The 230,686-nt window shown below is 42.0% G+C and carries 206 protein-coding genes, 3 tRNA genes and 33 pseudogenes (2 of these 242 cut by a window edge); 135 read left to right on the forward strand and 107 right to left on the reverse strand.

The features are described from left to right. A protein-coding gene (locus GQR42_RS05590) for a phosphopantothenoylcysteine decarboxylase domain-containing protein (protein ID WP_158199221.1) crosses the window boundary here: on the reverse strand, window positions 1-1,054 show its 5' portion. Its footprint begins 206 nt before the window's first position; only the first 1,054 of its 1,260 coding nucleotides appear in the window; it begins with the start codon at window positions 1,052-1,054; its stop codon lies off the left edge, out of view. Between the two features lie 26 nt (window positions 1,055-1,080). On the opposite strand from GQR42_RS05590, the gene GQR42_RS29415 reads away from it, so the two are divergent. After that, a complete protein-coding gene (locus tag GQR42_RS29415) occupies window positions 1,081-1,212 on the forward strand; it encodes a hypothetical protein (protein ID WP_257792618.1) in 132 nt (43 codons plus the stop codon). Between the two features lie 102 nt (window positions 1,213-1,314). Beyond that, the gene (locus GQR42_RS05595; protein ID WP_158199222.1) at window positions 1,315-2,256 is read left to right on the forward strand and encodes a DUF1517 domain-containing protein; all 942 of its coding nucleotides are present in this window, start codon (window positions 1,315-1,317) and stop codon (window positions 2,254-2,256) included. Between the two features lie 81 nt (window positions 2,257-2,337). On the opposite strand, the gene GQR42_RS05600 is transcribed toward GQR42_RS05595, so the two are convergent. Both GQR42_RS05600 and GQR42_RS05605 read right to left on the reverse strand, forming a co-directional pair. Next, window positions 2,338-3,288 carry an NAD-dependent epimerase/dehydratase family protein gene (locus tag GQR42_RS05600; protein ID WP_158199223.1) on the reverse strand — a complete coding sequence of 317 codons (951 nt, stop codon included), beginning with the start codon at window positions 3,286-3,288 and terminating at the stop codon, window positions 2,338-2,340. Window positions 3,289-3,499: 211 nt separating this feature from the next. Then, the gene (locus tag GQR42_RS05605) at window positions 3,500-4,651 is read right to left on the reverse strand and encodes a SpoIID/LytB domain-containing protein (RefSeq protein ID WP_158199224.1); all 1,152 of its coding nucleotides are present in this window, start codon (window positions 4,649-4,651) and stop codon (window positions 3,500-3,502) included. Window positions 4,652-5,322: 671 nt separating this feature from the next. Between GQR42_RS05605 and GQR42_RS05610 the strand changes: the two genes are divergently transcribed. The 6 genes and pseudogenes from GQR42_RS05610 (at window position 5,323) to GQR42_RS05635 (ending at window position 10,379) form a co-directional block, all read left to right on the forward strand. Next, entirely contained in the window at window positions 5,323-6,552 is a 1,230-nt protein-coding gene (locus tag GQR42_RS05610) for an RNA-guided endonuclease InsQ/TnpB family protein (RefSeq protein WP_233271281.1), read from the forward strand. Between the two features lie 177 nt (window positions 6,553-6,729). Then, window positions 6,730-7,113 (forward strand): annotated as a pseudogene (locus GQR42_RS05615) (photosystem II q(b) protein); the annotation flags it as partial. Between the two features lie 988 nt (window positions 7,114-8,101). Beyond that, a complete protein-coding gene (locus GQR42_RS05620; protein WP_158199225.1) occupies window positions 8,102-8,428 on the forward strand; it encodes a type II toxin-antitoxin system RelE/ParE family toxin in 327 nt (108 codons plus the stop codon). A 33-nt stretch (window positions 8,429-8,461) separates the two neighbouring features. After that, on the forward strand, window positions 8,462-9,649 hold the full coding sequence (locus GQR42_RS05625) for an RNA-guided endonuclease InsQ/TnpB family protein (protein ID WP_158199226.1): 1,188 nt from the start codon (window positions 8,462-8,464) through the stop codon (window positions 9,647-9,649). Between the two features lie 233 nt (window positions 9,650-9,882). Continuing rightward, the gene (locus tag GQR42_RS05630; RefSeq protein WP_081310248.1) at window positions 9,883-10,089 is read left to right on the forward strand and encodes a hypothetical protein; all 207 of its coding nucleotides are present in this window, start codon (window positions 9,883-9,885) and stop codon (window positions 10,087-10,089) included. A 2-nt stretch (window positions 10,090-10,091) separates the two neighbouring features. Beyond that, window positions 10,092-10,379 (forward strand): type II toxin-antitoxin system RelE/ParE family toxin, encoded by a 288-nt coding sequence (locus GQR42_RS05635; RefSeq protein WP_147074144.1) that lies wholly within the window; start codon window positions 10,092-10,094, stop codon window positions 10,377-10,379. Between the two features lie 72 nt (window positions 10,380-10,451). On the opposite strand, the gene GQR42_RS05640 is transcribed toward GQR42_RS05635, so the two are convergent. From GQR42_RS05640 to GQR42_RS05650, 3 genes and pseudogenes are all read right to left on the reverse strand, one after another. After that, window positions 10,452-11,822, reverse strand: a complete 1,371-nt coding sequence (locus tag GQR42_RS05640; protein ID WP_158199227.1) for an AAA family ATPase — start codon at window positions 11,820-11,822, stop codon at window positions 10,452-10,454. Window positions 11,823-12,068: 246 nt separating this feature from the next. Then, a pseudogene (locus GQR42_RS27455) lies at window positions 12,069-12,209 on the reverse strand (type II toxin-antitoxin system VapC family toxin); the annotation flags it as partial. Continuing rightward, window positions 12,196-12,432, reverse strand: a complete 237-nt coding sequence (locus GQR42_RS05650; RefSeq protein ID WP_199273380.1) for a hypothetical protein — start codon at window positions 12,430-12,432, stop codon at window positions 12,196-12,198. The gene GQR42_RS05650 and the pseudogene GQR42_RS27455, both read right to left, overlap by 14 nt. Before the next feature lie 70 nt (window positions 12,433-12,502). On the opposite strand from GQR42_RS05650, the gene GQR42_RS05655 reads away from it, so the two are divergent. After that, window positions 12,503-13,705, forward strand: a complete 1,203-nt coding sequence (locus tag GQR42_RS05655; protein ID WP_233271010.1) for an ISAs1 family transposase — start codon at window positions 12,503-12,505, stop codon at window positions 13,703-13,705. A 200-nt stretch (window positions 13,706-13,905) separates the two neighbouring features. Here GQR42_RS05655 and GQR42_RS29715 read toward each other — a convergent pair. After that, a pseudogene (locus GQR42_RS29715) lies at window positions 13,906-14,010 on the reverse strand (DUF2281 domain-containing protein); the annotation flags it as partial. A gap of 100 nt (window positions 14,011-14,110) precedes the next feature. After that, a pseudogene (locus GQR42_RS05665) lies at window positions 14,111-14,537 on the reverse strand (DUF29 family protein). 389 nt (window positions 14,538-14,926) lie between these two features. On the opposite strand from GQR42_RS05665, the gene GQR42_RS05670 reads away from it, so the two are divergent. Together GQR42_RS05670 and GQR42_RS05675 are read left to right on the forward strand one after the other, a co-directional pair. Next, window positions 14,927-16,609: an HAF repeat-containing PEP-CTERM protein gene (locus GQR42_RS05670; protein ID WP_158199229.1), complete on the forward strand. Its 1,683-nt coding sequence runs from the start codon at window positions 14,927-14,929 to the stop codon at window positions 16,607-16,609. 218 nt (window positions 16,610-16,827) lie between these two features. Beyond that, the gene (locus GQR42_RS05675; protein WP_158199230.1) at window positions 16,828-17,280 is read left to right on the forward strand and encodes a DUF29 domain-containing protein; all 453 of its coding nucleotides are present in this window, start codon (window positions 16,828-16,830) and stop codon (window positions 17,278-17,280) included. A gap of 465 nt (window positions 17,281-17,745) precedes the next feature. On the opposite strand, the gene GQR42_RS05680 is transcribed toward GQR42_RS05675, so the two are convergent. The 3 genes from GQR42_RS05680 to GQR42_RS05690 all read right to left on the reverse strand — a co-directional run bounded on the left by GQR42_RS05680 (window position 17,746) and on the right by GQR42_RS05690 (window position 19,756). Further along, window positions 17,746-18,660 (reverse strand): hypothetical protein, encoded by a 915-nt coding sequence (locus tag GQR42_RS05680; RefSeq protein ID WP_158199231.1) that lies wholly within the window; start codon window positions 18,658-18,660, stop codon window positions 17,746-17,748. An 8-nt stretch (window positions 18,661-18,668) separates the two neighbouring features. Next, a complete protein-coding gene (locus tag GQR42_RS05685) occupies window positions 18,669-18,959 on the reverse strand; it encodes a hypothetical protein (RefSeq protein WP_233271283.1) in 291 nt (96 codons plus the stop codon). A gap of 317 nt (window positions 18,960-19,276) precedes the next feature. After that, the gene (locus GQR42_RS05690; protein ID WP_233271284.1) at window positions 19,277-19,756 is read right to left on the reverse strand and encodes a hypothetical protein; all 480 of its coding nucleotides are present in this window, start codon (window positions 19,754-19,756) and stop codon (window positions 19,277-19,279) included. 215 nt (window positions 19,757-19,971) lie between these two features. Between GQR42_RS05690 and GQR42_RS05695 the strand changes: the two are divergent. Beyond that, window positions 19,972-20,760 (forward strand): annotated as a pseudogene (locus GQR42_RS05695) (ISKra4 family transposase); the annotation flags it as partial. Window positions 20,761-21,010: 250 nt separating this feature from the next. Here the strand turns inward: GQR42_RS05695 and GQR42_RS05700 are convergent. The 3 genes from GQR42_RS05700 to GQR42_RS05710 form a co-directional block, all read right to left on the reverse strand. Then, window positions 21,011-21,355 carry a DUF5615 family PIN-like protein gene (locus GQR42_RS05700; protein ID WP_233271285.1) on the reverse strand — a complete coding sequence of 115 codons (345 nt, stop codon included), beginning with the start codon at window positions 21,353-21,355 and terminating at the stop codon, window positions 21,011-21,013. An 11-nt stretch (window positions 21,356-21,366) separates the two neighbouring features. Continuing rightward, window positions 21,367-21,702 carry a DUF433 domain-containing protein gene (locus GQR42_RS05705; protein ID WP_158199233.1) on the reverse strand — a complete coding sequence of 112 codons (336 nt, stop codon included), beginning with the start codon at window positions 21,700-21,702 and terminating at the stop codon, window positions 21,367-21,369. Window positions 21,703-22,138: 436 nt separating this feature from the next. Continuing rightward, window positions 22,139-23,277 (reverse strand): IS630-like element ISMae29 family transposase gene (locus GQR42_RS05710; protein WP_158199234.1). Its coding sequence is split into 2 segments (ribosomal slippage): window positions 22,139-22,845 and window positions 22,845-23,277, totalling 1,140 coding nucleotides; the frame shifts between segments, so codons are not numbered across the junction. On the opposite strand from GQR42_RS05710, the pseudogene tnpC (GQR42_RS29845) reads away from it, so the two are divergent. Continuing rightward, window positions 23,262-24,717 (forward strand): annotated as a pseudogene (gene tnpC, locus GQR42_RS29845) (IS66 family transposase). The gene GQR42_RS05710 and the pseudogene tnpC (GQR42_RS29845) overlap by 16 nt on opposite strands. Before the next feature lie 107 nt (window positions 24,718-24,824). Here the strand turns inward: tnpC (GQR42_RS29845) and GQR42_RS05725 are convergent. Beyond that, window positions 24,825-25,979: pseudogene (locus tag GQR42_RS05725) on the reverse strand (ISL3 family transposase). A gap of 176 nt (window positions 25,980-26,155) precedes the next feature. Between GQR42_RS05725 and GQR42_RS05730 the strand changes: the two are divergent. From GQR42_RS05730 to GQR42_RS29855, 10 genes and pseudogenes are all read left to right on the forward strand, one after another. Continuing rightward, complete coding sequence (locus GQR42_RS05730; protein ID WP_305848824.1) at window positions 26,156-28,609, forward strand: arylsulfatase; 2,454 nt, start codon at window positions 26,156-26,158, stop codon at window positions 28,607-28,609. Between the two features lie 242 nt (window positions 28,610-28,851). Beyond that, entirely contained in the window at window positions 28,852-29,700 is an 849-nt protein-coding gene (locus tag GQR42_RS05740; RefSeq protein ID WP_158199237.1) for an IS630 family transposase, read from the forward strand. Window positions 29,701-29,724: 24 nt separating this feature from the next. Further along, window positions 29,725-29,892: pseudogene (locus GQR42_RS29850) on the forward strand (MarC family protein); the annotation flags it as partial. A 473-nt stretch (window positions 29,893-30,365) separates the two neighbouring features. Then, window positions 30,366-30,644 carry a transposase gene (locus GQR42_RS29420; protein ID WP_371731305.1) on the forward strand — a complete coding sequence of 93 codons (279 nt, stop codon included), beginning with the start codon at window positions 30,366-30,368 and terminating at the stop codon, window positions 30,642-30,644. Between the two features lie 7 nt (window positions 30,645-30,651). Beyond that, a complete protein-coding gene (locus tag GQR42_RS29425) occupies window positions 30,652-30,906 on the forward strand; it encodes a transposase (protein ID WP_371731306.1) in 255 nt (84 codons plus the stop codon). Between the two features lie 295 nt (window positions 30,907-31,201). Next, window positions 31,202-31,756: pseudogene (locus GQR42_RS05770) on the forward strand (transposase); the annotation flags it as partial. Between the two features lie 113 nt (window positions 31,757-31,869). Beyond that, window positions 31,870-32,283: pseudogene (locus GQR42_RS05775) on the forward strand (helix-turn-helix domain-containing protein); the annotation flags it as partial. Window positions 32,284-32,337: 54 nt separating this feature from the next. Further along, window positions 32,338-33,802, forward strand: a pseudogene (tnpC, locus tag GQR42_RS05780) (IS66 family transposase). Window positions 33,803-34,127: 325 nt separating this feature from the next. Beyond that, window positions 34,128-35,210: a photosystem II q(b) protein gene (gene psbA / locus GQR42_RS05785; RefSeq protein WP_158199239.1), complete on the forward strand. Its 1,083-nt coding sequence runs from the start codon at window positions 34,128-34,130 to the stop codon at window positions 35,208-35,210. 211 nt (window positions 35,211-35,421) lie between these two features. Further along, a pseudogene (locus tag GQR42_RS29855) lies at window positions 35,422-35,502 on the forward strand (Uma2 family endonuclease); the annotation flags it as partial. Between the two features lie 3 nt (window positions 35,503-35,505). Here the strand turns inward: GQR42_RS29855 and GQR42_RS05795 are convergent. Then, window positions 35,506-37,320 carry a proline--tRNA ligase gene (locus GQR42_RS05795; protein ID WP_158199240.1) on the reverse strand — a complete coding sequence of 605 codons (1,815 nt, stop codon included), beginning with the start codon at window positions 37,318-37,320 and terminating at the stop codon, window positions 35,506-35,508. Between the two features lie 1,081 nt (window positions 37,321-38,401). Here GQR42_RS05795 and GQR42_RS28380 point away from each other — a divergent pair. Next, a pseudogene (locus GQR42_RS28380) lies at window positions 38,402-38,548 on the forward strand (IS5/IS1182 family transposase); the annotation flags it as partial. Window positions 38,549-38,700: 152 nt separating this feature from the next. Here the strand turns inward: GQR42_RS28380 and GQR42_RS05805 are convergent. Together GQR42_RS05805 and GQR42_RS05810 are read right to left on the reverse strand one after the other, a co-directional pair. Further along, window positions 38,701-39,096 (reverse strand): helix-turn-helix domain-containing protein, encoded by a 396-nt coding sequence (locus GQR42_RS05805; protein ID WP_158199242.1) that lies wholly within the window; start codon window positions 39,094-39,096, stop codon window positions 38,701-38,703. Between the two features lie 647 nt (window positions 39,097-39,743). Next, window positions 39,744-41,249 carry a hypothetical protein gene (locus tag GQR42_RS05810; protein WP_158199243.1) on the reverse strand — a complete coding sequence of 502 codons (1,506 nt, stop codon included), beginning with the start codon at window positions 41,247-41,249 and terminating at the stop codon, window positions 39,744-39,746. Between the two features lie 128 nt (window positions 41,250-41,377). Here GQR42_RS05810 and GQR42_RS05815 point away from each other — a divergent pair. After that, window positions 41,378-41,450, forward strand: a tRNA-Glu gene (locus tag GQR42_RS05815). Between the two features lie 20 nt (window positions 41,451-41,470). Here the strand turns inward: GQR42_RS05815 and GQR42_RS05820 are convergent. After that, window positions 41,471-42,820, reverse strand: coding sequence for a sensor histidine kinase (locus GQR42_RS05820; RefSeq protein ID WP_158199244.1), 1,350 nt, complete (start codon window positions 42,818-42,820; stop codon window positions 41,471-41,473). Window positions 42,821-43,140: 320 nt separating this feature from the next. Here GQR42_RS05820 and GQR42_RS05825 point away from each other — a divergent pair, with 320 nt between their 5' ends. Both GQR42_RS05825 and GQR42_RS05830 read left to right on the forward strand, forming a co-directional pair. After that, window positions 43,141-43,614 carry an EVE domain-containing protein gene (locus GQR42_RS05825; protein WP_158199245.1) on the forward strand — a complete coding sequence of 158 codons (474 nt, stop codon included), beginning with the start codon at window positions 43,141-43,143 and terminating at the stop codon, window positions 43,612-43,614. Between the two features lie 3 nt (window positions 43,615-43,617). Continuing rightward, a complete protein-coding gene (locus GQR42_RS05830; RefSeq protein WP_158199246.1) occupies window positions 43,618-44,472 on the forward strand; it encodes a prohibitin family protein in 855 nt (284 codons plus the stop codon). Window positions 44,473-44,493: 21 nt separating this feature from the next. Here GQR42_RS05830 and GQR42_RS05835 read toward each other — a convergent pair whose 3' ends face one another. Beyond that, the gene (locus GQR42_RS05835; protein ID WP_158199247.1) at window positions 44,494-44,703 is read right to left on the reverse strand and encodes a hypothetical protein; all 210 of its coding nucleotides are present in this window, start codon (window positions 44,701-44,703) and stop codon (window positions 44,494-44,496) included. A 35-nt stretch (window positions 44,704-44,738) separates the two neighbouring features. Here GQR42_RS05835 and GQR42_RS05840 point away from each other — a divergent pair, with 35 nt between their 5' ends. The 4 genes from GQR42_RS05840 (at window position 44,739) to GQR42_RS05855 (ending at window position 48,220) form a co-directional block, all read left to right on the forward strand. Further along, window positions 44,739-44,924, forward strand: a complete 186-nt coding sequence (locus GQR42_RS05840; protein ID WP_002759041.1) for a hypothetical protein — start codon at window positions 44,739-44,741, stop codon at window positions 44,922-44,924. A gap of 398 nt (window positions 44,925-45,322) precedes the next feature. Beyond that, window positions 45,323-45,925 carry a J domain-containing protein gene (locus GQR42_RS29860; RefSeq protein ID WP_158199248.1) on the forward strand — a complete coding sequence of 201 codons (603 nt, stop codon included), beginning with the start codon at window positions 45,323-45,325 and terminating at the stop codon, window positions 45,923-45,925. Window positions 45,926-45,927: 2 nt separating this feature from the next. Continuing rightward, window positions 45,928-46,929, forward strand: coding sequence for a hypothetical protein (locus GQR42_RS05850; RefSeq protein ID WP_158199249.1), 1,002 nt, complete (start codon window positions 45,928-45,930; stop codon window positions 46,927-46,929). A gap of 232 nt (window positions 46,930-47,161) precedes the next feature. Next, window positions 47,162-48,220 carry a D-alanine--D-alanine ligase family protein gene (locus GQR42_RS05855; RefSeq protein ID WP_002796671.1) on the forward strand — a complete coding sequence of 353 codons (1,059 nt, stop codon included), beginning with the start codon at window positions 47,162-47,164 and terminating at the stop codon, window positions 48,218-48,220. 57 nt (window positions 48,221-48,277) lie between these two features. On the opposite strand, the gene GQR42_RS05860 is transcribed toward GQR42_RS05855, so the two are convergent. The 6 genes from GQR42_RS05860 to GQR42_RS05885 form a co-directional block, all read right to left on the reverse strand. After that, on the reverse strand, window positions 48,278-49,021 hold the full coding sequence (locus GQR42_RS05860; protein ID WP_158199250.1) for a Uma2 family endonuclease: 744 nt from the start codon (window positions 49,019-49,021) through the stop codon (window positions 48,278-48,280). A gap of 67 nt (window positions 49,022-49,088) precedes the next feature. Beyond that, window positions 49,089-50,765 (reverse strand): bifunctional 3,4-dihydroxy-2-butanone-4-phosphate synthase/GTP cyclohydrolase II, encoded by a 1,677-nt coding sequence (ribBA, locus tag GQR42_RS05865; RefSeq protein WP_158199251.1) that lies wholly within the window; start codon window positions 50,763-50,765, stop codon window positions 49,089-49,091. Window positions 50,766-50,902: 137 nt separating this feature from the next. Then, window positions 50,903-51,781: a phycobilisome linker polypeptide gene (locus GQR42_RS05870; RefSeq protein WP_045361079.1), complete on the reverse strand. Its 879-nt coding sequence runs from the start codon at window positions 51,779-51,781 to the stop codon at window positions 50,903-50,905. Between the two features lie 45 nt (window positions 51,782-51,826). Beyond that, window positions 51,827-52,642 (reverse strand): phycobilisome linker polypeptide, encoded by an 816-nt coding sequence (locus GQR42_RS05875; RefSeq protein WP_158199252.1) that lies wholly within the window; start codon window positions 52,640-52,642, stop codon window positions 51,827-51,829. Window positions 52,643-52,761: 119 nt separating this feature from the next. Further along, the gene (gene cpcA, locus GQR42_RS05880) at window positions 52,762-53,250 is read right to left on the reverse strand and encodes a phycocyanin subunit alpha (protein ID WP_158199253.1); all 489 of its coding nucleotides are present in this window, start codon (window positions 53,248-53,250) and stop codon (window positions 52,762-52,764) included. Window positions 53,251-53,316: 66 nt separating this feature from the next. After that, window positions 53,317-53,835 carry a phycocyanin subunit beta gene (locus GQR42_RS05885; RefSeq protein ID WP_004268967.1) on the reverse strand — a complete coding sequence of 173 codons (519 nt, stop codon included), beginning with the start codon at window positions 53,833-53,835 and terminating at the stop codon, window positions 53,317-53,319. A gap of 485 nt (window positions 53,836-54,320) precedes the next feature. On the opposite strand from GQR42_RS05885, the gene GQR42_RS27465 reads away from it, so the two are divergent. The 5 genes from GQR42_RS27465 to GQR42_RS05905 all read left to right on the forward strand — a co-directional run bounded on the left by GQR42_RS27465 (window position 54,321) and on the right by GQR42_RS05905 (window position 58,415). Beyond that, entirely contained in the window at window positions 54,321-54,497 is a 177-nt protein-coding gene (locus tag GQR42_RS27465) for a hypothetical protein (protein ID WP_199273274.1), read from the forward strand. A gap of 75 nt (window positions 54,498-54,572) precedes the next feature. After that, entirely contained in the window at window positions 54,573-55,796 is a 1,224-nt protein-coding gene (locus tag GQR42_RS05890; protein ID WP_158202399.1) for a M20 family metallopeptidase, read from the forward strand. 77 nt (window positions 55,797-55,873) lie between these two features. After that, window positions 55,874-56,761: an acetylglutamate kinase gene (argB, locus tag GQR42_RS05895; RefSeq protein WP_149988009.1), complete on the forward strand. Its 888-nt coding sequence runs from the start codon at window positions 55,874-55,876 to the stop codon at window positions 56,759-56,761. A 168-nt stretch (window positions 56,762-56,929) separates the two neighbouring features. Further along, entirely contained in the window at window positions 56,930-57,151 is a 222-nt protein-coding gene (locus tag GQR42_RS05900) for a DUF4327 family protein (protein WP_002771755.1), read from the forward strand. A gap of 43 nt (window positions 57,152-57,194) precedes the next feature. Then, window positions 57,195-58,415, forward strand: a complete 1,221-nt coding sequence (locus GQR42_RS05905) for an efflux RND transporter periplasmic adaptor subunit (RefSeq protein WP_158199254.1) — start codon at window positions 57,195-57,197, stop codon at window positions 58,413-58,415. A gap of 287 nt (window positions 58,416-58,702) precedes the next feature. Here GQR42_RS05905 and trpS read toward each other — a convergent pair whose 3' ends face one another. From trpS to GQR42_RS05940, 7 genes and pseudogenes are all read right to left on the reverse strand, one after another. Further along, window positions 58,703-59,713 (reverse strand): tryptophan--tRNA ligase, encoded by a 1,011-nt coding sequence (trpS, locus tag GQR42_RS05910; protein ID WP_158199255.1) that lies wholly within the window; start codon window positions 59,711-59,713, stop codon window positions 58,703-58,705. Window positions 59,714-59,774: 61 nt separating this feature from the next. Continuing rightward, complete coding sequence (locus GQR42_RS05915; RefSeq protein WP_158202400.1) at window positions 59,775-61,088, reverse strand: dolichyl-phosphate-mannose--protein mannosyltransferase; 1,314 nt, start codon at window positions 61,086-61,088, stop codon at window positions 59,775-59,777. Window positions 61,089-61,104: 16 nt separating this feature from the next. Continuing rightward, window positions 61,105-61,731, reverse strand: a complete 627-nt coding sequence (locus GQR42_RS05920) for a Uma2 family endonuclease (RefSeq protein ID WP_158199256.1) — start codon at window positions 61,729-61,731, stop codon at window positions 61,105-61,107. Window positions 61,732-61,765: 34 nt separating this feature from the next. Further along, entirely contained in the window at window positions 61,766-63,814 is a 2,049-nt protein-coding gene (locus tag GQR42_RS05925; protein WP_158199257.1) for a DNA phosphorothioation-associated putative methyltransferase, read from the reverse strand. Window positions 63,815-63,857: 43 nt separating this feature from the next. Beyond that, window positions 63,858-64,637 carry a photosystem II S4 domain protein gene (locus GQR42_RS05930; RefSeq protein ID WP_158199258.1) on the reverse strand — a complete coding sequence of 260 codons (780 nt, stop codon included), beginning with the start codon at window positions 64,635-64,637 and terminating at the stop codon, window positions 63,858-63,860. 71 nt (window positions 64,638-64,708) lie between these two features. Then, entirely contained in the window at window positions 64,709-65,218 is a 510-nt protein-coding gene (locus GQR42_RS05935) for a hypothetical protein (protein WP_004158154.1), read from the reverse strand. 556 nt (window positions 65,219-65,774) lie between these two features. After that, window positions 65,775-66,724 (reverse strand): annotated as a pseudogene (locus GQR42_RS05940) (IS630 family transposase). Between the two features lie 124 nt (window positions 66,725-66,848). On the opposite strand from GQR42_RS05940, the pseudogene GQR42_RS29865 reads away from it, so the two are divergent. Further along, window positions 66,849-67,867: pseudogene (locus GQR42_RS29865) on the forward strand (ATPase); the annotation flags it as partial. Window positions 67,868-68,052: 185 nt separating this feature from the next. Here GQR42_RS29865 and GQR42_RS05950 read toward each other — a convergent pair. After that, window positions 68,053-68,310, reverse strand: coding sequence for a hypothetical protein (locus tag GQR42_RS05950; RefSeq protein ID WP_158199260.1), 258 nt, complete (start codon window positions 68,308-68,310; stop codon window positions 68,053-68,055). Between the two features lie 63 nt (window positions 68,311-68,373). After that, window positions 68,374-68,808: a Uma2 family endonuclease gene (locus tag GQR42_RS05955; RefSeq protein ID WP_158199261.1), complete on the reverse strand. Its 435-nt coding sequence runs from the start codon at window positions 68,806-68,808 to the stop codon at window positions 68,374-68,376. Window positions 68,809-69,173: 365 nt separating this feature from the next. On the opposite strand from GQR42_RS05955, the gene GQR42_RS05960 reads away from it, so the two are divergent. The 3 genes from GQR42_RS05960 (at window position 69,174) to GQR42_RS05970 (ending at window position 70,711) form a co-directional block, all read left to right on the forward strand. Further along, a complete protein-coding gene (locus tag GQR42_RS05960) occupies window positions 69,174-69,299 on the forward strand; it encodes a transposase (RefSeq protein ID WP_158202401.1) in 126 nt (41 codons plus the stop codon). A gap of 27 nt (window positions 69,300-69,326) precedes the next feature. Then, window positions 69,327-69,743: a hypothetical protein gene (locus GQR42_RS05965; RefSeq protein ID WP_199273275.1), complete on the forward strand. Its 417-nt coding sequence runs from the start codon at window positions 69,327-69,329 to the stop codon at window positions 69,741-69,743. Window positions 69,744-69,865: 122 nt separating this feature from the next. Next, the gene (locus tag GQR42_RS05970; RefSeq protein WP_158199263.1) at window positions 69,866-70,711 is read left to right on the forward strand and encodes an IS5 family transposase; all 846 of its coding nucleotides are present in this window, start codon (window positions 69,866-69,868) and stop codon (window positions 70,709-70,711) included. Here GQR42_RS05970 and GQR42_RS05975 read toward each other — a convergent pair. Continuing rightward, entirely contained in the window at window positions 70,696-71,130 is a 435-nt protein-coding gene (locus tag GQR42_RS05975) for a hypothetical protein (RefSeq protein WP_233271287.1), read from the reverse strand. The genes GQR42_RS05970 and GQR42_RS05975 overlap by 16 nt on opposite strands. Before the next feature lie 275 nt (window positions 71,131-71,405). Continuing rightward, window positions 71,406-71,630 (reverse strand): annotated as a pseudogene (locus GQR42_RS05980) (hypothetical protein); the annotation flags it as partial. 91 nt (window positions 71,631-71,721) lie between these two features. Between GQR42_RS05980 and GQR42_RS05985 the strand changes: the two are divergent. Further along, window positions 71,722-73,101, forward strand: coding sequence for an NB-ARC domain-containing protein (locus GQR42_RS05985; protein WP_158199264.1), 1,380 nt, complete (start codon window positions 71,722-71,724; stop codon window positions 73,099-73,101). A gap of 183 nt (window positions 73,102-73,284) precedes the next feature. After that, complete coding sequence (locus GQR42_RS05990) at window positions 73,285-73,845, forward strand: hypothetical protein (RefSeq protein ID WP_158199265.1); 561 nt, start codon at window positions 73,285-73,287, stop codon at window positions 73,843-73,845. 162 nt (window positions 73,846-74,007) lie between these two features. Here the strand turns inward: GQR42_RS05990 and GQR42_RS05995 are convergent, their stop codons facing one another. From GQR42_RS05995 to GQR42_RS06020, 6 genes and pseudogenes are all read right to left on the reverse strand, one after another. Further along, window positions 74,008-74,607, reverse strand: coding sequence for a calcium-binding protein (locus GQR42_RS05995; protein ID WP_158199266.1), 600 nt, complete (start codon window positions 74,605-74,607; stop codon window positions 74,008-74,010). 228 nt (window positions 74,608-74,835) lie between these two features. Continuing rightward, on the reverse strand, window positions 74,836-75,042 hold the full coding sequence (locus GQR42_RS06000; RefSeq protein ID WP_158199267.1) for a hypothetical protein: 207 nt from the start codon (window positions 75,040-75,042) through the stop codon (window positions 74,836-74,838). Window positions 75,043-75,112: 70 nt separating this feature from the next. Then, window positions 75,113-75,682 carry a Uma2 family endonuclease gene (locus GQR42_RS06005; RefSeq protein ID WP_158199268.1) on the reverse strand — a complete coding sequence of 190 codons (570 nt, stop codon included), beginning with the start codon at window positions 75,680-75,682 and terminating at the stop codon, window positions 75,113-75,115. Between the two features lie 117 nt (window positions 75,683-75,799). Next, the gene (psbA, locus tag GQR42_RS06010) at window positions 75,800-76,882 is read right to left on the reverse strand and encodes a photosystem II q(b) protein (RefSeq protein ID WP_045358920.1); all 1,083 of its coding nucleotides are present in this window, start codon (window positions 76,880-76,882) and stop codon (window positions 75,800-75,802) included. Between the two features lie 499 nt (window positions 76,883-77,381). Further along, window positions 77,382-77,807, reverse strand: a pseudogene (locus GQR42_RS06015) (RNA-guided endonuclease InsQ/TnpB family protein); the annotation flags it as partial. 219 nt (window positions 77,808-78,026) lie between these two features. Beyond that, window positions 78,027-78,824: pseudogene (locus GQR42_RS06020) on the reverse strand (RNA-guided endonuclease InsQ/TnpB family protein); the annotation flags it as partial. 215 nt (window positions 78,825-79,039) lie between these two features. Here GQR42_RS06020 and GQR42_RS06025 point away from each other — a divergent pair. Further along, entirely contained in the window at window positions 79,040-80,200 is a 1,161-nt protein-coding gene (locus tag GQR42_RS06025) for a sugar phosphate nucleotidyltransferase (protein WP_158199269.1), read from the forward strand. A 222-nt stretch (window positions 80,201-80,422) separates the two neighbouring features. Next, the gene (locus tag GQR42_RS06030) at window positions 80,423-81,661 is read left to right on the forward strand and encodes a lipid-A-disaccharide synthase (protein WP_158199270.1); all 1,239 of its coding nucleotides are present in this window, start codon (window positions 80,423-80,425) and stop codon (window positions 81,659-81,661) included. A 12-nt stretch (window positions 81,662-81,673) separates the two neighbouring features. Here GQR42_RS06030 and dnaG read toward each other — a convergent pair whose 3' ends face one another. Together dnaG and trxA are read right to left on the reverse strand one after the other, a co-directional pair. Next, on the reverse strand, window positions 81,674-83,554 hold the full coding sequence (gene dnaG, locus GQR42_RS06035) for a DNA primase (protein WP_158199271.1): 1,881 nt from the start codon (window positions 83,552-83,554) through the stop codon (window positions 81,674-81,676). A 426-nt stretch (window positions 83,555-83,980) separates the two neighbouring features. Further along, complete coding sequence (gene trxA, locus GQR42_RS06040) at window positions 83,981-84,304, reverse strand: thioredoxin (protein ID WP_158199272.1); 324 nt, start codon at window positions 84,302-84,304, stop codon at window positions 83,981-83,983. Between the two features lie 224 nt (window positions 84,305-84,528). On the opposite strand from trxA, the gene GQR42_RS06045 reads away from it, so the two are divergent. The 4 genes from GQR42_RS06045 to GQR42_RS06060 are packed head-to-tail and all read left to right on the forward strand — an operon-like array spanning window position 84,529 to window position 90,848. Further along, on the forward strand, window positions 84,529-85,380 hold the full coding sequence (locus GQR42_RS06045) for a hypothetical protein (RefSeq protein WP_158199273.1): 852 nt from the start codon (window positions 84,529-84,531) through the stop codon (window positions 85,378-85,380). Then, window positions 85,380-87,230: a caspase family protein gene (locus GQR42_RS06050; protein WP_158199274.1), complete on the forward strand. Its 1,851-nt coding sequence runs from the start codon at window positions 85,380-85,382 to the stop codon at window positions 87,228-87,230. Before GQR42_RS06045 ends, GQR42_RS06050 begins: the two co-directional genes overlap by 1 nt. Next, window positions 87,220-88,320 carry an AAA family ATPase gene (locus GQR42_RS06055; protein ID WP_158199275.1) on the forward strand — a complete coding sequence of 367 codons (1,101 nt, stop codon included), beginning with the start codon at window positions 87,220-87,222 and terminating at the stop codon, window positions 88,318-88,320. The genes GQR42_RS06050 and GQR42_RS06055 overlap by 11 nt, the downstream gene beginning before the upstream one ends. A gap of 8 nt (window positions 88,321-88,328) precedes the next feature. Next, the gene (locus tag GQR42_RS06060) at window positions 88,329-90,848 is read left to right on the forward strand and encodes a formylglycine-generating enzyme family protein (RefSeq protein ID WP_158199276.1); all 2,520 of its coding nucleotides are present in this window, start codon (window positions 88,329-88,331) and stop codon (window positions 90,846-90,848) included. A 257-nt stretch (window positions 90,849-91,105) separates the two neighbouring features. On the opposite strand, the gene GQR42_RS06065 is transcribed toward GQR42_RS06060, so the two are convergent. Further along, window positions 91,106-91,336 (reverse strand): hypothetical protein, encoded by a 231-nt coding sequence (locus tag GQR42_RS06065; protein WP_158199277.1) that lies wholly within the window; start codon window positions 91,334-91,336, stop codon window positions 91,106-91,108. Next, window positions 91,333-91,599 (reverse strand): UPF0175 family protein, encoded by a 267-nt coding sequence (locus tag GQR42_RS06070; RefSeq protein ID WP_158199278.1) that lies wholly within the window; start codon window positions 91,597-91,599, stop codon window positions 91,333-91,335. The genes GQR42_RS06065 and GQR42_RS06070 overlap by 4 nt, the downstream gene beginning before the upstream one ends. A gap of 664 nt (window positions 91,600-92,263) precedes the next feature. On the opposite strand from GQR42_RS06070, the gene GQR42_RS06075 reads away from it, so the two are divergent. Both GQR42_RS06075 and GQR42_RS06080 read left to right on the forward strand, forming a co-directional pair. After that, window positions 92,264-92,737, forward strand: coding sequence for a CRR6 family NdhI maturation factor (locus GQR42_RS06075; protein ID WP_158199279.1), 474 nt, complete (start codon window positions 92,264-92,266; stop codon window positions 92,735-92,737). A 94-nt stretch (window positions 92,738-92,831) separates the two neighbouring features. Next, window positions 92,832-94,040 (forward strand): 4-hydroxy-3-methylbut-2-enyl diphosphate reductase, encoded by a 1,209-nt coding sequence (locus tag GQR42_RS06080; protein WP_158199280.1) that lies wholly within the window; start codon window positions 92,832-92,834, stop codon window positions 94,038-94,040. Window positions 94,041-94,215: 175 nt separating this feature from the next. Here GQR42_RS06080 and GQR42_RS06085 read toward each other — a convergent pair whose 3' ends face one another. Both GQR42_RS06085 and GQR42_RS06090 read right to left on the reverse strand, forming a co-directional pair. Then, on the reverse strand, window positions 94,216-94,401 hold the full coding sequence (locus GQR42_RS06085; protein ID WP_002766362.1) for a hypothetical protein: 186 nt from the start codon (window positions 94,399-94,401) through the stop codon (window positions 94,216-94,218). A 4-nt stretch (window positions 94,402-94,405) separates the two neighbouring features. Beyond that, on the reverse strand, window positions 94,406-95,251 hold the full coding sequence (locus tag GQR42_RS06090) for a hypothetical protein (RefSeq protein WP_158199281.1): 846 nt from the start codon (window positions 95,249-95,251) through the stop codon (window positions 94,406-94,408). A 460-nt stretch (window positions 95,252-95,711) separates the two neighbouring features. Between GQR42_RS06090 and bchL the strand changes: the two genes are divergently transcribed. From bchL to GQR42_RS06115, 5 genes are all read left to right on the forward strand, one after another. After that, the gene (gene bchL, locus GQR42_RS06095; RefSeq protein WP_002773281.1) at window positions 95,712-96,581 is read left to right on the forward strand and encodes a ferredoxin:protochlorophyllide reductase (ATP-dependent) iron-sulfur ATP-binding protein; all 870 of its coding nucleotides are present in this window, start codon (window positions 95,712-95,714) and stop codon (window positions 96,579-96,581) included. A gap of 377 nt (window positions 96,582-96,958) precedes the next feature. Next, on the forward strand, window positions 96,959-98,359 hold the full coding sequence (locus GQR42_RS06100; protein ID WP_158199282.1) for a ferredoxin:protochlorophyllide reductase (ATP-dependent) subunit N: 1,401 nt from the start codon (window positions 96,959-96,961) through the stop codon (window positions 98,357-98,359). Between the two features lie 171 nt (window positions 98,360-98,530). Beyond that, the gene (locus tag GQR42_RS06105) at window positions 98,531-99,823 is read left to right on the forward strand and encodes an AAA family ATPase (protein ID WP_158199283.1); all 1,293 of its coding nucleotides are present in this window, start codon (window positions 98,531-98,533) and stop codon (window positions 99,821-99,823) included. A gap of 1 nt (window position 99,824) precedes the next feature. Further along, window positions 99,825-100,469 carry an RloB family protein gene (locus tag GQR42_RS06110; RefSeq protein ID WP_158199284.1) on the forward strand — a complete coding sequence of 215 codons (645 nt, stop codon included), beginning with the start codon at window positions 99,825-99,827 and terminating at the stop codon, window positions 100,467-100,469. A gap of 111 nt (window positions 100,470-100,580) precedes the next feature. After that, complete coding sequence (locus GQR42_RS06115; RefSeq protein WP_158199285.1) at window positions 100,581-101,384, forward strand: nucleoside phosphorylase; 804 nt, start codon at window positions 100,581-100,583, stop codon at window positions 101,382-101,384. A gap of 77 nt (window positions 101,385-101,461) precedes the next feature. Here GQR42_RS06115 and GQR42_RS28390 read toward each other — a convergent pair whose 3' ends face one another. Both GQR42_RS28390 and GQR42_RS06125 read right to left on the reverse strand, forming a co-directional pair. Continuing rightward, window positions 101,462-101,608 (reverse strand): hypothetical protein, encoded by a 147-nt coding sequence (locus GQR42_RS28390; protein ID WP_233271289.1) that lies wholly within the window; start codon window positions 101,606-101,608, stop codon window positions 101,462-101,464. Window positions 101,609-101,734: 126 nt separating this feature from the next. Next, window positions 101,735-103,159 carry a Ni/Fe hydrogenase subunit alpha gene (locus GQR42_RS06125; RefSeq protein WP_158199286.1) on the reverse strand — a complete coding sequence of 475 codons (1,425 nt, stop codon included), beginning with the start codon at window positions 103,157-103,159 and terminating at the stop codon, window positions 101,735-101,737. A 702-nt stretch (window positions 103,160-103,861) separates the two neighbouring features. Between GQR42_RS06125 and GQR42_RS06130 the strand changes: the two genes are divergently transcribed. From GQR42_RS06130 to GQR42_RS06145, 4 genes and pseudogenes are all read left to right on the forward strand, one after another. After that, window positions 103,862-104,848 (forward strand): RNA polymerase sigma factor, RpoD/SigA family, encoded by a 987-nt coding sequence (locus tag GQR42_RS06130; RefSeq protein WP_158199287.1) that lies wholly within the window; start codon window positions 103,862-103,864, stop codon window positions 104,846-104,848. Window positions 104,849-104,948: 100 nt separating this feature from the next. Continuing rightward, window positions 104,949-105,162: pseudogene (locus GQR42_RS06135) on the forward strand (DUF29 domain-containing protein); the annotation flags it as partial. Between the two features lie 124 nt (window positions 105,163-105,286). Further along, window positions 105,287-106,493, forward strand: a pseudogene (locus tag GQR42_RS28395) (RNA-guided endonuclease InsQ/TnpB family protein). A 36-nt stretch (window positions 106,494-106,529) separates the two neighbouring features. Further along, window positions 106,530-106,802: pseudogene (locus tag GQR42_RS06145) on the forward strand (DUF29 domain-containing protein); the annotation flags it as partial. 296 nt (window positions 106,803-107,098) lie between these two features. On the opposite strand, the gene GQR42_RS06150 reads toward GQR42_RS06145, so the two are convergent. Together GQR42_RS06150 and nblB are read right to left on the reverse strand one after the other, a co-directional pair. After that, window positions 107,099-108,190 carry a tetratricopeptide repeat protein gene (locus GQR42_RS06150; protein WP_158199288.1) on the reverse strand — a complete coding sequence of 364 codons (1,092 nt, stop codon included), beginning with the start codon at window positions 108,188-108,190 and terminating at the stop codon, window positions 107,099-107,101. 66 nt (window positions 108,191-108,256) lie between these two features. Next, on the reverse strand, window positions 108,257-108,922 hold the full coding sequence (gene nblB, locus GQR42_RS06155) for a phycobilisome degradation protein NblB (protein ID WP_158199289.1): 666 nt from the start codon (window positions 108,920-108,922) through the stop codon (window positions 108,257-108,259). Window positions 108,923-108,966: 44 nt separating this feature from the next. On the opposite strand from nblB, the gene GQR42_RS06160 reads away from it, so the two are divergent. Further along, window positions 108,967-109,722, forward strand: coding sequence for a tetratricopeptide repeat protein (locus GQR42_RS06160; RefSeq protein ID WP_158199290.1), 756 nt, complete (start codon window positions 108,967-108,969; stop codon window positions 109,720-109,722). Window positions 109,723-109,738: 16 nt separating this feature from the next. On the opposite strand, the gene GQR42_RS06165 is transcribed toward GQR42_RS06160, so the two are convergent. Continuing rightward, window positions 109,739-110,692: an ABC transporter ATP-binding protein gene (locus tag GQR42_RS06165; RefSeq protein ID WP_158199291.1), complete on the reverse strand. Its 954-nt coding sequence runs from the start codon at window positions 110,690-110,692 to the stop codon at window positions 109,739-109,741. A gap of 245 nt (window positions 110,693-110,937) precedes the next feature. Between GQR42_RS06165 and GQR42_RS29870 the strand changes: the two are divergent. The 4 genes and pseudogenes from GQR42_RS29870 to GQR42_RS06185 all read left to right on the forward strand — a co-directional run. Next, window positions 110,938-111,628: pseudogene (locus tag GQR42_RS29870) on the forward strand (ABC transporter ATP-binding protein); the annotation flags it as partial. Window positions 111,629-112,283: 655 nt separating this feature from the next. Next, the gene (locus GQR42_RS06175; protein WP_158199293.1) at window positions 112,284-113,150 is read left to right on the forward strand and encodes a class I SAM-dependent methyltransferase; all 867 of its coding nucleotides are present in this window, start codon (window positions 112,284-112,286) and stop codon (window positions 113,148-113,150) included. Between the two features lie 463 nt (window positions 113,151-113,613). Next, complete coding sequence (locus GQR42_RS06180; RefSeq protein WP_233271291.1) at window positions 113,614-115,332, forward strand: glycosyltransferase family 2 protein; 1,719 nt, start codon at window positions 113,614-113,616, stop codon at window positions 115,330-115,332. Between the two features lie 17 nt (window positions 115,333-115,349). Then, entirely contained in the window at window positions 115,350-116,276 is a 927-nt protein-coding gene (locus tag GQR42_RS06185) for a glycosyltransferase family 2 protein (RefSeq protein ID WP_199273276.1), read from the forward strand. On the opposite strand, the gene GQR42_RS06190 is transcribed toward GQR42_RS06185, so the two are convergent. Then, the gene (locus GQR42_RS06190) at window positions 116,256-117,194 is read right to left on the reverse strand and encodes a glycosyltransferase family 2 protein (RefSeq protein ID WP_158199295.1); all 939 of its coding nucleotides are present in this window, start codon (window positions 117,192-117,194) and stop codon (window positions 116,256-116,258) included. The genes GQR42_RS06185 and GQR42_RS06190 overlap by 21 nt on opposite strands. Window positions 117,195-117,521: 327 nt before the next feature. On the opposite strand from GQR42_RS06190, the gene GQR42_RS06195 reads away from it, so the two are divergent. From GQR42_RS06195 to GQR42_RS29435, 8 genes are all read left to right on the forward strand, one after another. Then, window positions 117,522-117,788, forward strand: coding sequence for a DUF2281 domain-containing protein (locus GQR42_RS06195; protein ID WP_158199296.1), 267 nt, complete (start codon window positions 117,522-117,524; stop codon window positions 117,786-117,788). Continuing rightward, a complete protein-coding gene (locus GQR42_RS06200; RefSeq protein ID WP_199273277.1) occupies window positions 117,785-118,060 on the forward strand; it encodes a type II toxin-antitoxin system VapC family toxin in 276 nt (91 codons plus the stop codon). Before GQR42_RS06195 ends, GQR42_RS06200 begins: the two co-directional genes overlap by 4 nt. Window positions 118,061-118,249: 189 nt before the next feature. Beyond that, complete coding sequence (locus GQR42_RS06205; RefSeq protein WP_158199297.1) at window positions 118,250-119,215, forward strand: DUF4351 domain-containing protein; 966 nt, start codon at window positions 118,250-118,252, stop codon at window positions 119,213-119,215. Between the two features lie 128 nt (window positions 119,216-119,343). Further along, on the forward strand, window positions 119,344-120,285 hold the full coding sequence (locus GQR42_RS06210) for a DUF4351 domain-containing protein (protein WP_158199298.1): 942 nt from the start codon (window positions 119,344-119,346) through the stop codon (window positions 120,283-120,285). Window positions 120,286-120,303: 18 nt separating this feature from the next. Then, entirely contained in the window at window positions 120,304-120,912 is a 609-nt protein-coding gene (locus tag GQR42_RS06215) for a Uma2 family endonuclease (protein ID WP_158199299.1), read from the forward strand. A 28-nt stretch (window positions 120,913-120,940) separates the two neighbouring features. Continuing rightward, entirely contained in the window at window positions 120,941-121,768 is an 828-nt protein-coding gene (locus tag GQR42_RS06220; RefSeq protein ID WP_158199300.1) for a nucleotidyltransferase family protein, read from the forward strand. Between the two features lie 430 nt (window positions 121,769-122,198). Then, window positions 122,199-123,497, forward strand: coding sequence for a glycosyltransferase family 4 protein (locus tag GQR42_RS06225; protein ID WP_233271292.1), 1,299 nt, complete (start codon window positions 122,199-122,201; stop codon window positions 123,495-123,497). A 177-nt stretch (window positions 123,498-123,674) separates the two neighbouring features. Then, the gene (locus GQR42_RS29435; RefSeq protein ID WP_257792619.1) at window positions 123,675-123,920 is read left to right on the forward strand and encodes a transposase; all 246 of its coding nucleotides are present in this window, start codon (window positions 123,675-123,677) and stop codon (window positions 123,918-123,920) included. A gap of 828 nt (window positions 123,921-124,748) precedes the next feature. On the opposite strand, the gene GQR42_RS06235 is transcribed toward GQR42_RS29435, so the two are convergent. The 3 genes from GQR42_RS06235 to gpmI form a co-directional block, all read right to left on the reverse strand. Then, a complete protein-coding gene (locus GQR42_RS06235; protein WP_158199302.1) occupies window positions 124,749-125,492 on the reverse strand; it encodes a peptidase in 744 nt (247 codons plus the stop codon). After that, on the reverse strand, window positions 125,493-125,726 hold the full coding sequence (gene secG / locus GQR42_RS06240) for a preprotein translocase subunit SecG (RefSeq protein WP_158199303.1): 234 nt from the start codon (window positions 125,724-125,726) through the stop codon (window positions 125,493-125,495). It abuts the gene before it with no gap. Window positions 125,727-126,231: 505 nt separating this feature from the next. Further along, window positions 126,232-127,830: a 2,3-bisphosphoglycerate-independent phosphoglycerate mutase gene (gpmI, locus tag GQR42_RS06245; RefSeq protein ID WP_158199304.1), complete on the reverse strand. Its 1,599-nt coding sequence runs from the start codon at window positions 127,828-127,830 to the stop codon at window positions 126,232-126,234. Window positions 127,831-127,936: 106 nt separating this feature from the next. On the opposite strand from gpmI, the gene GQR42_RS06250 reads away from it, so the two are divergent. Further along, window positions 127,937-128,914, forward strand: coding sequence for a phosphate ABC transporter substrate-binding protein (locus GQR42_RS06250; protein WP_158199305.1), 978 nt, complete (start codon window positions 127,937-127,939; stop codon window positions 128,912-128,914). Between the two features lie 470 nt (window positions 128,915-129,384). Here the strand turns inward: GQR42_RS06250 and GQR42_RS06255 are convergent, their stop codons facing one another. Genes GQR42_RS06255 through GQR42_RS06265 form a run of 3 tightly spaced genes read right to left on the reverse strand, consistent with a single transcriptional unit; the run spans window position 129,385 to window position 130,125 of the window. Beyond that, entirely contained in the window at window positions 129,385-129,582 is a 198-nt protein-coding gene (locus GQR42_RS06255) for a hypothetical protein (RefSeq protein WP_158199306.1), read from the reverse strand. Continuing rightward, window positions 129,572-129,835, reverse strand: a complete 264-nt coding sequence (locus GQR42_RS06260) for a type II toxin-antitoxin system RelE family toxin (RefSeq protein ID WP_158199307.1) — start codon at window positions 129,833-129,835, stop codon at window positions 129,572-129,574. Before GQR42_RS06260 ends, GQR42_RS06255 begins: the two co-directional genes overlap by 11 nt. After that, entirely contained in the window at window positions 129,835-130,125 is a 291-nt protein-coding gene (locus GQR42_RS06265) for a hypothetical protein (protein WP_158199308.1), read from the reverse strand. Before GQR42_RS06265 ends, GQR42_RS06260 begins: the two co-directional genes overlap by 1 nt. A gap of 263 nt (window positions 130,126-130,388) precedes the next feature. Here GQR42_RS06265 and GQR42_RS06270 point away from each other — a divergent pair, with 263 nt between their 5' ends. The 11 genes from GQR42_RS06270 (at window position 130,389) to GQR42_RS06325 (ending at window position 138,464) form a co-directional block, all read left to right on the forward strand. Further along, window positions 130,389-130,868: a hypothetical protein gene (locus GQR42_RS06270; RefSeq protein ID WP_158199309.1), complete on the forward strand. Its 480-nt coding sequence runs from the start codon at window positions 130,389-130,391 to the stop codon at window positions 130,866-130,868. A gap of 110 nt (window positions 130,869-130,978) precedes the next feature. Then, complete coding sequence (locus GQR42_RS06275; RefSeq protein WP_158202406.1) at window positions 130,979-131,503, forward strand: GUN4 domain-containing protein; 525 nt, start codon at window positions 130,979-130,981, stop codon at window positions 131,501-131,503. A gap of 75 nt (window positions 131,504-131,578) precedes the next feature. Further along, window positions 131,579-134,128, forward strand: coding sequence for an SPFH domain-containing protein (locus GQR42_RS06280; protein WP_158199310.1), 2,550 nt, complete (start codon window positions 131,579-131,581; stop codon window positions 134,126-134,128). A 70-nt stretch (window positions 134,129-134,198) separates the two neighbouring features. Beyond that, window positions 134,199-135,410, forward strand: coding sequence for a DUF4407 domain-containing protein (locus GQR42_RS06285; RefSeq protein ID WP_158199311.1), 1,212 nt, complete (start codon window positions 134,199-134,201; stop codon window positions 135,408-135,410). A gap of 550 nt (window positions 135,411-135,960) precedes the next feature. Next, window positions 135,961-136,416 carry a GUN4 domain-containing protein gene (locus tag GQR42_RS06290; protein WP_158199312.1) on the forward strand — a complete coding sequence of 152 codons (456 nt, stop codon included), beginning with the start codon at window positions 135,961-135,963 and terminating at the stop codon, window positions 136,414-136,416. A gap of 185 nt (window positions 136,417-136,601) precedes the next feature. Then, entirely contained in the window at window positions 136,602-136,793 is a 192-nt protein-coding gene (locus GQR42_RS06295; protein WP_149107175.1) for a hypothetical protein, read from the forward strand. Between the two features lie 3 nt (window positions 136,794-136,796). Further along, complete coding sequence (locus GQR42_RS06300; protein WP_024969916.1) at window positions 136,797-137,045, forward strand: hypothetical protein; 249 nt, start codon at window positions 136,797-136,799, stop codon at window positions 137,043-137,045. Window positions 137,046-137,220: 175 nt separating this feature from the next. Then, entirely contained in the window at window positions 137,221-137,433 is a 213-nt protein-coding gene (locus tag GQR42_RS06305) for a type II toxin-antitoxin system HicB family antitoxin (protein ID WP_158199313.1), read from the forward strand. 169 nt (window positions 137,434-137,602) lie between these two features. Then, the gene (locus GQR42_RS06310; protein ID WP_158199314.1) at window positions 137,603-137,809 is read left to right on the forward strand and encodes a type II toxin-antitoxin system HicB family antitoxin; all 207 of its coding nucleotides are present in this window, start codon (window positions 137,603-137,605) and stop codon (window positions 137,807-137,809) included. Between the two features lies 1 nt (window position 137,810). Beyond that, window positions 137,811-138,023 (forward strand): type II toxin-antitoxin system HicA family toxin, encoded by a 213-nt coding sequence (locus GQR42_RS06315; RefSeq protein WP_158199315.1) that lies wholly within the window; start codon window positions 137,811-137,813, stop codon window positions 138,021-138,023. A gap of 150 nt (window positions 138,024-138,173) precedes the next feature. Next, on the forward strand, window positions 138,174-138,464 hold the full coding sequence (locus tag GQR42_RS06325; protein ID WP_158199316.1) for a helix-turn-helix domain-containing protein: 291 nt from the start codon (window positions 138,174-138,176) through the stop codon (window positions 138,462-138,464). Between the two features lie 92 nt (window positions 138,465-138,556). Here the strand turns inward: GQR42_RS06325 and GQR42_RS27480 are convergent, their stop codons facing one another. Beyond that, window positions 138,557-138,778: a hypothetical protein gene (locus GQR42_RS27480; protein ID WP_199273278.1), complete on the reverse strand. Its 222-nt coding sequence runs from the start codon at window positions 138,776-138,778 to the stop codon at window positions 138,557-138,559. A gap of 65 nt (window positions 138,779-138,843) precedes the next feature. Here GQR42_RS27480 and GQR42_RS06335 point away from each other — a divergent pair. Further along, window positions 138,844-139,110, forward strand: a pseudogene (locus tag GQR42_RS06335) (DUF29 domain-containing protein); the annotation flags it as partial. A 77-nt stretch (window positions 139,111-139,187) separates the two neighbouring features. Here GQR42_RS06335 and GQR42_RS06340 read toward each other — a convergent pair. After that, window positions 139,188-140,375: an RNA-guided endonuclease InsQ/TnpB family protein gene (locus GQR42_RS06340; RefSeq protein ID WP_158199318.1), complete on the reverse strand. Its 1,188-nt coding sequence runs from the start codon at window positions 140,373-140,375 to the stop codon at window positions 139,188-139,190. A 30-nt stretch (window positions 140,376-140,405) separates the two neighbouring features. Between GQR42_RS06340 and GQR42_RS06345 the strand changes: the two genes are divergently transcribed. Continuing rightward, on the forward strand, window positions 140,406-140,600 hold the full coding sequence (locus tag GQR42_RS06345) for a hypothetical protein (protein WP_158199319.1): 195 nt from the start codon (window positions 140,406-140,408) through the stop codon (window positions 140,598-140,600). A gap of 173 nt (window positions 140,601-140,773) precedes the next feature. Then, complete coding sequence (locus GQR42_RS06350; RefSeq protein ID WP_158199320.1) at window positions 140,774-141,580, forward strand: MlaE family lipid ABC transporter permease subunit; 807 nt, start codon at window positions 140,774-140,776, stop codon at window positions 141,578-141,580. Between the two features lie 6 nt (window positions 141,581-141,586). Here GQR42_RS06350 and GQR42_RS06355 read toward each other — a convergent pair. The 8 genes and pseudogenes from GQR42_RS06355 to GQR42_RS06390 form a co-directional block, all read right to left on the reverse strand. Then, a pseudogene (locus tag GQR42_RS06355) lies at window positions 141,587-141,745 on the reverse strand (DUF4351 domain-containing protein); the annotation flags it as partial. 17 nt (window positions 141,746-141,762) lie between these two features. Next, window positions 141,763-142,104 (reverse strand): hypothetical protein, encoded by a 342-nt coding sequence (locus GQR42_RS06360; RefSeq protein WP_158199321.1) that lies wholly within the window; start codon window positions 142,102-142,104, stop codon window positions 141,763-141,765. Window positions 142,105-142,153: 49 nt separating this feature from the next. Further along, window positions 142,154-142,585 (reverse strand): annotated as a pseudogene (locus GQR42_RS06365) (DUF4351 domain-containing protein); the annotation flags it as partial. A gap of 262 nt (window positions 142,586-142,847) precedes the next feature. Then, window positions 142,848-143,228: pseudogene (locus GQR42_RS06370) on the reverse strand (Rpn family recombination-promoting nuclease/putative transposase); the annotation flags it as partial. A 16-nt stretch (window positions 143,229-143,244) separates the two neighbouring features. Continuing rightward, window positions 143,245-143,817: a Uma2 family endonuclease gene (locus tag GQR42_RS06375; protein ID WP_158199322.1), complete on the reverse strand. Its 573-nt coding sequence runs from the start codon at window positions 143,815-143,817 to the stop codon at window positions 143,245-143,247. A 46-nt stretch (window positions 143,818-143,863) separates the two neighbouring features. Continuing rightward, complete coding sequence (locus GQR42_RS06380) at window positions 143,864-144,877, reverse strand: WD40 repeat domain-containing protein (protein ID WP_158199323.1); 1,014 nt, start codon at window positions 144,875-144,877, stop codon at window positions 143,864-143,866. A 36-nt stretch (window positions 144,878-144,913) separates the two neighbouring features. Continuing rightward, on the reverse strand, window positions 144,914-145,156 hold the full coding sequence (locus GQR42_RS06385; RefSeq protein WP_158199324.1) for a DUF5678 domain-containing protein: 243 nt from the start codon (window positions 145,154-145,156) through the stop codon (window positions 144,914-144,916). Window positions 145,157-145,163: 7 nt separating this feature from the next. Then, window positions 145,164-145,595 (reverse strand): DUF29 family protein, encoded by a 432-nt coding sequence (locus GQR42_RS06390; RefSeq protein ID WP_158199325.1) that lies wholly within the window; start codon window positions 145,593-145,595, stop codon window positions 145,164-145,166. A 298-nt stretch (window positions 145,596-145,893) separates the two neighbouring features. Here GQR42_RS06390 and GQR42_RS06395 point away from each other — a divergent pair, with 298 nt between their 5' ends. Together GQR42_RS06395 and GQR42_RS06400 are read left to right on the forward strand one after the other, a co-directional pair. Continuing rightward, window positions 145,894-146,151, forward strand: coding sequence for a type II toxin-antitoxin system HicA family toxin (locus tag GQR42_RS06395; protein WP_158199326.1), 258 nt, complete (start codon window positions 145,894-145,896; stop codon window positions 146,149-146,151). Beyond that, a complete protein-coding gene (locus GQR42_RS06400) occupies window positions 146,126-146,332 on the forward strand; it encodes a type II toxin-antitoxin system HicB family antitoxin (protein ID WP_158199327.1) in 207 nt (68 codons plus the stop codon). Before GQR42_RS06395 ends, GQR42_RS06400 begins: the two co-directional genes overlap by 26 nt. 64 nt (window positions 146,333-146,396) lie before the next feature. Here GQR42_RS06400 and GQR42_RS06405 read toward each other — a convergent pair whose 3' ends face one another. From GQR42_RS06405 to GQR42_RS06415, 3 genes are all read right to left on the reverse strand, one after another. Beyond that, the gene (locus tag GQR42_RS06405; protein ID WP_158199328.1) at window positions 146,397-147,773 is read right to left on the reverse strand and encodes an MlaD family protein; all 1,377 of its coding nucleotides are present in this window, start codon (window positions 147,771-147,773) and stop codon (window positions 146,397-146,399) included. 381 nt (window positions 147,774-148,154) lie between these two features. Further along, a complete protein-coding gene (locus GQR42_RS28405) occupies window positions 148,155-149,441 on the reverse strand; it encodes an IS110 family transposase (protein WP_233271293.1) in 1,287 nt (428 codons plus the stop codon). Window positions 149,442-149,943: 502 nt separating this feature from the next. Continuing rightward, on the reverse strand, window positions 149,944-150,168 hold the full coding sequence (locus tag GQR42_RS06415) for a hypothetical protein (RefSeq protein ID WP_158199329.1): 225 nt from the start codon (window positions 150,166-150,168) through the stop codon (window positions 149,944-149,946). Window positions 150,169-150,362: 194 nt separating this feature from the next. Here GQR42_RS06415 and GQR42_RS06420 point away from each other — a divergent pair. The 3 genes and pseudogenes from GQR42_RS06420 (at window position 150,363) to GQR42_RS06430 (ending at window position 152,750) form a co-directional block, all read left to right on the forward strand. Beyond that, window positions 150,363-151,760: pseudogene (locus GQR42_RS06420) on the forward strand (IS4 family transposase). Between the two features lie 335 nt (window positions 151,761-152,095). Then, a complete protein-coding gene (locus GQR42_RS06425) occupies window positions 152,096-152,314 on the forward strand; it encodes a helix-turn-helix domain-containing protein (protein WP_233271294.1) in 219 nt (72 codons plus the stop codon). A 67-nt stretch (window positions 152,315-152,381) separates the two neighbouring features. Beyond that, complete coding sequence (locus GQR42_RS06430; RefSeq protein ID WP_158199331.1) at window positions 152,382-152,750, forward strand: hypothetical protein; 369 nt, start codon at window positions 152,382-152,384, stop codon at window positions 152,748-152,750. Here the strand turns inward: GQR42_RS06430 and GQR42_RS06435 are convergent. Further along, window positions 152,739-152,879: pseudogene (locus GQR42_RS06435) on the reverse strand (IS630-like element ISMae27 family transposase); the annotation flags it as partial. The gene GQR42_RS06430 and the pseudogene GQR42_RS06435 overlap by 12 nt on opposite strands. A 79-nt stretch (window positions 152,880-152,958) precedes the next feature. Between GQR42_RS06435 and GQR42_RS06440 the strand changes: the two are divergent. The 7 genes from GQR42_RS06440 (at window position 152,959) to GQR42_RS27485 (ending at window position 157,296) form a co-directional block, all read left to right on the forward strand. After that, window positions 152,959-153,789, forward strand: coding sequence for a hypothetical protein (locus GQR42_RS06440; protein ID WP_158199332.1), 831 nt, complete (start codon window positions 152,959-152,961; stop codon window positions 153,787-153,789). A gap of 165 nt (window positions 153,790-153,954) precedes the next feature. Then, window positions 153,955-154,740 (forward strand): hypothetical protein, encoded by a 786-nt coding sequence (locus tag GQR42_RS06445; protein ID WP_233271295.1) that lies wholly within the window; start codon window positions 153,955-153,957, stop codon window positions 154,738-154,740. A 3-nt stretch (window positions 154,741-154,743) separates the two neighbouring features. After that, window positions 154,744-155,601, forward strand: coding sequence for a hypothetical protein (locus GQR42_RS06450; protein WP_158199334.1), 858 nt, complete (start codon window positions 154,744-154,746; stop codon window positions 155,599-155,601). A gap of 219 nt (window positions 155,602-155,820) precedes the next feature. Beyond that, on the forward strand, window positions 155,821-156,393 hold the full coding sequence (locus GQR42_RS06455; protein WP_158199335.1) for a hypothetical protein: 573 nt from the start codon (window positions 155,821-155,823) through the stop codon (window positions 156,391-156,393). After that, the gene (locus tag GQR42_RS06460) at window positions 156,365-156,619 is read left to right on the forward strand and encodes a hypothetical protein (RefSeq protein WP_233271179.1); all 255 of its coding nucleotides are present in this window, start codon (window positions 156,365-156,367) and stop codon (window positions 156,617-156,619) included. The genes GQR42_RS06455 and GQR42_RS06460 overlap by 29 nt, the downstream gene beginning before the upstream one ends. Then, on the forward strand, window positions 156,606-157,073 hold the full coding sequence (locus GQR42_RS06465; protein ID WP_158199336.1) for a hypothetical protein: 468 nt from the start codon (window positions 156,606-156,608) through the stop codon (window positions 157,071-157,073). Before GQR42_RS06460 ends, GQR42_RS06465 begins: the two co-directional genes overlap by 14 nt. Window positions 157,074-157,119: 46 nt before the next feature. Continuing rightward, entirely contained in the window at window positions 157,120-157,296 is a 177-nt protein-coding gene (locus GQR42_RS27485; RefSeq protein WP_199273279.1) for a hypothetical protein, read from the forward strand. Window positions 157,297-157,369: 73 nt separating this feature from the next. Here the strand turns inward: GQR42_RS27485 and GQR42_RS27490 are convergent, their stop codons facing one another. After that, on the reverse strand, window positions 157,370-157,510 hold the full coding sequence (locus GQR42_RS27490; protein ID WP_199273280.1) for a hypothetical protein: 141 nt from the start codon (window positions 157,508-157,510) through the stop codon (window positions 157,370-157,372). Between the two features lie 656 nt (window positions 157,511-158,166). On the opposite strand from GQR42_RS27490, the gene GQR42_RS06475 reads away from it, so the two are divergent. Next, window positions 158,167-159,264, forward strand: coding sequence for a glycosyl transferase (locus GQR42_RS06475; RefSeq protein WP_158199337.1), 1,098 nt, complete (start codon window positions 158,167-158,169; stop codon window positions 159,262-159,264). Between the two features lie 297 nt (window positions 159,265-159,561). After that, a complete protein-coding gene (locus GQR42_RS06480; protein WP_158199338.1) occupies window positions 159,562-161,553 on the forward strand; it encodes an ABC1 kinase family protein in 1,992 nt (663 codons plus the stop codon). A 125-nt stretch (window positions 161,554-161,678) separates the two neighbouring features. On the opposite strand, the gene GQR42_RS06485 is transcribed toward GQR42_RS06480, so the two are convergent. After that, a complete protein-coding gene (locus tag GQR42_RS06485) occupies window positions 161,679-162,983 on the reverse strand; it encodes a cytochrome P450 (RefSeq protein ID WP_158199339.1) in 1,305 nt (434 codons plus the stop codon). Window positions 162,984-163,196: 213 nt separating this feature from the next. Next, on the reverse strand, window positions 163,197-164,393 hold the full coding sequence (gene alr, locus GQR42_RS06490; RefSeq protein ID WP_158199340.1) for an alanine racemase: 1,197 nt from the start codon (window positions 164,391-164,393) through the stop codon (window positions 163,197-163,199). An 897-nt stretch (window positions 164,394-165,290) separates the two neighbouring features. Between alr and queG the strand changes: the two genes are divergently transcribed. Further along, window positions 165,291-166,238: a tRNA epoxyqueuosine(34) reductase QueG gene (gene queG / locus GQR42_RS06495; RefSeq protein ID WP_158199341.1), complete on the forward strand. Its 948-nt coding sequence runs from the start codon at window positions 165,291-165,293 to the stop codon at window positions 166,236-166,238. Further along, window positions 166,228-166,866 carry an HAD-IA family hydrolase gene (locus GQR42_RS06500; protein WP_158199342.1) on the forward strand — a complete coding sequence of 213 codons (639 nt, stop codon included), beginning with the start codon at window positions 166,228-166,230 and terminating at the stop codon, window positions 166,864-166,866. Before queG ends, GQR42_RS06500 begins: the two co-directional genes overlap by 11 nt. 42 nt (window positions 166,867-166,908) lie before the next feature. On the opposite strand, the gene GQR42_RS06505 is transcribed toward GQR42_RS06500, so the two are convergent. Next, a tRNA-Leu gene (locus GQR42_RS06505) sits at window positions 166,909-166,994 on the reverse strand. A gap of 172 nt (window positions 166,995-167,166) precedes the next feature. On the opposite strand from GQR42_RS06505, the gene ndhL reads away from it, so the two are divergent. The 7 genes from ndhL (at window position 167,167) to GQR42_RS06540 (ending at window position 171,308) form a co-directional block, all read left to right on the forward strand. Further along, window positions 167,167-167,406 (forward strand): NAD(P)H-quinone oxidoreductase subunit L, encoded by a 240-nt coding sequence (gene ndhL, locus GQR42_RS06510; RefSeq protein WP_002732218.1) that lies wholly within the window; start codon window positions 167,167-167,169, stop codon window positions 167,404-167,406. Window positions 167,407-167,425: 19 nt separating this feature from the next. Beyond that, window positions 167,426-167,731 carry a DUF3007 family protein gene (locus GQR42_RS06515; RefSeq protein ID WP_158199343.1) on the forward strand — a complete coding sequence of 102 codons (306 nt, stop codon included), beginning with the start codon at window positions 167,426-167,428 and terminating at the stop codon, window positions 167,729-167,731. A 223-nt stretch (window positions 167,732-167,954) separates the two neighbouring features. Further along, complete coding sequence (locus tag GQR42_RS06520; protein ID WP_158199344.1) at window positions 167,955-168,383, forward strand: ATP-dependent zinc protease family protein; 429 nt, start codon at window positions 167,955-167,957, stop codon at window positions 168,381-168,383. 231 nt (window positions 168,384-168,614) lie between these two features. After that, on the forward strand, window positions 168,615-169,538 hold the full coding sequence (locus GQR42_RS06525; protein ID WP_158199345.1) for a restriction endonuclease: 924 nt from the start codon (window positions 168,615-168,617) through the stop codon (window positions 169,536-169,538). Between the two features lie 75 nt (window positions 169,539-169,613). Next, window positions 169,614-170,195 carry a phycobiliprotein lyase gene (locus GQR42_RS06530; RefSeq protein ID WP_002770022.1) on the forward strand — a complete coding sequence of 194 codons (582 nt, stop codon included), beginning with the start codon at window positions 169,614-169,616 and terminating at the stop codon, window positions 170,193-170,195. 46 nt (window positions 170,196-170,241) lie between these two features. After that, a complete protein-coding gene (locus GQR42_RS06535; RefSeq protein WP_158199346.1) occupies window positions 170,242-170,379 on the forward strand; it encodes a hypothetical protein in 138 nt (45 codons plus the stop codon). A 176-nt stretch (window positions 170,380-170,555) separates the two neighbouring features. Continuing rightward, the gene (locus tag GQR42_RS06540; protein ID WP_002744197.1) at window positions 170,556-171,308 is read left to right on the forward strand and encodes a phycobilisome rod-core linker polypeptide; all 753 of its coding nucleotides are present in this window, start codon (window positions 170,556-170,558) and stop codon (window positions 171,306-171,308) included. A gap of 89 nt (window positions 171,309-171,397) precedes the next feature. Here GQR42_RS06540 and mnmA read toward each other — a convergent pair whose 3' ends face one another. Further along, window positions 171,398-172,456 (reverse strand): tRNA 2-thiouridine(34) synthase MnmA, encoded by a 1,059-nt coding sequence (mnmA, locus tag GQR42_RS06545; protein ID WP_158202409.1) that lies wholly within the window; start codon window positions 172,454-172,456, stop codon window positions 171,398-171,400. 102 nt (window positions 172,457-172,558) lie between these two features. Between mnmA and GQR42_RS06550 the strand changes: the two genes are divergently transcribed. After that, window positions 172,559-173,203 (forward strand): hypothetical protein, encoded by a 645-nt coding sequence (locus GQR42_RS06550; protein WP_199273281.1) that lies wholly within the window; start codon window positions 172,559-172,561, stop codon window positions 173,201-173,203. 1,494 nt (window positions 173,204-174,697) lie between these two features. Beyond that, entirely contained in the window at window positions 174,698-175,747 is a 1,050-nt protein-coding gene (locus tag GQR42_RS06560; protein ID WP_158199348.1) for an alpha/beta hydrolase, read from the forward strand. Between the two features lie 393 nt (window positions 175,748-176,140). Here the strand turns inward: GQR42_RS06560 and GQR42_RS06565 are convergent, their stop codons facing one another. From GQR42_RS06565 to GQR42_RS06575, 3 genes and pseudogenes are all read right to left on the reverse strand, one after another. Next, complete coding sequence (locus tag GQR42_RS06565) at window positions 176,141-177,118, reverse strand: alpha/beta fold hydrolase (protein ID WP_158199349.1); 978 nt, start codon at window positions 177,116-177,118, stop codon at window positions 176,141-176,143. Between the two features lie 273 nt (window positions 177,119-177,391). Then, window positions 177,392-177,835: pseudogene (locus GQR42_RS06570) on the reverse strand (transposase); the annotation flags it as partial. 708 nt (window positions 177,836-178,543) lie between these two features. Further along, window positions 178,544-179,398 carry a universal stress protein gene (locus GQR42_RS06575; RefSeq protein WP_158199350.1) on the reverse strand — a complete coding sequence of 285 codons (855 nt, stop codon included), beginning with the start codon at window positions 179,396-179,398 and terminating at the stop codon, window positions 178,544-178,546. A 394-nt stretch (window positions 179,399-179,792) separates the two neighbouring features. Between GQR42_RS06575 and GQR42_RS06580 the strand changes: the two are divergent. Both GQR42_RS06580 and GQR42_RS06585 read left to right on the forward strand, forming a co-directional pair. Next, window positions 179,793-179,978: pseudogene (locus GQR42_RS06580) on the forward strand (polyhydroxyalkanoate biosynthesis repressor PhaR); the annotation flags it as partial. A 131-nt stretch (window positions 179,979-180,109) separates the two neighbouring features. Further along, window positions 180,110-180,406, forward strand: a complete 297-nt coding sequence (locus GQR42_RS06585) for a polyhydroxyalkanoate biosynthesis repressor PhaR (protein ID WP_158199351.1) — start codon at window positions 180,110-180,112, stop codon at window positions 180,404-180,406. 84 nt (window positions 180,407-180,490) lie between these two features. Here the strand turns inward: GQR42_RS06585 and mnmE are convergent, their stop codons facing one another. Next, entirely contained in the window at window positions 180,491-181,864 is a 1,374-nt protein-coding gene (gene mnmE, locus GQR42_RS06590; RefSeq protein ID WP_158199352.1) for a tRNA uridine-5-carboxymethylaminomethyl(34) synthesis GTPase MnmE, read from the reverse strand. A 246-nt stretch (window positions 181,865-182,110) separates the two neighbouring features. Between mnmE and GQR42_RS06595 the strand changes: the two are divergent. Then, a pseudogene (locus GQR42_RS06595) lies at window positions 182,111-182,554 on the forward strand (DUF2062 domain-containing protein); the annotation flags it as partial. 76 nt (window positions 182,555-182,630) lie between these two features. On the opposite strand, the pseudogene GQR42_RS30275 reads toward GQR42_RS06595, so the two are convergent. Then, window positions 182,631-182,738: pseudogene (locus GQR42_RS30275) on the reverse strand (IS4 family transposase); the annotation flags it as partial. Between the two features lie 83 nt (window positions 182,739-182,821). On the opposite strand from GQR42_RS30275, the gene GQR42_RS06600 reads away from it, so the two are divergent. Next, a complete protein-coding gene (locus GQR42_RS06600) occupies window positions 182,822-183,520 on the forward strand; it encodes a DUF3782 domain-containing protein (RefSeq protein ID WP_158199353.1) in 699 nt (232 codons plus the stop codon). Window positions 183,521-183,673: 153 nt separating this feature from the next. On the opposite strand, the gene GQR42_RS06605 is transcribed toward GQR42_RS06600, so the two are convergent. The 4 genes from GQR42_RS06605 to GQR42_RS06620 form a co-directional block, all read right to left on the reverse strand. Further along, window positions 183,674-184,246, reverse strand: a complete 573-nt coding sequence (locus GQR42_RS06605) for a Uma2 family endonuclease (RefSeq protein WP_158199354.1) — start codon at window positions 184,244-184,246, stop codon at window positions 183,674-183,676. Between the two features lie 149 nt (window positions 184,247-184,395). Next, window positions 184,396-184,938: a PEP-CTERM sorting domain-containing protein gene (locus GQR42_RS28415; protein WP_233271297.1), complete on the reverse strand. Its 543-nt coding sequence runs from the start codon at window positions 184,936-184,938 to the stop codon at window positions 184,396-184,398. A 349-nt stretch (window positions 184,939-185,287) separates the two neighbouring features. Then, complete coding sequence (locus GQR42_RS06615) at window positions 185,288-186,124, reverse strand: Rpn family recombination-promoting nuclease/putative transposase (protein WP_158199355.1); 837 nt, start codon at window positions 186,122-186,124, stop codon at window positions 185,288-185,290. 10 nt (window positions 186,125-186,134) lie between these two features. Continuing rightward, window positions 186,135-187,001, reverse strand: coding sequence for a PD-(D/E)XK nuclease family protein (locus GQR42_RS06620; protein WP_158199356.1), 867 nt, complete (start codon window positions 186,999-187,001; stop codon window positions 186,135-186,137). 398 nt (window positions 187,002-187,399) lie between these two features. On the opposite strand from GQR42_RS06620, the gene GQR42_RS06625 reads away from it, so the two are divergent. The 3 genes from GQR42_RS06625 to tatA all read left to right on the forward strand — a co-directional run bounded on the left by GQR42_RS06625 (window position 187,400) and on the right by tatA (window position 190,146). Further along, a complete protein-coding gene (locus tag GQR42_RS06625) occupies window positions 187,400-188,011 on the forward strand; it encodes a DUF3782 domain-containing protein (protein ID WP_158199357.1) in 612 nt (203 codons plus the stop codon). Between the two features lie 422 nt (window positions 188,012-188,433). Next, window positions 188,434-189,864, forward strand: coding sequence for a dihydrolipoyl dehydrogenase (lpdA, locus tag GQR42_RS06630; protein ID WP_158199358.1), 1,431 nt, complete (start codon window positions 188,434-188,436; stop codon window positions 189,862-189,864). Between the two features lie 105 nt (window positions 189,865-189,969). After that, window positions 189,970-190,146 (forward strand): twin-arginine translocase TatA/TatE family subunit, encoded by a 177-nt coding sequence (tatA, locus tag GQR42_RS06635; RefSeq protein WP_158199359.1) that lies wholly within the window; start codon window positions 189,970-189,972, stop codon window positions 190,144-190,146. Window positions 190,147-190,460: 314 nt separating this feature from the next. On the opposite strand, the gene GQR42_RS06640 is transcribed toward tatA, so the two are convergent. The 3 genes from GQR42_RS06640 to carB all read right to left on the reverse strand — a co-directional run bounded on the left by GQR42_RS06640 (window position 190,461) and on the right by carB (window position 195,461). Beyond that, complete coding sequence (locus GQR42_RS06640; protein WP_158199360.1) at window positions 190,461-191,864, reverse strand: TldD/PmbA family protein; 1,404 nt, start codon at window positions 191,862-191,864, stop codon at window positions 190,461-190,463. Between the two features lie 12 nt (window positions 191,865-191,876). Beyond that, the gene (locus tag GQR42_RS06645; RefSeq protein WP_158199361.1) at window positions 191,877-192,062 is read right to left on the reverse strand and encodes a hypothetical protein; all 186 of its coding nucleotides are present in this window, start codon (window positions 192,060-192,062) and stop codon (window positions 191,877-191,879) included. Between the two features lie 153 nt (window positions 192,063-192,215). Beyond that, window positions 192,216-195,461, reverse strand: a complete 3,246-nt coding sequence (gene carB, locus GQR42_RS06650) for a carbamoyl-phosphate synthase large subunit (protein WP_158199362.1) — start codon at window positions 195,459-195,461, stop codon at window positions 192,216-192,218. Between the two features lie 303 nt (window positions 195,462-195,764). Between carB and GQR42_RS06655 the strand changes: the two genes are divergently transcribed. Continuing rightward, entirely contained in the window at window positions 195,765-196,001 is a 237-nt protein-coding gene (locus tag GQR42_RS06655) for a ferredoxin-thioredoxin reductase variable chain (protein WP_002783652.1), read from the forward strand. A 16-nt stretch (window positions 196,002-196,017) separates the two neighbouring features. Here GQR42_RS06655 and tyrS read toward each other — a convergent pair whose 3' ends face one another. Next, window positions 196,018-197,235, reverse strand: a complete 1,218-nt coding sequence (tyrS, locus tag GQR42_RS06660; protein WP_158199363.1) for a tyrosine--tRNA ligase — start codon at window positions 197,233-197,235, stop codon at window positions 196,018-196,020. A 197-nt stretch (window positions 197,236-197,432) separates the two neighbouring features. On the opposite strand from tyrS, the gene GQR42_RS06665 reads away from it, so the two are divergent. The 5 genes and pseudogenes from GQR42_RS06665 (at window position 197,433) to GQR42_RS29440 (ending at window position 200,970) form a co-directional block, all read left to right on the forward strand. After that, window positions 197,433-199,118, forward strand: a complete 1,686-nt coding sequence (locus tag GQR42_RS06665) for a glycosyltransferase (RefSeq protein WP_158199364.1) — start codon at window positions 197,433-197,435, stop codon at window positions 199,116-199,118. Between the two features lie 95 nt (window positions 199,119-199,213). Continuing rightward, a complete protein-coding gene (locus tag GQR42_RS06670; RefSeq protein ID WP_158199365.1) occupies window positions 199,214-199,438 on the forward strand; it encodes an indolepyruvate ferredoxin oxidoreductase subunit alpha in 225 nt (74 codons plus the stop codon). Window positions 199,439-199,635: 197 nt separating this feature from the next. Beyond that, window positions 199,636-199,959 (forward strand): annotated as a pseudogene (locus tag GQR42_RS06675) (ATP-binding cassette domain-containing protein); the annotation flags it as partial. Between the two features lie 164 nt (window positions 199,960-200,123). Then, window positions 200,124-200,861 carry an ABC transporter ATP-binding protein gene (locus GQR42_RS06680; RefSeq protein ID WP_158199366.1) on the forward strand — a complete coding sequence of 246 codons (738 nt, stop codon included), beginning with the start codon at window positions 200,124-200,126 and terminating at the stop codon, window positions 200,859-200,861. Beyond that, entirely contained in the window at window positions 200,839-200,970 is a 132-nt protein-coding gene (locus GQR42_RS29440) for a hypothetical protein (RefSeq protein WP_257792620.1), read from the forward strand. The genes GQR42_RS06680 and GQR42_RS29440 overlap by 23 nt, the downstream gene beginning before the upstream one ends. A 55-nt stretch (window positions 200,971-201,025) precedes the next feature. Here the strand turns inward: GQR42_RS29440 and GQR42_RS06685 are convergent, their stop codons facing one another. The 8 genes from GQR42_RS06685 to GQR42_RS06720 all read right to left on the reverse strand — a co-directional run bounded on the left by GQR42_RS06685 (window position 201,026) and on the right by GQR42_RS06720 (window position 212,230). Continuing rightward, complete coding sequence (locus GQR42_RS06685; RefSeq protein WP_002783667.1) at window positions 201,026-202,399, reverse strand: gluconeogenesis factor YvcK family protein; 1,374 nt, start codon at window positions 202,397-202,399, stop codon at window positions 201,026-201,028. A 73-nt stretch (window positions 202,400-202,472) separates the two neighbouring features. Then, complete coding sequence (locus GQR42_RS06690; protein WP_158199367.1) at window positions 202,473-202,958, reverse strand: Tic20 family protein; 486 nt, start codon at window positions 202,956-202,958, stop codon at window positions 202,473-202,475. Between the two features lie 350 nt (window positions 202,959-203,308). Continuing rightward, window positions 203,309-204,916: an NADH-quinone oxidoreductase subunit NuoF gene (nuoF, locus tag GQR42_RS06695; RefSeq protein ID WP_158199368.1), complete on the reverse strand. Its 1,608-nt coding sequence runs from the start codon at window positions 204,914-204,916 to the stop codon at window positions 203,309-203,311. A 28-nt stretch (window positions 204,917-204,944) separates the two neighbouring features. After that, the gene (hoxE, locus tag GQR42_RS06700; RefSeq protein WP_158202411.1) at window positions 204,945-205,454 is read right to left on the reverse strand and encodes a bidirectional hydrogenase complex protein HoxE; all 510 of its coding nucleotides are present in this window, start codon (window positions 205,452-205,454) and stop codon (window positions 204,945-204,947) included. Window positions 205,455-205,980: 526 nt separating this feature from the next. Beyond that, window positions 205,981-206,799 carry a prohibitin family protein gene (locus GQR42_RS06705; protein WP_158199369.1) on the reverse strand — a complete coding sequence of 273 codons (819 nt, stop codon included), beginning with the start codon at window positions 206,797-206,799 and terminating at the stop codon, window positions 205,981-205,983. 867 nt (window positions 206,800-207,666) lie between these two features. Beyond that, entirely contained in the window at window positions 207,667-209,229 is a 1,563-nt protein-coding gene (locus GQR42_RS06710; protein WP_158199370.1) for an iron uptake porin, read from the reverse strand. 380 nt (window positions 209,230-209,609) lie between these two features. Continuing rightward, window positions 209,610-210,467: a glycosyltransferase gene (locus tag GQR42_RS06715; protein ID WP_158199371.1), complete on the reverse strand. Its 858-nt coding sequence runs from the start codon at window positions 210,465-210,467 to the stop codon at window positions 209,610-209,612. A gap of 158 nt (window positions 210,468-210,625) precedes the next feature. Then, complete coding sequence (locus GQR42_RS06720; RefSeq protein WP_158199372.1) at window positions 210,626-212,230, reverse strand: glycosyltransferase 87 family protein; 1,605 nt, start codon at window positions 212,228-212,230, stop codon at window positions 210,626-210,628. A 240-nt stretch (window positions 212,231-212,470) separates the two neighbouring features. On the opposite strand from GQR42_RS06720, the gene GQR42_RS06725 reads away from it, so the two are divergent. After that, window positions 212,471-214,129, forward strand: coding sequence for a hypothetical protein (locus GQR42_RS06725; RefSeq protein WP_158199373.1), 1,659 nt, complete (start codon window positions 212,471-212,473; stop codon window positions 214,127-214,129). Beyond that, entirely contained in the window at window positions 214,126-215,091 is a 966-nt protein-coding gene (locus GQR42_RS06730) for a glycosyltransferase family 2 protein (protein ID WP_158199374.1), read from the forward strand. Before GQR42_RS06725 ends, GQR42_RS06730 begins: the two co-directional genes overlap by 4 nt. A 44-nt stretch (window positions 215,092-215,135) precedes the next feature. Here the strand turns inward: GQR42_RS06730 and GQR42_RS06735 are convergent, their stop codons facing one another. Then, the gene (locus GQR42_RS06735; RefSeq protein WP_158199375.1) at window positions 215,136-215,501 is read right to left on the reverse strand and encodes a DUF1815 family protein; all 366 of its coding nucleotides are present in this window, start codon (window positions 215,499-215,501) and stop codon (window positions 215,136-215,138) included. A gap of 468 nt (window positions 215,502-215,969) precedes the next feature. Here GQR42_RS06735 and rpe point away from each other — a divergent pair, with 468 nt between their 5' ends. After that, complete coding sequence (rpe, locus tag GQR42_RS06740; RefSeq protein ID WP_158199376.1) at window positions 215,970-216,677, forward strand: ribulose-phosphate 3-epimerase; 708 nt, start codon at window positions 215,970-215,972, stop codon at window positions 216,675-216,677. Window positions 216,678-216,706: 29 nt separating this feature from the next. Here rpe and hisN read toward each other — a convergent pair whose 3' ends face one another. After that, window positions 216,707-217,513 (reverse strand): histidinol-phosphatase, encoded by an 807-nt coding sequence (gene hisN / locus GQR42_RS06745; RefSeq protein ID WP_158199377.1) that lies wholly within the window; start codon window positions 217,511-217,513, stop codon window positions 216,707-216,709. Window positions 217,514-217,932: 419 nt separating this feature from the next. Between hisN and GQR42_RS06750 the strand changes: the two genes are divergently transcribed. The 3 genes from GQR42_RS06750 to hypF all read left to right on the forward strand — a co-directional run bounded on the left by GQR42_RS06750 (window position 217,933) and on the right by hypF (window position 221,584). Then, window positions 217,933-218,328, forward strand: a complete 396-nt coding sequence (locus GQR42_RS06750) for a hypothetical protein (protein WP_158199378.1) — start codon at window positions 217,933-217,935, stop codon at window positions 218,326-218,328. Between the two features lie 52 nt (window positions 218,329-218,380). After that, window positions 218,381-219,055 carry an ATP-dependent Zn protease gene (locus GQR42_RS06755; RefSeq protein WP_158199379.1) on the forward strand — a complete coding sequence of 225 codons (675 nt, stop codon included), beginning with the start codon at window positions 218,381-218,383 and terminating at the stop codon, window positions 219,053-219,055. Between the two features lie 270 nt (window positions 219,056-219,325). Further along, window positions 219,326-221,584 carry a carbamoyltransferase HypF gene (gene hypF, locus GQR42_RS06760; protein ID WP_158199380.1) on the forward strand — a complete coding sequence of 753 codons (2,259 nt, stop codon included), beginning with the start codon at window positions 219,326-219,328 and terminating at the stop codon, window positions 221,582-221,584. Window positions 221,585-221,714: 130 nt separating this feature from the next. Here hypF and GQR42_RS06765 read toward each other — a convergent pair whose 3' ends face one another. Continuing rightward, entirely contained in the window at window positions 221,715-222,005 is a 291-nt protein-coding gene (locus GQR42_RS06765) for a hypothetical protein (RefSeq protein ID WP_158199381.1), read from the reverse strand. 365 nt (window positions 222,006-222,370) lie between these two features. Here GQR42_RS06765 and GQR42_RS06770 point away from each other — a divergent pair, with 365 nt between their 5' ends. After that, the gene (locus GQR42_RS06770) at window positions 222,371-224,101 is read left to right on the forward strand and encodes a diflavin flavoprotein (RefSeq protein ID WP_158199382.1); all 1,731 of its coding nucleotides are present in this window, start codon (window positions 222,371-222,373) and stop codon (window positions 224,099-224,101) included. A 75-nt stretch (window positions 224,102-224,176) separates the two neighbouring features. After that, window positions 224,177-227,842, forward strand: coding sequence for a magnesium chelatase subunit H (bchH, locus tag GQR42_RS06775; RefSeq protein ID WP_158199383.1), 3,666 nt, complete (start codon window positions 224,177-224,179; stop codon window positions 227,840-227,842). 149 nt (window positions 227,843-227,991) lie between these two features. On the opposite strand, the gene moaC is transcribed toward bchH, so the two are convergent. Then, a complete protein-coding gene (moaC, locus tag GQR42_RS06780) occupies window positions 227,992-228,492 on the reverse strand; it encodes a cyclic pyranopterin monophosphate synthase MoaC (protein ID WP_158199384.1) in 501 nt (166 codons plus the stop codon). A gap of 43 nt (window positions 228,493-228,535) precedes the next feature. On the opposite strand from moaC, the gene GQR42_RS06785 reads away from it, so the two are divergent. Beyond that, window positions 228,536-228,609, forward strand: a tRNA-Arg gene (locus GQR42_RS06785). Between the two features lie 191 nt (window positions 228,610-228,800). Continuing rightward, entirely contained in the window at window positions 228,801-230,120 is a 1,320-nt protein-coding gene (locus GQR42_RS06790) for a tetratricopeptide repeat protein (protein WP_158202412.1), read from the forward strand. A 10-nt stretch (window positions 230,121-230,130) separates the two neighbouring features. On the opposite strand, the gene GQR42_RS06795 is transcribed toward GQR42_RS06790, so the two are convergent. Both GQR42_RS06795 and GQR42_RS06800 read right to left on the reverse strand, forming a co-directional pair. Continuing rightward, window positions 230,131-230,544: a type II toxin-antitoxin system VapC family toxin gene (locus GQR42_RS06795; protein WP_158199385.1), complete on the reverse strand. Its 414-nt coding sequence runs from the start codon at window positions 230,542-230,544 to the stop codon at window positions 230,131-230,133. Continuing rightward, window positions 230,541-230,686, reverse strand: the 3' portion of a protein-coding gene (locus tag GQR42_RS06800) for a hypothetical protein (protein ID WP_106908647.1). 106 nt of this gene lie beyond the right edge of the window; only the last 146 of its 252 coding nucleotides appear in the window; its start codon lies off the right edge, out of view — the gene reads right to left on this strand; its stop codon occupies window positions 230,541-230,543. Before GQR42_RS06800 ends, GQR42_RS06795 begins: the two co-directional genes overlap by 4 nt.

Consider the following 230,686-nt stretch of genomic DNA (forward strand, 5'->3'; position numbering starts at 1 on the left):
GTAACTCTTCCTGACTGACTCCCTCCTGATACTTGAAAGTCACCATCTCTAAATCGGGAAATTTTTCTCTCACCTTGTCAATCACTTTTTCCGTCGGCACAAAATTAAGATTTAACTGCCCTCCACTGGGAATCTTAGCAGAAAAAGGGCTTTCTAAGCGATAATCTGCCACTGCCGCCGAGAAAATCCCAAACTTATAATCTTTACTCCCTAATTCTCCCATCACCTTCCCTAGATACTCGTCATAAGTTTCGATAATTTCGTGGGGTAAATAAGCGGGGGGTGTATAGCTGCCCCGTCCGTGGATTAACTGCACCTTGGCCCCACGCAGGTATAACTCTTCTGCAATAGCGACCCCTAATTGTCCAGTAAAACGATTAGTTAAACGACGGATATTATCGATAATCACGGGGGTGGGTCCACCGGTGACTAAAATCGGCAGATTTTTCAGCACAGAATTACTGAGAATCCCACAGGCTGCCACGGTAATCTCTTTTTCCCCGGGGAGATTGTGCTTACCGTAATCATCCCGGGGTGGCATAATCTGGACTCCCAAGCGATCGAGAGTTTGCAAAGATTCGCTCAGAATAGCATTATGTAAACTGCCGTGCATGGTGGGGACAAGCAGAATTTTAGTTTTTCCCTTTTCCTGTCGTCCCAAGGCCGAGGCCAAGCATGAAGTGATCACTCCGTCAGCGATTCCGTAACGAAACTTATTAATCGTGTTATAGGTAGCGGGGGCGACTAAATAAAGATCAAAGGGAGATTGATCGCTTAAATGTTCTGCTTTTGCCGTTAATTGACTAATTACGGGATTAACCGTACTCCATTCCAAAGCTTCCTTAGTGACGTATCTTAAAGCTTCTTCCGAGACAAAAGCCACGACTGTAGCCCCGAATTTCCGCAAAGATCGGGCAATTAGTGGCGCTTTCATGGCCGCAATCCCTCCCGTTACCAGTAAAGCAATCCGTTTACCCCAGAGATGATGACTTTCTAAGGGTACTTCGCGATCGCTTAATGGCGAATCCGTCGGAGGGGAGAAATTCCAAGTCATAAATTTGGGGGTGGGGAAATGGGGGAATGGGGGAATGGGGGAATGGGGAAATGGGGGAATGGGGGAATGGGGGAATGGGGGAATGGGGAAATGGGGGAATTCAACTAAAAACCCCAAAACCCCAAAACCCTAAAATCTCAATACCCAACACCTTCTAACTGATCACTGATAACTGATTCGGTTATCCCTATTCAAGATTTGTCTATCCCTGAGGGAGAAACTGGTTATCCTAGTAAATAAAGGGTTGCTTCGGTGTTCTTATGATTGACAAAATTTTAACTAAAGTTCGATCGCTTGCCAAGCCGTTATTAGTTCTAGGATTAGTGACAACGTTGATTTTAGGCAGTATTCCCAATGCTTTAGCGGCATCGGGGGGTAGAATGGGGGGCGGTAGTTTTCGCGCCCCTAGTCGCAGTATTAGTCCTTCTAGAGGTGGTGGTTACAGTTCCCCGGGTTACGGTGGAGGTATTGGTTTTCCTTTCCTCTTACCCTTCTTTTGGGGTGGTGGTGGCGGTGGCTTAATTTCTCTGTTAATCTTTTTTGCTATTGCCAATTTCCTCGTTAATGCTTTCCGTAATGGTGGAGGTAGTGACGAAAACGGTATGGCTGTTGAACCGGGATATGAAACCGTCTCCGTGGCTAAAGTACAGGTGGGTTTGTTGGCTAATGCCCGTTATCTGCAACAAGAATTAAATCAAATCGCCCTAACTGTGGATACTAGCACCTCCGAGGGACGCGTCGAAGTCTTACAAGAATCGGCCCTCGCCCTGTTACGTCATCCGGAATACTGGGTTTATGGTAACGTCGATTGCCAACAAACCAGCCTCAGCAGTGCAGAAGCGAAGTTTAATCAGTGGTCCCTCAACGAACGCGGTAAATTAACGGCGGAAACCTTAACTAATTACAATAACCAACTGCGTCAAGGTTCTAGAGAAAATATTTTACCCGAATCGGCTGGAGAATTAGCTAAAACCGCACCGGAAGGCTATATTTTGGTGACTATTTTAGCCGGCATTGTTGGTAAATTTTCCCTAGCCAAAATTAATGATTCCCAAGACTTGAAACAGGCCCTGCAACAAATTGGTAGTATGGGAGGCGATCGACTTTTGGCGGTAGAAGTGATCTGGACTCCCCAAGCCGAGGGTGATATTCTCAGTCAAGATGACATTCTCGCTAATTATCCCGATCTGAAATTAGTGTAATTTTTCGGTGGATAACCCTAGATAGCGACCAAAATCTCCCCTTCAAAGGGAGATTTTTTGATTATTAAAGAATTGCTCCCATTAACAATATAATTCCTGAATCCACTGCCATTCTTGGGCTAATCCTTCGGCTAGGGAGACTTGGGGATTATAACCTAAGATTGTACGGGCTTTGGTGACATCGGCGGCGGTGTGACGGGCATCTCCTCGGGCCAATCCTTGATGCGATCGCAAAATCGGTTTACCGATGACTTTTTCCATGGTATCCAAGACATCCAACAATACCACGCGACTACCCCCACCAATATTAAACACCTCCCCCACCGCTTCCGGCACTAGGGCAGCGGCTAAATTAGCGGCTACAGCATCGCTAATAAAGGTAAAATCGCGGGTTTGTTTGCCATCTCCGTAGATGCCGATAGCTTTACCTGCGATCGCTGCTTGCAAAAACTTATGGAAAGCCATATCGGGACGTTGCCGCGGTCCATAAACGGTGAAATAACGCAAGGCAGTGACGGGAACGTTAAAATTCTGGTGATATAGCCAACAGAGTCTTTCTGCCGCTAATTTGGTGATGCCGTAGGGTGAAACTGGTTGGGGACAAAGGGTTTCGGGAGTCGGCATCGTTTCCGCATTGCCATACACCGAGGAAGTGGAAGCAAAAACCATCCTTTGTAAAGAAGGGGTTTCCTTAGCGGCCTCAAGAATAATTTGAGTGGCATTTATATTCCTTTCGGTATATTGACGAAATCCATCACCCCAGCTTGCTCTGACTCCTGCTTGGGCCGCCTGATGGAATAATACTTCTACTCCTTGCAACAGTTGTCGCCAGTCGAGGGCTTGTATATCCGCTTCAATTAACTTAAATTCGCGATATTTTGCTAGAATATGGGCATTTTTGCGCTTTAAACTGGGGTCGTAATAATCGTTAAATTGATCGATACCGATCACCTGATCTCCTTGTTCTAAAAGCTTTTGGGCCAAGTTAGAACCGATAAAACCTGCGACACCAGTAACAATATGAGTAGCCATTTAATCCTAGTCGTTGATATTTTGTCTCGATTGTAATCATTTTTGCGCTTTTTGCCGCAATCAATGTCCGCCGTCAGTTGTTAGCTTTTAGGGGTTAAAATCGATAGATTTCTTGAAAATATAGGAATTTTACTGGTTTTATCCAATTTTGCCGATCAGATAAAAAACCTACCAGATGCTGCTGATTCCGTCGCAGTTGATCCCATCCCTTTTAGCGAGGGACTTCTGGCGACATCTCAGTTAAACTGGCATTTTGATAATAATGGCTGAGAATGCGATCATAAGTCACCCCTTGATCGGCGAGGGAAAAAGCGCCCCATTGACTTAAACCGATCCCATGACCGAAACCGCGACCATTGATGGCAAAAGTACCGTTATTAGCTGAAATCGTGAATAGGGTACTACGCAGCTCCAGTATTCGCCGTAATTGGGTATCAGAGATTAATTTAGAGCCTTGAGCGCCCACTACACGCATTGTAATCACTCGTCCGTGGGGAGTGATCCTTTCGGGAGATAGCGATCGCACGCGACCGACACCACCGATTAAACGGCCTAATTCACTGGCACTAAAGTTTTTTGACCATTGAAATACCGGTGCGACCTGATCGTAATCGACGACACCGCGCAGGTAGGGTAAGGGGGAATTCCAAACATCTTCGACATTTTCTGTATGACCCCCAGAGGAGGAGTGAAACACCGCTAGAATCGGTTTGCCGTTGAAGATCATAATTTGTCCGGCGGTGCCATCAACGGCCTCGTGGGTGCTAGTAAACTCGCTTTCCAGACCCTTATAAACTTGGGTGCGGGTGGTGGTATCGAGATCGTAGATGCGATTGCCGGAAGTATTCATTTGGTAGAGAGCATAGGTACGCGCCGCCACGGATTGGGCTTTTAAGGCCTCTTGCGGCCAGGAGGGAATCGCTTCCGCACCGACGACACTATAGAGATATTCCTCTAAATCGACTAAATTTACGGCTGTCACCCCAGAACCTTGCCGAATGATCCGTATCCGTCCTCGATACCAGCGATCGTTAATCCAGACGTAACCATCATTCTCCGGTTCGATGAGCAATTGACTGGCCTGCCAATCGGCCAAACCCACCGCTTTTCCTCTGGGATTAGCATTGAGGGCATTCATGGCGGTCAATTCTCCTAAGACTCTGCCGGCCCCATCTTTTACCACAGCATCGGTGGAACTGCCCACGGAGACGGCACTAACACCTTTACTGATGGCAATGCGTAATTCGACAGCAGCCTGGACTGGAGCGATAATCAAAGCCCAAAAAACTAGGACGAGCCAACTATAGGCAGGAAGGCGCAGCAGGCAACTGCCCAGCAGCCTTGCTGTGTGTTTATTGGTCATGGGGATCGGACTCCTCACACAATCGATCGATAATCAATTTTAACCGGACTGGGATTTTTTTGCTACTCCAGTTCGGAAAAATTTTTCCGCTGCCACTTTTTCCCGATTGTCTGACAATTTTTCTCTCCTCTGGCCCCTGAATCGGCAAATTGCCTTATTTTGTCCGATTAATCGGGATTTATTCGGGTTAGTCGATTATTCTATAGCGGTATGCAGTCGAATGAGGTATACTGCAACAAGCTATAAGTCAGTCTAGGCAAGACGATGGTCTGTATCTCACTCAAGCGAATACCGCTATATCCGGTTAGAAGTCCACGAAAAAACAACCGAAGATATAAGGGTACGGAAAGAAGATATCGACCGGCAGTCGGCCGAGTTTAACCAATGGATGACCAGAATCAAAGCAAGGCTGGACGCAATCGCAGGCAAGCTCGAACGGGCCAAAAACAACACCAAGTAGAGCGAACGCAAAGCGCTCGCTACGCCAGATCGCATTCTCTCGCTCAAAGGAAAAGGTGCTTCATGAGTTTATCTAAAAATGTCGGGGTGAAGACCCTCGGTTTTACCGACGGGATGAAACCCCGACCAAAAGCAAACAGCGAAGCACGACTCAATTGACAATCTAGGCTTTGTGGGTTAGTATAAATATAGTTGTTTGAGGTCGATAAACAATGATTGTCTTAGAAATGAAAGCAGTATTAAAACCAAGTCAATGTACTGCCATTGACGATGCTATTCGGACAGTTCAGTTCATCAGAAACAAAGCTTTAAGACTTTGGATGGACGCGAAAAGAGAAGATAAAATAAATAAATATTCTCTCAATAAATACTGTGCAGTTTTAGCTAAAGAGTTTGAGTTCGCTAATGAACTAAATTCTACAGCTAGACAAGCATCGGCAGAACGGGCATGGTCTGCTATTTCTCGTTTCTATGACAATTGTAAAAAAGGTGTGAAGGGCCAGAAAGGTTATCCTAAGTTTCAGAAGAATAATCGTTCTGTAGAATATAAACACTCTGGCTGGAAACTATCTGACGACAGAAAGAAAATTACTTTCAGTGACGGAAAAAATATCGGAACAGTTAAACTGAAAGGAACTAGAGACCTGAATTTCTACCCCTTAGACCAAATTAAACGGGTAAGGATTGTCAGACGCGCCGACGGCTACTATATTCAATTCTGCCTGAATTTAGATGTTCGGGAATATGCAAAACCCCTTGAACCATCTAAGAAGTGTGTGGGATTAGATATGGGGCTAAAAGTATTCTATGCTAACAGCGATGGAGAAACGGTAGAAATACCGCAATACTATCGTAAAGCTGAGAAAACCTTAAATCGTCTCAATCGGAAAAAGTCTAAGAAGTTCCGTCGAGGACAACCCCAATCAAACAACTACCAAAAAGCGAGAAAGAGATATGCTAAAAAACATTTAAGAGTAAGTAGGCAACGTAAAGGCTTTGGCTCAAAAGAGGCATTGCGCGTAATTAAATCTAACGATTTCATCGCTCAGGTCGATTTAAATGTTAAAGGCATGGTAAAAAACTCAAAACTAGCTAAATCTATTAGTGATGTGGCTTGGTCAACTTTTCGACAATGGTTAGAGTATTTTGGTTTTAAATATGGTAAGGCTACAGTAGCAGTAGCTCCCCATAACACCAGTCAAAATTGCTCTAATTGTGGTCAAAAAGTCCCTAAATCTCTATCTACTAGAACCCATGTTTGTCCCGATTGTGGCTATGTAGAAGATAGAGATATTAACGCCGCTATCAATATTCTCAAAAAGGGACTAAGTACGGTAGGGCATACTGGAACTCACGCTTGGGGAGAGATTCCCTCTGGTGAATGTTGGATACGTCCTGCCAGATTAAGGAAACTCAGTGAACCAAGAATCCCTCGCTTTTAGCGATGGGAGTGTCAATGTCGGCAAATCGATCGCTTCGACCAACTAACTGAACATAAGCCCACCTTATCATTCCGACAAGTAATACTTTTGTCAAACCCCTTTACAAACCGTTACAAAATCTCTAAGATAGAGACATCATCAATCGTACCTCGATAACTTAATAGGAATCATCAACCAATGACCACCACTCTACAACAGCGCGAAAGCGCCTCCCTGTGGGAGCAGTTCTGTCAGTGGATCACCAGCACCAACAACCGCTTATACATCGGTTGGTTCGGTGTGATCATGATCCCCACCCTGCTCACCGCCACCACCTGCTTCATCATCGCCTTTATCGCCGCTCCTCCCGTAGATATCGACGGTATTCGCGAGCCTGTAGCTGGTTCCCTACTCTACGGAAACAACATCATCTCCGGTGCAGTTGTTCCCTCCTCCAACGCGATTGGACTCCACTTCTACCCCATCTGGGAAGCAGCTTCCTTAGATGAGTGGTTATACAACGGTGGTCCCTACCAGTTAGTCATTTTCCACTTCTTACTAGGTGTCTTCTGCTACCTCGGTCCGTACAGGGGGTAATGTAATTAAGTTTTGGTAGGAGTAGTGGTAGGGTGAATTATAAGAAAATGTGAAGAGAGTATGAGGTTGGATGTTGATTTACAATGAGAATATGGGTAAATATATGATGGTAGAAGTTAGTTTATAAGGGTTAGTATTAGTGGTGTTGGAGTGGTAATTGATGTATTTTATGAAGGTGGAAAAAATTAAATTGTGATGTTGATGGTGTGTTAGGAGGTTAATTGGTATGTGATTTGATAGGGGAAATTGGTATATTATTAGTGTTGCGGGTTTAATAGGTTTTAGTTTATAAATTTTTTAGTAGGTTTAATGTAGGATAGTGGTTGTTTAATTAATTTTAGTGAAGATATAGGGTGTATTAGGTAGTGTTTTTTATGCAATTTTAGATGAGTTATTATATTGACGGAATAGATAGTATTAGTTTGATTGGAGGTTTGAGGTATATGGGTGACGGATATGGGTGGTGATCAATGAGTTTATAATAAAAGTTTTAATTTTATAACTGTAGTGTAGAGTTGAGATTGGTAGTGGTTGAGTTATGAAGTTGTGGGTTTTAGAGATGGTTGCTGGTTGGGGATGTTTGATAGTAGGTATTGATATGTAATTCAAAGTTGTATTTGAGATGGTGTAATGGAGGAAAGTTCACGCTAGAGTGATAAAATTGATTGGGTATTGAATGGAATGTAAGATTGGGATAGAAAGAGTTGGGTGAGGGTTGGGGGTTTTTGTGTTGGGGTGTGTGGTTGGGTGTTGTTGTTATGGTGTTTTGTTAAGGTTTTGTAGGTTGTGATTATTGTATTTTGTTATTATGTTTTGTTTGGTGTTGTGTTATTTGAAGTTTTACTGATATTCGTCGTCAAGAAATTGCCAGAGATGCTAGGGAGTCAATTAATGCTTTTCATCAAGGAGAATTGAAACCTCAACCCCTAGAAATTATTCTGAGAGAATTGAGAGAAACTTTAGAATAGATATTATGAGAGAACTGGTTTTAACGCCTAAATTTAAGCGGACTTTCCGTAAGTTTGTTCTCAGAAATCCTCAACGACAGAAAGCCATTGAGAAGACATTGGCACAAATGAGGGAAGATATTTATTTTTTGAACTTGGGAACTCATTCATTAAAAGGGGAATTATCGGGACTTAAAGCTTGTTCTTGTGGTTTTGATTGCCGGATTATTTTTTCTATAGAAATTGAGCCAGACACCCAGGAGGAAGTTATCATTTTACTTGACATTGGTACTCATCGAAAATTTGGGTCTGAAACCCCGTCGTTCTACGACGGCTTTACCGTTAAATACTAGCGCATTTACCAAATATATGCCAGAATGTGAAATATGGAGAAAGCCTATTCTTACCGATTTTACCCCACACCCGAACAAGAGTCGCTATTGCGGCGCACTTTGGGCTGTGTAAGATTAGTTTACAATAAAGCTCTCCATGTCAGAACACAAGCTTGGTACGAAAGACAAGAAAGAGTAGGATATGCTCAAACGTCTTCAATGCTAACTGATTGGAAAAAGCAAGAAGAATTAGAGTTTTTAAACGAAGTTAGCTGTGTACCTTTACAACAAGGGTTAAGACACCTACAAACAGCTTTTACTAACTTCTTTGCTGGTCGTACTAAGTATCCTAACTTTAGGAAAAAACATCAAGGAGGAAGTGCCGAATTTACTAAGTCTGCTTTTAAATTTAAAGACAAACAAATCTATTTAGCTAAATGCACAGAACCTTTACCTATTCGATGGTCAAGACAAATACCAGAAGCTTGTGAACCAAGCACAGTAACAGTCAGATTACATCCTTCTGGACGCTGGCATATCTCAATAAGATTTGATGACCCAACAATTAAGCCATTACCAGTAACAGATAAAGCCATCGGAATTGACTTAGGAATTAGTAGCCTAGTAATTACCAGCGACGGCGATAAAGTGTCTAATCCTAAGCATTTTAAGAAACATTATCAGAGGTTGCGAAAGGCACAAAAAAATCTTTCTAGAAAGAAGAAAGACTCAAAGAATCGGGAAAAAGCGAGAATAAAAGTAGCCAGGATTCACGCTCAAATTACGGATAGTAGAAAAGACCATTTACACAAGCTAACCACTCAATTAGTTCGTGAAAACCAAACGATTGTGGTTGAGAATTTAGCCGTCAAGAATCTGGTCAAAAACCCGAAATTATCTCAGGCAATATCTGATGTAAGCTGGGGAGAAATAACTCGACAATTAGCCTATAAATGCCGTTGGTATGGGAGAAATTACATCGAAGTAGATAGATGGTTTCCTAGTTCTAAGCGGTGTAGTAATTGCGGGTATATTGCTGAGAAAATGCCGTTAAATGTTCGAGAGTGGGATTGTCCAGACTGTGGGACGCACCATGACCGAGATATTAACGCTAGTAAAAACATTTTGGCCGCAGGACTTGCGGTGTCAGTCTGTAGAGCGACCATAAGACCAGAACAGATTTACTCTGTTAAGGCAGGTGCGGAACCCCGCAAGGGAAAGAAGCAGAAACCCAAATCGTGAGGTTTGGGAATCACCGTCCGTTTACGGCGGTGAGGATGTCAAAATAAGATAAATTTGGCTCTCTTAGGTTTGGTGGGTAAAATGTATTCTAAGATACAGTCCTGGTGACGAGCGAGTGGAGCAAACCACAAAGACACAAAGGACACAAAGATTGATCGCTCCTATATAAGTTAAACTGATCACACAAAGAATAAGAGATCCCAGGTTTTTATCGAGACTTAAGAGGTAAAATGATGACTTTGCAAGAAATGATCAAATCTTTTGAGAATTTATCAGAGGATGAACAGGAGTCATTGTTAGAGATTTTGTGTCAATATAGAGCCAAAGCAAGAGAAAGAGAAATCTTAGCTAATTTTAAGGAATTGAAAGAGGCGATCGCTACTGGAACGGCCAGAAGGGGAACCGTAGAAGATTTGATTGCTGATTTGAATGAGGATTAACAATGGATTTAATATGGAGTGATGGGTTTAAGCGTTCGTTTAAGAAGCTAATCAAGAAAAATCCCCAGTTAAAACCTAAAATTTTCGATGTACTTAGAAAACTGGCAGAAGACCCATTTACACTGTCTTTAAAAACCCATAAGTTAAGTGGTAATTTAGAAGGGTTATGGTCTTGTACTGTAGCTTACGATTGTCGAATTATTTTTAGTTTTTCGGAAGATGGAGAATATTTAGAAGTTATCATCTTGTTAATTGATATTGGTAGTCACGATCAGGTGTATAGAAAATAGGATAGACTGGAAAGCGATCCTGCGGGTTTCTGCGTTGCGGTACACATATATTTATAATAAGATAAATTTTTCCTAATCGTTAGGATTTCTTTTAAGATAGGATTTAAACACAGGATTAATAGGAAAATAGGACGAGGTTTCTGATGGTAATTTATCCAGTAAACAGCGTCTCATTAATGACTGAATAGCTGCCCAAAATTGGGATTGACAAAGGTCAAGATTAGCAGTTTTGGGAAACTTTTCTACTGCTTCAGTTTGATTGGCTAACCAGTTTATCACCTTTTTTTCCGCTTCGGATAAACGCTGTAAATGACATTCGATCGAGTTTTCTATATCCCCTAAATAAATTTCATTGTTCATTTGTTCTAAAAATAAGGATACTTCTCCATCAAATAGTTCAATAATGGTTGAGGAGATGATATTTAACCAGTTAAGATTACCTTGATAAAGTTCGCTCAGTTCCGTCCATTTCTCCTCACTTTTTAAACCGTATTCTTTGAAAATTTCTTCAAATTCTGTTGTTAAACCTTGCAGGTATAAAGTTTTAATTTTATCGGATTTTAAGGTGACAAAATCTCTGGGAAGTTCCCAACTAATTAAAATCAAACAACTGTGATGAGATGTGGTAGCAATTTGGTGAAAAAATTTATGATAATCCTGACAGTCGCTTAAATATTTACCTGCTAATTCCCCCAGTTTAAAAATATTCTGCACATCATCAAGAATAACTAAACAACGATAGGAGCTTAGATAATCTATTATATCAGGTAAGGGGGTTGATAGAGATTGGGTGAAAAACTGTTTTAGATCATCTTTGAGAGCGATTAATTGAGGAATAGTTTCCAGACTGCGATAAATAATATAATCAAATTGTGGGGCAATTTCTGAAATTAATTTAAGGGTTAAAGCTGTTTTTCCGATTCCAGTTAACCCATAAATGGTAATTAATCGAGTTTTATTATCTAGCCATTCTTTTAAGGTTGATATTTCTAAGTTACGTCCATAGTTATACCTTAATTCCGGTGCTTTTGTTAGGTTAATTATGGGGGATTGATGATCATTATCTGGGAAATTTGAAGACTTTTTTAAGTTGTTTTCTGAATAGAGGTTATTTTCTCTACAGATACTAACATGATTATTTCTTATATTATTATGTGGAGAGTTAACAAAATTATAAATAGTAGATGAAGCTTTATTTTCTAAAATAGAACGAACATTAGACTTTTTTATATCTTCTTGAAAAACATCTGATAACAGTTGCCATAATTTCCATGCTTCTTTTTTGATATGATCATAACTGCGCTGATTATTTTTGGCAATTTCTTCATAATCTTGATGTTCCCAAATACCCTGTAAGATGGATTCTTGCAACGAATCAAGATGTTTACCGGTTTTCTCTAATACCTGTTTATCTGTCCATTCTAAAAGGTTTTGAATATCCATATAAGTAAGTGGTAGAACATTTGTATTTCTGGTTGGGATAAGGGAACAGATTTTAGTTTTCTCGTTTTTTTATCAGACTAATAATCATTTTACTTTCCTCTTGCAAGATATCAACTATGATTTTATCTCTTTTTGCTCACCTAATCCTATCCGTCCAGATAAGAGAAGATAAGTTTCTAATTTATGAATTGAACCCTGCGCTATGTTTAAAAATCTGACATATTCGCTACGGACTACTACGGACTGATGACAACTTTCTGTTAAAACACACCAAGTTGTAATTAGGGGTTGAGAAGAATACTGTGCTAAGGTTTGCTGTGCTATTAGATGATATTGATCTTTATTGTTAAATAAAGCCACCCAGAACCCAGTATCAACGATGATCATATTTAGCTTTTAATCCTTCTTTGAGAACGGATTTATAATTAGTAGAAAGGTCTGATTCTGCACTAATACAACCGATTAATCCAGATTCTTTTAAAATGTCTAGGGTACTTTGAGCTTCAGGGTTTATTTTTGCTGCAATCTCTGGCTTTTTTGCTAAAGAATAGCAGGGTAATCGCACGTCGTTTTGTAGAAAACGTAACAGACAGAGGTGACTGAATGTCATGCCTAGCAGGACGAGCTGATATAAGTTAATCTGAGAGGAAGCAAAAAGTTACATGGTGTAGCAGTTGAGCATGGCATCCGGTTTTGGTCTCCTAGTTTTAAACCCCAAGCAAGAGCGAGAGGCAAAGGTTTTAAGAAACAGTGTCTTGAAACATTTTCAGCATCTAGAAGACCCGAGGGCGGACAGGGGGCGCAATCATAGCCTAGTCTCGATAATTACCATAGCTATCTTGGCGGTATTAGCTGGTGCCGATGGGTTTGTCGCCATAGAAGCCTACGGACAAGCCAAGCAATCTTGGTTGGAAACATTTTTAGACCTACCGAATGGCATACCTTCCCACGATACCTTTGGCAGAGTGCTAGGGATGCTAGAACCCAAGCAATTACAGTCAGGATTCCTGGCTTGGATAGAGGAAATCACCGAGAAATTGAACATAGAACTAATCCACATAGATGGGAAAACGGCCAGAAATTCTTATGACCGAGAGGAAAAGCTGAAAGCTTTGCACACCGTCAGTGCTTGGAGTAGCGAACATGGGTTAGTCTTAGCCCAAGAAAAAGTGGACAGTAAATCCAATGAAATTACCGCCGTGCCGCACCTGCTGCAATTGCTCAATCTCAAGGGAGCGATAGTCACCTTGGATGCCATGGGAACCCAGACTGAAATTGCCCAACAAATCAAGTCTGGGGCTGGAGATTACGTCTTAGCCCTCAAAGGCAATCAGGGCAAGCTCTTTCAACAAGTAGAAGGCTGGTTTGACCAAGCTATAGCCGGGGATTGGCAAGGGATTGAATACAGCTACCACGAAAAGGTGGAGTCGGGGCATCACCGGCTCGAAACCCGTCAAATTTGGGTAGTGCCAGTGTCTCAATTACCGCCCCTGCATCGGCAGAGTCTCTGGCCTGGCCTAACCACCCTAGTCATGGTTCGCAGTGTCCGCCAATTATGGAATAAAACTACGACAGAAATTCGCTTCTTCATCAGTAGTTTAGCAGCCGATGCCCAAAAACAGGCCGAGGTGATTCGCAGGCATTGGAGTATCGAAAATAGTCTCCATTGGGTACTCGATGTTACCTTTAATGAAGATGCCAGTCGGATTCGTCTAGGCTATGGAGCGGAAAACCTAGGTCTGTTGCGCCGTTTAAGTGTGAATCTGTTAAAGCGAGAACCCTCAAAAATGAGCCTAAAGATGAAACGGTATAAGGCAGGCATGAACAATGATTTCATGGTGAAAATCTTAGCCGCCAGTGCCGTTGACAGAGAGGGGAGGTAGATGTTAATCTTGCAGTTGATCAGGAGTTTTGGGAATTTAAGGAACTGAGTAGATAAGCTCAGTTCGGGGTTTGTTAGGCCATAATGACTGGCAAAACCAGAGATTCGGTCGCCTTGTGCAGGTCAAAGCCTGAGTTGCCCATCGAATTTTAGACCTAACTCCTCGGAATTTGAGAACTCTATCAACATGCGATTACCCTGTAAAGAATAGCGTTTTTTTAATAACTCAATAAAATCAATCAGTAAGTTTTGTGCTTCTTCAGGTAATTGGTTAATATCTTGTTGAATTTGTTCTAAGTTAATCATTAATTTTCCTCCGTTAAGGTTTTTAAACAGGCTGCTAATCTTTAAGCGACTGTTTCTGACATTTAAACCTCCTGATTTGTTTCCGACTGTCACCTGTTACTTAATCGGTTAATATTAATGCCAATGCTTGATTAATAATTTTAGTTTTATCAATCATAGCTTCAATTTCTTCGGGTTTATATATACCCTCAAAAGCTTCTAATGATGCTTGTCTTAAAGCCGAAGAATAAGCATCATCTAAGGTTTCTTTTAATTCTTCTGGTGTCAGATAATTTCCTCCAGTTTTACGTCGTTGATTAATGCGTTGAATCTGTCGAACAGAATTAGAAATAGAGGTTTCCCATAAGCGGGTACTGCGTTTTTTCTGCTTGCCGTTTAATCAGATGTAATAGAACAATAATACTAAAGCTAAAAATCTTATTGAGCTTATCATCCTTACTCATTTCTGTCATTTCCTCTACCAAAATCAAGGCATCGGGAACATTGCCAGCTAGTAATAGATTTTTTAACTCTAATAATTCTTCCATTTTTTGCCTTTTTTTACTGATTAACCTCTTGATTTAGTAATTTGTTCTGCATTTAAATTAACCCAAGTTGCTAGTTATAAGCTTCGCTAGTTCGATCCCCCTAAATCCCCCTTAAAAAGGGAGACTTTGAGTCTGGTTCCCTCCTTAAAAAGGGAGACTTTGAGTCTGGTTCCCCCCTTAAAAAGGGGGGCTAGGGGGGATCGAACCTAGAAATCAAATTTAGGCTTGTTTTATGATCCTTGCCCTCCTTTTTGCCACTAAATCCCACTTTATCCCACAAAAATGATTTTATCAGAAAATCCAAAATGGCCACAAATTCCCACAGACAAAACCAAAGTGAACATCTAGTATTGTAAGAATCACTTAGTTTTTTGGACTTTTATTAGGTTATGAACAAGATACTAGCTAATTGTATCAGCTTAGGGATCGGATTGGGTGCGATCGGGGTAGCTTTCCAGGCACAGGCCGCCTCTTTTCAGGGGTTAGGGGGCTTACCAGGTAGTTTCTCTAGCAGTGCTAATGGAGTATCAGCCGATGGGTCTGTTGTGGTTGGTAGCAGCACCCGTGGTACTGGGTGGACAACAGAGGCATTCCGTTGGACACAGGCAACGGGGATGGTTGGACTAGGGGACGTACCTACGGAGGTGTTTTGTAACCCTGAGTCTAATACTTGCTTTGAGGACGTAGTATATAGCAAGGCTTATGGAGTATCAGCGGATGGATCTGTTGTCGTTGGTGGAGGCTCTTATTGGTCGTCCTATAGCTTAAATGAGGCATTCCGTTGGACGCAAGCAACGGGGATGGTAGGACTAGGGGGAGGAGTAGCCTATGGAGTATCAGCCGATGGGTCTGTTGTAGTTGGTCAAAGCGGTGGTGGTGGTTTTCAGGCATTCCGTTGGACACAAGCAACGGGGGTGGTCGGACTGGGGTCCTTACTAATAGGAGACTCTAGCAGTGCTTCAGGAGCATCAGCCGATGGGTCTGTTGTAGTTGGTAAAAGCGGTGACGAGGCATTCCGTTGGACACAAGGGACAGGTATGGTAGGACTAGGGTACTTACCGGGGGTTAATGGTTTCTTTGGCTTTAGCGAGGCTAATGGAGTATCAGCCGATGGGTCTGTTGTAGTTGGTTACAGCAATGGTGGTAATGGTTTTAATGGTAATCTTATTGAGGCATTCCGTTGGACACAAGCAGGGGGAATGGTCGGACTAGGGGTACTATCTGGAGGTATAGCTAGCTATGCTAATGGAGTATCAGCCGATGGGTCTGTCGTGGTTGGTTACAGCGCTACAGACCCTTTCACCGGCGCAGAGGCATTTATCTGGAATAGCACCCAAGGGATGCGGAGCTTACAACAGGTTTTAACGAATGATTATGGTTTAGATTTAACCGGTTGGTCTTTGAACGTAGCTAACGCAATTTCTGCTGATGGGTTAACGATTGTGGGTTCTGGAACTAACCCTAATGGTCTGACTGAAGCTTGGATTGCTAGTTTAGATGGAGAACCAGTTTCCCAACCCGGAACAACGCCTACCAATCCGCTTCTTCCTACTCCAAATCCAAGCAACCCCGACGGTTTTACTTTTCCTGGTGTTATCATCGGTAATAATGGATGGGGTATAATTGACCCCATCTTTTTTGATCCGATTGTGTCGGTAGGATACGATTATTCAGTGACAGGCGGACCCTTATTCGCCTCAGTTTTAATCCCTAATGCTCTCCCCCAAGGCGACAGTAACTTTATCCTGGAATTACCCGGATTTGGCAATTATTCTCTCCTAGCAGGAACGACTTTCAACTTGTTGGGTGTCAATCCCCTTGGCTTTAGTAACTTCCGCATTAGTGGCATTGATCCTGCGGAAATGCTCGATCCAACTAATCCTACTGCTTTTGTGACGGGGTTAACATTTACTAATCCTGGAACAGTAACAGTCACCCAAAACCCCATTATTCAAAATACTGGTGGCGTTAGTGTTCCTGAACCGTCCAATTTATTAGGTTTAGGATTACTTGGATTCGGTGCTTTCTTGACGGGAAAATTAAATAAAAAGCAAGCCAAAAAAGACTCCTAATAGCAATTGTTATTAATCTTCTTGTTGCTTATACAACTTGATGGCGATTTCCAGCTTCAGTCATCAACCTAACTTTGATGGTAAAGTCTATAAATCTCCTATTTTTGGCATTTCAATCAGTTAGCGTCTAAATCATTAGATAAAAGGGCATCCTCGAAAGGGGTGCTTTTTTGTTGGTGTATAATGGCGATATATTCTGAAGGATTGAGGAATAACCGATGAGTCATGCTAGACAAAGTTTGTCATCTATCTATGAAGAAGATTATCAGCAATGGCTAGATAAGACAGTTTTATTGTTAAAAAATCGTCAAGTTGATAGTTTAGATTATGAGCATTTGATTGAGGAGTTAGAAGCTTTGGGAAGGGAACAAAAAAATGCGGTTGAGAGTTTAGTAATTCAAATCATACAACATCTTTTATTCTATCAGTATTGGTCAAGCGAAAGAGAAGATAACGAGCGACATTGGCGAGGTGAATTAATTGGTTTTCGGACTCAATTGGAATTAAGATTAACGACCAATCTCAGAAACCATTTATCTAATCGTCTCGATTATCTTTATGGTAAAGCCAGAAAAATGGCAGAGGTGAAAACGGATTTAAAATTACCCTCGGCAAGTCCTTATACTTTAGCTGATATTTTAGACGAAGATTGGCTTCCTGAAATTAGGTAAAGAATTATTCAGATAATTTTAGCTAGGATGGAACCTAGTTTTTTAAGATAATTCTTAATTTAAAATCTTCACTTTTTGGATGCTTAGATCGTTGAGCCTATTCTAATTCATCTGTAGAGATTTAAGAGAATATAATCACCACAAAATAAACCCGATTGCTTGGTAAATAATCGCATTTTATCACAATTTCTGCTAATTCGTTGACCCCATATTTTCCTTTAAAAGCCTCTAAAGTAGATTGTCCTAAAGCTAAATCATAAGCATCTTTTCAGGTCTATCGCAATTCTTCATCTGTTAAATAATACCCTGCCGTTTTACGCCGTTTATTGCTTCTTTGAATCTGTTTAAGCTAAGACGTATTTTAACCTCTTATCCTTAGATTAGCTGAATCTCCCCCAATCCTTTTACTGTTGCCTCTTGCCTAATCTCAACAAGCAATTTAAATGCGCGGGCAGCTTAATTAATTTATTCAGAGAGGAATCGTCGGATTAAATCTTCCCGTGAAGACTCCAATAATAAACGACTAGACTCCATCGGTGATAACTTGAGCAAATCATCAATAACTTTTATCAAAGACTCATCCAATTCTCCAAACCTCACTTGCATTAAATTTTCAATAATTTGTCGTTGTCCTTGTTGAAGTCCTTGTTGAAGTCCTTGTTGAAGTCCTTCCCGTTTGGTCGCCTCTTTCCACTCTAAATAAGATTGAGATAAAGCCATAAATACCTCCCTATCTTCTGATTCTAAAAGATTGTTAACTTCAACACTCACACGCCAACTAATCAATAATTCCATGACATTTTGACGGAAGGAATCGCCAGAAGGCAACTCAAGCAACTCTCTCACCGCTTGGCTTTGGGTTTTCCCCCGTCCCAACAATCTTAACAGTAAAGTGTCCGGGGTAATAGGTAACTGATTAATCGCTATAATTGCCGTTCGGTGAGAGGGAGATAAAAAGTAAATCCCTTCTGTCCAGTTTTCTAGTTCTAATTTAGCATCAAAACCCTCTAGGATGTGCAAACTAATAGAAGTAGCCAAAATCCACAATTTAGGTAGGTTATCCTCGTTTAACTCAGTTTTTTCCCGTTTCCCTTTCCGTTGAAGTTCAGCGAAAATCGAAAACAGTTTTAAGATACAGTTGCGAATTTCCGTTCGATTGGGAGCATGGCGAAAAGGCTCAAGCAAAGTGCTTGTTGTCACCATTTGCCCTAAAAGACCCAAAGATTGAGCATTTCCCCCTGTATTAGGGTGAGGAGAGAAGAAAATATCCACCTGACGCGTTTCATCCGCCACTTCCTTGCTAACTTCCACCCTTCCCAGAGGAGAAAGCAATTCTTCTAGGTATTGTTTGGCAAATTGGTCGTGAGGTTGTCGAGTCATGTCTTCAATCACTTTACCAAATTGTCCGTTAAAAGCTGATACAAAAGTCTAGTCTCGTAAAACAGCAAGCGACACAGTCCATCCTTACCCAGTGCCTTAAAGCTGGGTAATTCTTTCCTTTTTTCGATTCTTTGACCATTTTCGTGGTCGTAATAGAGATGAATCCGGGGATTAAGCCAAGAATGCTTAAGCTTGCCAATAATCTCGGTTTTAGCTGGCTTATCTGGGCAAATAGTCACTAGCGCGTGAGCATACAAGTGAGAACGCATCAAGTCGGAACCCTTCCAAGACTTTTTCACCTTGTCTTGTTTTGCTGAGGTATCCCCTGAAATTTGATAGGAATACCCTAAGCCTAGATAGGGTTTGCTGAATAAAGCTAAAAACCTTGTTGGGTAAGACTTTTAGACCTTTTGGAACTTAAAAAGTACTGGATATGGGAGTGATCGGGGGGAAATTTAGGCACTTTTTCCCTGAAAATTAGGTAATTGGCCACCTCAAAACTGGTAAAACCCCACACCCCACACCCCACACCCCACACCCTGCCACCACCGAAAAACTTTTTGCCGCAAACCCTGGATAAGCCTGAAACTTTCTCAAACTAATATCGTGATCACCTCTAAAATAAGGTTTCCCACGAGTCATAGTCATAGTTGTTTAAAATCGGAGGATTACCCAGATCATCTAGTCCCGATTTGTCAAAATAAGTTAAGGCAATAGTTAAAGCGTCTAGATAGTCATCTTTGTTTTTAATCTTAAAATAGTGCTGACGATTTATCTTAGTTTGCTGATGAGAAATCCAGTAAATATCTAAACCTAGCTTCTTAGCACAATTAACCCAAAAACTAGCGTACCAATACCCAGTAGGCTCTAAAACAATCGCATCAGCTTCTAGGGATTTAATAATCTCGATCGCTTCGGCATTGCATTCGAGCTTATAGGCTATCTCGTTAAGTTGAATATTTCCCTTAAGTCGAGGATATCCTTTAGCCGGTTCCTTAATGCTTTTCGAGAATTGCAAAGGTGAAACCGGCGGAAATTCGCACAACAAAACCACGATAGCCCAATTACGGCTAACGTCTATCCCTAATATTTTCATCGGTTATAATGGGAGTGAATTGAGTTTAAAAAGAATTAGCCTTACGATACTCCCGTATCCCGTACTTCATCCTGGAACATCTAACTTATGCAATGAGTATTAATGCTTATAGCCGTCAAAAACTAGAACATCTTCAACTTGATCACAAAGAGAAATGAGATTATAATAGTTATAACTGGCAATTCAGAATATAGCTCGATGGGAGGAATAATGCAATGTTATCAGAAAATGAAAAAAGAATTCAAGAGTTATCCCGAGAGTTGGGAGCGTGTCTCTATGAGCAATCCCAAATTAAGAAATTTAATAACTTGGGAGAAATAGAGGAGACGGTCAGAGATTTAATGATTGGTGTATGTTAACCCAGAAATCGGTATTTTTTTATCAAAACAAGTACAGAAGAAACCGCCGGTCGGACGAGAAAAGTGAAAAGTATTTTGGGGGAATTACCAATTACAGAAAAACAAGCGAAGAAGTTAGAAGTAAAGCCTCGGACTCAGATGAGTCCAATGTTAGAGAAGAACTGTTTGCTATTAAGTGGCGATGAATCCTATGAGAAATCAGCCCAGAAAATCAAATCATTGACAGGAATTGCTGTTTCTCACAGTACCCAACAACGCCTCGTACATCGCTATCATTTTGAAGAATTACCGTCTAACCTAGAAGTCGAAGTCGAAGAAATGAGCATAGATGGCGGTAAGGTACGACTAAGAACTGACAAGGGAAAAGCCTTAATTTGGCGTGATTATAAAGCAGTGAGTTTTCATCAACTGGGGGTAGCGGCTTTTTTTCAAGATAACTCAGCTTGATTAGATTTGGTTAATTCTCAAGTTTTGGCCAAGCCTTTAATTTGTTGAGGAGATGGACATGATGGTATCTGGAATTTATTTCGTGAGATAGGAGAGAAACAGGAAAGAATTGAAATTTTGGACTGGTATCATTTAATCGAAAACCTCTATAAAGTTGGGGGGTCATTCCAGCGAATTGAGGAGGTAAAATGTTTTCTATAGAAGGGGGAAGTGGCCCTCTTCATCCGTCATACTACTTGAGTACATTTAGCTGACTCCTCCATTGATTTTTTGGGACGACTAGACGGTGACGCATTCACAAAACGGGGTTCAGACTAAAGTATTGCCGCTCGCGCAGGCTAGAGACTCTCTCCCCTGAAACCTATAATGGACAAGGTTTTCGCGTCCCCCTCTCAGCTGACATCTACATTATAAAAGATACCAAATGGATTCTATAAATAGCGAAGATTTAAAAGGGAATCCAATCAACTCGGTCAATCCATTCTTCTGCTTCAGATGCTTCCCAAATCAGATATAATTCTTCTACCCAGATTTCTAAATTAGCACTGGGGCGCAACCAGAGTAAACCCCAAATATGTCCCCCCTTATCCCAATGGTTTTTGAGGTGTCCAGGCATACTGCGACGATTATTGGTAACTAATAACCGTTGAAATGACGCAACATAATCTAGGATTTCTGGGTCTAAAGTTCCTAGGAGTGGTGCATCGGGTTCACCTACTCGCAAAATATCGAGATTAGGATTCAATCGTAACAGAGATATTTTGAGGTCTGGGGATAAGTTTTCATCTAACAAAAACCGGATTCTCATGCGGGGTTTAGTTCTTGCGGTTTCCGTTTTAGTTTCAGTTGTCTTAGGCGTTGAATCAGTGGCGATGGCTCGGTATTTAACCACTGTTGGTATTGTTCTTCCTGCCAGTCATGGAGGTGCTGAAGATAAGCATCTATCTGGGGCTTATTTTGGTAGTAATAGGTGAGAGTAGCGTAAATTTTCTCTAGGTTTAAGCTCGGTAACTCTTGGAGAATCTGCGGGGAAGTATAACCTTTTAAATGGTAGTTGATGACATCCTCAATCCCAATGCGATGTCCTTTAATGCGGATGTCATCTGGCTCAAAAACTTCAAAGTATTCTTCTAGTTGCATGGTTTTCTTGGAGCAAACTTTCTGCTTTAATTGTAGCACTGCTACCAGTTATCAGTGATCAGCCTGGCTCTTTGATAACTGTTCGCTGTTCACTGATAACTGAAAAGGCGTTTCTACTTCCAGTGACGAAGCGAAAGAAAGGCTGCCTTACCCGTGACATAGCTCCCCGTCCTCAAGAAATAGTATCATCTGTTGTCAATGCCAAAACTTCCCGATGAGCAAGGATTCTCTGTTTGTTCCCCTCTAATATCAGCCAAACTTATCGTTTCACGTAAGGATTCAGGTCAGGGGATTGACAAAAACAGAAAAAAGTGTAGATTGAGAGGATGAAGCAAAAAGAACCGCCTCCGCTACTAGACAGGGAAAGCCTGAAAAAACTGACACCAGAACAACTGGTGGAGATGGTGCTGAAATTACAGGAGTTAGTAGTAGTCTGTCAAGTTTGAATTGAGGGATAGAGTTTTTTTAACTTAATACGAGCATCAGCAGTAGTAAATCTCCAGTCAACTGAATTTGACTTTTCATTTCGATTTTCTTCCCATGCCTTAATTTCTTGTTTTAAACTATCCATGTCTGGGATACGACGATCGAGACATTGACGATTCAAAACGCTCAACTCAATTTCTGCCATATTTAACCAGCTGCCATGTTTGGGAGTGTAATGAAATTCGAGTTTATCTAAAATTCTCTTGGCCTCTTCCGGTTCAAAGGCTTTATATAATGAGGCTTTTACATGAGTATTTAAGTTGTCTTGAATTACTCTAATTTTCTGGGCATCGGGATAACGCTCATCAACTAAATATTTCATTTGGTGTGCATAATCGCTCGCCGTCCTTTGTTGTGTAACTTCTACATGTCGCCAACCTTGTAATGGTTCAAAAAACATAAACATATTGGCTACACCATTACGCTCATATTGATAGTCATACCTTTCTGGTTCTCTCGGTTCGGCTGGTATTTTCTCTTTTGTTTCTTTGACTAATTGTTTACAACTCTCATCAAAACACAGCCAAGGATTTTGCTGGTCATACTCACTATGATAAATATCCAAGACATCTTCCATCGCACAGACAAACTCCGCTGATTCTTTTGGGGGAATGACCCATGATTGATTCAGCCATGGTTTCAATTCATTTTTTTTAAGGTTTTTCTGATGGTTTCTCGTGATATTTTTTCCACATATTCAAGTTCGACCATTTTATCTGCCAGCATTTGAAGTGTCCATTTTGCTCGTCCCGTTGGTGTTTCACTACAAGCGATGGCAATCAGATATGCTTCCTTTTCCCCATCGATAATTTTGGCACGGCGATGTTCTTGCTTTTTTCGAGTTAATGATGATTCAATTCCTGACTCGACAAATCTTTGTCGTACTCTCTCAATGGTGGCTTGAGCAACATTTAAGGCTTCACTAATTTTCGAGTCAGTCCAACCACCTTCCTGTTGATTGATGTCTGCTAAAAGTAGTATTCTGGCATGGTTCATTTTGTAAGCTGCTATTTTTCCTTTCTTGGTTAGCTGCTCGAGTTCAGTTCTTTCGGAGTCTGTTAGATCTACAATATATTTTTTCTTCGGCATTTTTTTGTCTGAAGTTGGATAACTTCTTCCAGATTAGCTCTTTTTTTATCCCTCAAAACAAAATTGATGCTCTAGTAGTCAAACAAGGCGAAACCATCGAGAAGCTGAAAGGTAATCTAGATAAGGATAGCAAAACCTCATCGAAACCCCCCTCCACAGACTTGCTAAGAAAGCCAGAAAAAGCTAAAGAAGGGGAAAAGAAAGAGGGACGCGGCCCTGGAGGGCAAAAAGGGCATGAGGGAAAAACCCGCCAAGGATTTGGACGAATAGACCGCACTGAGAGTGTCAAAGCCGAAAATTGCCCTCATTGTGGCAGTACCCATCTCGCCCTGGGTGAACGCCGACAACGCACTTTGATAGTAGCCCAGCTAGTAGAAAGGCCAATAGAAATAGTAGAGTATAAGCAAGAATGTGCCTACTGTGCTGATTGTGGGGGGCAAGTTCTCGGGGTTTTGCCAGAAGACGTAGTACCCGGTCAAGATTTGGGAGCAAGCTTACAAGCCATGTTGGGGTGGATGAGTCATTATGGGCATCTATCCTAGGCCAAACAGCAAGAATGGCTCAGAGAAATTGGCAAAATAGAAGTAGGGATAGGGACATTACAAGCCACCATGCAACGTGGCCGCTTCTGCGGTAGAACCCTCAGTCAGAGAACGACAAGAGTGGGTAAGAGAACAACCCCAAGTCCACGTAGATGAATCGCCGTGGTCAGTTAAGGGCATCAAAGAATGGTGGTGGAATATTAGTGGACAAGGCTTTTCTCTCTTCCATGCGGGGGACACGCGCTCGCGACAAGAATTAGAGCAGCTGCTGGGGAAAAGTTTCGCTGGGGTGTTAATCTCGGATGATTTCAGCACTTACAATGGCTATGGGGCGGCCGCCCAGCAGAAATGTCTAGCCCATTTACTGCGGCATTTTAAGCAGGTAGAAAAACTGAAAACTCCTCATCAAACGGAGTTAGCCCAAGTCTTTTTGGATTTAATCACGGAAGCCTTTAGGCCACATCGGCAATATCGAGAAACTGGCGCTCGGTCTATCTATAACCATTGGGTCATAGATTTTCGACGGCGGTTAGAGCAAGCTTTAGCTGTGTGGCGACCCCTGGCGGGTTATGCTGCGGGTTTATTGCTGAAATCTTTAGTGGACAAGTCCCATCAGTGGTGGTATTTCCTTGAGCATCCTGAAGTCTCTCCCGATAATAACCGAGCCGAGCGTTCTCTGGGTTTGGGAGTAACTAAGCGCAAGATAGCTGGTGGTTCTCGCTCCTTGGGTGGCTTTGTCGATACTACTCGTTTGTTGACCGTGATTCAGTCTTGTCGCGCCCAAGGTCGTTCGGTTTTAACTTTCTTTCCTCAGGCTTTGGCCTCTGTCCATCACCCCTTGAATACGGTTGTCTCTCTTATCCCTACTGCTGATTTTTCTCTCTTTGTCAACCCCTAGACCTGAATATTTACAATACAAATTAGGTTCTTTCCTCAGTTTGTGAGAAATGCGGGTAATCCGCATTAAAAATCTTGGCTCTTCTGGTTTTCGTGTGTTAATTTTTGTTATGAATTAAAGCAAGCAAACAGCTTAAGTCGAAGATGTTCAAAATTGGTAAATCCATAACTCATTCTTTTAATAAGCTTTATTTTGGTATTCATTCCCTCAATTAATCCGTTGGTTGTATGATTTTCAAAGTAATTACAAATACCTGGCAAATGCTTCTGGATCATGCTGGCACTACTTTGATATAATATCCCGCCTATTCTGATCCATTTTTCCAATTTTCTCTCAGCACCTCTGAAGGTTCTACGACTTTGATAAATTTGTCTAATTTCTTCTTTCATTTCCCAGGCTATTCCCAAGCAGGGATGTTCTTTCAGGATAACTTCTAGTTGTTGTTTTTGCTCCTCCTTTAAGTCCTCTTTATTCTTCCATAATAAATGAGGTAATCCCTTTTCATGCACCCCCATTAACTTTCTCAATTTATTAAGCTCGTCATTGATGATAGCCATTACATGAAAACGGTCATAGATGATTTTAGCATTGGGAAATAATTCCTTGATCACTGCTGTAAATCCTGACCACATATCGACGCTCACTTCTTTCACTTTCTCCCGAACTGCGTCTGGCTGTGCCTTTAAGGCTTCCATTAATTCTTCTTGCTTATGTCCTTTAATCACATCTAGTCAAATTTTCTTGTCCAGAGCTACGACCGTTGTTATGAAATCTTTATGTCCTTTTAAGTTACTAAATTCATCCAAGCTTATTCGTTCTGGTGCTTCCCACTCTTCCTTTTCTAGTTCTTTAGCACAGTGATTAAATATTAACTCAACTTCTTCCCATCCTCACCCTTCTTCTCGACTTATTTCTTCGATACTACAATTTTTTACTCTCTCATAAATCATCGATTCATAGCGAATTGTGTGATGCTGTCTTAATCTCATAAAACTCAGTCTTTCGCTGATATACTTTTGGCATTTTTGACAATGAAACTGGCGGCGTGGTACTTTTAAATATACTCGATTGCCTAATCTTGACAAATCTCTGACTAGATTATACTCTGTTTGATTGATTCTGTCCAAGGTTTGATGGCAATTCGGACATTCAATTGTTTCATTTAAAAGAGCGAGCTTTAGGAAAATTGTCTGAGCAATTTTTTGATAATTGACCACTGTTACATTTGGTAAATCGAGGAGTTGCTCAAAATTTATCCACATAACCCACCTCCTGTTCTGTGTTACTATTATACCATGCTCACACAGAACCTAGAAGAGCCAAATCTTTTAATCAATTGGCTAAGAAAATCAAATTAGTGTGGTCTGCTAGGCTTCGCCGCTCTTCGAGAACGCAGCGCCTTCGGCAACGCCGTCATCTTATTGATTAAACTTTAAAAATGCGATCATGTATTGCCGTTGTCAACGAAATAGCCGATTTTTCCGATTTTCACCTCTCGATCGCACAATTTAAAAGGAGCCAGATGACCCAAGACAAACCGATCCAACGTCAAATTTTACCGATACCCGACTTGACCCCCTTCGGTCTAACCACCTACGATGCCAAGAATCCCGATACCCACTATCCCCCGATTCGAGATATCCGACCGCCAGCCGGCGCACCCAACGTGCTGATCGTGCTGCTCGATGACGTGGGTTTTGGAGCCGCCAGTGCCTTCGGTGGTCCCTGCAATACGCCCACTTTCGAGCGATTAGCGGCGGCTGGGTTAAAATACACCCGTTTTCATACCACTGCCCTCTGTTCTCCCAGTCGTGCGGCTTTGCTCTCCGGAAGGAATCATCACTCGGTTGGCATGGGCAACATCACCGAAACCGCCACCTCCGCCCCCGGACAGAGTTCCGTCCGTCCCAACACCAAAGCCCCCCTTGCCTTAACCCTGAAGCTAAACGGCTATTCCACGGCGCAATTCGGTAAGTGCCACGAAGTACCCGTCTGGCAAACCAGCCCGATCGGTCCGTTCGATGCTTGGCCCTCCGGCGGGGGTGGGTTCGAGTATTTCTACGGCTTTATCGGTGGCGAGAATAACCAGTGGGACCCGGCACTGTACGAGGGAACAACCCCGATCGAACCGCCGAAAACCCCGGAGGAAGGCTATCACCTGACCGAGGATCTGGCTGATCGAGCGATCGCTTGGATTAGTCAACAAAAAGCTCTCGCCCCCAATAAGCCTTTCTTTGCCTACTTCGCCCCCGGCGCAACCCACGCCCCCCACCACGTCCCGAAGGAGTGGATCGACAAGTATCGAGGCCAATTCGCTCACGGTTGGGATCGCCAGCGTGAGATCACCTTTGCCCGACAGAAAGAACTGGGCGTAATTCCCCAAAATGCCGAACTCACCCCCCGTCACGCCGAAATTCCCCCATGGGATGACATGGACGAGCGCCTGAAGCCGGTATTAGAGCGCCAGATGGAGGTGTACGCCGCCTTTCTGGAACATACCGATGATCAGGTGGGACGAGTGATTGAAGCCTTAGAAAAGCTAGAAATCCTCGACGATACGCTAATTTACGTCATCGTCGGTGATAACGGTGCCTCCGCTGAGGGAACGCTTCAGGGCGCGTTTAACGAGATGGCCAACTTTAACGGGTTAGCGGGTCTAGAAACCCCGGAATTTCTCCTCTCGAAACTAGATGACTTCGGTGCGCCCGATTCCTATAATCACTACGCGGTCGGTTGGGCCTGGGCGATGAGTAGCCCCTATAAGTGGACGAAACAGGTCGCTTCCCACTGGGGCGGCACCCGTAACGGTACGATTGTTCGTTACCCCAAACTCATCCAGGAAAAAGGTGGGATTCGTCACCAATTCTGTCACATCATTGATGTGGCTCCGACGGTGTTGGAAGTGGTAGGCATTCCCGAACCGACGATGGTTAACGGTGTCCTACAAAGTCCCTACGAGGGTACGAGTATGGTTTATACCTTTAACGACGCAGCCGCCCCCGAACGTCATGATGTGCAGTATTTCGAGATGTTTGGCAATCGGGGCATCTATTACAAGGGTTGGAGCGCGATTACCAAGCACCGCACCCCGTGGGTGATGACTGGACAGACGATGGTTCCTTTCGACGATGATATCTGGGAACTATACGACGGCAGTACGGATTGGACGCAAGCTCGGGATCTCTGCAAGGAAATGCCAGAGAAACTGCACGAACTACAGCGACAATTTCTGATCGAGGCGGTTAAGTATAATGTACTGCCCCTAGATGATCGCCAAGTGGAACGGATCGACCCCGCCACCGCCGGCCGACCCCCCCTCGCCGGGGGGAACTCGCAATTATTTTTCGCCGGAATGGGGCGTTTGTCCGAAAATAGCGTCATCAACATCAAAAATAAATCCTTCTCGGTAACGGCGGAACTGGAAATTCCCCCCGAAGGCGTGGACGGGGTGATTATCGCCCAAGGCGGCCGCTTCGGTGGTTGGAGTGTTTATAGCCACGATGGAAAAGCCAAGTTCGTCTATAACGTGCTGGGGATTGAAAGTTTTGTCACCGAGGCGACGGAGACAATCCCAGCTGGCAAGCATCAGGTACGGATGGAGTTTGCCTACGATGGTGGTGGTTTAGGACGGGGGGGAAATGTCACCCTCTACTACGACGGTCAACCAGTGGGTACGGGTCGGGTAGAACGAACTCAGGCTTTTATTTTCTCCGCCGACGAAACCACGGATATCGGCTACGAATCTGGTACCCCTGTAACGGCGGAATATACCTCGAAAACCAGTCGTTTCACCGGCAAGATCGGTTGGGTTCAACTCGATCTGGGTACGGACGATCATGACCACCTGATCGACCCGGAGGAACGTCTGAAAATTATCATGGCCCGGCAGTAGAAAAGGGGACTTGTGATACTGGTAGTTTTATCTAGACCATCCCTCGGTTAAAAGCAAAAAATTGAGCTTAAATTAGCAACTTTGTCCTATGGAATGGTCTTTTTTGAGAAACTTTGCCATCACTTTATTCGCCCTCTTAAATCCTCTGGGGATGCTGCCCATTTTTATAGTCATTTCAAATAAGTGTGAGACGAGGGAAAAATAAGGTAAAATAAAGAGAAACGAGCAACCCATACAGAAAAATGTCTTATAGCCTAGACTTGAGAAAAAAAGTAATTGATTATGTAGAGAATGGGGGAAGCATAACCAAAGCCGCCGCTCTATTTAATATAGGAAGAGCCACAATATATAGATGGCTAGGTAGGGAAAAACTGGAAGCGACAAAGGTAAAACACCGTCAAAGAAAGCTAGACTGGAAAGCATTGTCAAAAGATGTCCAAGAAAATCCCGAGGCAAGATTAAGAGACAGAGCCGAGAAGTTTGGAGTGAGACCAAGTGCCATTTGCTATGCCTTAAAAAAAATGAAAATTACCAGAAAAAAGAAGGAACTTCGTTATAGAGAAAGAAACCGAGAAGAAAGAATGAAATACTACAGAGTGCTGAGAGAATTGATTAAAATGTCTGGAAGTAAAAGCCTTGTATTTATTGATGAGTCAGGGTTTGAAGAATTTCAAGCCTGTTTTTATGCTTGGGCAAAAAAAGGGAAGAAAGTCTTGGGAGATAGACAAGGAAAACGAGGAAAAAGAGAGAACCTTGTGGCCGGGAGAAGAAAGGGAAAAAAAGACTTTATTGCCCCGATGGTATTTACAAGAAGCCTGAATGCCGAAGGTTTTGAAGGGTGGTTATCTTTATATTTATTGCCCTCTCTAGCCATAACATCAGTATTAATTATGGATAATGCACCAATTCATCGGAAGACAGTGATTAGACAACTGGTAGAGGAAGCAGGTCATCAGGTAGTGTTTTTGCCAAAATACTCTCCTGATTTAAATGATATCGAACATGATTTTAGTGCATTAAAGAGAGCCAGAATGTATGCTCCTGTGGGGACACCCCTTGATGAAATTATTCGTACTTATTGTGTTGCCTAGTGTCTCGTTCTTATTTGAAATAACTATATTAGTTACACCGCTCGCGAACGTAAAGAAGTACAACGACTCGTGGCTCTATTTGTCTCGTTAACTGTCTTGTGTTTGTTGTTGATTTTTATGTTTATCGGAACGGCAATGCTAAAATTCTTTGGTGTCACCTTAGACTCTTTTCGCCTGGCTGGTGGCGTGCTTTTCCCGCATTTCTCACAAAGAAAGAGAATGGAGTGTCTGAAAGCCCTACCCAGTATAGATTTGAACCCGATTTTAGCCCAGCTCCCCCAACGACAGTGTGTTGTGAGAATTTAACAAGACATCGTCATCAATTAGACTTGAGAAAAAAGGTTCTTCGGTTTGTGTTATGCAATGGACGGGAGTTATAAGGGATGAAACCCTTATATAGAAAGACATTGCTTCGATTTTTGCCAATTGTTTTCAATCTAGAACGAGCTAATCAATTAAGTCTCTTGCCAGATAAGGATTTAGCCGATTTATGCCACCTGATTCGAACCATACCAAGTAACGAAGAACCAGAAAAAAGGAATTAATTTGCGTAAACTTTACGCAAATTAATTAAATAAACTGTACCTGGGTCACAAATTCCTCAAAACTTGGCTTTAAAATCAGTTATAATTGAGTTATGTTTGCGCTTTTAAAGGTTCGATTTTATGACACCTAGTTCAGACCAGTCTCTCCCCAATCAATTCAACTTTGGCCAGTTAAAAGGGAGAAACATAATCGCCAATTTTGAAGGCGGTAAAATCACCTCGGACGCGGGGATTGTCTTAATGGCAGAGTTAGACAAGAAGTTAAAAATCACCACTCAATTTGCTGAATGCTTTCGAGATTATCGTCATGTCTCCTATCTAGATTATTGGCTCTTCTCGACTTTGTGTGATAATTTTTGCTTATGGAATACTAAAGTGCTTATTGGGCAAGACTTTTAGGACTATTTTGCGGATATTCTATCAGTATAGACCTCGTTTCCACACAGAAACCAGAAGAGCCGATTATTCCCTTCACCATTTACTAGCACAGAGAGTTTATGGCATCATTTTAGGATATGAAGATGTCAATGACCATGATAAATTACGTCATGACCCAGCTTTAGCTATAGCCTTAGAAAAGCTTAACTTTATTGAGTTAAACCAAGCGGGATTAGCTGGGAAAAGTACCATCAACCGATTAGAACCCACATTCAGCACTTGATGATGTGAGTATATATACTTAACGAGCTACTCCCAGCAGATTATTTTGCCAAACTTTTATTTATTGAAAAACAGCTAACACCATTGCAGAGTAAGTATTTCAGGCTTTTCTGTTGTCTATAAATGATTTGACGGTATATTGGGTTCAAGTCCGACTAAGCTATTGAGAGGAGTATCAATTCATCCAATATCTCCCCCATGAGAGATTTAGACAAAAATACTTAAATAGCTGTAAGCCTTTCTATGACTGGGTTAGGTTAAATAAAAAATATTCAAAATAACCTGCTGGATGTGGGTTAGAATATTGCCCAGAGACTATTATTAACCAAGAAAAAAGTCGCTATCATAAAATAGAACTCTTACCTGAAAAACTGGAAAAAGCTTTCGTTGATATTTTTTGACAGTCTTATCAAAAACCGCCAAAAAGTATGATTTTAGACCTGGATGTGACAGATGACCAAGTCCATGGTAACCAAGAAGGAGCGTTCTTCAATAAGTATTATCGAGGAGTATGTTACGCCCCTTTATACATTTTCTGTGGTCATCACCTATTAGTAGCTAAACTGAGGTCTTCTAATGTAGACCCAGCGGAGGGAGCCTTAGAAGAATTACAGCGAGTTATCGGTCTAATCCGAGAAAACTGGCCAGATACCCACATCCTAGTTCGTGCAGATAGTGCTTATGGTCGTGAAGAGATAATGAAATTCTGTGAGGATGAGCAAAAAGTAGATTATGTAATAGCTATGGCAACTAATAACCAATTAAAGTTGAGAGCTTTAGATACAATTGAGAAAGCCAAAAAGGATTATGAACAAAGACTTGAACCAGTTGTTGAATTAATAGACCTCTTGCATAATTTTTTTATGGTATAATGGAGGGTTTTGCTTTTTTCTCGATTTTTAGATTGAAGTTGAAAAAAGAATAAAATGTGATCTTAGGTCAGGAAATCATCTATACTTTTGCTATATTTATTAGCAAAAGTATGGATGATCAAAACTTATCAGCTGAACAGTTCAAACGCCGTTTCGGTGTGTATAAACAAACATATAGAAAGATGATAGAATCAGTAAAAAGTGTTGAAGCCGACTCTAATTCACCATCTAAAAGGGGACCGAAACCTAAACTATCTATAGAAGAACAAGTTTTAGTAACGTTAGAATATTGGCGAGAATATAGAACATATTTTCACATTGGTACAAGCTGGGAACTATCAGAATCAACTATATGTCGGATTGTAAATAAGACGGAAAAAATGCTTTTACAATCGGGAAACTTCCGTTTAAAAGGAAAAAAAGCTTTACTCAATCAAGCAGAGATACCGGTCGTAACGGTAATGGATGTAACGGAAACTCCCATTGAACGCCCCCAAAAGAAACAGTAAGGATTCAGGTCAGGGGATTGACAAAAACAGAAAAAAGTGTAGATTGAGAGGATGAAGCAAAAAGAACCGCCGCCGCTACTAGACAGGGAAAGCCTGAAAAAACTGACACCAGAACAACTGGTGGAGATGGTGCTGAAATTACAGGAGTTAGTAGTCAAACAAGGCGAAACCATCGAGAAGCTGAAAGGTAATCTAGATAAGGATAGCAAAACCTCATCGAAACCCCCCTCCACAGACTTGCTAAGAAAGCCAGAAAAAGCTAAAGAAGGGGAAAAGAAAGAGGGACGCGGCCCTGGAGGGCAAAAAGGGCATGAGGGAAAAACCCGCCAAGGATTTGGACGAATAGACCGCACTGAGAGTGTCAAAGCCGAAAATTGCCCTCATTGTGGCAGTACCCATCTCGCCCTGGGTGAACGCCGACAACGCACTTTGATAGTAGCCCAGCTAGTAGAAAGGCCAATAGAAATAGTAGAGTATAAGCAAGAATGTGCCTACTGTGCTGATTGTGGGGGGCAAGTTCTCGGGGTTTTGCCAGAAGACGTAGTACCCGGTCAAGATTTGGGAGCAAGCTTACAAGCCATGTTGGGGTGGATGAGTCATTATGGGCATCTATCCTAGGCCAAACAGCAAGAATGGCTCAGAGAAATTGGCAAAATAGAAGTAGGGATAGGGACATTACAAGCCACCATGCAACGTGGCCGCTTCTGCGGTAGAACCCTCAGTCAGAGAACGACAAGAGTGGGTAAGAGAACAACCCCAAGTCCACGTAGATGAATCGCCGTGGTCAGTTAAGGGCATCAAAGAATGGTGGTGGAATATTAGTGGACAAGGCTTTTCTCTCTTCCATGCGGGGGACACGCGCTCGCGACAAGAATTAGAGCAGCTGCTGGGGAAAAGTTTCGCTGGGGTGTTAATCTCGGATGATTTCAGCACTTACAATGGCTATGGGGCGGCCGCCCAGCAGAAATGTCTAGCCCATTTACTGCGGCATTTTAAGCAGGTAGAAAAACTGAAAACTCCTCATCAAACGGAGTTAGCCCAAGTCTTTTTGGATTTAATCACGGAAGCCTTTAGGCCACATCGGCAATATCGAGAAACTGGCGCTCGGTCTATCTATAACCATTGGGTCATAGATTTTCGACGGCGGTTAGAGCAAGCTTTAGCTGTGTGGCGACCCCGGGCGGGTTATGCTGCGGGTTTATTGCTGAAATCTTTAGTGGACAAGTCCCATCAGTGGTGGTATTTCCTTGAGCATCCTGAAGTCTCTCCCGATAATAACCGAGCCGAGCGTTCTCTGGGTTTGGGAGTAACTAAGCGCAAGATAGCTGGTGGTTCTCGCTCCTTGGGTGGCTTTGTCGATACTACTCGTTTGTTGACCGTGATTCAGTCTTGTCGCGCCCAAGGTCGTTCGGTTTTAACTTTCTTTCCTCAGGCTTTGGCCTCTGTCCATCACCCCTTGAATACGGTTGTCTCTCTTATCCCTACTGCTGATTTTTCTCTCTTTGTCAACCCCTAGACCTGAATATTTACATTCTATTCAAGAATAAAATTTAATTTTTGGTAATTTCTTAGGCTGAAGTCATTTTTGAATGCTGGCATGATAACACAGATAATCGATGGTTAAACTAAGCTGGAGAGTCGCCTCTCCGACTCGTCTGCATAGGTTGAGAACGAGGTAAATCAGGATTTTTTCCACAATTTAGGGGCGAACCGAACATAAGCCCAGCTTATCAATGACATAAGTAATAATATCGTCAAACCCCTTTACAAACCGTTACAAAATCTCTAAGATAGAGACATCATCAATCGTACCTCGATAACTTAATAGGAATCATCAACCAATGACCACCACTCTACAACAGCGCGAAAGCGCCTCCCTGTGGGAGCAGTTCTGTCAGTGGATCACCAGCACCAACAACCGCTTATACATCGGTTGGTTCGGTGTGATCATGATCCCCACCCTGCTCACCGCCACCACCTGCTTCATCATCGCCTTTATCGCCGCTCCTCCCGTAGATATCGACGGTATCCGCGAGCCTGTAGCCGGTTCTCTACTCTACGGAAACAACATCATCTCTGGTGCTGTTGTTCCCTCCTCCAACGCCATTGGACTCCACTTCTACCCCATCTGGGAAGCAGCTTCCTTAGATGAATGGTTATACAACGGTGGTCCTTACCAGTTAGTCATTTTCCACTTCTTACTAGGTGTCTTCTGCTACCTCGGTCGTCAGTGGGAACTGTCTTTCCGTTTAGGAATGCGTCCTTGGATTTGTGTAGCTTACTCGGCACCGGTATCCGCCGCTACTGCTGTATTCTTAATCTATCCCATCGGACAAGGTTCCTTCTCTGATGGTATGCCTTTAGGAATCTCTGGAACCTTCAACTTTATGTTCGTGTTCCAAGCAGAACATAACATTCTCATGCACCCCTTCCATATGTTAGGTGTTGCTGGTGTGTTCGGCGGTTCCTTGTTCAGTGCAATGCACGGTTCGCTGGTAACTTCTTCTTTAGTGCGTGAAACCACTGAAATCGAATCTCAGAACTACGGTTACAAATTCGGTCAAGAAGAAGAAACCTACAATATCGTTGCCGCTCACGGTTACTTCGGACGTTTAATCTTCCAATACGCTTCTTTCAACAATAGCCGTTCTCTGCACTTCTTCTTGGGTGCTTGGCCGGTAATCGGTATCTGGTTTACGGCAATGGGTGTAAGCACCATGGCGTTTAACCTCAACGGTTTCAACTTCAACCAGTCGATTCTCGATTCTCAAGGTCGTGTAATTGGTACTTGGGCCGATGTGTTAAACCGCGCTGGTATCGGGATGGAAGTAATGCACGAGCGTAATGCACACAACTTCCCCTTAGACTTAGCTAGTGGCCAACAGGCTCCTGTAGCGCTGATTGCTCCTGCTATCAATGGTTAATTCCTAGTCTGAACGAAAAGGCACTCCTGCGAAGGGGTGCTTTTTTGTTGCTTTCAGAGAAGATGCCAGAATCTAGGAATAATGGGGTACAATCAGGCTAATTAATTCTGAAAATCTGAAAATAAGCCAGTATCAATTAAAAGAAGATGTTTTCAGCGAATTTATGTGAGATTTAGTTCTGATTTGGTAAGTAAGGTAGGGGATAACGATAATGACGACTATCACTGAAAAATATACTCTTAGTCAATATTTTGAGCAGGAAATACAATCCCAAACTCGCCACCAGTATATTTAATCACTCAATAAGAAGCGTCTGCCCTGAAATAGCAGTTTTTAAATAGGAAACCACCTCATTAATTGCTACTTCTGACGCTTTTTTACTGGCTCTTTCGACTAATTCCACCTTACCCGATTTGAGAGATTTACCCGTGACAATGCGATAGGGAATCCCAATTAAATCCGCATCTTTGAACTTAACTCCTGCACGTTCATCCCGGTCATCTAAAAGGGTTTCAATGCCCGCTTGATTTAACTCATTGTATAAACTTTCGGCGGTTTTTACCTGCTCGGCATCGGCTAAATTAGGAATAACCACAATCGCTTGATAGGGGGCAATAGCTACGGGCCAAATAATACCATCTTTATCGTAGGATTGTTCTACGGCTGCCTGTGCTAAACGCGATACTCCTATCCCATAACAACCCATACAAATGGGGGTAGATTCTCCCGCTTCATTAGTATAGAAAGCATTCATGGCTTGAGAATATTTATAGCCCAATTGGAAGATATGACCGACTTCAATTCCTCTAGCACTTTGCAAGGTTTGATTAGGATCGTGAATAGCTCGATCGCCTACCTGGGCTTTGCGTAGATCGACGATTAATTCTGGTAAGATAAAATCCCTACCCCAATTGGCTCCCACCACATGAAACCCGGTTTCATTAGCACCAGTGATAAAGTTTTCTAAGTCTGTCACCGTACTGTCTGCTATGCGTAAAAATTGAGGAGCGATATCGCTGGCTTTTTTGAGCAAATTATCTTCTAAGTCGGGAGCAATATAACCTAAAGGTAAGGGTTTAGTTGCCCATTTCTGTTGAGCGGCAGCATCGGGTATTTTTAAAGCCAAAATTGTTTTAGCATTGTAACGGCTCGCCTGTCTAACTAATTCATTTTGAAGTTTAACTTCGTTAACCTCTTGATCGCCGCGAATATGCAGTAAAACTAAAACAGTTATACCGCTATCATAAACCACTTCGTAGAGAACATTTTTGACGATAGCGGTAGGAGAACAATCGAGAAATTTAGCTAAACTTTCGATCGTATTGGTGTTAGGAGTCTTTTTTTTAGCAAACTCTTTGAAGGGAGAAGCCACTTTCTCTGCTGGCAAAGAAACGGCTTTTTCTACATTAGCCGCATACTTTTCATCGGCAGTAAATAAAACCTCATCTTCTCCGGCATCAGCTAAGACCATAAATTCTTGGGATGCGGAACCGCCAATCGCTCCAGAATCGGCTTCTACTGCCCGAAAAGCTAACCCACAACGGCGGAAAATATTGCGGTAAGCTATATCCATCGCTTGATAAGTTTTCTTTAAACATTCCTCGTCGAGATTGAAAGAATAGGCATCTTTCATAATAAATTCTCGTCCCCGCATTAAGCCAAAACGAGGGCGAATTTCATCGCGAAATTTAGTTTGAATTTGATATAAATTAACTGGTAATTGTCGGTAGGAACGAATTAAATCACGAGCGACGGCAGTAATTACTTCTTCGTGAGTCGGTCCTAATCCTAACTCCCGGTTTTGCCGGTCCGTCAGGGCAAACATAATCCCTTCTGCTTTCGTGTAGGTGTCCCAACGGCCCGATTCTTGCCAGAGTTCCGCCGGTTGCAGTTGAGGAAGTAAACATTCTTGGGCGCCAGCTTTGTTCATTTCTTCCCGGACTATCTGGGAGACTTTCTGTAAAACCCGCCACATCAGGGGTAAATAGGCGTAAATGCCGCTGCCAATGCGACGAATGTAACCAGCACGGACTAAGCATTTATGACTGGGGATTTCCGCCTCGGCTGGGTCTTCCCGGAGAGTGACAAAAAGCTGTTGAGAGAGTCGCATCCTATCGATATCCTTATCCTTTTGAACAGAAGACTTTCTATTATCTCATTAGAGGAGAGCGACTGCAATTATCAATTACTTGTGTTGACAAACAATAACAGCGATCAGTTTACCGATTCTCAGGTATTTCCCCTCACAACTTGAGACTGGTTGGAGAAGCATTGAACCTTAGTTGCAATTGCCTAACTCCCTTGTTCTCTACTCTAGGAAATATGAGCGTTCAGGTTGATCGCTGTTACCGTCGTTATCGAGACAGAATGTAACTTTAACAGGGTTTACTCCTTTGTGAACTTGATCTTATAACCTTGCCAGTTGATCTGTCAGGGAAGCTTTTTTCTTTAGCTTCAATTATTAATATAACATCGGAGCGGAGCTAGAAGTCTTTCTCTTAATCAAAGTTTACATTGCCAGGATCAAGGAAAAGCCTCGATGTTTTGATGCTTAACCCATCATAATTAGGGTTGGCTGAATAAATCTAAAAACCTTGTTGGATAGGACTTTTAGACTTTTTTACCCTCAAAAAGTGCCAGCCATTGCGGGGATCGGGGGGAAAATTCAGGGACTTTTTCTCTGAAAATTAGGTAATTGACCAGATGAAAATTGGTAAAACCCTACACCCTACACCCCACACCCCACACCCTACCCCCACGAGAAACTTTTTGCCGCATACCCTAATTAGGGTTGGCTGCAAGAAGCTGTAACCTTGATCAAAAAAGGCTTTTAGCTGAATTGAGAGTCGCTTGGGTGCAAGGAAATCTGCTAAAATCCCTCAAACCCCCAACCTCACCAGAAAACTTCGAGCTTCCCTTTGAGGGGAAATTAGGGACTTGCGCTTTGATCATGTACCTTTTGGGCGAACGCAGTTCGCCCCTACATTGTGGACAAAATCCGTTACTGTCGGGGTGCCTGGAACCTGCGCCCTCCGCGCGGAGGGGGTTTGCTGATCACCCTAAGCAGGGGGAGAGCCTTCGAGAGCCCCCTTCCAATAAGGGACTTGCGCTTTGATAATATGCCATCTGGCTGGTCTGATTCTTCTACAGAGCGATTTTCAAAGCTGGGATATTATTCCCACGCCAGTCCCTTATCTCCAGATAATCGTTGGTTACTCATGGCCAATCTCATCCCTTGATCAGAATTTGAAGAGGAATATGCGAAAAACTTCTCCGCAGAAATGAGCGCACTGGTCAAATCCTTTCCAATAGCTTTGGGAGCGTTAATCATTAAAGATTTGTCCTTTGTTAAGAGGTCGAGTCCCCTGCGCTCTAGTTCCTTTGAGCGAGCGAGCGTGGGTTCTGGTCAAAGCTAGATTTGAACCAGCTTCATCGAGCGAGATCAGCTTTTTCTCGTCTAAGTCCCGAATTTTATCCTTTGTATTCTTGTCTAAGTTTTTGTACTATTTCTGTCTCTTTTTTTGGCGGGTGTAGAGTTTTTTTTGCGGGTCATTCTCAAGCGTTCGGCTATTCTTGCCACTGTCGCCACACTTAACAATATACCAGTTCTTTCTAGGAATAGTTCCGATAGTTCGGCTAGAGTTGCGTCATTATTTTTCTCGATTAACTCACACAGGGCGCTCATCTGTTCTGGCGTGAGTTTTAAATGACGTCCACATCGATAAGTCTTCGGTCGAATATCTCCCGTTTCTCGAGATTGCTTCAAAAGCTTTTGTACGAAACTTAAGGTTACGCAGAATCTTTTCGCTAATTGTCTTTGAGAGATGGGTTCGTTATAATAACAGTCTAGGATTTTCTGACGGAACTCTACTGGATAGGATTTCATTTTTTTGCATTTTAGCTATCGATAACATTATACTTCCTATTTGTGAGAAAGGCTGTCAGTGTGTTTTAGTTTAGCCTACCGATGGGCAGGTATTTTAAATACTCGTCACTTCTCACTTGCTGGCAATAGTTCTCGGTAGAGAGGGCAGTATTTATCTACTAAGTATCTAAGCACAATTAATTACACATCTAAGCCACTACTCCGTCAGACTTCTGCTGTGATCAGTAAACAGTGAACTGAAAACTCAAATCCGATCCCTAATAGCTGTCTCCCGTCTCGGAGTCTCGGAGTCTCGACTAGGAAATTAATTTTGCACGACTACTTAGGGCTTGCTGAATAAATCTAAAAACCTTGTTGGATCAGACTTTTAGACTTTTTTTCCCTCAAAAAGTGCCAGCCGTTGCGGGGATCGGGGGGAAAATCCCTGGACTTTTTCCCTGAAAATTAGGTAACTGACCACCTGAAAATAGGTAAAACCCCACACCCCACACCCCACACCCCACACCCCACACCCTGCCCCTAGGAAAAGCTTTTTCAGCAAACCCTACTTATTGTGATGGTTTTTTGGTCGAGACGTGGCCTAAAGTTGAGCAAGGATTAGTCTGTACTTCACCTTTACGAGAAAGGCTGTAATTTTGTCCAACTACCTAACGTTTGCGTTTGAGCAATTTAGAAATGCGTCGATTGTACCGCAACCAACGCCAAATTTTAATGACCAATTCCTCCACCCATAAAATAATCGCATCTAATCCCTCTAAAATCCGTTCTAAGGGGTGTTTAACGTAGCCGACGGGGGTTGATTCGGTTTCTAACCATTCTTCGTTAATTGGTTGAATTATCTCCTTCGCATAGCGGGGATCTAATTGGGGTGCGGGGGGGGATTCTCCCGGAGTAATTTCAGCAGCGGCTGGGGGGATTTTTTGTAAAGATTTATTTTGTTTTTCTTGAATAAAAGCTTTTTTTATGCTATCAGGCTTGGCTGTAGTCCCTAGGGACTGGGGAAGGGAATTAGCGGGGTTAAGGCGGGGGTTTTCGGAGTCTTGGGGAGAAATCGCCAATATATCGGCGGATTCTAGCCAAGGTTGCTCGCTGACGGCGGAAAATGTCAGGGATTGGCGAGAGGAAAAGAAGTGATCGATCGCCGCTTGGATGAGTTTGCCGATCGTGAAGGGATCCGCTTGGGTTTGTTTTTCTAGCCAATCCTGGAGACGTTGCTTGAAGGTGATCAGCAGAGAATTAGGAAGACTTAGGGGATATTTTGCCGATAAAGCGGGGGAATCAGCACTATATTCTAAATTATTCTTTTCTTTTGCCCAGAAATGCTCGATCGCCGCATAAATTAACCAATACAGTCGCCAGAGATAGGAGGAATTTTTCTCCAGATTCGGGGACTGGTTAACGAGATCGGAAGGGGGGTTAGAGGTGTGGCTCAAACTGCCTGGGATTGCGGGGGAGATAGCGAGAAATTTAGTCTCGAAAATCGCTAATTTTTCGTCAATGACTTCTAAAATCCCTTGAGAATTTAAATTAGGCAGTGGTAAAGAGGGTGGTGTCGAGGTTTTGACGAGATGGGATTCCTGGAATAGATTGATGGCGATCGCTATCTGTCCCTGTTGTTCCCAGCGTAGTAGGTTCCAAAACCAACGGATCGGGGGCAAGACAGAATTTTTGTCGGTAAAATTTGGTAATAAAGGCGGATATTGAGGATTTAATCGCTTAATTCTCCGTTTTTCGAGGGCGTAGTTAGCCAGTGCCGTCCTAATTTGTTTTTCTATTTGTCTTTGGGTTTGATTATCGGTGATTTTAACAGTCTGGTGATCGTTAGTGACGAAAACTAAAGCTTGATCCTCTAGATCGGCTGCTATGCCAATAAATGGCGTTTCTTGGTCGGATAAGCTCTGAAGAAATTCTGCGATCGCATCCGTCCCCTCTTTGCCGGGGGGTGATAATTGTTTCTGGAGGCTGTTCCCCAATTGATTAGCCGTCACCCGCAGGGATTGTACCAGTAAATAGACGGGATAGATGGCTATTTGCAGGGCAAGAGCGATCGCATTTTGACCGCGACGGGAAACGCGGCCGAGGTTATCTTTCAGACGGATCAAGCGACGGTTGATCAGGTTGAACAGTCGGCTTTTATAGGGATCGGCAGCCATGGATTTTGGGCGATAACATCTTCAATTACACTATCCTATTGTGCAAGGGCGGGATAAAAAAAATTTTTTGCCAAAACCCTTGACTCCAGGGAAGATTATTGTTATAGTTAAAAAGGTCTGAAATCCACGCCCCCATCGTCTAGTGGCCTAGGACACCTCCCTTTCACGGAGGCGACAGGGATTCGAATTCCCTTGGGGGTATGAAAAGAAGGTCAGAGGTGTCAAGCTTCTGACCTTTCGGTTTTTTTCTGCCGTTGATGGCTTTTTGGTAGGGTGACGGTGAAGATTGTTCCTCGATCGATCTGACTTTCGACGCTAATTTGTCCATGATGACTGAGGGTAATCGCTAAAGCGATCGCTAATCCTAATCCTGTTCCCCCGGAAGTGGCGGAATTTTGTCGTGCGGGATCGAGACGATAAAAGCGATCGAAAATATGGGACAAAGCAGCCTCGGGAATCCCGATTCCGTTATCTTTGACGCGTACCAGTAACACCGATTGTCGATCGCGTTTACTTTTTTCCAATTCCACTGCTACATTTTTAGGCTCAGATTCGGGCAAAAAAGCGTGTTTTAGGGCATTAGAAATTAAATTTGTGAATAAACGAGCTAATTGATCCCAATCTCCCTGCATAGTAAACATTTCATCGCTATAGGAAAAATCCTCTTGGTCCGGTTCCACAATCGACAAAGAAAGGCAAATTCCCTGCTTATCGGCGATTAAACGCTGTTCTTCCACCACTTCCATCAATAAAGCATCCAAAGGTACAGCTTGCTCGATCGGTTGGACGATGCCACTATCGGAACGGGCTAAAAAAAGCAGATCATTGACTAAATTGCCCAATCTTTCCGTTAAACGCTCGATCACCCGCAAGCGTTGATGGCCAGTTTGGGGATAAGCGATCGCCATTTGCACGTTAGTTTGGATAGTGGCGATCGGATTGCGTAATTCATGGGAAGCGTCGGCGGTAAATTGTTTTAAACTCTGATAGGACTCTTTTACTGGTTGAATGGCTAAACCGGACAAAAACCAACCAATCCCGGCGACACTAGCAATCATCAGGCAAATTCCAACGATTAAATCCAATAATAGCTGTCTAATCGGTTTTGTCACCTCAAACCAAGGATGACTTACCCGCAGATATCCCAAAACATAATGACCGATTTCCACCCTTTCGGTTATTTGTCGCAGCAGACGATCATCGGATAAGCGAATAGTTTCCCCCTGACGGTGGGGATGCAGGGGAATATCTAAGGATTCGGCCAGAGTTGACCAAACTAGATTACCTTGGGGATCGAACCATTCCAAATCTATATGATCGTCCTCCACGGATTTACCCTGACTGGGAAAACTTGCGAGGGGATCGACGCGATAACGTCCTTGGTCCGGGGGAATCGATTCAATCACGAGGGAACGATTTACCACCTCAATGATGTGTTTGAGGGTATCATCAATGCGATCCACTAGGGTATGGCGCACATAAAAATACATTCCCGTAGCGAGAAAAAGCAGTAATATGGCAGTGACAACAGTGTACCATAAGGCTAAACGGCGGCGAGTGGCTTGGAACACCGATAATCTATTGATTGGCTAGAGATTTTTAGAGCAATGTATCGTATTTTACAGCTTATTTGCTCGGTTTAATAGTGGAGAATAAATTATTTTTAGCTATAGGGAAAAACTGGCGGTTGCCAAGAATAGCTAGACTTGAAGGCTCATAGTCCTTAAAAATTGCTGCTAACAAAAGTATTTTTAGATACATTCTTGCCAATAATTGTTTGAGTAGAACTACAAAAGCAGCCAAAGTGAATTATATTTAACCCTAGGGTAACAAGGCTGACAGGAACGGCTAAAAATATTTTTGAGCTTATTTGAATTAATAACAACTATCAATGATGAATTTAAATTATTGGTTAATGAAATCGGAACCCGATGTCTATAGTATCGGGGATTTAAAAAAAGATGGTCAAACTATTTGGGAGGGAGTGCGAAATTATCAGGCCCGCAATTTTCTCCGTCAGATGAAACGGGGAGATTTGGCTTTTTTTTATCATTCTAATACGACCCCGCCCGGGATTGTCGGCTTGATGCGCGTAGTGGAAACTGATATGATCGATCCCACACAATTCGATCCCGATAGTCCCTACTATGATTCTAAATCCTCTCCAGATTCCCCGCGCTGGTGGACGGTTAAAGTTGAGTTTGATCGCCTTTTTCCCCAACTGCTGCCCCTGGGAATTTTAAAACAAAATTTTACCGCCGATGAATTATTATTAGTAAGGACAGGAAATCGTCTGTCAGTGATGCCTGTCAATCAAGCGATCGCAACAAAAATTCTCGCTTTAGTCGCTCGTCAAGGAGTATAAACTGTGAACCAGAAAGATGCTATTAATTTACTTTCCCTGATTGGGGGATTATTGGCCACTATTGTCATTTTAGCGGCTTTTAATGCCTATGTGATTATCACCCCTGGACAAGCGGGGGTTTTAAGTGTTTTAGGAAAGGCTAAAGACGGGGTTTTATTGGAGGGATTGCACTTTAAACCTCCCTTTGTTTCTAGTGTCGATATCTACGATGTTACGGTGCAAAAATTTGAAGTTCCTGCCCAAAGTTCCACTAAAGATTTACAGGATCTATCCGCTAGTTTTGCAATTAATTTTCGTCTCGATCCGACGCAGGTAGTGGCCATTAGAAGAACCCAAGGAACCTTACAAAATATTGTGGCTAAAATTATCGCCCCTCAAACCCAAGAATCCTTTAAAATTGCCGCCGCTAAAAGAACCGTAGAGGAGGCAATTACCCGACGCAGTGAATTAAAAGAAGACTTTGATAATGCCCTATCAACTCGGTTAGAAAAGTATGGTATTCTAGTCTTAGATACCAGTGTGGTAGATTTGAATTTTTCTCCGGAATTTGCTCGGGCCGTCGAAGATAAGCAAATCGCAGAACAACGCGCCCAAAGAGCCGTTTATATCACCCAAGAAGCAGAACAACAGGCCCAAGCAGAAATTAATCGCGCTAAAGGGAAAGCTGAGGCACAAAGACTGTTAGCAGAAACTTTAAAAGAACAGGGAGGAGGATTGGTTTTACAGAAAGAAGCGATCGAAGCTTGGCGCGAAGGTGGGGCGCAAATGCCCCGGGTTTTAGTCATGGATGGAGCGGGAAAAAATAGCGTACCATTTTTATTTAATTATAGTGATTCTTTTCTGGAAAATTCCCCCTAAATTCCGGTCTATTTAGCTGCATTATTTTCTCAAGATATAGCCTTTCCCATCAAGAGCAAGTGTCACCCAAATTTGGTATCGACGACCGGCGATCGGCTCCCGAAAACGAAAACTTTGTACCTCACCATTAAGATAACTGTTATCAGTTTTGTTGAGAAATGTGTAGAGTTGGAGCCGACCCTTGACTGGAACCCAAGCTCTCGTGATAACTTGTAAAGGAGTTATCGACAAGACACCATCAGCTAGACAACCCTTCCAGTTTCTCTATGTTTCATCCTAACCAATCGGAAACCCGTGAAGATATCCGCGAGTATGTAGCTCAACTACAACTTCACATGGCTTTACAAGCTCGTAATCTCGTTCCCAGTCTGACTAATACTAGCGATAGTCGCGAGAAACTGCTGCAGGATACCCAAGCAACCATCGAAAAAATCGTTTCCCGTCATTTCTAGTTGACTGATTTTACCATAGTCATTTGAGCCGCAGGACAGGCAATACAATTGCCACTGCGCCAAGGGATTATTGACTTAAATCTATAATATGCCAGCAATTTTTGGCTTTTCTGGTTTCCCTGTGGAAACGAGGTCTATACTGGTAGTTTCTTCGGCAAAATAGTCCTAAAAGTCTTGCCGAGTAAGCATTTCTAGATTCCATAAGCAAAAATTATCAAACAAACGGGAGAATATCCCAATTTTTTTCATTATTAACCACTTGACAAAGTGGCCACTGCTGTGGTATTGATTTAGGATAGGAAGTTTTCGGGAGTCAGTCGTCGGTCGTTAATACCAAATTAGCCTACACTTCATCTTGATAAGAAAGGCTACATTTTTTGCAGCTTCTTAGGGAAATTATGACCACTAATCCTCTTAACTCGCTCATTTTAGAGCAGATTAGTCATATCTGTGAGCAATACTCGATCGAAAGTGGTATTCTCGAAGATTTTGCCGATTTTGTCATCAAAAACCACCGTAAAAAGTCTCCCAAACCATCGTTAACTAAATCAAAAACTACAGCCACCACCACCACAGGCCCAAAAGTTAAACCTTTAACTCTAACGCAACTTAAACAGGCAGTTTATGCCTATTTTGAGGTTAGTAATACCACAGAATTAAAAAAATCTAGTATGTTTCAAATGGCTACTAGAGCCTTTGATAATATCAATTTATCTCAGCGAGAAAGTTGGGAGGTTATCTACAGGAAATATATCGGTATTCTTCCCGAAGAAGATTACGAACAGGGTAAAGATTGTATCAACGGTATCAATATTTTTAAATATTTTCGTCCCTATCGTGTTTTCGATCTTGATCCAAATACTGCCAGCAAGGAAGACATTAAAAATGCCTATTATCGTCTTTCTAAGATCTATCATCCCGATAACCAAGAAACAGGAAACTCTCACATCTTTGATCGTTTGACTGTGATGTATAAGTCTATCACCACGGAGATAAAATAATTATGCCTCGCAAAAAAGAAAATTTTCCTATCAGAGAAGCTGAACTAATTCAATGGCTTTCTATTTCTCATAAGAGATTGGATGAAATCGTTAGCTTTTTTGATGCTGATCCTAATGATGATTGGGATTTAGTTGAGGGTGACGATTATCAATTTGTCAATAAGGAGAAGAAACTCCGTAACTTTTCCCCTAAAGGTGCTTTTAAAATTGCTTCCTATATCGAGAAGAATGAAAAGCGAGGAATTTTCTACAAATTTAAAGAATTTTTTACTAAGCACGATCAAAAAATTCGTCGCTCTTTGGCACGAAAATCAATTTTTGCTGAACTCACTGACTCTGGCGAAATTCAAGTTTATCAAGGAGTGGCTATGATTCATAAACAGAGTTTACGGCGAATTTTAGAAACTAATGGCAGCAAGCTAAATAAAACCGTGAATCATCTTCAGCAAAGAACTGATAAACCTCTAGAATTAGGAGTAGATTTTTACGAAGATGAAAAAAGAGAGTTTTGGTTCTCTGAAAGTGGAATAGTGATGATTTCTAAGTCCATGAGTGAAACTTTGACGAATAAATCGCGCCAAGAAATGTGTAAAATGATTGCCATGGAGTTTCCTCTTGCCTTTAAAGAAATTCAGGAACATCTAGATGACGATACCAAACAAAAAATCGAGATTGAAAAGGCTAAAAAACGAGCTAAAACTAGAGATAAAAACACTTGTCAGGTGACAGGGCAAAAACCGGATAAAGATGTAAAATTTAATCTCGCCGTCCATCATCTTTACTCTGTCCAGAAATATCCCCATCTAGCGACATTCGATCTGAATTTGGTGACTATTAAAGAAGAAATTCACCAAGAATTTCACGGTAATTTAGGGGGATTTGATAAACCTTGTACAATCGAGGATTTTATCCAATTCTTGCACATTTACTATCCCGAACATGAAGGTAATTTAGCCTTAAAACTTCAGAAAACTAAGAAAAAACTGGAAAAATTAGCTAAATAATCATTCAATTTCCGGGGGTGAATAGCTCCAAAGTGATTATCCATTTTTTTAGGGAAAGAACGACCAAATTTCATCCCGATCGATAATTAATTTATCTTGAGGTTTTGCCAAAACCCCGATCTGACGAGGAACAGCCGCATCTAAATCATTGGCAACTATTGTCAACTCCGCCCATAGTATATATGATAGTTGAACTCTAATTTAGGATCTAGCTGGGTCTAGAGAGGATAATATGGATAAGATCAAGGTAGGATTGTTGTTTGGTGGTCGATCGGGAGAACACGAGGTATCTATCAATTCGGCTCGATCGATCCTGCAAGCTTTTAATTACCCCGAAAATCTTGACAAATACGCCGTTATCCCCTTCTATATCGATAAAAATGGCTGTTGGCATTCGGCAGCAACTGCTAGACAAATTTTAACCTCTGGGCAACCCCTAGCTATTGAGAGTGATATAAAAGTCAATATCTGGCAATTTCCCCCAGAAGTGAGGGAAATTGAGGTTTGGTTTCCAATCCTCCACGGACCGAATGGAGAAGATGGCACTTTACAAGGATTACTCACTCTCATGCGGGTTGCTTTTGTGGGTAGTGGGGTCCTGGGTTCATGCTTGGGAATGGATAAAATTGCCATGAAAACTGCTTTTGCAGCTGCTGGATTACCCCAAGTTAAGTATAAGGCCGTAACCCGCTCGCAAGTGTGGTCAAATCCCTGTATTTTTCCGCAATTGTGCGATCAAATCGCCGAGGAAATAGGTTATCCTTGTTTTATTAAACCGGCTAATTTAGGTTCTTCGGTGGGTATTAGTAAAGCACGCAACCGGCAAGAATTAGAGGCTGCTTTAGATAGTGCTGCTAGTTATGATCGACGGATTATTGTGGAAGCAGGAGTAACCGCAAGGGAGATCGAATGTGCGGTTTTAGGTAATGATAATCCCCAAGCTTCCTTGGTGGGAGAAATTACTTTTGATAGTGATTTTTATGACTACGAAACTAAATATACTGACGGGCGATCGAGTATGGTAATTCCCGCTAATATTCCTGATAAAATTGCTAATCAAGTGCGAGAAATGGCTGTAGAAGCATTTAAAGCTGTGGATGCTGCGGGATTGTCGCGGGTGGATTTTTTCTATGTAGAAAATACTGGGGAAGTGTTGATCAATGAAATTAATACTCTGCCGGGGTTTACTAATTTTAGTATGTATCCCCAACTCTGGAAAGCCACTGGTTTAGAGTTTGATAAATTGGTCGATAAGTTGGTACAATTAGCCTTAGAAAGACAGGAAAAATAAGGTTAAATTACCACCATTTCTAGGATAGGAATTACCTAAACTAGAGATATTGATCAATCAGATAGTTTCGGGATCAATGCCCAATTCTCGTAATTTTTGGGCTAATTTTTCCCTTTCCAAGATAGCTTGTTCTTTTTCGAGGATAGCCTGTTCCTTCGCTTGTCGTTCCTGTTCCTTTTCTAAAAGAATCTGTTCCTTTGCTTGTCTTTGCTCTAATTCAGCTTCTTGGGGAGTGGGAACCAATTGACCATCGGCGGTAAAATAACGCAGTTTACGGTCAAAAATGCCTAAATATAGTTCTAATTGTTCACTCCATAAATAGCCGTTTTCATTAGCAGGAATAGCCTGATATTGTCCCTCAATTAGTCTAAATCCTTGCAATTCTAAGGTATTAGGATCGAACCAAAAATAATTAGGAGTGCGAAAAGTATTTTGATAGAGAATTTTCTTTTTAGTGCGGTCAATATTGGCCGTAGAATCGGAAAGAATCTCGACGATTACATTGGGATATTTCCCCTGTTCTCCCCAAACTACCCAACTTTTGCGGGGACGTTTTTCTGTATCTAAAACCACAAAAAAATCAGGACCGCAGAAATCGCGCTTTTTCAGTTGTTCTTCGTTATAGTAGATAGTCAGATTACCGGAAGCGTAGTAATCGTTTTTCTCTTGCCATAATAATTCTAGACAACTGAGGAGAATTATGATCTGTTGCAGGTGTAAATCACTTTCCAAGGGTGGTTCATCACTCCATAAATCGGTGGGGGGACAGGTAACTTCTGGTAAAATGTCGAGAGTTGTCATAGTTTTTTCCCCGTTATACTAGCTTTGTTTAATTATAACTGTTACGATCTTTTCTGGTCATAGAAAACTAATTTTTTGCTGACTCACGAGTAAAACTGTAGATAATTTGGGTAGCTAATTGTGGTAATTGTGAGAAATCTTCATCGGACATTTTTTGACGATCGAGTTTTATTTGTAATCCCGTCATCGAATCGTCTCCGTCGGAAATTAAAAATTCTAAGCGTTCAATTTCCGACCAATCTTTAAGGTCATTTAATATCTTGTCAATAACCAAAAGGTAAGGATGGGAAGGATTTTTATACCAATTACTGCTGACACCCTGACGAATATCTAAACCTAAATGTACGATCAAAGGAGCGTGATCAAAAAGGGCATTGGCTACCGGTCGGGTTTCTTCTTGGAGAGATAATTGATTAGCGCGACTTAACTGCCGTAATTTCTCCAATTGATGATATCTTTGCGAAATTGACGGCGGATTTTCCCCCCAACTGAGAGCGATGGTGACTAGATAGGTTTGTAAGAATAGATGTCCTAACTTTTCCGCTTTTGTGGCCAGATAATTGGAATTATAATCATTAGCCTCGATCAGCAAAGGTACTCGCTCGACTATTTCCAAACCATAGCCTTTTAATCCGGCAATTTTACGGGGATTATTGGTAATTAAACGAATATTTCTCACTCCCAAATCGTTGAGCATTTGCGCTCCCATACCGTAGTCGCGCAAATCGGCGGGAAATCCTAACCTTTCGTTGGCTTCCACCGTATCTAGTCCCATATCCTGTAAAGAATAGGCTTTTAGCTTATTAATTAAGCCAATTCCCCGTCCTTCCTGTCGCAGGTAAACCACCACCCCTAAACCGTTGTTTTCAATCATTTTTAGGGCACTTTGCAACTGTTGGCGACAATCGCAACGCAAGGATCCCAAGGCATCCCCGGTCAGACATTCTGAGTGCATTCGTACCATTACAGGTTGATCGCCAAAGAGAGCGGGATCGCCTTTCACAATAGCAATATGTTCGGTTTGATCTAATAAATTTCGGTAGGCATAAAGCTGAAAAGTGCCGAATTGACTGGGAAAATCACAGACCGTTTCCCGATGGACAAAGCGATCATGTTTTAAGCGATAACCGATCAGATCGGCAATGCTAATTAACTTGAGATTATGTTGACGAGCGTATTCAAATAGTTGCGGTAAACGGGCCATGGAACCATCGGGATTTTGGATCTCACAGATAACTCCCGCCGGATACAACCCGGCTAATCGAGCCAGATCCACAGCTGCCTCCGTATGACCAGCGCGTTTTAAGACTCCACCGGCTTTAGCACGAATCGGGAAGACATGACCGGGACGGGTGAGATCGTCGGGACGAGTGACTGGATTAATGGCAACTTGCACGGTTTTTGCCCTATCTTCTGCCGAAATGCCAGTTTTAACCCCTAAATGGGGAGCGGCATCGATGCTAACGGTAAAAGCGGTTTGATTGCTATCGGTGTTTTTTGTCACCATCAACGGTAATTCGAGAGCATCAAGACGCTCTCCCGTCATTGCCAGACAGATTAAACCGCGAGCTTGCACTGCCATGAAGTTAATCAGATCGGGGGTGGCAAATTGGGCCGCACAGATTAGATCTCCTTCATTTTCGCGATTCTCATCATCAACTACGACAATGGCACGTCCGGCTTTGATTTCCGCTAAGGCAGTATCGATAGAGTCAAAAGCGATCAAAGTGACAGTCACAGGCATTAAAACGAGGGAATTATTTTCATTCTACAGGTTTGCTCGATCTGCTGAGGGTCAATTTCTGTAAGTTCCCTAGAAAGAAGTCTCCCGGTGAACCTGACGGCTGCCCGGGAGACTTTTAGTTATCTTCAGCTAGAAAATTAGTTCAAACTAGCGGGGGTGATGCTGGCAACTTTGCCACCGAGACGGTTGATCTGTTGCAGGGTGTTATTTAACTGTTCAAAGGGGACAATAACCGCTTTGCTACTGCGACGGACACTGGGATAACCCGGTTTGCTGATGGCGGCAATTTCCACGCGATAGAGCTTACCCACATCACCATAGGCCACACTACCACCAAGAGCTTTACTGGGGGTGTTGCGTTGACCAGAGGGACGATAGGCCCAACCATCGCTGCCACCGGAGGGACCGACTACTGCCGAAGCACCATTTTGGGCTAATTCCACCGCTAAACGGGAGGTTTTGCCAGCAATCTGAGAGCGATCGCTGTTGGCATAACCGCGATAGAGTTGGAACATCCGGGTAAATCCCACGGTTTTTTGACCGGGTTGGCTGGCAAAACCGCGATAGTAGGGAACGATGCTATCACCGAAGTTTTCGGTATATTCGGCCGAATCGATATAGGAGTCGATATCGGCCTCGAATCCTTTGTTTTCGTAGAGATCGAGGTGATAGACCACTTCCGACTCATCGTAGGGAGCGCGACCTAAAAGATGTTTGATATTAAGTTCGATGACGCGGGTTTGGAAGTTACCGTAGAAGAATTTGTTCTTATACAGTTCCGATTTGGCCACGGCGCGGACGAATTCCCGCACGGTGATCGAACCATTGCAGAGTAAGGATTCGGCACTGGTAAGGCGCTCGGAACGCATGATATAGTCATTGCCTAGCACCTGACGATAGACAGCGCGAATAACTGCCTGTGCGTCATCACGAGACCAATCGGGACGTAATTCTACGGGAGCAACCTCGCTAAAAGCGGTTGTCCCTAAACGGGAAGCTGAGGTAGTAATTGCCACTAAAGTTCTCCTACAAAAAAATGATCATTTTCTGACCGCTGAAAGCTAGGCGAGGATCAGTTCGATTACCTGGCCGCCTTGACGGTTGATTTCTTGCAATTTATTCGATAGTTGCTCATAGGCGACGAGATACTCGCTCACGCTACGACGCACACGGGTTTGTCGTCCCGCTTTTGCCCCACTAACCACGCGCAAGCGATAGAATTTGCCCCGATCGCCCCCAGCTAATCCGGTTAAGGATTGACCAGTTCCGTTAATATAAACGGGGGAGGCACTGTTATAGGCTAGTTCTCTGGTCAGTTTTCCTTCTTTCAACGGTGCCCGATCGCTGGTGGCATAACCGCGATAGACTTGGAACAGCCGACTAAAACCGACGGTTTTCTGACCGGTTTGGCTGGCGAAACCGCGATAGTAGGGGACAATGTTCTCGCCGAAGTGTTGATTGTATTCGGGTGAATCGAAATAGGAATTAATTTCTGCTTCGTAACCCTGTTGATTGTAGAGATCGGTGTGAAAAGCGATCTCAGCTTGATCGTAGGGAGCGCGACCGAGCAGGTGTTTATAATTCAACTCGATCAAGCGATTTTGGGGATTGCTATGGAAAAATTTCTGCCGATATAGTTCTGATTGAGCGATCGCCCGAACAAAATCCCTGACGCTAATCGAACGATTGCGTAAGAGGGATTCTAGACTGATTAGGCGCTCGCTGGACATCAGATGCTCGTTGCCCAAGATTTGCCGATAAGCACCCCGGATCACCACTTCTACCTGTTCATCACTGTCGGTGGAACGTAATTCCAAGGGTGTCCCATTGGCGTAGGGTTCAAATCCCAGTCTTTGGGCCGCCATCAAGCTAGTCATCGTCGATTCTCCTAAAACTAACTGTATATGGATATGACAAGGTCTGGAAGAACAGGTGATTGCTAACCCTTTTGCTAACAACCTCCTGTCTTTCCAGACCAGCAGTTTTTTCTATGGGACTAGCTGAGAGCGTTGATAGCGTAGTCGATATAGGAGTTGGCTTCTACCGCAGGGTCGCCACTTAAACCATGGTTGGCTTTGATGTATTTGAGGGCTTCGATGTACCAGCTAGGAGACAGGTCGAAGGTGCGGTTGATTTCGTCGATACCAGCGATGAGGTACTCGTCCATCGGACCGGTTCCACCAGCAACTAAGCAGTAGGTCACCATGCGGAGGTAGTAACCGATGTCACGAGCGCATTTGTCTTTACCGCGTTGGTCCGCCGCAAAGTTAGCCCCTTGCATTTGGGTGGTGTAGGGGTACTTGTTGTACACAGCTTGAGCAGCACCGGAGATTAAAGAATTAGCTTTTTCGGTTAAAGCTTTAGCGGCGGTGAGGCTGGCAGAAGCTTGACGAAAACGACCGAAAGCAACTTGGATTTCGGTGCTGCTTAAGAAACGGCCTTGAGAATCAGCGGCTGCTACGGCTTCGGTAAGGGGGGTTTTCATTGTTTGGTATCTCCCAATAATCTTGCAATAAGTTTCCTACGGTTCAATTGAGACTAGCCCCAGGGACTAGGCGACAGCAGCGGCGGCGCGGTCGAAGTAGCTGGCAATTTCAGACATTAAAGCACTGCAATCGCCGGGGGTGACACCGTTGCGATCGTTAGCGATGGACAAAGCAGCTTCTTTCATTTTGCTTACGCCAGCGGCTACGGAAGCTCCAGGTACTCCTAAAGCTACATAGGTTTCGCGCAGACCATTTAAGCAACGATCATCGAGAACACTGCCGTCGCCAGCGAAGGTAGCGTAGGTAACATAACGCAAGATGATTTCCATGTCGCGTAAGCAAGCGGCCATACGACGGCTGGTGTAGGCATTACCACCGGGGGTGATCAGTTGCGGCTGTTCAGCGAACAGGCTACGAGCGGCGTTGGCAACGATGGTGGAAGCGTTACTGGTGATCCGGTTAACAGAGTCCATCCGTTTGTTGCTGTCGGCAACCATGGCGCTGAGAGCGTCTAGTTGGGAAGAGCTTAAATATTCGCCGCGAGCATCAGCTTGGGATACTACCCGGGTGAATGCGTCAAACATTGTGACAATCTCCTAAATTTAAATGGGATTTGCTTGCAATTAAATGGTTTTCCCTCTTAAGGGATTTCACGGTGAGCCTGGACGAGCCTTGACCGTGATTGTTGCGACCTACTTTAAGAAACCTGAAAAAACTTCATGGCTCTCTCATAAATCACTTAAGGAGGTTAAACAAGTATCCAGCTTAACTTTTGTCTGTTATCTTGGCCCCTCAAATTAAATTTATACACTGCTGTCGAAACTTTGTTTGTTACATATTATTAAGTTTTTTGCTGTCTTTTTGTAACAGTCACTTAACAATAACTCGATCGAGTTGGTCATCAATTCCTGACCATGGCTCAAAGCCTCTCACCGTCGGGAAATCAGAGACAGCAAGGCTTTAAGGGTATAAAGGGCAGCAAGATAAAAATTTTAAGTTTTTTTTAATATTTTCCCCCTTTCCCTTCCCCTATTACCCAAGGATTGCCCTTTCCAGCCCTCCAATTACGATGAAGTTTTGTAAAGAAGGGAGAGGGGAGTGGGGAGTGGGGTGTGGGGAAGTGGGGAAGTGGGGAAGTGGGGAAGTGGGGAAGTGGGGAAGTGGGGAAGTGGGAGGGGGAAGCTGTCTCATCACCCTATCACCCCAAAACCCTATCACCCCAAAACCCTATCACCCTGTCTCCTGACTCCTGACGACCGCCGACCGTCTCCTGACGTTAAACTGGAAACCGGTGATCAAAAAATCTAGCCGTCCGAACCCGATGATTTCCTCCTTTCCTGTCCCCAATAGCTTAAATTGCCCTCAAATTCGCCTTGCTATTCGTTCTCTACAGCCGCAATTGGTTCACTGGCGCCGACAAATACACCAAAAACCAGAACTAGGCTTTCAAGAACACCTCACCGCCTCCTTAATCAGTCAAACCCTGACTAAATACGCAATTGACCATCAAACCGGCATCGCCGACACTGGAATTGTCGCCACCATCGCAGGCAGTCAACCGGGGCCGGTTTTAGCCCTGCGGGCCGATATGGATGCACTACCGATCGCCGAAGAAAACCAAGTCCCCTATTGTTCCCAACATCCGGGCCAAATGCACGCCTGTGGTCACGATGGCCACACAGCGATCGCCCTCGGCACAGCAGTTTACATAGCACAAAACCGTCACGATGTCAAGGGGATCGTAAAAATTATTTTCCAACCCGCCGAAGAGGGTCCCGGGGGGGCGAAACCGATGATCGAAGCGGGAGTGCTGAAAAATCCCGACGTGGACGGAATTATCGGGCTGCATCTCTGGAATAATCTGCCCTTAGGGACAGTGGGCGTGAAAAATGGTCCGTTGATGGCGGCGGTGGAATCTTTCGATCTCCAGATTCAAGGCCGGGGCGGCCATGGGGCAATTCCCCATCAAACCGTCGATTCAATACTGGTGGCGGCCCAAATCGTCAACGCCTTGCAAACTATCGTCGCTCGCAACCTCAACCCCCTCGATGCTGCCGTGGTGACTGTGGGTAAATTAGCGGCGGGAACCGCTAGAAACGTGATCGCCGATAGTGCTAATCTCAGTGGGACGGTGCGCTATTTCAATCCCCAGTTAGGGGGCTATTTCCGAGAACGGATGGAAGAAATTATCGCGGGCATCTGCCAAAGTCAGGGGGCTAGTTATCAATTCGATTACTGGCAATTGTATCCCCCGGTAATCAATCATGATCAGATGGCGGAATTAGTGCGCTCAATCGCCGCACAAGTGGTGGAAACCCCAGCCGGAATCGTTCCCGAATGTCAAACCATGGGAGGGGAAGATATGTCCTTCTTTTTACAGGAAGTACCCGGCTGTTATTTCTTCTTGGGGTCTGCCAATCCCGAATTAGGATTAGCCTATCCCCACCATCATCCCCGCTTTGATTTTGATGAATCGGTGTTAGCGATGGGAGTCGAGATTTTTGTCCGTTGCGTGGAAAAATTCTGTAACTCTAAGACTTTCTAGAAATCCGTTCAAGGTGAACAGTTTTTGTCAAACCCGAAACCGCTAAACTGATCACTGAATCAGACAAGTAAAAAAGCATGAACAATAATACCCACGAAAACGATGCCCAACGGGTGAAAATCCTCAGCGAGGCCCTACCCTATATACAAGAATTTCGCGGTCGTACTGTAGTGGTTAAATACGGTGGTGCGGCCATGAATAACAGCGATATCAAAGACACGGTCATGCGAGATATCGTTTTTCTCTCCTGTGTGGGAGTTCGTCCCGTTATTGTCCACGGTGGCGGTCCAGAAATCAATAGTTGGCTGGATAAATTGGGCATTGAACCCCAATTTAAAGACGGTTTACGCGTCACCGATGCCGCCACCATGGATGTGGTAGAAATGGTGCTAGTCGGACGCGTTAATAAAGAAATTGTTGCCCTGATCAATCAAGCCGGCGGTAAAGCGGTAGGATTATGCGGTAAGGATGGTAATCTGATCACTGCTCGTCCCGTGGGTAAAGAGGGCATTGGTTTTGTGGGAGAAGTGAGCAGTGTCGATACTAGCGTCGTCGAATCCTTGGTCAATAGTGGCTATATTCCCGTGATTTCCAGTGTGGCCGCCGATGAAACCGGCCAAGCTCATAATATCAATGCCGATACGGTAGCAGGAGAAATAGCGGCAGCTTTAGGGGCAGCTAAACTGATTTTGATGACCGATACAGCCGGAATTTTAGAGAATTACAAAGATCCTTCCACTTTATTGGCTAAATTGGATATCCAACAGGCCCGGGAGTTGATTCAAAAAGGCATCGTTGCTGGTGGGATGATTCCCAAAGTTGGCTGCTGCGTGCGATCGCTGGCCCAGGGAGTTCAGGCTGCTCATATTATCGATGGTCGTCTTCCCCATGCCCTTTTACTGGAAATTTTCACCGATCGAGGCATCGGTTCCATGATTGTGGCCTCTGGTTATACTAATCTATAGTAGTAATTACCGTACTTTGGCTCAAAAAGACTTGCCTAAAACCAGGGATATGGTGTACAAGTAAGTTAATAAATGCGCTTCTTGATCCCTTGTAATGGCAAAAGTCTTAGTCTTGAGTTAGTTTAGTCGGGAAGCGCAAAATCTGAAGTATTCATAGCAATTGAATTTATGACCAAACAAGCTGTAGCTCACCCGATGGTGAAGTTTCAACGCAAGGTTAGCAAGTGGATAGATGCAAAAGTAGTCAAACCTAGTGATAGTATCTGGAAATTGGCTCTTTTATACGGAGATGAGTGGACATACTGGAAGCAAGAGTTACTCGATTTCGGTTTCTCCATGCAAGACCCTCTCAGTGAAGTGGTAGCGGTAGAAGCTTGGGACGAAGAATAAGCGACCATCGACTCAAAAGCGGCTTTCTACTAGGACTATCGCCATGGGATCGACTCCGATTATCCTTTCCGCTCTGGTTATCTTAACCTTCAGTGCCAGTTGTTCTCCCCAGACCGAAACCCAACCACTGCCACCGGCGGCCCGTACTACCACCGTCAACGTCACCACGGTTAAACCAGCAACCAGCGGAGGCAATCTCGATTACACGGGAACTACCCGACCTTTGAAAGTCGTTTCTCTGCGATCGCAAGCCCCTGGGCAGTTACTCAATCTCGTCGTTGATGTGGGAGATGAGGTGCAATTAGGGCAAATCCTCGCTCGTGTTGATGATCGTCTCCTTGCCACCGTTGTCCGAGAAGAAAAGGCTGCCCTATCGTCTCTAGAAGCGGAATTAGCTCGGGCGAGAATTGAAGTCAGTAACGCTGAAATTGAAGTGCAGCGCCTACAACTACAATACCAACAGGCCAAAAATGATGCCGAGCGCCTGCAAAAATTAGCCCTAGAAGGAGCGATTCCCCTGCAACAGGGCGAAACAGCCCAAACTGCGGCGGCAGTAGCTTTAAAAGCCGTTAATAGCGGGCGATCAAGAATTAAAGTCGAGGAGCAGGTAGTGGCGGGAATTATCGGCAGAATTGCTGCCCAAACATCGGTCATCGCTCAGGAACAACAACGTCAGGCCTACGCTATTCTTAAATCACCGGCGACGGGGATAGTTATCGAAAAACTGAAAGAGCCGGGGGATTTAGTCAGTATCGGCGATGAAGTCCTCAAAATTGGTGATTTTAAACAGGTCAAGGTAGTAGTATTATTATCGGAATTGGATTTAAAAACGATTAATTTAGGACAAAAGGTTAATGTCAGCCTTGATGCTTTTGGTGATAGAAATTTTTCCGGTCGCATCACCAGGATTTTTCCCCTCAGCCAAGGCACGGCCCGGCGGATTCCCGTGGAGATTACTCTACCCAATGGGGATGGTTTAATTAAAGGGGGATTATTGGCCCGGGTACGGTTTAATAAAAATTCTGCCCCTCAGGTGATTGTTCCCGAAACAGCAATTGTCAGTCAAGGGGAATCCGCGGCAATTTTCGTCCTTTCCGAGTCTAACTCGCAAGTGGAAAAACGTCCCGTTCGTCTCGGTCAAGCGCTTGACGGTCAAGTAGAAATTATCGCTGGACTCGAACCAGGGGAGCGTTTCGTCGTCAATAGTAGTAAACCTTTGCAAAATGGTGAAAAAGTCCGCATCAGTGTACTTAGTAATCCTTGATCAAACCACGGGCGAACCGCTCGGCAGGGAGCTTTTATCTTGAATGTCAGGTGAAGACCCTCGGTTTTACCGAAGGGATGAAACCTGGCCAAAATAGAACAGCGAAGCACGACTAAAAATAAGTGGCTCTTCTCGACTTTGTGTGATAATCAGTGCTGATTATTCCTAGTAGTCTTGCTAGGCAAGGCTTTGAAGACTATATTTCTGGAAAATTATCCCTATTCTTCTTCCTGCCACACAGAAACGAGAAGAGCCAATAAGTGTCCAGCCTCCTAACAAAATTGTCCCTAAAATGGTGGTAAATAACCCATGGCATTTTTGACTCGATCGAGAGTTTGATTGGCTACCGCTGCTGCTTTGAGACGACCTTGCCGCAAAACTGTGGCTAAATAATCTTTATCCTCTCTAATTTGGGCGTATTTTTCCTGAATAGGTTTCAGAGATTCTATGGTGACTTCTGTTAACATCGGTTTAAATTGTCCCCAACCTAAATCGGCGCATTCTCCCCCGACCACCTCTTTACTTTTTCCCGATAAAATGCTATAGAGAGTGAGTAAATTATGGCATTCGGGACGTTCTGGATCATCGAAAGTTAAACCCTTAACTAGATCGGTTTTACAGCGTTTAATTTTCTTGGCAATGACATCGGGAGTATCGAGAATATTAATCCGACTCATCTCGGAAGGATCAGATTTAGACATTTTATTCCGGCCATCGGTTAAACTCATCACCCGCGCTCCTTCTTTGCGGATCATCGGATCGGGAAGTTTTAAAATTGGTTGTTTTGGTTGCCCAAAAAGATGATTAATTCTAACAGCTATATCGCGGGTTAATTCTAAATGTTGTTTTTGATCTTCTCCCACGGGTACTTTATCGGCATCGTAGAGTAGGATATCGGCAGCCATCAGCACGGGATAATCGAGTAAACCTGTGCCAACGTTTTCCCCCTGTTTAATCGCTTTTTCTTTAAATTGAATCATATCGGTTAACCAATTTAAAGGGGTGATACAATTCAATAACCAAGTTAATTCCGTATGAGCTTTAACGTGGGATTGGACAAAGATAGTCGCATATTCTAAATCAATTCCGCAGGCTAAATATAAGGCGGCAATTGCTAAAGTATCCTCCGCAAGAGTTGCGGGATTATGGGGAACGGTGATCGCGTGTAAATCGACCACACAAAAGAAATTATCGTAGTCTTTTTGTCCCTCCACCCAATTGCGGATCGCACCGAGATAATTGCCTAAATGTAAATTGCCGGTTGGTTGCACACCAGATAAGATTCTTTGTTTACCCATAACTTATGCGATCGCTTTTTTTCATGATTTTATTGTATCAGTTTTTGCAGCTAATTTCATCCTAAATCCAATTGGGAAAAATCATTCTCAGATAATAATCCCGCACTGACAGGGGAATGCCTAAATAAATTGGTAGCCAATGGATAAAAGCAAAAATTATCAAAATTATGAGGGAGCGCGAGCAATTTTTATAAATAGGACTGGAACTTTCTAAACCATCGGCTAAGAGCCAAGCTAGGGCAATCCAAGTGAAGGTATAAGCAGCCATATAATGATAGAGAAAGGTACAGCGACTAATTTTTAACCAGGGCAGCAGATTAGCAATATAGTTACAGATAAGATAGGCGGAAATCACTCGCTCTTTTCGGTTAAATAATCGACTAAAAACCACTAGAATCGCTCCCGTAGAAAACCACCATAACAACGGATTTCCCATCGCGTGAACATCATAAATTTTATCACCTACGCTCTTAAAATAATAAGCCACAGGTCGCCCCATTACTAACCAACTATACCAGGGAGAACAATAGGGATGAACATCAGATTGATTACCCTTTATTCTCTGATGAAATGACCAAATTTCTTGATGTACTTGCCAAAAATTATATTGATGGTTGACGAGAAGATGAGGTATCCAGAGCAAACTATAGGTAACTAGGGGAAAGACAATTAAAGCGATAAAAATGTCCTCTAATCTCAGGTTAGTTGCCTTTGTCCAAAGATGATCTTTTGACTGCTCTTGATTCAATAATTTTATTAACCAAGCAATACCGATAAAAATAAATATTCCCAGTAAAAATCCTAAGCCATTCCATTTAATATTTGCCGCTAAACCGAAAGAAACTCCCGATAATAATAACCAATTGAGTTTTGAATTTTTCTGGAGTGCTAATAAAAAAAATAATTGTCCAGACAAACCGAATAAAATTAAGTAAATATTATTGAGAGCGTAACGGGATTCAACTAGAAATAATCCGTCTAAACTAGCGATAAAAGTTGTGGTTAAAAATACAGGTTTTCTCTGGGTTAATTGATAAGCAATTCCCCCAATAATTAGGGGAATAAAAGAACCAGTGAAAGCATTTAACCAGCGATAACTAAAAGTTGAGCGCAGGGAACCTGTTAAATTATTAATTGTTTCAGGATCGGCAGGAAAATGGGAACCAATCCAGATACTAATCGCAATTAAATATTGACTTAACGGTGGATGAGACTGGAAAAAATCTTTACCGATTAGATATTCATTGCCGTATTTAGCATAATAAACTTCATCGAAAACAAGAGTATTAAACTGACTGAGATTCCAAAATCTTATTCCTAGGGAAAATACAAATATCCCTAGGATAGATAGGTTAAATTTTACTTGAGAATTCATGGAAAGATAATAGTTATTATAACTGGGAATTTTCTGGCAACTGCGAGCGAAATTCTTTGACAGCAAGACGGGGATTAGGATGGTTGACATATTCGGCTAATAATTCTAAATTTAAATCTGGTAATAAAGCACTTTTAGGGATTAAAATATATTCGCCATTCTCTTGCAAAGAATAGATTTTTAACTGATTATCTTGCCAAAACCAAACCTCTTGAGTTCCCAATCTTTTATAAACTTCTAAAACTTTCAGGCTGCCACTGGTTAAAATTATTTCGATCGCCAAATCAGGAAACTCTTTTTCTGTGAATAAACAAAAACATTCATCTGGTTCTTTTCCCGCTTCTTTTTCCTGTTTTCGCAAAGTGGTGGAACCTAATCCCCAGAAATCAATTTCAGCATATTCTAAATAAACTTCTACCAATCTACCGATATTTTTTTTGCTAACTTCATGACGACGACTAGGAGCCATAATTTCTACCATTCCATCTAAGTAAGTGATGCGATAACTCGAACTATCTTCTAAATGTTTTAAGAGGGTTTCGTACTGTTGCCAATTAACCCCAGAAATTAACATTCTTTGTTCAGGATCATTAGCTTTTAACTCGAAATCTTCTAATCCTTGTAACCGAATCGTAGTCATCATAAAATTAATTACCTCGTCTATTTGACTTAATTACTCAGCAAGACTTATTTTGATTTCTTCTGGTCTGAATTTTAGCGCGTAAAATCTTAACTTTATAGGGATCAGCATCTTTTCGCCACAGGATCTGATAGCCTTTGATTGTAGCACAATGCTCCTCTAAACATTTTTGCCAACCCTGTAAACGTTCGATCGCTTTTCTATCTTCTAACAATCCCCAATCCTTTTCTAATTTAGTTAACTGAAGCAATTTATCATAGTTAGGATAATCAGCCGTTACTAAAAGCTCTTTTTCGTGTAGAATTGGCGGATTAGGACTATCCCGATAATCGCGAAAACTAAAATCAGCCGAACCTAAATATACATCCATGCTAGTAGCTAAAATCGGATGGATTTCTGTATCAAAATTGGGGTAATAGAGATAGGAAATTTTGGGTTGACGAAAGGATAAACGAATAACATTAGCATTTTCTAACCGTCCGATAGTTTGACTAGCACAACCTTCATATAAGCGTAATAACATCGGTAATTTTTCCAGAATGCTAATATGAATAGTTAGGGAATAACGGGAAAGTTTGCCTAAAGAACTATTTTCACAAGTACGAGCGATCGCTGGCAGATTTCCCGCACTTATTAACACTTCTTCTGCTAAAGCGCAAGCATTGCGATAACTGCCAAATAAAGCTTTAAAATCGGCACGGGTAGCGGGAGATAATTCCCGTACTTTCGGACATTGGCTAAATTGACTTAAAGCTAAATAAAGTAAAAGATCGGCACGTCTTTTATCGGCAATTATCTCCCATTCTTCCGCTTCTGTTACTTGTAGAATCACTTGAAAAGCGCGTCTAAAAGTGCCAAATTCTGCCTTAATTTCTTCCTCTTGTAATAATTCTCCCGCAACGGGTAAACGTCCCTGCTGGGTGTAAAATTCCATCAGGGGAGTTAATAAATCTTCGTAATCTTCAAAGCGTTTGAGATGGGTTTTAATTTTAGGAGTGTTAGTGCGGGAACGACATCTCGACAAACGAAAGTTTTCGGCTTTTTCTTCCTCTCGAAAAACTAGATAAATTCCCAAAGTTATTGGAATAGAATCAACCCCTAAACTGCTATCAATATACTGTTTTAGTTCTTCCTGTTGATAGTATTTTTGAAAAGTATTGCGACGGGTTATAATTCCATCTTCATAGGCCATTAAACCCCGTTCACTATCATCAATTAGAATCTGTGCTGAAACGATTAAAACTTGACGGGTTAGTTGCCAAGCTTTTAATAAAGCTTCTTGCCGTTCTCCGGCGGATTCAATAACATTAATTACATAGCCCAAATTAACAATATCAGATTCAATTAAAGGACTATCGGGACGATAATAAGGATCCCAACCTTCACTTTGATAACCCTGTTCGGCTATGCGTTCTATATCACCTCCATAACCACAACCGTAATCAAAAAAAGTGGTTTCAGGAAGAAATAATCCCGCCGCTAATGCTAATCTTGCCGGACGAGAAAGGGTTTTGCGAACAAGAGCGGCTTTGTGGCGATCAATTATTATCGATTTTTCCTTTTGTCCCGCTAAATTACAAACTAAATAATCTCCTGCAAAATCTAGGTTATGCTTTCTTAAAAGCCGTTGCCATTCCTGTTTAGTACCGATGGGATAAGAACTGTTTAAAAGTCCTAAAGCACTCTCGATTTTTGTGAGATGCTCGAATTCTTGATAAAGGGGATAGTCCCTAGTAACAAAAGTTTCTTTTCGGTGTAAAATGGGCGGATTATCAGCATTTTGATAATTCCATTCACTTAAGATTAATGTCCCCATATCTACCACTAAACTTTTAGTTAAAACTGGGTGAGGTTCCCGATCAAAATCGGGATAAAAAAGATAGGATATTTTCGGTTTATCAGTGCTAAATTTAATTATTGTTGCCTCAGATAAATGCTGATTAATTCTTCCTTTTTGTTCGTAATTCTGGAGGATAGTATCCAGTTGCTGTAATGCTTCTCGATGAACATAAAGCGCCCCCGGTAATAGTTTACCGATGGGACTAACTTGACACAGTTGCACGATTACGGCGAAATTCTCAGCCATGGCAATTAATCTGTCCAATAACAAATTCTAGAGACAGAAAAAACTAAATAAATCTAGTTAAATGAACCCGATAGCGCTCTTTTTTTGTCACAGTAACCTCTCCCACTTCTAGACGACCTTTTCCCCGAAAAGAAATCAAATCACCGGTTTTAACGTTATAACTAGATTGACTGATATCTTTCCAGTTAACTCGCACATCCCCGGCGCTAATTGCTTCGGCCATTTTACTGCGAGAAATGCCAAAACCCGCCGAGGCGATCGCATCTAAACGTAAGGAAGCTTCCACAGTATTAATTTCTTTTTTTTGCGGTGGTCTAACTTTTAATTCCGTCAAAGGAATCGGGCTAGTTTTCACGGGAACCGAACGCACTTGTCGCAAATTAGCAGACAAAAAATCTACCAATTCAGGCACTACAATCGCCTGCGCTCCTCGCTCACCTAAAACGATTATATCGCCGACTTTTTCCCGAACGATACCCGTCCCTAACATCGCCCCTAAAAAATCGCGGTGGTTAGCGGTATCAAAAAGAAAATTACCGGCAATATCAAGGGCAGATAGGGGAATATCTGTTACTGCCAAAGGTAAATCAACTCTAGCAATACCGAGGCGCTGTCTTTCTGCTTGGGGATAACCGCCCCATTTTTGCATTGACACATCGGTTAAACGCTGAAAAACCCGTTCTACTTCCGCTAAAACTGCGGGAGAAAGAAAGTCTGTCACCGTCACTTCCCAAGTCTTGAGCGCTTGTTCAGCTTTATCAATAACTTTCGCTATCTCCTCGCGGTTCTCGACACCCTTTAGTAATTCTTCTCTTGGTAACATTGTTTTGTGGTAATTAATCAAAAATTCTTAGGAAAAAATCAAATGACCGATAACTTATTCCTAATAACCGTTCACCGTTCTAGGGCGTATCCTTGCAGATTTTCGGGGTTAAATTGGCGGAGGATAAGAGTCGCTTGATTTTTCAGGTTTTCGGAACCCTGCACGATAATAATATATTTTCCAGCACCGAGACGATTGCGATAGGGAAGTGCATCGCCACTGCCGGAGGATAAACCCACGCCACCACCGACGAAAATACTGCCCATCGCCCCCCCAATCGCCCCGGCAATGCCGCCCACGATATGATTGCCCGGTTCTCCGGCCCAATCAAAGGTATGCAACCCCGTAATCAGGTTAAAAAGGTAGCCCCCAGCAAAACCGAAGGGAATTAGCCAAAAAGCCATGAGAGTAGCCCGTTTTTTGGCCTGTTGGAAGGGATCGATCAAACCGAACTCATCAGCACTTTTATAGCCGCGACCGAGAATGGTCACTTGAGATTGGGGAATTCCCGCTTTTTCGAGGGCAACGGCAGCTTCTTCTGCTTGTATGCGATCAGCTAACACGGCAATGAGATAATTCATGTTCTCCAACTTTTCAGGCTATCTTCATCTCCTATTGTAAGGATTTTGGGGACTGAAAAGCCGATCGATCGAGAAAATATTCAAGGGGAGGCGTTAGTCAATCTTGGATAGGATTGATTATTATGGAAATATTAGCAATACAAGTAATTGCTTTATTTTGGTTATTTCTGGCAATAATTGACCATAAAGATCAAGGAAGATGGTTATCCTCTTTAAGGACATTTTTTTCACCAAAAAGAAAGCACCATTTTGGTTCAAAATAGAATAACAGCCACAATCACTACTATAGGCAAATTATCATTATTAACAAGAAGTTTTTTCGGATTATTACCATTGGGATCAGACTGTAAAGCTTGACTCACTTGTGTCATTATTTGAATGTTATCCTGGTTCACTTCTCAGGGTAAGCGCATCTTAAGTAGGGAGGCACAATTATTTGTAGGATGGGTTAGCGCACTTCGTAACATAATCGGGCGTTGGGTTTCATGCTTCAACCGTTCGGCAAAAGCTCACGGCCGAAGCCCAACCTACGTTCATCTTATAGCAATTCTCTGACTTATGAGGTACAGTAGCAACAGTGAGTAAACCAATTGCGAATATCTTTTTGAGTAACTTCTAACATAGCCAATTCAATCCCTTCTATTAAGTCTTTGTAAGTTCTCGCCTTCAGTTTTCTTAACATCGCTTTCACTTTTGACCAAAAGTTTTCAATAGGAGAGAATTCGGGAGAATAAGGAGGTAAATAGATGAGTCTAGCTTTTTCTTGTTCGATTATTTCTCTGACCATTTCTCCGAGATGAATCTTGGCGTTATCCATGAGCAGACAGTCTCCTTCTTTAATTTTTGGCTGCACTTCCTTCCGAATAAATCCTTCAAATGTTACCGCATCCACTGCCCCGTATATGTTGACTGATGCGACAACTTTTTCTCAGCTTATAGCAATAATTATTGAAATATTTCTCCCTCTTTTTTGTGGTTTTCTTCCCCGAGATATTCGGCCAATTAAGGCTCTAGCATAGAGTCTCAAAAGGGCTAAATTTACCCCCGATTCATCGATCAAAATTAGTTTTGATGCCTCAATTTCCCGAACTTCTGACCAGTATTCCACTCTTTTTTGCTGTACCCTGTCACTTTCTTTTTCCGCCGCGTGTAGTGTTTTTTTTTGAAACTGTAATTGAGTTTTTGCCTCAGCCGCCCCAGGGTGGCTCTACTGACTTTCCCCTGTGTCTTTTCCTACAGTAAGTCCGATAATTCTTCGAGAGTTGCATCATTGTTAGCTTCGATGATTTCTCTTAAAATTATCAGTTGTTCACTATTTAACTTGGTTGGCGGACTTCCCCCTTGCGGACGAGGACGGATATCTCCTGTTTCTTTATGTTGCTTCAATAACTTCTGAATAAAGCTTTTAGCCACGTCAAATCTCTGGGCTAGTCCTCGAATGGAAATTTTTTCTTTCTTCCAGACATCGATAATTTTTTGGCGAAAATCTACAGAATAGGGTCTCATAGGAAGCGGGTAAGTTCTATTATTTGTCTATTTGCTTTCCATTGTACCTCATAGCTCCAAGAATTGCTATAATATTAGCAATAGTCGTGTTAATATCTGTAGAGAAAATAACCCCTACTCAGAAAACAACTTAAAAAAGTCTTCAAATTTTCCAGATAATGATCATCTATCCCCCATAATTGACCTAACAAAAGCACCAGAATTAAGGTATAACTATGGACGTAACTTAGAAATATCAACCTTAAAAGAGTGGCTAAATAATAAAACTCGATTAATTACTATTTATGGGTTAAGTGGGGAAAAACAGCTTTAACCCTTAAATTAGTTTCAGAAATTGCCCCACAATTTGATTATATTATTTATCGCAGTCTTGAGAAGATTCCCCAGTTAACTACTCTTAAAGATGATCTAAAACAGTTTTTCGCCCAATCTCTATCAACCCCCTTACCTGATATAATAGATTATCTAAGCTCCTATCGTTGTTTAGTTATTCTTGATGATGTGCAGGATATTTTTAAACTGGGTGAATTAGCAGGTAAATATTTAACCGACTTTCAGGATTATCATAAATTTTTTCATCAAATTGCTACCACATCTCATCACAGTTGTTTGATTTTAATTAGTTGGGAACTTCCCAGAGATTTTGTCACCTTAAAATCCGATAAAATTAAAACTTTATACCTGCAAGGTTTAACAACAGAATTTGAAGAAATCTTCAAAGAATACGGTTTAAAAAGTGAGGAGAAATGGACGGAACTGAGGGAACTTTATCAAGGTCATCCTAACTGGTTAAATATCATCTCCTCAACTATTATTGAACTATTTGATGGAGAAGTATCCTTATTTTTAGAACAAATGAAAAATGAAATTTATTTGGGGGATATGGAAGACTCGATCGAATGTCATTTACAGCGTTTATCCGCAACAGAAAAAAAGGTGATTCACTGGTTAGCTAATCAAACTGAAGCGGTAGAAAAGTTTTCCAAAACTGCTAATCTTGACCTTTCTCAATCTGAATTTTGGGCAGCTATTCAGTCATTAATGAGACGCTGTTTACTGGATAAATTACCATCAGAAACCTCGTCCTATTTTCCTATTAATCCTGTGTTTAAATCTTATCTTAAAAGAAATCCTAACGATTAGGATTATCTTTTTACAAATAAATGCGATCGCCTTTTGTCCTTTGACTATTTTGTAAGACTTGTAAGAATAAATTTGGGTATAAAATTTGTGTATGATGATAATGCTTTAGCGGTAAAATGTGTTTTTTATCTAAAGAAACTAGAGAATCAGCACCTATTTCGTAAGCGGCGGACAAAAACATATTATCATTCAGATTCTTCCAAGTTTCCTGAAATTCTCACACAAGCGTCATCAAATTTTTGCCAAACTTCATGATAACAATTATTGGGCATATTTTGAACATCATTTAATGTTTCCATAATCAAATCTTTGGCCTGTTTTCTATTTACATTTTCTTTTAAAACTTCTAAATGCTTGTGTAACTGTTCTAATAACCATTGTTTATCTTCAACCGAAAAATTTCGTAACTTTTGTTCAAGTTCAATAATTTGAGGGGATATCATAAAATTAACTCCTGACCGAGATTAGTCTAGTTTAATGATAACAAAAGCTTCAGATTTAAGGCTTTAACTAAAGATTACCTTGTTATAAATATCTGCTATCTCTACCTCAACCCGCAAAGAGTTTAAATGAATTATCGTATCAGTTTCATAAGCTGTAAACAACCAATGATCGCCTTCTTTTTGAAAATGTTCAATATAAAGTCTTTCCTGAGAAATCAATAAATATTCCTGAAAAGTTGCAATGGTTCGATAAGCGGCAAACTTTTCTTCTCTGTCGTAATTAGCAGTAGAAGAAGACAAAACCTCCGTAATCAAAACAGGATTAATTAAAGTATCTTTGCGTCCTTCTTGACAAGTGAGAGGTTCAGAAACTACCATAATATCAGGATAGGTAGCTATTTGGCACTCAGGTATCCATAAACGCTGATCGGTGACAAAAACGGCATAGGGTTGATTCTTTAGTCCAGTATATAAAGCCACTAATAAATTACGGCTCATCTGAGTTCAGTATGCTAAAAGCAACATCCTAGTTGGTTAAGAAAGTATTAAATTTCCTCTTAGGAAGATAAAATCAGCTATCAATTCAGCGTTTTGAGGCTTTATAATAATAGAGAGACCCATAAATTTTATAACAACTAAGTAGAAACCTATTATGATTTCCCTCAATCATCCTAAATCATCACTACAGATTTTTGAAGAAATCCTAAATTTCCAGACTCATAAACCAGTTGAAATTAGCATAATAGACGACATGATTTTCGTGAAATTAGAAGTAAAGGATAAATCAGCTATTTGTCCGAGATCTGGTTGTGAGAGTCGTAAGCTAACTGGTTTAGTGAAGTGACTGCCTACTTTGAGCATCGATTAGTAATGGTTGTGTTGAAAGTCTCAACAATAAGCTCAAGGTAATAAAGCGATGTGGATATGGGTTTCGCAATTTTGAGATACGAGTTCTTCTATCCTGTAATAAATCTATCACTTTAGCCTAAAAAACTCGGATGAACCCGCAAATGAATATGAATAACGATAGACAACATCTCAAATTATTATCAATCTTCCACTATATTATGGGAGGGATTCTTGCCTTTTTCTTTCTCTTTCCACTTATCCACTTTACTATTGGTCTACTCATCATTACCGAATCTATTTCAGTACATTCATCTGGGAATTTACCGCCTCAAGCGGCCGGGTATTTTTTCGCCGTTGTTGGTGGCCTATTTTTCATATTAGGAGAAGTTTTTGCTATTGCTACCATTGTATCGGGGCGATTCCTCAAACGCCGCCAGAGATACTGGTTTTCCTTCGTTATGGCCTGCATCCTCTGCTCATTCACTCCCTTGGGGACAATCCTCGGAGTCTTCACGATTATTGTTCTCTCCCGCCAGTCCGTCAAGGAGCTATACGGGCTTCCTAATGCAGATACCGTTAATTAACATCTCCAAATGAGAGCAGCCCTCAATGAATAGGCTTAGTAGCGGCCGCCGTCACGCTCAATAGACCTCCTGCAAAAATAGGAACTGATTATGTATAATCAAGTAAAACACTCAGAAAAACCATGACTTACGAAAAAGTAAAAAATTTGAATCCAGAAGAGTTTAAACGCTTTTGTGGAGTATATCCTGAAACATTTAAGGATATGGTGAAGGTTTTGGCTGCCGAAAAAGTTCTGCAAAAAAAATCGGGAAGACCAAGTAAATTAAGTCTAGAAGACCAAATCTTGATGACCTTAGAGTATTTACGGGAATATAGTACTTATTTCCATCTCGCAATTAATTGGGAGATTAATGAGACAACAGCCCTAAGAATCACTAGAAAGGTAGAAAATATTCTGATAAAATCTGGATTGTTTAATCTGCCTGGGAAAAAGACAGTTCACCAGGCGAATAGTGACCTAGAGGTAGTGGTAGTAGATGTAGCAGAGCATGAGATAGAAAGACCTCAAAAAAAGCAGAAAGATTACTATAGCGGGAAACAAGGCTATTATACAATAAAATCGCAAGTTCTTGCGGCACAAAAAACAGGAATGATAATCTGTACCGCTCATGGAAAGGGAAGAATACATGACTTTAATCTTTGGAAAAATAGTCAAATTGGGAGCGATAAAAGTATTGAATGTTTAGCAGATAAGGGCGATCAAGGAATTCAAAAGCTGCACAAAAATAGTAGAATTCCTAACAAAAAAAAGAAAAATCAAGAATTAAGTTTAGAAGAAAAAGAATTTAATCGCCAGTTATCAAGAGAAAGAATTGTTATCGAACATATTCACAGAAGTCTGAAGAGATTTAGAATTTTATCATCAAGATATAGGAATCGGAGACGACGTTTTGGTCTGAGATTTAATTTAATCGCTGGCATTTACAACTACGAACTTGCTTTAGGCTATCATCAAGTAGCTGAATAAGACTTTTGCAGGAGGTCTAATAAAAAAGCCACAAACTGGATACTTAAAATAATAAACGCTATCAACTGACCTAGCGATAATTGAACGGCGAGGACTAGGGAAGCCCCATACCAAAAAAGGAAGAGTACGATTAGGGTCAAAGGCAAGCGGAAAGAAAGAGGAAGGGGTTCTGAGCTACACTCGGCTACCAATCTGCTTCTTTTGAGAAGGTAATAAGTCCCACAGGCTAGGGCAGTTAGTCCAGTGGAAGCAAAGGCAAGTTGAGGACTGTAAATAGCCATTAATGATAGCATGGCCAAGACTTTAGGGAGTGTGACAGCGACTTTGAGAAAGAGGTTCCTAGCCAGACCGTTGCCGACGATGGCGGCGGTGAGCGCGGCTAGGCCGATCTCCGAGGCACTGGCAAAGAGAGTCGTCACTATCAAGAAAACACCCAATATGTTGAGAGCCTCAGGCGAGTTCTGGATGATGACCTTATCGATAATCACCTGAATGACTAAGGGGATAGACAACCAGAACAGAGTACCGAAGGCACTTAAAAAGAAGACGATTATCGATAAGAGCAGTTGAATGATAATTGTTACTCCCCGAAGCTAAACTCACCGGATGAACGATCCAGGCTAGACATACCATAAAATATTTAGCCACAAAAAAGCACCCCCTCGCGGGAGTGCCTTTTCGTTCAGACTAGGAATTAACCATTGATAGCAGGAGCAATCAGAGCTACGGGAGCCTGTTGGCCACTAGCTAAGTCTAAGGGGAAGTTATGTGCATTACGCTCGTGCATTACTTCCATCCCGATACCAGCGCGGTTTAACACATCAGCCCAAGTACCAATTACACGACCTTGAGAATCGAGAATCGACTGGTTGAAGTTAAAACCGTTGAGGTTGAACGCCATGGTGCTAACACCCATTGCCCGGCAGATGACAGAAATCAGCAAAGATGATAAGTATAATTTTATTTATAAAAAGTAAAATAAAATTAAAGATCAATAGATAACAACTATCATGGACTCCTTGCCAATTATTGCCTTTGTTGAAAAAATAGTATATACCGCTACGGGTAAATACTTAAATTTAATTCAAAAACAGATTATTTTTGGGACAATGATGGATAAAAGCTATTTTACTATTGCTGAAGAGATTGGTTATAGTGAAGGTTATGTTAAAGATGAAGGTTCTAAGTTGTGGAAACTTATGTCAGATAACTTAAATGAAAATATTACGAAAGCTAATGCTAAATCTCGCTTAAGAAGTTGGGAGTTCCCTGAAGGTTCGCCTCAATTATATTTAGATCACTCTCATTACCGCAATTCTTTACAAAATTCTATTCTTATTAATAACTACAATGATGTCAATATAGCAATTTATCAGGAGCAGGGGCAAACCTCCTCTGTCTCAGGCTCAAATCTTTGTGATTTGTCACAAATGCCCGCTTTAAAGCTTTGTTTGGGTCGAGTTCAGGAAATTTATCTCCTCGAACAAGCTATTTTAACTCATCAATTGATAGAGATAACGGGGTTAATCGGAGTGGGTAAAACAACTTTAATGGTTCAATTAGTCGATAAAGTTAAAGATAATTTTGAGTCTGTCATTTGGCGCAATTGCTCATTTTATAATTCTTGGAGAGAGCTTAAATTAGAGTTAATCCAGATTTTTAATAATAATCAGATATCTGAATTTGAGCAAGATAACTTAAACTATAAATTACTCAGCTATCTCAAAAAGCATAAATGTTTACTCATTTTGGATCAATGTGAAACCCTTTTTCAAGAGGGGCAAAATGCAGGAATTTACCGATCAGGTTATGAAAAATGCGAGCAATTTCTTGATTATACCACAAATTTAGAGCATCAAAGTTGTGTGTTTTTTGTCTCTAATGTTCAGAGGAAGTCTTTAGCTAAACAAGAATCGAGCTATTTATTAAAGTTGTCAGGATTACAAGAGTCAGCTAAGGAAATTTTAAGAATGGCAAATTTAAAACAAGACGAAAAATGGTCATTATTGATTGAGCAATATGGAGCAATACCTTTGTATTTAAAAATAGCGACTCAATCAATTAATACTCTGTTTAATAACCAAGTGTCTGCTTTTTTAAACTATCAAATTATTCCCGATGACTTAGAAGATATTCTATTAAAGCAGTGGCAATATTTATCAAAATTAGAACAAAAAATTATGATAGTTGTCAGTCAAGAGGAACAAGAGATAACCCTAGAAACCTTATTACATAATTTATCGGAACATCCCTCTAGTTTATTTAAAGCGATTCAGTCTTTACTGAGAAGAAATTTATTAGAAAAAAGAGAAGATGAGAATTATTGTAACTTTGTAACTTTGCCTATTATTAAACAATTTATCAATGAGTTAGTCAGTGCTGATTCTTAGATACCTCTAATTGTCACATTTTCTGTATTTGTAAGATACATTTTGCCCAAAAATCTGACTTATCTGACTTTTATTTGACATAGAAGTAGGCAATTCTTCTGACTTTTTCTACTTGTCAATCCTAAAATTTACCTAGACAATTGATTGGACTTAAACGTTTTTGGATGATTAAGGAGTTTAATTATGGCTATTTCTTTTGGTGGAGCCGGTTCTTACTGGTCTTATTGGTGGGGTGACGATTGGTACTATCATCGTACAGTGGTGAGTGATAATGCTTCAGACACTTTGCGTGGTTGGAATGGTTGGAATGATTATTTGATCGGCAATGGTGGAAATGATGACCTTATTGGTTATTCAGGAAGGGATATTCTGCAAGGTTCTAGCAACTTTAGTTCAAGTAACAATGAAATAGATATTCTCAATGGTTCATGGCAAAATACTACAGGGGATGGTGAATCTGATCTATTTGTTCTAGGAACTCCATCGGGAAATCTTTATCGAGGCACTGGATTTGCGATTATTAAAAACTTTGAACTGGGTCTTGATACTATTCAGCTTAAAGCAGGTTCTGGTGGTAATTATGGCACCGGAATAATAGTGGAAAAGCAACGACATACTCTTATGGGGGGAGGTACTTCTGCTACGGATACACTGATTAAAAATGCTTCCGGAAATTTGTTAGCCGTTATTCAGGATCAAGCTTATAGTTTTGATGATCTTTCCCATTCTTTTGAACTTGTTTAACTGCTATCTTGCTTGCACCTAGTCCCTAGATCGCCCTGCAATAAATTGGCAGGGCTGATAGGTAGCGTTAAGTTGGCTACAAAATGATGATTATTGAGACTAAAATTAGACAATCAGAAAATCATTATTGGTCATAGCTAAACCTGTGTCAAAAGTCATGTTTTAGTAAAAAGCATCTGATGCAAATTCTAAGGCGTTAGAACTGCGTTCAAGATGAAAGAAAGGATCAAAATAGGTATATGGATTAAGTTTTGCGATTGCTATTCCACTGATAGATATTACTCCTGTACTTGAATTATAAGAAGCAGAACCTGATGAACCATAAACTGTTATTCTGTCTCCTTCAGAAGCATTAAAATCTCTGATAATATCTACTTGTCTGTTTTGAAAAACCTCTGTCACATCAAACATAAATCGATCAGCACCGATTCCACCTTCAAGGGTATCTATACCCGATGAGCCTAGCAATTTATCATTGCCAGTACCACCTAATAAGTAATCGTTTCCTGAACCTCCTTTGAGAAAATCATTTCCACTCTCTCCTAACAAGCGATCATTATCAGCACCACCAGCTATTTTATCATTACCAGTTCCTCCATATAGGGTATCATTACCCGCATTGCCAAAAAGAGTGTCACTTCCACTATAGCCATAGAAAATTTCGCTGCTAGTCCACCCTGCTAGGAAATCATCATAATAATCCCGACCATAATAAGTTATAGGTGTGCTATTGCTGCCACCACCAATGATAGTAAATGACATAGATTTACCCCTTCTTTATCCAAAAAATATTTACAAACTGATGATAAAACTAATCTTAAAAATCTGTCAGTCTGATCAAGTCAGTATCGAAGTAAGGGAAAAAGTCTGCAAAAGGTCAGAAAAGTCAGAATCATAGGTTAGTTTTAATCATTTTCTAAAATCCGCAAAGTTTACTGAAATTCTCAAACAGGCATCATCAAATTTTTGCCAAACTTCATGATCACATTGTTAATCCTCATTCAAATCAGCAATCAAATCCTCTACTGTTCCCCTTTTGGCTGTTCCAGTAGCGATCGCCTCTTTCAATTCCTTAAAATTAGCTAAAATTTCTTTTTCTTTAGCTTCCGCCCTATATTTACGCAAAATTTCTAATAATAAATCTTGTTCATCCCCTGATAAACCCTCAAAAGATTTGATCATTTCCTGTAAAGTCATCGTTTCACCTCTTAACTCTTGATAAAAACCTGTCTATTTTTATTAGAACAAAAAATTCATCTATCAACCTTTAATTATTTTCAAAGATTACCTTGTTATAAATATCTGAGACCGCTACCTCAATCCTCAAAGATTTTAAACGGATAATACTGTTAGTTTCATAAGCAGTAAAAAGCCAGCGATCGCCTTCTTTTTGAAAATGTTCAATATAACATTTTTCTTGAGAAATCAATAAATATTCCTGAACAGTTGCAATCGTTCGATAAGCGGCAAACTTTTCTTCTCTGTCGTAATTTGCCGTTGCAGCAGACAAAACCTCAGCGATTAAAACAGGATTAATTACAGTATCTTTGCGTCCTTCTTGATAAGTGAGAGGTTCAGACACTACCATAATATCAGGATAGGTAGCTATTTGGCGCTCAGGTATCCATAAACGCTGATCGGTGACAAAAACGGCATAGGGGTGATTTTTTAGCGCAGTATATAAAGCCACTAATAAATTACTGATAATGCGGTTATGAGTCGGTGTCCCTCCTGTCATAGCAATAATTTTTCCATCAAGATATTCATGGCGAGTTTGGGATTGTATTTCCTGCTCAAAATATTGACTAAGAGTATATTTTTCAGTGAGAGCGGTCATAATGAGGATTGTTTGAGAATAAGCATTTTGCAGCGTTTTTCATTTGTACCCCGTTCCCCAATTCTAACAACAAAAAAGCACCCCCTCGCGGGAGTGCCTTTTCGTTCAGACTAGGAATTAACCATTGATAGCAGGAGCAGTCAGCGCTACAGGAGCCTGTTCACCACTAGCTAAGTCTAAGGGGAAGTTATGTGCATTACGCTCGTGCATTACTTCCATACCGATACCAGCGCGGTTTAACACATCGGCCCAAGTACCAATTACACGACCTTGAGAATCGAGAATCGACTGGTTGAAGTTAAAACCATTGAGGTTAAACGCCATGGTGCTAACACCCATTGCCGTAAACCAGATACCGATTACCGGCCATGCACCTAAGAAGAAGTGCAGAGAACGGCTATTGTTGAAAGAAGCGTATTGGAAGATTAAACGTCCGAAGTAACCGTGAGCGGCAACGATATTGTAGGTTTCTTCCTCTTGACCGAATTTGTAACCGTAGTTTTGAGATTCGATTTCAGTGGTTTCACGCACTAAGGAAGAAGTTACTAGGGAACCGTGCATCGCGGAGAACAAGGAACCGCCGAACACACCAGCAACACCTAACATATGGAAGGGGTGCATGAGAATGTTATGTTCTGCTTGGAACACGAACATAAAGTTAAAGGTTCCAGAGATTCCTAAAGGCATACCATCAGAGAAGGAACCTTGTCCGATGGGATAGATTAAGAATACAGCAGTAGCGGCGGATACAGGTGCGGAGTAAGCTACACAAATCCAAGGACGCATTCCTAAACGGAAAGACAGTTCCCACTGACGACCGAGGTAGCAGAAGACACCTAGTAAGAAGTGGAAAATGACTAACTGGTAGGGACCACCGTTGTATAACCACTCATCTAAGGAAGCTGCTTCCCAGATGGGGTAGAAGTGGAGTCCAATCGCGTTGGAAGAGGGAACAACAGCACCAGAGATGATGTTGTTTCCGTAGAGTAGGGAACCAGCTACAGGCTCGCGAATACCGTCGATATCTACGGGAGGAGCGGCGATAAAGGCGATGATGAAGCAGGTGGTGGCGGTGAGCAGGGTGGGGATCATGATCACACCGAACCAACCGATGTATAAGCGGTTGTTGGTGCTGGTGATCCACTGACAGAACTGCTCCCACAGGGAAGCGCTTTCGCGCTGTTGTAAGGTGGTGGTCATTGGTTTATGATTCCTATTAAGTTATCGAGGTACGATTGATTGATTGATGATGTCTCTATCTTAAGGACTTTGTAACGGTTTGTAAAGGGGTTTGACGATATTATTACTTATGTCATTGATAAGCTGGGGTTATACTACAGCGCTTCTCATCGAAAATTTGGATCTGAAACCCCGTCCTTGTTAAGTAGTCGTGCAAAATTAATTTCCTAGTCGAGACTCCGAGACTCCGAGACTCCGAGACTCACAAGACAGCTATTAGGGATCGGATTTGAGTTTTCAGTTCACTGTTTACGGATCACAGCAGAAGTCTGACGGAGTAGTGGCTTAGATGTGTAATTAATTGTGCTTAGATACTTACTGTCACCCCGTGAGATTGCCATGATACGTCTGATGCTTCGCCGTTTAACCGATAACCAGCGGCGGAGACTGAAGAAGGCTCCGATCCCTCAATTCAATCTTGACAGACCACTAGGTTGATCTAATGTTGACGCTCCCCGCTCTAAAGAGACGGGGATTCTTCGTTCATTGAGTCTCCGTTAGCCAGCAGGATTTCTCCAACCAACCAAGAGGGAATCTCTCCCGAAGCGTTTCAAGTTTGCGTGCGCCCCACGCTACTTAATCCCTTTTGCAAGATGTTTAAAGCGGCGTTTCTATCTCGACAATCTGTGTACCCATAATCAGGACAAACATGGGTTCGAGTAGATAGCGACTTTTGGACTTTTTGCCCACAATTAGCACAATTTTGAGACGTATTATGAGGTGAGACAGCTATAGTTAACTTGCAGTATTTGTCCCCAAAATACTCTAGCCATTGCCTAAAAACAGACCATCCTGCATCGGTTATCGACTTCGCTAAATGACGATTCTTAACCATGCCTTTGATATTTAAGTTGACCTGAGCGATTAAGTCGTTAGACTTAACTAGGGTTTGCAGCAAAAAGTACGGGCGAAGCATTCGGATAGAAAATCTCCGGTTTCACCGATAGGTTATTGCCCGAATGCTTCGCCCCTACAGGACGCGGGCCGATGAAGATGCAAGGTTTTGAACCACGATTCTCTCAAAATCTTGCACCTGTTTCGCTCGTAAAGCCCCAAAACCCTTACTTTGCATACATTTCACATTTATTCAGCCAGCCCTAACTAAACGGAGTGCCACACTCTTGACAAACTCTTCTCGTTGCCTACTTACTCTTAAATGTTTCCGAGCAGATCGCTTTCTAGCTTTGTGATAATTACGAGATTGTTTTTTACCCTTACGGTATTTCTTTGACTTTTTCCTGTTTAATCGGTTTAGTTGTTTTTCAGCTTTTCGATAGTAGTTCGGACAATCAATTTGATTACCTTCGCTATCTACTAAGAAAAACTTTAATCCCACATCAATCCCAGTGGCTTTCTGGGAAGGTGTTAAAGGTTTAACCGTGTCTCTGGGGTCTAATTTAATGCAGAACTGCACATAATAACCATCGGCACGATTAAGGATTCTTACCCGTTTAATCTGGTCTGGTTGATAATAATTAATATCTCTAGAGCCAATCAGTTTAAGAGTGCCAATACCTTTTTTGTCTGTAAAGGTAATATGACGTTTATCTTTTGATAGCTTCCATCCAGATACTTTATACTCAACGGAACGGGAATGTTTTTTAAACTTAGGGTAGCCTTTCTTTCCTTTAACTTGATTTTGGCAATTATCGTCAAACCGAGTAATTGCTCGCCAGGTTCTTTCTACAGCAGTCTGGCAAGCATGGGAGTTTAAATCATCAACAAATTTCAACTCTTTCCTTAATGCTGTGTTGTACCGAAATAACTCTGTTTTGCCAACACCCCGATTATCCATCCAATAACGCAGAAATTTATTCCGAACAAATTGAGTTGTCCGTATTGCTTCGTTAATGGCTTCTATCTGATTAGGTTTTGGCTTAACTTTGTATTCTAGTACAAACATTTTGACAATGCTTGACCGAGCATCGGTATTTTAACACAAAATTCTTTAAGTTGACAATACATATTTATTTAAAGCCGCCCGACCCTACAATAAAGTGCGGGGCTTGTACCCAAATTTTCGGTCAACAGGATCAATAACTACTGATTCTGAGCCGATAATGATACACTAGGCATGATTTAACTACAAACCTCGATCGCAAAAGGAAATAAACATCGATGAAAGCCATGATTTTGGCGGCAGGCAAAGGAACTCGCGTGCGTCCGATTACCCATACGATTCCCAAACCCCTGATCCCGATTTTACAAAAGCCAGTGATGGAGTTTTTGTTGGAACTGTTACGACAGCATGGCTTTGATCAGATCATGGTGAATGTCAGTCATTTAGCCGAAGAAATTGAGAGTTATTTCCGCGATGGTCAGCGTTTTGGGGTGCATATCGGCTATTCTTTCGAGGGTAGAATCCAAGAGGGCGAGTTAATCGGTGATGCACTAGGATCTGCGGGCGGTTTACGACGAATTCAAGATTTTAATCCCTTTTTTGACGATACCTTTGTGGTTCTCTGTGGTGATGCCCTGATTGATCTCGATTTAACCGCAGCCGTTAAATGGCATCGGGAAAAGGGAGCGATCGCCACTATCGTCACCAAAACCGTCCCCAAAGAGGAAGTATCGAGTTATGGGGTGGTAGTTAGCGACGAGGAGGGAAGGATTCTCAGTTTCCAAGAAAAACCCGCCATCGATGAAGCTTTAAGTACCTGCATTAACACAGGGATATATATTTTTGAGCCAGAAATCATTGATTTTATTCCCCCTAATAGTAAATACGACATCGGTGGCGAATTATTCCCCCAATTAGTCGCTAAAGGTGCGCCTTTCTACGCTTTAAACATGGATTTTGAATGGGTGGATATCGGTAAAGTCCCCGACTACTGGCAGGCAATTCGCGGGGTGTTATCCCGGGAAATTAAAAATGTTGCTATCCCCGGCATCGAAGTCAAACCGGGCATCTATACGGGCTTAAATGTGGGGGTAAACTGGGATCGAGTCGATATCACCGGACCTGTGTATATTGGGGCAATGACGCGCATTGAAGACGGGGCGAAAATTGTCGGTCCGAGTATGATTGGCCCCAATTGTTGGATTTGTGGCGGCGCGACCGTGGATAATAGCGTTATTTTTGAATATTCTCGCCTTGGACCGGGGGCGCGTTTGGTGGATAAGTTGGTCTTTGGGCGCTATTGTGTTGATAAAACCGGCGCGGCGATCGATGTGGAAGCGGCAGCCTTGGATTGGTTGATTACCGATACCCGCAAGGTTCCCCCAGAATTTGATCACCCTAAACATCAGGCAATTCGTTCTTTATTTAATGGCAAGTAGGCAACACCGCAACGGGGAAACCACTTGGCACGCATTGCGGGGAATTATGAATTATGAATTATGAATTGGGAAGTATTTTCAGTGAACAGTGAACAGTAAACAGTAAACAGTAAACAGTAATCAGTAATCAGTGAACTGAAAACTAACATCTGATAACTGATAACTGATAACTGATTCAAGGCTGACTCCCCAAAACGAAAACTTCCTACCTCACCATAGATCATGTTTGATTCTCCTGTTGATCTGCTCATTCTCTCCAATGGTCCTGGAGAAATATCTACATGGGTGCGTCCAGTTGTCAAGAGATTGCGACAAAACTTAACAGAAGATCGATCGCTGTTGCGGATTTCGGTGATTCTTTCCCCTTGTACTCATTCTATGGGGGCGGAAACGGCAGTAGTTAGGAAATATCCGGAGGTCGATCGAGTCCAGTCGCCAGAAAACTTCTTTAATTTTCTTTTCTGGGGAAAAACCGCCGATAATTGGGATTGGCACCCCAAGGGCATCGTTTTATTTTTAGGGGGCGATCAATTTTTTGCCCTCACCATCGGTAAACGGTTGGGTTATCGCACCGTTATCTATGCGGAATGGGAAGCGCGTTGGTATCGGGGGATCGATCGCTTTGCCGTGATGAATACAAGTGTATTGAATAATATTCCCCAACAATATCAGCATAAATTTACTGTTATCGGCGATTTAATGGTAGATTTGCCCACTGCTATCACCCCTGATGACGCTACCTTAATTGCACTCCTCCCCGGTTCCAAACCCTCGAAATTAGCTCAGGGTGTACCCCTAACCCTAACCATTGCCGAAAAGATACACGCACACAATCCCCAGACTAAATTCTTAATTCCCGTTGCTCCTACGATAAATTTAGCTTATTTGGCGAAATTTGCCGATCCTAGCTATAACCCGATGATTACTAAAACTGGTTGGAGTGCTGCCAAATTAAAAAACGGTGAAAAACCCTATCTAGAAACAGCTAAGGGGGTAAAAGTTGACCTAATTACCGATTTTCCCGCTCATAACCAGCTTTCTCGTTGTCATTTAGCTTTAACGACGGTGGGTGCTAATACTGCCGAATTAGGGGCGCTGGCAATCCCGATGATTATTTTACTACCGACTCAGCAACTAGACGCAATGCGGACTTGGGACGGTTTACCCGGTTTATTAGCCCAACTGCCGGGGGTGGGTTCTTTATTTGCTAAGATAATTAATCTCTATATGTTGCGGAAAAAGCGTTTATATGCTTGGCCAAATATTTGGGCCAGTGCCGAAATTGTTCCGGAATTATTGGGGGAATTACAACCAGAGGAAGTGGCAAATATGGCTATATCTTGGTTAGAAAATCCCGAACAATTAGAGGCTATCCGGCAAAAATTGCGGGCCGTGCGCGGGCAAGCGGGAGCAGTGGATAAGTTAGTATCTATTATTGCCGAACAACTGTCTAGTTTCTAATCAAATAGAGAATTAAGCTTGTTGGTAGTGAGGATCAATTTCGATTAATTTATTAACAGTTTGATAAAATTCCTGCTGATAAAATTCCCGTTGATTGCTGTCGAGAGCATTAATTAATTGTTCTTGACAGTAGCGACGATATTCCATTAAACTAATTTTTTCCATAGCTATAATAGCATTTTTGATCTGTTCTTCTGGCTGCAAAATTTCCTGACTGGTATGTTCATTTAAGTGAAATAAAGAATTAAAATCACGATTTTTATCTGTAGTTATCATCAATAAATGATTCTGTAAAGCTGACATCAAATCTCTTGGGTTAGTAATTTTGGTTTCTAACTCTAGAATTACTTGCCATAACCAACGATAATCAGGGAGATTAAAAATTAAATCTTTTTCATCCAAAAGTTCACAAATTAGCCTCCGATATTCAGAGCAATGGAGATAAATTAATAATAATAACCATTCGGCTTTTTCGGAGCCGTTTTTTTCGGATTTATCTAAAATATTTTTCCTCTTAATTGCTGGGGATTTTCCCAGAGGTTTATTAACTTGCTTCGAGAGATTTTTTAAAATATAAGGCAAACGAGTAGCATCTTTTTGAGCCAAAATTTCAGCACAATAATCTAGATAAAAAGTGCGTTGATTGCTATCGATTAACTTTTGCAGTAAACTCACCATACTATTGGCTATTTCTTGAAAATGTAGTCCCTGTTTTAAATCTTTATTAACCAACATTTGCAAGATTTGCCAATCAATCCAAAAAGGAGATTTTTCGATTAATTCTCGATAACTATTCACCCCATCAGCATGGGATTTAAGAAATTCATCGGCATCTTTACCATCAGGAAGATTGAGGATTTTTAGGTTAACTTGTCCCGAATAAACTAGAGAGTTAATTTCCTCGATCGCCCGTTGTGTCGCTTTAATTCCCGCTTGATCGGCATCAAAATTAAAGATTATTTGTTTACTTTCACTGTAGCGCAAAAGTAGCTTAATTTGCTCTTGACTTAAGGCTGTTCCTAGACAGGCAACCACATTAAGAATACCGGCAGCATGGAGAGCGATCGCATCAAAATAACCCTCGACAACTATCGCTAAATCTTGCTGAATAATTGCCTGTTTAGCTCGAGCGAGAGCAAAGAGAGTTTTTCCCTTTTCAAATAGAGGAGTATCGGGAGAATTTAGATACTTTGGTTGCTCATTACCTAAAGTGCGACTACCAAAAGCGATCGCTCGTCCTTGACTATCAAAAATAGGAATCATTAAACGATCTCGAAATTGATCGTAATAACCACTACCATTTTGACGCGCTTTAATTAATCCGGCTTGTGCCACTAAAGCCACAGGATAGCGCTTTTGTTCCACCAAATAACGATAGAGAGTTTCCCAACCTTCCGGAGAATATCCCAGTTGAAAAGTTGCGATAGTTTCCGCAGTTAATTGTCGTTGTACCTTGAGATAATCTAAAGCTTTTTCCCCTTGGGGTTGACTAAGGGCGTGTTGATAAAAACTCACTGCCACGGCCATTATTTCGTATAATTGTTCCTTGAGGGATAATTGCTGTTCTAATTCCTGACGCTGTTCTACTGCCAGAGTTTTAATCGGGATTTGATACCTTCTAGCGAGATCAAAAACCACTTCACTAAAAGATTGTTTTCCCACTTCCATGAGAAATTTAATCCCGTTTCCCCCCGCACCACAGCCAAAACAGTAATACATTTGTTTGGCAGGACTAACCGTAAAACTGGGGGATTTTTCCTCATGAAAAGGACATAAACCGACGTATTCCCGTCCCCTTTTTTTGAGGACGACTCTCTCAGAAATTAAATCCACAATATCAATTCTTTGTTTAACTTCTTCGATCGTATCCGGATGTAGTCGCGGTGTATCCATAATCAGTTATCAGGAGTCAGGAGACAGTATTTAGGGTTTGCTGAAAAAGTTTTTCGTGGGGACAGGGTGTGGGCTTCGGCCGTGAGATCAGCGTTCGACAAAAGCTCACGCCGAGGTCCGAACGGGTCATTGATATTCTGGTCGGATTTCATCGAAGCGCTAATTTTGGTGAGTATCTTGTCGAAAAATCTAGCGGGGGCATTCATCCGACATTTTACAGTTTCATGTCCAGTCCGACTACACCTATAAGGCAAGCATTCTTAGGGACTACTCCCCAAGCGTAAATTTCTGTGTGTCCCACAGTATTTAATTGTTTTGCGTTCTTACAGTTTGGACTTAATTGAATACCTCAAAATTGAATAGTGATGTGAGAAGGAAAGGGTCAACGTCGGACGTTGGCCCAGAGTGTTCGTTCAGGGTGGAAGACTATAATTGTCGTTCTACCGCAGCCGTAAATTCTTCATAGGGTTTAACCCCAACTAATGTTTCCATCAATTTCCCCTGTTTAAATACCATGACAGCCGGAATACTTCTAATTCCAAAGCGTTTGGCCACGGGTTTGTTACTGTCCAGGTCGAGTTTGAAGACTTTGGCGCGATCGCGATAGTCATCGGCCAATCGATCGATCAACGGTGCCACCAGTTTGCAAGGTCCACACCAGGTTGCTGTGCAATCTACCACCAACAGTGATTCACTCTTTAACAGCGAATCAAATTCAGTTTCATCTTGAATAAATGTAGCCGTACCCATGTTTATATCTCCAAATTGATGCTGTGTGACTTAGGGACTTGCGCTTTGATAATATGCCATCTGGCTGGTCTGATTCTTCTACAGAGCGATTTTCAAAGCTGGGATATTATTCCCACACCAGTCCCTTAACTATTGCAGTTAATCCAGTCTATACAAGTCAAGAATGCTTTAATCTTTAAAATTGAAAATCAACAGGGATAGGAAAGTCCTGTAACTGGAGGATCATGGCTAAAATTGTCGGTGTTCATGGTATCGCGCAAGAATTTAGGGGTAGCCACACGATTTCTGCTGAGTGGTTGCCAAGTCTCAAGGATGGATTGAAACTCGCAGGAACTGAGTTAAAGTCCGATACTGATTTTCTTTGTGCGTTTTACGGAGATCTTTTCCGGGGAAAATCGAAAGCGATCGGTATTCCGAACTACGATGTTAGTGATATCGATTCCGATTGGGAAAAAGAATTACTCCAGTCCTGGTGGCAAGAAACGGAACGAGTGGAAAATAATCATCCGAATGCGAATAGCCTTTTGAGAGAAAAATCTACCCCAAAAATTATCCAGAGAGCTTTGTCGGGGTTAAGTGAATCTCGGTTTTTCGGTGGCATTGCCGAGAAATTGGTGATTTTTTATCTGAAGCAAGTGGGGAGCTATTTACACGATCGAGAGCTAAAACAGCAGATTCAAAGGCGAGTGATAGAATGTATCGATGAAGATACGCGGGTACTTGTAGCTCATTCTCTCGGTTCGATCGTCTGTTACGAAACTTTATGTCAGCATCCCGAATGGCCGATTAAAGTCTTTGTCACTCTCGGTTCTCCTTTGGGGATAAGACAATTGATTTTCGATCGACTGCAACCCTCTCCCCGCGATAACCTGGGGTGCTGGCCCGGAAATGTGGAAAGATGGGTGAATATCGCGGACGATGGCGATGTGGTGGCGTTGACAAAGCAACTCAACCCTTTATTTGAGGGAACTGTCGAGGATAAGCTAGTTTATAATGGTTGCGAGGCTCACGATGCCAAAAGGTATCTGACGACGGTTGAAACCGGGGAAGCGATTCGATCGGGGTTAATCGATTGATGGGTAATGGTATGGATGAAGAAATCAAGTATTATCTAATTGCTTGTGGGACAAAGGATTACAACGCATTCGAGCAGTTACCCAGCGTCGAAACGGATTTAAAACTGGTGAACAATCTGTTTACCAGTGGTTTTGGATATGAAAGAGTTCTGCCAAGTTTACACTTGAATCCCACAACTAACGATCTTAGAATAATATTCCCTAATTGGCTTCGGGATAGAGAGCGCCATGGAACGAAAAATATTCTTATTTTCTACTATTCTGGTCATGGCGAATATTGTCCAGGTGATGGACATTATCTCATACTGAAAGATACAGATATTGATTATATATCTTTAACGGCTTTACCGACTCAAGACTTAGTTCGTCCTCTTAACAATAAGCAAGTAACCATCTTTCAAATTCTCTATATTATTGATACTTGTTACTCCCAAAGTGGTGCGGGAGATATGATAAAATTCGTTAGCAATGCGATCAAACAATATGAAGCGGTTCGAGGAGCTAATATAGCTATTCATGTTATGGCCGCTTGTAGGGCAAAAGATACAGCGATCGAGGGAGTTTTATCCCGATCACTGCAACAAGCTCTCGATGATATAGAAGCGATCGAGTTTGTTTCGCACCGTGGATATATCGATCTGGGTTTGTTGGTTGAGAAAATGAACCAGAATGTTGACAGTAATCAGCGTGTTAATTATTCTGCGCTAGGAATTGAAACCTATGCTAGGTTTTTTCCTACTTATACTAAAGCTGACCAAAAATGGGAAAATCAACGATTTAATTTAATCGAAAAACTTTTCAATGTTTTAAATATTAATTCCGATAAGAGTTTATTTTTAATCAACTCTTTTCTGTTAGTCTATGAAGATCCCAAATTATCATCTATTTCAAACATACAAGAGCTTAGAGAAAAACTCAAAGATTTGTCTAGTAAGCCAGTTAATAAAGAAATATGTCCTTTGATTTTATTTTCTGAATGGTGCAGATTGAAGTTATTTAAGGATCAAAACCTAGATATTGCTGACAATATTGATACTTGGAAAGGCGAGGCTGTTCGATATAGGGATGGTGTGCAATTAGACACAATCAAGAAATATGCGAGAGAATTGTGGGATAAATTTAATAAAATTATCGAACTAGAAGGAAGAATACAAATTCTCATCTCACCCGCAATTGATAAACATAATAATACTGGCTTACAAACAGAATATTTTCATGTAAATACGATGTTTTTTGTAGGAACAAACAATAAAATTGAGTTAGGGAGCATCTATGAAAAAGAAGAAAGTTTTAGGTTAGAAGAAATGCCAAATAGTTTCTATCAGGTAATTCCTGAAATATTTTACTATTTACCCGATCAATCGAGACTAGAGATTGAATTTTTCCTTCCATTTGCTTTGCTGAAACACTCCCTAGAAGATATTAAGTTTAGATGCGATGATCGACCATCTATCGGATACGAGTACCCCGTCTTTATTAACTCTTTTGATCGCTATTTCGATGAAGACTTCCGAGAAATCCGCGACGAGATCGAGGAGATCAAGAGAGCTTTATGGGAAAATGGTGGCGATCTTGACCGGGAACATTACTACATCGGAACCGAACCATCGATCGCCGATCTGGAAGATATCGTCGAATCCCTGCTGATCGCCGTCTGGAGTCGCAACGTCAGGGAACCGATAACAGATAACGATCTAAACCCCTCGGAATGGAAAACCTGGCCCGATAAGACCAAAGAATTACGCAGAAACAACCGAAAAATCGCCCTTTTCTGGGACGATCTATACCCCAAACCCGCCCCGAGACCGAGACCTCTAAACACGAAAGTGGTGGAATCCAATGGCCGATAAACCAGTTCCCAAACCAGAAGACCTTCGCATCTACCGGGGTTTGACCCTGAGTGCGGATAGTTTACCCAAACCCGAAGAACAAAGAAAACACCTCGATCGCATCCCACCCCCACCTCCATGGCGCAGTTTTAGCCTATCCCCAGAAAAATGGACAGAAGCGGCGAAATTGCAGGAAATACCGCCCGAACAGGGAAAAATCGACCCTAGAGCCTTAGGATTCGTCGCGGATAAAAAAGCGGTGGAACTGGTGAACGCTGCCCTCTGTTTGCGTCGTCCCCTACTGATCGAGGGCAACCCTGGCGCCGGCAAGACTTCCCTGGCCTATGCGGTCGCACGGGAATTGGGATTACCCGGCCCCTACCGTTGGTCGATCGTTTCCCGCACCACCCTTAAAGAGGGTCTTTATGCCTACGATGCGATCGGACGGTTACAGGAAGCTTCCCTACAAAGACAGAAAGTGGGAGAGGACGGAAAGTATGAGGAACCAGATATCGGCAGCTATCTAAGATTAGGCCCCATGGGGATGGCTTTTTATCAATCCCGTCCCGGACGACCGGCGGTGCTGCTAATTGATGAGATCGATAAAAGCGATATCGATATGCCTAACGATCTCCTCCATATTTTCGAGGAGGGATTTTTTGAGATACCGGAACTGACACGATTAAAAACCGGCGACCAATCCGTTCTTCCCTATCGCGGTCAAGAGGATGACAGCGAGGAAAAAATCCCGATCGAGCGAGGTTGTGTGTCCTGCAAGGAGTTCCCCCTAGTATTCATGACCAGTAACGAGGCCCGGGAGTTTCCCCCCGCTTTTCTGCGTCGATGTTTGCGTTTAAGACTCGAACAACCCGATAACGAGGATGATTTCTATCGGATACTAGAGCAACGTTTCCCCTCGGAGCGCCTAAATCAATTGGACGAACCGGCCAGAGAACTAATCCGGGAATTTCTCGATCGAATCAAACGCAAAGACAAACTAGCCACCGATCAACTCCTCAACGCGGTCTATCTGTTACTACAGGGAAACGACCTCAACGCCACTGATCGCCAATCGCTCCTAGACACCATCTTTAAATCCTTGCAAGGGTAGGGGGAGAGATGGAAGGGAAGAAAGCCATCTGGTGGCAAGACGAGAGGGAAATGGCAGAACTGATCTGGTGCGCTGCTTACCTCGATCGCATTATCGCGCCCCTGGAGCAGCCCGAACAGTCGGAATCAACCCTATCTAATGACAAGGAAGATAACCGGTCATCCGGCAGCAGTGAAGAAACCCCTCCCCCCGGAGCGATCGAGTCAACCACTCCCATTGTCCATCCCGAAAACATCGATCGCTCGACGCAGCCCCCCCCGAAGCGCGATTCGGTCGAGAGCGATCGTTCTTCTCCCGTCCGCGTCCCCGATCCCTTTCCGATACCTGAACCCGCGGCCATCAGTAAGGCAATTCTCCCCCTAGCGCGTCGCGTGCCTGGATTACGGGCCGACGAGTTGGATATCGAGGTTACAGTGGAACGGACGGCCGAAGCGGGGGGATTGCCGATTCTCGCTTTCCGACCCCCCCTAGAACGTTGGTTAGAGGTTCACCTGCTGATCGATCGCTCTCCCCCGATGGAATTTTGGGGAGATCTAGCGGGGGGAATGACCACTCTCTTCCGTTGGCAAGGCTTTTTTCGGGACGTGCGGGTTTGGTGGTTCGAGACGGGTGAAAATCAACCTCGTTTACTTTCTGGTGCGGGGCAAATCGAACGGAACCCTCGCAGTCTGGTGGCACCCTCTGGGAACCGACTTTTTATTGTTTTAACCGATACTTTGGGGAAAGCTTGGCGATCGGGAGCTGCTTTTGCCACCCTGGCCGATCTGGGAAAAGAACATCCCGTCACCATCGCTCACATTTTCCCGCAGCAGCTATGGCCACGAACCGCTTTAGAGGGGGCGATCCTCCGGCCTTTGATCGCACTCGCTCCCGCTGCTGCCAACGCAACACTGCAAGTGGGGGAAAGACTCCGCACGAAGCAGATTCTCTATCGGTTCCCTATTTTCAATCTATCCCCCGCTCACTTTGCAACTTGGGCGAAATTTATCGCTGGGAGCGGTGGTAACTCCATTCAGGGGGTTTTAATGCGATCGACCACTGCGGGGGTGGATATGGGTGAAACCGGAGAAGAAGAGGCAGCCGCGACCGGAGCGGAATCCCCGGAAGAGTTATTGAGAGGCTTTTTAATCGATGCCAGTCCCTTGGCCCGAGAACTGGCTAAAGTGCTGGCGGCCGTTCCCCTGATTCCTCCAGTGATGCGATTGGCACAAAGGCGATTTTTACCCGATAGTAAACATTGGCATCTAGCGGAGGTCTTTTTTAGCGGACTGGTGCAAAAGTCTATTTTTAGTCCAGAGGGAGCGACGGTTACGGATGCTTGGTACGATTTTTACCCCGGCATTCGTCAGCTACTGTTGGCAGATAGTGCCGCTAGACGCACGATCGATATTTGGCGGGGCATCGGCGATTATATTCGCGACCATTACGGCGAATTTCGCGATTTTCAGGCTCTAATCCCTAATCCACAGGGTTCTCTAGAGGATGCAGTCAGCGATCGCTCTCTCTACTTTGCCGAGGTGGACGCTGCTGTTCTCCGCACTTGGGGGGGAGAGTACGCCGATATCGCTGGAAACATCGAGGAGAGCGTGAGGCAGCGAAAACAGGAAATCTTGACCCCCAAAGAACTCCCTAAATTCACCTTCGAGACCCTATACGTCGATAAACGGGGAGAAATTACCAAAACAGAACACCTGGAGGCCTACTACTACAAGGAACCCCTAGGCGAGGAAATCGAACCCCTGACCATGGTTGCTATCCCGGGGGGCGAATTCCTGATGGGTTCACCAGGAGAAAAGGACGATCGTGAGTCTCAAAAACCCCAACACCCCGTGAGCGTGAGTGCCTTTTACCTGAGCCAAACTCCGATTACGCGGGTGCAATGGCGGTTCGTGGCCAACCTACCGCGGGAAGGAAAAGACCTCAATCTAGACCCCGCGCGCTTTAAGGAAAGCGATAACAACCCCGTCGAGTCCGTGAGTTGGTACGATGCGATCGAATTCTGCGCTCGTCTGTCCCGTCACACGGGAAAAAATTACCGTTTACCGAGTGAGGCCGAGTGGGAATACGCTTGTAGAGCGGGAACAACCACCCCCTTCCACTTTGGCGAGACGATCACGGGAAAACTGGCGAATTACGATAGTTCAAGGGTCTATCAACAAGAAAAGGCGAAAAAATCTCCGGGGAAAACCAGCCCCGTCCGCTCCTATCCCCCCAACGCTTTCGGGCTGTACGATATGCACGGGAATGTTTGGGAGTGGTGTTTAGATCCGTGGCACGGTGATTATCAAGGCGCACCGCCCACAGACGGGAGCGTTTGGGACGAAAAAAATATTGATAATCGTTATCAAAATGTATTAAATAGTATAAATGAACTCTTGACGGATAACCGATCTTGTGTAGTGCGGGGCGGTTCTTGGTACTTCAATCCAAATAACTGCCGTTCCGCTTACCGTTACTTCTACAACCGCCGCGACAACAACAACAACGTCAGTTTTCGCGTGGTGTGCGGTGCCCGGAGGACTTTGTAACCCTTTTTCTCTTTTTTTCCCTTTTTACCCTCATTCCCTTTTCTGGAATTTTTTCACAGAAAACGGGTTTCTCCGAGAAACCCGTTTTCTACTCATGCACTCATGGAAAAAGGGGAATAAATAATCAGTCTTTAATAACCAGATTTAAGTAGCTGGTTATAATTAAATTAAAAATGGATTTTAGGTTCGATCCCCCCTTAGGGACTTGCGTGGGAATAATATCCCAATCGATCTCGGAGGGCGCAAGCTTTGCGCCCCTACAGTAACGGATTTTGTCCACAATGTAGGGGCGAACTGCGTTCGCCCAAAAGGTACATTATCAAGGGGTTAGCAATCCAATTGCGAACGATAGATGGAGATTCTGAGGACTTTAATTCATCAGCTACAGCTTCAGGAATGACCACAAGCTCATACAGTTCTTGTAGGATCATAATTTGGTCAATTAAGAGCAGGTAGCAAATCGGAGAAGTATCAGAGACAACTATCATTTCGCTCTGAGTTCTTTGAGAGTTTGCAAATCGCATTCCAGTTCAGTTTCATCATAATTCAGATAGACTCCCATCCGCTTTAAAAAGGCATGAGTTTCTAACCGAGAAGGTAATTGAAGGATGCGTCCAACTTCGGCCGTACTCAAGACACCGGCACGGTAAGTATCAGCAATAACCATTTCCAGCAGTTTATGAGCCAAATTATCGCCTGTTTGACCTAATCTCTGGGCGATTTCGTCGGGAATATCAACAGTGATTTGCATAAAATTAAGTAGCTGGTTATAATTAAATTAAAAATGGATTTTAGGTTCGATCCCCCCTGCCCCCCTTAATAAGGGGGGTGCCGATAGGCGGGGGTATCTGACAACTTTTAACACCTACCTACTTAGTTCTATCATAGGTGAAATAGAGGGTTCTTCCGGTTTTTGTGTGGAAGGAAAAAGAATAGGGATAATTTGGGTGCATCTCAATTTTGTCGAAATATCTAGAGGACATTTTGGGCGCACGCAGTTCGCTCAACTCACTGACCACGATGCGCCCCTACCATTGACGCAATAATATTATTGTAGGGGCGAATTGCCTTCGCCCTCTTTGAATAACTTCTGCTGCTCACCTATAGGTGAGAGAAAATCACCAATAGGAGATGCACCCGGTTATGCCTGCTACGAATAAAGAAAAATGGTATTAGATTAGCCGAACCTCCCCCCAATCCCTTTACTGTTGCAAGAGTGCCTCATCTCAACAAGCAATTTAAATGCGCGGGTAGCTTATTAATTATTAGTCTGGTTTCCCTCTCTCGCTCTGGAGTGAGAGAATAGTCATACCCAGTTTTTTTGTCCCGATCAAGAGTATTTTCTGAGATAGATCATTGTCGATCTAGGGATAAAAAACGGTAATTTCGCCCGATATAACCTTTTATTTGCGCCTATGACTGTCAAGATCGCTCTTAACCCCAATCAGATTCAAAATCTCGATCTCTCATCCTTAGAGACTATTATTCAAGATTATCGGTCCCGATCAGCGATCGCAAAACTGGAACAAGCTCTACAATTAGAGATAGATTATCCTCGCGGGGAGGGTGATATGCGGGAATTATCGGAGATAGCGGAAGTCAGGCTGTGGTTTCTGCGTTTGGATGCGGTTTATCCTTGGTTAATCTTTATTCTTGACCCAAAACACGGAGAAATCGCCCGTTATGCCGCTATGTTAGTCCCCCATCAATTCCATCGTCAGGAAGGAATTCAATATAATCCCGAAGCTTTGGAGATTTTTGTGATGCAAAAACTCTTTATTTTGTCTGATTGGCTGAAAAGTCAGCAAATTCCTGCTTTATCTCGCTTAAAATTTTTCGCTCAACAGTTTGGTTACGATATCGACGAGGAATTTCTCTCTCGTCTCTAAAAGCCTCCTGCGCTGACTAGATAAGGTATTTTTAATATATGGCAAGCTACTGTCTAGCCCAATTTAGCACCACCAATACCCCTATCAGAGAATCATGGATACAAAATCCTTTAAACGTACCCTACAGCAATCGGATAACTATAACCGCAAGGGATTCGGTCATAAAGAGGAAGTAATGGATGCGATGACCAATGAGTATCAAAGCGACCTGATCCAAGAAATTCGGGAAAATAATTATCGTTTACAACGGGGTGACGTGACGATCTATCTCGCTCAAGCTTTTGGGTTTTGTTGGGGAGTAGAACGCGCTGTCGCTATGGCCTACGAAACTCGTCAACATTTTCCCCAGGAACGTCTCTGGATTACTAACGAAATTATTCACAATCCCTCGGTTAATCAGCGTCTGCGCTCCATGGCCGTGGGTTTTATTCCGGTGGAAAATGGCCAAAAAGACTTTACTGTGGTGGAATCGGGGGATGTGGTGATTTTACCTGCTTTTGGGGCCAGTGTCTCGGAAATGCAAATACTTAACGACAAGGGTTGCATGATTGTGGATACTACTTGTCCCTGGGTTTCTAAGGTGTGGAATTCCGTGGAAAAGCACAAAAAAAGCGACCACACTTCGATTATTCACGGCAAATATAATCACGAAGAAACGATCGCCACTAGCTCTTTTGCTGGCACTTATCTAATTGTTTTAAATTTGGCTCAAGCTAATTATGTCGCTAATTATATTCTCCACGGTGGCGATAAAAACGAGTTCTTGGATAAGTTTAAAAATGCCCATTCCCAGGGTTTCGATCCCGATCGCGATCTAGATTATATCGGTATTGCCAATCAAACCACGATGCTGAAAAGTGAAACGGAGGAAATTGGCAAACTCTTCGAGCATACTATGTTGAGAAAGTACGGACCGATCGATTTTAAAGATCATTTCATGAGTTTTAATACCATCTGTGATGCCACTCAAGAGCGTCAAGATGCCATGTTTGAACTGGTGAAAGAACCGCTTTCTTTAATGGTGGTAATTGGGGGTTATAATTCCTCTAATACCACTCACTTACAGGAAATAGCGATCGAGCGTGCCATTCCCTCCTATCATATCGATAGTGCCGAGCGCATTCTCCCCGGTAATCGCATCGAACATAAACCTTTAGGTGGCGATTTAATCATCACCGATAACTGGTTAAATGAGGGAAAAATTATCGTCGGAGTTACTTCTGGTGCTTCCACTCCCGATAAGGTGGTAGAAGAGGTAATCGAGAAAATTTTTGCGCTCAAATCTTCTTTAGTCCCGGGTTAATTAGCCTAGGTGTGTTAGCCTTTGGCAATGGCTGCATCTCAGATCACAAATAGGAGATACAGCCGATATTTTTATCAGTGGGATTGCTCAGAAACTAACGACCGCAATCTTGACATTGACGTTAGAACCGTTGGATTCTTCTCGTTTCTGTCTGGAAGGAAGAGCCAATATTTTCCTAAAAACGGCGGGTTTTATCGATTCCGTAGAGGATTCCCGTCACCACGGAAGACAGAATTAATAACAAAATTAATCCTCCGGGTAAAAAGGATAATATTCCCATGCCGCGTAATACATAAACTAACACGGTCACTAATAGGAAACCGAAAAAAAGAGATTTTAAATAACTAGAATTTGAGCGCATTTACTTAGATTAACAGTTCCTCTTGAGTTAAGTTTAACTTTTCGGCAATCATTGCCAGAATTTTTTCTTCCCTTTTTCCGTTACTGATAGATTCCAGTAACCGGCAATTGAGGATAATTTTTTCCCCGTTGGATAAGGTTAAAATAATCCGTCGGTAATTAGACCCCAAAAAGCCTTTGTACTCTTCTACTTTTGCCTCAACAATTCTCTCTAGAAGATAATCACTTTCACTTCTAAAAGTTAAATGTTGTCGCTTACGGGTTAGGGTAGAGGTACCCTGATTAAAGACATAACTCTCCCAATAGCTGACATCATAAAGTAACAATAGACCAGACAATAAGCACAACATACCCCAGAGATAATAGGGATAATTATGGTGCTGTTCTAGCAGTGCTGACAAGGTATCTAGGGAACTTTTGGCAATAATTTCCTGAGTTTGATATCTGTTCACAAAACTCTCAAATCGAGTTTTAAAATCACTAGCTGACTGCACATCCCGAAAATTCTCGATGTAGAGATAGTTATTTCTTCCGACCAATAAAACCGTGTTATTAACAGTTTTTTTCTGCTCAACACTGATAAAAACTTCCTGATAGACAGCCGTAGCTTTAATGTGAGTTAAAGAAAAATTTTCCCGACTAGAAATAGGAAAATTATACTCTTGGACATATTGACAATCTATTCTTTTTGTGCCTAACCTAATGCAGTCGAGATAAGCGCGCTGGAAAAAAACCAAATATGCTAAAAAGAGCAAGGGAACCCCAGCCAGAAAAAAACCCAGAAAAGGACGATATTTAGGAGCCTTATTCTCCAACAAGAGTGTAGTCAGCGTTTTTTGCTTAACTCGCATAGGAAACCCTACAGGTACTTTGTTCTCATTGTACTACAGCTTTTTTCAGCATCCTTCTCAGGATCGATTTATTTAATCTGCTGACCGGGAAAATTGTAATGATTATTCACGAAAATCTTACATCAGTCTCTAGACTGCCTCTATCTTGGCCTTTTTTGTCTGGGTTTGGCACGGTAAAACCCTGTTTATCGAGTTTTTGTAAAGCTTTGGCGATTTTTTGTTTATTGTTTGTATTTAAAGTAAATGTATAAACAAAGCTGTTTTTATAAATTTTTATGACTTTAAGAAACTTTATAAGCTCTAAAAAATTATTTATCTAATTTTTACGCTTTCAATCTCACTCTAGCTATAGCAGATAAAAATTGAGCCTCTTGCCAAGGGGTGGGGAGATGGTCAATAATTGCGATCGAAGCACTGATAAACAAACTCACCATTCAAGCGTACATTTAGGAGAACTTCCATGCCTTTAACACTCGCAGTCTACGGAAAAGGTGGCATCGGTAAATCGACAACAAGCTGTAATATTTCGGCTGCTTTAGCCAAAAGAGGCAAAAAAGTCCTACAAATAGGCTGTGACCCCAAGCATGATAGCACTTTCACCCTCACAGGCTTTCTTATTCCCACAATCATCGATACCCTACAAGAAAAAGATTTTCACTACGAAGACATCTGGCCCGAAGACGTTATCTATGATGGTTACGGTGGTGTCAAATGTGTGGAAGCGGGTGGTCCTCCTGCCGGCGCTGGTTGTGGCGGTTACGTCGTCGGGGAAACGGTGAAATTATTAAAAGAATTGAACGCTTTTGATGAATTTGACGTGATTTTGTTCGATGTTTTGGGGGATGTGGTCTGTGGAGGATTTGCCGCACCCTTAAATTACGCCGATTACTGCATAATTGTCACAGATAACGGCTTTGATGCTCTTTTTGCCGCCAATCGCATCGCCGCTTCCGTCCGGGAAAAAGCGCGCACCCATCCCCTGCGACTAGCTGGATTAATTGGTAATCGCACCTCAAAACGCGATTTAATTAATAAATATGTGGATCATGTTCCCATGCCAGTGTTAGAAGTTTTACCCTTAATTGAAGATATTCGCGTCTCCAGAGTTAAAGGTCAAACTCTCTTTGAAATGGCCGACAAAGACCCGATGTTAAGTTACGTTTGTGACTATTATCTCAACATTGCCGATCAGATTTTAGCCAAACCAGAAGGAGTTATTCCCAAAGAATCTGCCGACCGGGAGTTATTCACTTTATTATCAGATTTCTATCTTAATGCCGATAAACCCAAAGTTAACGCCGAGGCGGAATTAGATCTAATGATGGTTTAGATTATTTTGTCGGGTGGGTTAGCGACAGCGTAACCCACCAATAACCACCAATAAACTCTTTTTCTGGGTGGGTTACGGCGAATAATTAACTTATTAGTTAATAGCCTAACTCATCGTCGTCTAACCCACCCTACCCACTGGCCCACCACCCAACTCGATGCAGCTTTAGAACTTAAGTTATCAGTATGTATGTATTTCTTTTGTCAGCTTAATTCCGATGGGGACAAACTGGTAGAAGTCTGAGGATTGAATTTTGATCCGTCAGAAGAAGAAACTAGAAACTTTTAATCCATCACAAGATAGTGAACTACAAAAGATTAGAGAACAGATAAAACGAGAAAACCTAAATAAACCAAGTTAAAGGAGAACTAAAAAACATGACCGCCACTCAAGAACCGAGCGCTTTACAATTTGATTGTGAAACTGGCAACTATCACACCTTTTGTCCGATTAGCTGTGTTGCTTGGTTATACCAAAAAATCGAAGATAGTTTCTTCCTTGTTATCGGCACAAAAACCTGTGGTTACTTCCTGCAAAATGCCATGGGGGTGATGATTTTCGCCGAACCGCGTTATGCCATGGCTGAATTAGAAGAAGGGGATATTTCCGCTCAACTAAAAGACTACGAAGAACTAAAACGCCTTTGCTTACAAATTAAACGAGATAGAAACCCTAGCGTTATCGTTTTTATCGGTACTTGTACCACCGAAATTATCAAAATGGACTTGGAAGGATTAGCACCGAAACTAGAGTCAGAAATCGGTATTCCTATCGTGACAGCACGCGCTAATGGTTTAGATTATGCCTTTACCCAAGGGGAAGATACCGTCCTCGCTTCTATGGTGCATAAATGTCCCGAAAAAGTTAAGCATGAAGATGAAAAAGAAGAACGGAATGCCATCCAGAAACTCTTAACTTTTGGACGTAAAAAAGAAGAAATTAAACAGGAAGAATCGGAATATAAAGACCATCCTCCTTTGGTTTTATTTGGTTCCGTTCCCGACCCGATTGTGACTAATTTAACCCTAGAATTAAAAAAACAAGGAGTTAAAATTGATGGTTGGTTGCCGGCCAAGCGCTTTACTGAATTACCGGTAATTGAAGAAGGTTATTATGTCGCTGGTGTCAATCCTTTTCTATCACGAACTGCCACCACTTTAATGCGTCGTCGTAAGTGTAAATTAATTGGCGCACCCTTTCCCATCGGTCCGGATGGAACCCGCGCTTGGATAGAAAAAATCTGTTCAGTTTTGGGAATACAACCGCAAGGATTAGAGGAAAGAGAGGCAAAAATTTGGGAAAGTTTAGAGGATTATCTGCAACTTGTGCGCGGTAAATCGGTCTTCTTTATGGGGGATAATTTACTAGAAATTTCTCTGGCACGTTTCCTAATTCGCTGTGGGATGACTTGTGATGAAATCGGTATTCCTTACATGGATAAACGCTACCAAGCGGCCGAATTAGCATTACTAGAAAAAACCTGTAATGATATGGGTGTTCCCATCCCGAAAATTATCGAAAAACCTGATAACTACAATCAGATTCAGCGCATTTACGAGTTAAAACCCGATTTAGTGATTACAGGAATGGCCCATGCAAATCCCTTAGAAGCGCGGGGAATTAATACTAAATGGTCGGTAGAATTTACTTTTGCTCAAATCCACGGTTTTACCAATGCGCGAGATATTTTAGAATTAGCTACTCGTCCCCTGCGTCGCAACAATAACCTCAAGGAATTGGGTTGGGATAAGTTAGTTAAAGAGTCAGCAAAAGTGTAAGTTTGTTGTCAAAAGTCTACAGTCATCAGGTAAGGAATTGATTTTCCTTGCCTTTTTTCCTGTGATTGTTTGCTGATTCTGAGGACAATTCTTGTTCAAATGCTCAACAAGTGCATAAAATAAAAGTATCGTCTCCTTATATTCCTTAGAGACTGTTAGGGTTAATATGCAATGCTCATCGGATTTAGTGTCGGCAATTATCGCTCTTTTAAAGATGTAGTAACTCTCAGTATGGTAGCTGCCGAGGATGCCTATGGTAATGATGAGCTTGATAAAAATAATGTTTTTAAGGTTAATCAACAATTTAGTTTACTGAAAAGTGCCGCTATTTATGGAGCAAATGCCAGTGGTAAGAGTAATTTAATTCTGGCATTCAATTTTATGCGACGGTTTGTCATGAATTCTGCTAAATTACAAATCACTGACAAAATAGATGTGGAACCCTTTAGATTAAGTACCGAAACTGTTGATAAACCATCCTTTTTTGAAATAGTTTTTCAGCTAAAAAATAAAACTTATAGATATGGATTTGAAGTAACTCAAAAGCGAGTAGTTTCCGAATGGTTATTTTGTACGCCAAGAAGTCGTGAAACTAAAATTTTTAATCGGCAAGGCGATAAAATAGAATATAGCAAAAATATTGAACAAGGTAATATACTAAGAGGATTGACAAAAAAAAATACTCTGTTTTTATCACTAGCGGCTCAATTTAATGATTCTCTAGCGGTGGAAATTGTCTCTTGGTTTAGTCACTTAGGTGTTGTGTCTGGGTTAGATGTGGAATTATTAAAAGCGATTACGCTTGAGCATCTTTCCAATAGACAAGATTTGATTGATGATGTAACTAAGTTAATTAAAAAATTAGATTTAAGTATTGACAATCTCAACCTAGAAATAGAAAGCAGAAAAATTTCCTTAGATAGTCTCCCGCAAGATTTACCAGATGTTGTCAGAAATATCATCAGTCATTCTAGCGGTGAAATAAAGTCCGCTACCATAAAAACCTATCATCCAAAGTATGACTCAAAAGGTAAAATGATTGAGTTAGAAATTTTTGATATGGACAATCATGAATCCGATGGAACTAAAAAGATTTTGGCTCTGTCAGCACCGATTTTAGACACTTTGCAAAGAGGAGAAGTTTTAGTAATTGATGAATTGGACGCCAGACTTCATCCTTTAATGACTAGAAGTATAATAGAATTATTTAATTCTCAGAAAACTAATCCCAAAAATGCTCAACTTATTTTTACTACTCACGATATTAATTTACTTAGTCATAAATTTTTAAGAAGGGATCAAATTTGGTTTACAGAAAAAAATCATCAAGGAGCAACAGATTTATATTCTTTGGTGGAATTTGCTGATATTAATAATAATAATACCTTTGAAAAAGATTATATTCAAGGTCGTTATGGAGCAATACCTTTTATTGGTGATTTAAGTAAAATTATTGGTAATTAGTATGAGTAACAACAGGAATAATTCCGATTATTTTCGTCGCCAAACTAAGACTAGAGAAACAAGAAAAAGATTTTTAATTGTTTGCGAGGGAGAAAAAACTGAAGTTAACTATTTTAAGGCTTTTACTGTTCCTAAGAAAATTGAAGTTAGGGTGAAAGGTGAAGGTAAAAATAGCTTGAGTTTAGTCGAAAAAGCTATTCAGATTATAGATAATCTAAAAAAAGATGACTCATTTGATCAAATCTGGTGTGTTTTTGATAAAGATAACTGTTCTAAAGAGCAATTTAATCAAGCGGAAAGACTGGCTAAACAAAAAAACATCAAGATTGCCTATTCTAATGAAGCTTTTGAAATTTGGTTTATTTTACACTTTCAATATCTGGATATCGCCACATCCCGAAGTGAATACACAAAAATTTTAAATACCCAGATGAAAAAGTGTGAATTATTAAACGAAAAAGAACAATATGAAAAAAATCGAGAGGATATGTACGAAAAATTAAAGCCATACCAGACAACAGCAATCACTAATGCAGCAAAACTTATTCAAGATAGGGATGAAGCAAAAAAACATCCTTTTGATGCCAATCCCTCAACCACAGTACAGGACTTAGTGCAAGAACTTAACATCAATAGTCGTCCTTAAGCTTGATTCTCTTTTCTCAGTAATTAAATATTTAATTTTAATTTAAACCTAAAGTGGTTATAATAACTAAAAGCCTATTTAACTAAAGTAACTGCTCTTAATTTGATTGAAATGTCCAATAACTTATCTCACCAAAAACCCTATCATCTCAACTTTAGCAGTGAGGATTTAGGCACGGCAAAACCGACTATCACCCTATTATCGGGGGAACCAGAACGCTCGCGCTATATTGCTGAAACTTATTTACAAAATGCACGTTTACTATCGGATTATCGCGGATTAAATAGTTATCTTGGCTACCTAGATAATTCTACCCCAATTCTTCTGGCTACCAGTGGCATGGGTGCGCCATCTTTGAGTATTGTGGTTAATGAATTAATACAGGTGGGAATTAAAACTATTATTCGTATCGGTACTTGTGGCGCAATTCAAAATAGAATAAAAATTGGTGATATTATTATCTCCCAAGCTGCTTTATGTAGGCAAGGTGCAGCTAATGATATTGCTCCTCCAGAATATCCCGCAGTGGCGGATCCTTTTTTGACAGTTGCTCTAGTCAAATCGGCTCAATTTTTGGGAGTAAATTATCATTTAGGTATTACCGCTTCTGTGGATAGTTTTTATGAAGGACAGGAAAGAATCCTGTCTTCTGCTAACCCTTATCTTCAGCGTCATTTAGAGGGAATTACGGAAGAATATCGACGTTTAAATATTCTCAACTATGAAATGGAAGCGGGAACTTTATTTAAAATGGCGGGGGTTTATGGATTTACTGCCGCTTGTATTTGTGGTGTGATTGCTCAAAGAAGTAAAGAGGAAGGGATTAGTTTAGAAAGCAAACAACAAGCCATCGAAAAAGCGATTCAGGTGGCAATATTGACTGTTAGCAACCTCTCCCTATCCTCAATGGATTAATTTTCAGAAATCATCTTCATTAAGACTTCCTCTTTTTCCTGACTTTGGGGATAACAGGAGATAAGTTTAGTTCGTAATTACTGAATTGATTTAATCACATTATCGGCTAATTCTTGGTCGCCATTGCGCCAGCCAAGGGGTGCTAGATGGGTGCGATTGGCTAAGGGAACTACTGGTTTTAAGAGTTGTTGACTTAGTTCTTTAATGACGATAAAAAGAGCCAAAGAATTGGTTCAAAATGCAGAAATGGAAGAAATAGATGCCAAGGCAAGAGAAAAAAGGGCAGAGGTAAATTGGGAGTTACTCTGTCACCCCACCTTGAAACAGCTGCCCCCTAACAACTTAAATAATTAACCCCTTTGTCGAGTATTAATCACCTCACCGGCTGCATTAACTAACTCCAGCTGTAGTGGCATTTGTCCCATAGCGTGAGTAGAACAACTTAAACAGGGATCATAGCAACGAATACCCGCTTCCACCCGGTTTAACATCGCTTCGGGAATTTCGCCACCATGGATATAATGTTGGGCGATTTGTTTCACCGTTTGATTCATGGCCAAATTATTATTACCCGTGGCAATAATCAAATTCACCGTTTCAATCAAACCATTTTCATCCACTTTATAATCATGGAATAAAGTACCCCGGGGCGCTTCACTAACTCCCACCCCTTGCAGACTATTAATTCCCGCTTCGGCACGACAGCGTTGAGAAACTATATCGGGATCGTCGATTAAAAGTTCGATACGCTCTAAACAGCCCAAAATCTCGACTAATCGGGCATAATGATAGTAAAAAGAAGAGGTTGCTACACCACCGACCCGATGGCGATATTCCCGTAACTCGATATCCGCTCCCTCCGTGCCAAAATGAGAACAAACATTTAAGCGGGCCAACGGACCCACTCGATAGATACCGTTGGGATAACCGAGGGGTTTATAGTAGGGAAACTTCAAATAAGACCATTTTTCTACTGATTCGCCGATATAATCGCGATAATTGTCTTCGCTCAGGTTATCGGCCACGATATTGCCTTGACTATCGGTAAAACGAATATGACCGCCGTAGTGTTCCCACTCGTCCCGTTTACCGACCAATCCCATAAACAGGGAAGGGAAATTACCAAAAGCGGCGATTTCTATGGTTAAATCGTCCAGAAGTCTTTTAAACAGGTTTAAAGCCGTGTAAAGAGTCGCTTTAGACTCCGGCAGTCGTTCTTTAATCCATTGTCGCCCCTCTTCGCTCAAAGGGGAACGCACACCCCCCGGTACAGACCAAGCGGGGTGAATTTTTTTCGCTCCCAAAAGTTCAATAACTTTCTGTCCGAATTGACGTAAACGGATGCCTGCTCGCGCTAGGTCGGGATCGGCGGCGATTAAACCGAAAATATTCCGTTTGGCGGGGTCACTTTCCCAACCAAGCAGAAAATCGGGACTGCTAAGATGGAAAAAGCTTAAAGCATGGGATTGGGTTAATTGTCCCAAATTCATCAAGCGCCGCAGTTTTTCACCCGCAGGGGGGATTTGCACCGCTAGAATTTTATCGCCGGTTTTGGCGGCACAAAGTAGGTGACTAACGGGACAAATCCCGCAAATTCGGGCAGTAATTCCCGCCATCTCCCACATCGGCCGTCCCTCGCAGAATTTCTCGAAACCGCGATACTCGACCACATGAAAACGCACGTCATCCACTTCCCCCCCATCGTCAAGGAAAATCGAAATCTTGGCATGGCCTTCGATCCGGGTGACGGGATCGATAACGACGGTTTTAGTCATAGTAAGTCCTCATTGTTCAGGAGTTCCACAGAACGGCATTGTGGAGACTGCGATCGAGCTTGGTTTCGACGATAATTTATCCCGATCTCCGCCCTGCTGTTTCTATGATAGTTATTACTCCCCTAGCAATCCTAATTTTCATAACAATTTTTCCCGATTCTCAATCGCGGCTAATTGGGCATTTTGTAGCAAATACTACAGAAAATAGTTCGGGAATCCGCAATAATTGTGTCTCTCTTTGCTGGTGTTGATCGGTCATTATATATATAGAAGTCGGTTCTCGGCTGTTAGTTTTCAGCTTGGTGCTGCTTTGCTCTCAAAGCTGAGGGCGAAAGGAGCCGAAGTCGGCCAGATTGTTTAAGGCTAATCGGGAAAATCACCTTTTTGTCTTGTAATCTTACCTGACAATATCAGCGGCACTGCCGAGGATTCAGGAAAAAGCGACCCAAAAACAAGCGATTGTAGTTGATAGTCCTAAACTATAATACTTTTGTTCTAAATGTTGAAAAAAGAGGATAAACTTAACATCATACCAAAGAATGAATTAACTTTGAACCTTTAGGGGATTGCCCGCGTCTAAAAGCGCAGGATACAATCAAAGAAATTCCGATCAAACTCATACCGACTTCAGATAAGCCAGACTCACCCGCGAGTCGGAATAGTAACAGACTTTTTCTGTGTCAAGGAGTCACCACCAAACCAATGCCCACCGCAAAAACCAACCAAACTCAACCACAGCCCACCCTCAATGCCGATATGGTGCGTACCTATCTGCACGAAATTGGGCGAGTTCCCCTCCTAACCCACGAACAAGAAATTATTTACGGCAAACAAGTCCAACGGATGATGAGCCTGTTAGAAACGAAAGAAGCACTATCGAAACAATTAGGACGGGAACCACAGCGCTTGGAGTGGGCGGATTCGGTGAATTTAAGCGAAAATGAACTGGATCGCGCCTTGAAAACTGGCGATCGAGCTAAACGGAAAATGATTGAAGCTAACCTCCGCTTGGTAGTTGCGATCGCAAAGAAATATCAAAAGCGGAACATGGAATTCCTAGATCTAATTCAAGAGGGTAGTCTGGGATTAGAAAGAGGTGTAGAGAAATTTGATCCCACCAAAGGTTATAAATTTTCTACCTATGCCTACTGGTGGATTCGACAAGCGATTACCCGTGCGATCGCTCAACAGGCCCGCACCATTCGTTTACCCATCCATATCACCGAAAAACTGAACAAAATCAAAAGAACCCAGCGCGAACTCGCCCAAAAACTGGGAAGAAGTGCCACTCCCGCCGAGATTGCCTTGGAATTAGAGCTAGAACCCGCTCAAATCCGCGAATATCTCAGTATGGCTCGTCAACCCATCTCCCTTGATGTGCGCGTCGGCGATAACCAAGATACGGAATTGTCGGAATTATTAGAAGATAGCGGAGTTTCTCCCGATACCTTCATCACCCAAGAGTTATTACGGCAAGACTTAGCCAATCTCCTGGCCGAATTAACTCCCCAACAACGGGAAGTGATTACTCTCCGTTTCGGTTTAACCGATGGCAAAGAGTTATCCCTAGCCAAAATTGGTCAGAGAATGAACATCAGTCGAGAACGAGTGCGACAATTAGAACACCAGGCCTTGGCTCATTTACGCCGTCGCCGGGCCAACGTCAAGGAATATATTGTCGCTAGTTAGTAAAATTAGCAAATAACCAAGAAGGAGAGCTTGCGCTCTCTTTTTTTTGGGTTTAATTAATATAGAATCCCGATTAGTTTTCACCTGTGGCAGTTCCGTCATGACTAGAGCGACAGAAACAGCGACCCCAACACTATACGAAGAAGATTTTTATCTCTGGCTAAAAACCACGGCAGAACAATTAAAAAAAAGGCCAGTTTGCCGAGGTGGATTTAGACAACTTAATTGAGGAGATTGAATCGATGGGGAGAAGTGAAAGACACGCGCTCAAAAGTCTTTTAACTCGTCTCCTAGAACATTTACCTGAAATGTCGGCTTGAAGGCTCTCGGTTTTACCGATGAGATGAAAGGTTCCGCCAGCATAGAAATAGCGAAGCACGATTGACAACTCAATTCTTAGCGTGCTAGAATAGTTTGCGTAGTAGGTCGGCACGCAAGATGTTCGTTTTAGAGTACAAGCTTAGAGGAAAACCATCTCAATATCAAGCCATTGATGAGGCAATTCGGACAGTTCAGTTTGTTCGGAATAAATGCCTTAGATATTGGGAAGATAACAAAGGTGTAGGACAAAAGGATATTTATCGATACACAACCGAATTAAGAAACGAATATTCTTTCGTCAAAGACCTTAACTCTACAGCTTGTCAACAAGCTTGCGAACGGACTTGGACTGCTATTTTAAGGTTCTATAACAACTGTAAAAACCAAATCCCTGGCAAAAAGGGATACCCTAAATACTCTAAACGTACTCATTCTATTGAGTTTAAAAAATCAGGCTGGAAGATTAATCGAGATACCAAAAGAATAACTTTCACCGATGGTAAAAACATCGGAGAGTTAAAACTAATTGGTAGTCGAGACTTGTTCTGTTTCCAAGAATGGCAAATTCAAAGGGTGAGAATAGTTAAACGTGCTGATGGGTATTATTGCCAGTTAATGTTAAAACTTGACGTGAGAGATATAACCCCAAAATTAGAGCCTACCAAAAAATGTGTAGGTTTAGACATGGGACTAAAGTATCTTTATGCCGATAGCGACAACAATACAGTAGAACCTCCTAAATATTATCGAAAAGCAGAGAAGCGTCTTAATAAACTAAATAGGAGAAAATCTAAAAAGTTTAGAAGAGGGCAACAGCAGTCTAATAACTACAAAAAGGCTAGACAAAAGTACGCGCTTGGGACATTTAAAAGTAAGTAGGCAGCGAGAAGAGTTTGCTAAAAGATTGGCACTCCGCTTAATTCAGTCAAACGACTTGATAGCTTATGAAGATTTAAAAGTCAAGAACCTTGTGCGTAATCGAAAACTAGCTAAGAGTATTAATGATGCGGGCTGGTCACAATTAAGAAAATGGATAGAGTATTTTGGCATTAAATACGGCAGATTGACTATTGCTGTTAATCCCGCCTATACTAGCCAAGAATGCTTTAATTGTGGCAAGTTAATTAAAAAGTCTCTATCGGTTAGAACCCATGTTTGTTCTTGCGGATATGTAGAAGATAGAGACAAAATGGCGGCATTAAATATACTCAAAAAAGCTACGATAGGACATATCGGAAGTTGGTCATCAGACCTAAACGCTTGGGGAGATTTAAGCTCTATTTTGGTTGGTAGCAATACCTGTCAAGACAACTTGAGTCAGTGAACCAAGAATCCCTCGCTTTCAGCGACGGGAGTGTCAATCAAATTAACCTACTGGCAATCGGAAAGAGACCGGAATGGCAATCATGGTCATGGAGAAATCAATAATTTTCGGGCAGAAATTCAAGATTTACTGGAGGATAGCCCTAGTTTAAAGCCCTATCTTCGGGAGATTTTTGAGCCATCCTGCCATACAGCTTTAGAGACCGTCCGGAAAAAAATGGGTTTATCCCCCGGCGGTTTACCGAGTCAGATAATTTTTAATCTCGAACAGGTTTTAGATGATCAATGGCTGCCGATCGATTGGGAATAAACTATTGACTATCTAAATCACTCCTTAAATCGCTAAACAGTCATCAGTGAACTGAAAACTCAAATCTGATAACTGATACTAAATCCGTTGAGTATAGGATACTTATGAGGACAGGCAAAAGGCAAGAGGCAAAAGGCAAAAGAGGGAATAGATAATCAGTTTTTAATAACTGGATTTAGTATGATAACTGATAACTGATAACTGATAACTGATAACTGATAACTGATAACTGATAACTGATAACTGATAACTGATAACTGATAACTGATAACTGATAACTGATAACTGATCTGGTTTTACTCAACCAACTTCTTCAGCAGGGCATCCACTTCCTCCAGGCCGGATTGATTATTTTTTAGGACATAAACTGCTCGCGCCTGCTTAAAAGCTTCCGCTGCCTCTCTTTTTCGTCCCCGGCCCGCGTAGGCCCGACCGAGATTAAGATAGACATCGGCGTTATTGGGGGCGATTTCGGCCAAATCTTGATAGGCGATAATTGCTGCAAGATAATCTTTTCTGGCCAGATGGATGCGACCAATTCCCGCTTGTGCTTCCAAAGATTGGGGTTGCAGGAAAACAGCCCGACGATAAAAGGGGAGAGCCTCGTCAAAACGCTCTTGTTTTTCGAGTAAAATCGCTATTTTTAGCTGAATTAAAAAATTTCCTGCACTTTGTCGCTCTATTTCTTTTAAAATTTGGGTTCCGCCATTTAAATCGCCCTGTTTAAGCAAAAGGCTGGCTAGTTGCAATCTTAATTCAGTATTGTTAGGGAATCTTTGCAGGGATTTTTGGAGAAAATCGAGGGCTTCGCTGCTTTTATTCTGTTCAATCAAGGCTTTACCCATGATTTCGTGGGCTTGCTGATTATTGGGGTCGAGAGCTAAAACCCATTGGTAAACTTCGCCCGCTTTTGCATAGTTTTTTTGCCGTAATAATACCACCCCTAAACCGAGGTAGTGTTGGACGTTTTTCGGTTCTATTTGGATAGCGTAGTAGTAAGCGGTGGCTGCATTGTCATAATCACCGATATTAGCCAAACTATAACCGAGAGCATGGAAAAAGTCGGGATTACTCGGATCGAGACTTAAGGCTTTTTGGTATGCTTGGGCGGCGGCGTTATAATCCCCTTGCCGCGTTTGTAAAAAGCCAATTCCAGAGAAAATTCGGGCATTATTGCCATCAAGGGCGGCAGCCCGCTCGTAAACGGCTATAGCTTCCCCATAATTGCCATTTTTGACCAATTGCCGCGCTTGACGCAGTAGTTCGTTAACCTGTGAATCCTTGCTCACGATTGCCCCCGCCGGATTATCAGCGATCGCAATTGAGGCGGAGAAACACCCCCCCGCAAGGAGACCGACGAGCAAGATTAAACGGGTAAATTGTTTCATCTTTAGTTAACGATTCTTAATTAAAATTTATTGTAAATGGTATTGACAAAAATCAACTATTGTGCATTACCCTTGCACGAGATTATTGCGGGCCTCTTGGGCGACTTGGGCGCTTTTGTCGTTGGTTAACTGGGTCAAAACAGCGATCGCATCTTGCCCCCCTAAGCGGCCTAGAGCTTGAGCAAGACGATAGCGCAGTTGCCAGTCATCATCATTAGCCAAGGGAACGAGTAAAGAGACGGCGCGAGGGTCGCCTAGTTCCCCGAAAGCACTAACGGCGGCCGTTTTTACCAATTCATTATCGGAGTTAAGGGCGATTTCGAGCAGTTCAAAGCCCCGGGGTTCCCCCAATTCGCCCAAAGCGGCCACAATGCTAAATTGAATTAACCAGTCGCAGGATTGTTGATAGACAGCCACCAGATCATCGTAGGCTGCCGTTAATTTTAACCCCCCGATCGCATCGGCCGCGGCTGCTTTCACGTCTGCTTCGGGATCATTTAACAAACGATCGCGTAGAATAGTTAAGGCCAGATCAAGATTCTGACGACCGAGGATATCTAGCTGACTTACCGCCGAATAACGCACCCTAGCGTTACTATCGTTAATTAAAGGCTGTAACATCTCGAAGGCGATTTCTGGGGCTAAATAACGCAGTTGATTAACTCCCGATAAGCGATCGCCATAATCATTGGAATCAAGCAGCCGTTGCACGGATTCGGGGGAATAATTCATAATTTGATGACACCCTTAACAATTGGACTGGTATTAATTGTCCCATGAATAGTTATCGACTCCTGACTATCTTGATCATGTTTAGTTCCCCGGTTTTTTGGGGCTGTAGTCCTCCCGCTCCCCTTAAAAAAGAACCTACGGCCGAGATGCTTGTTTCTCCTTCTCCCAGTCCGATTATTTCCCCATCGGACATTAAAGCTGCTAATCGTTATCGTCAATTGGGATTACAGTATCGTCAACAGGGAGATTTTGTCAAAAGTATTGAAGCTTTAAAAAAATCGGTACAGTTAAACCCCAATCATCTAGACGGGAGAGTAATTTTAGGCTGGACACAACACCTAGCTAAACAACCTTTAGCGGCACAAATAACCCTCGAAGAAACGATTAAAATTGCTCCCGATCATGTGGCTACTTATAATGCTTTGGGTATTGTTTATCTTGTCGGTGGTCATCTTGAAAAGGCCGTAGTTACGCATACTAAAGCCGCTAATTTAAAACCCGATAATGAAATTGCCTACTATAATTTGTCCCTCGCCTATCATCGCTTAAAAGATTTTAATTCAGCTATTACTAACGCTGAAAAAGCAATTAAATTAGAGCCAAATAATCCCCATCCTCTTGTGGCTTTGGCAATGATTTATTTAGACAAAGGTGATAGTAAAAAAGCGCAGAATACCTATAGAAAGGCTAGGGATTTAGACGGTCGTTATCGAAAAAAATGGTTTCTAGCACACCTGATGGAAGCTGGTTTTAGTCAAGAGCAAATTAAATTAGTAGAAAAGTTACTATCCTCGATTTAAAAATTATTATTTCCCCTTAAGATGCCTGTCGATGTCCCAGTTTTAGGAAAATAGTTTCTAAATCTTCGCAGCAAGTATAAAACTCGCTTAAGTTCAGACCAGAAACGACTAAAAATTTCAATAATTCGGCACTATCTTCTAGGGTTCCCGTAAATTTAACCCGGAGAGTATTAGTATTAATAATTCTTTGCCAACTTTCCACAAAAACACATTGTTCAAGAGCGGTTTCTAAGGCTTCTAAATTGCCTAGAGTCGTAATCTGCAAGTATTGACCAGCTAGACGTTGATTTAATTCCTCTAAAGAGGTACTTTCCACTAGATAACCTAATTCCATGATGCCCACAGAACTACAAAGTTCCGCTAAATCACTAAGGACATGAGAGGAAATTAAAATAGTCATACCTGCCGATTGTAAGACTTTAATAATCTCACGAAATTGTAGGCGAGCGATCGGGTCTAATCCAGAAACCGGTTCATCGAGAAGTAAAATTAAAGGTTCATGGATAATCGTTCGGGCTAAACTTAAACGTTGTTTCATGCCCCGGGACAAAGTAGCGATCAAATTATGGCTTTTATTGGTTAATTGTACCAGTTCTAGAACCTCATAAATGCGGCGATGACGTTGGGAGCGAGGGATATGATAAAGACGGGCAAAATAATCCAGATAATTCCAGACATTTAGGTCATCATAGAGGGGAAAATTATCGGGTAGATAACCTAAATTTCTTTTGAGACGGGGATTACTATCATTTCTTAAAAGACGTTCTCCGTGCAGATATATTTCTCCCGTTGTCGGTTCTTCCGCTGCCGCTAACATCCTAATTAAAGTGGTTTTTCCCGCTCCATTTGGACCGATTAACCCGTAAACTTCCCCCGCTTCAATCTGTAAATCCACTTGATTAACGGCCCCATGGCGGTCAAATTGTTTGGTTAAACCAACGGTAGCAATGGCTAATTCGGGTGTGTTCATAAAGTTTTTTAGTTAGGTTCTCACGGTGACTCGCTAACCAGGAATACAGGGTTTATCTCCCATGACTTCTGCCGGTTGTTGTTAAATTTTTTGAGCCTTCATATCTTCTCAGTATATTCTTACCTAATAATTTTCGGTGAAAACACCTAAAAATAAATCTTTTCTGCCGGGGGTGATAGTTTTGCCAGTCATTTGGGTATCTTAGGGGTGTAGACTAATAACATGGTAGTATTTTCCCTGAGATCATGACGGATACAATCATCGAGGTGGAAAATTTAGGTAAGCGATATGTTCTCGACCATCAACAGGAACGAGAAAAGTACACTGCTTTGCGCGATGTGATTGCCCAGGGGGTAAAATCGGCGTTAAAGGGTTTCGGTGGCAAAAAAACCGAGACTAAGGAGGAATTTTGGGCGCTGAAGGATGTCTCTTTTGAAGTCAAGCGCGGCGAAGTGGTGGGAATTATTGGCCGCAATGGTGCGGGAAAATCGACTCTTTTAAAGATTCTCAGCCGGATTACGGAACCGACCACGGGACGAGTCCGCTTAAAGGGACGGGTAGCGAGTTTGTTGGAGGTGGGGACGGGTTTTCATCCGGAGTTAACCGGTCGAGAAAATATCTATCTCAATGGTGCAGTTTTGGGGATGATGCGGCAAGAAATCGATCGCAAGTTCGATGAGATAGTGGCGTTTGCCGAGGTGGAAAAGTTCCTCGATACTCCCGTTAAGCGCTATTCTTCGGGGATGTATGTCCGTTTGGCTTTTGCGGTGGCGGCACACCTAGAACCGGAGATTTTAGTAGTAGATGAAGTCTTAGCGGTGGGGGATGCGGCTTTTCAAAAAAAGTGTTTAGGAAAGATGGGTGATGTGGCAAGTAAGGAGGGGAGAACGGTTTTATTTGTGAGTCATAATATGGAAGCTGTGACCCGTCTGTGCAATCAAGCCTTTTTATTGCAATATGGTCGTCTTAAGTTATTCGATAAAGTAGATACTGTTGTTAACAATTACTTGCAAATAAAAATGGGGTTAAGCTCAGAAAAACAATGGACAGAAGACAATGCTCCTCGAAATGAAATAGTGACATTACTCAATGTTAAAGCACAAGATAACAAAGGAATAATAAAAGATTCTTTTAATCTATCTGAGCCTATATATATTTCTATAACTTACAGAGTAGAAAAGCCCAATTATGTCTTGTCTGCTGGCATAAACTTCTTTAATGACAGAGATATTAATATTTTTGATTTACATGATGTGGATCAAGAGTGGAGAAGAAAAGAAAAAGATATAGGGACTTACCGCTCTATAGTCAAGATTCCAGCTAATTTTTTAACTGAAGGATTAATTATTATTTGGATTGCTATTCTTACGCCAGAACCTTTTCATGTTCACCTACACGAAAAAGATGTTATTGTTATTAACGTGAGCGATGATTTTGCAGAAAATTCAGCGAGAGGTGATTATATTGGACACTTTCCTGGATTAATCAGACCCTTGATGCAGTGGGAAACAAAAATAATATATCAGTTGCCCTAATATGATAATATTGTAACTTGCTAATCACGTTAAATACTATTTAATAGGAGAATATCATGAAATTCACTGGAGAACGTTTTATTCCCTCAGAGAAAGGGGTTATTAGATATGAACACTTGCATAGATATATGGCAATTATTGATTATGTTAAAGACAAATCAGTAATAGATATTGCTTGTGGAGAGGGATATGGTTCGTCAATTATGTCCGCATTTGCAAAAAATGTTAGTGGAATAGATATATCTCCAGAATGTATTGCTAATGCTCAGAGTAAATACCAAAGAGAAAATTTAACTTTTTTACAAGGATATTGCAATCAAATACCAGTTAATTCTAGATCAGTAGACGTAGTTGTTTCTTTTGAAACAATCGAACATCATGATCAACATGAAGAAATGTTAGCAGAAATAAAGCGTATCTTGAAACCTGAAGGAATATTAATTATGTCTTCGCCAAATCGAGTAACTTACTCTGATATACCCAACAATCATAATCCCTTCCATGTCAAAGAACTTTATTATGAAGAACTTAAGATTCTGTTAGATAATAACTTTAAAAATGTCCAATTTTATGGACAAAAAATACTCATAAACTCTGCTATTATACCTTTGAATAGTTCATTAGATGCTCTAGAAAAAATCAGATTTTATCCACAAAATAATCAATTTCATGATGAAAATAGTGAATTTAAAATGGAAAATCCGATATACTTTTTAGCTATATGCTCTGATGAGAATCTAAATAATCTGAACATAGTTTCATCTATTTATATAGATTCTCAAGCAGATATATACCAAGATTTACAGAAAACCTACAAAGAATTTAGTCAAGTATATGCCGATCTACAAGATATCAAAAATAGCAATTTTGGTAAAATGAGAGAACTATGGATGAAATTTAAATCTTTTCTGGCAACTTCTTGAAATTATGCTATTTTTACCAAAAATAATCATAACCCTTAAATATTTAATTCAAGACTGATAATCTTACAATTTAGGCGGTTTCATGTTGATTGGATAATTGTCATAGAGTCAAAATTGTTTATTTAAAACTTTTATAGATGTTTTTAATAAACCAAAATGTATCTTCACCTATCAAAAGCAAGTGAGTTAATCTACCATTAGAAATTATCTCTTTTCTTATATATATTGTGAAATATAACTTTGTTTTTCACTATCTATTCTTTCCTAACTATTGAGAACTATAAAATTTGTATTTGATCTGCGAGAGTGTAGCTATATGATAAGTATTAAGAAAATAATCAAAGATTTACTATATCAGTCCAAACATAATATAAAATTTTTTGTTTTTTTTCTGTGGTCAAGATATACGATTACATCGCAGTTAAAGATAAAAAAATTATTTGACCTATTGAGACTGGGACTAATGATTAACTATGGCATTCAAATACTGGATAAACCCACCCAAAAAATCCCTCTTAGTTCAAGTATTAGTTATTATAAGTGGTTGAGAAAAAATTACGCTAAAAAATCAGACATAGAACAAATTAAAGCTCATCTCTCTGGTTTGACTTATCAACCTAAAATAAGTATTATATTACCAGTATTTAATCCTAATAAAAAATATCTTCAACAAGCTATAGAATCGGTAGTCGCTCAGATTTATTCAAATTGGGAACTTTGTATCGCTGATGATGCTTCTACACAATCAGAAACCAGAGAGATTATCGAAAATTATTGCCAAAAAGATCACAGAATTAAAAGTATTTTTCGAGAAAGTAATGGTAATATTTCTGCTTGCTCGAACTCAGCCCTAAGCCTAGCCACAGGTGAATTTATCGCCCTCCTAGATCATGATGATATCCTCACTCTAGATGCGTTATATCACATCGTTGTTTCACTCAATGACAATCCTAGTGCCGATATGCTCTATTCCGATGAAGATAAGATTAATGAATATGGTCACTTAGAGCAACCTTTTTTTAAACCTGATTGGTGTCCTGATTCATTTCTGTCTCGAATGTATACCTGTCATCTCGGAGTGTATCGTCGTGATTTAGTAGAAAAAATTGGTGGTTTTCGATTAGGTTATGAAGGTAGTCAGGATTACGATCTTGTCTTAAGATTATCGGAGCAAACTAACAAAATTATTCATATTCCCAAAGTCTTATATCATTGGCGTATTCATAAACAATCAACATCCAAAAGCTTGGATGCTAAAAGTTATACTTCCTTGGCGACAAAAAGAGCGATCACAGATGCTTTACAAAGACGAGGTGAATGCGGTGAGGTGATTACAAATTCTCACGGCAATCAAATTATTCGTTATCAAATTACTGAATACAAAAAAGTTAGTATTATAGTGCCAACCAGAAATTTAGGAAAAATCCTTAACACCTGCTTACAATCTATTTTCCAAAAAACAGAATACCCTAATTATGAAGTGTTAGTTATCGATAATGGTAGTACAGAAATAGAAACAAAGAAAGTAATTAATTACTGGCAAACTCAAGAAATAACTCGATTTAAATGTTTACCGCTAGATATTCCCTTTAATTTCTCAAAAATCAATAACTATGCTGTACAACATTGTGAGGGACAATATCTGTTATTTTTAAATAACGATACTGAAGTTATTACTCCTGACTGGATAAATGCAATGGTAGAACAGGCACAAAGACCGTCAATTGGAGCAGTCGGAGCTTTACTTCTCTATCCTGATAATACGATTCAACACGCTGGTGTGTTAATGGGATTTGGAGGAGTTGCCGGCCATAGTCATCAGTATTATCCTGTAAATTCTTTAGGCTATTTTGATCAGATTCATACTATCAATAATTATTCGGCCGTTACTGGGGCTTGTTTACTTTGTCGGCGAGAAGTTTTTGAAGAAATTGGTGGTTTTGAAGAAGAATTGAGCATTGCCTTTAATGATGTAGACCTATGTTTAAAAATGTTGGATAATGGCTATCAAAACATTTATTTACCTCACGTTAAACTTTATCATTACGAATCAAAAAGTCGCGGTTATGAAACCACAATTGAAAAACAAGAAAGATTTACTAAAGAAGTAAACTTTATGATTGACAAGTGGGATAAATATATTCAACATGATCCTTGTTATAGTATTCACTTGCGACCATAATTTTAGAAGGAGTATTTGTGTATAAAGTTGCCAGTTATATTACTTTTTATCAAGATTCTCTATCTCTACAAGCTTGTATCCAAGCTATTAAATCCCAAAGCTATCCGATTCAGCACTTGATTATAGTTGATAATTCTCCTGAGCCTCTATTACAGTATTATTCACAAGATGAATCGATTACTTTACTTTCTCATCCTGAAAATATCGGTATTTCTGGAGGTTTAAAAATTGCCATCGAATGGGCGATCGCTAATAATTATGACTTTCTTTGGACATTCGATCAAGATAGCCAACCCTCACCAGAACTATTAGAAAAATTACTGGAAACCTATCGAGCGATCAAATCAAGAGAAAATATCGGTATTATAGCACCCTTAGCAGTGGATAAGATAACAGGACAAGAATGGCATGGCATTAACTTTAACGGTTATCAATTTCAGGAAGCTGATCATCATAAAATAGCCCAAGATTATTATTGCTGCGATGCGGTAATTACTTCTGGTTCATTAATTTCAATTCCTATTGCTAAACAAGTACCGCTGCCTGATGAAAAATTTTTTATTGACGCTGTTGATTGGGAATATTGCTGGAAATTTCGACAAGATAACTATAATGTTGTTGTCACTAAAAATGCCATCTTAGATCATCGTTTCGGTAACTCACGACAAATTAAAATCTTTCCTATTTCAAAATTAATTACTATTTATAACTACTCTCCCCTAAGATACTATTATATTCATCGAAACTATACCTACCTAGAGACTCGTTTAGCACAAAAAAACAATAAACTAATATTTTCAGTGTTCAGACGTTTACAGTTTTTGCTAATTTTAATTATTAAAATTGCACTTCTTGAACCTGACCAAAAACTATTAAAAATCTGGGCTTGTCTGAAAGGAACCTACGACGGATTTCGTGGCAAACTAGGAAAAACTTGGCAATAACTTCGATAAAATACCAAATAACCAGCGAAAAAATAACCACTTTAAAGGACAATCTAAACCTTGCAATTCTGGTGAATTAAATAACTCCATCACCCGACGAAACTCGGCTAAATTTTTCCTTCGCAACATCCGAAAAGCACCAGCGAGAATAAATTGATGAAAAAATTTTCCTTTACATCTGTCTAATTCCTGCGGATTTAACACATCTGTCACTCTCGAAAAAATCTCTAATAGTCTTCTAATTGTTGTTTGATTAAAAACTCCCATAGTTAAAGCTTGTGAATGTACCGTATAAGCACAAGTGATAGTAGGTACACATAAAACCCCATAACGACTAAAGAGACGTATCCACATATCAATGTCTGTGGGTTCCCCCAAAGCAGCATTAAAAAATCCTGCTTCTTTAAACACCTGACGCTGAATCACCATCGCAGGAAATCTGACAAAAGACGAATTTGACAAAAGTTTAATTAAAGCTGCTTTCGGTGCTAAATAACCTTCATTTATTTGTCGTTTTAAGACCTTTTCTTGCTCATTTACCACCGCCGCCCCAAACAGCATCACTGCTCTATCACAATCACTGATCTTTGTCAATATATTTTGCAAAGATTCAGGATACAAAAAATCATCATCATGGAGAACTAAAACGTATTTACCTTGAGCTAATTGAATAGAATAATTCCAGTTTTCTGCCATGCCTAAACTAGGTTTATTCGCTTGATATTGCCATTGTCCAGACCAATTTACTAAAAGTTCTTCGACTACTTTTTTGCATCGTTCATCGGTAGAATCATCAGAAATAATAATCTCTATTTTCTCGATAATTTCCTGAGCAATAATTGAAGTTATCCCTCGTTTTAGCCAATCGGGACGATTATAAGCTGGAATACAAATACTTAGTTGAATCTCTGGTGTCATCTTCTATTATCTTGCTAAAATTTACCTTAATATTATTGCGTAATCGAGATATTTCTCTGGTTACTTTTTTCCATTTCTCCGCACCAACTCTAATAACAGATAGCAAACTAATTAGCGATCACTATTCTCTCAATCAAGAGCTACAAAAATTAGGATTTACCTAAATTATACAACGTACTGCCCACGAAAGCTACATTTTTAAATGGACAGCATTTAATCTCAAGATCGAACCTGCTCACAGCATTTATAAACCTGACTCTATTTATATTGAAGCTATTAAATAAATTCTAGTATAATATAAGAACACATATTCCTTAGCTTAAAACTATGGTTGCTACCACCTCCCCCCAAACCCAAGCAGAAAATCCTCTCAGCGAGATTCTCATCGAAAAAATCAGCCAACTTTCCCCCTCCCAACAGCAGGAAGTTCTTAACTTTGTCGAATTTCTCCAGTACAAAAAACAACCTAAAAAGACTATTTGGGACAAAATTGCCGAGCGAGTCGCTCAACTACCCCCCGAAGTTATCGAGCAACTCCCCACTGATTCCTCAGAAAACCTCGATCATTATCTATACGGAGCGCCCAAAAAGTGAAATTAATTTTTGTCGATACTTTATACTGGGTAGCCTTAGCTAACTCAAGGGATCAATGGCACGAAAGAGCAATTGAGTTACAAAAAACTGTATCCAATCACCGCTTAATCACCACAGAAGCAGTTTTAATTGAATTTCTCAACTATTTTTCTTCCTTTGGTTCTTTCATGCGTCAAACCGTAGCAGGAATTACCCATGATATTCTTGATGATCCCGATATAGAGGTGCTGCCCATAAATTCCTCGCTGTTTTTATCGGGATTAAACCTATAGGAACAAAGACTAGATAAAGGTTATAGTATGGTCGATTGTATCTCGATGATGGCCATGAAAAATCGAGATATAAGCGAAGTTCTTACCCACGATAAACACTTTAGTCAAGAGGGTTTTAATATCCTTCTTTGAAATCTAGTTTATTGTCATTAACTTTTGATGACAAATACCCAAAAATAACCGTAATCTATGACCAAAAAAGCCGATATAGGTAGTAAAAGACTAATCAGTTTAGCCCCCGATAATTGGGCAAGATGGTTAACCCAACAACCCGACGTACAAGTGCAGGAATTTCTTAGCTCAGAATTTCAATGGGTAAGTCGTGCCAACGATGTTCTCCTAAAAGTTTATAGCCCCCAAGAGGGAGAATTTCTGCTCCTTAACGAAATCCAGTTGCGTTACACAAAGCAAATGCCCCAAAGAATCCGAGCTTACGCAGCCTTAGCCACAGAACGCTACAATTTACCCGTTTATCCCGTCTTAGTTAACATTTTACCCCGTCAAACTAACGCCAGGATTCCTGGTCGTTATAGCTCAGAATTTCTGGGAATCCGAGCCTATCAAGAATATCGAGTAATTAACCTTTGGGAAGTATCAGCAGAAATAGTATTTCGAGAAAAAATATCGACACTTTTGCCTTTCGTTCCTATACTAAAAGGAGGGGGAGAAGAAACCGTAGTTCGCACAGCCCTGCGAGAATTAAGGGCAAATGAAAGCCTAGAGGACTTAGAACCCTTACTTTCCTTTTTTGCATCATTTGTCTTAGAAATACCAATAGTACAAGAAATTATGAGGTGGGATATGACCGTATTAAGAGAATCGCCCTGGTATCAAGAAATCCTCAGAGAAGGATTGCAGCTAGGAGAACAGAGAGGTATTCAATTAGGACGACAAGAGGGACGACAAGAGGGACGACAAGAGGGACGACAAGAGGGACGACAAGAGGGACGACAAGAGGGACGACAAGAGGGACGACAAGAGGGAGAAGCAGAACTGATTATCCGACTTTTAACCCGACGGTTTGGCAGTATAGATTTAGCTATAACTGAAAAAATTAAATCTCTATCTATCCCGCAATTAGAAACCTTAGGAGATAGAATTTTAGACTTGGGCAGCCGTGAGGAATTGCTAAGTTGGTTAAATGAACAAAGATAAAAATTATTCCCTAAAACTAGGCGTTTTCGCCAAGCACAGAAAGCTCAAGAAATTGAACAGCAACTGACTTGAGGTGTATTTTTTTTAGATAATTATCTTATCTAAATACCCAAAAATAACCGTAATCTATGACCAAAAAAGCCGATATAGGTAGTAAAAGACTAATCAGTTTAGCCCCTGATAATTGGGCAAGATGGTTAACCCAACAACCCGACGTACAAGTGCAGGAATTTCTTAACTCAGAATTTCAATGGGTAAGTCGTGCCAACGATGTTCTCCTAAAAGTTTATAGCCCCCAAGAGGGAGAATTTCTGCTCCTTAACGAAATCCAGTTGCGTTACACAAAGCAAATGCCCCAAAGAATCCGAGCTTACGCAGCCTTAGCCACAGAACGCTACAATTTACCCGTTTATCCCGTCTTAGTTAACATTTTACCCCGTCAAACTAACGCCAGGATTCCTAGCCGTTATAGCTCAGAATTTCTGGGAATCCGAGCCTATCAAGAATATCGAGTAATTAACCTTTGGGAAGTATCAGCAGAAATAGTATTTCGAGAAAAAATATCGACACTTTTGCCTTTCGTTCCTATACTAAAAGGAGGGGGAGAAGAAACCGTAGTTCGCACAGCCCTGCGAGAATTAAGGGCAAATGAAAGCCTAGAGGACTTAGAACCCTTACTTTCCTTTTTTGCATCATTTGTCTTAGAAATACCAATAGTACAAGAAATTATGAGGTGGGATATGACCGTATTAAGAGAATCGCCCTGGTATCAAGAAATCCTCAGAGAAGGATTGCAGCTAGGAGAACAGAGAGGTATTCAATTAGGACGACAAGAGGGACGACAAGAGGGACGACAAGAGGGACGACAAGAGGGACGACAAGAGGGACGACAAGAGGGAGAAGCAGAACTGATTATCCGACTTTTAACCCGACGGTTTGGCAGTATAGATTTAGCTATAACTGAAAAAATTAAATCTCTATCTATCCCGCAATTAGAAACCTTAGGAGATAGAATTTTAGACTTGGGCAGCCGTGAGGAATTGCTAAGTTGGTTAAATGAACAAAGATAAAAATTATTCCCTAAAAATATGCTTTCTCCTAGCCTTTTCCAGACTCTAACCCTAGAAGATTTTCTCGGTCAGTACCGCAATAATCCCCGCTACGAACTTGCTGAGGGAGAAATAATCGATTTGGAACCTACGGGCCCCCACGAAACCGTTAGCGGCAAACTCGCCAGCAAAATCGGTATCGCCATTAATAACCGACAATTGCCCTGGTTTATACCCCGTACTTGTCTAATTCGTCCCTTTAGCGACCAAGCCACGGCGCGCCGTCCTGATATTATTGTTCTGGATGAAACTGTTCTCGATAATGAACCTTTCTGGGAACGAGAACCAGTGATTACTCTCGGTAGAAGCATTAAGCTTGTGGTAGAGGTAGTTAGTAGCAACTGGGAGTCGGATTATGCTCGTAAAGTCGAAGAATACGCCCTATTAGGTATTCCAGAATATTGGATTGTCGATTATCGTGGGTTGGGAGGAACTATTTTTATCGGTAAACCCAAACAGCCGACCTTTACTGTTTGTCAACTGTTAGGGGAAGATTATCAACAACAACAATATCGCCTCGGTCAAGGGATTTTTTCTCCTTTATTTCCTGACCTGCAACTGTGTTTAGATGAGGTGTTACCTCGATAGACAAAAATGAAAATTATTCCCTAAAACTATGGTTTCTGTTCCTATCTCTCGAACAACTCTAGAAAATCGCTATCGAAAAGGCTGGGAAACTGCCCAACAAGCCGCTAGAATCCTGCGAGAAAAATATCAGATAGAAAAAGTTATTCTCTTTGGTTCTTTGTTAGATTTATCAAAATTTCGTTATCACTCTGATATTGATTTAGCGGTTTGGGGACTAGCAGACCAACTATATTATCAAGCCCTTAAGGATATACTAGCAATTAGTACCGATTTTTCGATCGATCTGATTCAAATTGAATCAGCCCAACCATCCTTACAAACAACTATTAAAAATCAAGGTATTGATTTAGAATCAGTCAATAAGCCCAGTTTAAGGGGATTAGATATGAGTCAAAATTCGGCTAATTTAATTTTATGGGGACAAATACAGCAGGAGTTAAGTGAGTTAAATAATCTAGTCCAAAAAAATCAGCAACTTCTCCAGAAATTTAACAGAACTCAAGATGAAGATTATCTGGGTACTATCGCCCTGAATATTCATAGTTTTTACACAGGAGTAGAAAGAATTTTTAAACAAATTGCCCAAACTATCGACGGTTCCGTTCCCGATACCCCTGATTGGCACTGGCAATTACTGCGTCAAATGTCTTCCCCGGTAATCTCTAAACGTTCTCCAGTAATTGATGTAAAAACTCGTGATCTGCTAGAGAATTATTGTTCTTTTCGTCATGTTATTAGAAATATTTATAGTTTTAACCTGCAACCAGAACCGGTACAAAAACTAGCGGAAGACTTACCTTATTGCTTTGATTTATTACAACAGGATTTACAAAATTTTACTGAAGAAATGTCTTGACTAAGGCAATTAGTTTAAAATGTAAGGAAACTTAGCACATAGTCCAGAGTTAAACTTGAGGTTATTATCTATGTCTACCCAAACTAACATCAATCCTTGTAGCACCAATGCTTTAGTAGAAAACTTCCAACAACTTTCTCTAAAAAGACAGCAAGAGGTGTTAACTTTTGTAGAATTGCCGTTCTGAATTGTTTGGATTCCGAGGAATTCTGTTATATGTAAGTAGGTGGGTGGAATTAAATATAAGATGAACGTAGGTTGGGTTGAAGCATGAAACCCAACGCCCGCTCATGTTACGCTACCACTAACCCATCCTACAAATAATTGTGCCTCCCTACTTATATAAAAAAATTGTTAGATTTTGGTTGTTTTTTATTTTTGTGACAATTACCCCACCATCTTTTCGCCAATCTTTGAAACAAATAAAACAATGATAAAAATTGCTTACGATATCACCGTATTAGGACAAGGATATATCAATACAAAGGCAAAAACAGGTGTTTATCGGGTAGTTGATTCACTGTTGAAACAACTGTTAGATAGAAAAGATATAGAAATTGATTTAGTCGCATACAATGGCTTAAATAGCATCTGGGATAGTGTTAGTACCGAATTATTTATCAGCAATGAAGCGGCAAGAATCAGGAAACAATATCAAAGCTGTCACCAGAGTAAATTAAATTTATTCAACCTGTATAAGGTAGCGGTTAAAAGTCAAAAACAAGTTATTAAACTCTCTAGTCAATATTTACCTATAATCTATAAACCCGCTCTAGCTTTACAAATTCCTTTTAAGCTTTTAGGAAAATTTGACATAGATTTTAACTTTAATTCCCAAGCAAATATTTATCATTCTCTATTTTATGCCCTACCATCAAAGGATAAAATCAATAAAATTTCTAGAATCTTAACCATATATGATTTAATTCCGGTTTTGGACTCAAAAAGCTTTACCACCAGCATTTGTCAAAAATATGCTGAAATGATCCAAAGTATTGATATTAATCAAGATTGGATTACCTGTATTTCCCAACATACTAAAAATGATTTTTGTAACCATACAGGAATGAATCCTGAGCGAGTTTTTGTTACACCCTTAGCTGCGGATACTCACTTTTTCCCCGTTGAAAATCTAGATATTATCAATGATACTCTCAAAAAATATCAGATTAATAATGCTCCTTATCTTCTCAGTCTTTGTACCTTAGAACCCAGAAAAAACCTCAGCTTTCTAATTCGTTGTTTCAGGAAAATTATCCTCGATAACCCCAGTATAGACTTAAATCTAGTTTTAGTGGGTGTTAGTGGCTGGAAAAACAACGATATTTTTAAAACTGCCCAAGAAAACCCGATTTTAAAAAATAGAATTATCTTCACTGGTTACATTCCCGATCAAGACTTAAGTGCCATCTATAGCGGTGCCACTGCTTTTGTTTATCCCTCTCTTTACGAAGGATTCGGATTACCTCCCCTAGAAGCAATGCAGTGTGGAACCCCGGTGATTACTTCTAATACCAGTTCCTTACCCGAAGTGGTGGGAGATGCAGGAATTATGATTAATCCCACCGATGAAGACGCATTATGTCAAGCAATTTTAACTATAATTCAAGATAGCCAACTCAGGAAAACTCTCTCAGAAAAAGGACGAGAACGCGCCCAGCAATTTAGTTGGGCAAAATGTGCCGAAGAAACCGTGAAAGTTTATCACACCGCACTCAATTTTGGTTAGACTATCCTTACACGATCGCCCTTGTAATTTATCACATTTTTCTCAAGAATTTGAAGACAGGGTAAGAGCATCTCAATTAGGCTTGACAAAAGGCTCTCAGCACAGCAATCCTATAGTTAGGGTTTGCTGAAGAAGAGTTCTCAAAAGCCTATCCAGATAGCCTCAATATGAAAGCAAGTGGATAATGGGAGATTTCACACAAGTAAGAAGTTGATTATTCCCGAAAACATAATATTGTTATTCCCACCTCCCTATTGTCCAGAACTGAATCCAATAGAGAGAGTATGGGAAGAACTGAAAAAAGAGAGCAAATGGTCATGCTTTAAAACTTTAGAGGAATTGGAAGTCAAAGTAGATGAATTGTTTAAGAAGTTAGCACCCCCAGAGGGTTGCTTCTCTCACAGGATTTTCCTTCATCCTTGATGCTTTATCTGCACTGAATACAATTTAATTTAGTATAAGCTCTTGAGCCGCTATCAGGTCAGAATATCTAATACCATTTTTCTTTAAGTATCTAAGCACAATTAATTACACATCTAAGCCACTACTCCGTCAGACTGCTGCTGTGATCAGTAAACAGTGAACTGAAAACTCAAATCCGATCCCTAATAGCTGTCTTGTGAGTCTTGTGAGTCTTGTGAGTCTTGTGAGTCTTGTGAGTCTTGTGAGTCTCGACTAGGAAATTAATTTTGCACGACTACTTATTTAACCTGGTGCATCTCCTATTGGTGATTTTCTCTCACCTATAGATGAGCAGCAGAAGTTGTTCAAAGAGGGCGAAGGCAATTCGCCCCTACAATAATATTATTGCGCCAATAGTAGGGGCGCACCGCGTGCGCCCAAAATGTCATCTAGATATTTCGACAAAATTGAGATGCACCAGGCATAACCATCTCTGTCATTACTTTTGAAAAATGGTATAAGTAGGGAGGCACAATTATTTGTAGGATGGGTTAGCGCACTTCGTAACCCATGCGGGTGTTGGGTTTCATGCTTCAACCGTTCGGCAAAAGCTCACGGCCGAGGCCCAACCTACGTTCATCTTATACTAAATCCGTTGAGTATAGGTAACATATTAGGATAGGCACTCATGCAAGAGGCAAGAGGCAAAAGGGGGAATAGATAATCAGTTTTTAATAACTGGATTTAGTATTATATTTAATTCCACCCACCCACTTAAAATACCAGATAAATTTGACATAATCAGAGGTTGTACAAATATTGTAGTCGTCTGTTGTCTTTTTTCTCCTCCTAGTCTCCTGTCTCCCGAAAAAGAAAACTTTGTACCTCACCATTGAGCAGCTTATCGATCTCCCAACCTAACTGAGTTGGCTGCTGATAAACCTTTTTTAAAGTGTTAATATCCCGGCTAGAAATCGGAGCAATATCCCTAGTTTGAGCGAAATACATCACATCCGTCTCTAGGGGACTATGACCCCAAATTCCCAAAGCGTGACCTAATTCGTGACGCGCTGCCGCTAAAGCCGACCGATCGGCTAAATTAGGACTAATCTGGATACTCATCCGATGAGTTAAGCGATTTTCCTTGACAAAAATCTCGTATTGTGTTATGGCAGAACGCACCCGGGGCAATTCTAACTTACCGGTTTCGGGATTAAAACGGACTCCCGACGGCGGTAACTCCCGTTTAATGAGGATATCGGCCAATTCTGCCCGATTAACCAACTCGATCGGCAAATACTGCCCCCATTCAGCGATCGCCTGTTGTACTAAACTCAGCCAAGAACTGCGATCGCTCTGAACATAAATCTTCACGGGAAATTGCGACCAAATCAACGCTCCCACGGGACTGATTTCCACAGCATCAAAATAATCCCCGGGCTGGTTTTGCTCTTGCCATTGGGCTAAATTAGCGGGTAAAGGATGGGTTTTTAACTCCGGTAGCGACCGACTGTCGGCAATCAAAGAATAGGAAAACAGCAAAAGACTCGCCAAGGCTGCGAGTCCTAGAAAAGAGAACCGACCTCTCAGCATTTAGCGATTTAACCAGCCGGCGCTTAGTACAATAGTTAGGGTGATAAATACCGTCCCCAACGCCCAAGTCACCTGATTTAAGGTTTTTTCCGCCGTTTTTGCGCTGGTAAAAATCTGTGATTGGCCGCCAATACCACCAATTCCATCACCTTTGGGACTGTGTAATAACACCAAAATCGCCAGAAAGGCCGCCGCCAGCGCCCAAATAATCTGTACTACCAGCACCAATGTCATGATCATTACTCTCTATTTTCCATTACAAAGTATAGCAGTTATCATCAGTTATCAGTTATCAGTTATCAGTTATCAGATGTAAGTTTTAAATTTTTATGGCTCTCTCGGAAATTGGGTGAAAAATGTTCATTATCTTACATTCAAAGATGCCCTACACCCTTTCTTCAATAAGATTTGCTGATCAGCATAACTACAAGAGAGCGGTTTTTATTGGTCATTTTTCTGCTAATTAGGGCTTGCTGAATAATGGTGAAATATAGACGAGGTAAGGGTTTTAGGGTCTTGTTTTGCGAAACAGGTGCAAGATTTTGAGAGAATCGTGCTTCCAAACCTTGCGTCTTCATCGGCCCGCGTCCTGTAGGGGCGAAGCATTCGGGCAATAACCTATCGGTGAAACCGGAGATTTTCTATCCGAATGCTTCGCCCGTACTTTTTGCCGCAAACCCTAATTAGCCAATTTTTTAATTATTTCCACTGATTACTGATTACTGATTACTGATCACTGTTAAAGCGAGATGCGGACGGGAGTGCGACTGGCTTTAATTTCTACCTCAGCCGGTTTAATCAGCGATCGCCCAGTCATTTCTTTCGGGACGGGAATTTGTAGAATTTCGAGGATAGTGGGGGCAATATCGGCTAAACGACCATCATCCCGCAACTGCACATCGCCACCGTGACCGGGTATTTTTCTCCCTTCCCCTTCAATTAAAATTAAAGGAACGGGATTAGTCGTGTGGGCCGTCCAAGGATTACCCGACTCATCCACCATCGTTTCCGCGTTACCGTGGTCCGCAGTGATTAACACTGTTCCCCCCAATTTATTGACGCTACTTAACAACTTAGCCAAGCATAGATCCACCGTTTCCACTGCTTTCATGGCCGCGTCTAAAATGCCCGTATGACCCACCATATCGGGGTTAGCGTAATTAACTACCACCAAACCATAGATCCCCTGTTTGATCGCCGCAGAGACCGCTGCTGTCACCGCGGCTGCCGACATGGCCGGAGCTTGGTCATAGGTGGCGACTTTTGGACTAGGAATTAATTCGCGCACTTCTCCCTCAAAAGGTTTTTCTAATCCCCCATTAAAAAAGTAGGTGACGTGGGGATACTTTTCGGTTTCCGCACAACGAAACTGTTTTAATCCCTGTTGAGCAATCACCTGTCCTAAGATATTATTTAAATTCTGGGGAGCAAAGGCCACATCTACCGGTAATTTCGGATCGTATTGGGTAAAAGTGACAAAACTAAGGGGAGAAATTAAATCTCGATCGAAATCTTCAAAATCGGGCATAGTCAGGGCATAACATAACTGTCTAGCTCGATCGGGACGGAAATTATAGAATATCACCCCATCGCCCGCTTCGATCGCCCCCGGTGCAATTCTGGTGGGGGGAATAAATTCATCGGTAATATTTTGATCATAAAATGCCTGTAATACTTCCGTGATCGATCGCCCGTCGATACCTTGATCACTGGTCATCACGTTATAAGCTTTTTCGACCCGATCCCAACGGCGATCCCGATCCATGGCATAATAACGGCCACTGAGAGTCACCATGCGACCGAGACTGATTTTATTAATATGTTCTTGAATCCGTTTGATAGCGAGCATCCCGTCGGTGACATTGGTATCGCGACCATCGGTGATGACATGAATGCAGACATCGCTAATCCCTTGCACTTTCGCTAAGTCTAATAATCCCAGTAAGTGATCGAGATGGGAATGGACTCCCCCCTCAGAACATAAACCAATTAGGTGTAATTTGCTTTTTTTGGGGAGAATCTCCCCGCAGAGTTTTAATAAAGCCTGATTTTGTTGAATCGAACCATCTTCGATCGCATCGGAAATCCGTACCAATTCTTGTGGTACAACTCGCCCCGCTCCGATATTTAGGTGGCCAACTTCCGAGTTGCCCATCTGTCCTTCCGGTAGTCCCACATCCTTAGCGGAGGTGCGGATTAAGGTGTGGGGATAAACTTCCCAGAGACTATCCATAATCGGGGTTTTCGCCATTGCGATCGCATTATCCGACCTTTGCGGGCGATAACCCCAACCATCAAGGATAACCAGCACGACTGGGGATATAGGTGCGTGGGTCATGATATATAGTCCTAAATCAAGAGTGGATTTCCATGCACTAAGATAATATCATCGAAACTTCCATTGATCACTGGTCTCCTGGCGATCGACCCCCTAATGTCAGCAAATGATGGGTATGTCTCAAAAAAACGAAACAACTGCTTTAATAATCGCTCTTTTAGCCACTGCGAGCATTTTAGGTGGGGGTTACTTCTGGCTACAAAGTCAATGTGCCGCAGGTCAAGAATTCTTTTTCTGTGGCAGCGGTAAAAGTCCGCAAAAATCCCCAACATCGGAAAGTGCCTCCTCTCCCCTACCCCCTCCCCCTTCCCCCCAGGGAGTGGTTAGTTTTGCCCCACCGACTTCTATCCCCAGTGGCACGACAATTCGCATTAACGGCTCTACCAGTATGGTACAGATTAATCAAGCCTTAAAAGCCACTTTAACGGCCAAATTTCAGGGGGTAGAGGTCTTGACAAATGCTCAAGGATCTGATAGGGGATTAGAGGAATTGGCCCGGGGGGCGATCGATATTGCGGCGCTGTCACGACCTTTAACCGAGTCAGAACGCTCTCAGGGATTGGCTTCTAGTCCGATTGTTCGAGATGCGATCGCTGTTGTGGTGGGGGTAAAAAATCCCTTTGCGGGAGGGTTAACCACTACCCAAGTTAAAGATATTTTTACCGGAAAAATCACCTCTTGGTCGGAGGTGGGCGGTTCTACTGCTACTATTCAAGTGATTAATCGTCCTCCCATTAGTGGCACTTATCAAAGTTTTCGTCAGGAAGTCCTGCAAGGGGCAGAATTTGGTACAGGAACTAATTTTCAAATGATGGACAGGGATGCAACCACCCCAATTCTGCAAGCTTTGGGACTGAATGGCATTAGTTACGCTACCTATAGCCAAATTGCCAACCAAAAAACCGTCAGGGCGATCGCTATTGAGGGAATTTTACCCAGTGAACCTAATTATCCCTGGCAGCGTACCCTTTACTACGTTTACAAAGAACCTGCTAGTGAAGCGGTCAAAGCTTTTATGGGTTTTGTGACCTCTAGTGGTGGTCAAGAAGCGATTTTTCGGGCCAATGAAGACCTACAAAAGTAGTTAGCGAGAATATCCGAAAATCTGGAAAATTTTACGTCTTGCATGACTAGGGTGAGCATTGCCTATTTTACCGTGGAGACGGGGAGGCGTTGAGAATGGTTAGTTGAACACCATTATCTTTTTCATAAACGATCGCCACGGGAATGGTCAACCGGGAATCTTTTTTCGGTAAGGCGGGGAAAATATAGGCTTGACATCCTCGCCGCCGTAAAACGGACGGCGATTCCTCACCACGCCACCTTTTTAGAATGGTCGCGTCAATGGGGTTGACGCGACCCGGGATGCTGCTTCTTTAACAGAAGTCTTACGCTTTCCGACCCGTCCATTTTGAGTGTCCGAATGCCCTCCGGCCACTTTGAACAAGTCGAAAAAATCTCATGTTCCACCTTATTTCCTAGAAAGTTTTACTCGTTCAAGGCCGAATTTGAAGTCTTTTCTGAACGAAACCCCTTACTATCTGTTGTCAAGGTTCAGTTTTTAGCTTGGTTATCGCTTTTTCCATTGTAGCTTAAAGCCGTCCTAAAAGGACGGGGTTTTAACCCAAATTTTCGATAACCGTCTTGTTTGAGGAGAAGTCGCCAAACTCTGGGTTTGTTAGAATTGCTCAGGTCGGTGAGTTCTTGACCGAGGAGGAGATCGTAGGCTTTGCGATCGCCGCTATTCTTCATAAATTTCTCGACGATGCCCAATTCTGTTAATATAAATAATCCGATTTTCTCTGTCAAATTCATAAATAATCCGATAATCACCAATTCTAAGCTTATAAAAACCAGAAAAGTTTCCTGTTAAAGGTAGAGGAGAAGTTTGGTCAAAATTATTTTTTAGCCATTCAATTTTTTTGAAAATTCGTACCCGTGTTGTCTGCGTTACTTGATCAAGATCGTTAACGGCTTCGGGTTCATAATTAACAGAATAGACCATCAGATAGACATTCCATAGCGTTGATAAACGTCTTCTTCTGAGATTGTTGGCCTGCCAGCAATTCGTTGTTGTCGTATTGCTAATAAACTTTGTTGAAAGGAGTCTTTTACGGCGTGACCGCGATCGGGATCATCATTAATTAGAGCTAAATCATCATTATTAAGCTCGGAGGATTCAATGGTTAGAGAGATTTTAACATTATCAGGACAATGGGTTAAGTAATCTTGAATTTCAGGAGGAATGATTAGGTTTCCATTGTGGGTTTGCAGTTGAAAGGTTTGGCTTTTCATGGTTAAGACAGTCGGGATAATAAATTGCCAAAAGGGTTGTTTTGCTTGGTGTGATGGAGGGAGGGAGATATTCTAGATTATAGCGATGCCGTTCTTCATGCAGATCGCCGTTTTGGTGGTCTTGGGTATGAAGTCAAAGTTTAGGGGTCGGAGGGTGGGGAGATTGTCAGGATGTTCTGACAAAAAATGGGCTTATTTTGAACCTTTGGGGTATAATTGGGGGTTGAACATTACCAGACTGATTGCAAGTGACGAATTAAGCCATGAACAAAAATCGTCTGAATGAGATTGAATCCCATCTTGAACTGCTTTACGAACAAAGAAGAGAGAAAGAGCAGGCTATTATTACGGCTCCACCGGGTGGTAAAACAATTCTGAAACAGCAACTTCGGCTTGAAGTCCTCCAACCAATTGGGGAATATGAGCAAGAATACTGGCAAATTATCGCTAACCAGTCTAATCTGGCTGAAATTCCAGAAGCTGAAGCGGAAGTTGTTGTTGCTGAATTTGTGAAAGGAGTCGGACAACTTCAGGGAGAAAACGCAGAAGTTATAGAATATTTGCAAAAAATCCTTGCTAAAGTCGAAGAACCCGGTCCAACAGCCGCCGCTAAACTTAAAGCGGTTGTTTCTTCGATTCCCCCTTTTGTGGGAATTTCCTACGAGGCTGAGTTGGACACGGAAAACTTCTTAAGTCGCCATTTTCCTACTTTGATGAAGGCGGTGCAACGCCTAAAAAAGTAATAGGGCAGGATGTCTCATCAGCCCAAAACAAAGAAATACCTTTAAATATATCGTCGGACGAACCCAAAAACACTCCCCAAAATATTTCATCACAGCAGACTACTAGAAACATACCTAAACCACAAGAAGGTTACGAACAGCTTTCAATTTATTTAGATAAAGAAAACTGGAAAGAAGCGGACAAAGAAACAATGCAGATTCTGCTTCGTATTGGCGATCAAATCATAAGAGGAAAAAGAGGAATAAAAATAGACCTTGACCGACCGACTAGACTAGGTTGGCTAGAACAAAAAATCGTGGAACAAATTCCAGTTGAAAGCCTACAAGCAATAGATAATCTATGGCTAAGGGCAAGCAAAAAGCAGTTTGGTTATAGTGTACAAAAGCAAATCTGGCTAGATATTGCTCGCAATTCAACTAAAAGTTTTGGCGTATTATTTGCAGAGTTTGCGGATCAAGTCGGTTGGCTAGTGGATGGTCGTTGGACATTGAGTTATGATGACTTCAATTTTTCCTTAGATGCGCCCGATGGTCATTTACCGACTTTTTGGTTTGAGAAGAGTTTTCTTCCTTTGGGTACACAAGAGGATACGTTTAAGTATTTTTTTGTTGATTATCAAAAATTTCCTGAATAGGGAGGTAAAAAATGTCTTTTATGACAATTGAGATTTCGCCACTTTAAAAAAATACAATAAAAGGAGACAAAACCAATGGTTTTTATTAATATCAAAGAAAATGAAGTAGGCATTGTTTATAAACGATTTGGTCGTCCATTGCCTGCGGGTCGTCGAGTTGCCCTCAATGGAGAAAGCGGTTTACAAGCGGAGGTGCTTACCCCTGGACGGCATTTGAGTTTGCCTAATGTGGAAATTCGTATTGCTGAGGCAATTGTCATTGATTCTGGTGAGGTGGGATTAGTAGATGCAAAAGATGGGGCAAGCTTACCTCCAGGAGAAAACTTTGGAAAAGTCGTCGAGTGTAACGATTTTCAAGATGCTAAGGCATTTATCCGTAATGGTGGACAAAAAGGAAAACAACGAGCTATTTTGACTAATGGTACTTATTATATTAATACTGAGCTATTCTCTGTTGAGAAGGTTAATGTTATTCATATCCGTGAAGACGAAGTAGGACTCGTGGAAGCTAGGGATGGTAAACCGCTACCGCCAGGTCAAGCCTTTGCCAAGTTTGTAGAATGTAATAATTTTCAAAATGCCCAAGCTTTTTGGAACAATGGGGGTCAAAGCGGTAAACAACTGGCAATTTTAACCGCCAATACCTATCAGATTAATACTAATATCTTTAAAGTAAAAAAAGTAAAATGTATTCGCATTGCGGAAGATCAAGTAGGATTGGTTCGGGCTACCTTTGGCAAGCCGTTACCCACAACTCGAACTTTTGGTAAGGTTGTTGAATGCAATAACTTTCAAGATGCTCAAGCTTTTATCAGTGGTGGCGGTGAAAGTGGTAAGCAATTAGCCTTTTTAACGCCTGGAATCTATCAAATTAATACCGATTTGTTTGAAATTAAAATTGATTCAGTCACTAAAGTTACCCCAGGAGAAATTGGTTTAGTTGTGGCTAAGGATGGGGCAAGCCGTCCCGAAGATAGGAATTTAGGTAAAGTTGTTAAATGCCAAAATTTTGAAGATGCTGAAGCTTTTATTAAAAATGGTGGTGAAAGTGGTAAGCAGTTAGCAGTTCTACCCGCCAGAACTTATCAGATCAACACTGACTTGTTTACTGTTATTACTTCTGCTAATGCCACTCAGTACAACGTAAACCCTGAAGAATTAAAGGTTTATACTGTAGCCAAAGACAAAATCGGTATTGTTACGATCCTTGAAGGAAAAACCCTTCCTGAAGGGGTAATTGCTGGGGATACAATTATGGGTCATGATAATTTTCAGAAACCCCAAAAATTTATCGAAGCTGGGGGCTATAAAGGTTTACAGGAAGAATTTTTACAGGAAGGTTCATGGACTCTCAATCCCTGGTTTGTTCGCATTGAGCAAGTACCATTGGTTGAAATTCTTGCCGAACAAGTCGGGGTGATTATTTCTTATGTCGGCAAAGATAACGAATCAAAAAATGATGAGCGACTTTCAGAAGAAGGAGAAAAAGGCATACAGCGCAAGCCTCTTCTACCGGGTAAGTATGCGATCAACAGAAGAATTAAAAGTGTTCATGTTGTTCCGACCAACCAAATTATTTTAAATTGGTCTAAATCAGAAGAAAAACCAGAGATCAACTATGACAAAAATCTTAATCCGTTGAAACTTCGCTCAAGTGATGGCTTTGTTTTTCATTTAGAAATGACTCAGACTATCCACATTTCGGCAGCAGATGCTCCGCGAATGATTCTTAAAGTTGGTGCTCAACCGATTGATGCTTTAAAGCCATTACATTCTAACCCTATTGATGAGAATGAGCAAAAAGTTTTTAAATCTTCTGCTATCAGAAATTTAGTGAGTAAAGTTCTAAGCCCTCTGGTTGAATCTCATTTTCAGGATTCGGCTCAAGACCTTAAAGCACTTGATTTTTTAATCCAAAGAAGGACAATGCAAAACAAGGCACAAGCCTTTATTAAACAAGCTCTTAAAGATTATGGTGTACAATCAATCCAGACTTTAATTACAGACATTGATTTGCCTAAAGAATTGGAGAACCTATTAAGAGAGCGTGAAATCCTGCAACAACAAGCCGAAAACTACAAACAACAAGAGTTAGCTGAACAAGCCCGTCAGTCTCTCATCAAACAGCAAGAGGAAAACAAAGCTCAAATCAAATTAGTTGAGGCTCAAAGTAACTTAGAGATAGCAACTCTTAATGCTAAAGCTAAACTTGAGGAATCAAAAGTAGATGCAGAAATTCAACAAGAAAAAGATGAGCTTGAGTTAAAGCGGATGCGAGAAGAATCTGAGATCAAAACCAGTGAAGACGAGAAAATTGCTGATATTCGTATGGAAGAATTTCGTCAAAGAGTTCAGGTTCTTAGTCCTGCGGTTTATGCTCAGTTAGAATCAGAAGGAAAATGGGCTGAGGCATACGCTAACACCAAAATTAAACTTCCAGAAGTTTTTATTGGTGCTAGTAGCGGCGGTGGTAATACTTCTGGTGGTGGTGGGATTGTTGAAGCCAGTGCTATGCAGATGGCGTTCTTAGAAATATTAAGGGACTCGGTGAAATCAAAAAGACAAAATGAGCAAATTAATATGTCACGAGAATATGAGATTCTCCCCCCTTCTGAAAATGATTAAATTCAGAGAGCGTTAATTCCTTTATTTTTGCTCTAAATTAAGAGGCATAACCATTAACTAAGGTAATCAAGTGCTAACTAAAACACGACTCAATTCTGTACAAAAATTTTTAATCTGGTCTGCGGGTGCAGATCAAGAAGTTTTGTCTCAAGAAAGTTGCCGCACAGAAAGGTATAAATATGAGTCTATCGGCACAACCGTTATTCTCACGGCAATAATGGCTTTTTGTTCAGGAGGCTATGCACTTTTTACGGTTTTTGGCTCTTTAACAATTTCAATTTCTTTGGGTTTTATTTGGGGTAGCATAATTTTTAACTTAGATCGCTTTTTTATACTTACAGCTAGTCAAAATAAGTCTTCATCAAAACTACAATTTTGGGTAGGAGCCGTCACTCGCTTAAGCATAGCGATTCTTTTAGGTTTTATCGTTGCTAAACCTCTAGAGTTAAGATTGTTTGAGAGTGAAATCAATCAAAAAATTAGCCAACAAAGAAGAGAAAGAGAAAGAGAAGAAAGCAGAAAAGATCAAGATACTCCAGATGTCAAAAGGATCAATAAAATAAATGAAGAGATTGACAATCTCACAAGAGAAAAAAATCAAGCTTCAGACGCTTTACAAAAAGCTCGTATAGATGCGATAGAAGAAATAGAAGGTAAAGGTGTGACAGGTAAAGCCGGTGTCGGCACTATTGCAAAAGAAAGACAAAAAAATGTAGAAACAATAGAAAAAAGTGTTACTTTTTTGGATAATATAATCCAAGATTTACTCAAGGAAAAAAATAGTTTAATCAAAAAACAACAATCAAGTTTGAGTATCAAGACACCGCAGAAAAAGGAATGGCAAGAAGGAAGTCTTTTAGATCGTATCTCAGCCCTAGAAGCATTATCGAAAGATGATCCTGCTATTGCTATTACAAATATATTAATTACTCTGTTATTAATTATTATTGAAATTGCTCCAGTTTTGGTAAAAATCTTGTCAAAAGAAGGTCTTTATGAAAAACTGCTTGAGAAAGAAATTATCGATAGAATGAATCAAGAAAATCTTGGCAAAATGGCAGAAAAAGAACTCTCAAAAATGAAAGAACTAAAAAATTTTCAGCTAAATATTGAAGCTTTAATAATTGAATATATCCGACTTAGAGAAAGAAATAAAGAAAAAATCGAAGATATACAAATGAATAAAGCAAAAAATATTTATCAGCAACATGATGAAGAAACTGCTAACTTTGTTAAGTTATGTAGAGAGCGAGTAACTAATTATGAAGATTTAGTAGATTAAACTTTATCTTAAGATAAAGATAATGATATTTTTAAAGATCAATAATAATCTCTGGAACTGCGATCCCTGTGATTTTGAAATAGTGATTGCATTTTTTTATAAGTAGGGAGGCACAATTATTTGTAGGATGGGTTAGCGCACTTCGTAACCCATGCGGGCGTTGGGTTTCATGCTTCAACCCAACCTACGTTCATCTTATATTTAATTCCACCCACCTACTTAGGGTTTGCGGCAAAAAGTTTTTCCTGGGGGTAGGGTGTGGGGTGTGGGGTGTGGGGTTTTACCAGTTTTGAGGTGGCCAATTACCTAATTTTCAGGGAAAAAGTAGCTCAATTTTCCCCCTGATCACTCCCAGGCCTGGTACTTTTTGATTGACAAAAAGTCTAAAAGTCTTACCCAACAAGGTTGTTAGATTTTTTCAGCCAACCCTAATTATAGATTCTTCTTCCTCTCAAACGGTTACTCAACCCTCTATTACTGCTGCCCCATCCCCTCAACATCAACGTCTTCTAGTCCACTGAGAAGTACCCTTATCTCCTCAACCACTGGCGTGGACTACTCACCGCTACGAGAACTCCTGCAACAAAAGAAATGGCAAGAAGCCGATCGCAAAAAAGGTGAGCTAATGCTGGCAGCGGCGAAACGAGAAAAAGAAGGCTGGATAGACGGCGAATCCGCCGAGAAATTTTCCTGTGAGGATTTGCGGATGATCGATCGAGAGTGGTTAGCGGCTTCCGGTGGCCAGTTTGGCTTTTCCGTACAACTGGCGATCTACAAGCAGACAGGCAACCCGATCGGCGACTATAATGAGGAAGCTTTCCGTCGCTTTAGAGATGCGGTGGGCTGGCGAGCAAACGGAAACTGGAAAAATTATGATAATTTAACTTGGGGTACAAATGCACCATCCACAGCACTCGCCGGACACCTCCCGGTGCTGCCTTGGGTAGGTTCAGGGGGCGGGTGGGGGCGTTCTCTCTTCTCTCTCGCTGCGGCTTGCGAATTGTAGCATATAAAGCGTTTCGCAGTTTTTTCAAACTCCGATCCTACATCGTTTCCACACGAGGTTATCAGGGGTTCAGCGATTCGATACCTGTCACCGTCACCCCAGGAGGGTAAATGCCATTTTCCCCTACATAATCTATGGTTTATAATTACGATAGATATTAACCAGCGCAAGTTAGGAGTAAATACTTGTCAAAAAAGAAATTTCGTAAATCTGTTGAAAGCATTCGTTATCAAATTCTGAACCATCATCAAAAAATTGCCAATGAGAAACAAAAAGAATCCCCCGATAAAAACTTAATTAATTACTGGGAAAGAGAAATTAAAGGTTTAGAAAAAAGTTTATCTAGAGCAGAAAAGCGATTAAACAGAGGAAAATAAGCAATGATTTCAAACACTGAAAAACCCTTGAAAGTCAACTCTACCTTGGCCACTCTATTATCTGAATTAGGTGAAGAATGCGAGGCGGTTTTATTCTTACTAAGTCAGCTTAAATTACCAAGCCTAACTGATGACCAAAAAGGGGATATTTTGGCAGAATTAATAGGCTCAATTACTCACTTGCACGTTCATACCGAAAATTTATCTGATTTAATTGGGGATGAAATTTTAGCTTTGCCAGATGATCAATAATGTTATGATGATTCTTTGTTCTCTGGTTCAGTAGTAGTAGTAGGTTGGGTTGAGGCACGAAACCCAACACAAAGCCTATAATTGTTGGGTTTCACTCTGTTCAACCCAACCTACACAATTTATCAAGTCAAACAAATTCGTAATCTAATTTTAAAATATAAATTAGGAGGGAAAGATGAAAATTCGCTATGAATTAATTATTTATTGGAGTGAGGAAGATCGAGCTTTTATTGTTGAAGTTCCAGAATTAGCAGGATGTATGGCAGATGGAGAAACCTATCAAGAAGCTGTACAAAATGCTGAACTTGTTATTCAAGAATGGATTGAAACTGCCAAACAACTAGAACGAATCATTCCTGAACCAAAAGGACGACTATTATTTACCTAATGATGAAGTTTCTCTCGCTGCGACTTGTGAATTGTAGCATATAAGGTGTGTCGGAGTTTTTTCAAACCGCGACATTTGAGGTTTTCTTACGAAATTATTAGGGTTTTTGCGATTGTGATAATATTAATGTTATAATGATGCAGAAAAGCAAATATTGTATATACAAAAAATGAAATACCAAATTGCTATTTATCGGTCTGAAGAAGGGATAAGCGTTTGCGTACCTGCTTTACCTGGTTGTTGGTCTGAGGGTGATACAGAAGAAGAAGCATTCCTTAATATTCAAGATGCTATTGAGGATTATTTAGCAGCATTAAAAGATAGATTGCATGGTGTCGAAATACGAGAAATTGAAGTAACTGCTAATAAGTTTTGATATGCCTAAACTTGCTGGTATTAATCATCTTAAAGCAGTACGCGCTTTAGAAAAAGCGGGATTTAACATAATACGTCAGAGTAAACATATCGTGATGAGTGATGGAATACGTCAAGTAACCATTCCTCGAAATAACCCCATCAAAGCTTTTACAATGGGTGGGATAATTCAAGATGCTGGTTTAACTATTGAAGAGTTCCGTAAATTACTCTAAATATACCTTAAATCAATGAATACCCCGATGAAGAAAGATTTATTATAAAAACTTCCGCCATCCCCTCACAAGACATTGAGAGAATTATCCAGAGAAAAGCACAATTTAAACAAAATCCAGAACTTCATACTTATCAAGGAGAAATAAACAATGCCTAAAACCACAGATGCCATAAAAATCATTCATCAAATGATCGCAGACGATCCCACAATACAAGAACAAATCGCCCTAGAATCCATCAACGCAGAAATCGCACAACTGATTTATGACTCTCGTACAAAAGCTGGATTAACCCAACAACAACTAGCCGACCTAATCCATGTTGAACAATCCGTTATTGAAGATATAGAAGACGCTGACTATCAAGACAATCCCCTAATAATGCTGCAAAAAATTGCCACCGCACTCAATCAAAAAGTCAAAATGAGCCTTGTTAGCTAATCTGTTGAAAGCATTCGTTATCAAATTCTGAACCATCATCAAAAAATTGCCAATGAGGAACAAAAAAAATCCCCCGATGAAAACTTAATTAATTACTGGAAAAGAGAAATTAAAGGTTTAGAAAAAAGTTTATCTAGAGCAGAAAAGCGATTAAACAGAGGAAAATAAGCGATGATTTCAAACATTGAAAAACCCTTAAAAGTCAACCCCACCTTAGCCACCTTATTATCTGAATTAGGTGAAGAATGCGAGACGGTTTTATTTTTACGTCGCTCTTTAAGAGGCATATCAAGGGAAAATTCAGGGTTGCTCATGAGGATTTACTGTTGGGTGGACTGGCCTATACTAATAAAGACGTAATTAATTTCGGCAAAGACAAATGGTTAAATCACTTTACGAAGAGGATATTTTGCTTTGGGTGGAGCAAACGGTTAAACAACTGAAAGCAAGAGATTTTGCCAGTTTGGATTGGGAGCATTTGATTGAGGAGGTAGAGGCGTTAGGCATTTCGCAAAAACGGGAGTTATTAAGTCGCTTAATTGTCCTCATGGAGCATTTGCTGAAGCGTCTATACGTTGATTTGGCTTACGATCACAATGGTTGGGAGAGAACGAGCCGCACTCAACGAACGGAGCTTGATATTTTGCTGAGTCAGGTTCCCAGTTTAAAGTCTTTGTGGGTTGACATCCTCGCCGCCGTAAAACGGACGGCGATTCCCAAACCTCACGATTTGGGTTTCTGCTTCTGTCCCGAAGGATTTTTCGCACCTGCCGCCCCAGTTTTACTCTGTTCTGGTCTTATGGTCGCTCTACAGACTGACACCGCAAGTCCTGCGGCCAAAATATTTTTACTGGCGTTAATATCTCGGTCATGGTGAGTCCCGCAGTCTGGACAGTCCCACTCTCGAACATTTAACGGCATCTTCTCAGCAATATACCCACAATTACTACACCGCTTAGAACTGGGAAACCATCTATCTACTTCGAGGTAATTTTTCCCGTACCAACGGCATTTATAGGCTAATTGTCGAGTTATTTCTCCCCAACTAACGTCAGATATTGCCTGAGATAATTTCGGGTTTTTGACCAGATTCTTGACGGCTAAATTCTCAACCACAATCGTTTGGTTTTCACGAACTAATTGAGTGGTTAGCTTGTGTAAATGGTCTTTTCTACTATCGGTGATTTTGGCGTGAATCCTGGCTACTTTGATTCTCGCTTTTTCTCGATTTTTTGAACCTTTCTGTTTTCGAGAAAGGCTTTTCGATGCTCTTCGCAGTCTCTGATAATGCTTGGTAAAATGCTTAGGATTAGATACTTTATCACCATTGCTGGTAATCACAAGGCTACTAATTCCTAAGTCAATTCCGATGGCTTTATCTGTTACTGGTAAAGGCTTAATCGTTGGGTCATCAAATCTTATTGAGATATGCCAGCGTCCTGAGGGATGTAATCTGACTGTTACTGTGCTTGGTTCACAAGCTTCTGGTATTTGTCTTGACCATCGAATAGGTAAAGGTTCTGTGCATTTAGCTAAATAGATTTGTCTGTCTTTAAATTTAAAAGCTGACTTAGTAAATTCGGCACTTCCTCCTTGATGTTTTTTCTTAAAGTTAGGATACTTAGTACGACCAGCAAAGAAATTAGTGAAAGCTGTTTGTAGGTGTCTTAACCCTTGTTGTAAAGGTACACAGCTAACTTCGTTTAAAAAGTCTAATTCTTCTTGCTTTTTCCAATCGGTTAGCATTGAAGAAGTTTGAGCGTAGCCTACTCTTTCTTGCTTTTCGTACCAAGCTTGTGTTCTGAGATGGAGAGCTTTATTGTAAACTAATCTTACACAGCCCAATGTGCGCCGCAATAGCGACTCTTGTTCTGGTGTGGGGTAAAATCGAAACGAGTAGGCTTTTTCCATGTCTCACATTTTAGCATATATTTCGTAAATGTGTTAATATTTAACAGTAAAGCCGTCGTAGAACGACGGGGTTTCAGACCCAAAATTTTCGATGAGAATTTCCCGGAAGCTTGGCGGCGTGCTTTGGCTAATGTCAGGGGTGAGTATAAGGCGGTGTCTTTTCCGGAGGAATGGCCCTATGGGAGGGATTGGCAGACGATTTTAAAGACTGATTTTTGGGAGTGAGGTGGGAAGGCTGGGGGAAAATTAGTTAACTCGTCACTGTAACATATAATTAATTTGCCAGAGTTCTATTGTGTAGATCATAAAAATTCTGCGCTATCCATAGCGTGGTAGGGAATGGGATTAAAAGACAAAACAGGATAGACTTTTCTCTAGTCCGAGCGATTTTGGGGACCATGAAGGATTTATTGGCGATTTTTAGCAAGGAATTAAGCTCTTGGTTTCGGCGCTGTTGGTTAGCGGTACTATTAACCGGCAGGGTTTTTTACTTCCTATTCACGCGCAAACCCGATTGGCGCGTCACCCAAGAACAAATGGTGGCAGCTGGGCCTGCCTCGCTGATGATCGCCATGATCACGGCCGCGGTGATCGGGATGATCTTTACTATCCAAGTGGCCCGGGAGTTCCAAGCTTTGGGTGCTGGCAGTATGGTGGGGGGAATTTTGGCCCTTGCTCTCGGTCGGGAACTCTGTCCGATTATGATGGCGATCGTGGTAGCCGGTCGAGTAGGATCGGCTTTTGCGGCGGAAATCGGCACCATGAAGGTGACAGAGCAGATCGACGCACTCTATATGCTCAAAACCGATCCCGTGGAATATCTGGTGCTGCCTCGTTTAATTGCCTGTTGTCTGATGGTTCCCGCTTTGAGTATTATGGCGTTGCTGATCGGTTTAGGTAGCGGTTTGCTGGTCGGTCAAAGTTTATACGGGATTGCTAATTCAGTTTTTCTCGACTCGGTTCGCGGTTTCCTGCGCGTGGGAGACGTGCTGAGTGGACCAGTTAAAGGATTGGTTTTTGGGGCTTTAATTGCGATTATCGGCTGTAATTGGGGTTTAACGACCGATGGCGGTGCTAAAGGAGTCGGCCAAGCTACGACCGCAGCCGTAGTCACTATGCTCTTAGCGATTTTTGTATCTAATCTGCTGATGACTTGGATCTTGTTCCAAGGATCTGGTAATAGTTCGGTTTTATTTGGACAGTAATTTCAGTTAAAAACGCTCATTTTCTAGCCATTTTTCTAAATCCTCTACTGACTGGAAATCTAATAAAGCTTCTCCTAAGTTTTCTAAATTTTCTAGAGAAAGACTTTGGATATTGGCGGATAATTCGGCAGAAATCTCACCTATACGCCGATTTAATTGACGTAGTTGAGATTAAATTATCTCTAATATCCACCGGGGAAATATTTAGCAAGACAATCGGAACAAATTACTGCTTTGCTAAAATTATCTCCATCGTCTTGTACGTTAGCTGATGCTTGACCACAGTAGGAACAAATTTGAAATATCGTTGCTATAGTTCTCTGTTCTTCCACATCATCAAAATCAGAAAAACACTCATTACTGAGAATTTCGCCGATATTTACATCGCAACGGAATGATTCTTTAATTATGTCCAAAACTATCGACTGTTGTTCTTCAAAACCTAGGGACTGAAACGCCTTATTTTTCAAATACAATCGACCTAACATTGCATTGACGGCATAACTAGCTTGATGATCTGACATAATGATAATAGAGGGAATTAAGAGAAGAAAAATAACCGCAGTAAATTAGTTAAAAACGCTCATTTTCTAGCCATTGTTCTAAATCCTCTACTGACTGAAAATCTAATAAAGCTTCTCCCAAGTTTTCTAAATTTTCTAGAGAAAGACTTTGGATATTGGCGGATAATTCGGCAGCAATGCCCCCTATACGCCGATTTAATAGACGTAGAAGCAAATTGATGGCTTCTTCCTGTCTTCCTTCCCCTTTGATTTCCTGATAGATGACAGATTCTTTCATAATATCCTTCCTCAACAATTGTTGAATGATGTCTTTGTTTAATACTAATCCGGCGAGAATTGCGGTGGAGGCAGCTAGATTGCTTTGTTCTCGACTGTCGCTGATTTGTTCGATTTTTTGGGCGATTTGCCGCAGTAAATTCTCTTGCTCCTCAGCTTGAGCTAGTGTAGCAAAGGGCAATAGTCCAGGTGCTTGCAATAAGGGACTTGCGTGGGAATAATATCCCAGCTTTGAAAATCACTCTGTAGAAGAATCAGACCAGCCAGATGGCATATTATCAAAGCGCAAGTCCCTTATTGGAAGGGGTTCTCGAAGGCTCTCCCCCTACTTACGGTGATCAGCAAACCCCCTCCGCGCGGAGGGCGCAAGCTTTGCGCCCCTACAGTAACGGATTTTGTCCACAATGTAGGGGCGAACTGCGTTCGCCCAAAAGGTACATTATCAAAGCGCAAGCCCCTAAGGGTTGATAGGGTTGTTCCCATAGTCTAATCACCTCAAATTGATGATAAGTTTTTCCCTGTTGATAGTCATTCTGTCTGACTAGGGGTAAGGTACTTCTCCTTAGATAAATCACTACCTGATAGATAGGTTTGCCTTGATAGCGTCGATAGAGTCTTGTGGCATAATCGAGCATTCTATAGGGAATATCCTCTTTAGGGTCGGTTTGGAACTCAATATGTAAGATTAGTTCTTCTGACTCCAAAAAGATTAAACTATCGGCTCTTATCGGCTCTAATGACAACTCTGAGGGTTTAATTTCGGTTAAATCTAAAGGTTTACCTAATAACCAAGTAGCTAAATCTCTCGAATATTCCAGGGCGATAAATTTACAAGTGGAATCATACATCAGTCTTGATTATATTTTACTCAAAAATAGAGATAAATAGACTAAAGCCCGGTAAGACATCCTCTCCGCTTAAATTGACCGGTAGTTCCATAATTTCTACGGGTTGCTGAGGACGATAAATTTCCACCTGTTGTTGTTGAGGATTAACTAGCCAACCTAATCGCAAACCACTGTCAAGATATTCCTGCATTTTAGCTTGAATTTCTGGGAGGGAATCGCTACGGGAGCGCAGTTCAATAACGAAATCGGGACAAATAGGCGGAAATTTCTCCTGTTCTTCTCGACTCAGAGCTTGCCAACCAGTTAAACTCACCCAAGCGGCATCGGGAGCGCGATCTCCGCCATTCGGTAAACGAAAAATCGTCGCCGAACTAAAGACTTTACCTAATCCAGTTTGATGATTCCACAACCAAAGTAAACTAATAAAATCGGCCTCTCGGTTGCCGCTAATTCCCCCAACAGGTGGCATCACGATTAATTCTCCTTGAACGTTTCTTTCCAGTTGCCAATCTGGGTTAACTTGACAGAGACGGTAAAACTGCTCATCGCTGAGATTGACTGTATCTAAGTTTAAAATCACTGCTGCCATGGCTATATTTCGCCCTAGAAAACACTCTAGTCTTAATTATAGTCAATTAGATTCCTCGCCACATTGCGATCGCACCATCTTGATCTCCAGTGACTAACCAACGACCATCTTGACTGGCAACCATCCTTAAGACGACGTTTCCCTTCAGGGTATTCAAGTGCCGACGGGTATTAACATCCCAAAACTTGACAGTTCCATCCCCGGAAGTGCTGGCCAAAACTTTACCCCCATCCAGCAGGGCCAGATCGGTAACAGCGTCGTTATGGGCGAGAATAGTAGTGGTGCCGATGCCGCTTTTCACTTGCCAACCGCGGATCGAACCGTCTTGACTCGCAGTACCGGCGGTATTACCATCCTTGGAAAAAAGCACCCGATAAACGGGGAATAAATTACCCGCATAGGCACGAATAAAGCGACCGGTACTCACTTTCCACAGTTTAACGAAGCCATCGTAATCGGCGCTAACAATTCCTTTACCATCGGGACTAAATGCGATCGCTTGAATGGGATGATTATGACCGCGCAGGGTTTTTAAGAGTTTCCCCGTTTGAAAATCCCAGAGTTTAACTGTACGATCCCAGCTACCCGTGGCCAAAGTTTTACCATCGGGAGAAATAGCGGCATCAGTAACGAGAAAAGCATGGCCGGGATAGGTCATTTCTAATTTTCCCGTGCGCGTATTCCAGCGTTGCACTTTTCCCCCCGCATCGGCAGTTACGAAACTCTCACCATCGGGACTAAATTGGATAGCATTGACAGTATCACCTAGTGGCCAAGTCCTGAGAGGTTTTTGGGTTTTTAGGTCCCATTCCCTGACAGTACCGTCAAAACTACCACTAAGTAGTAAAGAGTTATCGGGACTAATAGCTAAAGCATAGATGGGATCCTGATTGGCTTTTAAAATAGTAACCCGTTCGACGGTCTGCCAGGGAACGATTTCTGCTAGGGGAGGCGCTTGCGGAGTGGTGATTTTCTCTTTTTCCTGATTGACTGCACAACCACCGCATAGCAACAGCAGCAATAATAACGATAACGTCGGTTGATAAAGGGTTATTTTCATAGAATTTTGCCGTTGTCAAAATCAACTTAAACTACTTTAAACTTGAAGGGGTAAAATTTGCATAGAATAACGACAACGAGGAACAAGATAAATGACAAATTCTTGATTGGTTGTCTTGGCTTGTTCCAGAACATTCTGTAAATTTTCACCGTGAGCAATCACCCCTTTTTCATTATAAGCAATGTATTGATTTTTATATAAATCAAGCACGGTGTCACGATTTTTGTTTAACCAACGTAACATTTCTTGTGCTTGTTTTTTAGAGATTGAGTCTGTCATAATCTTTCTAAGGAGAGACGTTTTTGATTAAAAAGAAAGCATCGCTAATCAGTTTATTTTTGTCAATTATATCCTCAATTTGCTCCGATTGATAACGACCCGCTTCGACTTCTAAAGAAGCGGCATCCAAAGCATTAAGATAAGCATCGTTTAAAGTGTCTGTTAATTCCTCATCACTTAAATAATATCCTGCTGCCTTTCGGCGTTTATTTTGGCGTTGAATTTCTCTAACACTATTGCGAATGGAGACATCCCAAGAACGAGTGGTTCGGTTTTCTGCCTGTTGTTTAATTAAATGAAGTAATAAGATAACAGCATAACTACGAATAGTGCTAATAATCCCATTTTTGCTCATATCTTCAAGTTCTTCTACAATCGCCAGTGAACCTTTAATATCACCTTTTAAGAGCAAAGCTTTTAATTCTAAAAGTTCTTCCATAATCCAATTGATTCCCCGAAATATACCTTAATTATATCTTGCCACAAGTCTCTCTATCCCAAAGCTCATTTAAGGACATCTTGAGGAAAAAATTAATCATTTTTTCATTTATTTTAAGCTTTTATGTGCTGTGGCCGTTCTTGTGAAAATGGAGTTTTTAGTCATAACTCGAAGATTAGCAAAATTAAGCGATTTTCGGGGATTGTAGCGGCGAATTGCATTCTATCTCTGATGTATAAATGCGATCCCCTTCTTTTAACTTTAAGTTAAAATAGATTGAGTTCGTTGTGATCGATCGATGGGAAAAAAAGAAAAACTGCTAGAAAAGGCCAAAAACTCGCCTCAAGGATTACGTTTTAGCGAATTTGAGAGTTTGCTTAATCTTTGTGGTTGGACTTTTGACCATCAAACAGGAAGTCATCACATTTGGTATTCATCCAAGAGAGTCCGTATATCTATTCAACAGACAAAAAACGGTGAAGCGAAAGCTTATCAAGTTAAACAATTTTTAAAAATACAGGAGGAAGAAAATGAATCCAACAACCGAGGATTTTAACGGTTTTAGCATTAATATCTTCCAAGATGAGGAGGGAGATTGGATAGCATACTTAGTAGAAATTCCTAGCGTTTCCGCTTTTGCTGATAGTCCCCAAACAGCACTCAATCAATTAATTTTAGCTTGGGAAGGCGTTAAAGAAAGTTATCGTCAACATGGTGAAGAAATTCCTCATGGTTAAAACCCTACACCCCACACCCTACACCCCACACCCTACCCCCACGAAAAACTTTTTGCCGCAAACCCTACTCAGATTCAGGTTTCTTAGCGTCTTTTTCTGGGGTATTAGCGGCGGGATTTGGGGCTATTGTCGCAATTTGTGCGGCCATTCTTGTCATTGCTTGACCTTGGGCGAATTCCTGCTGTAGTTGTTCGCTAGAAGAAACCAAACGACTTAAACCCTGGATTAAGCGGATAATTTCCTGTCGCAGTTGCGGATTACCAGTAATTTCATCCACATCCGAGGTGATTTTCTGAAGATTGGCAAAAGCAGCGCGAGAGGAGTCGAGAAGTTGCTGTAGGGTGACAACAGTGGCAGGATCGGAGAGATAAGCGGTAAAATTACCCAAATTTTCGCTTAATTTAACAGCATTTGCCGAAATAGTGTTTAAATTCTCAATAATTTGGCTTTTCTGCACTTGCGTCAGAATCGGATCCAAAGCAGCGAGAGTAGTTTGTAGGCGATCGCTAGTAGTTTTGATACTATCGAGAGTAGCAATTAAACGATTTTGATTAGCTGCCAAAAAAACGCGCAGTTCTTCGGTGGTTTCTCCCACCAAAAGCAGCGTTTTTCGGGCCTCCACTAGAGTAGCGTCTAAATTTTTCAGACCGCCACTTCCCTGTAAACTTCTCAGTAAAGTAGTCGCTTCCTGACTCAATCCCCCGACACCGGAAAGATCACTAGAAAGGCGATCGAGGGAACCGGATACTTGGGGTAAGGATTCCAGGGATCTCATCCCCGAATTAACTTTACCTAGAGTACCGCTGCGACGAACCTCGCTTAAAGCGGTGGTTGCCTCACCACTAAAGCGATCGAGTCCCCCCAAAGCATTAGCAGCGCGTTGGGTAAAGGAACGAAATCCGGCCACCATATCGGGATCACTAACTAGATTAGAAATTCTCAGTAAAGATCTGATCAAGGTATTGACATTGAGCGCCGATTGCCCTTGTAAACGAGAACCATTACAGATAATCACTTCCCCATTGCAGTTAGGACTCAAAGGGGGTTCTTTGACACCACCGACGGGTAAAGCTTGCAGGGGAGTAATATCGATCGTGGTTTCACCGACTAAACCGGATTGAATGGCTTCGATGAGGGAATTACTGGGAATTAGGCGATCTGCTGGCGAAATCTCCACTTCTACGGCGACTCCCTCCGGTTCTGGGGTAATTGCCGTTACTTGTCCGATTCTCACTCCCCGATAACCGACGCGGGTTCCCACCATCATGCCACCCACATTAGGAAAAAGAAAGGTGGCTCGATAACTGCGTCCCCCGAAGCTAAAATTACTTAACCAAGCTATAAACCAGATTAATATTCCCCCCGATGTCAGTAACATTAAACCGATACCACTTTGCCGCAGAGTTGGGGAAATCCCTCGTTGTGAACCGCCAGCTTGCATAAATAATTACTCCTCATCGAAAATTTTGGGTGGGAAACCCCGCCGTTCTAGGTTGGCTTTACGTTAGAATTAAAAAGACCGTCTCGAAAACCAAGTGGGCGGACAGCACCTTGAAAACTCGGCTTAGGGGGTTCCGTTCAGAAAAGCTTGTCCTGGTAAAAAGTCGCGCGCAACAAGTACAAGAAGCGTTTAGTCAGAACCGTACCGTGGGACACAAGGAATCGGGCTTCTGAAAGGTCGCGAAAGTCTGTGGACTTTGTGTAAGACAGTACATGGTTTTTTAACCGTGGTATGCAACGGTGGTTGAAGCAGAAACTTAAATCGTGAGGTTTAGGAATCACCGTCCGTTTACGGCGGTGAGGATGTCAACTCTACACAGTATCACTTTACCAAATTGTCCGTTAAAAGCCGATACAAAAGTCTAGTCTCGTAAAACAGCAAGCGACACAGTCCATCCTTACCCAGTGCCTTAAAGCTAGGTAATTCTTTCTTTTTTTCGATTCTTTGACCATTTTCGTGGTCGTAATAGAGATGAATCCGGGGATTAAGCCAAGAATGCTTAAGCTTGCCAACAATCTCAGTTTTAGCTGGCTTATCTGGGCAAATAGTCACCAGCGCGTGAGCATACAAGTGAGAACGCATCAAGTCGGAACCCTTCCAAGACTTTTTCACCTTGTCTTGTTTTGCTGAGGTGTCCCCTGAAATTTGATAGGAATACCCTAACCCTAGATAAGCCTGAAACTTTCTCAAGCTAATATCGTGATCGCCTCGAAAGTAAGGTTTACCGTTGACCAGAAATCTTTCGATAGGATAGCAGTGCAAAAGCAGTAAACTTTGAGTAACCGTGCCGAAAAGAAATTGATTAAATACTTGACAATAAGGCTTAAACTGCTCTAATTCCAGAATTTCTCTTAAGTTTAGCTCTTTGACTGCGATTCTATCTTGATAGGTGATAACATCTTTAGCCAATAACTGACTATATTCACTAATTCCAGTCCCGGCCGTGGATTTAATGCGCGGGTTATTTCTTAGCCTAGCAATATAGCCTAAAGTTGGATTAAATCCCTTAACTCCGATATAATCAAAGTCTCTTTGAGCGATTTCAGGAAACTCACAACATAGCCGTTGTCTAAGCTGATTAATCAAAGAATTTTTGTTTTTAAGCAGTTGTTCTCTCTCATGGAAACGACGTCGCAACAAATCGATCGAGTCATAGTCATAGTTGTTTAAAATCGGAGGATTGCCTAGATCATCTAACCCTGACTTATCAAAATAGGTTAGGGCAATGGTTAAAGCGTCAAGATAATCGTCTTTATTTTTGGTCTTAAAATAATGCTGACGATTTATCTTAGTTTGCTGGTGAGATATCCAATAAATATCTAAACCTAACTTTTTAGCACAATTAACCCAGAAACTAGCGTACCAATACCCAGTAGGCTCTAAAACAATCCCATCAGCTTCTAAGGATTTAATAATCTCGATCGCTTCGGCATTGCATTCGAGCTTATAGGCTATCTCGTTAAGCTGAATATTTCCTTTAAGTCGAGCGTATCCTTTAACTGGTTCCTTAATGCTTTTCGAGTATTGCAGGGGGGAAATCGTCGGAAATTCACACAACAAAACCACGATAGCCCAATTACGGCTAACGTCTATACCTAATATTTTCATCGGTTATAATGGGAGTGAATTGAGTTTAAAAAGAATTAGCCTTACGATACTCCCGTAGGGCTTTTTTAGCCCTATCTCACTTTAAAAGGCACAATTCTTAAAAGTCCTTGAAGCCTTACGATTGCGGTGCAAGCTAAAGCTTGAAATCAATGAAAAAGGCACTCTTGGACTAGGATTAGGTTTGGACCCTAACCCCATTCCCCCCGCGATTGCGGGTAGGATGCGATTAGGTTAAAAGGGGATATCGTCATCATCTAGATTGACATCTTTTGGCTCCCAATCTTCCGGGGTGAATTCCTGTTGATTTTGACAATGCTCTCAGAACCAATTCACTGTTTTTGCGATGAGAATTTTTTTTAAAGCGTCATAGTCTTCTCCGTCGATCACAACGCAACAACCGTCTGACATTTTCAGAATTAATCTGTCTTTTTCTGAAATAATATAGGAAACATGATCTAAATTAATCCAGTAGTTTCCACCCACATAACTTCCGTAGTAAAAATTAGTCATTGCATACCTCAACTGTAGCAAATTCAAGGCAATCCTCTAGGCGAAATCTTTGCCTGGCATCTAACTGAGCCATGTAATTCTTAGCAGGTATTAAGTAGGCTAAGATTACGGCTTTATTTAACTCGCTTAAGCATCCAAATTGGATTAAATCAATCATGGCATCTAAACTATTTTCAAGTCCATAATCGGCTATTGTTTCCTTAAGTTGATCACTCATGATAAAATTGTTATCGCTACACCCGTCAGTAAAGAACGAACTCATCGATATTAACTAACTTGCCATTATCGACAAAATATGAGTTAACTTTAGGAGAGTAATAATCATCCTGATAACGAAAATGGCGTTGCTGATTTGAGATATGAATCTTCTTTTGTGGGATTTTTAAAACCTAGACTCAAACTAACTTTTGGATACGATGCACAGTCGGCATTCATACCTTGATTCAGCAACGCCAGAAAAGGTTAATCAGTATCGTAGAAAACTTGGCCAGCCAACCTAGTACAAGTGTGCCGCAAGCTTCGGGAAATCTAGCCGCAGCGAGTGCCACCTATGACTTTTGGAATTCCCCCTATTTTCACCCCTCAGATATAATTGCCGCCCAGGCCAAAAGTACAGTAGAAAGAATCAAAGAACATCCAATAGTTTTGGCAGTTCAAGACACAACAAGTTTAGACTTTACGACCCAAAAAGCCAAAAAAGGAATGGGTTATCTAGATTGTAAAACATCCTTTGGACTCAAAGTTCATACCACCTTAGGAGTGTCACCGCAAGGAATACCTTTAGGACTGATTAATCAATATGTCTGGGCAAGAGAAGAAAAGAATTTAGGGATTGCCAAGCAGCGAAAAAAAAGAGAAACCCAAGAAAAAGAAAGTCAAAGATGGTTAGATTCCTGATCAGAAACACAACAACAAATACCCGAAGAAATTCAAGTAGTAACAATCGGAGATTGTGAAGCAGACATATTTGATTTATTGGCCCAATCAAGAAGTCCTAACTCTCATTTACTAATCCGAGGAACTCATAACCGAAAAGTTAAATATCTCGAAGACAAGCAAAGGTCAGGGCATCCAGAGACTAAATATTTACATCAATCCATCAGAGAAATAAAAGCCTGTGGTAGCCTAGATGTGCAAGTAAAACGCAATCCTAATCACGAGGCTAGACTAGCTAAACTAACAGTTAGATTGGCCAGTTTTGAAATACAAGTACCTAGCCATCACTCCAAGGCGACCCCTCGTCAACCGGTAAAATTACAGGTAATTTTAGCTGAAGAAGAAAATCCGCCCATAGCGGAGTTAATCCTATCAGTTGGCTCCTCTTAACTAGCCTAGACATTAGTAGCTTTGAATCAGCGATAACCTGTGTGCGCTGGTATAGTTATCGCTGGTTGATAGAACGCTATCATTTTGTTTTAAAAAGTGGTGGTGGATTAGAAAAACTGCAATTAGAAACGGGTCGGAGAATTGAGATGGCCTTAGCTACCTATTCAATTGTAGCTTGGAGATTACTTTGGTTAACTTATCAAGCACGCTTACACGGAGAGGAGGGTTGTGAAAGTTTTTTGGAAGAACATGAATGGCAATCTTTGTGTGCCACTATTCATAAAAAGGGTCCGCCACCTGAAAAGCCGCCCTCCTTGGCCGGAAGCAGTCAGAATGATTGCTTCTCTTGGGGGGTTTTTAGGTAGAAAAGGCGACGGTGAACCCGGTGTTAAAACTATTTGGTTGGGACTGCGAAGGTTACATGATATCAGCCAGACTTGGAAACTATCTCATCAAATTAGTCCCCCTATAGAACCCCCTTGAGCCATCTTGCACACTTTTCTCTTTTTGTCAAATTTTATGTTAAGAAAGATGTGACTAATGGATAGCCCGTGAAGGACGTATCTATCAAACCGATTAATTGCATCCATTTACCTGAAAAATTATTCCTTAATCCATAGGCGTACCCAGAGTAGTGATTTAAGGTGCGAGACTGTTGAACAGCCCAATCCCCTAACTATGCAGCCCGTCAGCTTGCCTCAAGGGGGTAGGGATGTTTTTTAGTTCTAAGTCCACTATAGAGGCTTTTTGACACTTGTCAAGCCTCTATAGTGGCTTTTTGAGATAAAATGAAAGAAGTTCAGCTTACGCCTAAACCATTGAAACAACTAATAGAACAGTCAGGACATACTCAGAAGTCATTCGCTGAATCTCTTGGCTTAAGCTATTCAACTGTTAAATATTACGTTGCCCGGCAAAAAATGCCCGGCAGTGATGTTTTAGCTGATATGTGTCGTGTTCTCCATCAATCACCTAAAACAGTGATGACAGCATTAGGCATCGACACGGACGGCATCCCCGACGACTCCCCTAACTGATAAAACACCCCAACGACCTTGGCGGGTTCGTTGGGGAAAGTGACAAAAAATTTCTCATGTACTCACTATGATGACCCTATCAGTAAACGATCGCATCTCCTATAAAGGAGAGAAAGCCACGGTCAAACAAGTCTGGAAAAAGAAAGTCAAGGTCATCCTCTCAGACCTAAGAGAGATGACGGTAGGAGTAGATGATGTTGAGCCGTGGACTGAAACGGTAAAGGGACAGTTAGCACTCATTAATCTCTCTCAATATGAAGACCGACGCGGCTTCACCGATTGGGAGTTAGAGAGTCAGGATGCGATCGAACCCTTGACCCCGAAAAGTAACCAGCCAGAAGATGCGATCGAAACAGAAGATGCGATCGAGATAGATATCCAATCGCTGACAACTGACCAACTAATACTTTACAATGCCATTTTTCTAAATTCCTGACAGACATAGAGCTTCTAAAATCCAAGACCATCCCGTCAAATACCCGATCGTGTCATTGGATAGAGAATTTAAAAGATGGTAAAGTTTACTTCTTAAGTTATCAAGGGAGTTAAAATTGCCCCAGGCCAAATGGGCCTTACCGGCGCTCGCAAGGCCGACTTTAAATGTGATCAGGACAGTACCAAAACCTGGGCTGGGGTTGCTCTTGATGGGTGGGTTATTTTTGCTTGACTGGTGGCTTTCAATTCCGCCGGCAGATGCTCCCCATCAGCTGGCGGGGCCTGTAGATACTCGCCCGCCATTCCTGGACACAAGCAAACTACCCTCAGGTGTTAAGTACAGATATTTTGTCCAGGCTACTGACTGGTACGGAACTATTCACGGTTACAATGGCACGTCAGTGTCAGAGGGTGTTGCCAGTGTTTTTGAGGCATTTGGTCCGGTCACTTTGCAAAGAGTTGATCTTAACATCCAGCTTGGTCGTAAAAACGTGATTGTTTCATATGAAACCGGAGACGGATTTGTTTTAGCGATAGAATCAGCCATCCCAGAATTTCGCAGACCTTACTATACGCCTGGATCAACTCGCATTGTCAGGGTGGAAATCGTAAATACTGGCCAAGTAATCACAGATAATAAGGCTCCTTTGGCTCCCTTACCATTCACTTTTGCGCCTCCGGGTAAACTCAACCCTCCCCCGCTTCCCCCCTCACCACCCGCTACTGACAAAAACAAAGACAAAAAAGAGACACCAGACGACCGCAAGTTTCCCGGCCCGATATTTGGTGATTTTCCGAGTAAACCAGACAACGATCAAAACAGTGATGAGGACAAAGACACAGACAAGAACCCCGACAAAAACCCTAACCCAGATGGACTAAAACCCAATCCTGAACCGAAAGACAAACTCGATCCTAAAAGCAAACTGGGATTGAAGCCCGTACCTACAACTGAACCTAAGGAGCCAAAGACCACGCCTACCGGTCCGCATCCTTCCCCGCCCGACTCACCTTTCCCGCTTTTCCCCCTTTTCCGATAATTAACCCTCAAAATCCGACCGTTCCCAAAAAAGAAGAAGAAAAATCGCCCGTGTACCAAAACACCTCCGGGAAACAGTTGCTGCGTGCCTAGTCCTGTCTCGCAGGGACTTGATAACATTAACCAAAAAAATGACCTGCTATTGGAGAAATTAATTGATTTATCAATGTTAGAGGTTATTAACAATAAACTCGGTCCGCAAATTAACGGAGGTTTGTCGGGCTATCTTACAGATAGATTTGTGAAATTGTGGAAGTCGCGAGCAGTTGATCGCGCCCTTAATTTAATGGCTACGGCTGCCGCGATTCATAATGCGGTCATGCTGTCTCGAAATATTGGCTCGACTTTGATTCAGACTTTAGGCAATGCCTTAAATATTATCGGCATTAAGGATGGTGACGAGGTGGCCCAAAATTTTTCCACAGTTATCGGTGATGGAATTGAAAATATTATCAAAGGTTTAATAGGTGCGGAAAATTATACAACACTAAGCGAAACATGGTCTAAAGCAAATAGAATATATCAAAGTGCAATCAATATTTATCAATTAATGACTGATTCACTTTTTGGTATTACTGAGGGTTTAGAGCAAATTGGCAAATATACAGGTAAAATTGGCAATGCTCTCAAGAAATCGGGGACAGTCCTCGAAAATTCCTATAATTGGATGACAGAGACTTTTAATTTTTCTAGTGGCAAAAATAGAAAGATTGATAGAGTAATAGAAGGACTACAGCAAGCCAGCGAGGTCGCTTCTGATTTAGAAAGTATAACGTCTGAATTTAGATCAGTAACCGAAAACGTAGCGGAAATTGGCCCGCAAATAAACACAATTAAAACAGAAATAAATGGCAAGAAAACCGAAAAAGAAACGGAACAAAACGAAAGCAAAGAAGCCTCACAGTCTCCAGGAATAAATAAATCAGATTTAGTTAAACCCGATACCGAGTAATTTATGACTACCCCCAGCAATTTTAACGAATTTGAACACTGGCAAAGCACTATTTTAAGAGTGCATAACCGAATAGTGCGAGATGAATTTAGTGATATTACAGACGATGATTTAGACTTAGCCGTCCCTCGATCTTCATTGCGCTGGGCTTGCTTGTTAAAAGACAATGACACGGCTGATCTGATGATTCAGAGGTTCTTACTTTTTTATTTCACCCTAAGAAAAGCGCAAGACTTGCAACAACCTTTTTATGGGATTCCTTTAGACGATTTGCAAGCTTCTAGGAAATTTAAGCCACAAGTTACCTTGTATTTTAAGGAAGATGACGACGACGTAGAGGAAAATTTGCGCCCGATGTGGGGAGAAATTTCTTTTAGATTAATGAACGAATCTAGCACCACAATTACAAAAACAGAACTAAATACTTTAGCCAATAAAATTAAGACAGTATTTGGAGCTGCTAACGGATATATTTGGAAAAAAGGGCGAAAATTATTCTCTTATACCGAAAAAGAAAAAGGATATCAGTTGCAGCTTCTTTGCCGAGATGAAGCTACAGCTAAAGAGTTGATTAATAAGATTTTAGACTTACAAAATCATACTCCTGATTGGAAGTTTTTAAAGTCTAATATTGCCGATGATGAAAATGAATCTTTCCCCTATAACCCCGGTAATCACACAATTTTAGGGAAAAGCCGCAAAAAACCGCGCCAGCGTCCAATGGTTGATGTGCGCTTCCAGTACGCCACGGCTTTTATCTGGGGGGTGAATAAGCCGATCGCTCTTTACGATCGCTCGTTTACCAGCAATTCTCATTTTGAAACGATTTTGCGTTGTTTCAGCGACCTAGAGATTCGTTAAAGAATTTTAACCCCTCTAGGTGCAAGGGTTTTAATGTCATGAAACCTTAAAATGAGAATTGCTGCTCGTTTACTTTCCTTGATGCCCTTGTAGATGAGTTTGGGTAGTATTCACGGATGGTCTATACCCTTCCGTCGAGTCGGATTGGCTACAAGCCTTGCTATAACTGAGTTATCGGATTTACCGAGAGCGGTACAAATATTTTATTGAGCGGATAGCATGGCTAGAAAAAGGTTTTCAGATTTAGAACGGGTGTATGATGCTTTAAAGCTGGGAAACGTCCAAATTAGCTCTTTACCCCAGAATTTAGACTTTGTTAAATATGCAAAATGGCGCGAAGGTAACGGACCGGAGCGAAGCATCGTCCGGCCTAACCTAAATGGAGAGGTTTCGGTCGGTGTAAAAGCGTTTGGATACGGATTTGACGATGAAGAAGCAAAACAATTAGTTACGTTATCCGGTCGGTCTAGCGCTTTTTTAAATGGATTTGGTCCTAAAGCTAAATTCGGAGTAGCAACTGCCAACCTAGATGATTACAAAACAAATTCTAGCTTTGTCCCTGCTAAAGCTCGCATTGCCCAAATTGTGGCCGGAACCACTGAAACATCAGCAATTACTGGACGAAAATACAAGAGTAAAACCGGAGCCGCTTACACCATCCCTATGGGACAAACATCTGGAACGCTTCGCTATCAGCAAACGATTAACGCTATTTTAACTGATGCCGTTTTTAATGGCTCTAATGCTACTCATGTCGTAAGTTTTGAACCAGAGAGATTCCGCCGTGATTAATGTAGATCAAGTTAAAGAAGGAATGCGTCTATGGACTCCGGAAAGATTTGATGATGTTTCCGTAGAAGAAACGTCAGAAAGGTTAATCATTTGTGGGAGCGCGTTGGTAGATTTCTTTTCTTTAGAAATTACTCCGACGGACTATCTTGATATAATTGAAAGCTGCGGGGTAAATGTTGATGAATATTTAGAAATAATCAACGAAAACCTGTATGACATCCTATAATGTTAGTAATCTTAATAACTGGCAGTCTGTTTGGAATCAAAGCTTTACAGCAGAACCAGCACCGGGAGACAGACCAGAATTAGAGCGGTTTTTTCCTTTACCAGAAATTTCTGTGCCGATTCAGTTAAGCTCTGGTTTACTTACTTTTTACGCTACAAGTCAAGGGGCTAATCCTAAATGGAAGTTTGCGGCTAACGTCAAGCGAAAGTATGTCACGGGGTTGACTGTGGGGGGAAACCCTGACGCAGTGGTAGATAGCAAGCGAATTTTTTTAAATCAATTTTCGATGCTAAGATACCCTGTTAGTTTTGGTTTGAGTTATTCCTTGCTAATTTCGGTTCCTTATTGGCACAGACAAATTTCATTGTATTTATGGGAATACACTGGTCCGATTATTGATTCAGTTGACCAAAAACTCGATTTAATCTTGGAGAGATTACCAGATTTACCATGATTCCATTCACTTTATTGGCTCTTGTTTTTCCTTTATTGATTTTAAAATGTCACAGAAAAATAAGATCGCGTTAAGCTTTGTCGGTATGGGATTATTATCTGGGATTATTTTGAGTTACCATCTTCCCCCAGAAAAATTATCGTTTGCGCTTGGTGGTCCTACTGCTGTAGTCGGCGCTGGATTAGCACAATGGAGTAGTAAAGAAAATTCACGCGATGACTGAAAATAGAATTATTAAGGTCGTTGTCAGTTTAAAAATCGATCGCCGTAAAAGCGATCGATTTTTTCTAGGGGTATCATCTAGGAAAAATAACTTCTAGGGGAGCGGGAATCATCTCGCCACGAAAGTCAAGAATCTGGACTAGGATTAGATAGGCAACGGCGATTAAAATCGAAATCGTCCCCGTGATAATAGCGATAATTTTAGCAGAATTCATATAGTTAACCGATAATTTCCTCAGATTATTGATCTATTCTCGCAAAAGCTACCGAAATTTATTCTAATCTATGATTGCAAGCATAAACAAGTCAGAAGATATCTTACCCGAATAACACGGGAGCGTGGAAGCCAAGTCGTTTTAACGCTTGGATGAAATGCGACTCGATTGGTTTGAACCAAGCTTATCCTAATTTTACACGACCGGGCAAGATGTCTGTTAAGATTGGTTCATGGCTAATTTATCTCTCACACTTAAACTTCCTTTTTATCGGTTAAACCAGTACAAAGCACAAGAGTTTGAGCGACTGACTAAGTTGAACACAGGTATTGCTAATCAACTTCTAGAAATTACTAAAAAGGAAGGATAGAAGAAAGTTAACCAGCAAAGACTTCAAAACAATCCCAAAAAGTTAAGTTCGATGGGGTAAATAACCGTGATAATTTGGCATATTATCAACTGGAACAATTCACTCGATCTAAAGCGATTCGAGCAGCTGTTCCCGTTAAATCAATTGGGTGCATCTCAGTTTTGCAAAAATACTGACAATAGGATATAAAGGAAGAACGCTTCTTCTCTTCTATCTTGACGTTGTGCCTATATTAATGGTGTCTTGTCCAGATGATATTTCTACAAATATGAGATGCACCCTATTTATGTCTCGTCCTGTTGTTTATTTTGCCGTTACTAATCATGGTTTTGGCCATGCTGTCCGCAGTGCTTCGGTAGTAGCTAATATTATTAAACTCAATCCCGAAATCTTGCCGATATTAGTTACCACTGCCCCGCGCTGGTTATTAGATTCCTACATATCAGGAGAATATATTCAAAGACACCGGGGGTTTGATGTGGGGGTAATCCAATCGGATAGTTTAACGATGGATAAATTAGCTACCAAGGAAAAATTAGAACAAATAATTGCCAAATCAAGGGCAATTATTGCCAGTGAAGTTAATTTTATTAAAACTAATCGTGTCGGTTTAGTTGTGGCTGATTTACCGCCTTTAGCGGCACTAATTGCCAAAAGTGCGGGGCTTCCTTGTTGGATGATTGGTAACTTTGGCTGGGATTTTATCTATCGTGATTGGGGTGAAGAATTCGCCGGTATTAGTGATTGGATTAGTCGTTGTTATAATCAATGTGATCGCTTATTTAAACTGCCTTTAGCAGAAGCAATGACAGCATTTCCTCACGTTAGCGAGGCAGGTTTAACCGGGGGGACACCCCGCTACAGTGAAGAACAATTGCGACAGGAATTTAAGCTAAATGCCCCTAAAGAAAAAACTATTTTATTGAGTTTTGGTGGGTTAGGATTAGAAGCAATTCCCTATGATAACCTCGCCAGGTTTCCCGATTGGCAATTTATCACTTTTGAAAAAAATGCGCCCGAATTGCCCAATTTAGTCCGCTTACAGGATAAACCAGATCGGAGCTATCGTCCTGTGGATTTTATGCCTCTGTGCGATCGAATTATTTCCAAACCGGGATATAGTACCTTTGCCGAGGCTTTAAAATTAGAGGTTCCGATTGTTTCCCTGATGCGAGAAGGTTTCGCCGAATCAGCGATTTTATTGGCTGGAATCCAAGATTATAGTTATCATCAAATCATTAGCAGTGAAGAATTTTTTCAAGGTAATTGGGACTTTTTGCGCCAAGCCCCCCAACCGCCAAGATTAAAGGTTAAACTGGCTAAAGATGGTGCAGAATCGATAGCGAAAGCTATCGTAGAATACTTTGAGAGGCAACAGCAATGATTAACTTAGCCAATTTAACCTCGGATTATTAGCGGTGAATTTAGTTATCGGTCAGCCAGCCTTAGTTTATTGAACAAAGTCCTAGAAACCAGTCAAATTACCGCACTATTTTTTGACAATCACATTCGGGATAATCAGGGCAGTATCAGCCTCGAAATCGTCAAAAACACCGATAACCCCCCTGGGGAAAGTTGACGGCGAACCTGAGCAGAGAACTAGGGAGACAGAAACAAGATCGGGCAGAAAGCCGATACTTGTTACAATAGTTTACAAATCACCCTGCCTTGTCACCGAACTATGTCCGAACAGATGATCTCCCCAGAGATGCAAACCGAAGAAGCGATTACCGTTGAAGTGCAGCCCGTCCATATTCCCGAAGAGCATCGGGAAGATATCGGCCCCATGGATGACAACGTAGCCGAGAGTTGGCGCTACAATCCCCAAGTTATTAACGACTATTACCGTCGGCGACCTCTAGAAGTTGTGGGGAGATTAATCGAAATTGCCCTACCGGTTTTATCTTTTGTCATCGGTATCTGGTGGGATAAACTGCGGGGAAAATCGCCAAAAAATGAAATTAGACGGGCTGTACAATTGCGGGAAATGTTGACAAAATTGGGACCGACCTATATTAAAATCGGTCAAGCTCTCTCTACTCGGCCTGATTTAGTACCTCCTTTATATTTAGAAGAATTAACCACTCTCCAGGATCAAATTCCCTCTTTTCCTAATGAAATTGCCTATCGTTTTATCGAAGAAGAATTAGGTTATTCTCCCGAAGAAATTTATGCAGAATTATCCCCCAATCCGATAGCGGCAGCTTCCCTAGGACAAGTTTATAAAGGTAAATTAAAAACCGGAGAGAGAGTCGCCGTTAAAGTACAGCGTCCCGATTTGATTCGCTGTATAACTTTAGATGTGTATATCATGCGTAGTTTGGCGACTTGGGCTAAAAGTAATATTAAAAGACTTCGCTCCGATTTAGTGGCAATTACCGACGAATTAGCCAGTCGTATTTTTGAAGAAATTAATTATCTTCACGAAGGACAAAACGCCGAAAAATTCGCTCAACTTTATGGTCATATTGCCGAAATTTACATACCCAAAATCTACTGGAAATATACTGGGCGACGAGTTTTAACCATGGAGTGGGTGGACGGCACAAAATTAACTAATATCAAAGAAATTCAAGCCCAGGGTATTGATGCCACCCACTTAGTTAATGTGGGGGTGCAGTGTTCTTTGCGTCAATTACTTGAACACGGATTTTTCCATGCGGATCCCCATCCGGGTAATTTATTAGCGACTCCCGACGGTAAATTAGCTTATCTTGATTTCGGCATGATGAGCAATATTGAACCCTATCAACGCTACGGTTTAATCGAAGCGGTGGTGCATTTAGTCAACCGGGATTTTGAGTCTTTGGCCAAGGATTACGTTAAGTTAGACTTCCTGTCACCAACTACCAATTTAGAGCCAATTGTTCCCGCTTTTTCGGAAGTTTTTGGTAATGCTTTAGGGGCAAGTGTGGCAGAATTAAACTTTAAAAGTATCACCGATAAAATGTCGGCGATGATGTATGAGTTTCCCTTTCGAGTTCCCGCCTATTATGCCCTGATTATTCGCTCGATGGTGACTTTAGAGGGAATAGCGATTGGCATCGATCCTAATTTTAAGGTACTGAGTAAAGCCTATCCTTATATTGCTAAACGTCTGCTCACCGATCCTTCCACGGAGTTGCGAGATTCCCTACGGGATTTATTGTTTAAAGACGGTACTTTTCGCTGGAATAGATTAGAAAATCTCTTGCGTAATGCTAAAGATTCTAATGATTTTAACTTCGAGAAAGTCACCGATCAAGCGTTAGATTTTCTCCTTTCAGACAGGGGTATATTTATCCGTGAAAAATTAGTAAATGAGTTAGTAAATACCCTCGATAACTTCGGCCGTCGAACTTGGTTTAATCTCACGGTTAATTTCCGGCAACAGGTGGGTTTAGCCGTGCAAGAAACTCCCCCAGAATTGTTAGGTGATGCTAAGAGTTTTGAGCATCTTCGCAACATCTTTAGTATTTTACAGGAAACAAAAGGATTCGATGCCATGGCTATGGTGCCAGTGATTACTAAACTAATCGCTAAACCGGAAACCCAACAGATGGGACAAAAAATTGCTGAAGGTTTGCTACAAAAATCCCTAGCGCGTTTAATTCGTTACCTAGTTCTCGAATTTGATACACCAAATCATCAGCAAAATGGAGAATTATCGAAAGCTTTACCCGCTGCCGATTAACCTCTGTTCGGAGTTCCACCGACTGCTCAAAATCAGAGGATTTCCCACAATAAATGCCGTGAAATAAATTTCGCGGCTCAGAGAAAAACGCTAAACTGTTTTTAAAGTTTTTTTATCCTAACTGGTTAACGGGGTTTAAAGGTGACTTGTAAACCGTCACGAGGATGGGGAGTGGGGATAGTGGTGAGGGTGATATCTTGATTGGGGAGTAATTGCCAATCGTATTTTTCTACTAAACGGACGGCTAAAATTTTCATCTCTAAACGAGCGAATTCTTTGCCAATACATTCGCGCAATCCCGCACCAAAAGGGATATATCCGTAGGGTTTTTCGTCAGCTAAAAAGCGATCGGGATCGAAGGTTTCAGGATGAGAATAAATACTATTATCTTTATGGGTATTGCTGATTTGATACTGCACTACCCATCCTTTCGGCAAATGATAACCGTTAAATTGACAGTCTTCTATTACCCGACGGAATCCTCCTCCCACGGGGGGAGTAAAACGTAAAACTTCTTTTAAAACGCAATCTAAATAGGTCATCTGTTTGAGGGTATCGACGCTTAGAGGAGTCGATAGATCAAAATTAGTTATTTCCTCCAAGACAAGCTGAAAAATATCGGGATGCAGTGCCATTTGTAGACAGAAAGTGGCGATAGCGGAGGTTAAAGTTTCATGACCAGCAAAGAGTAATAATAGCACTTGATCCTTTAATTCCGCTAAGGATAAACTTTGACCGTTTTCGTCTTTAGCTTGTAAAAGGATAGCAAGAGCATCTTGGCCGGGGTCATCATTTTTTTGTCTTTCTAAAATGATAGTTTCGATCGCTTGCAGTAATTCTTCTCGACAGCGTAATGCTTTGCCGAAAGCTGTCCAGGGAAGGGGAAGGGGAAGGGTAAATAGTCCCGCACACCAAGTATCAAAAGCTTCCCCTAATTTGGTAGCAGAACCCTGGTCAAGACCGACAAATAATTTACAGGCGATATCGAGAGTATAGTCTCTTAATTCAGGATACCATGACAGGGTTTTTGCAGTTTGCCAACGCTCTAAATAGTGAGCGGTAATTGTTTCTACCGTAGGGATATAACTTGCTATGGCCCGGGGTTGAAAAGCTTGATAGATTAAACGACGACGGGAAGCGTGAACATCTCCCGTATGCACCGCTAAAGATGCGCTACCTAGGAGAGTTCTGGTACTTTTAGGCCAAGTTGCCGCAAAGTATTTATTCTCGTTGCTGAGGAGAAACCGGTTAGCTTCGGCACCGGATAAAATAATCGTGGGACTGCCAAAAATATGAGTACGGAAAAGTTGACCATATTTATTATGACGTTTACTGGCAAAATCCCCATCGGTCAAAAAAGCGATTGTTTCTCCTAATAGGGGTAATCCGAAACTGCCGGGGGGTAAGGGTATATCTTTGCTTATAGTCATCGCTGCCTCTAGGGTAAAACTAATTATTTGCCGTCGATCAACCCTGTTTATTCTAACCTAAAGCGCCGGAGACTTCATCCCCTAATCTAGCCTAGTAATTAGCGATCGCATTTGACCAAGGTAAGTATTTAAGCAAAATTAATTACAGATCTCACCAGTCAGTCAACAGTGAGAATTGCCGCCAATTGACATTTTTTAAGATCACCGCCATAATTACCCATTGCTGATAGTAATTCGCGGCAAACGATGCTTAAAACCGCAGAGAATTTCCCAAGATATCGTACCTAAATCCCGCGCCCAATCGTCGGCGGTGATGCACTGTGGGCCGTCTTTACCGATAAGTGTGACGATTTCCCCTGTTTTTACCTCTGGAATCTCGCTCACGTCAATCATTAACTGATCCATGGTTATCGCGCCGATTTGGGGTACTAAACGTCCTCTCAGGGATACTTTTAAACGATTGGAGAGATTGCGGGGAATTCCATCGGCGTAACCGATACCGACCACAGCAATACGGGTGTCTTTTGCCGCTATGTACTGATGACCATAACTCACTCCGGAGCCGGCGGCAATGGTTTTGACTTGGGCAATGCGCGCTTTTACTTGCAGCACCGGTTGCAAAGGGACTTTATCGGTGAGATGATCGGCGGGATAAAGACCGTAGAGAGCTAATCCGACTCTAACTCGATCGTAGTGCAGAGATCGATCGGTTAGGGTAGCGGCAGAGTTGGCTAAATGCAGACAGGGGGGATGATAACCTTTTGCTCTTAACTCGGCGATCGCTTGTTGGAATCTTTGCCGTTGCAACTGCATGATTTCGGGATTGGGATCGTCAGCCGTGGCAAAATGCGAGTATATGCTGGCAATTTTCAGGTTAGGAGCCTCTAAAACCTGTTCGACGAATTTGGTGCCGTTCTGCCATGCTGTACCCAAGCGAGACATCCCCGTATCTAATTTGATATGAACCGGCAGCCGCTGCTCTAAGCGTCTCATAACGGTGGCAAAAATTTGCACCTGTTCGATTTGTACCAGGGTGGGTTGCAATTGCCAATGGGCTAAGGCTGCCACTTCTTCTGGGGTATTGACTGCCCCTAAAATCATAATTGGGGCAACGATTCCCGCTTCCCGTAGTTCGATACCTTCCCCGATAGTCGCGATGGCTAAAGATTGCGCTCCGGCTTCTAAAACGCTGTTAGCCACCTTAACTGCCCCGTGTCCGTAAGCATCGGCTTTAATTACCGCCATTAATTCCGTTTTTGGGGCTAATAAAGCCTTGACTTTTCGCACGTTTTGTTGTAATGCCGAGCGATCAATCTCTACCCAAGCACGATAGCGAATTACTTCCGACAATTGATAATCATGACGGTTTTTGGGGGGATTGATGATTTTCGGTTCGATGCTAAACACCACTCGCTCACTCCTTTGCACACATAACCCAATTTATACCAAAAGAAAACCGAGAGGGCTAGGAAAGAAGCCTGAAACTCCTCGGTATTTCCCCCTTTTTCCCTGTGGAATATGGGCTTTAAGATGAATGGGCTGTTAGGAAGTTCCCCAAAAAATGGTTCTTCGGTTTTTGTTATGCAATGGACGGGGTTACAAGGGATGAAACCCTTATATAGAAAGACATTGCTGCGATTTTGGCCAATTAAGTGGGTGGGTGGAATTAAATATAAGATGAACCTAGATTGGGCTTCGGCCGTGAGCTTTTGCCGAACGGTTGAAGCATGAAACCCAACGCCCGCATAGTTTACGCTACTGCTAATCCATCCTACAAATAATTGTGCCTCCCTACTTATTTTCGATCTAGAACGAACTAATCAATTAAGTCTCTTGCCAGATAAGGATTTAGTCGATTTATGCCCCCCGATCGAACCATACCAAGTAACGAAGAACCACTTTTTTAACCAAATCGCGCATGGTTTCTAATACCAAATTTCTAAATCCATGACAGACATCCACGCTCGAATGCTTGCCAAGCCTGCATTCGTTGTGACGCGAATAAAGAAAAATGGTATCCTATTGGTGATTTTCTCTCACTTAAGGTGAGCAGCAGAAGTTGTTCAAAGAGGGCGAAGGCAATTCGCCCCTACAATAATATTATTTCGCCAATGGTAGGGGCGCACCGCGTGCGCCCAAAATGTCCTCTGGATATTTCGACAAAATTGAGATGCACCAGGCATAACCATCTCTGTCATTACTTTTGAAAAATGGTATAACTGTTCAGTCTGGGACATGGCTTTAATTTGGCTCAATAAATTTAGAATTGTAAATAACTGTTACAAATACTTGACTTAAGATATTTCTATGGTGACAGAAACACAGATCAAAGAAAAAGCGCTAGAGTTGGGCTTCCATGGGGTCGGTATTGCCTCTGTGGACAGCCAAGACTCGGCGGTATCCCATCTAAAAAGCTGGTTAGAGCGGGGTTATCACGCTGATATGGATTGGATGACTAACCCAAAACGACAGGATATCAAAACTCTTTGGCCGGAAGTGCGATCGCTAATTGGTCTCGCCCTTAACTACTACACCCCCCAGCAACACAGTCAAGAGCAAAACCATGGCAAAATTTCCCGTTATGCTTGGGGACGGGATTATCACAAAGTATTAAGTAAAAAATTAAAAGCCCTCAGTCAATGGTTAGAAAGTCAGGGGGAGCAAATTCAAACCCGTTACTATGTGGATACTGGACCAGTACAGGATAAATTTTGGGCGCAAAGAGCAGGTATCGGCTGGATTGCCAAGAACGGTAACTTAATTACCCGCAATTACGGTAGTTGGGTCTTTTTAGGAGAAATCTTGACCAATTTATCTTTAGAACCCGATCGACCCCATAGCGCCCATTGTGGCAGCTGTAGCCGTTGTTTAAGCGCTTGTCCCACCCAAGCAATAGTTAGTCCCTATGTGGTGGATGCTAATCGCTGTATTGCATACCATACTATCGAAAATCGTGCTGTAACTTTGCCTACAGAAATTGCCAAGAATTTACAAGGTTGGGTAGCTGGCTGCGATATCTGTCAAGATGTCTGTCCTTGGAATCAACGTTTTGCCCAAGTTACCGACGTGGCCGATTTTCAACCTCGTCCGGAAAACCTCTCGCCAAGGTTGGATGAATTAGCTAATCTAACTATAGAGGAGTGGGATCGTCGTTTCATCTCGTCGGCCCTGCGTCGAATTAAACCCCAGCAGTGGCGACGTAACGCCCAAGCTAATTTAGCTCATTCCCCTAACCCCGTACAAGATGACAATTAAAGTAGTCGTGTTCGATTTTGATGGTACTATCGCCGATACCCACGATACTTTCGTGGAGATTGTCAATCGTTTGGCTAAAAATTTTGGTTATCAACCCATCAACGAGGAAGATTTGGCCAGACTAAAAAACCTTAGTTCCCAAGAAATTATTAAACAATCCCAAGTTTCCCCCGTTAAAATCCCTTTTTTACTCTATCGAGTTAAACGGGAATTAAATAAACAAATTGAATGCCTGAAACCCTTCCATGGCTGGCATCACTGCCTCGCCACTCTTAGAGAAAGAGGCTATAGATTAGGAATAATAACTTCTAATACCAAAGAAAACGTCACCATCTTTTTAGCAAATAACCAACTCTTAAATTTATTTGATTTTATCTGTTCGGGAACGCCTTTATTCAGCAAACACAAAATTATCGATCGCCTGATCCGACAAAATAAATTCCGCCCCGATGAAATGATTTATGTCGGCGATGAAACTAGAGATATTACTGCTGCCCAAAAAAGTCGAGTGCAAGTGGTGGCCGTCGCTTGGGGCTTTAATTCCCCTCAAATTTTAACTCAATTTAACCCCGATCATCTCATTCATCATCCCCTAGAATTATTGGATATTTTAGATAGGGCTGGCTGAAAAAGTTTTTCCTAGGAGCAGGGAGAGATAGACTTCGATCGATGGGGGCAGAGAGACTCGAACTCTCACGAGCTTATAAGGCTCAACGGATTTTAAGTCCGTAGCGTCTACCATTCCGCCACGCCCCCGTTATTTAACCGACAATTTTTTATCATATCACAAATAATTTAATTGGCAAGAGCATTTTCAGCAAATTATTTTAGCCCGCCAATTCGATCGCCGCAAAGGGGGAAAGACAGGGTAAAATAATCAGCAGGTGAATTGCCGTTCACCGACAGCCATTGAGAAAAATCAATCCTTATGCAATCAATTCTGACGCAAGAAACCATTATCATCGCTCTGATCTACCTATCTCTCAGTGTCTTGTATTTGCTCGTCATTCCCGCCGTTATCTACTACTACCTCAATACGCGCTGGTATGTGGCATCTTCTTGGGAAAGAGGGTTTATGTACTTTCTGATGAGCTTTTTCTTCCCCGGGATGCTGTTGTTAAGTCCTTTCCTTAACTTCCGTCCCCAACGTCGTACCCTCAAAGCTTAAGTTATCATCAAAAAAACCCATGAGACGCATTGATGTCATCGGGATCGGTATAGGGATGTTTGCTGTGGGCGGCATCCTCTACATTATCCTGCAAAAAACTGGTTTAGATAGTGCTTCGGCGGGAATTTGGAGTCAAGCGGTGTTGGTGGGTGGTGTCATCGGTTGGATTTTTACCTATCTGTTTCGAGTCGCCACCGATAATATGACCTACGGCAAACAGCGCAAGGATTACGAAGATGCCGTCTTTAAAAAACGTCTGGAAGCCATGACTCCCGAAGAAATCGCCCAAATGCAGCGGGAGATTGAAGAAGAAAAAACTAAATAGGGCTTGCTGAATAAATCTAAAAACTTTGTTGGATAAGGCTTTTAGACTTTTTTGAAATCCAAAAGTGCCGGACCTGGGGGTGATCGGGGGTAAAATTCAGGTACTTTTTCCCTGAAAATTAGGTAACTGACTACCTCAAAATCGGTAAAACCCTACACCCTACACCCCATACCCCACACCCTGCCCCCACGAAAAACTTTTTCAGCAGACCCTAAATAGACGGATGAAACCCGATAAAATCATCATCGGTTGGCGAGAATGGCTCGATTTACCCGATTTAGGCATTACCAAAATTAAGGCCAAGATTGATACAGGCGCTCGCTCCTCGGCCCTACACGCTTTTCATCTCCATACTTTTCGAGATGGCGATCGCGATTGGCTGCGCTTTCAAGTTCATCCCTACCAAAAAGATAGTCACCACACTGTCACCACTACCGCAGAAATCCTCGAATGGCGACAGGTAAAAAATTCCGGGGGTCAAAGTCAACTACGTCCCGTCATCAGAACAAGTGTATTACTTGGCGGCCGTCAATGGCCGATCGAATTAACCTTGACTAATCGCGATGTCATGGGTTTTCGGATGTTATTAGGACGAGAAGCACTGAAAAAAGGCTTTCTTGTCCATCCGAATAGGTCTTTTTTACTGAGTTAAGCTTCTGGAGAGTTATCAGATGTGAGTTTTTAGTTCACTGTTTACTGTTTACTGATCACTGAAAAGGCTTTTCTGGGAAGTGGGGAATTAGGGAAGTAGGGAGTGGGTTTTTAAAGTTCGATTGCAGGGTAATCGCACTATTAAAAACAGATTTGGTATTATTATCTATCTAAATTCTTGGAGCTTGTTGCTGTATAATTGTAATGACTGACCCCGCTTTTCATCTGAACTATGCCTATTCCCGATTTTCAATCGATTATGTTGCCGCTATTAAAAATACTTGCAGATGGCAAAGTTTATAAATATCGAGAAATTCTTGAAGCTTTGGTCAGAGAGTTTCAAGTCACGGAAGCGGAAAGAAAAGAAATGGTTCCCAGTGGTCAACAAGAAATTTTTGCCAATCGAGTCGGTTGGGCAAAAACCTATTTAAAGAAAGCAGGATTAATTGAGTCACCCCAAAGGGCAACTTTTGTAATTTCTGAGAAAGGAAAAGAAATCTTATCTCAAAATCCTGCTCGAATTGATACAAAATTTCTGAGACAGTTTCCCGAATTTCAAGAATTCAATCGAGTCAATAAGCAAAATGAAACTATTACTCTTGACAGCAATTTATCAGCTTCTGAGCAAGAACAAACACCAGAGGAATTACTAGGAAACTCCTATAAAGAAATTCGTCAAGCATTAGCGACAGACTTACTTTCTATTTTGCAAAAATTATCCCCAGATAATTTTGAAAAATTAGTAGTAGAATTACTGGTAAAAATGGGTTATGGTGGCTCGATTAGAGATGCTGGTAAAGCGGTGGGTAGGAGCGGGGATCAAGGGATTGATGGGATCATAAAAGAAGATAGACTCGGTTTAGATATAATCTATATTCAAGCCAAAAGATGGGCTGATAATAATGCCGTTGGTCGTCCAGAAATCCAGAAATTTGTCGGGGCATTAGCGGGACAAGGAGCCAAAAAAGGTATTTTCATCACTACTTCCTATTTTACCAAAGAGGCTTTAGAATATGCCCCCAGAAATGAGATAAAAATAGTGCTGATTGATGGGGAAGAATTAGGTCAATTGATGATTGATTATAACTTAGGTGTATCGACCAAAGAAATCTATGAAATCAAGAGAATTGATCATGATTATTTTGGGGATGAATGAGACAGAGGGGGGGACAAGGGTTACAGAAAACGGTCATGGCGTTAAAATAGATGGAAAAAATAGAGGATAAAAACTATGGACGGGATGACCTTTTTTCAGAAAAGTGCGGGACAGTGGAAATCTCAGCGCACCACCCATCATTTACCCTTTCGACGCTCAGAAACCGGCGATTCCGAGATTTATGTGGAAGCTTTAAGCGCCGATAACCCGAAAATTATCGCTATCTGTGAAATGCACGAAGTCGATCCCGCTAAGACTGTGGGGGGTGCCTTTGTCAGTTGGGATGGTTCGATGCAGTGGGACAAAGAAGACGAAAATCATCAAGGAACCACCGTTTTTGCGCTAATTCCCGACGAAGATAATCCCCAAGCTGGTGTTCTGTTGCGGGAGCGAGGTTATGCGGAAATCGTTCCCGTGGCGGGCCGTTATCACATTGATGAACAGGAAGGTTTAGTCTTAATTACAGAATACGAAACAATGACCTCGATCGAGCGTTTCTGGTTTGCCGATGCCGATTTACGTCTCCGCACTAGCACAGTTCAACGTTTTGGCGGTTTTAATACGGCCACTTTCTGTGCTGAATCCCGCAATCAGTCATCGGAGTCAGTCTCTAGTGATTCCCCCGAACCGTCATCCTATTCGATTAGTGGCTGGTAAATTTAGGAGACAGGAGACAGGAGACAGGAGATGGGGAGATGGGGAAATGGGGAAATGGGGAAATGGGGAAATTCAACTAATACCCCAACACCCCCCGCAACGCGCACGCAGTGACCACCCCAACCCCCAACACCCTAAAACCCCAACCCCCAACACCCTAAAACCCCAACCCCCAACACCCTAAAACCCCAACCCCCAACACCCTAAAACCCCAACCCCCAACCCCCAAAATCCCGGATGGTAAACAAGTTTTCTTAACAATTGTAAGAATTTTTAATATTTCTTTTCTAGTTGGCACTTACTCCCTTATCATTATGAGGAAAGTTTTTTAAGCATTTCTAAGGATACGGAGGTTTACCCTTGGCCATTCCTCTTTTAAATTACGCCCCCAAGTCCCAAAACGTGCGGGTAGCTGGTTATGATGTCGGTGGAGACGAAAAACCGAAAGTTTACACGACGGAAAATGTCCTCTCCCCTACCGACCTGGACGATTTAATCGAAGCCGCTTACCGTCAGATTTTCTTCCATGCCTTCAAATGGGATCGGGAACCCTTCCTCGAATCCCAATTACGCAATGGACAATTATCGGTGCGGGATTTCATTCGTGGCCTACTGTTATCGAAAACCTTCTATAACAGTTTCTACGAGAAAAACAGCAACTATCGCTTTGTCGAACAGGTAGTACAAAGAGTTCTCGGTCGCGATGTCTATAGCGAAAGAGAAAAAATTGCTTGGTCGATTGTCGTTGCCACCAAAGGTATTCAAGGTTTTGTCGATCAACTGCTCAACAGTGACGAGTATCTGCAAAGCTTTGGTTATGATACCGTTCCCTACCAACGTCGTCGCACCCTGGCCAGCCGCGAAATCGGTGAACGTCCCTTCAACATCACCTCGCCTCGCTACGATGGCTACTATCGTGGTATTTTGGGCTTCCCCCAAATCGTTTGGCAGAATGCTGTCCGTCGCTATGTTCCCCAAGAGCAAAAACCCAAAGCTGGCGATCCTTCCAGCTTCTTGGCTATGGCCCGGGGTCTCGGTAGCGCCAAAGGCAATCCTGTACCAAGAGTCTCCGCTATGAATATTAACATCGAGGCTTCTGTACCCCGTCGTTAATTTTTAGCTCAACCTGCCGGGGAGAGTCCCTAATTGGCAGAATGACCCCCGAACCATAATCAGGTTATTCTGTGAATTGGTGGCTCTCCCTATGGGGTGGCTCCTGAAATAATCCCCCCACCGAGGACGATTTCCCCTTCATAAATCACGGCTGCCTGGCCCGGGGTGATGCTAAATTGTGGTTGATCAAAAACCAGTTTCACTTGATTATTTTCTAGGGGAATAACATTGACGGGAACAGCCGGAGAACGATAACGGACCTGTACCTGCGCGCGGATAGGGGTGGTGGGTTCAGCAATAGAAACCCAGTTCATCCGTCCGACAAGACAATCGGCACTAACGGCACTTTCGCGATTACCGACGATAACCCGATTCATGACGGGATCGAGTTTTACCACATAGAGGGGTTCGGCGGCGGCAATGCCGATGCCTTTGCGTTGTCCGATCGTATAATGATGGATACCGCTATGTTTACCCAAAACTTTGCCATCGAGATCGACGATATCGCCCTCACTAACGGCGATATACTTATCCAAGAACGATCGCATAGTTCCGTGAGCTTCAATCAAGCATAAATCCTGACTATCGGGTTTATCTGCCGTTTTTAAGCCGAATTCTTGGGCAATTCTGCGGGTTTCTGCCTTGGTTTGTTCTCCCAAGGGAAATAAAGTCCCCCGCAGTACATCTTGAGTGAGATCATAGAGAAAATAGGATTGATCTTTATTTTTATCGACGGCGCGCAGCAGTTGATAACGGTTGTTTTCAGGAGAAAAACGAATTCTAGCGTAGTGACCGGTGGCAATAGTGTCCGTTTCTAAGGTTTCCCTAGCATAATGCAGCATCGGACCAAATTTTACCGCTTTATTGCACTGAGAACAGGGCAGCGGTGTGATTCCCGCTTCGTAACCAGAAACTAGATAATCAATAATTTCTTTTTGGAAAAGCTCGCGACTATCGACGATATGATGGGGAACCCCCAACTGCTCACAAATAAAGGCCGCATCTACCATTCCCTCGGAGCAGCATTGACCTTTACCCTTCATTAACCACAGGGTCAAGCCAATAACATCATAACCTTGAGCGTGTAGAGCGGCAGCGGCAACTGAGCTATCTACTCCCCCCGATAGACCGACAACAACTTTCCCCATAAATCTCGTCATGATTTTTAACCAATATACTTTCTAGACTAGCATCTCCTCCTTTAAAATTTGGACATGATGTACCCAAATTTCGTGTGAGGACAAGCCAGCATGATGAGAACAAACCTACTGTTTTTCTCGGCTTTATTTTGGTTAAAAGTCGGGATAATCGCTCAAGGAACGCTGCTGCTAAAAGCAAACTTATCTTTTGCCCAGAATGTTTATCCCGGTCGTCGTTTGCCTCCACCACCGGCGGTGAGACAACCAACTAAACGTTCAGACAGTCCCAGTGCTGTTAATTGTTCCCAATGTCCACCCTTAAATTTGCCCCCGGTTAATTCTCCTTCAGTTAACCCCCCGGTGGCTGCCCCGGTTTCCGGTAATCAACCCCTGAGAGAATACGTTTTTCAAGCCCCCGCTCCCGTGCGTCCTGCCAATGCTACGGTGGTTAATAATAATAATCGTCAAACTGTCAATCCACCAGCCCCCACACCGCAAAATCGCGCCAATAAACCCCCTTCTCCCCCACCACAGCAGCGGGTTATTGCTACTAATCAACTCTTTCGTGTTGAAGTTAGGAGTAATAGTGCAGAAGCGTTGGCAAAAATTAAAGAAATTGAACCCCTCGCATTTATCCGCACGGGAGAAAATGTTATTCAAGCGGGGTTATTTCAGCAACAATACCAAGCTAAACAACGGGTGCAAGAGTTGACTAAACAGGGTTTTAGCGCTCAGATTATTACCCTCAATAATTAGGGTTTACTGAAAAAGTCTGTTGGTGGGGTTAGGAGTCGGTTGTCAGGAGACAGGAGTCAGTAGTCAGTAGTCAAGAGAATTAAGAATGAACGATAGCTTCATGCCTATTTTTCCTATTTTTGAACTCTCAAAAGTTAAGGGACTTGCGTGGGAATAATATCCCAGCTTTGAAAATCGCTCTGTAGAAGAATCAGACCAGCCAGATGGCATATTATCAAAGCGCAAGTCCCTTATTGGAAGGGGGCTCTCGAAGGCTCTCCCCCTACTTAGGGTGATCAGCAAACCCCCTCCGCGCGGAGGGCGCAGGTTCCTTGCGCCCCGACAGTAAAGGATTTTGTCCACAATGTAGGGGCGAACTGCGTTCGCCCAAAAGGTACATTATCAAAGCGCAAGTCCCTATTATGCAATAAGTCTCTAGGATTTCAGATAATCTCGATCGAATCTCTTGCCTCTCGTCCATCCTAACCAAGAAGTTAATTTTACCCTATTAACTCACCGTTCGCTCATTTCTCGGCTCTTCTAGGTTCTGTGTGATAAGGTTTACTTACATAGGATCGATCAATCTTTGTGTCCTTTGTGTCTTTGTGGTTCGTTCCAACCCCTCGCTAGGACGAATGTATCTTAAGAATACATTTTACCCACCAAACCCAAGAGAGCCATTTCTCGAACCGAAAATTTGGTAAATTGTCTCAAATGCAGTCTAGCAAACGCATTGATTGTTCTATTCGGACATTTGTTAGTACAAAAAGACCATTTTGAGGTTAACGAATTGATTAGGGTTTGAGCGAGCCAATTGGAGATCGCACTTTCGGCACTGTTCTACTTACCTTATTTGCTAAAAAGCATACCATTATAAAGGTAAAAGCAATTTTAAAACCCTTGCCTTAAAAAATTAAGCGAACAATGAGTCAGTACTTTAACAAGCTCACTAACATGAACGCTCGGTCGAACGCTGATCTCACGGCCAAAGCCTGCTCGTGGTGTAAAATCTTTGTAGGAACTAGACAAAGGAGTATTTGAAGCTAACACTTCAATTCAAGCAAATTTTGTAGAAATATAACTATCGTAGGGCATACGAAAAGTAACGCTTAGGGAGAGAACCACATCTGGATTGGATAACGCAAGGAACATCTAATTTGAGTGGACTCGTTGAACTAAGAATCCCTCGCTTTTAGTGACGGGATTGTCAAATGACCATATAAATGGTCGCTGACCCTGACGCACGATGGAGACATAAACCCCAACACCAAAGTTGGCAAAACTACCCGCGCAAAGGGGAAGTAAAATTGTTAGACAACCCGATGTGCAACTAAAAACTACAGAATCAAGGTTCCCGAGGATGCTTTATCTGTGCTGATTTCTGAGAGCCTTGTAAATCAAGACTAAAAATATAGTTGAACACGGGATTAGACAGGGAAAAGAGGAGGGGCAATGGGCTAAAGTGGTTTAGCCTATCCTGTTCCCAAAAAACCGAAGAAAATATGGAGATTTTGGATGACGACGATTTACTTTGCTACAAACCGCAACCTGGTTACCTCAAATGATTTAGAGGCGGGTTTTGACTTCGGGAGTACCTTTAGTCAGGATGGACTGGCTAACTTGCGTTTTGGAAAAGCCGAGGTAACGGGTGAGAACTTTTCTCAGTATCAAATCCAAGTTGCCCCAGAAAATCTGCTGGGTGATCCGCCCGTTTTGGGCAGTCAGGAGATCGCCTTGCAAGTCCGCAAACAGATGATCGAGAATGCGGAAGATACATTGATCTTCATTCACGGCTTCAACGTTTCATTTCGGAGCGCTCTAACGGCTGCGGCTCAACTGCACCAAGTGTTGACTGCCAGAGACCCTGGCGATACCGAGCCTCCCCTCAAATTGAATATATGTTTGTTTTCCTGGCCTTCAGACGGTGCGCTTCTGTTTTCCGATCCGAGAGCCGCCAATGCGATCGCTTACAAGAATGATCGCCTGGATGCCGCCGCTTCTGGGGCGGCATTTGCCCGCGGCTTCCTCAAAGTTGCCGATTTCATTAATCAGACTGAGGCGCGGTGCCAACAGAGACTTCATCTCACTGCCCACAGCATGGGCAATTATGTCTTGCGCCATGCTCTACAGGAATTGAAAAGGCAAGTCGGCAACCAACTGCCCAGACTGTTCGATCAGGTTCTGATGATGGCAGCCGATGAGGATGATGATGCTTTCGATCTCGACTACAAATTGTTGTCTCTGTCCCGGATCACCCGCCGGACAAGTGTCTATTTCAACCGCAACGACCTCGCTCTTTGGGCCAGTGATAAGCTTAAGGGTAATACCGCCCGTCTGGGGACAGATGGTCCAATCCAGCCTCGACAACTTCCTCGCAATGTCTATCCGATCGATTGTACCCGCGTGGTATCTCGTTTTACAGATCCTTCAGAGCATGGCTATTATCTGAATGTCCCTCGGGTTGTCAGGGATATGCGTCTAGTATTAGGGAATCAAATTCCCCCCGATGAAATTCCAGGTCGGAAGTACGTCGCTGAAACTAATCGCTATCGACTCCTAGAATGAGTGAAGTTTAATTTACTGCCCTAAAATGCAAACGCCTATCACAAAGGTTTTAAAGTGATTGGGAGATTTGACTTTATCTTAGCGTCAGCAGAAGTCCCATACTCCGCAGTCTAAGTGTCACAACTCATTGTTCGCTTAATTTTTTAAGGGAAGGGTTTTAAAATTGCTGTTACCTTTATACTGTATGCTTTTTAGCGAATAAGGTAGGTAGAACAGTGTCGAGAGTGCGATCTCCAATTGGCTCGCTCAAACCCCAATCAATTCGTTAACCTCAAAATGGTCTTTTTGTACTAACAAATATCCGAGTAGAACAATCAATGCGTTTGCCAGACTGCACTTAAGACAATTTACCAAATTTTCGGTTCGAGAAATGAGCGAACGGTGAGTAATTACTTAGCACACAGAGTTAATTTTGTCAAGCAAAATTTTGACCGCATCGATCATCACATCCGGTTGATCCATCCAGACAAAATGACTACTTTTATCCGCTTGTATTTCCATAAAATCTCCGGATAACTTGCCTAATTCTAGGTGCATCTCCTCCCGGAGTTGATTGGCACTTTTGAGGGGAATAAAGCGAGTCCAAAGGGAAGGTTTAAAAAAAGAATTAGCTTTAATACTAACTATCGGTAAATTGCCGAAATTGTTAGCCTCACTTACCTGACGAGCGCTTTGGTCGAGATTAAGCATTTCTCTACTCATCGTCATCCAGTGTTTAGCGCGACAGAAAGAACGCTTAACTCGATCACAAGAATCTAGGGAAAAGCGACGCAATTCTGGTTTTAATAATTCAAAAACTCCCAGAACTCTCAGAACTCGTATAATGCCTAAAATTGAGCCGATAATCGACATCAAAAATCCAGAGATGAAAAATAATTTTAATGCCTTTAATGCTGGCGACATTTTCAGCATTCCTTTCTCATGTAAACCGTCGGTGAGTACCAAACCCACTACTTTTTCTGGGAAGAGATGAGCATACAGTCGAACATTATAACTGCCAAAAGAATCACCAATTAAAATATAAGGCGGTTCTATTTTTGCTTGGGTGAGTAATTGATCTAATTCCTGAACAATTTGGTAGCTAGTCCGGGGATATGGACTAGAATCGCTCCAACCATAACCCGCTCGATCATAAATACAAACCCTAGCCAATTGTGACAATTCTTCTAGCAAAAAGTATCCCTCAATTCCCCCTAAACTAGGGTCAATAATAATAGTGGGACTAGCCTCTCCCGCTAGACAAAAATGTCGGCGATATTTACCCACATTAATCAAATTACCCGGAGGGGCTTTTTGTTCTTCTAACCAAACAGATAGCGTCTGATAAATTGTCGTCGCTACTAGGATAATTCCTCGAATTGATAAAGACATAACTATACCTCTTGTAAAAATAAAAAATTGTCGGCTCTCTTGGAGTTATGGTGATAAGCTTATCTTATCGAAGAAAGGGCGTACGCTATACGCCCCTACCAACGGGTTAAAACCACGTTGCGTAGCGTCTTTTTAGCTGACCAGAACTTGAATTTCTGGGGACGAGTCAAAACGCCCCTAGACACTCGACTTAAATTAAAATTAAGTGTTGTGCTTAAGTGGGTGGGTGGAATTAAATATAAGATGAACATAGGTTGGGCTTCGGCCGTGAACCGTTTCAATAAACTCAATACCATATTGTTCACACAATTGTCTAATGCGTTCTTTGAGTTTTGCTGTCGGAATTGAAACAAAAGATTGATGATTATTTTTGCCTAAATTACATTCTTGTTTTTGTTCTTTGTTCCATCCAAAAACAACCACTCCAATTTGATGCTCAAGACAGTAATTAATAACAAGTCTAGCTGCTTTATTAACAGCATCTCTCATTTGTCGATTGCGCTTTTCTGTGATTTTAGCGAGTTGGGTTGACCAAAATCCTTGAGGTTTTCCGTTCGGCTGACGCTCACGGCAGAAGCCTTCTTTGAGAGTAGCTACCTGTTTGTTGTACCAACGATTAACAGACTTAAGATGCCTTCCATCAATTATAAAGCTAGTACCGAGACTAGAAACTCCTGTTAGCCAATTGTTTAATCCTAGGTCTAAGCCTAGCACATTAAGTATCTAAGCACAATTAATTACACATCTAAGCCACTACTCCGTCAGACTGCTGCTGTGATCAGTAAACAGTGAACTGAAAACTCAAATCCGATCCCTAATAGCTGTCTTGTGAGTCTCGGAGTCTCGGAGTCTCGGAGTCTCGACTAGGAAATTAATTTTGCACGACTACTTATCAGGATTGACCTCAATCTCGACTGGTTTACTCTCATAAACAAACTCAACATAAAAACAATGATTTCTGGGCAGTATTCTTAATTCCTTAATTTCTTGAAATCTCAAATTGGAGGGCATTGGCAAATAGAAGCTATCAAGTCCAAACCATTGCTTAACAGTTTTTCCTCAAGGGATTCTAATTTGATTATCAACCAATTTTAGGGCTTGTTTAGGATAGGCTACAGGACAGATACCTTCTTTTTTTTCTGTATTTAGGTAGGGCTGGCTGAATAAATCTAAAAACCTTGTTGGGTAAGACTTTTAGACTTTTTTTCCTCAAAAAGTGCCAACCATTGGAGTGATCGGGGGGAAATTTAGGCACTTTTTCCCTGAAAATTAGGTAATTGGCCACCTCAAAACTGGTAAAACCCCACACCCCACACCCCACACCCCACACCCTGCCACCACCGAAAAACTTTTTGCCGCAAACCCTAGGTAGATGAGGCTTATTTTTTACCCACATCATACCTGGACGATGTGGGCTAAATCGGGCTAAATCCCTTCTTTTCTAGCTAAAAGGACAGGACAATTGACATTAACCCGCACATAATCCGAGAGGGAAGTACCGAGCAGGCGATCGAGATCTGGTAAACTCTTGGCCACGGAAGGACGGCGATCGGGCGAACCCAACAGTAAGAGATCGACATTATAATCATCGACGAGTTTGCAGAGTTGTTCTCCCGGTTTACCCCCCGTCACCAGGCAGCGATAGGGTATATTCATCCGTTTCACTTTTGCTACTGCTGGCACTAAAATCGGGTTTTCTTCCATTTCTTTGGGGGAAGTGGGGGCAAATTCTGGTTTTAAGTCGGGGTTGACGCGGGCCAGAATTAACTCTGCTGAAGGATAATCCCGCAGGAGATAAATAGCCAGATCGAGAGCTAAATCAGCCGAGCTAGACTTATCGAGAGCTACCATCACCTTTTTGATTTTTTTGACGTAAATATCGTCTTTTACCAACAACATCGGGTGATTAGTCAGTTGAAAGACGTATTGACTGACGGAATTTTCTAGAATTGCCTCCAGTCGCTTCAGTCCTCGGGAACCCATCAGGATCAAATCGGCACCGATTTCGTCGGCAACTTGACAGACGGTATCTTTGGGATCTCCTTGGCGCAGAATCGTGGAAACTTTGCTGGGTTCAATTTTGACTTCTTGCAGGATTTTAGTCAGCATTTGGGTTCCCTCTTCCCATTTACTGGCCAGAGCTTCGGTGGTAATCTGAGGGGGAACAACCCGGAGAATGGTGATCGACGCTTTCCGGATAGCGGGCAGATCCATCAATGCTTGTAGCATTTCTTGGGTTTGACCCGTGCCGGAATCAGCGTATAGTATTTTCTCTAGCATAAAATTAAACTCGGTCTATGATCTTAATGGTTTTCGCTCATTTTCAGCATACTGCTAATGTTGTTCGGGAAATTTAACAACTTATTAAGCGCTTTTTCTTCGGTTAATGCGATCGCAAACGAGAGTATTTTAAGTATTTATGCTTAACTGTTACTTAGGGCTGGCTGAATAATGGTAAAACCCTTTTAAAATAAGGCTTTTGACCTGTTAAAATCCGATGTTCATGCCGCGAAAATAGGATTGGGACTTTCAAAAACCTGGCATTATCCTTCTTATAGTACATAGCTTGGTACAAAAAACCAGGGCAACAAAGCCTGAAACGACCGGCTACTGACGACTGGCTACTGACGACCGACTCCTACCCCCACCGAAAAACTTTTTCAGCAACCCCTACTTAGAAATAGGAGTAGCCGATATCAAAGGGGATATTAAAGTGTTAGACGAGAAAATCGAAGGCATCGACAATCGGCTCAGATCAGTAGAGGGAACCAAAAAAAATCAGGTCTGGACATTAATCATCCTTTTGGGGAGCGCCATTGTTACGTCCGGGTGGAAAGTATTTTTTTCAAGCAATATATGAGTTCTCCAATCCTCACCAGACTACAGTTAACCGAACACAAAAAGATTAACCGCTCCTGAAAGAAAATTTTCTTAAAGCCTAGACTTAAGATAAAATTATATCCAACCAGATGCAGTATAGGAGTTTACCAAATGTCTAACGAAACTGTTACTTATTCCCTTGATGTCGTCCTTAAAGAAATTAAAGACAGTATCAAGGAAGTTAGTCAAAAATTCGACAAGATTGATGAGCGTTTGACAAAAGTAGAAATAGGAATAGCCGATATCAAAGGGGATATTAAAGTGTTAGACGGGAAAATCGAAGGCATCGACAATCGGCTCAGATCAGTGGAAGGAACCCAAAAAAATCAGGTCTGGACATTAATCATCCTTTTGGGGAGTGCCATTGTTACAGCCGCTTGGAAAGTATTTTTTTCAAGCAATATCTGAGTTCTCCAATCCTCAACAAGACTACAGTTAACCCAACAAAAGAGGATAAAACCTTGTTTCTGGTGGACTAGATTTCCTAATTGCTTACTTGCCAATACAAAAACGGCTAAAAATGCGATCAAGTACCGATTCGGTCACTTCTTCGCCGGTAATTTCTCCTAAGGCTTGAATGGCAGTACGCAGGTCGATCGACCAAAAATCAAAAGGTAAATTTTGGTCAATTGTTTTTTTGACCTGTTCCAAAGCAAGTTTCGCCCTAGTTAAAGCGGCCGCCTGTCGTTGATTAATGGCCAAATCCAAATTAGCCGCCTGTAATTCTTGATTTTGGACAGCATTAATAATACTTTTTTCTAAGTCTTCAATGCCTTGATTTTGGGTGGCGGACAGCTTGACAACTCGCTCAATTTCTGCTGGGTAAATTACTGTTTTGGGATTAGCTAAATCAATTTTATTAATCACTAAAATTAATCGGCGATCGCTGACAGAGCGATAAATTTCCTCGTCCTCCTCGGTCCATCCTGACTCTGCGGAGACGGTTAAGAGAACTAAATCAGCAGACCGGGCCGTTTGACGGGAACGTTCCACGCCAATTTGTTCAACTCGATCGCCCGCCAAGCGAATTCCTGCCGTATCGAGGACTTGTACGGGGATTCCCGCCACAACTAGCTGAGATTCGACGATATCGCGGGTAGTACCGGGTAAATCGGTGACAATCGCTCGATCACTCCGACTCCAAGCATTTAACAAACTGGATTTACCCACATTCGGCCGCCCCACGATCGCCACTTTCAGCCCACTACGCAGCAATTCCCCGCGTTCGGCGGTGGTTAAAATTAAATTTACTTGACAAAAAACCTGTTCTATGCTAAGGAGAATCGCCTCGCCATCCAAAGGCGGTAAATCCTCTTCAAAGTCAATACGGGCCTCAATTTCGGCCAAAATATCGAGACAGGTGGCACGCAAATGGCGGATCGGTTGCGCTAGTTTCCCCTGTAAACCAGCGAGGGCAAATTGTGCCGCTTGGGGAGAACGCGCCCCAACGAGATCCACAACGCTTTCGGCTTGAGTTAGGTCAATTCTGCCGTTGAGAAAGGCACGCAGGCTAAATTCCCCCGCTTGTGCCAAACGCGCCCCATTTTCTAGACATAACTGTAACACCTGTTGTACGGGCATAATGCCACCATGACAGTGAAATTCCACCACATCCTCGCGAGTGAAAGAGCGGGGCGCTAACATGAGCAACAGCAAAGCTTCATCGATAATTGCCTGACTTTGGGGATGCTGGATATAACCGTAGAGAAGACGATGACTTTGCCATTTTTGACGATTGGGGCTATGGAAAAGCTGGCGGGCGATCGCCACTGCCCGACTACCTGACAGACGAACAATACCGATACTACCCTGCTGCGGAACAATCGCCGTAGCGATGGCAGCGATCGTATCCCCGGTGTTTAACATCTCTTAATCACTCCTTGCTAAAATTGAAGTTGGTATCAATTTTGTCAGCATTTATGCCCGGAAATATGCGCTCACGGTCATTAAAAGCGAGAAAAAGCCGCAAATATTCGAGTAATCGCTTACTGCGATTTTTACCCTATTGGTAAGTACCTAAGCAAAATTAATTACACATTTAAATAACCCTATTGTCTATTACCTATTGCCTCTTGCCTGTCTCGACTAGGAAATTAATTTTGCACGACTACTTATATTCGCTTAATGCGATTACAAGGACATCCTAGGGAAATTGCCAGGGGTTTTGCCCTGGGAGTTTTTTCGGGATTTTTCCCGTGGATGGGCCTTCAAATCATCGTCGCTATCTTTTTAGCCACCCTATTTCGTGCCAACAAAATCGCAGCTGCTGCCAGTACTTATATCAGCAATCCCTTGACCGATCTGCCAATTTTCCTGTTTAACTATAAATTAGGAGAGTTTATTCTCGGTCAAAGCGGGCGATCGAATGTGGGCGACATTTTTCAAACTAATCAAAGCTTCACCGAAAAGTTAGCTAGTTCTGGCGGCCAATTTCTTTTGACCCTGTTTTTTGGTTGCTTACTATCAGCGACGGTATTTGCTACGATAACCTATTTTGTTAGCTATCGCCTAGTTCATCAACGCCATCACCGGCGACAAACAGGTAGAAAGCTTTAATATAGCAGTTATCTTCATGGTGAGGTACAAAGTTTTCCTTTTCGGGAGTCTGTCGTCAATACTAAATTAGGTTACACTTCATCTTGATGAGAAACGCCATCAAGTGGCGTAGTTTTAAGATTCTGGCTCCGTGCCACCCGAAATGAGGCTTGAGGGCTTGTTTTAAGGCGTTATATTGATTCATGGGGTTTCTTGAGATTGTTTCTAAGTAGCTAGACTTACAATTATAGTAAGAAGTGAAAATAAGAAAGATTAAAACAAATAACCATGTCTCAACCGATTACCATCGAAGATATTTATAAACTTTTTGAGAAAACTAACGAAAAGTTTGAACAATCACGCCAAGAATACGATCGCCGGGCTGCCGAAGCTAAGGCCGAAGCCGATCGCCGGGCTGCTGAATACGATCGCCGGGCTGCTGAAGCCAAGGCCGAAGCCGATCGCCGAGCTGCTGAATACGATCGCCGGGCTGCTGAAGCCAAGGCCGAAGCCGATCGCCGTTTGGCCGAGCTAGAGAAAACAGTAGCCAATACCAGTCGTGCCGTGGATAGTTTAACCACTCGCTGGGGAAGATTTGTCGAGGAATTAGTCGAACCTGCTGTTATTAGCCTATTTCGCAGCAAAGGTATCGATGTTAAAGAAACCTATAGTCGTGCCAGGGTAAAACGGCAAGGAATAGCCATGGAGATTGACATTTTAGCCGTCGATGAAACCGAGGTAGTTTTAGTAGAATGTAAGTCTCGTTTATCGAAAGATGATGTCAATGAGTTTTTAGAAAAATTAAGTCGATTTAAACAGGCATTTCCCCATTATAAAAACTATCAAGCTTATGGTGCAGTGGCGGGAATAGAAATAGACGAAGGAGTAGATCGTTATGCCTATAAACAAGGTTTATTTGTGATTAAACCATCGGGAGAAACGGTAGAAATCATTAATGATTCTAGTTTCGAGCCTAAATTATGGTAGGGTGATCTTGTCACTTTACAAAGTATTAACCTTAAATTTTTGATCGCTAATCTTGATCGTGGGATAGATTAGAGTAAATTAATTAAACTTGAGAAGACATCCAAAAGCACGCCTACCTAACAAGGCGATCGATCCTATTTGACTTATTGACAATTATCTCATTTTTAACCAAGCAAAAATATCAGCAACCGTTAAACTTATCTCTATTTTCTCTAACACGGGTAAAGTTTCCTCAGAATTTAGATAATAAACCTTGGGAGTCTGATTCGCTTTAAATACTAAAATAGAACGATCATCAGGGACAATTAACCAGCCTAATTGACAACCATATTCTAAACAATGAATAATCTTATCTATAACAGGTGTCATGGCTTGATGAGGGGATAATATTTCGATAGTCCAGTCGGGAAAAGAGTCAAAGTAATTCGCAATATCTCCCTCTGAGGTTAAAGGAATTCTATTCCAATAAAAAACGGCAATATCTGGAACGAGAGAACGCACACCAAAGTTACATCGTAATTCAGGTAAAGCGTAAGCTATTTTAGCGGGTTCTGTGCTTTGATTAACCGTTTCACAGAATTTATATTGAATTTTACTATGTTGTCCAGAAGGCATGGCTTTTTGTTGAATTTCTCCGTTAAGATATTCCCAAGCTGGAGAATCATCTATATAAGACTCTTTGAGGAACGATTCTAGAGTTATTGACTTAATTTGAGTAGTCTTCATCACCGATTTAAGATATTATTCCCCATCCTAGCAAAATAACCTTAATAATAACTCTAGCACAGGCATCCTGCTTGTATATCCATATTACAGGCTAGAAGCCTATTCTACCGTTTTCCGGTAGAATAGGAATCTTGACTGTTGACTGGGTTTTATTTTTGGCGCTTGCGAGATAAGGCCCCTAATGCACCCACTGTTACTAAACCTAAGATAGTACCCGGTTCAGGAGTGGTTGCTGGGGGTTCTTGTGCAGGGGTGAACTGCAAATTATCTAAAAACAAGCCCTCCTCATTTAGGTCTGTAAAGGTTAAAATTAGCTTGTCAATAGCCCCGCTAAAATTAACATTTTGGGTGCTAAATGTGCTACTGTTGGTGGAAACTCCTGTTAAACTTTGGGTATCAACCCCTTTAACTTGCCCCGTCCAACTAATTCCACGACTGATTCCAAATACTTGATTCGCCAACTGAAAGGAATCAAAGGTAAATAACCCGCCCCCTGTGCGTGTAAACTCAATTTGACCACCAGTTACTACAGGATTGGACTGTGGACCATCCATTGTCTCAAAACCGACACCTAGGGATGAAGCGGGATTACCCTTCTGGACATTGAAGATAAAGTTCAAACCCGAAGTCACCGTATAGGTAAACCCATCCTCTGTCTGCGAACCGATGAAGGGACCAAAATTAGAGTCCAAATTTTCAAAGGTGATGGTATCGGCGTTAGCGGGTTGATTGATCGCACCGGCAACAGCGAAGGATAGACCAATAAGTGCTACCCCCCCCCGATGGAGTTTCTGATAAGTTTTATTAATGTCATAATTGCAAGCTCCTCACTAGGGAGAAAATTGATTAACTTTTGGGCATGGTAGCACAGGTTCAGGCAAAAAAGATATCCGAAAATTATTTTTTTTTGATTGGCTCTTGATTATTTCTTCAAGATTTCTTAAGATTTGCTGTAAAGCCTTGACTTGACTGACTTTGAAGGGATGAGAAAAAGAGATCGCCCTTGAAGACAAACGATCGCCAGCAGGGGTGAGAAGTCCCCTATCGAGGGTTAATCGCCTGATTTTCCAGCCATTGTTCTAAATCTTGTCGGGACTGAAAATCGAGTAAAGCTTCTCCTAAGTTTTCTAACTGTTCTAGGGAAAGACTGGGTATCTTTGCCGATAATTCGGATGAAATGCCCCCGATACGCCGATTTAATAGACGTAAAACTAGGTTAGCTTCTCCTTCTTGTCTTCCTTCTTGTCTTCCTTCGTCCCTGATGTCTTGATAGATCACAGATTCTTTCATAATGTCTTTCCTCAATAATCGTTGAATGATCTCTTTATTCAATACTAATCCGGCTAGAATGGCTGTGGATGCAGCTACATTACTTTTTTCTCGAGGGTCCCCCATTTGCTCAATTTCTTGGGCAATTTGCCGAAGCAAATTCTCTTGATCTTCCGCTTGAGCGAGTATGGCAAAGGGAAACAGCCCCGGAGCTTGTAATAAGGGTTCGGATGGCTGTTCCCATAGTCTTATGACCTCAAATTGATGATAGGTTTTCCCTTGTCGATATTCATTCTGTCTGACCCGGGGTGAGTCAGTTTTTCTTAGATAAATCACCACTTGATAGATAGGTTTACCTGGATAGCGTCGATAGAGTCTTACCGCATAATCTAGCATTCTATAGGGAACATCTTCTTTAGGGTCGGTTTGGAACTCGATATGTAATATTAGTTCTTCTGACTCCAAAAAGATTAAACTATCGGCTCTTATTGGCTCTAAAGATAATTCTGAGGGTTTAATTTCCGTTAAATCTAAGGGTTTACCCACTAACCAAGTGGCTAAATCTCTGGAATATTCAAGGGCGATAAATTTACAGGTAGAATCATACATTAGTTATTTATTAATTAAGGTTGATATCTTCAGCATAGCTATAAACTTCGATGCCTAAACTTTGGGCAACAGGTAAAGCAGTAGGATCAACCATTGGGGAAATGACAATTTTACGGTTGACAATGCGTTGATATTTTTGTTGATAAAATTCCACTTTACGGCTGAAAGTATATATATCTGCTTTACTCATAGAAGATTTAATTTCACAAACGATCACTAAACCATTTTTAATGATAACGTCAAATTCTACTTGATCCGGTCTTCCAAAAACCAGACCATCAGGATCATAATCATTAATATTTAATACTTCTACCCCGAAAGAATCTTGTAAAATAGCCGCTAAACCATTGCGAAAACTTGCTTCAGAAAAGAGTCCCCAACGAGAGCCTAAAGCCCCAATAGTGCTATCATGTTTTTTGTTCATCTTTTTAATTTCCTCTAAAGTTTCTCGATTTTGTTGACGTTGTTCCTCCCATTTCCGGTTATTTTCTTGATTTTGTTGAAGTTGTTCATCCCATAGCCGTCTTTGTTCATCCCATAGCTGTCTTTGTTCATCCCATAGCTGTCTTTGTTGATCCCATTTTTGAGATTGTTCATCCCATAGCCGTCTTTGTTCATCCCATTTTTGAGATTGTTCACCCCATTTTTGAGATTGTTCATCCCATTTTTTAGCTTGTTCTTCCCGATCGCGCTGTAATTCGTCTAAAATCCGATCTACTCTGTTTTTAAATTCCTCAAACTTCTGATCTGTCTCTTTTTTAGGTGAATAGTAGTCAGAAACGGTTCGCAAGATAAAATCCCGAATACTTGCATCTTCAGCCAGAATACTCGGTAATTGCTCTCTAATTAGGACTTTTATCTCAGCAGAATTGGTCATCTTAATCCACCTCCAGCCTATCTAATTCTAATCATAGTCGGTTTTTGCAGAAAATTGCCCATAGTTGTAGAACAGCCATCTTGTCTATTAAGTATGAAAAGTAGCCCGAAAAACCACAAAAGGAAGGTTTAACCTTCCCCATTCCTCAAAGTCAAGATGTACTTAAAACCACCCTAAAGGGGGTTTTAACCCAAATTTTCGATAAATCGTCCGAACAATAGCACAGGTAGGGGGAAAATAGCCCAAAATTCCTCTTTTATTAATACTTTTTTAAGGATTGACTGAAAGCTTTACCCTGAAAAACTTTGGGAAATATCTGATTTGGTGAATTAACACCCGTTCCCCCAATGACTGGTACTTGGGTAGTACAATTAGAGTAAGAATTAAAACAAATAACCATGGCTCAACCGATTACCATCGAAGATATCTATAAACTTTTTGAGAAAACTAACGAAAAGTTTGAACAATCACGTCAAGAATACGATCGCCGGGCTGCTGAAGCTAAGGACGAAGCCGATCGCCGGGCTGCTGAAGCCGATCGCCGTTTAGCCAAGCTAGAGAAAACAGTGGCTAATACCAGTCGTGCCGTGGATAGTTTAACCACTCGCTGGGGAAGATTTGTCGAGGAATTAGTCGAACCTGCTGTTATTGGCCTATTTCGTAGCAAAGGTATCGATGTTAAAGAAACCTATAGTCGCGCCAGGGTAAAACGGCAAGGAATAGCCATGGAGATTGACATTTTAGCCGTCGATGAAACCGAGGTAGTTTTAGTAGAATGTAAGTCTCGTTTATCGAAAGATGATGTCAATGAGTTTTTAGAAAAATTAAGTCGATTTAAAGAAGCATTTCCCCATTATAAAAACTATCAAGCTTATGGTGCAGTGGCGGGAATAGAAATAGACGAAGGAGTAGATCGTTATGCCTATAAACAGGGTTTATTTGTGATTAAACCATCGGGAGAAACGGTAGAAATCATTAATGATACTGGTTTCGAGCCTAAATTATGGTAGGAGAAAAATGATCCCCTCATCCGGCAAAGTGTTGGCAGCAGGTCTAATTTTTCCAACCTAGGACTAGACTAACTTATGGATAGGATGCAGAATTAGTATTCATATCTTGCTTCATTAACCTCTTACCTAACTAATTTTTGAGGATTCAAAAACAGCAAAGATAAAGATTAAATGGCATAAAATCTGTGAATAGAGCATTTTAAATTCTCCTGACTACTGACGACCGACTCTTAACCCTAACAACAATTTTTGATTTTTACCAGAGGTCTAGTAACGTTTTGTCCTAAAATTGCCAACACCCAGTTTCAATGCACGAGAACCTGATAGCTAAAAACTGGCTCCAGTTTTTGCCGGGGATAGCACAGCTTGATCGCAGTGGATCGTAAAATGGGATAATGCTAACTTTGAGAGTCAGAGAGACTATGAGTGAATTCGACTACGATTTAATTATTATCGGTGCTGGCGTTGGTGGCCACGGGGCAGCCCTACACGCGGTCAAATGTGGGCTAAAAACAGCTATTATCGAAGCCAAAGATATGGGAGGAACCTGTGTTAATCGCGGTTGTATTCCCTCTAAAGCTTTACTGGCAGCCTCGGGACGGGTGCGCGAATTGGCCGATAGTGACCATCTGAAAAGTTTAGGTATTGCCATCGGTGGTGTTAATTTTGACCGTCCGACAATTGCCGATCATGCTAACAACCTTGTCAGTAAAATTAGAGGCGATCTTACTAATAGTCTTAAACGTCTCAAGGTTGATACTATCCACGGTTGGGGAAAAATCGCCGGCCCGCAAAAAGTCAGCGTCATCGGGGATAGTGGCGAAAAAATCTACACTGCTAAGGATATTATGCTCTGTCCGGGGTCGGTTCCTTTTGTTCCACCGGGGATCGAGATCGATCATAAAACGGTTTTTACCAGCGATGAGGCCGTTAGATTAGAAACTTTACCCAAGTGGATTGCAATTATCGGTAGTGGTTATATCGGTCTGGAATTTTCGGATATATACACCGCTTTGGGTTGTGAAGTGACGATGATCGAAGCTTTAGATAGTCTCATGCCTGGATTTGACCCAGAAATCTCGAAAATCGCTGAAAGAGTTCTGATTAAACCTAGAGATATCGAGACCTATGTGGGAGTTTTGGCAAAAAGTATTAAACCGGGGAATCCTGTGGCCATTGAACTGGTGGACGCAAAAAGCAAAGAAGCGATCGAAATTTTAGAAGTAGATGCTTGTTTAGTCGCTACAGGAAGAATCCCTGCGACCAAGAATCTCGGATTGGAATTTGTCGGGGTAGAACTGGATAAACGCGGTTTTATTGCCGTTAATGACAAAATGCAGGTAATTCAGGACGGTGAACCGGTTCCCCATCTCTGGGCCGTGGGCGATGCTACGGGTAAAATGATGTTAGCTCACGCTGCTTCGGGTCAAGGGGTAATAGCCATTGAAAATATCTGTAATCGCCCAAAAACCATCGATTATCGCAGTATTCCCGCCGCCGCTTTTACCCACCCCGAAATTAGTTATGTGGGTTTAACGGAACCGCAAGCAGAAGTTTTGGCACAGGAAGAAGGGTATAAGGTGGCTTCTGTCAAGACCTATTTTAAGGGAAATTCTAAAGCTTTAGCGGAAGGAGAAACGGAAGGCATCGCTAAAGTCGTTTATCGTCAGGATACGGGCGAATTACTCGGTGTTCATATTATCGGTATCCACGCATCGGATTTAATTCAAGAAGCGGCCAATGCGATCGCTGAACGTAAATCTGTCGATGAACTCGCTTTCCGCATCCACACCCATCCAACTCTCTCAGAAGTCCTCGACGAAGCTTATAAACGCGCTGAAGTGGCAGCATAGAGTCAGTTATCAGTTATCAGTGATCAGTGATCAGTTATTACCGTTAAGTTTCCGACTCCTAAATTCTGACTCCTTTCTCTTTTTTTACTTTTTACTTTCAAGATTATGTTTGGATTAGGTTGGCCAGAAATAGTAATTATTGCTGTGGTTGTTCTCCTGATATTTGGACCGAAAAAAATACCCGAATTTGGGGCAGCTTTGGGGAAAACTTTACGGGGATTTAAAGAAGAAATCAATCAAGATGATCAAGAAAGCGAAGACAGTGACGAGAAGATGAGATAGATTGCGGCTGTCAGGGCGAATGCAATTCGCCCCTACAATAACATTATTGCGCCAATGGTAGGGGCGCACCGTGGTCAGTGAGTTGATCGAACTGCGTGCACCCAAAAATTGAGATGCACCCAATCAGTTATCAGTTATCAGTTATCAGTTATAGCGGTATGCAGTCGAATGAGGTATACTGCAACAAGCTATAAGTCAGTCTAGGCAAGACGATGGTCTGTATCTCACTCAAGCGAATACCGCTATATTACTATTAAATAGTAGTTGCCCACTGTCTTTTCACTCTTTACTGATTACTGATTACTGATAACTGATTACTGAATATCTGCTTCTCCCCCGACCACCACATCGCGGATACGGAGACTGGGACCACCGCAGCCGACGGGTAAACCACTTTGACCCCCTTTTCCGCAGCCTCCCGACTCATCCCAGTAGAAATCATCACCAATTGCCTCAATATTGGCTAGGGTTTTAAAGACATTACCGGAGAGAGTCACATCTTTAACCGGTTCAGCAATTTCTCCATCGCGAATCATCCAAGCTTCCCCGGCGCTAAAAGTGAACATTTCGCCGTTAGTCATGCCTCCCTGCCAATTTTGGGCATAAACTCCCGTTTTTATCCCCGAAAATAACTCTTTAACGGGAGTAGTTCCCCGTTCAATCCAAGTGTTGGTCATGCGGACAATGGGCGGATAATGATAATTGAGACAACGGGCGTTACCGGTCGGTTTTTCGCCTAATTTGCCCGCCGTTTCCCGCGAATGCAGTCTTCCCACCAAAACCCCATCTTTAATTAACTGAGTCGTGGTCGCGGGGGTTCCCTCATCGTCATAAAAATAACTGCCCCGATGACCTTCCGGATGGGCCCCGTCAAAGATTTGCAGGTTATCTGGCCCGAAACGTTTGCCCATACTCATCACCTCCAAAAGGTCAGGATTTTCGTACAACATATCTGCCTCGGAAAGGTGGCCAAAAGCCTCATGGACGAACAGACCGGTTAAAATGGGATCGATGACGACGGTGTAGGTATCGCCCTTGACAGGGGGCAGAACTAGGGCTTGTACGGCCCGTTTAGCCGACCCTTGCACCTGTTCTTCTAAATTGACCAGATCCTCGAAAGCTTTTCGGGATCCCGTGGTTTCCCGGCCCGTTTGTACGCTGTCTCCATCCCTAGCGGTGGCCGAAAAACGCATTTCTAAGTCTGACCATTTTTGTTCGATTAAAGTCCCGTCAGAAGTGCCTAAAAGAATATGTTGACTGCTATCGCTGTAACGGACGGAAGTGGTGGCAATACTGGCATGGTGTTGACGCAATAGATTATTATAGCGATCGCAGAGGGCTTTTTTATCGGCTAATGGTACTAAACGCGGGTCCGTTCCCGTTAAAGGCAATTCACAGGAGATAATTACAGGTTCTACTGGAACAATCAGGGTTTCTTCTTCCCCAATTAAACGGGCAGCAGCGATCGCATCTTCTAATCGTTCCTGTAAACTGGATAATTGATTAAAGCTGGCAAATCCCCAACCTCCTTTATAACAAGCGCGTACCTGACCACCGATAGCAATACCTTCGCTGAGGGTTTCCACTCGTTCGGAACGCAGTAGAATATTGGTTCCCCGCGCTTCTTCCAGACGAATTGTCAGGAAATCGACGCGGTTTTTATAACGGTTAATCAGTTCACTAATCAGGTTTTTATAGTCGTTTAGAGTATCGGTCATAGGAATTATGAATCATGAATTATGAATTATGAATTGGGAAGTGGGGTGTGGGGTGTGATGGGGTAGTGGGGAGATGGGGAGATGGGGTGTGGGGTGTGGGGTGTGGGGTGTGGGGTGTGGGGTGTGATGGGGTGTGGGGTGTGGGGTGTGATGGGGTGTGGGGAGATGGGGAGATGGGGTAGTGGGGTAGTGGGGCATTTGGCTGAAATTTCCCTAAACCCCTATATCCCTAAACCCCTATCCCTAAATGCCCTTTCTAACTGATAACTGATAACTGATAACTGATAACTGATAACTGATAACTGATAACTGATAACTGATAACTGATAACTGATAACTGATAACTGAAAATTAGGCGAGATAATCCTGTAAAGCTTTCACCTCTAAAGGTTGGGATTGCAGGGATTTTAGGGCTGCTACCGTCGCTTTTGCCCCAGCGATAGTGGTGATAATTGGTAACTTATAATCGAGGGCAGTACGGCGAATTTGTCGGCCATCGTTTTGGGATTCTTCACCACTGGGAGTATTGACAATAAACTGAATCCAGTCATTTTTGATCCAATCGATAACGTGGGGACGACCTTCGTGAATTTTTAGCACCAAATCGATATTTTCGCAACCGTTTTCTAACAAAACTTCACGAGTTCCGGAAGTGGCGACGACGCGAAAACCGAGGGATTGCAGATCCTTAACCACGGGAACCATGGGGGTTTTATCGCGATCGTTCATCGAGACAAAAACCGTCCCACTGGTGGCTAAAATCACGCCAGCGGCCATTTCTGCTTTAGCGAAAGCTTTGCCAAAATCGCTGTCAATCCCCATTACTTCGCCTGTGGAACGCATTTCTGGCCCCAGGAGAGTATCAGCACCGGGGAACTTCTGGAAGGGTAAAACCGCTTCTTTGACGGCAATATGACGGGGAATTGCTTCGCTGATGATACCCAATTCCGTCAGGGTTCGGCCCGACATGACGAGGGAGGCAACTTTTGCCAAAGGAACTCCCGTCGCTTTGGAAACGTAGGGAACAGTACGACTAGCGCGGGGATTCGCTTCTAAGATATAAACTGTCTCCCCCTGTACCGCATACTGGATATTCATCAAACCGATTACTTTTAACGCTTTCGCTAGTTCCACCGTCCATTGTCGAATTGTGGTTAAAACTGAGTCGGTCAGGGACGTATGGGGGATAGAACAGGCAGAATCGCCCGAATGTACGCCCGCTTGTTCGATATGTTCCATTAATCCCCCGATAACTACTGTTCCCGTCGTATCTGACAGAGCATCCACATCCACTTCGATGGCATTTTCGAGGAATTTATCGATTAAAATCGGGTGATCCGGTTCTATCTGTACCGCATACTTCATATAGCGTTCCAATTCGCTATCGGAATAGACGATTTCCATTGCCCGACCGCCCAAAACGTAGGACGGACGTACTACCACAGGATAACCGATGCGTTTAGCCACTGCTTGGGATTCTTGGAAACTGCGGGCAATACCGTTGGCAGGTTGTCGGATATCTAATTGTCGGAGGATTTGTTCAAAGCGTTCCCGATCCTCAGCAATATCGATCGAATCGGGTGAAGTTCCCCAAATTTTGGTATTTACGGGACAATTAGGCGATTCTAGATATATTTGCAGGGGAACCGCTAGTTTTAAGGGAGTTTGCCCACCGAATTGAATAATTAAACCCTCTGGTTGTTCCGCTTCGATGATATTTAAGACATCCTCTTTGGTCAGGGGTTCAAAGTAAAGGCGATCGCTGGTATCGTAATCGGTGGAGACAGTTTCCGGGTTAGAGTTGACCATAATCGTCTCAAAACCAGCTTGACTGAGGGAAAAAGCGGCATGACAACAACAGTAGTCAAATTCTATCCCCTGGCCGATGCGATTGGGGCCACCACCGAGGATCATCACTTTGCGTTTATCGGAGGGTAAAACTTCCGATTCTACCTGTTCGTAGGTGGAATAATAATAGGGTGTCAGAGCCTCAAATTCTGCCGCGCAGGTGTCCACCATTTTATAGACTGGAACAATACCTAAACCCTTGCGATAACTTCTGACTTCATCCTCGCTGCTGTTGGTGGCGAAGGCGATCTGGCGATCGCTAAAACCCTGTTGTTTAATGGCGAATAAGTCCTCTTTGCTAAGACTTTTCAGGGGAGTTCGTTTGAGAAACTTCTCGGTTTCCATCAAATCGGCCAATTTATCGAGGAACCAGGGATCAATCCCGGTTAGTTCGTGGATTTCCTCTCCATTCATGCCCAATTTAAAAGCATGATAGATACTATAAACCCGTTCGGGGTTAGGTGTCCGCAAACCGGCCCGGACTTCCGAGAGGGGGGGGAGAGTTTCGACTTTATCGCAACCAAAGCCAAAACGTCCCGTTTCTAGGGAGCGGAGAGCTTTTTGAAAGGATTCTTGGAAAGTTCGACCGATAGCCATAGCTTCCCCGACGGATTTCATCTGGGTGGTTAGAATCGGTTGGGAGCCGGGGAATTTCTCGAAGGCAAAGCGAGGAATTTTGGTGACGACGTAATCGATAGTCGGTTCAAAGGAAGCTGGGGTTTTTTTGGTGATATCGTTGGGAATTTCGTCTAAAGTGTAGCCTACTGCTAGTTTAGCGGCAAATTTAGCGATCGGGAATCCCGTAGCTTTCGATGCTAGGGCCGAAGAACGCGATACCCGGGGATTCATCTCGATCACGATTACGTCGCCGTTAGTGGGATTAACGGAGAATTGGATGTTCGAGCCGCCAGTTTCTACGCCAATTTCCCGAATAATTGCCTTAGAATAGTCCCGGAGGCGTTGGTATTCTTTATCGGTTAGGGTTTGGGCGGGCGCAACCGTAATCGAGTCGCCGGTATGGACTCCCATCGGGTCAAAGTTTTCGATCGAACAGATGATCACCACGTTATCGGCTAGATCGCGCATTACCTCTAATTCGTATTCTTTCCAGCCAATTAGGGATTTTTCGACGAGAATTTGCGATGTAGGCGAACAATCTAGACCATACTGGGCCATCGGTTCAAATTCTTCTTGGTTATAGGCAATACCGCCCCCCGTTCCCCCTAAAGTGAAGGCCGGCCGGATAATGAGAGGATAGGAACCGATCTGATGGGCGATCGCTTTTGCCTCCTCTAAATTGTTGGCAATCCCCGAAGGACAGACGGGAACACCGATTTTCTCCATTGCTTTTTTGAATAGTTCCCTATCTTCGGCTTTTTCAATAGCGGGAAGTTTTGCCCCGATCAGTTCCACGTTATATTTTTCTAAAACGCCGCTTTTGGCCAAAGCGACGGCGGTATTCAGGGCAGTTTGACCCCCCATAGTCGGTAGAATCGCATCAGGGCGTTCTTTAGCGATAATTTTCTCGACAATTTCCGGCAGAATTGGTTCAATGTAGGTGCGATCGGCCATTTCTGGATCGGTCATGATCGAGGCGGGGTTAGAATTGACTAAAATTACCTCATAACCTTCTTCTCGCAGGGCTTTACAGGCTTGAGTTCCCGAATAGTCGAATTCACAGGCTTGTCCGATGACAATCGGGCCAGCGCCCAAGATTAGGATTTTTTGTAAGTCATCACGGCGTGGCATAGGCTTAGGGTTGCTTGACGATAAACCCCAATCATTGTATATGTTGTCACCCTCGATCCCGCAAAGCTTTATTTAGGTTTAATGACCTTGTTGGCTTGAGGAGTCAGTCCCGATGAAAAAATTTTCCCCACTAGAGATGAGATAGGTTTCCTTCCCTACACCCCACACCCCACACCCCACACCCCACTTCCCCACTTCCCACTTCCCTGATAACTGATCACTGTTTACTGATCACTGATATCGCGTACAATGATAAGATTGTTTTCAAAGATACAATAGGCGTTTGTCTTCGCTAGAGAGTTTATGAAAGTTGGCGATCGAGTTCGTGTAATTGAGTCCGTGGTAGTTTATCACCATCCTGAACACAAATCGGATCCTTTTGACGTGAAAGGACTGGAGGGAGAGGTGAAAGGGATTGTCACCGAATGGCGTGGTAGACCGGTTAGCGCCAACCTACCCGTCCTCGTCGAGTTCAGTAAAAAGTTTAAAGCCCATTTTCGAGATTTTGAAGTAGAAATCGTGGAAAAAGCCGCCGAATAGGGACTTTTTCGCTTATTTAAGCTACAAAGCGAATAAATTTATTTTTGCCCACCTGTAGGACTTTTCCCGTTAAAGCTTCGGCTGTCTCAAAACTTTTGTCCACATCGGTGATTTTCTCACTATCGATTCTTACCGCACCCCCCTGAATCTGTCTTCTCCCTTCGCCGCTACTTTTGCACAAGCCAGTAGCCGAAAGAAGATAGAATAGTTTTAGGGGAAAAGTGACCGCTGCGAGGGAAAATTCGGGGACAGAAGCCGCAGCCTCTGTATTTCCCTGTAGAACTATCTCCTGCGCCGTTTTTTGTGCCTTTAATGCCTCCTCTTCTCCGTGAAACTGGGCAACTACCTCGATCGCCAGTTGTTTTTGTGCCTCTCGCGGATTGCTCGCTATAGCATCTAAGGGCAAATTTGTCAATAGTTCGTAATAATCTTTTAACAAAGCGTCGGGGGTTTTTTCCAGTTTCGAGTACATGGACAGGGCCGATTCCCGCAATCCCACATAATTATTCAGGGATTTGGACATTTTTTGACTGCCATCGGTTCCGATTAAAATCGGTAAAAGTAGCCCGAATTGCGGTTTTTTGCCGAAATATTTCTGTAAATCACGACCGACGGCAATATTAAATTTTTGATCGGTTCCTCCTAATTCGACATCGGCCTCGACAGCTACGGAATCATAACCCTGCATTAAGGGATAAAGAAATTCATGGAGAAAAATCGGGTTTTCCTGGTCGTAGCGTTCGGAAAAGCCTTCTTTTGCCAACATTTGCCCGACAGTCATGGTGGAGAGGAGTTCGAGAATTTGCGAGAGGTCTAATTTCCCCAACCATTCCGAGTTATAGCGAATTTCTAGGCGATTAGGGGTGTTAAAATCTAAAATCGGGCGTAATTGTGCCAGATAATTCTCGGCATTAGCTCTCACTTCTTCGCTCGTCAATTGTTTTCTAACTTCCGATTTTCCAGTCGGATCGCCAATTCTAGCGGTAAAATCACCAATAATCACCACTGCTACATGACCAGCATCCTGGAAAGCACGCAGTTTCCGAAAAGGGATACTATGACCTAGGTGAATATCGCTGCCGGTGGGGTCAATACCTAGTTTAATTCTTAAAGGGCGATCGGTAGTTTGCAGTAGTTGGGCTAAATTTTCCCTAGGCTCTTGGGAGTCGGGTTGATGGGGGAATAAATCACTGGTTCCACGGGTTAACCAGTCTAGGGAGGAAGATACGGTCATTGTTGCTCATTTTCCACAGCCTTCCCATTATAGTTTTTTATTATGTCAAGTAACAAGCAAAAGGTAAATAAACTGGTATCTTCAGTAAAAGTCGATAACATCTTGACAATTCTCCCGATCGAATATAGAGTCTTAAAATCTTCTTTTCCAAAATTATCAAAAAATTTTTCTGTCTTGAATTGCGATCAGATAAGCCAATGAATCCTAGTTATAATAACTCTATACCAGTGCAGAGGATCAAAGTTTCTGTAATTGTTTCTACCTATAAATCAGCAGAGTTTATCTGGGGTTGTCTAGAGGATTTAGTTACTCAAACTCTTTATGAAAAGGGAGAAGTAGAAATTATTATTATCGATAGTGCTTCTCCGGAAAATGAAGGGGAGATTATCCAAGAGTTTCAAGAAATTTATCCTAATATTATTTACCAGAGAACTAAAGGACGAGAACCCCTCTACCGCGCTTGGAATCGCGCTATTAAACTAGCGAGTGGTTCCTATCTCACCAATGGGAATACTGATGATCGTCGCTGTTTCAATGCTCTGGAAATTATGGCTAATTATCTAGATAATAATAGAGAGATTAGTTTAGTTTATGCCGATCAATTAATTACCACCCTCAAAAATGATACTTTTGCCACCACTCCAGCTTTAAAACATTGGAATTGGCCAAATTACTCTTATCAAGAGATGCGTCAAGGTTGTTGTGTGGGTTCTCAACCAATGTGGCGAAAAATGCTGCACGATAAATATGGTTATTTTCAGGAAAATTTTCGCTGTGCTGGTGATTACGAATTTTGGTTAAGAATCGGCATTCAAGGGGAAAAAATGGCTTTGATTCCTGAGATTTTAGGTTTATATTATTTAAATTTCCAAGGTTTAGAACATGGCAGCAATGGTCAAGCATTAGAGGAGCATTATCAAGTGTGTAAAATCTATGGAATTCCTCACCCAGAAATTAAGGATATAGAAATTAAACCCAATCCAGTTAAGATGGAAGATTTAGGGAAAATTTTAAATAAGGATGAGCGAGAAAAATTACAAACAATTCAAGCTATCTCCCAGAAGAAACTCCCAATTATTGTTATTGATGGCGTAATTTTTCAACTTGAGCAACGAAAATTAGCTAGGGTTTGGTCTTCAATTTTAGAGCATTGGAGTCAATTAGAATTTAGTCAACACATTGTTATTTTAGATAGAAATAACACCGCACCACGATGGGAAGAATTTAAATATTGGCCCGCAGAATCCTACGATTATAATTATACGGGAAAGGATGCCAGAAAAATTCAAGCTATCTGCGATCGCCTACAGGCAAATTTATTTATTTCCACTTTTTATACCAGTCCCTTAACCACTGCTTCTTTACTTTTTCTTACTTCTGAATCCCCAGAAGAAAACGGCAATTTACCATTAGATTTAGAAAAACACTACGCAATTTTATCCGCTTCTAGAATCATCGCTTTTTCCTCTGATATTGCCCAAAATTTAAGAAGGTTATACCCGAAAATTACCTCGGAAAAAATTAATATAATTGAGCTTTTTGAAGTTAATCAAAAAATAGCAGAAGAAATCAGCAATTTTCTCTGGTATGCGCTCAGTGAACGGAACGAATCAAGTCAGAATCAAGTCTGGTTAGAGTTAAGAAAATTACAGGAAGCACAACAGACAATGTATCTGAAACAACAGCAAGATTATCATACTATGCAAGAGATGGAAATATCACTAAGAGAATTAGAAAATAACCATAATAATCTTCAGAAAAATAATCAGAAATTACAGGAAGAAATTAACTATTTGTCCTCCCGTAAGGGAATAGTAAAAACCATCGGGAAAACTCCTATCTTACTTCTTGCTAAGATCAAGAAAAAACTCCCAAGATTTTAGGGAATTAAGGGAAGTTTCCTGACAAGGATTCCAATCCTGGCACGGTAGGGCCTAAAAGTGGTAAACTAATGTTAAGAATTAGAGGAGAAAACACTGTGCCACATTCGATCATCACTGAAATTTGTGAAGGGGTTGCTGATTGCGTTTCCGCTTGTCCTGTTGCTTGCATCCATCCGGGACCGGGTAAAAATGTTAAAGGAACCGATTGGTATTGGATTGATTTTGCCACTTGTATCGACTGTGGTATCTGTTTACAAGTATGTCCCGTCGAAGGTGCAATTCTGCCGGAAGAACGTCCCGATTTACAAAAAACTCCCTAATTTATCAGTTATCAGTTATCAGTTATCAGTTATCAGTTATCAGATGTAAGTTTTAAGTTATCAGATGTAAGTTTTCAGTTTACTGATTACTGAAAATGCTTCCCACTTCCCCACTTCCCCACTTCCCCACTTCCCCACTTCCCCACTTCCCCATTCACAACTGATATTACTCTCTCCTATCTCCTTTTTACCTTACCATGGATTCTCTTTTAGAAGTTGAACAAGTTTATGCAGGTTATGTGCAGGATTTATACATATTGCAAGGGGTTAACTTTCGCATTGCACCGGGGGAATTAGTCACGGTTATCGGTCCCAATGGTGCGGGAAAATCCACCCTCGCTAAGGCGATTTTTGGTTTATTAAAACCCAGTGCTGGAACTATCACTTTTAAGGGAAAAAATATCACTGGTTGGAAATCTAATCAAATCGTTCCCCTCGGAATGGGTTATGTTCCCCAAATTGCTAATGTTTTTCCATCCCTGAGCATTGAGGAAAATCTGGAAATGGGGGCTTTTACGAGCATCAGTTATCAGTTATCAGTTATCAGATGTAAGTTTTAAGTTATCAGATGTAAGTTTTCAGTTTACTGATTACTGAAAATGCTTCCCACTTCCCCACTTCCCCACTTCCCCACTTCCCCATTCACAACTGATATTACTCTCTCCTATCTCCTTTTTACCTTACCATGGATTCTCTTTTAGAAGTTGAACAAGTTTATGCAGGTTATGTGCAGGATTTATACATATTGCAAGGGGTTAACTTTCGCATTGCACCGGGGGAATTAGTCACGGTTATCGGTCCCAATGGTGCGGGAAAATCCACCCTCGCTAAGGCGATTTTTGGTTTATTAAAACCCAGTGCTGGAACTATCACTTTTAAGGGAAAAAATATCACTGGTTGGAAATCTAATCAAATCGTTCCCCTCGGAATGGGTTATGTTCCCCAAATTGCTAATGTTTTTCCATCCCTGAGCATTGAGGAAAATCTGGAAATGGGGGCTTTTACGAGCAAAGGAAATATAAAATCTTTAAAAGAGCGCATTTATGCCATGTTTCCCCGTTTGCTTGAGCGCCGTCGTCAGAAAGCTGGCACTTTATCTGGAGGAGAAAGACAGATGTTAGCCATGGGACGAGCGCTGATGTTGCAACCGGATTTATTAATTCTCGATGAACCTTCGGCAGCTTTATCTCCTATCTTAGTAACCAGTGTTTTTGAACAGATAAAAGCGATTAATCAGACGGGAACTGCCATTATTTTAGTGGAACAGAATGCCAAAAAAGCCCTAATGATGTCCGATCGAGGTTATGTTTTAGAAAGTGGTCAAGATCGTTTTCAGGGATCGGGTCAAGATTTACTCAATAACCCCAAAGTAGGGCAATTATACCTCGGTGCAGCCTACCATGGCGCACCAGGAAAGGATTAATTTTAAAAGGTATAGGAGAGGGGTGTGGGGTGTAGGGTGTGGGGTGTGGGGAAGTGGGGAAGTGGGGAAGTGGGGAAGTGGGGAAGGAAACCTCTTTCATCTTTGGTAGTGAAAATTTTTTCATCAGGACTGACGACCGACGACCGGCTACCCAAAACGAAGTTTCACTTTTTAGCATACCAGCGCCATAAAACTCGGGCTAAACGTTGGGGATCGTGACGAACTTTGGCAGTAACTTCATCTTCTGCCATTACATTCGCTAAAACAATGCGATAACCCATTTTTCCCACTTCCTCGCGATCTAAAAAGACGGGATGACTATGCTCTTGGGCGTATAATTGTAGAGATTGGGGCGATGGTGCAGTTCTTTGGGCCAAAACCGCATCAAAGACGCGTTCTTCACAGACTCCTTCGATCGCGCGCAAATGATCAGCCACCGAATAATTATCCGTTTCCCCCGGCTGGGTCATAATATTACAAACATAGACACGGGGAACTGTCACCTGTGCTAGGGCCTGACGAATTGCGGGAACCAACAAATTAGGGATAATACTGGTATAAAGACTACCCGGCCCGATAATAATATAATCTGCTTCCTTGATTGCCGCTAAAGCAGCCGGTAAAGCGACCGGATCGGCAGGATGACAGCCAATCTGACGAATTTGCCCCATAGCTTCAGTTATCTTCGATTCTCCCTCAATAATGCGCCCATCGGCTAACTTGGCCCAGAGACTAACATCGGTAAGGGTAGCAGGTAGCACTTTGCCGCGAATGGCCAAAACTTTGGCACTAGCATCGATCGCCTGTTCCAGATCGCCGGTAATCTCGGTCATAGCGCTGATAAATAAATTACCAAAACTGTGGCCCGATAAACCATCCCCGGCATGAAAGCGATATTGAAACAATTCCGTTAATAACTTTTCCTCATCGGCTAAAGCGGCGATACAATTGCGAATATCCCCCGGGGGTAAAATACCCATTTCCCGACGTAATCGGCCCGAAGAACCGCCATCATCAGCTACGGTGACAATAGCGGTGATATTGGAACTATACTGTTTTAAACCGCGTAAAAGGGTCGATAAACCTGTACCGCCACCAATTGCTACAATTTTTGGGCCGCGATGGAGACGACGATGGGTGCGTAGGAGATCGACTAATTCCTCCGATGCGTCCGGTTGTAGTGCTTCTGTAATCGTTTCGACGGTGCGACTCTGACCCCAGAATAACAAAAAGATACCCAGCAAAACCGCCAGCGGCCCGGAAACAGAATTGGGGACCAAGCGTGCGATCGTTTCTAATGCTTGGGAAACAAACTCTAAAAAGCGATTAACTGGGGTTAATTTTACCCAAATAGCCAAACCGAAGGAGGTGAGAAAAACGCCAGTTAAACTGATTAAAAGCCAGCGTTTGACAAAAAGACCGGGAGAAAGCCATTTAAACCAACGATTAACCCTTTTAGGCGTTTTTCTGCCCACAGAAGCGGCTATTTTCCCCTTCTGAGCGTTGAGTTCCCGTAGCGTCTGTTTAAATGGACTCATAGATGTGGCCTGGCAGCGAACGCATTGATTCTGGAGAGACTGTAGCCGAAAAAGGGGACAAACTCAAGCTAACTTAACCTCCCACTTGGGAATAGGCTGCCTCGGAAATTGTGGGAATATCGGCGTATTTGCCGATAACCGACTGTATAATGCTGTAAACACAGGCGGCAAATGCTCCTAAAAAGACGACGTTAAAAAGAGTTTCTACCACCAAATTCGCCCCTAAACCCTGAGCAAAGAAACCTAAGGCCAATCCCAATAAATACACCAAAATATCGATTAAAATCGCCTGCATGGTGTTAAACCGGATAAAATGACTGATGCGGGGATTGCGTACCACAGCGAAAAAGAGGACGAAAAAGATAATTAAACTGCCAAAGCTTCCCAGAGAACTATAGAGAAAAGCTAAGGGATATAAGGCTATTGCTAAGGCCGCTCCTAAGAAAGGAATTTGCTGAAAGATAAAGACACCGAAGGCAAAGGCCGAATATAAGGGTAAAAGATATACTAAAGCTGCAAAAATGCGATCTTTTGTATCGGTTGAGCCGCGCCAAGTCATAATCTATTGTCTCCTGAGACTACTGCTAACTCTCTCCAAGATAACCCGGCTGCTGACCTGATACTAAATCCTGTTTAAGGGATGTGGGATGTGGGGTGTGGGGTGTGGGGTGTGGGGTGTGGGGTGTGGGGAGATTTTTTTCAGTAAAAAGGCAGCTCCTCCGCTTATCGCTCAATACTATCGACTGATAACTCATATCAAATCCGCTTGATTAACCATGGTTAAAAGTATCTCAAACCCATTAGGTTAAGGGATCGCAATTATAGCCGATTAGCAGGATTTGATATGACTTGCCGTAACCGAAGAAATTGATCGAGGCCCGACAATGTTCGGCCTCGATCGAATTATAGTTATACAGAGACGGGGTGCTTGATTTCCTGTAACAGAGCCAGATATTCCTCCTTAAAATAGTGTAGGGTACTTAAAATCGGATTGGGAGCGCTTTGACCAAGACCGCAAAGACTGGTTTCCTTGACCATTTGACAGAGATGTTCTAGGTTTTCGAGGTCGTGAATATCGGCTTTTCTGTCGATAATTTTGGCCAATAATTCAAACATTTGTACTGTTCCCGTGCGACAGGGGATACATTTACCACAGGACTCCTCGCGACAGAACTCCATATAGAATTTCGCCACTTCCACCATGCTGGTACTATCATCCATGACCACCATACCCCCGGATCCCATCATCGAACCGAGTTTGGCTAAGGATTCGTAATCCACGGGAGTATCGAGTAAATTAGCGGGAATACAACCCCCAGAGGGGCCGCCGGTTTGTACCGCTTTTACTTGACCATCGGGAACACCACCCCCCATCTCCTCGACAATTTCCCGGAGAGTAATGCCCATTGGCACTTCAATCAGCCCATTATTGCGGATTTTTCCCGTTAAAGCGAAGATTTTTGTGCCTTTACTGGTGGCAGTACCGATATTGGCGTACCAAGCGGCCCCAGAGCGGATAATAGCGGCGATATTAGCGTAGGACTCGACGTTATTAATCAGGGTGGGACAACCATCGAGGCCCGATTGGGCCGGATAGGGGGGACGGGTGCGGGGAGTGCCGCGGCCGCCTTCAATGGAATGGATGAGAGCGGTTTCCTCTCCACAGACAAAAGCTCCCGCTCCGATGCGGATATCCACCTTAAAATCGAAAGTGGACTCGAATACTTGGGAACCCATTAAACCGAATTTTTTGGCCTGATTAATCGCTTTTTGCAGACGATCAATCGCTAGGGGATATTCGGCTCTAACATAGATATAACCATGATCGGCCCCCACGGCATAGGCAGCGATCGCCATTCCTTCCAGGACTAAATGGGGGTCACTTTCCAAAACACTACGGTCCATAAACGCCCCGGGATCCCCTTCATCAGCATTACAGATAACGTATTTTTGTTTACCCGGTTGTTTAGCCACCGTCGCCCATTTTAAACCAGTGGGATAACCCGCACCACCCCGGCCGCGCAAACCGCTTTTGGTGATTTCCTCCACCACCTGGGCCGGAGTCATCTCGTAGAGGGCCTTGTAGAGAGATTGATAACCCCCGACGGCGATATATTCCTCAATGCGATCGGGATCGATTTTACCGCTATTTTCCCGGACAATTTTGACTTGATGGGAGAAAAAGGGATGTTTTGAGTCCCCTAATTGCACCTCGGTTTTGCCGCCATTTAACGCCGCAATAATGCTGGCCGCACTTTCCGGGGTGACTTCTTCGTATAGGAGATCCTGGGGATCCACTTCCACTAACGGACCACGACCACAAAAACCCATACAACCGACCCCCACCACTTCGACTTTATCCTCTAGGTCTGCCTCTTTGACGGCAGTGGCGAGGTTTTTTTCGATTTGGAGGGAGTTAGCAGCTTGACAACCGGTGGAAGTGCAACAATGCACCCGGATGCTTTTTTGTCTAGCTTTTTCTTTTGCGGCCACTGCCAATAATTCTTGTAAGTCCATATTTTTCTCAATCCACTAGAGTGAAAAATTACTGGGCGAAACTCTTTAGTTTCGCCAAGACAGTTTCCGAATCTTGTTTCGGGGCCACGACTCCATCGAAGACCACGGCCGGCGCAATCCCACAGGCCCCGATACAACGGGCCGACACTAGGGAAATTTCTCCATCGGCGGTGGTTTCTCCCACTTTGACATCAAAGCTGTTTTCGATGTCTTCGAGGATTTTGCCGCTGCCTTTGACATAACAAGCGGTTCCCATACAGACAATACAGGTGTGTTTTCCCGCCGGTTTCAAGGAAAAGAGATGATAGAAGGTTGCTACCCCATAGACGCGACTGAGGGGCAGTTTTAGCGCCCGGGCAACGTAGAGGAGAACATCTTCTTCTAGGAATCCAAAGGCTTCTTGCGCTTTGTGCAGGACTTCAATCAGGGCTGATTGATTATATCCTGCTCGCTTCATGGTAATGTCGAGGACTTTGAAGCGTTTATCGCCACTGGGATGCTCTTTTTTCTCCGTTTGAGGAGGATTGGCAGTTTGCATAAATCTTAACCAAATAAATTTTAGGGGCGATGACGGGAAAAATAGGGAGAGTTGTCGGTTTTCCTTGCTCATCTCCCTGCTTTTATTCTGACACTGGCTCCGGAGGGCGATCGATAACTTTATCTTTCCTTTAGTTATTGGGGGATAGGGGATTTTTCAGTTATCAGTTATCAGTCAGGGATTAGGAGATGGGGAGATGGGGTAAAAAGCTGCCTCTTGCATGAGTGCCTCTCTCAAAAATAGCAATTATAGCGTTTTTCAGTCTGCTGAGGTACAAAAGTTATGGGTTTTAGGCAAAAGGCAAAAGGCAAAAGGGAAGAAAAATATGTGTACCTCACTAGCTTAGGAAACGCTATAAGTAGCATCAGCGAAGTTTAAGTATGACGCATCGAGTTAAACAAGTTGGAAAACTGGGTGCATCTCATTTTTGTCGATCTACGATGCTCGTTCTTGTTGGAAATTTTACCGTAGCTGGCCCTATTCTTTCGTGGAAGTCATGGCAAAATCTCTTTAACGCGAACTAAAGTTATTTACTTTTTTGAGATGATAACAAATTGGAATCGATGTTGAGCAGGGGAAGGAAGCCTGAACCACTCATGACGACAGGAAAACGTCCATCCCACTTTTCGATTGCTCGTTGTTGTAAAATTTCTGCTGTTAGGTTTTGGCGCAATAGTTTTTGAGCTTCTGCCTGTCCCTTCGCACGGTTGATTTCCGCTTTCGCTTCCTGTTCTGCTTGTTGTGCGCGAAAAGCAGCTTCTTCTGCCTTTTGTTCCGCTACTTGTTTGGCTTCAATCGCCGCGTTAAACTCTTCAGAAAAACCAAAATTAACGAGAGATACATCATTGATAATTATCCCATAACGTCTTAATCTTTCGGCGAGGGAAGTGTCAATTTCACGTTTGAGTTCTCCTCGCTCTTGCAAGATATTTTGTACGGGACGTTGTGCTGTTGCCGCTTTGACAATTTCCGATACTGCTGGGTTTATAATACCAGAGACAATCGCATTGATATCCCCAACTTGTTGATAAATCTGATTGACTTTGTCGGGGTCGATGTGCCAGTTAACGATAATAGTTGTTTCCACATCTTGCAAATCCTTAGAAGCTCCTTTTGCCTTTACTTCCGTTGTTTGTACTCGAACGTTGAGGGGCTTGATCTTGGTGACAATCGGTATAACAGGATGAATTCCTTCATCGAGGATTTGTTTTTGCACTTTGCCAAAGTACATGACAACGCCGCGTTCGCCCGTATCAATAATGACAAAAGGGCGCAGTATGGTAGTAATGGCTAATATCAAAATTCCCCCGGCCATTAATGGTATTATATGGCGATTGTAATTCATGACAACTTCTTAGATATTTGATCAGTTTTATCGTAGCACTGTTCTTATACTAATACCATTTTTCAAAAGTAATGACAGAGATGGTTATGCCTGGTGCATCTCAATTTTGTCGAAATATCCAGATGACATTTTGGGCGCACGCGGTGCGCCCCTACCATTGGCGAAATAATATTATTGTAGGGGCGAATTGCCTTCGCCCTCTTTGAACAACTTCTGCTGCTCACCTTAAGTGAGAGAAAATCACCAATAGGATACCATTTTTCTTTATTCGCGTCACAACGAATGCAGGCTTGGCAAGCATTCGAGCGTGGATGTCTGTCATGGATTTAGAAATTTGGTATAAATCCTGTTTAAAAAGTATAGGGTGGGGAGAAACAATCCATAACTGAGTTTTTAAAGAAGGTATGACGACTTGACGACTGACGACTTGACGACGGGAGCATCTCACCTTTGTAACCTCTAAATCAGGTTTTTATGTCAAGCTATTTTGAAAGCCTTGCTAAAAAGCAGTTTTAGGGATAAGTAGGGTCTGCTGAATAAATCTAAAAACCTTGTTGGATAGGACTTTTAGACTTTTTTACCCTCAAAAAGTGCCAGCCATTGCGGGGATCGGGGGGAAAATTCAGGGACTTTTTCTCTGAAAATTAGGTAATTGACCAGATGAAAATTGGTAAAACCCTACACCCTACACCCCACACCCCACACCCTACCCCCACGAGAAACTTTTTCAGCATACCCTAAGTATAATTACTCACTTGCATAAATGAGATGCTCCCCGCTTCTCCTTCTCTGCTGCCCCGGGAGAGTGCTTCCACAGAGTCAATGCCACTGCCTGCTTGACATCCCCCCCCCTGAACGGTTACCAAATCAGAAAGTAAAAGTCGTGCGGATAGTACCGATAACTAAGGTGGAATTGTTGTTATTTGAGTTAGGAGAAGTAATCACGATTATCCCTGGAGTAAGGGCAATATTATCAGTGAGTTTCCACTCATAAAATCCTTCGATATGAAAGGAAGTATCGGGATCATTAGTGGAACTACCATCATTTAATCTAATGCTAGAATTAGATACCCAAGGCTGCATACCAACAATAAGACCCGCCGTATTTCCTTCCTTAAATAAATCAGGAAAAGCCAAAGTTACCGCCCAATTCCAGATATCTAAATCCCCGCGTTCTAGTTGTCCGTCTAAAGTGCTAAGAGTTCTCGCTTTTGTGTAACCCCCCCAACCACCGAGGACAAAACCATCGACAATTCGCCAACTAAATTGTAAACCCAAACTATTATTAATTGTCGGGACAGCCTCCCCGAATAGTTCTTCAGTGAAAAATTGGAAATTCGATCGCTGGCTTCCCGTTCCCGTATCTAATTGGTTATAACCATGAAAGTAGGATAAAGCAATGCCAAAATTCTCGTCTGGAACATAACCCACCTGCGCTAGGGCAGTATAGGAACCGTTAAATAAACCCGCTCCTGGGTTAGGATCGTTAGCATCTCCGGCAAGATAACCGGCGCTGAATTGCAAAGCCCCATAATTACCCTGTAAACCGAGTCCAGTTTGTCCGGGGGCAAAATAAAGGGGATTGCGGGTACCAAAAGCCGAAAGCGCCCCACTAGCGCCATCTCCATCCAAAAAGTTGAGGGTATTGGTAAAGTCATCTTTAGCACCTCCCGTCGCTTCTAACCAGAGTTGGATATTTTCCGTTACGGGGAAACTGTAGTTTAAAACTTCTAGCAGTAAATCATTGCCGTCGGGTTGGGTAAAGGCTAAGGTACTTTGAAAAGTTCCGGTGGTATCGGCTAAATCGGCAATATTTCCCGTTGCTAGACGGGTATAGAGTAAATCTTTGCCTGTGAAGCTAGTATTTAATTCTAAACGGGCCCGATAACCAAAAGCTGGTACTTGGGGAATCCCTTCACCACCGTTTTTTTCTCCTGTGGCTACCCCATATAATGCCATCACCACTTCCCCGGTTAATTTAGTGGTGGTGGAAAATTGATTATTTTCCAGAAAAGCGACTCGATTTTCTAAGTTATCAACTCTTGCCCCTAATGCCACTAATTCTGTTTCGAATTCGCTGACTAATCGCTTGATTCTGTCTAGATCTTCTTTGAATACCGCCACTCCTTCTTGAATCAATCTTTCTAGGGTATTTAAGCAGGAATTCAACCCCGCGGCAAATTCCCAACGAGTTAAAGCGCGTTCACCGCGAAAAGTACGGTCAGGATAACCTACTATGCAACCATACCTCTCCACGAGACTTCTTAATGCCTCAAAAGCCCAGGCGGTGGGAGAAACATCCCGCAATTGATTCACCGTCGTCACCTGTGCCATAGGGTTACTAGAGAGGTTTTCGAGACTATTAGCCAGTACAGGACTAGAAAAACCCAGTAATATCGCTGCTGTTAGGAAATTTTGCTTGATTTTCATTGCTGTCTCCCACACTTACAAGAATGATTATTGTTCTCAATATAATCAGGTTAGCAAACTGTTGCTAAAATTTTCAAGTGTTATACTAAATACCCTTTAAAAGGTATATGGGCGCAGGGGTTCCTTACGCCCCTACAGTAGGGCAAATTGGTTTTCTGTAAGGGCGTATGCCATACACCCTTCCTTAGATAACTTTTGCTGAAATTAATGCTAATACCCATGGAACTTTGTTCCAGGATGTTTCTGGCATTGCCGCAGGGTCTCAAGTTGGTTTTACAAAAGGCCCCCAGAGAAGAAGACAATTGAGTGAATCACAGCCAAAAAGCTGAATACTGACTCCTGAATACTGTCTACTGCCAGAAGCGGCAAAACTAAGGGTTTCAACCTAGACGCAGTTTAGTGATAATTCTTTGACAATAGAGTTGAATTCCTTGCAACTTGGCTAGGGAGAATTTTGGTTTAATGGGAAGGATCAGTAAAGACATAAAACTCATCCGCAGCAAGCGATAAACAAGGATAGTTAAAGTCGTATGTTTTTCGAGACTGAGAAGATAACTATAGATATTATGAGTTAGTCTTAGATAACCATAGCGTCGGGTGATAGAAGATGGTTCATGAATGATTTTAATCTGATTGGTAACAACAACTAAATAGCCTTGGTTTGCGTATCTTCGGGAAAAATCAAAGTCTTCGTAGTAGAGAAAGTAATCGGGATCGAAATGGGGACAAGTGGAAAAATTAGAGAAATTAATTAATAAACTGCATCCCGTCACCCAGTCGGGAATAAGATAGGGTTTATCTCCATAGTCTAAGGATTCCTCTACTACGTTAATTGTGCCGATTTTGGCATTGAATTTTCCCCAACCAAACCAGATTTTACCATCCGGTTCGTAAATTTCTGTACCGGCGATGGCAACTTCGGGATATTGCTGAAAAAATTTGCTTGCTTTCTCCAGAGAGTCCGCTAATAAGTAAGCGTCGGGATTAACTAACCAAACGATAGCTTCTCTGTCTTGCTGATAAATCCAATTAAGTCCCAGATTACATCCTTTCCCAAATCCTAAATTTTCCCCCGCTTCAATAATCTTGACTCTTTCAGCTGCTAAAGATTGGATATTTTTATCTTCAGTGGAATTGTTAACAATGATGAGATTAGCAGATAAGTCATCGTTGAGGGAAGCGATTAAACGCTTAATTAATTCCGCGCAATTATAGTTAACCGTTAATAGATAAATCATTATATAGCGTTTTTCATTCTGCTGAGGTACAAAAGTTATGGGTTTTAGGCAAAAGGGAAGAAAAATAGGTGTACCTCACTAGCTTAGGAAATGCTATAGATAAAAGGTAGGAGTCACTGGCAATTAACAATGGTTAGAGAATAGCTTTTCCGTGAGAATTACTTTTTCCGAAGACGACAGAGATTAAAGTTTTCGATTTTGGTGGGAAAGGGTTGACAATTTTGGAAGTCAATAACAAGATTTTCTTTCGCTAAATCCCCCACTATATCAGGGGATTTTTTATTAAAGTCCGTCTGGAGAATGTAGAGAGATTCTGGGGGAGTATTAGCAATAAATGTCTCGGCATTTTTTCGCATTAAAGTTCCCTCACTTACTCCAGTATTGCCTTTGAGTCTTACCAAACGAGTCGAAGCGGGAAAATAAGGGACGATAAAAGATGTTCCTTCATCTCCCCACATAACAATCGTGGAATTTTCGTAGGGTTTTAATGCTTGACTATCGATACCAAAATAATTATCTGACCATCCCATTCTCCACCAGTCTAAGGGTTTGACTGTAGCGGCAATTAAGGCAAAAATAGCGATAGAGATTATAAAAACTGTCCTTTTATGAGGATAAATATAGGCAATGATCAGGATAATTAAAACTGGTGTGATTAACTCTAAGACCATCAAGTAACGATAGATAGAAAAACCCTTTAACCAGATCAGATAGGCACTGCAATAAAAAGGTAATAAAAATCTGAGAATAGATAAATGAACTAAATTATTTTTTTGATCCAGAGAACGGCGAGAGGTGTACTGATAAATAATCACTCCCAGAAGAATGACAATTAAAATATAGGCAACAGCAAAACGAGTCTCTTTAAATTTTACCTCAGCCACTAGGGTTTGTTCCTGCACAAAATAAAAGGGATAAAATAACCATTGCCAAATGTCTCTAGGCAAAAACCGGGTATCTTGCAGGTTAAAATCCGTTTCGATGTAGGGAGATTGAAAAATTTTGTTGAAAAAGGGAAAAAGGGGATTAGCAAAATTAGTCCACATCAGGATTATCCAATAACCCATCGTCAGGGAAAATCCCACGGCCATAGAGAGAATTAAGGACAGAAGATTACGCAGCTTTTCCTTGATGGTAGTGGTTAAAAAACTAATCGCCACGATTAAACTGATACTATACAATGCTGTAGTCAATTTTAGTCCTGTTGCTAGTCCTAAAAGCAATCCTGCGAAAATTATAGTTTTCAGCTTAACCGGTTGATTACGACCAAGACAAGGGATTATTAAAAATAATCCTGCCAAAACAAAAACACTGCTGGTACTATCTCCGATACTGGTTCCTAATTCGGAAATATAGGCAGCTCCAAATATACTGGTAATAGCTGCTAAAACGCTGAGAATCAATTTATATCTCTGGGAAACTTTATTGAAGGAGTGATAGGTGATTAAATGAACTAACCACTGATTTAAACCGTGAAATCCTCCCAAGAAAAAACCGACGACCACCGGAGGTAGTTTTAGGTAATAGATAGCAACGAAAAAAGGAACATCCATCAAAGGATTAAAGAAAGTTTGTATCTGTGCTGGAAGGACATCATACTTAAAACGTCCCGTTAACAACATATAGGGATTATAAAAATGATAATTGCGTAAATCCCAGCTAACATCTTGATCTAAGATAACTGAGATAATTCCTAATCCGCTCAAATAAACTACTGCCCAGAGGAGGGGATGAGTCAGGGAGAACCGTTTTAATAATGCCATAATTTAATCAATAATTTTGGTGACTTCCACGAAAAAACTAACCCGTTTTTGTGCCATTAAACTAATGACTAGCTCTGGGACGAGTCGGCCTTTTAGCTGATAGCTTTTTACTTGATATACCATGTTTGGCTAACAAATACAAACGGAAACTTTTGACTCCAAAAAACGTCTTTGGGCAAGTTGACCAAATTTTGATATACTAAGGTGATAAAATTGCCCACCATACTGACTCGATCGCCCATGAAGTCCAAAAAAGGGTTAATCTCGGTCAAGCAAGCTTATCTAAAAATTCTATCGGTCATCCTAGTTCTGGCGATAATTGGTTTATCGGTAGTCGGAAACTATGGTATCACTTGGGACGAACCGATCGAAGTGGATATGGTCAATCATAATCTCGAATATATCCGAGAAAACAAGCCCATATCAGAAATGTCGCGTCATTACGGCTTTTATTTTAACTACATCTCCCAACTCATCTACGAGAGCAAAGAAAAATTTTTCCCCGCTACTACCAATCTTCCCCCCAATCCCACCGATAAGGACAAATGGCTATCGAGGAGCTGGCAAATAACCCGGGTTAAGCACGTCGTCACCTTTCTTTTTTCCCTGATTACCTATCTATCGGTGGTGGGAATCGTCGCTATCCTGGCAGGAATCGAATCTGCTTGGTTAGGTGCGCTAATTTTAGCCTTATTTCCCGCTTTTTGGGGTCATAGCTTCTTTAATCCCAAAGATATACCCTTTGCAGTCATGTTCACCCTCGGAACCTTCACCGGTTCCCTATTGCTAGATAAATATTTTCGATCCGAAAATCAAGCTATTAAACTAGGATTTAACCGTTTAACCGTTTATTCTGGTCTCTACGGGATTCTCGCTGGTTTAATCACCGGAATTCGCATCGGTGGCTTTTTTATCCTCTTTTATCTCATCTTCGCTCATCTGGTGGCCCGTTGGCATCTCAAAACCCTCCCCAAAACTTTCTGGCGTTTTCTGCCCCTATACGCAGTTATTATACTTTTTTGGGCAATAACCACCTATATTGTCCATCCTGCCGCTTGGAGAAACCCGATTACTTGGTTTATCGAAGCGATAACCCTCATGTCCAAGTTTAACATCTGGGATAATACCGTTCTCTTTGACGGTCAAAATATCCCCGGTCGTTCCCTACCTTGGTACTATCTACCCCGGCTATTTTCCCTCACCACCCCCGTCCTCCTGCAAATCGCCGCCCTGGTCGGTGTAATGGTGATTTTGACAAAAATGACCAAATTAACGCCAACCCAGCGGGCCTGCGCCCTAATCACCCTACTGCAAGCGTTTTTACTGCCCACCGTTGCTATTCTGCGTCAATCTACCCTCTACGACGGCATCCGTCACTTTTTATTTGTCATTCCCGCCCTAGCAGCGATCGCAACTACGGCCATTATTTGGGCTTACCACAAAATTAAACAAAAGTCAATAAAAATCTTTATAACGACCCTTTTCATCCTGAACTGTAGCGTCATTGTCTATGACATGATTAGCCTGCATCCCTACGAATACACCTACTATAATCGCGCCTACGGAGGCTTAAAAGCGGCCCAGGGTCAACAGGAAACCGATTACTGGGGATTAAGTCTCAAGGAGGGGATGGAATGGCTTAATCAAAATGCAGCCGCTAACTCTACCATAGTCGTTGCCGGTCCGATGTTTGCGGCGGAAATGGTACAAGATTACCCAAAAAACCTGACAATGATCTATCGAGATGACTTTGCTTGGGGAAAGGCCCCCGACCCCGATTATTACATGGGTTTATCCCGATACGATTATTTCCAAGCTTTCCCCCATTGTCCCATTGTTCATGCCGTCCAACGCCAAGACACCCCCCTAACCATCATTAAACATTGTCCTCAGCCATGATCGAAATGACCGCTATTCCGCCGATTTCCTGGCAAAACTACCGTATCGCTGCGATTATTCCCTGTCACAACGAAGAACTAACGATCGCTAAAGTGGTCTCCCAATTCCAAACTTTTTTACCAGAAGCGGCAATTTATGTTTATAACAACCGCTCTAGCGATGATACCGTGACCGAGGCCCTGAAAGCAGGGGCGATCGTTCGTCAGGAAATCCAACCCGGGAAAGGCAATGTTGTCCGGCGGATGTTTGCCGATATCGAAGCGGATATCTATATTCTCATTGATGGTGATGATACCTACGAAATTGCGGCAGTACGTCGCTTAATTGAACGAATGCTGGGGGAACAATTGGATATGGTTGTCGGTGCGCGTCGGGAAGCGGTAAAATCCTCCCAGGCTTATCGCCGGGGTCATCGGGCCGGTAATCTATTTTTAACAGGATTGGTGAAATTTCTGTTTGGAGCGCGTTTAATCGATATGCTCTCCGGTTATCGCGTCTTTTCTCGTCGTTTCGTCAAATCTTTTCCCGCTTTATCCAATGGTTTCGAGATTGAAACCGAGTTAACTATCCACGCTTTAGAATTAAAAATTCCCTTCGCTGAAGAACCAACCCTCTACGGGGAACGTCCCGAAGGTTCCCAAAGTAAGTTAAAAACCTTTCAAGATGGCTGGCGGGTATTGGGAACCGCTATCCTACTTTTTAAAGAAATTCGTCCTTTTCTCTTTTTTAGCCTTGTCTCGCTGATTTTGGTGCTTATTTCCCTTCTGTTAGCGATCCCCGTCCTGTTTGAATACCTCGAAACTGGCTTAGTACCACGTTTTCCCACCGCTATTTTATCGGCCTCGATCATGCTTTTAGCCTTTTTAAGTTTGACCTCTGGCATGATCCTCGATTCCGTCTCCCGGGGACGAAAAGAGATGAAACGAATGGCTTATCTAGCTAACAGTTGGCTGAAAGCTTAGGGAAAAAAGTTCCCTAAACATACAAGTCTAGGTTATATCTGAGGTTAAACCGTCTGGAAACGTTGCAGCACGGAGGAGGGTTTTTTGTCAATAAATTCCGCCGGCGAAATTTGATATTTAATCAGATTGGCTAATTCCTCTAGTTGGCTGATGGCTTCCGCACCTTCGAGTTTCATTAACTCTCGATCATCGCGCATTTCTGTCCAAGTGATGCCGTAATCGGACACGAGAAACCGAATTAGATGGGTTTCACCCAATCCCACCATAAAAGATGCGCTGTTCAGTTGACCGCCACAGGTGTAGCAGGATGCTAGATAACCTTGATTTTCTAGTGCGATCGCTAAGGACTGTAAATCCATGACTAAGTCTTTGACCAGTTGGCGATGCTGTTCTGCAAGTCGTTTAAACACAATTTTCCTCCTGATAACACTCCTCAACTATAAAACCTTAACACTTTTTTAAGATTCTTTCTTGAGAAAATAAGATAGGTGAACCAGGTTTTTTTACGGATGTTAAGTAACAAAATGTAAAGAACCCGATACCTAGAGTAGCGTGAATTCCTGATATCGCCAAGTATATGTAAGTACAAAGTTACCAGTTTATCCGTCTTTCCACCCCCTCGATCCCAACTATTCCCATCATCTCATTTTTAAAGTTTATGATCCAGTTTCGACAAAAAAGTTCGTAAATCTAGGTAGGTGGGGTGTGGGGTGTGAGGTGTGGGGTGTAGGGTTTAGGGTTTAGGGTGTGGGGTGTGGGGAGAATCAATAAAAATAATCTCCTGTCTCCTGACGACCGATCACTGATTACTGATCACTGATCACTGATAACTGATAATATTGTTACGAAAATATAAACACGAAATTCTATAGTTAGCCATGACCCAAAACGGAAGCTCGAAGTCGATCGTTGTCTCTCCCTCGATCCTATCGGCGGATTTTAGTAAATTAGGAGCCGATATCGAGGCTGTAGATAAGGCAGGAGCCGATTGGATTCACGTTGATGTGATGGATGGTCGTTTTGTCCCGAATATCACCATTGGACCCCTGATTGTCTCCGCTATTCGTCCCTATACGAAAAAACCTTTAGATGTGCATTTAATGATCGTGGAACCGGAAAAATATGTGGCTGACTTTGCGAAAGCGGGTGCTGACATTATTTCTGTTCACGCTGAACATAATGCTTCTCCCCACCTCCATCGTACTCTTTGCCAAATCCGCGAACTCGGTAAACAAGCGGGTGTGGTGTTAAATCCCTCCACTCCCTTAGATTTAATCGAATATGTGCTGCATTTGTGCGATTTAGTCCTAATTATGAGCGTTAACCCCGGTTTTGGTGGCCAGAGTTTTATTCCAGAAGTGGTCCCCAAAATCCGTCAATTACGCCAAATCTGCGATGAAAAAGGCTTGGATCCCTGGATTGAAGTGGATGGCGGCTTAAAACCAGCTAATACTTGGCAAGTTCTCGAAGCGGGTGCTAATGCGATCGTAGCAGGTTCGGCGGTATTTAATGCCCCCGATTACGCGGCGGCGATCGAAGGTATCCGTAACAGCAAACGTCCCCAACCTCAATTAGTCACCGTTTAATTGCCGCGGGGGTGGGTTAGCTATTTGCACTAACCCACTCTGCTGATTTGTTCTAAAACCTGTCGCCATAAACCCGAATTAGAGACGGCTAAAACTTCGCTAGAATCAGCTTTTAGGGGATTACCAGACCAATCGCTAATTATTCCGCCCGCACCTTCAATAATCGGAATTAAAGCACAAAAATCGTAGTATTTCAGGTCTGATTCTAGGATTACCATCGGCATGGCAGTGCAGCCAGTGGCTAACATCATATAGTTATAACAATCACCCCCAAAAGCGGTACGTTTACAGACGCTTTGCAGCTGACGAGCGATCGCTTGTTGTCGTTCTGTGATAAACATTAAGGGAGTGGTGGAGGCTAAACAAGCATTTTTTAAGACAAGTTCCCGATCTTGACAGTAGGGATTAACAATCATCTGGTTATTATAAAGACTCGCTTTTCCCTTCACTCCTAACCAGCGATCGCCTAAAATCGGTTGATCGACAATTCCTAAAATCGGTTGATTTTCTGCCACTAGGCCGATTAAAGTCCCAAAAATCGGTAATCCCTTGACAAAAGAGGATGTTCCATCGATCGGATCCAATACCCAATAACGACCACTTTGGGAGGGAATATTGGCTCCTTCTTCCCGAATAACCCCATCTTCGGGCAGTTCTCGCTGAATAATCGCCACCATCGCCTCCTCAGCTTCTCGATCGGCGATTGTTACTATTGAGGAAACTTGATCGAGTTTGGTCTCGGTTTCTAGATGGGGCTGCCGAAAATAGCGCCGGATAATCTCTCCAGAAGTGTCCGCTAATTGATGAGCTAGTTGGATAGTGCGATCGATATTCATGAGGGGAAACAATACAGCAGAATTTAGAAGACAGGAGACAGGAGACAGGAGACAGAAGTAGGGAGTGTGGGGAAGTGGGGAATTGGGGAGATGGGGGATTTAGCGGAAATTTCCCTATCACCCTAAATCCCTATTGCCTCTTGGATAGTGCGAGCGATATTCATGAGGGGAAACAATACAGCAGAATTTAGAAGACAGGAGACAGGAGACAGGAGACAGGAGTAGGGAGTGTGGGGAAGTGGGGAATTGGGGAGATGGGGGATTTAGCGGAAATTTCCCTATCACCCTAAATCCCTATTGCTGCGTCGAACCTAGAACTATCAGTGGGTAACAGTTTGGTTTTGACTCCATAATTGAATTAGTCAACGATCGACTCAATCTCAAGACGAGAAAAAATTAATCTATTAGGAGTTTAGCTGATGACGGCTTTTACGGAAAATGACCTCAAAAGGTTAGAAGATTTGATTATCAATGGACAAAAAGCGATCGAAACTCGTTTAACCTCTCTGGAGAGTGGACAAAAAGCGATCGAAACTCGTTTAACCTCTCTGGAGAGTGGACAAAAAGCGATCGAAACTCGTTTAACCTCTTTGGAGAGTGGACAAAAAGCGATCGAGAATAGCATCGGAGAGATCAAAAGAGAAATTCAAGTCTTAGAGATAGGACAGACGGAAATTAAGGGAGAAATCAGGACTTTAGACGCAAAAATCACGGGTTTGAATGAAAGAGTGAAACTGATCGAGGTATCCGTGGGAAAAATTCCCGATTTAGCTGAAAAAATTAGGGAAGTAAAAAACTGGATTCGGGGAAAATAAAACTAGGAAATGTAACATAGTATTAAGCATTTGTATATTTTTATTAATTTTTATGGAACAGACAGCTTTAAATCTGATCGCGATTACCGTTTTTTCGATCACTCTTTCCGTATTTGTCACTCCTTTGCTGTCTATTTCGCCTTTTGTCCCCGCTTTGGCTACTTTTAGCCTCTTGGGATTAGTTACCGTTGATACTCTCACCTTTAATAACCGGGGCGTGACTTTGCTACTGGATGCTCTTTCTCCCAGTAAACACCGTCAAAGAGTTATTCACCACGAAGCCGGACATTTTCTCACCGCTTATATTTTAGGCATTCCGATCGCCAGTTATAGTTTGACCGCTTGGGAAGCCTTTCGTCAAGGCCAGGAGGGAGTCGGCGGTGTTCAATTTGAACTAGCAGATTTAGAGCAAAAAGTCCAGAACTTTAGCGATTTTCCCGCTTTTTTAGAGAGAATTTCTACGGTATGGATGGCGGGAATTGCTGCCGAAACCTTGGTTTATGGTAAAGCGGAGGGGGGAGAAAGCGATCGATTTTATCTGCAATCGGCCTTAAAATTAGCGGGGGTTCCTGAGAATAATTATGCCCAAAAAGAGCGCTGGAGTTTATTACAGGCAAAAACTCTTTTAGAAAAACAACAGACTGCCTATCAAGCTTTGGTGATAGCTATGGAAAAAAGGGCAAGTGTGGAAGAATGCTGTCGGGTGATTAGTGAAAGTTTAGTATAACGGGAAAAGTAATCAGGGATAGATTTGATGATTTCTCCGTTAAATTATTTAGGGTTTGCTGAATAAATCTAAAAACCTTGTTGGGTAAGACTTTTAGACTTTTTGTCAATCAAAAAGTACCAGGCATGGGAGTGATCAGGGGGAAAATTGAGGTACTTTTTCCCTGAAAATTAGGTAGTTGACCACCTGAAAATCGGTAAAACCCTACACCCCACACCCCACACCCCACACCCTACCCCCACCGAAAAACTTTTTCAGCAGACCCTATTTATGAATAATCAGAGCAGTCAATCCGATCAGCGATTAGCTTTAATTGTGCGCGGAGCAGTACAAGGGGTCGGTTTTCGTCCTTTTGTTTATCGATTAGCAACGGAATTAAACCTAACTGGTTGGGTGAATAATACAGCAGCGGGGGTTTTTATTGAAGTCGAGGGCGATCAAGAAAAACTAGAAACTTTTTTGACTCGATTATCTTTAGAAAAACCACCTCGATCGCTAATTGAAAATATTGAGACTCAATGGTTAAATCCTATCGGTTATCAAAACTTTAGCATACGTCATAGCAGCGGCGGTGAAAAAAATACAATTGTTCTGCCCGATTTAGCCACTTGTCCCGATTGTTTAGCCGATATTTTTGACCCGAATAATCGTCGTTATCGCTATCCTTTTACTAACTGCACTAACTGCGGTCCTCGCTACAGTATTATCGAGAGTTTACCCTACGATCGCAGTGCCACAACCATGAGAGGTTTTAATCAGTGTCCCGAATGTCAAAGGGAATACGAAAACCCTCTGGATCGCCGTTTTCATGCCCAACCGAATGCCTGTCCTCGTTGCGGACCCCAAATCAGTCTTTTAGACAGTCAAGGAACTGTATTAGCGGAAAAAGATCAAGCTTTAATCGCCACCGCTAGAGCAATTAAACAGGGAAAAATTATGGCGATCAAAGGGTTAGGAGGATTTCACCTAGTCGTCGATGCAAGAAATACGGAAGCAGTGCAAAAATTGCGACAACGTAAACAGCGACCGGATAAACCTTTTGCTGTGATGTATCCTAATCTTGAGTTAGTGAAAAAACATGGTTATGTATCTTCTTTAGAATCGCAATTATTGCAGTCTCCTGCAGCCGCAATTGTCCTGATTAAACAAAGAAAAAATTATCTTTCTGCTGCCGTTTCTCCGGGTAATCCCTATCTAGGAGTCATGTTACCCTATACTCCCCTACACCATCTTTTATTAGCAGAATTAGGCTTTCCTATTGTAGCAACCAGTGGTAATCTAGCTGATGAACCTATCTGTATTGAGGAAAAAGAAGCTTTAGAAAAATTAGGAACAATCGCCGATTTATTTCTAGTTCATAATCGTCCCATAGTTCGACCGGTGGATGACTCTATTATCAGGGAAATGGCAGGAAAAGCGATGATTTTGCGGCGAGCGCGGGGATATGCTCCCTTTCCCGTTAAAGTTAATGAGGGAGATTTTCCCCCGATTCTGGCCGTGGGAAGTTATTTTAAAAATACCGTGGCTATCTATCAAAAAAATCAAGTTTTTATCAGTCAACATATCGGCGATTTAGATACGGTTAATGCTGTCAATCATTTTGAAAATATTCTCGATAGTTTAAAAAAACTATACGAGTTTGTACCGGAAATTATTGCCTGTGATACTCATCCTGAATATCTAGCGACAAAGTACGCTTATAGCTTAAATTTACCCGTTATTCCCATTCAACACCATTACGCTCACGTTTTATCCTGCATGGCAGAACATCAGCTACAACCTCCAGTTTTAGGGGTTGCTTGGGATGGAACAGGATACGGTTTAGACGGCACAATTTGGGGGGGAGAATTTATCCATATCACTGCCGATTCTTGGCAGCGAGTCGCCCATTTTAAACCCTGGCCATTACTGGGAGGAGAAAAAGCGGTTAAAGAACCCAGACGAGTGGCTTTAGGATTACTAGAAGTTATGGAAAATACTGATAGGATAAAATCAGCTTTTAGTGAACAGGAATGGTCGATTTTTAGGCAAATGTTAACCAAAAAAATTAATTGTCCTTTAACTTCTAGTGTCGGGCGTTTGTTTGATGGTATGGCGGCGATTCTGGGTTTATGTTATCAATTAAGTTTTGAGGGACAAGCAGCAATGCAGTTAGAATTTGCCCTTGAGGGCATTAAAACGGAGGAATATTATAATTTTTCTTTATCCGCCGACTCACCCATAGTTATTGATTGGAATCAGATAATTGTAGGAGTTGTTGAAGATTTAGAAAAACAAGTAGAAATCGGCATAATTGCCGCTAAATTTCATAATAGTTTAAGTGAGATTATTGTAGAAATTGCACACAAAATAGGTAGAGAAAAAATTCTCCTGACGGGAGGCTGTTTTCAAAATCGTTATCTGACGGAAAGAACAATTAATCGCTTACAAGCTTCGGGATTTCAACCCTACTGGCAGCAAACTGTTCCCACTAATGATGGTGGTATTAGCCTTGGTCAAATTATCGGTGCTTTTTCTAAACTCAAATAGTTCTAGAATAGCCGACAATCTACATTTTTATTGGGTTATGTCAGCAGCGTTAAAGATCAACCACAGAGACAGAAAGAACACAGGGAGCCGATTTTTTTCTAGACTGTTGGGATTGTCGAAAATTGAAATCTTAGCTTAAACGATGCCACTCAATGATTTTATTGCCTACTTTCAAAATAATTGCTTGACCTAAACCCAGTTCTTGTGTCACATTAACTAGATGGGAGAAATTTTGACGAGTGATCGCTAGTCCCTGCAAACAGGCTAGAAAATCGAGACAGAGAACCGTAGAGAATTCCCATGTTTGTCGGTAAACACGGCAATTATCCGGTAAAAAAGCCACAAGAGCGCGAAAATGAGTCAAAGCGGCTTTCTCAAAATTGGCGCTAGTGCAGTCAAAAGACGAGTGCTGATAGCTCATAAAAACTTTGCCTGATAGGGAGAGAGCAGGGTTTCCCCCAGACTAGCATCTCGCTTCTGGGGATCACCTTCCCTTTAGAATTTCTCAATAGACTGGCAAATCCCCCCAGAGGAGTATTGTTACCCGCGAACAAATTGCTAGAAGCTAGGTTTCTTCCCGGAGATGGTGTACTTTAGATATTGATGTCCTTCCGGCTGGCAAGATAACCTGTAAATTTCCCCACTCGTCCCTAGCGATAAAAGGCTGTATTTAGTCAAAAATCAAGTGTTGACTTTGATGCCAAACTTGCCTAGTAAAAAATGATCACAGCCTCAAGTTGCCGCTTAACTAATTGACTACTTAACCGATAACTGGTAACTAAGATTATGAATAATGCAATTGTCAAACCGAGAGATGTACAAGTAGCACCGATAGCCGTCGATACTTTTGTCTTTCGTTCCCGCACTTGGGACCGGTTAAAATTCGAGATCGAATACGGATTACAAAAGGGAACCACCGCCAATAGTTATCTGATCAAAAGTGAAAAGGTCGCTCTTTTTGATCCACCGGGGGAATCATTCTTGTCCATATTTTTAGAGGCTTTAACTAAAAGAATCGATCCGAAAACTATTGATTATATTATTCTCGGTCACGTTAACCCCAATCGTGCCGTTACCCTCAAGGCACTTTTAGAAATCGCTCCTCAAGTCACTTTTGTTTGTTCTAATCCGGGGGCAATTTCCCTGAAAAAAATTCTCGAAACCGAAGCATTAAATCTCTTCGTTGTCAAGGGGGAAGAAATATTAAATTTAGGAGCAAACCATCAATTAGAATTTATCCCCACTCCTAACCCCAGATTTCCCGATCAACTCTGTACCTACGACAGCAAAACCGATATTCTCTACACCGATAAATTATTCGGAGCGCACGTTTGTGGCGACCAAATTTTTGATGAGGGTTGGAGCGTTTATAACGAAGATCGGCGTTATTATTTTGATTGTCTCATGGCTCCCTATGCGGGCCAAATTAGCAACGCTTTGGAGAAATTAGCCGCTAAATCGCCCTTATTTTATGCCGTTGGTCACGGTCCTCTGGTGCGTTACGGGATGCACGAATTGACCCTTTCCTATCAACAATGGTTAGCAGCACAAAAGTACCAAGAGTTGACAATCGCCCTGATTTATGCTAGTGCCTACGGCAACACCGCCACCCTCGCTCAAGCGATCGCCATGGGGATCACGAAAGCGGGAGTAGCAGTGACGGCGATTAATGCCGAGTCCGCTGAACCAGACGAGATCAAAACGGCGATCGAAAAAAGTGTCGGTTTTATCTTTGGTTCCCCCACTTTGGGAGGACACGCGCCGACTCCCATCCAAACTGCCTTGGGGATTACCCTAGCAAATGGCGATAAAAGCAAGCTGGTGGGGGTTTTTGGCTCCTACGGTTGGAGTGGTGAAGCGGTCGATCTTTTAGAAGGTAAATTCCGGGATGGCGGTTATCGCTTCGGTTTTGAGCCAATTCGGGTTAAATTTAAACCCACGGAGGCAATTTTAAAGACCTGTGAGGAAGCGGGAACCGATTTCGCTCAAGCAGTCAAAAAAGCTCGCAAAAGCAGACAACCGAAAACTAATGTTAACCAATCCCAAAGCGATCGGCGATCGCAGGCCCTGGGACGTTTGGTGGGTTCTCTCTGTATCGTCACCTGCGAATTGGGGGAATTGCGCGGTGCCATGTTAGCCTCTTGGGTATCGCAAGCGACGTTCACTCCCCCCGGATTGACTATTGCCGTAGCGAAAGAACGAGCGATCGAGTCTCTGCTTTATAGCGGTACGCCTTTTGTCCTTAATATCCTCCAAGAAGGTCAACATTTGGCTTTAATGAAGCATTTTCTTAAACCTTTTTCTCCCGGGGAGGATCGTTTTGCTAATATCGAAACCACTAAAGCTGAGAACGGTGGACCGATTCTGGCCGAAGCGCTCGCTTATCTGGAATGTCGGGTAGAACAACGAATGGAGTGCGGTGATCATTGGCTGCTTTATGCGATCGCAGAAAAAGGCAAGGTTTTACACCAGGGTTTAACCGCTATCCATCATCGCAAATCTGGCAGTTATTATTAATTTGTTGTTATGATCATTTCAGGGGGTGTGTTAAGGCAAAATAACGCACCCTGATTGGTCTAAAAATATATTCTTATGAAAAGTATTGTTTTAATTGTTGGCTTTGAAACCTTTAACAGGAATTTATATCGGCAATCGGGCCTGTTGGCTAGTTCTAAATGTCCTGATTTAGAGGTAAAAGTATTTAGCGATAAATCCTTAACTAGCGAACCAGAAATAGTCGAGCAAGCTTTAGCCACTGCCGACGTTTTTTTTGCTAGTTTGATCTTCGATTACGATCAAGTTACTTGGCTGCGGCAACGAGCGGCACAGATTCCGATTCGCTTAGTTTTTGAGTCTGCTTTAGAGTTAATGAGTTTAACCCGTTTGGGAGAATTTGCCATCGGGGATAAACCAAAAGGAATGCCAAAACCAATTCAATTTATCTTGAGTAAATTTTCTAGTGGCAAGGAAGAAGATAAATTAGCCGGTTATCTCAGTTTTCTCAAAACTGGACCGAAACTACTGAAATTTATTCCCGCTAAAAAAGTTCAAGATTTGCGTAATTGGTTAATTATCTACGGTTATTGGAATGCGGGAGGAACTGAAAATGTTGCCGCTATGTGTTGGGTAATTGCCCAAAAATATCTAGGATTAAAAGTACAGGAAATACCCGAAGTCATCGAAACTCCCAATAAGGGACTATTACATCCCGATTATCAGGGTTATTTTCTCACTCCCCAAGAATATTTGACTTGGTATAAAAAAAATACATCCCTTGATAAACCAGTGGTGGCCCTGCTGCTTTATCGGAAGCACGTTATCAGTAAACTGCCCTATATTAATCAATTAATCCGTCATTTTGAAACGGCTAATTTAATTCCCCTACCCGTATTTATTAACGGAGTGGAAGGCCATACAATTGTTCGGGATTGGTTAACCACAGACTACGAAATTCAGCAAAGAAAAAAAGGAATCATTGAAACTCCTTCTTTAAGTGAAGATGCGGTGACAGTAGATGCAATTGTTTCGACGATTGGCTTTCCTTTGGTGGGGGGTCCTGCGGGTTCTATGGAAGCAGGAAGACAGGTAGAAGTGGCTAAACGAATTCTGTCCGCTAAAAATATTCCTTATCTTATCGCTGCCCCTTTATTGATTCAAGATATTTATTCTTGGACAAGACAGGGAATCGGTGGTTTACAGAGTGTGGTTCTATACGCTTTACCGGAATTAGATGGAGCAATTGATACGATTCCTCTGGGGGGATTAGTGGGGGAAACTATCTATTTAATCCCCGAAAGATTACAGCGTTTAACTGGACGTTTAAACAGTTGGATTAAGTTACATAAAACCCCTCCGCAAGAACGCAAAATAGCCATCATTCTTTATGGATTTCCCCCGGGTTATGGGGCAGTTGGTACGGCAGCTTTATTAAATGTTCCCCGGAGTTTAGTTAAGTTTTTACAAGCTTTACAAGCGCAGGGTTATAATCTGGGAACGATTCCCGAAGACGGGGAAGAAATTATTCAAAAAGTTAAATTTGCCGATGATGAAAATCTCTCTAAAGAAAATCGTTTATCGATAGAAACTTTAGAAAATTGGCTAGGTTATCTGTTAACCTCCCGCATCGAAAAACACTGGAAATCTCTGAAAGATGCGGGGATAAAAACTGTTGGCAACCAGTATCATTTAGGGGGGATTGAGTTAGGTAATGTCTGGATTGGAGTGCAACCACCTTTAGGAATTGCTGGGGATCCGATGCGGTTAATGTTTGAAAAAGATTTAACTCCTCACCCTCAGTATGCAGCCTTTTATCAGTGGTTACAAAAAGATTTTAAGACCGATGCGATCATTCATTTTGGTATGCACGGAACTGTTGAATGGTTGCCCGGTTCACCCCTAGGAAATACCGGTTATTCTTGGTCAGATATTTTATTAGGAGATTTACCGAATTTATATATTTATGCCGCTAATAATCCCTCGGAATCTATCCTAGCTAAACGTCGCGGTTATGGGGTGTTAATTTCCCATAATGTGCCACCCTACGGACGAGCGGGATTGTATAAAGAATTGATGATTATGCGAGATTTGATTGCCGAGTTTCGAGAAAATCCTGAGAAAAATTACGCTTTAAGAGATAGTATCCTCCAAAAGATTATTGATACAGGTATCTCTAAAGATTGTCCTTTTCTGGAAGCAGAAAAACAGGGAATAGAATTCACTTTAGAAAATGCCAAATTATTTAGTCGCTATGCACTAACCGATTATTTTGTCAAGGTGTATAATTACCTACAAATCGTCGAACAAAGACTATTTTCTTCCGGTTTACACACCCTAGGAACTGCTCCCAATCAGGAAGAATTAAAAGGTTATCTTGATGCTTATTTTACCGATTTATCTGAGCGAGAATTTCAGCAAATTCTCGATGAAGAAGCAACCAATGAAAAGCTTAAAGAAGGCATTGCTATTAAAAATTTATTAGGACAAAATAGCGAGGAATTAACTAATCTTTTGCGGGGATTAAATGGGGAATATGTACCCCCAGCACCGGGGGGTGATTTACTCCGGGATGGTGCGGGAGTTTTGCCTACAGGACGCAATATACACGCTTTAGACCCCTACCGGATGCCTTCCCCGGCAGCCTACACCCGCGGACGAGAAATCGCCAAAAAACTGCTAGAACAAAACTTAACCGAAAAAGGAAAATATCCCGAAACTGTAGCGGTTTTACTCTGGGGATTAGATGTGATTAAAACTAAGGGTGAATCCTTGGGGATTCTCTTAGAATTAGTCGGTGCGGAACCGGTAAAAGAGGGGACAGGAAGAATTGTCAGGTATGAATTAAAACCTCTAGGGGAAATTGGACACCCGCGCATCGATATTTTGGCTAATTTATCGGGAATTTTTCGGGATACTTTTATCAATATTATCGAGTTATTAGATGATTTAATGCAGCGGGCAGCTGAGATAGAAGAATCGGAAAATGATAATTATATCCGTAAGCACTATTTAGCCTTAAAAAGTCAAGGTATTGACAATGCCAGCGCTCGTTTATTTTCCAATCCTGCCGGGGATTTTGGCTCTTTAGTTAATGACCAAGTAGTGGAGGGAAATTGGGACAATGACAACGAATTAGCGAAAACTTGGGAAAAGCGTAATGTTTTTAGTTATGGTCGTCAAGATAAGGGACAAGCGCGGCCAGAAGTGCTACAACAGTTATTAAAAACCAGTGAAAGTATTATCCAAGAAATTGACTCGGTAGAATACGGTTTAACCGATATTCAGGAATACTACGGCAACACGGGAGGATTAAAATTAGCCGCAGAAAAACAAAGCGGTAAACGGGTAATGACAAGTTTTGTCGAGAGTTTTTCCAATGATACAACTCCCCGCAAATTAGAGGAGGTTTTGCGCTTAGAATACCGCAGTAAATTACTTAATCCTAAATGGGCCAAGGCCATGGTTAATCAAGGTTCCGGTGGGGCCTACGAAATCTCCCAAAGAATGACCGCTTTAATTGGTTGGGGCGGTACGGCTAATTTTAGTGACGATTGGGTGTATGATCAGGCAGCCGATACCTACGCTTTTGATGCAGAAATGGCGGAAAAATTGCGTCAAGCTAATCCCGAAGCTTTCCGCAATATTGTCGGTAGAATGTTAGAAGCACAGGGCCGCGGTTTTTGGCAAGCAGACCCCGACAAATTAGAGAAATTACAGGAATTATATCAATTGACCGATGAAAAACTAGAAGGGGTTACTTAGGGTCTGCTGAATAAATCTAAAAACCTTGTTGGATAATATCTTTAGGCTTTTTTGAAATCAAAAAGTGCCAGCGATTGGGGTGATTGGGAGGAAAATTAGGTAATTGACTCCCTGAAAATTGGTAAAACCCCACACCCCACACCCCACACTCATGGCAACAGGGGATTGTTGTGATAATCTGATTTCCCTCCTGTTTTACTCAGCAGATGGATATTTTCAATCAGGATTGATTTTTCTAACGCTTTAGCCATATCGTACAAAGTCAAGGCTGCCACAGATACTGCGGTTAAAGCTTCCATTTCTACACCGGTTTCCGATTTTGTCACCACTTCTGCCCGAATTTCGTAACCGGGTAACTCTGCTTTCGGGATAATCTGAACATTGATTTTTTGCAGGGGTAAGGGATGGCAAAGAGGAATTAAGCAGGAAGTTTGTTTGGCAGCCATAATTCCCGCTAATCTTGCCGTCCCTAAAACGTCCCCTTTAGGCGCATTTCCCTGTTCTATGGCTTCAAAAGTCGTTTTTAGCATTCTCACTTGTCCTAGCGCAATAGCAGTGCGTTTAGTGGGCATTTTCTCCGATACATCCACCATCTGGGCCTCGCCTTGGCTGTCGAGATGAGATAATTTTTCTTTACCCTCTTGCGTCATTGAATGAACCTGTGCTATAGTAGTTTACTGTTGAGAAAAACAAGGGCTTGTAGCTTAGTGGATTAGAGCGTGTGGCTACGGACCACAAGGTCGGGAGTTCGAGTCTCTCCAAGCCCGTTAGATACAATGGCATATACTACAGGAATTAGGGGCTTATGGTTCCTAATTCCTTTGCTTTTTTACCCCATCTCCCCATCTTCCCACTTTCCTACACTTTTTAAACAGGATTTAGTATCATCAGCCAGTTTTGTCGGGGTATTTCTTACCCTCAAACAGTGAAAGAAACTAAACTTTTAGGATTGTATAATATGAATTCTCCTGCACCTGTGCCGACACCCTTTCAAGTGGCTTTAGAACGTTACCAGAATGCTCTAAATTATTTATATACTTCTCATAAGAAATCTCTAAAAAAAGAACAGGCTTTAGAAATTATTGCCGCCAGAGATGTTCTTCATAAACAAATGGAAGCTGAGGCGGAAATTTCGGTTGATATGCGGTCAAAATTAATCGAACAAGATAATAGATTAAAACAGAAAAGCTACAAAATTACTCAAGTTCTTGACTTAGCTGAATATCGGGAGACTCTAACTATTTCTGAAAAAGCTTGGTGGTGGCATTTAGAAAGTAGGGAATCTCTGCATCCTTGCAATCGCTTTGATTGGCTATTGAGAATCGGTAAACTGGTTTTATTAGGGGTTAATTTTACATTAATCGGAACGATTGCTACTCGGTTTCTTAGTGGTGGTTCAGGTTTGCTAGAAATAGGGGGTGTTATTTTTTCGACTTTCATTTCTTTATTACAAACTGAAAATGCTCTCACACGAACGCGCCAGAAGGGTTTTGTTAAGTTAATGAAATTTCTTGGGATTGCTGAACATTGGTATGAAGAAATACAGTTTTCTGTAACAGTAATAGTCTTTGCTTTTCTCTTGGGAATTTATCTAAATTTCTCTTGGTTTTCTGAGTTTTATAAGCAAGCAGGAAGCCGTTTACAATCTCCTCAGCCAGCAAGTCAAGAACTTCCTAATTTAGCCTTAGCCGAAGAGAAGTATTTAAAAGCAATTGAGTTAGATCCAGATAATTTAGATGCTCATTATAAGTTGGCAACACTTTACGAAGAGTTACAGGATTTGACTAATGGGAAGAAACACTATTTAATTGCGGCAAAAGGTGGTTTTATAGATGCTTATAATAATCTCGCTTATTGGTATCTGCGCGATAATAAGAATGCAGAAGCAGTAGAGTTACTGGAAAAAGCCAAGAGATTATTGGCAGAAAAAGATGAAAAACTAGACCAATTTACTGAAGATGAGAAACGCAATTTAGCATTACAAAAATATAGTATTTATAAAAGTCTAGGCTGGGCCAGATTTAAGCAAAATCGCAGTGAAGATGCAATTGCTAATCTTTTAGTTGCTATTGGTATCGCTGAAAATCCAGCTTATCAGAAATTTATCCGCAATCCCGGTGCTGCTTTTTGTATTTATGCTCAACTTTTAGAAAAAGAAGACAAGAAATTATCTCAGGAAAATTGGCGTAAATGTCTTAATTTAGCCGAAGGGAGGATAATTAATACAGAGGAGGAGCAATGGTTATATGAAGCGAGGAAAAAAATTAAAGTGAAGTAAAGTTTACTGACTATTCTCTGAGTAATGCGCTAAATCCTTCTTGCTGAAAATGCTTATCAAAAGTTAATATTTCATAGATTTCCAGTTGTCTCATAATCTGCATTGAAGCACAATCAGTTAAGCTATAACCTTTATCTAATCGTCTTTGATAAAAATCAAAAGCTTGCTGAAATTGTTCACTGGTTTGGGGAATAATTATGGTTTTGCTGTCATTGCGTAAATCATGGGTTAGACGAATAGCTGATTTACGCAAAAATTCCCCTCTACTGCATAAAGCATTGAGCAATTCTGTGAGAACCATTTCACTGGTAACACCTCTAAAGTTACCCAGTCTTGCTGCCATAGCTGTAGCTAATGGATTAAGATTATCGCCAAAATCAGCAAGAGCCTGTAAATAGGATGTATCTAAGAAAATTTTTCTCATTCTTCCTCATCTTCTCTCGGTGCGCCATACATATAGTGTTCAAAATTACGCGCAAAGTCTCTGGGAAAGTGTTTTCGCCATTCTGATTGGGGAACAACGTTACCAATCTCAACAATTCTTTGCCAAAAAGGTTTTTTGCGAA

Source organism: Microcystis aeruginosa FD4, from assembly GCF_009792235.1.
Taxonomy (GTDB): domain Bacteria; phylum Cyanobacteriota; class Cyanobacteriia; order Cyanobacteriales; family Microcystaceae; genus Microcystis; species Microcystis viridis.

Excerpts from the sequence above, each read along its gene's own strand:
- GQR42_RS29415 (WP_257792618.1), top strand. The coding sequence starts at position 1,081 with ATGGGGGAATGGGGGAATGGGGAAATGGGGGAATGGGGGAATGGGGGA.
- GQR42_RS05595 (WP_158199222.1), top strand. The coding sequence starts at position 1,315 with ATGATTGACAAAATTTTAACTAAAGTTCGATCGCTTGCCAAGCCGTTA.
- GQR42_RS05600 (WP_158199223.1), bottom strand. The coding sequence starts at position 3,288 with ATGGCTACTCATATTGTTACTGGTGTCGCAGGTTTTATCGGTTCTAAC.
- GQR42_RS05605 (WP_158199224.1), bottom strand. The coding sequence starts at position 4,651 with ATGACCAATAAACACACAGCAAGGCTGCTGGGCAGTTGCCTGCTGCGC.
- GQR42_RS05610 (WP_233271281.1), top strand. The coding sequence starts at position 5,323 with ATGATTGTCTTAGAAATGAAAGCAGTATTAAAACCAAGTCAATGTACT.
- GQR42_RS05620 (WP_158199225.1), top strand. The coding sequence starts at position 8,102 with ATGAGAGAACTGGTTTTAACGCCTAAATTTAAGCGGACTTTCCGTAAG.
- GQR42_RS05625 (WP_158199226.1), top strand. The coding sequence starts at position 8,462 with ATGGAGAAAGCCTATTCTTACCGATTTTACCCCACACCCGAACAAGAG.
- GQR42_RS05630 (WP_081310248.1), top strand. The coding sequence starts at position 9,883 with ATGACTTTGCAAGAAATGATCAAATCTTTTGAGAATTTATCAGAGGAT.
- GQR42_RS05635 (WP_147074144.1), top strand. The coding sequence starts at position 10,092 with ATGGATTTAATATGGAGTGATGGGTTTAAGCGTTCGTTTAAGAAGCTA.
- GQR42_RS05640 (WP_158199227.1), bottom strand. The coding sequence starts at position 11,822 with ATGGATATTCAAAACCTTTTAGAATGGACAGATAAACAGGTATTAGAG.
- GQR42_RS05650 (WP_199273380.1), bottom strand. The coding sequence starts at position 12,432 with ATGACATTCAGTCACCTCTGTCTGTTACGTTTTCTACAAAACGACGTG.
- GQR42_RS05655 (WP_233271010.1), top strand. The coding sequence starts at position 12,503 with ATGGCATCCGGTTTTGGTCTCCTAGTTTTAAACCCCAAGCAAGAGCGA.
- GQR42_RS05670 (WP_158199229.1), top strand. The coding sequence starts at position 14,927 with ATGAACAAGATACTAGCTAATTGTATCAGCTTAGGGATCGGATTGGGT.
- GQR42_RS05675 (WP_158199230.1), top strand. The coding sequence starts at position 16,828 with ATGAGTCATGCTAGACAAAGTTTGTCATCTATCTATGAAGAAGATTAT.
- GQR42_RS05680 (WP_158199231.1), bottom strand. The coding sequence starts at position 18,660 with ATGACTCGACAACCTCACGACCAATTTGCCAAACAATACCTAGAAGAA.
- GQR42_RS05690 (WP_233271284.1), bottom strand. The coding sequence starts at position 19,756 with ATGAAAATATTAGGGATAGACGTTAGCCGTAATTGGGCTATCGTGGTT.
- GQR42_RS05705 (WP_158199233.1), bottom strand. The coding sequence starts at position 21,702 with ATGCAACTAGAAGAATACTTTGAAGTTTTTGAGCCAGATGACATCCGC.
- GQR42_RS05730 (WP_305848824.1), top strand. The coding sequence starts at position 26,156 with ATGCGATCATGTATTGCCGTTGTCAACGAAATAGCCGATTTTTCCGAT.
- GQR42_RS05740 (WP_158199237.1), top strand. The coding sequence starts at position 28,852 with ATGTCTTATAGCCTAGACTTGAGAAAAAAAGTAATTGATTATGTAGAG.
- GQR42_RS29420 (WP_371731305.1), top strand. The coding sequence starts at position 30,366 with ATGACACCTAGTTCAGACCAGTCTCTCCCCAATCAATTCAACTTTGGC.
- psbA (WP_158199239.1), top strand. The coding sequence starts at position 34,128 with ATGACCACCACTCTACAACAGCGCGAAAGCGCCTCCCTGTGGGAGCAG.
- GQR42_RS05795 (WP_158199240.1), bottom strand. The coding sequence starts at position 37,320 with ATGCGACTCTCTCAACAGCTTTTTGTCACTCTCCGGGAAGACCCAGCC.
- GQR42_RS05805 (WP_158199242.1), bottom strand. The coding sequence starts at position 39,096 with ATGAAATCCTATCCAGTAGAGTTCCGTCAGAAAATCCTAGACTGTTAT.
- GQR42_RS05810 (WP_158199243.1), bottom strand. The coding sequence starts at position 41,249 with ATGGCTGCCGATCCCTATAAAAGCCGACTGTTCAACCTGATCAACCGT.
- GQR42_RS05825 (WP_158199245.1), top strand. The coding sequence starts at position 43,141 with ATGATGAATTTAAATTATTGGTTAATGAAATCGGAACCCGATGTCTAT.
- GQR42_RS05840 (WP_002759041.1), top strand. The coding sequence starts at position 44,739 with ATGTTTCATCCTAACCAATCGGAAACCCGTGAAGATATCCGCGAGTAT.
- GQR42_RS29860 (WP_158199248.1), top strand. The coding sequence starts at position 45,323 with ATGACCACTAATCCTCTTAACTCGCTCATTTTAGAGCAGATTAGTCAT.
- GQR42_RS05850 (WP_158199249.1), top strand. The coding sequence starts at position 45,928 with ATGCCTCGCAAAAAAGAAAATTTTCCTATCAGAGAAGCTGAACTAATT.
- GQR42_RS05855 (WP_002796671.1), top strand. The coding sequence starts at position 47,162 with ATGGATAAGATCAAGGTAGGATTGTTGTTTGGTGGTCGATCGGGAGAA.
- GQR42_RS05860 (WP_158199250.1), bottom strand. The coding sequence starts at position 49,021 with ATGACAACTCTCGACATTTTACCAGAAGTTACCTGTCCCCCCACCGAT.
- ribBA (WP_158199251.1), bottom strand. The coding sequence starts at position 50,765 with ATGCCTGTGACTGTCACTTTGATCGCTTTTGACTCTATCGATACTGCC.
- GQR42_RS05875 (WP_158199252.1), bottom strand. The coding sequence starts at position 52,642 with ATGACTAGCTTGATGGCGGCCCAAAGACTGGGATTTGAACCCTACGCC.
- cpcA (WP_158199253.1), bottom strand. The coding sequence starts at position 53,250 with ATGAAAACCCCCCTTACCGAAGCCGTAGCAGCCGCTGATTCTCAAGGC.
- GQR42_RS05885 (WP_004268967.1), bottom strand. The coding sequence starts at position 53,835 with ATGTTTGACGCATTCACCCGGGTAGTATCCCAAGCTGATGCTCGCGGC.
- GQR42_RS27465 (WP_199273274.1), top strand. The coding sequence starts at position 54,321 with ATGAAGTTTTGTAAAGAAGGGAGAGGGGAGTGGGGAGTGGGGTGTGGG.
- GQR42_RS05890 (WP_158202399.1), top strand. The coding sequence starts at position 54,573 with ATGATTTCCTCCTTTCCTGTCCCCAATAGCTTAAATTGCCCTCAAATT.
- argB (WP_149988009.1), top strand. The coding sequence starts at position 55,874 with ATGAACAATAATACCCACGAAAACGATGCCCAACGGGTGAAAATCCTC.
- GQR42_RS05900 (WP_002771755.1), top strand. The coding sequence starts at position 56,930 with ATGACCAAACAAGCTGTAGCTCACCCGATGGTGAAGTTTCAACGCAAG.
- GQR42_RS05905 (WP_158199254.1), top strand. The coding sequence starts at position 57,195 with ATGGGATCGACTCCGATTATCCTTTCCGCTCTGGTTATCTTAACCTTC.
- trpS (WP_158199255.1), bottom strand. The coding sequence starts at position 59,713 with ATGGGTAAACAAAGAATCTTATCTGGTGTGCAACCAACCGGCAATTTA.
- GQR42_RS05915 (WP_158202400.1), bottom strand. The coding sequence starts at position 61,088 with ATGAATTCTCAAGTAAAATTTAACCTATCTATCCTAGGGATATTTGTA.
- GQR42_RS05920 (WP_158199256.1), bottom strand. The coding sequence starts at position 61,731 with ATGATGACTACGATTCGGTTACAAGGATTAGAAGATTTCGAGTTAAAA.
- GQR42_RS05925 (WP_158199257.1), bottom strand. The coding sequence starts at position 63,814 with ATGGCTGAGAATTTCGCCGTAATCGTGCAACTGTGTCAAGTTAGTCCC.
- GQR42_RS05930 (WP_158199258.1), bottom strand. The coding sequence starts at position 64,637 with ATGTTACCAAGAGAAGAATTACTAAAGGGTGTCGAGAACCGCGAGGAG.
- GQR42_RS05935 (WP_004158154.1), bottom strand. The coding sequence starts at position 65,218 with ATGAATTATCTCATTGCCGTGTTAGCTGATCGCATACAAGCAGAAGAA.
- GQR42_RS05950 (WP_158199260.1), bottom strand. The coding sequence starts at position 68,310 with ATGATATCCCCTCAAATTATTGAACTTGAACAAAAGTTACGAAATTTT.
- GQR42_RS05955 (WP_158199261.1), bottom strand. The coding sequence starts at position 68,808 with ATGAGCCGTAATTTATTAGTGGCTTTATATACTGGACTAAAGAATCAA.
- GQR42_RS05965 (WP_199273275.1), top strand. The coding sequence starts at position 69,327 with ATGAATAACGATAGACAACATCTCAAATTATTATCAATCTTCCACTAT.
- GQR42_RS05970 (WP_158199263.1), top strand. The coding sequence starts at position 69,866 with ATGACTTACGAAAAAGTAAAAAATTTGAATCCAGAAGAGTTTAAACGC.
- GQR42_RS05985 (WP_158199264.1), top strand. The coding sequence starts at position 71,722 with ATGGACTCCTTGCCAATTATTGCCTTTGTTGAAAAAATAGTATATACC.
- GQR42_RS05990 (WP_158199265.1), top strand. The coding sequence starts at position 73,285 with ATGGCTATTTCTTTTGGTGGAGCCGGTTCTTACTGGTCTTATTGGTGG.
- GQR42_RS05995 (WP_158199266.1), bottom strand. The coding sequence starts at position 74,607 with ATGTCATTTACTATCATTGGTGGTGGCAGCAATAGCACACCTATAACT.
- GQR42_RS06000 (WP_158199267.1), bottom strand. The coding sequence starts at position 75,042 with ATGACTTTACAGGAAATGATCAAATCTTTTGAGGGTTTATCAGGGGAT.
- GQR42_RS06005 (WP_158199268.1), bottom strand. The coding sequence starts at position 75,682 with ATGACCGCTCTCACTGAAAAATATACTCTTAGTCAATATTTTGAGCAG.
- psbA (WP_045358920.1), bottom strand. The coding sequence starts at position 76,882 with ATGACCACCACCTTACAACAGCGCGAAAGCGCTTCCCTGTGGGAGCAG.
- GQR42_RS06025 (WP_158199269.1), top strand. The coding sequence starts at position 79,040 with ATGAAAGCCATGATTTTGGCGGCAGGCAAAGGAACTCGCGTGCGTCCG.
- GQR42_RS06030 (WP_158199270.1), top strand. The coding sequence starts at position 80,423 with ATGTTTGATTCTCCTGTTGATCTGCTCATTCTCTCCAATGGTCCTGGA.
- dnaG (WP_158199271.1), bottom strand. The coding sequence starts at position 83,554 with ATGGATACACCGCGACTACATCCGGATACGATCGAAGAAGTTAAACAA.
- trxA (WP_158199272.1), bottom strand. The coding sequence starts at position 84,304 with ATGGGTACGGCTACATTTATTCAAGATGAAACTGAATTTGATTCGCTG.
- GQR42_RS06045 (WP_158199273.1), top strand. The coding sequence starts at position 84,529 with ATGGCTAAAATTGTCGGTGTTCATGGTATCGCGCAAGAATTTAGGGGT.
- GQR42_RS06050 (WP_158199274.1), top strand. The coding sequence starts at position 85,380 with ATGGGTAATGGTATGGATGAAGAAATCAAGTATTATCTAATTGCTTGT.
- GQR42_RS06055 (WP_158199275.1), top strand. The coding sequence starts at position 87,220 with ATGGCCGATAAACCAGTTCCCAAACCAGAAGACCTTCGCATCTACCGG.
- GQR42_RS06060 (WP_158199276.1), top strand. The coding sequence starts at position 88,329 with ATGGAAGGGAAGAAAGCCATCTGGTGGCAAGACGAGAGGGAAATGGCA.
- GQR42_RS06065 (WP_158199277.1), bottom strand. The coding sequence starts at position 91,336 with ATGATAGTTGTCTCTGATACTTCTCCGATTTGCTACCTGCTCTTAATT.
- GQR42_RS06070 (WP_158199278.1), bottom strand. The coding sequence starts at position 91,599 with ATGCAAATCACTGTTGATATTCCCGACGAAATCGCCCAGAGATTAGGT.
- GQR42_RS06075 (WP_158199279.1), top strand. The coding sequence starts at position 92,264 with ATGACTGTCAAGATCGCTCTTAACCCCAATCAGATTCAAAATCTCGAT.
- GQR42_RS06080 (WP_158199280.1), top strand. The coding sequence starts at position 92,832 with ATGGATACAAAATCCTTTAAACGTACCCTACAGCAATCGGATAACTAT.
- GQR42_RS06085 (WP_002766362.1), bottom strand. The coding sequence starts at position 94,401 with ATGCGCTCAAATTCTAGTTATTTAAAATCTCTTTTTTTCGGTTTCCTA.
- GQR42_RS06090 (WP_158199281.1), bottom strand. The coding sequence starts at position 95,251 with ATGCGAGTTAAGCAAAAAACGCTGACTACACTCTTGTTGGAGAATAAG.
- bchL (WP_002773281.1), top strand. The coding sequence starts at position 95,712 with ATGCCTTTAACACTCGCAGTCTACGGAAAAGGTGGCATCGGTAAATCG.
- GQR42_RS06100 (WP_158199282.1), top strand. The coding sequence starts at position 96,959 with ATGACCGCCACTCAAGAACCGAGCGCTTTACAATTTGATTGTGAAACT.
- GQR42_RS06105 (WP_158199283.1), top strand. The coding sequence starts at position 98,531 with ATGCTCATCGGATTTAGTGTCGGCAATTATCGCTCTTTTAAAGATGTA.
- GQR42_RS06110 (WP_158199284.1), top strand. The coding sequence starts at position 99,825 with ATGAGTAACAACAGGAATAATTCCGATTATTTTCGTCGCCAAACTAAG.
- GQR42_RS06115 (WP_158199285.1), top strand. The coding sequence starts at position 100,581 with ATGTCCAATAACTTATCTCACCAAAAACCCTATCATCTCAACTTTAGC.
- GQR42_RS06125 (WP_158199286.1), bottom strand. The coding sequence starts at position 103,159 with ATGACTAAAACCGTCGTTATCGATCCCGTCACCCGGATCGAAGGCCAT.
- GQR42_RS06130 (WP_158199287.1), top strand. The coding sequence starts at position 103,862 with ATGCCCACCGCAAAAACCAACCAAACTCAACCACAGCCCACCCTCAAT.
- GQR42_RS06150 (WP_158199288.1), bottom strand. The coding sequence starts at position 108,190 with ATGAAACAATTTACCCGTTTAATCTTGCTCGTCGGTCTCCTTGCGGGG.
- nblB (WP_158199289.1), bottom strand. The coding sequence starts at position 108,922 with ATGAATTATTCCCCCGAATCCGTGCAACGGCTGCTTGATTCCAATGAT.
- GQR42_RS06160 (WP_158199290.1), top strand. The coding sequence starts at position 108,967 with ATGAATAGTTATCGACTCCTGACTATCTTGATCATGTTTAGTTCCCCG.
- GQR42_RS06165 (WP_158199291.1), bottom strand. The coding sequence starts at position 110,692 with ATGAACACACCCGAATTAGCCATTGCTACCGTTGGTTTAACCAAACAA.
- GQR42_RS06175 (WP_158199293.1), top strand. The coding sequence starts at position 112,284 with ATGAAATTCACTGGAGAACGTTTTATTCCCTCAGAGAAAGGGGTTATT.
- GQR42_RS06180 (WP_233271291.1), top strand. The coding sequence starts at position 113,614 with ATGATTAACTATGGCATTCAAATACTGGATAAACCCACCCAAAAAATC.
- GQR42_RS06190 (WP_158199295.1), bottom strand. The coding sequence starts at position 117,194 with ATGACACCAGAGATTCAACTAAGTATTTGTATTCCAGCTTATAATCGT.
- GQR42_RS06195 (WP_158199296.1), top strand. The coding sequence starts at position 117,522 with ATGGTTGCTACCACCTCCCCCCAAACCCAAGCAGAAAATCCTCTCAGC.
- GQR42_RS06205 (WP_158199297.1), top strand. The coding sequence starts at position 118,250 with ATGACCAAAAAAGCCGATATAGGTAGTAAAAGACTAATCAGTTTAGCC.
- GQR42_RS06210 (WP_158199298.1), top strand. The coding sequence starts at position 119,344 with ATGACCAAAAAAGCCGATATAGGTAGTAAAAGACTAATCAGTTTAGCC.
- GQR42_RS06215 (WP_158199299.1), top strand. The coding sequence starts at position 120,304 with ATGCTTTCTCCTAGCCTTTTCCAGACTCTAACCCTAGAAGATTTTCTC.
- GQR42_RS06220 (WP_158199300.1), top strand. The coding sequence starts at position 120,941 with ATGGTTTCTGTTCCTATCTCTCGAACAACTCTAGAAAATCGCTATCGA.
- GQR42_RS06225 (WP_233271292.1), top strand. The coding sequence starts at position 122,199 with ATGATAAAAATTGCTTACGATATCACCGTATTAGGACAAGGATATATC.
- GQR42_RS06235 (WP_158199302.1), bottom strand. The coding sequence starts at position 125,492 with ATGCTGAGAGGTCGGTTCTCTTTTCTAGGACTCGCAGCCTTGGCGAGT.
- secG (WP_158199303.1), bottom strand. The coding sequence starts at position 125,726 with ATGACATTGGTGCTGGTAGTACAGATTATTTGGGCGCTGGCGGCGGCC.
- gpmI (WP_158199304.1), bottom strand. The coding sequence starts at position 127,830 with ATGACCCACGCACCTATATCCCCAGTCGTGCTGGTTATCCTTGATGGT.
- GQR42_RS06250 (WP_158199305.1), top strand. The coding sequence starts at position 127,937 with ATGATGGGTATGTCTCAAAAAAACGAAACAACTGCTTTAATAATCGCT.
- GQR42_RS06255 (WP_158199306.1), bottom strand. The coding sequence starts at position 129,582 with ATGAAGAATAGCGGCGATCGCAAAGCCTACGATCTCCTCCTCGGTCAA.
- GQR42_RS06260 (WP_158199307.1), bottom strand. The coding sequence starts at position 129,835 with ATGGTCTATTCTGTTAATTATGAACCCGAAGCCGTTAACGATCTTGAT.
- GQR42_RS06265 (WP_158199308.1), bottom strand. The coding sequence starts at position 130,125 with ATGAAAAGCCAAACCTTTCAACTGCAAACCCACAATGGAAACCTAATC.
- GQR42_RS06270 (WP_158199309.1), top strand. The coding sequence starts at position 130,389 with ATGAACAAAAATCGTCTGAATGAGATTGAATCCCATCTTGAACTGCTT.
- GQR42_RS06280 (WP_158199310.1), top strand. The coding sequence starts at position 131,579 with ATGGTTTTTATTAATATCAAAGAAAATGAAGTAGGCATTGTTTATAAA.
- GQR42_RS06300 (WP_024969916.1), top strand. The coding sequence starts at position 136,797 with ATGATTTCAAACACTGAAAAACCCTTGAAAGTCAACTCTACCTTGGCC.
- GQR42_RS06305 (WP_158199313.1), top strand. The coding sequence starts at position 137,221 with ATGAAAATTCGCTATGAATTAATTATTTATTGGAGTGAGGAAGATCGA.
- GQR42_RS06310 (WP_158199314.1), top strand. The coding sequence starts at position 137,603 with ATGAAATACCAAATTGCTATTTATCGGTCTGAAGAAGGGATAAGCGTT.
- GQR42_RS06315 (WP_158199315.1), top strand. The coding sequence starts at position 137,811 with ATGCCTAAACTTGCTGGTATTAATCATCTTAAAGCAGTACGCGCTTTA.
- GQR42_RS06325 (WP_158199316.1), top strand. The coding sequence starts at position 138,174 with ATGCCTAAAACCACAGATGCCATAAAAATCATTCATCAAATGATCGCA.
- GQR42_RS27480 (WP_199273278.1), bottom strand. The coding sequence starts at position 138,778 with ATGAGCAACCCTGAATTTTCCCTTGATATGCCTCTTAAAGAGCGACGT.
- GQR42_RS06340 (WP_158199318.1), bottom strand. The coding sequence starts at position 140,375 with ATGGAAAAAGCCTACTCGTTTCGATTTTACCCCACACCAGAACAAGAG.
- GQR42_RS06350 (WP_158199320.1), top strand. The coding sequence starts at position 140,774 with ATGAAGGATTTATTGGCGATTTTTAGCAAGGAATTAAGCTCTTGGTTT.
- GQR42_RS06360 (WP_158199321.1), bottom strand. The coding sequence starts at position 142,104 with ATGTCAGATCATCAAGCTAGTTATGCCGTCAATGCAATGTTAGGTCGA.
- GQR42_RS06375 (WP_158199322.1), bottom strand. The coding sequence starts at position 143,817 with ATGGCAGCAGTGATTTTAAACTTAGATACAGTCAATCTCAGCGATGAG.
- GQR42_RS06380 (WP_158199323.1), bottom strand. The coding sequence starts at position 144,877 with ATGAAAATAACCCTTTATCAACCGACGTTATCGTTATTATTGCTGCTG.
- GQR42_RS06385 (WP_158199324.1), bottom strand. The coding sequence starts at position 145,156 with ATGACAGACTCAATCTCTAAAAAACAAGCACAAGAAATGTTACGTTGG.
- GQR42_RS06390 (WP_158199325.1), bottom strand. The coding sequence starts at position 145,595 with ATGGAAGAACTTTTAGAATTAAAAGCTTTGCTCTTAAAAGGTGATATT.
- GQR42_RS06395 (WP_158199326.1), top strand. The coding sequence starts at position 145,894 with ATGGGAAAAAAAGAAAAACTGCTAGAAAAGGCCAAAAACTCGCCTCAA.
- GQR42_RS06400 (WP_158199327.1), top strand. The coding sequence starts at position 146,126 with ATGAATCCAACAACCGAGGATTTTAACGGTTTTAGCATTAATATCTTC.
- GQR42_RS06405 (WP_158199328.1), bottom strand. The coding sequence starts at position 147,773 with ATGCAAGCTGGCGGTTCACAACGAGGGATTTCCCCAACTCTGCGGCAA.
- GQR42_RS28405 (WP_233271293.1), bottom strand. The coding sequence starts at position 149,441 with ATGAAAATATTAGGTATAGACGTTAGCCGTAATTGGGCTATCGTGGTT.
- GQR42_RS06415 (WP_158199329.1), bottom strand. The coding sequence starts at position 150,168 with ATGAGTGATCAACTTAAGGAAACAATAGCCGATTATGGACTTGAAAAT.
- GQR42_RS06430 (WP_158199331.1), top strand. The coding sequence starts at position 152,382 with ATGATGACCCTATCAGTAAACGATCGCATCTCCTATAAAGGAGAGAAA.
- GQR42_RS06440 (WP_158199332.1), top strand. The coding sequence starts at position 152,959 with ATGGGTGGGTTATTTTTGCTTGACTGGTGGCTTTCAATTCCGCCGGCA.
- GQR42_RS06445 (WP_233271295.1), top strand. The coding sequence starts at position 153,955 with ATGTTAGAGGTTATTAACAATAAACTCGGTCCGCAAATTAACGGAGGT.
- GQR42_RS06450 (WP_158199334.1), top strand. The coding sequence starts at position 154,744 with ATGACTACCCCCAGCAATTTTAACGAATTTGAACACTGGCAAAGCACT.
- GQR42_RS06455 (WP_158199335.1), top strand. The coding sequence starts at position 155,821 with ATGGCTAGAAAAAGGTTTTCAGATTTAGAACGGGTGTATGATGCTTTA.
- GQR42_RS06465 (WP_158199336.1), top strand. The coding sequence starts at position 156,606 with ATGACATCCTATAATGTTAGTAATCTTAATAACTGGCAGTCTGTTTGG.
- GQR42_RS27485 (WP_199273279.1), top strand. The coding sequence starts at position 157,120 with ATGTCACAGAAAAATAAGATCGCGTTAAGCTTTGTCGGTATGGGATTA.
- GQR42_RS27490 (WP_199273280.1), bottom strand. The coding sequence starts at position 157,510 with ATGAATTCTGCTAAAATTATCGCTATTATCACGGGGACGATTTCGATT.
- GQR42_RS06475 (WP_158199337.1), top strand. The coding sequence starts at position 158,167 with ATGTCTCGTCCTGTTGTTTATTTTGCCGTTACTAATCATGGTTTTGGC.
- GQR42_RS06480 (WP_158199338.1), top strand. The coding sequence starts at position 159,562 with ATGTCCGAACAGATGATCTCCCCAGAGATGCAAACCGAAGAAGCGATT.
- GQR42_RS06485 (WP_158199339.1), bottom strand. The coding sequence starts at position 162,983 with ATGACTATAAGCAAAGATATACCCTTACCCCCCGGCAGTTTCGGATTA.
- queG (WP_158199341.1), top strand. The coding sequence starts at position 165,291 with ATGGTGACAGAAACACAGATCAAAGAAAAAGCGCTAGAGTTGGGCTTC.
- GQR42_RS06500 (WP_158199342.1), top strand. The coding sequence starts at position 166,228 with ATGACAATTAAAGTAGTCGTGTTCGATTTTGATGGTACTATCGCCGAT.
- ndhL (WP_002732218.1), top strand. The coding sequence starts at position 167,167 with ATGCAATCAATTCTGACGCAAGAAACCATTATCATCGCTCTGATCTAC.
- GQR42_RS06515 (WP_158199343.1), top strand. The coding sequence starts at position 167,426 with ATGAGACGCATTGATGTCATCGGGATCGGTATAGGGATGTTTGCTGTG.
- GQR42_RS06520 (WP_158199344.1), top strand. The coding sequence starts at position 167,955 with ATGAAACCCGATAAAATCATCATCGGTTGGCGAGAATGGCTCGATTTA.
- GQR42_RS06525 (WP_158199345.1), top strand. The coding sequence starts at position 168,615 with ATGCCTATTCCCGATTTTCAATCGATTATGTTGCCGCTATTAAAAATA.
- GQR42_RS06530 (WP_002770022.1), top strand. The coding sequence starts at position 169,614 with ATGGACGGGATGACCTTTTTTCAGAAAAGTGCGGGACAGTGGAAATCT.
- GQR42_RS06535 (WP_158199346.1), top strand. The coding sequence starts at position 170,242 with ATGGGGAAATGGGGAAATGGGGAAATTCAACTAATACCCCAACACCCC.
- mnmA (WP_158202409.1), bottom strand. The coding sequence starts at position 172,456 with ATGGGGAAAGTTGTTGTCGGTCTATCGGGGGGAGTAGATAGCTCAGTT.
- GQR42_RS06550 (WP_199273281.1), top strand. The coding sequence starts at position 172,559 with ATGATGAGAACAAACCTACTGTTTTTCTCGGCTTTATTTTGGTTAAAA.
- GQR42_RS06560 (WP_158199348.1), top strand. The coding sequence starts at position 174,698 with ATGACGACGATTTACTTTGCTACAAACCGCAACCTGGTTACCTCAAAT.
- GQR42_RS06565 (WP_158199349.1), bottom strand. The coding sequence starts at position 177,118 with ATGTCTTTATCAATTCGAGGAATTATCCTAGTAGCGACGACAATTTAT.
- GQR42_RS06575 (WP_158199350.1), bottom strand. The coding sequence starts at position 179,398 with ATGCTAGAGAAAATACTATACGCTGATTCCGGCACGGGTCAAACCCAA.
- GQR42_RS06585 (WP_158199351.1), top strand. The coding sequence starts at position 180,110 with ATGTCTAACGAAACTGTTACTTATTCCCTTGATGTCGTCCTTAAAGAA.
- mnmE (WP_158199352.1), bottom strand. The coding sequence starts at position 181,864 with ATGTTAAACACCGGGGATACGATCGCTGCCATCGCTACGGCGATTGTT.
- GQR42_RS06600 (WP_158199353.1), top strand. The coding sequence starts at position 182,822 with ATGTCTCAACCGATTACCATCGAAGATATTTATAAACTTTTTGAGAAA.
- GQR42_RS06605 (WP_158199354.1), bottom strand. The coding sequence starts at position 184,246 with ATGAAGACTACTCAAATTAAGTCAATAACTCTAGAATCGTTCCTCAAA.
- GQR42_RS06615 (WP_158199355.1), bottom strand. The coding sequence starts at position 186,124 with ATGTATGATTCTACCTGTAAATTTATCGCCCTTGAATATTCCAGAGAT.
- GQR42_RS06620 (WP_158199356.1), bottom strand. The coding sequence starts at position 187,001 with ATGACCAATTCTGCTGAGATAAAAGTCCTAATTAGAGAGCAATTACCG.
- GQR42_RS06625 (WP_158199357.1), top strand. The coding sequence starts at position 187,400 with ATGGCTCAACCGATTACCATCGAAGATATCTATAAACTTTTTGAGAAA.
- lpdA (WP_158199358.1), top strand. The coding sequence starts at position 188,434 with ATGAGTGAATTCGACTACGATTTAATTATTATCGGTGCTGGCGTTGGT.
- tatA (WP_158199359.1), top strand. The coding sequence starts at position 189,970 with ATGTTTGGATTAGGTTGGCCAGAAATAGTAATTATTGCTGTGGTTGTT.
- GQR42_RS06640 (WP_158199360.1), bottom strand. The coding sequence starts at position 191,864 with ATGACCGATACTCTAAACGACTATAAAAACCTGATTAGTGAACTGATT.
- GQR42_RS06645 (WP_158199361.1), bottom strand. The coding sequence starts at position 192,062 with ATGCCCCACTACCCCACTACCCCATCTCCCCATCTCCCCACACCCCAT.
- carB (WP_158199362.1), bottom strand. The coding sequence starts at position 195,461 with ATGCCACGCCGTGATGACTTACAAAAAATCCTAATCTTGGGCGCTGGC.
- GQR42_RS06655 (WP_002783652.1), top strand. The coding sequence starts at position 195,765 with ATGAAAGTTGGCGATCGAGTTCGTGTAATTGAGTCCGTGGTAGTTTAT.
- tyrS (WP_158199363.1), bottom strand. The coding sequence starts at position 197,235 with ATGACCGTATCTTCCTCCCTAGACTGGTTAACCCGTGGAACCAGTGAT.
- GQR42_RS06665 (WP_158199364.1), top strand. The coding sequence starts at position 197,433 with ATGAATCCTAGTTATAATAACTCTATACCAGTGCAGAGGATCAAAGTT.
- GQR42_RS06680 (WP_158199366.1), top strand. The coding sequence starts at position 200,124 with ATGGATTCTCTTTTAGAAGTTGAACAAGTTTATGCAGGTTATGTGCAG.
- GQR42_RS29440 (WP_257792620.1), top strand. The coding sequence starts at position 200,839 with ATGGCGCACCAGGAAAGGATTAATTTTAAAAGGTATAGGAGAGGGGTG.
- GQR42_RS06685 (WP_002783667.1), bottom strand. The coding sequence starts at position 202,399 with ATGAGTCCATTTAAACAGACGCTACGGGAACTCAACGCTCAGAAGGGG.
- GQR42_RS06690 (WP_158199367.1), bottom strand. The coding sequence starts at position 202,958 with ATGACTTGGCGCGGCTCAACCGATACAAAAGATCGCATTTTTGCAGCT.
- nuoF (WP_158199368.1), bottom strand. The coding sequence starts at position 204,916 with ATGGACTTACAAGAATTATTGGCAGTGGCCGCAAAAGAAAAAGCTAGA.
- hoxE (WP_158202411.1), bottom strand. The coding sequence starts at position 205,454 with ATGCAAACTGCCAATCCTCCTCAAACGGAGAAAAAAGAGCATCCCAGT.
- GQR42_RS06705 (WP_158199369.1), bottom strand. The coding sequence starts at position 206,799 with ATGAATTACAATCGCCATATAATACCATTAATGGCCGGGGGAATTTTG.
- GQR42_RS06710 (WP_158199370.1), bottom strand. The coding sequence starts at position 209,229 with ATGAAAATCAAGCAAAATTTCCTAACAGCAGCGATATTACTGGGTTTT.
- GQR42_RS06715 (WP_158199371.1), bottom strand. The coding sequence starts at position 210,467 with ATGATTTATCTATTAACGGTTAACTATAATTGCGCGGAATTAATTAAG.
- GQR42_RS06720 (WP_158199372.1), bottom strand. The coding sequence starts at position 212,230 with ATGGCATTATTAAAACGGTTCTCCCTGACTCATCCCCTCCTCTGGGCA.
- GQR42_RS06725 (WP_158199373.1), top strand. The coding sequence starts at position 212,471 with ATGAAGTCCAAAAAAGGGTTAATCTCGGTCAAGCAAGCTTATCTAAAA.
- GQR42_RS06730 (WP_158199374.1), top strand. The coding sequence starts at position 214,126 with ATGATCGAAATGACCGCTATTCCGCCGATTTCCTGGCAAAACTACCGT.
- rpe (WP_158199376.1), top strand. The coding sequence starts at position 215,970 with ATGACCCAAAACGGAAGCTCGAAGTCGATCGTTGTCTCTCCCTCGATC.
- hisN (WP_158199377.1), bottom strand. The coding sequence starts at position 217,513 with ATGAATATCGATCGCACTATCCAACTAGCTCATCAATTAGCGGACACT.
- GQR42_RS06750 (WP_158199378.1), top strand. The coding sequence starts at position 217,933 with ATGACGGCTTTTACGGAAAATGACCTCAAAAGGTTAGAAGATTTGATT.
- GQR42_RS06755 (WP_158199379.1), top strand. The coding sequence starts at position 218,381 with ATGGAACAGACAGCTTTAAATCTGATCGCGATTACCGTTTTTTCGATC.
- hypF (WP_158199380.1), top strand. The coding sequence starts at position 219,326 with ATGAATAATCAGAGCAGTCAATCCGATCAGCGATTAGCTTTAATTGTG.
- GQR42_RS06765 (WP_158199381.1), bottom strand. The coding sequence starts at position 222,005 with ATGAGCTATCAGCACTCGTCTTTTGACTGCACTAGCGCCAATTTTGAG.
- GQR42_RS06770 (WP_158199382.1), top strand. The coding sequence starts at position 222,371 with ATGAATAATGCAATTGTCAAACCGAGAGATGTACAAGTAGCACCGATA.
- bchH (WP_158199383.1), top strand. The coding sequence starts at position 224,177 with ATGAAAAGTATTGTTTTAATTGTTGGCTTTGAAACCTTTAACAGGAAT.
- moaC (WP_158199384.1), bottom strand. The coding sequence starts at position 228,492 with ATGACGCAAGAGGGTAAAGAAAAATTATCTCATCTCGACAGCCAAGGC.
- GQR42_RS06790 (WP_158202412.1), top strand. The coding sequence starts at position 228,801 with ATGAATTCTCCTGCACCTGTGCCGACACCCTTTCAAGTGGCTTTAGAA.
- GQR42_RS06795 (WP_158199385.1), bottom strand. The coding sequence starts at position 230,544 with ATGAGAAAAATTTTCTTAGATACATCCTATTTACAGGCTCTTGCTGAT.